Source organism: Pseudomonas sp. DWP3-1-3b3 (genome assembly GCF_049896305.1).
Taxonomy (GTDB): domain Bacteria; phylum Pseudomonadota; class Gammaproteobacteria; order Pseudomonadales; family Pseudomonadaceae; genus Aquipseudomonas; species Aquipseudomonas azotoformans_A.
Genome location: NZ_JAFCUA010000003.1, coordinates 338,720 through 568,512, shown reverse-complemented (window position 1 = coordinate 568,512; position 229,793 = coordinate 338,720). Strand labels below are relative to the sequence as shown.

195 protein-coding genes, 1 tRNA gene and 1 pseudogene (2 of these 197 running past the window's edge) are annotated in these 229,793 nt (G+C 60.3%); 92 read left to right on the top strand and 105 right to left on the bottom strand.

Annotation, left to right across the window (positions count from 1 at the left end):
- The 12 genes from ACP7BX_RS12565 to ACP7BX_RS12510 all read right to left on the bottom strand — a co-directional run.
- Positions 1 to 1,811, bottom strand: partial view of a fimbria/pilus outer membrane usher protein gene (locus ACP7BX_RS12565; RefSeq protein ID WP_426126779.1) — the 5' portion only. It extends 568 nt beyond the left edge of the window; 1,811 of the gene's 2,379 nt are visible here — the first part of the coding sequence; the start codon lies at positions 1,809 to 1,811; the stop codon falls past the left edge of the window.
- A 146-nt stretch (positions 1,812 to 1,957) separates the two neighbouring features.
- Positions 1,958 to 2,491 carry a fimbrial protein gene (locus tag ACP7BX_RS12560; protein ID WP_426126777.1) on the bottom strand — a complete coding sequence of 178 codons (534 nt, stop codon included), beginning with the start codon at positions 2,489 to 2,491 and terminating at the stop codon, positions 1,958 to 1,960.
- A gap of 301 nt (positions 2,492 to 2,792) precedes the next feature.
- Positions 2,793 to 5,294 (bottom strand): fimbria/pilus outer membrane usher protein, encoded by a 2,502-nt coding sequence (locus ACP7BX_RS12555; RefSeq protein WP_426126775.1) that lies wholly within the window; start codon positions 5,292 to 5,294, stop codon positions 2,793 to 2,795.
- 75 nt (positions 5,295 to 5,369) lie between these two features.
- Complete coding sequence (locus tag ACP7BX_RS12550; protein ID WP_426126773.1) at positions 5,370 to 6,128, bottom strand: fimbrial biogenesis chaperone; 759 nt, start codon at positions 6,126 to 6,128, stop codon at positions 5,370 to 5,372.
- 54 nt (positions 6,129 to 6,182) lie between these two features.
- Complete coding sequence (locus tag ACP7BX_RS12545; RefSeq protein WP_061449092.1) at positions 6,183 to 6,731, bottom strand: fimbrial protein; 549 nt, start codon at positions 6,729 to 6,731, stop codon at positions 6,183 to 6,185.
- Positions 6,732 to 6,984: 253 nt separating this feature from the next.
- Positions 6,985 to 8,049 (bottom strand): fimbrial protein, encoded by a 1,065-nt coding sequence (locus ACP7BX_RS12540; RefSeq protein WP_426126771.1) that lies wholly within the window; start codon positions 8,047 to 8,049, stop codon positions 6,985 to 6,987.
- Positions 8,050 to 8,206: 157 nt separating this feature from the next.
- The gene (locus ACP7BX_RS12535; protein WP_269131411.1) at positions 8,207 to 8,833 is read right to left on the bottom strand and encodes a response regulator transcription factor; all 627 of its coding nucleotides are present in this window, start codon (positions 8,831 to 8,833) and stop codon (positions 8,207 to 8,209) included.
- A 132-nt stretch (positions 8,834 to 8,965) separates the two neighbouring features.
- Positions 8,966 to 9,463: a GNAT family N-acetyltransferase gene (locus ACP7BX_RS12530; protein ID WP_426126768.1), complete on the bottom strand. Its 498-nt coding sequence runs from the start codon at positions 9,461 to 9,463 to the stop codon at positions 8,966 to 8,968.
- Positions 9,460 to 9,999 carry a hypothetical protein gene (locus ACP7BX_RS12525; protein WP_426126766.1) on the bottom strand — a complete coding sequence of 180 codons (540 nt, stop codon included), beginning with the start codon at positions 9,997 to 9,999 and terminating at the stop codon, positions 9,460 to 9,462. The genes ACP7BX_RS12530 and ACP7BX_RS12525 overlap by 4 nt, the downstream gene beginning before the upstream one ends.
- A 35-nt stretch (positions 10,000 to 10,034) precedes the next feature.
- Positions 10,035 to 10,979 (bottom strand): alpha/beta hydrolase fold domain-containing protein, encoded by a 945-nt coding sequence (locus ACP7BX_RS12520; protein WP_426126764.1) that lies wholly within the window; start codon positions 10,977 to 10,979, stop codon positions 10,035 to 10,037.
- Positions 10,979 to 11,419: a tryptophan-rich sensory protein TspO gene (gene tspO / locus ACP7BX_RS12515; RefSeq protein ID WP_033897135.1), complete on the bottom strand. Its 441-nt coding sequence runs from the start codon at positions 11,417 to 11,419 to the stop codon at positions 10,979 to 10,981. The genes ACP7BX_RS12520 and tspO overlap by 1 nt, the downstream gene beginning before the upstream one ends.
- 65 nt (positions 11,420 to 11,484) lie before the next feature.
- Entirely contained in the window at positions 11,485 to 12,045 is a 561-nt protein-coding gene (locus ACP7BX_RS12510) for a nucleotidyltransferase family protein (protein ID WP_269131415.1), read from the bottom strand.
- 177 nt (positions 12,046 to 12,222) lie between these two features.
- Between ACP7BX_RS12510 and ACP7BX_RS12505 the strand changes: the two genes are divergently transcribed.
- Positions 12,223 to 12,687 (top strand): putative adhesin, encoded by a 465-nt coding sequence (locus tag ACP7BX_RS12505; RefSeq protein WP_061449098.1) that lies wholly within the window; start codon positions 12,223 to 12,225, stop codon positions 12,685 to 12,687.
- 3 nt (positions 12,688 to 12,690) lie between these two features.
- Here ACP7BX_RS12505 and ACP7BX_RS12500 read toward each other — a convergent pair whose 3' ends face one another.
- Positions 12,691 to 12,924: a hypothetical protein gene (locus ACP7BX_RS12500; protein ID WP_061449099.1), complete on the bottom strand. Its 234-nt coding sequence runs from the start codon at positions 12,922 to 12,924 to the stop codon at positions 12,691 to 12,693.
- Between the two features lie 214 nt (positions 12,925 to 13,138).
- On the opposite strand from ACP7BX_RS12500, the gene ACP7BX_RS12495 reads away from it, so the two are divergent.
- Positions 13,139 to 14,371, top strand: coding sequence for a serine hydrolase domain-containing protein (locus ACP7BX_RS12495; RefSeq protein ID WP_426126761.1), 1,233 nt, complete (start codon positions 13,139 to 13,141; stop codon positions 14,369 to 14,371).
- Positions 14,372 to 14,415: 44 nt separating this feature from the next.
- On the opposite strand, the gene ACP7BX_RS12490 is transcribed toward ACP7BX_RS12495, so the two are convergent.
- A complete protein-coding gene (locus ACP7BX_RS12490; protein WP_426126759.1) occupies positions 14,416 to 15,300 on the bottom strand; it encodes a LysR family transcriptional regulator in 885 nt (294 codons plus the stop codon).
- A gap of 101 nt (positions 15,301 to 15,401) precedes the next feature.
- On the opposite strand from ACP7BX_RS12490, the gene ACP7BX_RS12485 reads away from it, so the two are divergent.
- Complete coding sequence (locus ACP7BX_RS12485) at positions 15,402 to 16,391, top strand: zinc-dependent alcohol dehydrogenase family protein (protein WP_426126757.1); 990 nt, start codon at positions 15,402 to 15,404, stop codon at positions 16,389 to 16,391.
- Between the two features lie 343 nt (positions 16,392 to 16,734).
- Positions 16,735 to 16,974 (top strand): DUF6124 family protein, encoded by a 240-nt coding sequence (locus ACP7BX_RS12480; protein WP_178953508.1) that lies wholly within the window; start codon positions 16,735 to 16,737, stop codon positions 16,972 to 16,974.
- Positions 16,975 to 17,120: 146 nt separating this feature from the next.
- Here ACP7BX_RS12480 and ACP7BX_RS12475 read toward each other — a convergent pair whose 3' ends face one another.
- Together ACP7BX_RS12475 and ACP7BX_RS12470 are read right to left on the bottom strand one after the other, a co-directional pair.
- On the bottom strand, positions 17,121 to 17,381 hold the full coding sequence (locus ACP7BX_RS12475; protein ID WP_178953510.1) for a bacteriocin immunity protein: 261 nt from the start codon (positions 17,379 to 17,381) through the stop codon (positions 17,121 to 17,123).
- Positions 17,382 to 17,558: 177 nt separating this feature from the next.
- Positions 17,559 to 17,816: a bacteriocin immunity protein gene (locus ACP7BX_RS12470; protein WP_426126755.1), complete on the bottom strand. Its 258-nt coding sequence runs from the start codon at positions 17,814 to 17,816 to the stop codon at positions 17,559 to 17,561.
- A 136-nt stretch (positions 17,817 to 17,952) separates the two neighbouring features.
- On the opposite strand from ACP7BX_RS12470, the pseudogene ACP7BX_RS12465 reads away from it, so the two are divergent.
- From ACP7BX_RS12465 to ACP7BX_RS12440, 6 genes and pseudogenes are all read left to right on the top strand, one after another.
- A pseudogene (locus ACP7BX_RS12465) lies at positions 17,953 to 18,621 on the top strand (zinc-dependent alcohol dehydrogenase family protein); the annotation flags it as partial.
- Positions 18,622 to 18,956: 335 nt separating this feature from the next.
- The gene (locus ACP7BX_RS12460) at positions 18,957 to 19,196 is read left to right on the top strand and encodes a DUF6124 family protein (RefSeq protein WP_426126753.1); all 240 of its coding nucleotides are present in this window, start codon (positions 18,957 to 18,959) and stop codon (positions 19,194 to 19,196) included.
- A gap of 304 nt (positions 19,197 to 19,500) precedes the next feature.
- Entirely contained in the window at positions 19,501 to 20,493 is a 993-nt protein-coding gene (locus ACP7BX_RS12455) for a hypothetical protein (protein ID WP_426126751.1), read from the top strand.
- Positions 20,490 to 21,581, top strand: a complete 1,092-nt coding sequence (locus ACP7BX_RS12450) for a hypothetical protein (protein ID WP_426126749.1) — start codon at positions 20,490 to 20,492, stop codon at positions 21,579 to 21,581. The genes ACP7BX_RS12455 and ACP7BX_RS12450 overlap by 4 nt, the downstream gene beginning before the upstream one ends.
- Complete coding sequence (locus ACP7BX_RS12445; RefSeq protein ID WP_426126747.1) at positions 21,578 to 22,264, top strand: hypothetical protein; 687 nt, start codon at positions 21,578 to 21,580, stop codon at positions 22,262 to 22,264. Before ACP7BX_RS12450 ends, ACP7BX_RS12445 begins: the two co-directional genes overlap by 4 nt.
- Positions 22,265 to 22,308: 44 nt before the next feature.
- Positions 22,309 to 23,616: a hypothetical protein gene (locus ACP7BX_RS12440; protein WP_426126745.1), complete on the top strand. Its 1,308-nt coding sequence runs from the start codon at positions 22,309 to 22,311 to the stop codon at positions 23,614 to 23,616.
- A gap of 84 nt (positions 23,617 to 23,700) precedes the next feature.
- Here the strand turns inward: ACP7BX_RS12440 and ACP7BX_RS12435 are convergent, their stop codons facing one another.
- The gene (locus ACP7BX_RS12435) at positions 23,701 to 25,542 is read right to left on the bottom strand and encodes an ATP-binding protein (RefSeq protein ID WP_426126743.1); all 1,842 of its coding nucleotides are present in this window, start codon (positions 25,540 to 25,542) and stop codon (positions 23,701 to 23,703) included.
- A 161-nt stretch (positions 25,543 to 25,703) separates the two neighbouring features.
- Here ACP7BX_RS12435 and ACP7BX_RS12430 point away from each other — a divergent pair, with 161 nt between their 5' ends.
- A complete protein-coding gene (locus ACP7BX_RS12430) occupies positions 25,704 to 26,297 on the top strand; it encodes a hypothetical protein (RefSeq protein WP_426126741.1) in 594 nt (197 codons plus the stop codon).
- A 10-nt stretch (positions 26,298 to 26,307) separates the two neighbouring features.
- Here ACP7BX_RS12430 and ACP7BX_RS12425 read toward each other — a convergent pair whose 3' ends face one another.
- Entirely contained in the window at positions 26,308 to 26,598 is a 291-nt protein-coding gene (locus ACP7BX_RS12425; RefSeq protein ID WP_177076350.1) for a hypothetical protein, read from the bottom strand.
- A gap of 116 nt (positions 26,599 to 26,714) precedes the next feature.
- On the opposite strand from ACP7BX_RS12425, the gene ACP7BX_RS12420 reads away from it, so the two are divergent.
- From ACP7BX_RS12420 to ACP7BX_RS12410, 3 genes are all read left to right on the top strand, one after another.
- Entirely contained in the window at positions 26,715 to 27,014 is a 300-nt protein-coding gene (locus ACP7BX_RS12420; protein ID WP_038843425.1) for a hypothetical protein, read from the top strand.
- Positions 27,015 to 27,039: 25 nt separating this feature from the next.
- Positions 27,040 to 27,402: a hypothetical protein gene (locus ACP7BX_RS12415; RefSeq protein ID WP_426126739.1), complete on the top strand. Its 363-nt coding sequence runs from the start codon at positions 27,040 to 27,042 to the stop codon at positions 27,400 to 27,402.
- Positions 27,403 to 27,471: 69 nt separating this feature from the next.
- A complete protein-coding gene (locus tag ACP7BX_RS12410; protein WP_426126737.1) occupies positions 27,472 to 28,719 on the top strand; it encodes a hypothetical protein in 1,248 nt (415 codons plus the stop codon).
- On the opposite strand, the gene ACP7BX_RS12405 is transcribed toward ACP7BX_RS12410, so the two are convergent.
- Complete coding sequence (locus tag ACP7BX_RS12405; RefSeq protein ID WP_426126735.1) at positions 28,720 to 29,307, bottom strand: TetR/AcrR family transcriptional regulator; 588 nt, start codon at positions 29,305 to 29,307, stop codon at positions 28,720 to 28,722.
- Between the two features lie 108 nt (positions 29,308 to 29,415).
- On the opposite strand from ACP7BX_RS12405, the gene ACP7BX_RS12400 reads away from it, so the two are divergent.
- Positions 29,416 to 30,654: an epoxide hydrolase family protein gene (locus ACP7BX_RS12400; protein ID WP_426126732.1), complete on the top strand. Its 1,239-nt coding sequence runs from the start codon at positions 29,416 to 29,418 to the stop codon at positions 30,652 to 30,654.
- A 67-nt stretch (positions 30,655 to 30,721) separates the two neighbouring features.
- On the top strand, positions 30,722 to 31,897 hold the full coding sequence (gene solA / locus ACP7BX_RS12395; protein ID WP_426126730.1) for an N-methyl-L-tryptophan oxidase: 1,176 nt from the start codon (positions 30,722 to 30,724) through the stop codon (positions 31,895 to 31,897).
- Positions 31,898 to 31,909: 12 nt separating this feature from the next.
- Here solA and ACP7BX_RS12390 read toward each other — a convergent pair whose 3' ends face one another.
- Positions 31,910 to 32,632 carry a BPL-N domain-containing protein gene (locus tag ACP7BX_RS12390; protein ID WP_426126728.1) on the bottom strand — a complete coding sequence of 241 codons (723 nt, stop codon included), beginning with the start codon at positions 32,630 to 32,632 and terminating at the stop codon, positions 31,910 to 31,912.
- A gap of 116 nt (positions 32,633 to 32,748) precedes the next feature.
- Positions 32,749 to 33,375 carry a glutathione S-transferase family protein gene (locus ACP7BX_RS12385; protein WP_426126726.1) on the bottom strand — a complete coding sequence of 209 codons (627 nt, stop codon included), beginning with the start codon at positions 33,373 to 33,375 and terminating at the stop codon, positions 32,749 to 32,751.
- Positions 33,376 to 33,505: 130 nt separating this feature from the next.
- On the opposite strand from ACP7BX_RS12385, the gene ACP7BX_RS12380 reads away from it, so the two are divergent.
- Positions 33,506 to 33,961, top strand: a complete 456-nt coding sequence (locus ACP7BX_RS12380; protein WP_426126724.1) for a VOC family protein — start codon at positions 33,506 to 33,508, stop codon at positions 33,959 to 33,961.
- Here the strand turns inward: ACP7BX_RS12380 and ACP7BX_RS12375 are convergent.
- Entirely contained in the window at positions 33,939 to 34,565 is a 627-nt protein-coding gene (locus ACP7BX_RS12375; RefSeq protein ID WP_314529800.1) for a TetR/AcrR family transcriptional regulator, read from the bottom strand. The two genes, ACP7BX_RS12380 and ACP7BX_RS12375, sit on opposite strands and share 23 nt — an antisense overlap.
- A 136-nt stretch (positions 34,566 to 34,701) precedes the next feature.
- On the opposite strand from ACP7BX_RS12375, the gene ACP7BX_RS12370 reads away from it, so the two are divergent.
- On the top strand, positions 34,702 to 35,142 hold the full coding sequence (locus ACP7BX_RS12370) for a hotdog fold domain-containing protein (RefSeq protein WP_426126722.1): 441 nt from the start codon (positions 34,702 to 34,704) through the stop codon (positions 35,140 to 35,142).
- 38 nt (positions 35,143 to 35,180) lie between these two features.
- Here ACP7BX_RS12370 and ACP7BX_RS12365 read toward each other — a convergent pair whose 3' ends face one another.
- The 5 genes from ACP7BX_RS12365 to ACP7BX_RS12345 all read right to left on the bottom strand — a co-directional run bounded on the left by ACP7BX_RS12365 (position 35,181) and on the right by ACP7BX_RS12345 (position 41,197).
- Positions 35,181 to 36,908, bottom strand: a complete 1,728-nt coding sequence (locus ACP7BX_RS12365) for an OPT family oligopeptide transporter (protein ID WP_426126720.1) — start codon at positions 36,906 to 36,908, stop codon at positions 35,181 to 35,183.
- Between the two features lie 75 nt (positions 36,909 to 36,983).
- The gene (locus ACP7BX_RS12360; RefSeq protein WP_426126718.1) at positions 36,984 to 39,041 is read right to left on the bottom strand and encodes a methyl-accepting chemotaxis protein; all 2,058 of its coding nucleotides are present in this window, start codon (positions 39,039 to 39,041) and stop codon (positions 36,984 to 36,986) included.
- A 220-nt stretch (positions 39,042 to 39,261) separates the two neighbouring features.
- Positions 39,262 to 39,552 carry a DUF3144 domain-containing protein gene (locus ACP7BX_RS12355; protein WP_269131438.1) on the bottom strand — a complete coding sequence of 97 codons (291 nt, stop codon included), beginning with the start codon at positions 39,550 to 39,552 and terminating at the stop codon, positions 39,262 to 39,264.
- Between the two features lie 80 nt (positions 39,553 to 39,632).
- Positions 39,633 to 40,118 carry a nuclear transport factor 2 family protein gene (locus ACP7BX_RS12350; protein ID WP_314529797.1) on the bottom strand — a complete coding sequence of 162 codons (486 nt, stop codon included), beginning with the start codon at positions 40,116 to 40,118 and terminating at the stop codon, positions 39,633 to 39,635.
- Positions 40,115 to 41,197: an aldo/keto reductase gene (locus tag ACP7BX_RS12345; RefSeq protein ID WP_426126715.1), complete on the bottom strand. Its 1,083-nt coding sequence runs from the start codon at positions 41,195 to 41,197 to the stop codon at positions 40,115 to 40,117. The genes ACP7BX_RS12350 and ACP7BX_RS12345 overlap by 4 nt, the downstream gene beginning before the upstream one ends.
- Before the next feature lie 141 nt (positions 41,198 to 41,338).
- On the opposite strand from ACP7BX_RS12345, the gene ACP7BX_RS12340 reads away from it, so the two are divergent.
- Positions 41,339 to 42,250, top strand: a complete 912-nt coding sequence (locus tag ACP7BX_RS12340) for an AraC family transcriptional regulator (RefSeq protein ID WP_314529795.1) — start codon at positions 41,339 to 41,341, stop codon at positions 42,248 to 42,250.
- Here ACP7BX_RS12340 and ACP7BX_RS12335 read toward each other — a convergent pair.
- Together ACP7BX_RS12335 and ACP7BX_RS12330 are read right to left on the bottom strand one after the other, a co-directional pair.
- On the bottom strand, positions 42,235 to 42,930 hold the full coding sequence (locus ACP7BX_RS12335; RefSeq protein ID WP_426126713.1) for a tRNA (adenine(22)-N(1))-methyltransferase: 696 nt from the start codon (positions 42,928 to 42,930) through the stop codon (positions 42,235 to 42,237). The genes ACP7BX_RS12340 and ACP7BX_RS12335 overlap by 16 nt on opposite strands.
- Positions 42,927 to 43,646: a FadR/GntR family transcriptional regulator gene (locus ACP7BX_RS12330; protein WP_426126711.1), complete on the bottom strand. Its 720-nt coding sequence runs from the start codon at positions 43,644 to 43,646 to the stop codon at positions 42,927 to 42,929. Before ACP7BX_RS12330 ends, ACP7BX_RS12335 begins: the two co-directional genes overlap by 4 nt.
- Positions 43,647 to 44,045: 399 nt before the next feature.
- Here ACP7BX_RS12330 and ACP7BX_RS12325 point away from each other — a divergent pair, with 399 nt between their 5' ends.
- Entirely contained in the window at positions 44,046 to 45,347 is a 1,302-nt protein-coding gene (locus ACP7BX_RS12325; RefSeq protein ID WP_426126709.1) for an MFS transporter, read from the top strand.
- A 19-nt stretch (positions 45,348 to 45,366) separates the two neighbouring features.
- Complete coding sequence (gudD, locus tag ACP7BX_RS12320; protein WP_426126707.1) at positions 45,367 to 46,692, top strand: glucarate dehydratase; 1,326 nt, start codon at positions 45,367 to 45,369, stop codon at positions 46,690 to 46,692.
- Between the two features lies 1 nt (position 46,693).
- On the opposite strand, the gene ACP7BX_RS12315 is transcribed toward gudD, so the two are convergent.
- The 3 genes from ACP7BX_RS12315 to ACP7BX_RS12305 form a co-directional block, all read right to left on the bottom strand.
- A complete protein-coding gene (locus ACP7BX_RS12315) occupies positions 46,694 to 47,059 on the bottom strand; it encodes an addiction module antidote protein (protein WP_033901039.1) in 366 nt (121 codons plus the stop codon).
- A 1-nt stretch (position 47,060) separates the two neighbouring features.
- The gene (locus ACP7BX_RS12310) at positions 47,061 to 47,363 is read right to left on the bottom strand and encodes a type II toxin-antitoxin system RelE/ParE family toxin (protein WP_033901037.1); all 303 of its coding nucleotides are present in this window, start codon (positions 47,361 to 47,363) and stop codon (positions 47,061 to 47,063) included.
- 139 nt (positions 47,364 to 47,502) lie between these two features.
- A complete protein-coding gene (locus ACP7BX_RS12305) occupies positions 47,503 to 48,426 on the bottom strand; it encodes an ABC transporter substrate-binding protein (protein WP_426126705.1) in 924 nt (307 codons plus the stop codon).
- 241 nt (positions 48,427 to 48,667) lie between these two features.
- Between ACP7BX_RS12305 and ACP7BX_RS12300 the strand changes: the two genes are divergently transcribed.
- Complete coding sequence (locus ACP7BX_RS12300) at positions 48,668 to 49,912, top strand: acyl-CoA dehydrogenase family protein (protein ID WP_426126703.1); 1,245 nt, start codon at positions 48,668 to 48,670, stop codon at positions 49,910 to 49,912.
- On the opposite strand, the gene ACP7BX_RS12295 is transcribed toward ACP7BX_RS12300, so the two are convergent.
- From ACP7BX_RS12295 to ACP7BX_RS12260, 8 genes are all read right to left on the bottom strand, one after another.
- A complete protein-coding gene (locus ACP7BX_RS12295) occupies positions 49,906 to 50,805 on the bottom strand; it encodes an MBL fold metallo-hydrolase (protein WP_426126701.1) in 900 nt (299 codons plus the stop codon). The genes ACP7BX_RS12300 and ACP7BX_RS12295 overlap by 7 nt on opposite strands.
- A gap of 102 nt (positions 50,806 to 50,907) precedes the next feature.
- Positions 50,908 to 52,065: an acetylornithine deacetylase gene (gene argE / locus ACP7BX_RS12290; protein ID WP_426126699.1), complete on the bottom strand. Its 1,158-nt coding sequence runs from the start codon at positions 52,063 to 52,065 to the stop codon at positions 50,908 to 50,910.
- A complete protein-coding gene (locus ACP7BX_RS12285; RefSeq protein WP_426126698.1) occupies positions 52,062 to 52,736 on the bottom strand; it encodes a DUF1028 domain-containing protein in 675 nt (224 codons plus the stop codon). Before ACP7BX_RS12285 ends, argE begins: the two co-directional genes overlap by 4 nt.
- Before the next feature lie 9 nt (positions 52,737 to 52,745).
- On the bottom strand, positions 52,746 to 53,477 hold the full coding sequence (locus ACP7BX_RS12280; RefSeq protein ID WP_426126696.1) for a class II aldolase and adducin N-terminal domain-containing protein: 732 nt from the start codon (positions 53,475 to 53,477) through the stop codon (positions 52,746 to 52,748).
- 54 nt (positions 53,478 to 53,531) lie between these two features.
- Positions 53,532 to 54,362, bottom strand: a complete 831-nt coding sequence (locus tag ACP7BX_RS12275; RefSeq protein ID WP_426126694.1) for an ABC transporter substrate-binding protein — start codon at positions 54,360 to 54,362, stop codon at positions 53,532 to 53,534.
- Positions 54,363 to 54,389: 27 nt separating this feature from the next.
- On the bottom strand, positions 54,390 to 55,262 hold the full coding sequence (locus ACP7BX_RS12270) for a phytanoyl-CoA dioxygenase family protein (RefSeq protein WP_426126692.1): 873 nt from the start codon (positions 55,260 to 55,262) through the stop codon (positions 54,390 to 54,392).
- A 26-nt stretch (positions 55,263 to 55,288) separates the two neighbouring features.
- Complete coding sequence (locus tag ACP7BX_RS12265) at positions 55,289 to 56,806, bottom strand: amino acid ABC transporter permease/ATP-binding protein (RefSeq protein WP_033901021.1); 1,518 nt, start codon at positions 56,804 to 56,806, stop codon at positions 55,289 to 55,291.
- A 325-nt stretch (positions 56,807 to 57,131) separates the two neighbouring features.
- Positions 57,132 to 58,106 carry a LysR family transcriptional regulator gene (locus ACP7BX_RS12260; RefSeq protein WP_426126690.1) on the bottom strand — a complete coding sequence of 325 codons (975 nt, stop codon included), beginning with the start codon at positions 58,104 to 58,106 and terminating at the stop codon, positions 57,132 to 57,134.
- Positions 58,107 to 58,289: 183 nt separating this feature from the next.
- Here ACP7BX_RS12260 and ACP7BX_RS12255 point away from each other — a divergent pair, with 183 nt between their 5' ends.
- The 4 genes from ACP7BX_RS12255 to ACP7BX_RS12240 all read left to right on the top strand — a co-directional run bounded on the left by ACP7BX_RS12255 (position 58,290) and on the right by ACP7BX_RS12240 (position 61,107).
- Entirely contained in the window at positions 58,290 to 58,712 is a 423-nt protein-coding gene (locus ACP7BX_RS12255) for a RidA family protein (protein ID WP_016969985.1), read from the top strand.
- A gap of 17 nt (positions 58,713 to 58,729) precedes the next feature.
- Positions 58,730 to 59,176, top strand: coding sequence for a type II 3-dehydroquinate dehydratase (locus ACP7BX_RS12250; protein WP_178950694.1), 447 nt, complete (start codon positions 58,730 to 58,732; stop codon positions 59,174 to 59,176).
- 20 nt (positions 59,177 to 59,196) lie between these two features.
- Positions 59,197 to 60,447 carry a flavin-containing monooxygenase gene (locus ACP7BX_RS12245; protein WP_426126687.1) on the top strand — a complete coding sequence of 417 codons (1,251 nt, stop codon included), beginning with the start codon at positions 59,197 to 59,199 and terminating at the stop codon, positions 60,445 to 60,447.
- Between the two features lie 144 nt (positions 60,448 to 60,591).
- Positions 60,592 to 61,107: a hypothetical protein gene (locus tag ACP7BX_RS12240; protein ID WP_426126685.1), complete on the top strand. Its 516-nt coding sequence runs from the start codon at positions 60,592 to 60,594 to the stop codon at positions 61,105 to 61,107.
- 44 nt (positions 61,108 to 61,151) lie between these two features.
- On the opposite strand, the gene msrA is transcribed toward ACP7BX_RS12240, so the two are convergent.
- Positions 61,152 to 61,658 (bottom strand): peptide-methionine (S)-S-oxide reductase MsrA, encoded by a 507-nt coding sequence (msrA, locus tag ACP7BX_RS12235; RefSeq protein ID WP_426126683.1) that lies wholly within the window; start codon positions 61,656 to 61,658, stop codon positions 61,152 to 61,154.
- Positions 61,659 to 61,790: 132 nt separating this feature from the next.
- Here msrA and ACP7BX_RS12230 point away from each other — a divergent pair, with 132 nt between their 5' ends.
- From ACP7BX_RS12230 to ACP7BX_RS12220, 3 genes are all read left to right on the top strand, one after another.
- On the top strand, positions 61,791 to 62,831 hold the full coding sequence (locus ACP7BX_RS12230; protein ID WP_426126681.1) for an alpha/beta hydrolase family protein: 1,041 nt from the start codon (positions 61,791 to 61,793) through the stop codon (positions 62,829 to 62,831).
- 38 nt (positions 62,832 to 62,869) lie between these two features.
- Complete coding sequence (locus tag ACP7BX_RS12225) at positions 62,870 to 63,388, top strand: DUF2569 domain-containing protein (RefSeq protein ID WP_426126679.1); 519 nt, start codon at positions 62,870 to 62,872, stop codon at positions 63,386 to 63,388.
- 93 nt (positions 63,389 to 63,481) lie between these two features.
- On the top strand, positions 63,482 to 63,643 hold the full coding sequence (locus tag ACP7BX_RS12220; RefSeq protein ID WP_080642368.1) for a DUF2986 domain-containing protein: 162 nt from the start codon (positions 63,482 to 63,484) through the stop codon (positions 63,641 to 63,643).
- A gap of 1 nt (position 63,644) precedes the next feature.
- Here the strand turns inward: ACP7BX_RS12220 and ACP7BX_RS12215 are convergent, their stop codons facing one another.
- From ACP7BX_RS12215 to ACP7BX_RS12205, 3 genes are all read right to left on the bottom strand, one after another.
- The gene (locus ACP7BX_RS12215; protein ID WP_426126677.1) at positions 63,645 to 64,856 is read right to left on the bottom strand and encodes a YeeE/YedE family protein; all 1,212 of its coding nucleotides are present in this window, start codon (positions 64,854 to 64,856) and stop codon (positions 63,645 to 63,647) included.
- Positions 64,857 to 65,262: 406 nt separating this feature from the next.
- On the bottom strand, positions 65,263 to 66,057 hold the full coding sequence (locus tag ACP7BX_RS12210; RefSeq protein WP_426126675.1) for a DNA/RNA non-specific endonuclease: 795 nt from the start codon (positions 66,055 to 66,057) through the stop codon (positions 65,263 to 65,265).
- Positions 66,058 to 66,151: 94 nt separating this feature from the next.
- Positions 66,152 to 67,369: an MFS transporter gene (locus ACP7BX_RS12205; protein WP_038844306.1), complete on the bottom strand. Its 1,218-nt coding sequence runs from the start codon at positions 67,367 to 67,369 to the stop codon at positions 66,152 to 66,154.
- Positions 67,370 to 67,490: 121 nt separating this feature from the next.
- On the opposite strand from ACP7BX_RS12205, the gene ACP7BX_RS12200 reads away from it, so the two are divergent.
- Positions 67,491 to 68,153: a TetR/AcrR family transcriptional regulator gene (locus tag ACP7BX_RS12200; protein WP_426126673.1), complete on the top strand. Its 663-nt coding sequence runs from the start codon at positions 67,491 to 67,493 to the stop codon at positions 68,151 to 68,153.
- Here the strand turns inward: ACP7BX_RS12200 and ACP7BX_RS12195 are convergent.
- The 3 genes from ACP7BX_RS12195 to ACP7BX_RS12185 form a co-directional block, all read right to left on the bottom strand.
- Entirely contained in the window at positions 68,098 to 69,021 is a 924-nt protein-coding gene (locus ACP7BX_RS12195) for a LysR family transcriptional regulator (RefSeq protein WP_426126671.1), read from the bottom strand. The two genes, ACP7BX_RS12200 and ACP7BX_RS12195, sit on opposite strands and share 56 nt — an antisense overlap.
- 66 nt (positions 69,022 to 69,087) lie before the next feature.
- Positions 69,088 to 70,413 carry an MFS transporter gene (locus ACP7BX_RS12190; RefSeq protein WP_426126669.1) on the bottom strand — a complete coding sequence of 442 codons (1,326 nt, stop codon included), beginning with the start codon at positions 70,411 to 70,413 and terminating at the stop codon, positions 69,088 to 69,090.
- A 187-nt stretch (positions 70,414 to 70,600) separates the two neighbouring features.
- Positions 70,601 to 71,254: a GntR family transcriptional regulator gene (locus ACP7BX_RS12185; RefSeq protein ID WP_426126667.1), complete on the bottom strand. Its 654-nt coding sequence runs from the start codon at positions 71,252 to 71,254 to the stop codon at positions 70,601 to 70,603.
- Positions 71,255 to 71,426: 172 nt separating this feature from the next.
- Between ACP7BX_RS12185 and ACP7BX_RS12180 the strand changes: the two genes are divergently transcribed.
- Both ACP7BX_RS12180 and ACP7BX_RS12175 read left to right on the top strand, forming a co-directional pair.
- Positions 71,427 to 72,296 carry an NAD(P)-binding domain-containing protein gene (locus ACP7BX_RS12180; protein WP_426126665.1) on the top strand — a complete coding sequence of 290 codons (870 nt, stop codon included), beginning with the start codon at positions 71,427 to 71,429 and terminating at the stop codon, positions 72,294 to 72,296.
- A 28-nt stretch (positions 72,297 to 72,324) separates the two neighbouring features.
- Positions 72,325 to 72,966, top strand: coding sequence for a 4-carboxy-4-hydroxy-2-oxoadipate aldolase/oxaloacetate decarboxylase (locus ACP7BX_RS12175; RefSeq protein WP_426126663.1), 642 nt, complete (start codon positions 72,325 to 72,327; stop codon positions 72,964 to 72,966).
- Between the two features lie 22 nt (positions 72,967 to 72,988).
- Here ACP7BX_RS12175 and ACP7BX_RS12170 read toward each other — a convergent pair whose 3' ends face one another.
- Complete coding sequence (locus tag ACP7BX_RS12170) at positions 72,989 to 74,434, bottom strand: amino acid racemase (protein WP_426126661.1); 1,446 nt, start codon at positions 74,432 to 74,434, stop codon at positions 72,989 to 72,991.
- On the bottom strand, positions 74,431 to 75,693 hold the full coding sequence (locus ACP7BX_RS12165) for a dicarboxylate/amino acid:cation symporter (protein WP_426126659.1): 1,263 nt from the start codon (positions 75,691 to 75,693) through the stop codon (positions 74,431 to 74,433). The genes ACP7BX_RS12170 and ACP7BX_RS12165 overlap by 4 nt, the downstream gene beginning before the upstream one ends.
- Positions 75,694 to 75,866: 173 nt before the next feature.
- On the opposite strand from ACP7BX_RS12165, the gene ACP7BX_RS12160 reads away from it, so the two are divergent.
- From ACP7BX_RS12160 to ACP7BX_RS12125, 8 genes are all read left to right on the top strand, one after another.
- Positions 75,867 to 76,802: a LysR substrate-binding domain-containing protein gene (locus ACP7BX_RS12160; RefSeq protein WP_426126657.1), complete on the top strand. Its 936-nt coding sequence runs from the start codon at positions 75,867 to 75,869 to the stop codon at positions 76,800 to 76,802.
- A gap of 66 nt (positions 76,803 to 76,868) precedes the next feature.
- Positions 76,869 to 77,684, top strand: a complete 816-nt coding sequence (locus ACP7BX_RS12155; protein ID WP_426126655.1) for an ABC transporter permease — start codon at positions 76,869 to 76,871, stop codon at positions 77,682 to 77,684.
- Positions 77,674 to 78,933 (top strand): ABC transporter ATP-binding protein, encoded by a 1,260-nt coding sequence (locus ACP7BX_RS12150; protein ID WP_426126653.1) that lies wholly within the window; start codon positions 77,674 to 77,676, stop codon positions 78,931 to 78,933. Before ACP7BX_RS12155 ends, ACP7BX_RS12150 begins: the two co-directional genes overlap by 11 nt.
- Positions 78,930 to 80,252, top strand: a complete 1,323-nt coding sequence (locus tag ACP7BX_RS12145) for a polysaccharide pyruvyl transferase family protein (RefSeq protein WP_314529762.1) — start codon at positions 78,930 to 78,932, stop codon at positions 80,250 to 80,252. The genes ACP7BX_RS12150 and ACP7BX_RS12145 overlap by 4 nt, the downstream gene beginning before the upstream one ends.
- Positions 80,245 to 80,949, top strand: coding sequence for a 2OG-Fe(II) oxygenase (locus ACP7BX_RS12140; protein WP_314529761.1), 705 nt, complete (start codon positions 80,245 to 80,247; stop codon positions 80,947 to 80,949). Before ACP7BX_RS12145 ends, ACP7BX_RS12140 begins: the two co-directional genes overlap by 8 nt.
- Positions 80,946 to 83,108 (top strand): glycosyltransferase, encoded by a 2,163-nt coding sequence (locus ACP7BX_RS12135; protein WP_314529760.1) that lies wholly within the window; start codon positions 80,946 to 80,948, stop codon positions 83,106 to 83,108. Before ACP7BX_RS12140 ends, ACP7BX_RS12135 begins: the two co-directional genes overlap by 4 nt.
- A 19-nt stretch (positions 83,109 to 83,127) precedes the next feature.
- Entirely contained in the window at positions 83,128 to 84,105 is a 978-nt protein-coding gene (locus ACP7BX_RS12130; protein WP_426126650.1) for a class I SAM-dependent methyltransferase, read from the top strand.
- 217 nt (positions 84,106 to 84,322) lie between these two features.
- Positions 84,323 to 86,176 carry a glycosyltransferase gene (locus ACP7BX_RS12125; RefSeq protein ID WP_426126648.1) on the top strand — a complete coding sequence of 618 codons (1,854 nt, stop codon included), beginning with the start codon at positions 84,323 to 84,325 and terminating at the stop codon, positions 86,174 to 86,176.
- Here ACP7BX_RS12125 and ACP7BX_RS12120 read toward each other — a convergent pair.
- From ACP7BX_RS12120 to wecB, 4 genes are read right to left on the bottom strand one after another with little or no spacing between them, the layout of a single operon-like run.
- Positions 86,173 to 87,042 (bottom strand): NAD-dependent epimerase/dehydratase family protein, encoded by an 870-nt coding sequence (locus tag ACP7BX_RS12120; protein WP_426126646.1) that lies wholly within the window; start codon positions 87,040 to 87,042, stop codon positions 86,173 to 86,175. The genes ACP7BX_RS12125 and ACP7BX_RS12120 overlap by 4 nt on opposite strands.
- Positions 87,035 to 87,946, bottom strand: a complete 912-nt coding sequence (locus ACP7BX_RS12115; protein WP_314529756.1) for a glycosyltransferase family 2 protein — start codon at positions 87,944 to 87,946, stop codon at positions 87,035 to 87,037. The genes ACP7BX_RS12120 and ACP7BX_RS12115 overlap by 8 nt, the downstream gene beginning before the upstream one ends.
- Positions 87,924 to 89,030: a glycosyl transferase gene (locus ACP7BX_RS12110; protein WP_426126644.1), complete on the bottom strand. Its 1,107-nt coding sequence runs from the start codon at positions 89,028 to 89,030 to the stop codon at positions 87,924 to 87,926. Before ACP7BX_RS12110 ends, ACP7BX_RS12115 begins: the two co-directional genes overlap by 23 nt.
- Positions 89,027 to 90,130: a non-hydrolyzing UDP-N-acetylglucosamine 2-epimerase gene (wecB, locus tag ACP7BX_RS12105; protein WP_426126642.1), complete on the bottom strand. Its 1,104-nt coding sequence runs from the start codon at positions 90,128 to 90,130 to the stop codon at positions 89,027 to 89,029. Before wecB ends, ACP7BX_RS12110 begins: the two co-directional genes overlap by 4 nt.
- A 320-nt stretch (positions 90,131 to 90,450) precedes the next feature.
- On the opposite strand from wecB, the gene ACP7BX_RS12100 reads away from it, so the two are divergent.
- The 6 genes from ACP7BX_RS12100 (at position 90,451) to ACP7BX_RS12075 (ending at position 94,957) form a co-directional block, all read left to right on the top strand.
- Entirely contained in the window at positions 90,451 to 90,753 is a 303-nt protein-coding gene (locus ACP7BX_RS12100) for an ArsR/SmtB family transcription factor (protein ID WP_033900970.1), read from the top strand.
- Between the two features lie 61 nt (positions 90,754 to 90,814).
- On the top strand, positions 90,815 to 91,795 hold the full coding sequence (locus ACP7BX_RS12095) for a zinc-dependent alcohol dehydrogenase family protein (RefSeq protein WP_033900968.1): 981 nt from the start codon (positions 90,815 to 90,817) through the stop codon (positions 91,793 to 91,795).
- The gene (locus ACP7BX_RS12090) at positions 91,792 to 92,088 is read left to right on the top strand and encodes an antibiotic biosynthesis monooxygenase family protein (RefSeq protein WP_426126640.1); all 297 of its coding nucleotides are present in this window, start codon (positions 91,792 to 91,794) and stop codon (positions 92,086 to 92,088) included. Before ACP7BX_RS12095 ends, ACP7BX_RS12090 begins: the two co-directional genes overlap by 4 nt.
- Before the next feature lie 216 nt (positions 92,089 to 92,304).
- Positions 92,305 to 93,288: a DUF1852 domain-containing protein gene (locus ACP7BX_RS12085; RefSeq protein WP_426126638.1), complete on the top strand. Its 984-nt coding sequence runs from the start codon at positions 92,305 to 92,307 to the stop codon at positions 93,286 to 93,288.
- A 27-nt stretch (positions 93,289 to 93,315) separates the two neighbouring features.
- Positions 93,316 to 94,344, top strand: a complete 1,029-nt coding sequence (locus ACP7BX_RS12080; RefSeq protein ID WP_191983014.1) for a methionine synthase — start codon at positions 93,316 to 93,318, stop codon at positions 94,342 to 94,344.
- A gap of 100 nt (positions 94,345 to 94,444) precedes the next feature.
- Entirely contained in the window at positions 94,445 to 94,957 is a 513-nt protein-coding gene (locus tag ACP7BX_RS12075) for a flavin reductase family protein (protein WP_426126636.1), read from the top strand.
- A 105-nt stretch (positions 94,958 to 95,062) separates the two neighbouring features.
- On the opposite strand, the gene ACP7BX_RS12070 is transcribed toward ACP7BX_RS12075, so the two are convergent.
- The 6 genes from ACP7BX_RS12070 to ACP7BX_RS12045 form a co-directional block, all read right to left on the bottom strand.
- The gene (locus ACP7BX_RS12070; protein ID WP_426126634.1) at positions 95,063 to 95,614 is read right to left on the bottom strand and encodes a hypothetical protein; all 552 of its coding nucleotides are present in this window, start codon (positions 95,612 to 95,614) and stop codon (positions 95,063 to 95,065) included.
- Positions 95,615 to 96,335: 721 nt separating this feature from the next.
- Positions 96,336 to 96,599, bottom strand: a complete 264-nt coding sequence (locus tag ACP7BX_RS12065; RefSeq protein WP_426126632.1) for a hypothetical protein — start codon at positions 96,597 to 96,599, stop codon at positions 96,336 to 96,338.
- Entirely contained in the window at positions 96,599 to 109,675 is a 13,077-nt protein-coding gene (locus ACP7BX_RS12060; RefSeq protein WP_426126630.1) for a filamentous hemagglutinin N-terminal domain-containing protein, read from the bottom strand. Before ACP7BX_RS12060 ends, ACP7BX_RS12065 begins: the two co-directional genes overlap by 1 nt.
- Before the next feature lie 33 nt (positions 109,676 to 109,708).
- Positions 109,709 to 111,430 (bottom strand): ShlB/FhaC/HecB family hemolysin secretion/activation protein, encoded by a 1,722-nt coding sequence (locus tag ACP7BX_RS12055; RefSeq protein WP_426126628.1) that lies wholly within the window; start codon positions 111,428 to 111,430, stop codon positions 109,709 to 109,711.
- 425 nt (positions 111,431 to 111,855) lie between these two features.
- Positions 111,856 to 111,931: transfer RNA gene (locus ACP7BX_RS12050), tRNA-Asn, on the bottom strand.
- Between the two features lie 60 nt (positions 111,932 to 111,991).
- Positions 111,992 to 112,888, bottom strand: a complete 897-nt coding sequence (locus tag ACP7BX_RS12045; RefSeq protein ID WP_426126626.1) for a LysR family transcriptional regulator — start codon at positions 112,886 to 112,888, stop codon at positions 111,992 to 111,994.
- A 101-nt stretch (positions 112,889 to 112,989) separates the two neighbouring features.
- Between ACP7BX_RS12045 and lldD the strand changes: the two genes are divergently transcribed.
- Positions 112,990 to 114,120, top strand: a complete 1,131-nt coding sequence (gene lldD, locus ACP7BX_RS12040) for an FMN-dependent L-lactate dehydrogenase LldD (protein ID WP_426126624.1) — start codon at positions 112,990 to 112,992, stop codon at positions 114,118 to 114,120.
- On the opposite strand, the gene ACP7BX_RS12035 is transcribed toward lldD, so the two are convergent.
- Genes ACP7BX_RS12035 through ACP7BX_RS12025 form a run of 3 tightly spaced genes read right to left on the bottom strand, consistent with a single transcriptional unit; the run spans position 114,117 to position 117,693 of the window.
- Positions 114,117 to 115,349, bottom strand: a complete 1,233-nt coding sequence (locus tag ACP7BX_RS12035) for a CaiB/BaiF CoA transferase family protein (protein WP_033900954.1) — start codon at positions 115,347 to 115,349, stop codon at positions 114,117 to 114,119. The two genes, lldD and ACP7BX_RS12035, sit on opposite strands and share 4 nt — an antisense overlap.
- Before the next feature lie 26 nt (positions 115,350 to 115,375).
- Complete coding sequence (locus ACP7BX_RS12030; RefSeq protein ID WP_426126622.1) at positions 115,376 to 116,905, bottom strand: 3-hydroxyacyl-CoA dehydrogenase; 1,530 nt, start codon at positions 116,903 to 116,905, stop codon at positions 115,376 to 115,378.
- Between the two features lie 2 nt (positions 116,906 to 116,907).
- On the bottom strand, positions 116,908 to 117,693 hold the full coding sequence (locus tag ACP7BX_RS12025; protein ID WP_033900950.1) for an enoyl-CoA hydratase: 786 nt from the start codon (positions 117,691 to 117,693) through the stop codon (positions 116,908 to 116,910).
- Positions 117,694 to 117,955: 262 nt separating this feature from the next.
- On the opposite strand from ACP7BX_RS12025, the gene ACP7BX_RS12020 reads away from it, so the two are divergent.
- The 4 genes from ACP7BX_RS12020 to ACP7BX_RS12005 all read left to right on the top strand — a co-directional run bounded on the left by ACP7BX_RS12020 (position 117,956) and on the right by ACP7BX_RS12005 (position 122,588).
- Positions 117,956 to 118,801 (top strand): IclR family transcriptional regulator, encoded by an 846-nt coding sequence (locus tag ACP7BX_RS12020; protein WP_156487837.1) that lies wholly within the window; start codon positions 117,956 to 117,958, stop codon positions 118,799 to 118,801.
- Positions 118,802 to 118,870: 69 nt separating this feature from the next.
- A complete protein-coding gene (locus ACP7BX_RS12015) occupies positions 118,871 to 120,025 on the top strand; it encodes an acyl-CoA dehydrogenase family protein (protein WP_426126620.1) in 1,155 nt (384 codons plus the stop codon).
- A 54-nt stretch (positions 120,026 to 120,079) separates the two neighbouring features.
- Positions 120,080 to 121,354, top strand: a complete 1,275-nt coding sequence (locus ACP7BX_RS12010; protein ID WP_426126618.1) for an MFS transporter — start codon at positions 120,080 to 120,082, stop codon at positions 121,352 to 121,354.
- A gap of 307 nt (positions 121,355 to 121,661) precedes the next feature.
- Positions 121,662 to 122,588 carry a GGDEF domain-containing protein gene (locus ACP7BX_RS12005; protein WP_016976404.1) on the top strand — a complete coding sequence of 309 codons (927 nt, stop codon included), beginning with the start codon at positions 121,662 to 121,664 and terminating at the stop codon, positions 122,586 to 122,588.
- A 21-nt stretch (positions 122,589 to 122,609) separates the two neighbouring features.
- Here the strand turns inward: ACP7BX_RS12005 and ACP7BX_RS12000 are convergent, their stop codons facing one another.
- The 7 genes from ACP7BX_RS12000 to ACP7BX_RS11970 all read right to left on the bottom strand — a co-directional run bounded on the left by ACP7BX_RS12000 (position 122,610) and on the right by ACP7BX_RS11970 (position 130,306).
- Entirely contained in the window at positions 122,610 to 123,377 is a 768-nt protein-coding gene (locus ACP7BX_RS12000) for a TenA family transcriptional regulator (RefSeq protein ID WP_370468616.1), read from the bottom strand.
- 79 nt (positions 123,378 to 123,456) lie between these two features.
- Positions 123,457 to 125,919: an EAL domain-containing protein gene (locus tag ACP7BX_RS11995; RefSeq protein ID WP_426126616.1), complete on the bottom strand. Its 2,463-nt coding sequence runs from the start codon at positions 125,917 to 125,919 to the stop codon at positions 123,457 to 123,459.
- 71 nt (positions 125,920 to 125,990) lie between these two features.
- Positions 125,991 to 127,793 carry an ABC transporter ATP-binding protein gene (locus ACP7BX_RS11990; RefSeq protein ID WP_061449146.1) on the bottom strand — a complete coding sequence of 601 codons (1,803 nt, stop codon included), beginning with the start codon at positions 127,791 to 127,793 and terminating at the stop codon, positions 125,991 to 125,993.
- Positions 127,786 to 128,388, bottom strand: a complete 603-nt coding sequence (locus ACP7BX_RS11985) for a DsbA family protein (RefSeq protein WP_174890965.1) — start codon at positions 128,386 to 128,388, stop codon at positions 127,786 to 127,788. The genes ACP7BX_RS11990 and ACP7BX_RS11985 overlap by 8 nt, the downstream gene beginning before the upstream one ends.
- A gap of 36 nt (positions 128,389 to 128,424) precedes the next feature.
- Complete coding sequence (locus ACP7BX_RS11980; protein WP_033900937.1) at positions 128,425 to 129,366, bottom strand: rhodanese-related sulfurtransferase; 942 nt, start codon at positions 129,364 to 129,366, stop codon at positions 128,425 to 128,427.
- 118 nt (positions 129,367 to 129,484) lie between these two features.
- Positions 129,485 to 129,781, bottom strand: coding sequence for a BolA family protein (locus ACP7BX_RS11975; RefSeq protein ID WP_038847405.1), 297 nt, complete (start codon positions 129,779 to 129,781; stop codon positions 129,485 to 129,487).
- A gap of 6 nt (positions 129,782 to 129,787) precedes the next feature.
- Entirely contained in the window at positions 129,788 to 130,306 is a 519-nt protein-coding gene (locus ACP7BX_RS11970; protein WP_010567461.1) for a DUF2059 domain-containing protein, read from the bottom strand.
- A 193-nt stretch (positions 130,307 to 130,499) separates the two neighbouring features.
- Here ACP7BX_RS11970 and ACP7BX_RS11965 point away from each other — a divergent pair, with 193 nt between their 5' ends.
- On the top strand, positions 130,500 to 131,882 hold the full coding sequence (locus ACP7BX_RS11965) for a class II fumarate hydratase (RefSeq protein ID WP_426126613.1): 1,383 nt from the start codon (positions 130,500 to 130,502) through the stop codon (positions 131,880 to 131,882).
- Here ACP7BX_RS11965 and ACP7BX_RS11960 read toward each other — a convergent pair.
- The 3 genes from ACP7BX_RS11960 to pap form a co-directional block, all read right to left on the bottom strand.
- On the bottom strand, positions 131,879 to 132,835 hold the full coding sequence (locus ACP7BX_RS11960) for a DMT family transporter (protein ID WP_061449147.1): 957 nt from the start codon (positions 132,833 to 132,835) through the stop codon (positions 131,879 to 131,881). The genes ACP7BX_RS11965 and ACP7BX_RS11960 overlap by 4 nt on opposite strands.
- A 70-nt stretch (positions 132,836 to 132,905) precedes the next feature.
- Positions 132,906 to 134,090: a thiolase family protein gene (locus ACP7BX_RS11955; RefSeq protein ID WP_061449148.1), complete on the bottom strand. Its 1,185-nt coding sequence runs from the start codon at positions 134,088 to 134,090 to the stop codon at positions 132,906 to 132,908.
- A gap of 91 nt (positions 134,091 to 134,181) precedes the next feature.
- Complete coding sequence (gene pap, locus ACP7BX_RS11950) at positions 134,182 to 135,699, bottom strand: polyphosphate:AMP phosphotransferase (RefSeq protein WP_033900906.1); 1,518 nt, start codon at positions 135,697 to 135,699, stop codon at positions 134,182 to 134,184.
- Positions 135,700 to 135,840: 141 nt separating this feature from the next.
- On the opposite strand from pap, the gene mnmC reads away from it, so the two are divergent.
- Positions 135,841 to 137,829 carry a bifunctional tRNA (5-methylaminomethyl-2-thiouridine)(34)-methyltransferase MnmD/FAD-dependent 5-carboxymethylaminomethyl-2-thiouridine(34) oxidoreductase MnmC gene (mnmC, locus tag ACP7BX_RS11945; RefSeq protein WP_426126609.1) on the top strand — a complete coding sequence of 663 codons (1,989 nt, stop codon included), beginning with the start codon at positions 135,841 to 135,843 and terminating at the stop codon, positions 137,827 to 137,829.
- On the opposite strand, the gene ACP7BX_RS11940 is transcribed toward mnmC, so the two are convergent.
- Positions 137,830 to 142,680, bottom strand: a complete 4,851-nt coding sequence (locus ACP7BX_RS11940; RefSeq protein WP_426126607.1) for an NEL-type E3 ubiquitin ligase domain-containing protein — start codon at positions 142,678 to 142,680, stop codon at positions 137,830 to 137,832.
- A gap of 309 nt (positions 142,681 to 142,989) precedes the next feature.
- Between ACP7BX_RS11940 and ACP7BX_RS11935 the strand changes: the two genes are divergently transcribed.
- From ACP7BX_RS11935 to ACP7BX_RS11920, 4 genes are read left to right on the top strand one after another with little or no spacing between them, the layout of a single operon-like run.
- Entirely contained in the window at positions 142,990 to 144,762 is a 1,773-nt protein-coding gene (locus ACP7BX_RS11935) for an N-acetylglutaminylglutamine amidotransferase (protein WP_177076440.1), read from the top strand.
- Positions 144,763 to 144,765: 3 nt separating this feature from the next.
- Positions 144,766 to 146,499, top strand: a complete 1,734-nt coding sequence (ngg, locus tag ACP7BX_RS11930; RefSeq protein ID WP_426126605.1) for an N-acetylglutaminylglutamine synthetase — start codon at positions 144,766 to 144,768, stop codon at positions 146,497 to 146,499.
- Positions 146,500 to 146,523: 24 nt separating this feature from the next.
- Positions 146,524 to 147,708 (top strand): osmoprotectant NAGGN system M42 family peptidase, encoded by a 1,185-nt coding sequence (locus tag ACP7BX_RS11925; RefSeq protein ID WP_010208883.1) that lies wholly within the window; start codon positions 146,524 to 146,526, stop codon positions 147,706 to 147,708.
- Positions 147,709 to 147,767: 59 nt separating this feature from the next.
- Positions 147,768 to 147,995, top strand: a complete 228-nt coding sequence (locus tag ACP7BX_RS11920; RefSeq protein ID WP_003192759.1) for a YheU family protein — start codon at positions 147,768 to 147,770, stop codon at positions 147,993 to 147,995.
- Positions 147,996 to 148,003: 8 nt separating this feature from the next.
- Here the strand turns inward: ACP7BX_RS11920 and csrA are convergent, their stop codons facing one another.
- Both csrA and ACP7BX_RS11910 read right to left on the bottom strand, forming a co-directional pair.
- Positions 148,004 to 148,207, bottom strand: coding sequence for a carbon storage regulator CsrA (gene csrA, locus ACP7BX_RS11915; RefSeq protein WP_314529736.1), 204 nt, complete (start codon positions 148,205 to 148,207; stop codon positions 148,004 to 148,006).
- Positions 148,208 to 148,335: 128 nt separating this feature from the next.
- Positions 148,336 to 149,151 (bottom strand): SDR family oxidoreductase, encoded by an 816-nt coding sequence (locus ACP7BX_RS11910; protein WP_016976386.1) that lies wholly within the window; start codon positions 149,149 to 149,151, stop codon positions 148,336 to 148,338.
- Between the two features lie 328 nt (positions 149,152 to 149,479).
- On the opposite strand from ACP7BX_RS11910, the gene ACP7BX_RS11905 reads away from it, so the two are divergent.
- Positions 149,480 to 149,632, top strand: coding sequence for a DUF3309 family protein (locus tag ACP7BX_RS11905; protein WP_015885095.1), 153 nt, complete (start codon positions 149,480 to 149,482; stop codon positions 149,630 to 149,632).
- A 52-nt stretch (positions 149,633 to 149,684) separates the two neighbouring features.
- Here ACP7BX_RS11905 and ACP7BX_RS11900 read toward each other — a convergent pair whose 3' ends face one another.
- From ACP7BX_RS11900 to ACP7BX_RS11880, 5 genes are all read right to left on the bottom strand, one after another.
- Complete coding sequence (locus ACP7BX_RS11900; RefSeq protein WP_426126602.1) at positions 149,685 to 151,772, bottom strand: LTA synthase family protein; 2,088 nt, start codon at positions 151,770 to 151,772, stop codon at positions 149,685 to 149,687.
- Positions 151,773 to 152,099: 327 nt separating this feature from the next.
- Positions 152,100 to 152,291, bottom strand: coding sequence for a PLDc N-terminal domain-containing protein (locus ACP7BX_RS11895; protein ID WP_003172956.1), 192 nt, complete (start codon positions 152,289 to 152,291; stop codon positions 152,100 to 152,102).
- A gap of 68 nt (positions 152,292 to 152,359) precedes the next feature.
- On the bottom strand, positions 152,360 to 152,890 hold the full coding sequence (locus ACP7BX_RS11890; RefSeq protein WP_426126600.1) for a hypothetical protein: 531 nt from the start codon (positions 152,888 to 152,890) through the stop codon (positions 152,360 to 152,362).
- A gap of 41 nt (positions 152,891 to 152,931) precedes the next feature.
- Entirely contained in the window at positions 152,932 to 153,447 is a 516-nt protein-coding gene (locus ACP7BX_RS11885; protein ID WP_426126598.1) for an ankyrin repeat domain-containing protein, read from the bottom strand.
- Positions 153,448 to 153,556: 109 nt separating this feature from the next.
- Positions 153,557 to 155,383, bottom strand: coding sequence for a long-chain-acyl-CoA synthetase (locus ACP7BX_RS11880; RefSeq protein WP_426126596.1), 1,827 nt, complete (start codon positions 155,381 to 155,383; stop codon positions 153,557 to 153,559).
- A 352-nt stretch (positions 155,384 to 155,735) separates the two neighbouring features.
- Here ACP7BX_RS11880 and ACP7BX_RS11875 point away from each other — a divergent pair, with 352 nt between their 5' ends.
- On the top strand, positions 155,736 to 156,014 hold the full coding sequence (locus ACP7BX_RS11875; RefSeq protein WP_010208870.1) for a DUF3509 domain-containing protein: 279 nt from the start codon (positions 155,736 to 155,738) through the stop codon (positions 156,012 to 156,014).
- Between the two features lie 59 nt (positions 156,015 to 156,073).
- Here the strand turns inward: ACP7BX_RS11875 and ACP7BX_RS11870 are convergent, their stop codons facing one another.
- From ACP7BX_RS11870 to aroC, 4 genes are all read right to left on the bottom strand, one after another.
- The gene (locus ACP7BX_RS11870; RefSeq protein WP_033900889.1) at positions 156,074 to 156,343 is read right to left on the bottom strand and encodes a response regulator transcription factor; all 270 of its coding nucleotides are present in this window, start codon (positions 156,341 to 156,343) and stop codon (positions 156,074 to 156,076) included.
- 212 nt (positions 156,344 to 156,555) lie between these two features.
- Complete coding sequence (locus ACP7BX_RS11865) at positions 156,556 to 157,086, bottom strand: 1,2-dihydroxy-3-keto-5-methylthiopentene dioxygenase (protein ID WP_426126593.1); 531 nt, start codon at positions 157,084 to 157,086, stop codon at positions 156,556 to 156,558.
- Positions 157,083 to 158,243, bottom strand: coding sequence for an MFS transporter (locus tag ACP7BX_RS11860; protein ID WP_426126591.1), 1,161 nt, complete (start codon positions 158,241 to 158,243; stop codon positions 157,083 to 157,085). The genes ACP7BX_RS11865 and ACP7BX_RS11860 overlap by 4 nt, the downstream gene beginning before the upstream one ends.
- Positions 158,244 to 158,253: 10 nt before the next feature.
- A complete protein-coding gene (gene aroC, locus ACP7BX_RS11855) occupies positions 158,254 to 159,345 on the bottom strand; it encodes a chorismate synthase (protein ID WP_426126589.1) in 1,092 nt (363 codons plus the stop codon).
- A gap of 143 nt (positions 159,346 to 159,488) precedes the next feature.
- Between aroC and ACP7BX_RS11850 the strand changes: the two genes are divergently transcribed.
- Together ACP7BX_RS11850 and ACP7BX_RS11845 are read left to right on the top strand one after the other, a co-directional pair.
- Entirely contained in the window at positions 159,489 to 160,451 is a 963-nt protein-coding gene (locus tag ACP7BX_RS11850) for an alpha/beta hydrolase (protein WP_016976376.1), read from the top strand.
- Positions 160,452 to 160,550: 99 nt separating this feature from the next.
- Positions 160,551 to 161,357: a hypothetical protein gene (locus ACP7BX_RS11845; RefSeq protein WP_016976375.1), complete on the top strand. Its 807-nt coding sequence runs from the start codon at positions 160,551 to 160,553 to the stop codon at positions 161,355 to 161,357.
- A 34-nt stretch (positions 161,358 to 161,391) separates the two neighbouring features.
- On the opposite strand, the gene prmB is transcribed toward ACP7BX_RS11845, so the two are convergent.
- Positions 161,392 to 162,300 (bottom strand): 50S ribosomal protein L3 N(5)-glutamine methyltransferase, encoded by a 909-nt coding sequence (gene prmB, locus ACP7BX_RS11840; protein WP_426126587.1) that lies wholly within the window; start codon positions 162,298 to 162,300, stop codon positions 161,392 to 161,394.
- 239 nt (positions 162,301 to 162,539) lie between these two features.
- On the opposite strand from prmB, the gene ACP7BX_RS11835 reads away from it, so the two are divergent.
- The 5 genes from ACP7BX_RS11835 to ACP7BX_RS11815 all read left to right on the top strand — a co-directional run bounded on the left by ACP7BX_RS11835 (position 162,540) and on the right by ACP7BX_RS11815 (position 165,322).
- The gene (locus ACP7BX_RS11835) at positions 162,540 to 163,130 is read left to right on the top strand and encodes a cysteine hydrolase family protein (protein WP_016976373.1); all 591 of its coding nucleotides are present in this window, start codon (positions 162,540 to 162,542) and stop codon (positions 163,128 to 163,130) included.
- Between the two features lie 141 nt (positions 163,131 to 163,271).
- Positions 163,272 to 163,592 (top strand): hypothetical protein, encoded by a 321-nt coding sequence (locus ACP7BX_RS11830; protein ID WP_033900878.1) that lies wholly within the window; start codon positions 163,272 to 163,274, stop codon positions 163,590 to 163,592.
- A 75-nt stretch (positions 163,593 to 163,667) separates the two neighbouring features.
- Positions 163,668 to 164,225: a Smr/MutS family protein gene (locus ACP7BX_RS11825; RefSeq protein ID WP_016976371.1), complete on the top strand. Its 558-nt coding sequence runs from the start codon at positions 163,668 to 163,670 to the stop codon at positions 164,223 to 164,225.
- A gap of 78 nt (positions 164,226 to 164,303) precedes the next feature.
- Positions 164,304 to 164,849 carry a GTP cyclohydrolase I FolE gene (gene folE, locus ACP7BX_RS11820; protein ID WP_003442011.1) on the top strand — a complete coding sequence of 182 codons (546 nt, stop codon included), beginning with the start codon at positions 164,304 to 164,306 and terminating at the stop codon, positions 164,847 to 164,849.
- Between the two features lie 101 nt (positions 164,850 to 164,950).
- Positions 164,951 to 165,322, top strand: a complete 372-nt coding sequence (locus ACP7BX_RS11815; RefSeq protein WP_016976368.1) for a glutathione S-transferase N-terminal domain-containing protein — start codon at positions 164,951 to 164,953, stop codon at positions 165,320 to 165,322.
- Positions 165,323 to 165,326: 4 nt separating this feature from the next.
- Here the strand turns inward: ACP7BX_RS11815 and ACP7BX_RS11810 are convergent, their stop codons facing one another.
- From ACP7BX_RS11810 to ACP7BX_RS11800, 3 genes are read right to left on the bottom strand one after another with little or no spacing between them, the layout of a single operon-like run.
- The gene (locus tag ACP7BX_RS11810; protein ID WP_426126584.1) at positions 165,327 to 165,641 is read right to left on the bottom strand and encodes an AtuA-related protein; all 315 of its coding nucleotides are present in this window, start codon (positions 165,639 to 165,641) and stop codon (positions 165,327 to 165,329) included.
- Entirely contained in the window at positions 165,638 to 166,963 is a 1,326-nt protein-coding gene (locus tag ACP7BX_RS11805; RefSeq protein WP_426126582.1) for an acyclic terpene utilization AtuA family protein, read from the bottom strand. Before ACP7BX_RS11805 ends, ACP7BX_RS11810 begins: the two co-directional genes overlap by 4 nt.
- A gap of 1 nt (position 166,964) precedes the next feature.
- Positions 166,965 to 168,257 carry a CitMHS family transporter gene (locus ACP7BX_RS11800; RefSeq protein WP_033900869.1) on the bottom strand — a complete coding sequence of 431 codons (1,293 nt, stop codon included), beginning with the start codon at positions 168,255 to 168,257 and terminating at the stop codon, positions 166,965 to 166,967.
- Positions 168,258 to 168,368: 111 nt separating this feature from the next.
- On the opposite strand from ACP7BX_RS11800, the gene ACP7BX_RS11795 reads away from it, so the two are divergent.
- The gene (locus ACP7BX_RS11795; protein ID WP_033900868.1) at positions 168,369 to 169,253 is read left to right on the top strand and encodes a LysR family transcriptional regulator; all 885 of its coding nucleotides are present in this window, start codon (positions 168,369 to 168,371) and stop codon (positions 169,251 to 169,253) included.
- Here the strand turns inward: ACP7BX_RS11795 and ACP7BX_RS11790 are convergent, their stop codons facing one another.
- On the bottom strand, positions 169,254 to 169,856 hold the full coding sequence (locus ACP7BX_RS11790) for a glutathione S-transferase family protein (RefSeq protein WP_016976364.1): 603 nt from the start codon (positions 169,854 to 169,856) through the stop codon (positions 169,254 to 169,256).
- A gap of 10 nt (positions 169,857 to 169,866) precedes the next feature.
- Entirely contained in the window at positions 169,867 to 171,033 is a 1,167-nt protein-coding gene (locus ACP7BX_RS11785) for a PLP-dependent aminotransferase family protein (RefSeq protein WP_426126579.1), read from the bottom strand.
- An 81-nt stretch (positions 171,034 to 171,114) separates the two neighbouring features.
- Here ACP7BX_RS11785 and ACP7BX_RS11780 point away from each other — a divergent pair, with 81 nt between their 5' ends.
- From ACP7BX_RS11780 to ACP7BX_RS11770, 3 genes are all read left to right on the top strand, one after another.
- The gene (locus ACP7BX_RS11780) at positions 171,115 to 171,546 is read left to right on the top strand and encodes a MarR family winged helix-turn-helix transcriptional regulator (RefSeq protein WP_426126577.1); all 432 of its coding nucleotides are present in this window, start codon (positions 171,115 to 171,117) and stop codon (positions 171,544 to 171,546) included.
- A gap of 177 nt (positions 171,547 to 171,723) precedes the next feature.
- Positions 171,724 to 173,070 (top strand): NCS2 family permease, encoded by a 1,347-nt coding sequence (locus ACP7BX_RS11775; protein ID WP_033900865.1) that lies wholly within the window; start codon positions 171,724 to 171,726, stop codon positions 173,068 to 173,070.
- Between the two features lie 11 nt (positions 173,071 to 173,081).
- Positions 173,082 to 173,720, top strand: a complete 639-nt coding sequence (locus ACP7BX_RS11770) for a LysE family translocator (RefSeq protein WP_426126575.1) — start codon at positions 173,082 to 173,084, stop codon at positions 173,718 to 173,720.
- Here ACP7BX_RS11770 and ACP7BX_RS11765 read toward each other — a convergent pair.
- Positions 173,704 to 178,869 carry a dermonecrotic toxin domain-containing protein gene (locus tag ACP7BX_RS11765; RefSeq protein WP_426126573.1) on the bottom strand — a complete coding sequence of 1,722 codons (5,166 nt, stop codon included), beginning with the start codon at positions 178,867 to 178,869 and terminating at the stop codon, positions 173,704 to 173,706. The genes ACP7BX_RS11770 and ACP7BX_RS11765 overlap by 17 nt on opposite strands.
- Positions 178,870 to 179,014: 145 nt before the next feature.
- Entirely contained in the window at positions 179,015 to 179,368 is a 354-nt protein-coding gene (gene uraH, locus ACP7BX_RS11760) for a hydroxyisourate hydrolase (protein WP_038847464.1), read from the bottom strand.
- A 345-nt stretch (positions 179,369 to 179,713) separates the two neighbouring features.
- On the opposite strand from uraH, the gene puuE reads away from it, so the two are divergent.
- The 8 genes from puuE (at position 179,714) to ACP7BX_RS11720 (ending at position 186,944) form a co-directional block, all read left to right on the top strand.
- Positions 179,714 to 180,640, top strand: coding sequence for an allantoinase PuuE (gene puuE, locus ACP7BX_RS11755; RefSeq protein WP_016976357.1), 927 nt, complete (start codon positions 179,714 to 179,716; stop codon positions 180,638 to 180,640).
- On the top strand, positions 180,637 to 181,152 hold the full coding sequence (gene uraD, locus ACP7BX_RS11750) for a 2-oxo-4-hydroxy-4-carboxy-5-ureidoimidazoline decarboxylase (protein ID WP_038847466.1): 516 nt from the start codon (positions 180,637 to 180,639) through the stop codon (positions 181,150 to 181,152). Before puuE ends, uraD begins: the two co-directional genes overlap by 4 nt.
- Positions 181,153 to 181,193: 41 nt before the next feature.
- Positions 181,194 to 182,189: an allantoicase gene (gene alc / locus ACP7BX_RS11745; protein ID WP_426126570.1), complete on the top strand. Its 996-nt coding sequence runs from the start codon at positions 181,194 to 181,196 to the stop codon at positions 182,187 to 182,189.
- 127 nt (positions 182,190 to 182,316) lie between these two features.
- Positions 182,317 to 182,820 (top strand): ureidoglycolate lyase, encoded by a 504-nt coding sequence (locus tag ACP7BX_RS11740; RefSeq protein WP_017137849.1) that lies wholly within the window; start codon positions 182,317 to 182,319, stop codon positions 182,818 to 182,820.
- Between the two features lie 51 nt (positions 182,821 to 182,871).
- Positions 182,872 to 184,173, top strand: coding sequence for a urate hydroxylase PuuD (locus ACP7BX_RS11735; protein ID WP_038847470.1), 1,302 nt, complete (start codon positions 182,872 to 182,874; stop codon positions 184,171 to 184,173).
- Positions 184,174 to 184,375: 202 nt separating this feature from the next.
- Positions 184,376 to 185,722, top strand: coding sequence for a nucleobase:cation symporter-2 family protein (locus tag ACP7BX_RS11730; RefSeq protein ID WP_314534401.1), 1,347 nt, complete (start codon positions 184,376 to 184,378; stop codon positions 185,720 to 185,722).
- Between the two features lie 44 nt (positions 185,723 to 185,766).
- Entirely contained in the window at positions 185,767 to 186,135 is a 369-nt protein-coding gene (locus tag ACP7BX_RS11725) for a hypothetical protein (RefSeq protein WP_314534403.1), read from the top strand.
- Between the two features lie 23 nt (positions 186,136 to 186,158).
- Positions 186,159 to 186,944, top strand: coding sequence for an outer membrane protein OmpK (locus ACP7BX_RS11720; RefSeq protein ID WP_028617274.1), 786 nt, complete (start codon positions 186,159 to 186,161; stop codon positions 186,942 to 186,944).
- 3 nt (positions 186,945 to 186,947) lie between these two features.
- On the opposite strand, the gene ACP7BX_RS11715 is transcribed toward ACP7BX_RS11720, so the two are convergent.
- Both ACP7BX_RS11715 and ACP7BX_RS11710 read right to left on the bottom strand, forming a co-directional pair.
- Positions 186,948 to 188,072, bottom strand: coding sequence for a patatin-like phospholipase family protein (locus tag ACP7BX_RS11715; protein ID WP_178954289.1), 1,125 nt, complete (start codon positions 188,070 to 188,072; stop codon positions 186,948 to 186,950).
- Positions 188,073 to 188,105: 33 nt separating this feature from the next.
- Entirely contained in the window at positions 188,106 to 189,038 is a 933-nt protein-coding gene (locus ACP7BX_RS11710) for a lipid A biosynthesis lauroyl acyltransferase (RefSeq protein ID WP_426126566.1), read from the bottom strand.
- A 119-nt stretch (positions 189,039 to 189,157) separates the two neighbouring features.
- Here ACP7BX_RS11710 and minC point away from each other — a divergent pair, with 119 nt between their 5' ends.
- The 8 genes from minC (at position 189,158) to ACP7BX_RS11670 (ending at position 197,049) form a co-directional block, all read left to right on the top strand.
- Complete coding sequence (gene minC, locus ACP7BX_RS11705) at positions 189,158 to 189,895, top strand: septum site-determining protein MinC (RefSeq protein ID WP_033900844.1); 738 nt, start codon at positions 189,158 to 189,160, stop codon at positions 189,893 to 189,895.
- A gap of 166 nt (positions 189,896 to 190,061) precedes the next feature.
- A complete protein-coding gene (gene minD / locus ACP7BX_RS11700; RefSeq protein ID WP_003175251.1) occupies positions 190,062 to 190,874 on the top strand; it encodes a septum site-determining protein MinD in 813 nt (270 codons plus the stop codon).
- A gap of 3 nt (positions 190,875 to 190,877) precedes the next feature.
- Positions 190,878 to 191,132, top strand: a complete 255-nt coding sequence (gene minE / locus ACP7BX_RS11695) for a cell division topological specificity factor MinE (protein WP_010208824.1) — start codon at positions 190,878 to 190,880, stop codon at positions 191,130 to 191,132.
- A 96-nt stretch (positions 191,133 to 191,228) separates the two neighbouring features.
- Positions 191,229 to 191,864 carry an RluA family pseudouridine synthase gene (locus tag ACP7BX_RS11690; RefSeq protein WP_005789965.1) on the top strand — a complete coding sequence of 212 codons (636 nt, stop codon included), beginning with the start codon at positions 191,229 to 191,231 and terminating at the stop codon, positions 191,862 to 191,864.
- A gap of 45 nt (positions 191,865 to 191,909) precedes the next feature.
- Entirely contained in the window at positions 191,910 to 193,199 is a 1,290-nt protein-coding gene (locus ACP7BX_RS11685) for a M18 family aminopeptidase (protein ID WP_025854984.1), read from the top strand.
- A 100-nt stretch (positions 193,200 to 193,299) separates the two neighbouring features.
- The gene (locus ACP7BX_RS11680; RefSeq protein WP_178954286.1) at positions 193,300 to 193,476 is read left to right on the top strand and encodes a hypothetical protein; all 177 of its coding nucleotides are present in this window, start codon (positions 193,300 to 193,302) and stop codon (positions 193,474 to 193,476) included.
- 52 nt (positions 193,477 to 193,528) lie between these two features.
- Positions 193,529 to 195,694, top strand: coding sequence for a mechanosensitive ion channel family protein (locus tag ACP7BX_RS11675; RefSeq protein ID WP_033900837.1), 2,166 nt, complete (start codon positions 193,529 to 193,531; stop codon positions 195,692 to 195,694).
- Between the two features lie 17 nt (positions 195,695 to 195,711).
- Positions 195,712 to 197,049, top strand: a complete 1,338-nt coding sequence (locus tag ACP7BX_RS11670) for an amidohydrolase (protein WP_177110481.1) — start codon at positions 195,712 to 195,714, stop codon at positions 197,047 to 197,049.
- 183 nt (positions 197,050 to 197,232) lie between these two features.
- On the opposite strand, the gene ACP7BX_RS11665 is transcribed toward ACP7BX_RS11670, so the two are convergent.
- The 5 genes from ACP7BX_RS11665 to ACP7BX_RS11645 all read right to left on the bottom strand — a co-directional run bounded on the left by ACP7BX_RS11665 (position 197,233) and on the right by ACP7BX_RS11645 (position 201,972).
- On the bottom strand, positions 197,233 to 197,457 hold the full coding sequence (locus ACP7BX_RS11665; RefSeq protein WP_426126562.1) for an MbtH family protein: 225 nt from the start codon (positions 197,455 to 197,457) through the stop codon (positions 197,233 to 197,235).
- 82 nt (positions 197,458 to 197,539) lie between these two features.
- Complete coding sequence (locus tag ACP7BX_RS11660) at positions 197,540 to 198,934, bottom strand: aspartate aminotransferase family protein (protein ID WP_426126560.1); 1,395 nt, start codon at positions 198,932 to 198,934, stop codon at positions 197,540 to 197,542.
- 141 nt (positions 198,935 to 199,075) lie between these two features.
- Entirely contained in the window at positions 199,076 to 199,849 is a 774-nt protein-coding gene (locus ACP7BX_RS11655; protein ID WP_426126558.1) for an N-acetylmuramoyl-L-alanine amidase, read from the bottom strand.
- 123 nt (positions 199,850 to 199,972) lie between these two features.
- Positions 199,973 to 201,295 (bottom strand): ATP-binding protein, encoded by a 1,323-nt coding sequence (locus tag ACP7BX_RS11650; protein WP_426126556.1) that lies wholly within the window; start codon positions 201,293 to 201,295, stop codon positions 199,973 to 199,975.
- On the bottom strand, positions 201,292 to 201,972 hold the full coding sequence (locus ACP7BX_RS11645; RefSeq protein ID WP_010208813.1) for a response regulator: 681 nt from the start codon (positions 201,970 to 201,972) through the stop codon (positions 201,292 to 201,294). The genes ACP7BX_RS11650 and ACP7BX_RS11645 overlap by 4 nt, the downstream gene beginning before the upstream one ends.
- 161 nt (positions 201,973 to 202,133) lie before the next feature.
- On the opposite strand from ACP7BX_RS11645, the gene dsbD reads away from it, so the two are divergent.
- From dsbD to dsbG, 3 genes are read left to right on the top strand one after another with little or no spacing between them, the layout of a single operon-like run.
- Positions 202,134 to 203,861 carry a protein-disulfide reductase DsbD gene (dsbD, locus tag ACP7BX_RS11640; protein WP_426126554.1) on the top strand — a complete coding sequence of 576 codons (1,728 nt, stop codon included), beginning with the start codon at positions 202,134 to 202,136 and terminating at the stop codon, positions 203,859 to 203,861.
- Entirely contained in the window at positions 203,862 to 204,707 is an 846-nt protein-coding gene (locus tag ACP7BX_RS11635) for a prolipoprotein diacylglyceryl transferase family protein (RefSeq protein ID WP_426126552.1), read from the top strand.
- Positions 204,683 to 205,444, top strand: coding sequence for a thiol:disulfide interchange protein DsbG (gene dsbG / locus ACP7BX_RS11630; RefSeq protein ID WP_426126550.1), 762 nt, complete (start codon positions 204,683 to 204,685; stop codon positions 205,442 to 205,444). Before ACP7BX_RS11635 ends, dsbG begins: the two co-directional genes overlap by 25 nt.
- 71 nt (positions 205,445 to 205,515) lie before the next feature.
- On the opposite strand, the gene ACP7BX_RS11625 is transcribed toward dsbG, so the two are convergent.
- From ACP7BX_RS11625 to ACP7BX_RS11610, 4 genes are all read right to left on the bottom strand, one after another.
- Complete coding sequence (locus tag ACP7BX_RS11625; RefSeq protein ID WP_426126548.1) at positions 205,516 to 208,248, bottom strand: hypothetical protein; 2,733 nt, start codon at positions 208,246 to 208,248, stop codon at positions 205,516 to 205,518.
- A 179-nt stretch (positions 208,249 to 208,427) separates the two neighbouring features.
- Positions 208,428 to 211,133 carry a hypothetical protein gene (locus tag ACP7BX_RS11620; RefSeq protein ID WP_426126546.1) on the bottom strand — a complete coding sequence of 902 codons (2,706 nt, stop codon included), beginning with the start codon at positions 211,131 to 211,133 and terminating at the stop codon, positions 208,428 to 208,430.
- A gap of 129 nt (positions 211,134 to 211,262) precedes the next feature.
- Positions 211,263 to 224,141 carry a non-ribosomal peptide synthetase gene (locus ACP7BX_RS11615; protein WP_426126544.1) on the bottom strand — a complete coding sequence of 4,293 codons (12,879 nt, stop codon included), beginning with the start codon at positions 224,139 to 224,141 and terminating at the stop codon, positions 211,263 to 211,265.
- A 59-nt stretch (positions 224,142 to 224,200) separates the two neighbouring features.
- Positions 224,201 to 224,953: a thioesterase II family protein gene (locus ACP7BX_RS11610; protein WP_426126542.1), complete on the bottom strand. Its 753-nt coding sequence runs from the start codon at positions 224,951 to 224,953 to the stop codon at positions 224,201 to 224,203.
- A gap of 302 nt (positions 224,954 to 225,255) precedes the next feature.
- Here ACP7BX_RS11610 and ACP7BX_RS11605 point away from each other — a divergent pair, with 302 nt between their 5' ends.
- Positions 225,256 to 225,807, top strand: coding sequence for an RNA polymerase factor sigma-70 (locus tag ACP7BX_RS11605; RefSeq protein ID WP_005789991.1), 552 nt, complete (start codon positions 225,256 to 225,258; stop codon positions 225,805 to 225,807).
- A 42-nt stretch (positions 225,808 to 225,849) separates the two neighbouring features.
- Here ACP7BX_RS11605 and ACP7BX_RS11600 read toward each other — a convergent pair whose 3' ends face one another.
- Complete coding sequence (locus tag ACP7BX_RS11600; RefSeq protein WP_426126540.1) at positions 225,850 to 226,638, bottom strand: substrate-binding periplasmic protein; 789 nt, start codon at positions 226,636 to 226,638, stop codon at positions 225,850 to 225,852.
- Between the two features lie 94 nt (positions 226,639 to 226,732).
- A complete protein-coding gene (locus tag ACP7BX_RS11595) occupies positions 226,733 to 227,356 on the bottom strand; it encodes a TetR/AcrR family transcriptional regulator (protein ID WP_269131543.1) in 624 nt (207 codons plus the stop codon).
- Between the two features lie 153 nt (positions 227,357 to 227,509).
- Between ACP7BX_RS11595 and ACP7BX_RS11590 the strand changes: the two genes are divergently transcribed.
- Positions 227,510 to 229,288, top strand: a complete 1,779-nt coding sequence (locus ACP7BX_RS11590; protein ID WP_426126538.1) for an acyclic terpene utilization AtuA family protein — start codon at positions 227,510 to 227,512, stop codon at positions 229,286 to 229,288.
- Between the two features lie 13 nt (positions 229,289 to 229,301).
- On the top strand, positions 229,302 to 229,793 hold the 5' portion of the coding sequence (locus ACP7BX_RS11585) for an SDR family oxidoreductase (RefSeq protein WP_038844363.1). It continues 381 nt past the right edge of the window; only the first 492 of its 873 coding nucleotides appear in the window; it begins with the start codon at positions 229,302 to 229,304; its stop codon lies off the right edge, out of view.

Sequence of the window (229,793 nt, the reverse complement as noted above, 5' to 3'; positions counted from 1 at the left end):
CTGCCATCGGTGGTGGCCGAGGCATTGGCGCGGTAGGTGGACGCACGCTTGCCGACATAGGCATTCACGTATTTGTTGTCGCCCATGCCGCCGTACACCTGGTAGTTCATGCCTTCGCCATCGTCGTGGCTGTAGCCGACACTGGTTGACGTTGCGCCGGGGCTGGCGCGCTGCACCGTCGCGGACATCATCGAATTGCCCCCCAGCGGCACGCTCACCCCCAGGTACAGCTGGGTGTCGCGGTTCTGCGCGTTGCGGGTCTGGAACGCCGACAGGTTGACGTTGATGTTCTTCACATTGCCCACGGCAAAACTGCGCGCCAGCGACAGGCCGAAACGGTCCGAGGGCGCGGCGTCCCAATAGGTGGAATGGTCAAACGACAGGCTGGTGGACAGCCACGCAAAACGCTTGGCCAGCATCACTGAATAGCGCTGCTTGCCGGCATTCAGCGAATAGGCATCCGGATCCCCGACAAACTGCGAGAAGGTGGTGAAGGTGCGGTCGGAAAAGCGGTAGCCGAGGAAGCGCAGATCCGCGCCAATCGCATCGAAGTGCTTGGAATAGTTGATGCGGTAGGAGTTGCCCACCACGGTCTCGGCGCTGTTGCGCAGCGTGGCCCTGGAAGTGGTGACGTCGGCGGAAATCGCGCCGAACACGCCGAGGTCCTTGCCCAGGCCCACGGCATGGGAGAGGTAGTCGCTGGCCGCCAGCACGCCGCCGTAGAGTGTCCAGTCCTGGGACAGGCCATAAGCCAGTTCGGACGCAACGAAACCCGGCTCGGTGCCGCCCTTGCCGGTCAAGCGCGGCTGGCCCGCCGACACTTTGTAGCGCAATTCGCCCTTACGGGACAGGAACGGCACCGCCGCCGTGGTCACGGTAAAGGTCTGCTCGGTGCCGTCTTCCTCATGCACGGTCACGTCCAGCGTGCCCTGCACACTGCTGTTGAGGTCCTGGATGCTGAACGCGCCCGGCGTCACCGTGGTGGAATACAACACGCGGCCCTGCTGGGCCACGGTCACCCTCGCGTTGGTGCGCGCCAGGCCGCTGATCAACGGCGCATAGCCGCGTAGATTGGGCGGCAGCATGCGGTCATCGCTGCTCAGGCTCACCCCGCGCAGGGCGAAGGTGTCGAACACGTCGGAGTTGAGGTAATCCTCGCCCACCGAGAGTTTCGAGCGAATCGACGGCAGCGCGCGGTAGGCGTACAGCCGGTTGAGCTGGAACGCCTGCTCATTGCCGCGCCCGCCCTGGCTGCCGCTGTCTTGCTGGGCCTGGTAGTCGGCCCGCAGGCGCCAGGCATCGATGTTCAAACCGGCGGTGCCGTAGCTCTGCAATACCGTGGAGTTGCCGCTGGTGGTGGACTGGCGCTGGTTGGCGATCACCCGGTAATCCAGCAGCGCACCGTCCAGCCCGTCGCTCCAGGCGGCGGGCGGAATGTAGTTGGGGTCGTCATATTCAAACGACGCCTGGGGCAGGCTGATCACCAGTCGGCCAAGGTTCTGCGCGTAGTTGATCGAGGCGTTGGTGATCGCGGTGAGGTCCACGCACTGGCCATCGGCAAGGCGCGGCAGGCTTTCGAACAATTCGGGCTTGAGACCGAAGGTCGCCACCAGCGCTTCGGGCAAGCAGGCATAACTGTCCTGCGCCGAACCGCCATTGTTGAATTCAATAGAGCGTGTTCCGAAATAACGTTGGTTGACCACGATATCCACCACATAACTGCCGGGCACCGTGTAGTGCGCTTGGGTGAACTGCCCGAGGCTGACGTGATCGTCAGAATCGATATTCAAGAACTCCGAATTAAATTCCACCGCGAAGGAATAACGCGCGCAGGAAAGTAATACGCAAGACACGAAAAGTTTGCGACAGCCCACGGAAATAACCCTTTTATCAACCAGGCAACAGGCAAGAAAAAAGGGGCTCGCGCCCCTTTTTCATCACAACCGATAAAGCACTATCAGTTGTAAGCCACGGTGAAGTTGGCAACGCTGTCCGCTTCACCGGTGGTCACGGTGGCGGCGGTGGCTTCGTACATGGCGGCGAAGGTCACGGTGTTGTTGCCGTTCTGCAATACCACCGGTGCAACTTGTTCCTTACCGTTGTCGAGCATCTCGCCGGCGCTGGCCTGCAGGCGGATACCGACGTTCTGGGCCAGGCCGGTGGTGGCGAACAGGCCCGGTACCGCCGGGTCTTGCACGCCGCTGAAGGTGAAGCGCGCGTTCTGCTGGGTGGAGGTATCGCACTCGGTCAGGATGATGTCGAATTTGGTCGGCGTGGAGCGATCACCGATGGCACGGAACTGGTTCGACGGTACCTGGCCCAGGGACACGGTCTGGTCCAGGGAATTGGCGTCGATGCCGCAGGCGCCCGAAACGATTTCACCGATGAAACGCACGGTGCCTGGGTTACCGCTCGCCGGCGTGGCCGCGTTGGCGAAGGAAGCAAGGCCCATGGCAACAGCAGCGGCAGTAACAGCGACAATCTTTTTCATGAGTTCAACTCTAGGGTTAATTATGGTTAGGCCCAGAAACCCGACTTCCCAAACAGACACTACCGACACTTATCTAAATCCCCATCCCGAAGAACAGCGCGCATCCGTTAAAACACGTTAAGTGTTTTGGCTGTTCGTTCAGTTAAAGCGTCGCTAACAACCTGGCTATTGAAGAAGTTCAAACATCTCTATGGCGGGAGGAATCATGAGCGTCGGCCTTACTTGGAAATGTAAGTTCCTTCCCCGCAAACTGTAGGAATTTTCTCGACGAATAGACCTTCAGATAAAACCTCTTCCCCCATCAAGGCGCTTTGCAGATTGCCTCCATCACCCGGTAGCCATCCACCGGCGCGGTCTTGCTGATATCCAACTCGACGGTGCAACGCTGCGCAGCTTTCTCGCCCCACTTCATGCTGTAGACCTTGCCCTCGTCGACGGCGATCAGCACCTGCCCGGCCTGCCCGACCACGCCTGCGCTCACGCCCTTGTCGTCGAGCACCGTGGTGCCGAACGGCGGCAGCGAACCGTCCTGCAAGCGCACACTGAGCACGACTTTTTCTGAGCGACGCGCGGCAAACGTCGCCTTGACCACTGCGCCACGGCGCGGCACCACGTTGGTCACGCCGTCGTCGATGTCGACGCTGGTGTCCAGTTCGCCAGTGTCCAGGGCCACGCGGTTCTTGCGATACGGCGTCACGTAGGGCACCAGCGCATAGCCCTTCTGGTTGGTGAGGGTGCCGGGAGCATTGAGCACGCCGACATTGGGCGTGTCCTTGATTTCCACCAGGGCCACGGTTTCGCTGAGCGCCTGACCAAACTCCACGCCATCGCCATGGGCCAGCACCGAACCCGATGCACTCACCGAGGCCTGCCGGTAGCCGCTGCCCACGCTGACACCTGCGCCCAGCTGGGCATAGGGTGCACGGTAACCCACCAGGGCCGAGCCATTGTTGCCGGCCAGGTCCGAGCGGTTGGCGTTGACGTTGTACGTCAGGTTGCCGTCGTTGCCGCTGAGGCCGGCACGCTGGTCCAGGCTGCCGTCATTGTTGCGGGTGACCGAGTAAGTAGCCGTGCTGCGCGTCTGGCCGATGGGCATCGACACGGTGAACACCACCTGGTTGTTCTCGCCGTAGTTGTCGGTGAGGGTCTTGCTGGCATACACGCCGTAGGTCACGCCTTTGTGCTGGGTGTTGAAGCCCAATTGCATCTGCTGGTCCTGGCGCGAAGACCCCCAATAATGCTGCTGGCTCATGTTGAGGTAGAACGAGCCACGGCTGCCCAGGGCCTGATTGACACTGGCCTCGACCTTGCTGCGCTTGGACAGGCCGAAATAGTCGTTGGGGTCCTGCAGGCGCACGGCCTCCTCGAAGTCACGGTAGCCCTCGGTGGAATAGCGATACCCGGCAAAACGCACCGAAGTGCCCGTCTCGAAGGCCTTGCCATAACGCACGCTCACGCTCTGGCCTTTTTGCTGGCCGCCCTGCACCTGGGGCACATCCGCCTGGGCCTGGGAGACATCCACCGACACCGCCCCCAGGCTGCCCAGGCTCTTGCCGACGCCCACCACCCCGGCGCGGTAGAAATCCGCGCCCAGCAGGCCGCCATACAGCGTCAGGTCAAAAGGCAGGCCGTAGGCCAACGATGCCTGGGCAAATGCGGGGCGCTGGCCACCGTCCACAGCGTTGTATTCACCCAGGGTCATGCTGTAGCGCCAGGTTTTTTCCCGCAGCATATTGCCCAAGGTGGCGTAAGGCTGGGTGAAGCGGCGCTCGCGGCCGTCGGCCTCGGTGATGATGATTTCCAGGTCGCCGCTGCCCGAGGCGGCGTTGAGGTCATCGATCTCGAACGCGCCGGGGGCCACGTAGGTGGTATAGAGGGAAAATCCGTTCTGGCGCACTTCAACCTTGGCCTGGCTTTCGGCAATGCCACGGATGATCGGCGCGTAACCCTGCATCGAGTCCGGCAACATGCCCATGTCCGACGCCACCTGCACGCCACGGAACGGGATGCTGTCGAACACATCCCCCGGCGTGAAACTCTCGCCCAGGGTCAGGGTGCCCTTGAGTGCGGTGAGGTCGCGTTGCGCGTAGGTGTTGCTGCGCTGCCAATCCTGCTGGCCCTCCTCATCCTGGCGGAATGAAGAGCTGCTGCGAAAACGCCAGTCGCCCAGATTGAAACCGCCATTGGCATACAGGTTGTACTGGCTGCCGCTGCCGCGCCTGTCAGACTGGGTCTGCGCTGCGGAAAACTGATAGTTGAGCATCGCCGCGTTAATGCCACGGTCCCAGTCTTGAGGCGCGACATAACCGGCCGCATCCCGGCGCAGGGCGATCTGCGGCACGCTGATATCGAGGGCCAGGTGGTTGGCGTCGAAACTCACCGACGCGCCCTCGACCATGGCCGCCAGGTCAATGCATGCCGGCAACGCGTCACCCGGCACCTGGAACGCCTCCAGCTTTACACCCAGCTCCTTGAGAAACGCCTCGGACAGACAAACCCGTACTTCACCGCTGGCTTCATCCTTGGCGAAGGTCATGTCGCGCCGATCGAAAAAGCTCTGGTTCAGGCGAATCACCACCGGGTAGGTGCCCGGGCCAATGCTGCCGCTGTTGGCGATGGCGTCCAGGTCCAGGTTCGGCCCGGCGCTGGTGCCGCCAAAGGACTGCATGAAACTGGCATCAAACTTCGCCGGCTCTTCGGCAAACGCCACGCCGCCCATCAACGCGGCCAGCACGGCGGCGGACAAGCGCAAAGGCGTGAAGGGCACGGTCAGGCAGTCAAGGTTCAAGGCATAGGTTCGCATGGCAGCACTCAATACGAGGCCATCACGCTGCGGCGGCAACGTGTGGTCAGGTTCGCAAGGGAATGGACGACAGCGTCAGGGGGCGCTGGTGATGGCGACTTTGCTCGGCTCGCTGTAGCCGCCGAAATCATTGATGGCGGAGAACATCACCTCGCCGGTGCGGGCGGTGAACCCCGGTAGTGCGTAGCGCTGGCGGCTCATGGGGGCGACCATTTTCGGCTCGTCCACCTCGACGGTCTGCCCGCCGCCCATGGCCTTCACGCCAATGAACGACACGTGGAAGGCCGACGGGTTGTTCACCTCCAGCAGGGTCCTGCCCTGTTCCTGCACCAGGCTCCAGCGCAGTTGCGGCAGTGCATCCAGCGTATTGCCCTTGAGGCCGGCCGGGCGGTAGAACAGTTTGATGCGGGTGCGCATGGCGATCTTCAGGGTGTTCTCGTCGGCCTTGGCGGCCACCGGAATTTCCTGGGCATTGAAATAGAACACCGACTCGCGGTCCTCGGGCAGCGCGCCCGGCACTTTCTGGATGCGCACCATCTGCTCTTTGTGCGGGTCCAGGCGAAACAGCGGCGGCGTGGCCACGAAGGGGGTCGGCGTGGTGTTGTCATCCGCCTCGGTGTTGACCCAGGTCTGCACCGCATAGGGCTGTGCGGTGGTGTTGCCAACGGTGATAGAGGCGTCGCGCTTGTTGCCGTCGAACACGATACGCGTACCGCCGAGCATCACACCGGCCTGGCTGATGCCGCTGAGCAGCAGCAATGCAAGTAGCGCCGTGCTTTTGAAAGGGGTGGTATTGAAAGACGTGGTTTTGAAAGGGGTCGCAAAACGTTTCATCTCGATCCTCCTCTTGGCGCCCCAACCCAAGTGGGCCGGGGCGTTGCACAGGGCTTACTGGTAGTCGACGGTGAACGCCGCCTTGGCGTTGGCCGGGCCCGCCGTGGCCGCGCCGGTGGCGATGTAGTTGGCGGTAAAGCGCAGCGGCTGGGTGAGGTCCAGGTACGGCGAGGACTCCAGGCCCACTTGCACGTCCTTGCCGGTGGCATCCTTGATCTGCACGGCGACGTTGGTGGCCACACCGGCTTCCGGCGACAGGCCGATCCACTGGCCGCTGGCACCGGCGTTGCCGCTCAGGGACAGGAACTTCACCACGGCTTTCTTGCCGGTCACGCTGCAGCCTGGGGCGGTGGTGTCGATGGTCAGGGTGAACGCGCCACCGCCTGCCACTTGGCCGGCCGACGCCAGGGACGTCACGGGCACGCTGCCCAGGCCCACATCACCGGCGCCGGCCGAACCGTTGAGGTCCTCGACTACCACCGGGCAGGTGTTGTCGGTGACGCTGCCGATGAAGTTGATTTCGCCGTCGGCCGCCAGTGCCGCCTGCGAAGTACCTGCCAGAACCAGGGCGAGGGTCAAACCTTTGAGAGCAAACTTTTTCATGATCACATCCACAGTTATGAAGGAATGTCTGGTGGCCGAATGAAGGCCTTCAGACTCGGCGACGTGGCGGCCCAGGTAAGGGCCAGCGCGTTTCGTCTGGGTTCATTATCGAAAGATGGGCAGTACGGCTATGTAGGAAACGTCGCCTCGCTTGTAGGAAAATTCCCACAAAAAAGTTCCGGACATTCACCCAAAAAAACCACGCCACAGGCTCGATGAACCAGTGGCGTGGTGGGTATTGCGCTGGGAAAGCTCAGCGATAGGTCACGGAAAAGCTCGCGTAGCCATTCGCTGAACCCGGCGTGGGCGTTGGCCCGTCGGCGGTCTGGATATACCGCGCCTTGAGCGGCACCGTGGTGGTGCCATTGACGATCTGCGTGAGCCGCACCGGTTGGCCCAGGTTCATCGGCGTGTTGTCGTTGCGCAGCACCTGGATGGCCACGCCTTGGGCCGTGGAATCGCTCGACAGGCTCAAGATGCCGTTGGCCGCGTCGAGGATGTTCGAGGTCTTGTTGCCATCGATCTGGATATTGGCGTAGTTGCCATTGAAATAGCCGTTGGTGTTGCTCGGATAGTTACTGCCGGCGATGCAGGAATTGAGCGTGATCGCAAACGGCTGGGCCGGCGTGGTGGAGTTTTTACCGTTGAACACGCGCTTTTCCCAGGTGCCCATGGGCACCGTGATCTGGTCACCCGGCGCCGTCGGCATCGAGCAACCGGCCACCGTCACCGTGGCGGTGAACGTCAGGTCGAAGATATGACCACGGTCCGAATCGCCCCTGGCCACCAGTTGATTGATGGTGTGGGTGCCGGGGGCAATGTCGCCGGTCTTGATCAATGCATAGCGCATCAGCGCGCCACTCATGCCACTGAGGGCGTAGGAAATATTCAGGTTGAGTTCGAACGGGACAAACCGGCTCGGGTTGTCCGCCTGCCCCTGCCACGGGGTCGCAAAGCCGGTCATGTAGATAGCCAGACCGACGCCCGGCACATTGGTCTGCAACAGCGAACTGGCCGGCACCCGTACCACGTCCACCGGGATATTCGTGGCCAGCGGGCCGATCAGCGTGGTGGCGTAGCGCGCGACCAGGCCACACACCAGGCGATCATTGAACGACACCGTGCGTATCGGCGCGTTGTTGTTGAGGGTGGTGCCGATGGGCACGTCACGTGGGGCGAACACCGTGCCGGCGGCGAGTGTGAGTTGCTTGGGCGTGCCGTTGTTCGATTCCCAGGTACAGGCCGCCATGGCTGGCGCCGCCGCCAGCGCGAGCGCCGATACCGCGAAACAGTACGCGAGGGTTGATCTGATGTTCATGTGTGAAGCCCTGATGAAAGCGACTGCCTGCCAGGGGTGTCGCCTGTTGATCGAGGCCCGGCCCACAAGCCGGATGAGCCACGATTATCGGCACTGGACATCACCTAACCCGTAGCTTCCTTCCCGCCAAGCTGTAGGAAATTTCCCACGCAAAACCTCACACCAAATCGTTACGCCGGGCAAATTCCGCCAGGTACACCACCGACTTGACGTTGAGTTTTTCGATCAGGCGGGTCTTGTAGGTGCTGACGGTCTTGTTGCTGATCCGCAGCGCCTCACCGATCTGCTTGTTGCTCAGGCCCAGGGACAACTGCTGCAAGATGCTCAGCTCACGCTCGGACAACCGCGCAATCAACTCGCCGTCCGTGCTTTGCACATCCACGCGCCGCACCGCGTGAGTGGCCAGGTCGGGGAAAAAGGTATAGCCGTCCATCAGCGTCTTCACCCCTTTCACCAGTTCCTCCAACGCATCGCACTTGGACACAAACCCCGCCGCACCGGCCTTGCGGCAGCGGGTGGCATAGCACTGCGCCGATTGCGCGGTCAGCACCAGCACCTTGCATGGAGGGTTAAGGCGGGTCAGTTGGGCAATCACATCCAGGCCCTCCTGGTCGGGCAGCATGATTTCCAGGATCACCAGATCAGGCGCCCGCTCGCTCGCCCATTGCACCGCCTGCGCGCCGTTGTCGGTTTCACCCACAGCGCCGAACCCTTGCCCGGCCAGCAACGCTTTGACCGATGCGCGGATAAACGGGTGCTCATCCACCACTAACGCGCGATACATACCGCCTCCTTTCCCCTGGGGTTGCCATCCCTTGCGGCTCAGAAGGCCGAAGGGGATGAATGATCAAGGGAAGGAACAACGGGATAGTTAGGTTTCATCCTTCTGATTCGTAGGATTTTTCCCAGCAACCCCCTAAACCGTCGGCGGGAAGCGGTATTCCATGTGGGTGGTCTGCCAGAGAGGGTCCGCTTCGATGTCGATGACGCTGAAGCCTTGGCGCACCCAGAAATCGATGGCACCCGGCAGGAAGGGATGCGTGTGCAGGTAGAGCGCATCGACCCCGTTCTGTCTGGCCAAGGCCTTCAACGCTTGATACAGCTCACCGGCCAATCCGCCACGCCGAAACGCCGGAAGCACGAACAGGCGTACCACCTCTACCGTCTTGATCGCATGAAAATCCAACTGAGGAAATCGCTGGTCGTAGGGCAGATAGCCAATAGCGGCAACGATTGCGCCACTATGGCGGGCGATCAGGAATTGGCCGTCGCCCTGCAGGTAGGTGGATTCAAAGTTCGCCAGGTCGGCAGGCACGCCGGCTGCGCTGAGCTTGGGAAACAGCTCGGCGCGGGCCTGTAAAGTAAAGGCCAGCACCTCGGGGATGTCGGCGCGGGTGACGGCCTGGATGATCACTGGCGCAGTTCACACACCGCGTTGCCCTTCATGCCCGACGCATGCACGCTCACATGACGCACGCGGAAGCCCGGCTTCTGGACGAGCTTCTTTTCTTCCCATACCCCAGCGTTTTCGACTTGATAGCCGATAGCCCCATCCGTCTGCCAGGACAGGCGCAGCGTATACACGCCGTTTTGATCGGGAGCGCGATGGAAAAACATGTCGATCACCGGCACTGCCTTGTTGAAGGTGCGCACCTGGAACAAGCGCAGGTCATTGTCAGTGGGCGTGTAACTGGAAAGAAACAACGTATCGTCTTCGGCCGCATCCTCGGCGGCCGCAAGGATGACCGAAGGCACCCACTTCTCGCCACGGTCCTGGGTGTCGGTGGTCACCTTGCACGTCAACTGGCCCTTGCCCGTAACGTCCTGGCGCCAGGCGGTCTCGAAGTAGCCGTAGGGCACGTCGAAACGCAGGGTTTTCTCGGTGACTTGCTCACAGCCGGCCAGCAGGCAAAGCGCCGATAGACCGATGAATCCTTGAAGAACCTTCACGTGCTGTCCTTGGCTTGAATGGGGGGAGCGCAAGGTTACCCGGACGAAGGGAGATTGAGTACTCCCCCACCGACGCGTTGACTGATCCACCGGCGGCTGTAGGCAAGCACACTTGCCCCCATCGCCACCGGAAAATGAATAAACCCATGGGCCGCCTCCGGCAGCAAATGCGCCTCCGCCCCCGGCCATCGCTCGGCTATCAGCAGCGTGTCATCCTTCAACGGATCCAGCTCACCCACGAACATCAACGCCGGCGGCAAGCCGTCGAAGTCGCCATACAAGGGTGACAACGGCGGCTGGCGTCGCGCGTCGTCGCTCAACCCCGGCGTGAGCAGGCGCAGTGCTTCGACCATGCCCGGCCCGTCCAGCAACAACGTGTCGGGCCCCGCCGCGCGCACGCTGGGTGTGCCGGTCAAGTCGTAGACGCCGTAATACAACACCGCCCCACTCACCCGCTGGAGCAGCGTTGGCCATTGCTTCAACGCCAGCAAGGTCGCCGCCGCCAGGTGCCCGCCGGCCGATTCGCCGACGACGATCACCGGCAGGCCGGCAAACTCCTCAGTGGTGAGCAGCCACCGCGCCGACGCCAGGCAGTCGTCCATCAGCCCTTCGACCGGCGTGTCGACCGCCAGCCGATAATCCACCGACACCACCGCCACGTCGCAGGCGTTGACCAGGCCCAGGTTGAGGTCGTCATCCATCTGCGCATTGCCGATCACCCAGCCGCCACCGTGGATATCCAGCACCACGCCCTTGGGCTTGCCGCTGGGGCGCAGGATGCGCACGGGGACTGAATCGACGTAGTGGGTTTGCGCCGGAGGCGCTCGCTTGATTTTTTGACTGGCCCGCAACAGCGCCTGGATCAAACGCGGCGTGACGCGATTACGGATCTTGAAGCGCGGCATCCAGGCGAGCTTTTGGTTGAAGCGCCGCATCTCGGCCCGTTCGGGCTCGCTGGCGGGCCAGGCTTTAACGGCCATCAGCGGTTATTCCGCAGGATCGAGAAGTTCAGCGCCGCCGCCACACACAGCCACGCCAGGTACGGGAACAGGATCAAGCCGGTGATCAGGTCCAACTGCACCGCCAGCACCACCATCGTCGCCACGGTCAGCCACAACACCGCCAGAATCACCATCCCGGCGAGGATGCGATGGGCGCCGAAAAACACCGGCGTCCACAAGGTGTTCAACGCAATCTGCGCCGCCCACAGCGCCAACACGGTTTGGCTGCCCGGAATCAGGCTGAGGCGGTAACCGGCCCAGGCCAGCAGCAGGTAGATAATCGTCCACGCCACCGGGAACAGCCAATTGGGCGGCGTGAAGCTGGGCTTGACCAGGGATTCATACCAGGCACCCGGTTTGAAGAGCATGCCGGTACTGGCAGCGGCGGCGCAGGCGAGCAGGAAGATGAAGAAGGTCATAGTCGGTCCTTGGCTGGGCATTTCAAGCTTGGACGTGCAGGACGCGGGTAAAAGTTCACCGCCATTCAGGGTTCCACTATTTCCAGCCAAGGCCAGCGCGCCTGATAACTGCGGGCTTTCTGCTTGAACAACTCAGGTTCCGGATGCAGTGGGTTGATGCGCAGCACGCCCTGCGCCACGTCCTCCAGCCCATACGGTGCATACAACTCGCCCGTCGCAACCTCCAAGCCGATGCACGTACCCGCCACCAGGTAACGATCAATCCCCTGTTTGGCCGTGTGCAACTGCGGATAAGGCCGCCCAAAGCGCTCGCCATACCACAGGTGCACCCGCGCCTGGTTCTTCACCTCGACATTGACGCCCAGGTCCTCGAACAACCGCTCGGCCGCCCGGATGACCACGTCTTCGGCCTCGTAGGACAGGTCCGTATCAAAGTAGAAAACGTCGTAGTCCTTGACGCCCTGGGCCGCGGGCAAATTCGACTGATGATTCCACACCGCCTGGAACAGGCAGCCCGCCGTGAGAAAGCACTGGTCTACCCCGAGGTCAGGCAGGCGCGCAGTGATTTCGGCGTTGATGGGGTTGGCCATGGCCAGGCTGAGCAAATCGTCGACGGTCAATGTCATGGGCGTTCCTTTCTATCGGGCCAGCGTCAGGCCCCTACTGTAGCGCACCCTCATGACAAGGTTTCTTCGCTATTTTTGCCAGCGGTTGGAATATTCCCCCCACCCCGAACGTTCTGAATTCAACTCGCGCCCTCCTGCGAAGGGGCGCTCGGTACATTGAACGAGCGGGGAATCATCATGGCGATTGTATTGTCGGGACATGGCTTGGCCTGCGGGGACGGGTTCCCGCCTTTTGCACTGCCGAGGGGTTTTACGCTGTATTTCTGGACCGCCGACGGCATTCCCATCCGCGATAACGTGGCGGGCCGGATCGAAGCCGACCCCGCGTCGATGAACCCGCGCCTGGCCCCTAACGTCGTGTCCCGAGGCGGGCTGGTGAAGGATTACTGGTTGCTGGACTCCACCAACCCGCCGCTGACGATCAACCCCACGCCGCCGCCTCACACGCAGTTGATCGCCGGCGCCGGTGACGTCTGGCGGTTGAGCGAGATCATGGCGTCCTATGAAGCCAAGGGCTGGGGCGACATCAATAACCCCACACCGGTGCATTGGTGCGCCTGCCGCAGCAACTTGCCGGCGCCCGCTTGGCAACAGTCGCTGAGGCCGTTTAATCCGGACCCGAAAAAACCTGCCTGGCGCTAACGCCTAGCCCTTCAATTCAGTTGCCCGATTGCTCGCCGCGTCGTCGTAGGCCACATACAGCGACTCGGCGATCTGGCTTTTGATGGCTTTGGTCGACTCCAGCCCCAGCACAAACCCTTCGGCCTTGCCGCCGGCACGGTTGAGTTCTTCGTGCGTGGAAGCGCCGGTGATGGCATCGAGAAGCTTGGTGGCGTGAGGACCGACGCCTTTAGGGAGGGAGATTTGGTCGATGGACATGGGCGATACCTTGCAAGAGGGAGATCGGTAGCGCGTGGAACCACTGCCGGGAGGGCATGGTAGACCTGTTTACGCAGATGTCCCAATCCCACGCATCAACCGGCCCGATCCCGCGCGCCAAAAAAAATCACTCACCGCATGCTGGCTCCGGCATGCCAGCGTCGCTGACGTGCAGCAGCCCTTAAGACCGACCCACAATAACAAAGAGGTTCTTATGCCCGTGCTCCCGCGCTTCAAGCGCCGCGCCCTACCCGTGTTGATGGGCGCCGCAACTTTCGCGCTGTCGCTGTCCGCCTGCGCGTCCCCGCCCTACCCCCATGCCCAGGAACAGATTGGCGACGTGCAGGCCATCTACGACGGCAAACTCAGCCCCGAACTGGCGGTGACCACCTTCCGCAATACCGACCGCTTGTTCCCAGTGCGCACCATCAAGGCCGGCGGCCATCCGTTCCCGCTGCCGCGCAGCAACCAGCCATTGGCTCCGGTGGCCTTCGACTTCAAAGGCAAGCACTACAGCCTCGACGACTACGTGACGACCAACCGCGTCACCGGGCTGCTGGTGCTCAAGGACGGCAAGATCGTCGACGAGCGCTACGCCCACGGCAACACCGCCGAGACCCGCTGGATGTCGATGTCGGTGGCCAAATCCGTCACCTCCACCCTGGTGGGCGCGGCCCTGCAGGACGGCTCGATCAAAAGCCTGGACGACAAAGTCACCCACTACCTGCCCGCCCTGGCCGGCAGCGCCTACGACCAAGTCACCGTGCGGCAGATATTGGCCATGCGCTCCGGGGTCAAGTGGAACGAAAAATACACCGACCCCACCTCCGACGAACGCCACCTGATCCAACTGCGCAGCGAGCAGGTGACCGGCTCCCTGCTCAAGTTCATGGCCACCCTCTCCACTGCCGCGCCGCCGGGCACCCGCACCAACTACAGCACCGGCGAAACCCAAGTGCTTGGCCAACTGGTCAGCGCCGCCGTGGGCAAGCCCCTCACCCAATACCTCAGCGAAAAAATCTGGGCGCCCTATGGCATGCAGACCGACGCCAAATGGTGGCTCGATGGCGCCAACGGCAACGAAGTCGGCGGCAGCGGCATCAGCGCCACTCTGGAAGACTACGGCCGCTTCGGCCAATTCGTACTCAGCGGCGGCAAGGCCGGTGGCAAGCAAGTGTTGCCGGAAGGTTGGTTGAGCTTCGCCAGCGCGGTCACCGGTTCAGATGGCGCCTACGGCGAGTTCGCCTCCATGTGGTGGCCCGGCTGGACCGACGCGTCCAAGGCCGACAAAGCCTTCACCGCCGCCGGCACCTTTGGCCAGTACGTCTACATCAACCCCACCAAAAACGTGGTGATCGTGGTGTGGCAGGCCCAGACCCAACCCACTGGCGGCAAGGTGATCGACGACATGGTCGCGTTCGACGCAATCGCCAAAGTGCTGCCGTAACTGAACAAGGGGCGGGCCATTCTGACGCTGGCCCGCCCCCTTGATCACCGCCCCAACACCCCTTTTACAAACTCCACAAAACTGCGCACCTTCGGCGTCACCTGCCGACCCGCCGTGTACAGCAAGTTCATCGGCAACACCGGCACGTTGTAGTCCGGCAACAACGCCACCAACGTGCCCTTGCGCAGCGCGTCGTTCACCAACTCCTGGGGCAACAACACCACGCCCAGCCCGGCCACTGCCGCCGAGAGCAGCGGGTCGCCCTGATTAATCGTCAATCGGCTTGTAATCGGCACCTCCACCCGCCCCTCCGGCCCGTCGAACTGCAAGTGCGAGCGCCCATCCGAATAGGCAAACGCCAGGCACTCATGCTCCTGCAAATCCCAAGGGCTGCTGAGGGCGGGCCGCCGCGCCAGATAGGCCGGCGCCGCGCACAACACCATCTGATACGGCTTGAGGGGCAAGGCGGTCAGGCCGCTGTCGGCCAGCTCGCCGATGCGAAACACCACGTCGTAGCCGTCTTCCACCAGGTCGATCAGCTCGTTGGACAAGGTCAGGTCCACCGACACCTGCGGGTACTTGACCATATATTCCAGCAAACGCGGCGCCAGGGTGCTCACGCCAAAGGTGACCGGCGCATTGATGCGCAAGCGCCCACTGGGCACGCCACGGGTGACGGCGGCCATTTCTTCGGCGGCGTCCATGTCCGCCAGAATCAGCTTGGCGCGTTGATAAAACGTGCGCCCAAAATCCGTCAGGCTCTGCTTGCGCGTGGTGCGGTTGAGCAGCGACACACCCAGGTGCTGCTCCAGCATCTTCACCTGCTTGCCGATCAACTGCGGCGACAGGTTCAACTCATCCGCCACCGCACTGAACGAGCCCAGTTCCACGGCTTTGACGAAAGTGGCCATCAAGGTAAGGCGATCCATTGGAAACCCGTTGTTTCTAGTGTTGCGCCATCCTAGGCCTTTATCCCACGCCTTCCCAAGCCTAAATTGAACGTCTTATCGATCAACATTGAGGCTCCCCCATGCCACGCATTGTCCGACTCCACGCCTACGGCGACGCCAGCGTCTTGAAACTCGAAGACATCGACGTGCCCGCCCCCGCCGCCGATGAAGTGCAAATCGACGTCAAAGCCTTCGGCCTCAACCGCGCCGAAGTGATGTTCCGCAACCACGCCTACCTGCAAGAAGCCGAATTCCCCAGCCGCCTGGGCTACGAAGCCGCCGGCGTAGTCACCGCCATCGGCGCCAACGTCAGCGACCTCCAAGTGGGCGACGCCGTCAGCGTCATCCCACCGCTGGACATCGCCCGTTGGGGCACCTACGGCGAAGTCGCCAACGTGCCCGCCCACCTCACCGTCAAACACCCACAAAACCTCAGCTTCGTCCAAGCCGCCGCCTCCTGGATGCAATACGTCACCGCCTGGGGCGCCCTGGTCGAACAAGCCAAACTCACCACCGGCGACTTTGTACTGGTGACCGCCGCCTCCAGCAGCGTCGGCCTCGCCGCCTTCCAGATCGCCCGCAGCGTCGGCGCCACCGCCATTGCCGTCACCCGCACCCGCGCCAAACAACAGGCTCTGCTTGATGCCGGCGCCCACCACGTCATCGTCAGTGATGAAGAAGACCTGGTGCAGCGCGTGATGCAACTCACCGACGGCAAAGGCGCCCGCGTGGTCTTCGACCCCATCGGCGGGCCGGGCTTTGAAGCCCTCACCCAAAGCATGGCCCAGGGCGGGATCTTGCTGGAGTACGGCGCGTTGAGTGCCGAGCCGACGCCGTTTCCGTTGTTTACCGTGTTGGGCAAATGTTTGACGCTCAAGGGGTATTTGTACGCCGAGATCGTCGGTGATCCGGCTGCGTTGGAACGGGCTAAAGCGTTCATCTTGGACGGGCTGGCGTCGGGCGCGTTGGCACCGGTGATTGCGAAGACGTTTGGGTTGGATGAGGTGCAGGAGGCGCATCGGTATTTGGAGGCGAACCAGCAAGTGGGCAAGGTGGTGGTGACGGTGTGAGGGCGGTGTCCTAGGACATTTCCCAAAGCTGGGCAGTGGGTTGCCCAATTGCCTACGCCTGCGTCAGAATCCGCCGGCTTGTGCGCTGGGGTGGTGGAATCTATGGTTGCGCGGTCGCTGAATTTTTCGGTGATCGGGTTTAGTAGCCTGATGGTTTATCCAGACAAAGTGCACAAGCTTCAATCAGTCAGACGACTCCGTCTGCACTTGATGGTGGCTGTGCGCAGGGCGCCTCCGGGCGCGCCGGCTTTCGTTTGGATTCCCCGGTCTACTAACCTGCGTACAGCTGCCTCCCTTTTGTTTAGTAGCTGAGGGGTGGTGGCCTAAAAACAGGAATGCAAACATGTTTGAAGGTTCACAAGGTTCGAATGAGCTCTTTTACGTCGCTCCAGACGCCAGTAACGAAATCCTCATTACCAACAGCTACGAAACCTTTTCCTCAGTCAGCACGCTCTTGCTTGATCTTTCAGAAGACCTGAGTGGAAAACACCGTGATATCGCCTTGGCAATTTACCAATTGAGTGAATTGGGTGTGCTGCTCACAGAGAAGCTGTTAGATCGTGAGGCGTCTAGCATCGGCTGACTGCTAGCCATCCAGAGTGCTAGCTCGTTTGGTTGCCAAGTAGCCATTCGAGAAAAGGGACGGATTAGTTAAATCAAAAAATAAATCCGTCCCTCTTTCCCACTCACCGAAGCTAACGGCAAGGGTATCGCTAGAAGCAATAGAGTTTAAGTAGCCTTGAATCCTGGCTTACCATTAGCGGCTCGCCACTCCTTCACTATTTTTAAAACACCTGCCGGGCTATCTTCTACACCTTCAGAAGGATAAAAAATCAAACCATTACCTTGTGGATGTTCCGTTAGCCTAACGAAGGCAGCGATTAACTTATCATGCTCTGCTTCGGAGGCCACATCTATCGCCCAGATTTTATTAAGAAAATCGAGAAATTCGGTTTCTGTATACTCTTCAAATTTGTTTTTGAGTTCCATTTACTCTCCTTTCTTAAATTTATGCACAGCGTCATGTTATTCTGGAGTAACTGCACGCAATTCATCTATATCGCAAAGCGAGAAAAGGGACGGATTAGTTAAATCGAAAAGATAAATCCGCCCCTCTTCCCCCCTCACCGAAGCTAACAGCAAGGGCATCATTAGAAGCAATCGAGCTTAAGCAGTTTTGAATCCAGGCTTACCGTTCGCTGCGCGCCACTCTTTAACTTTTTTCGTTATGACCTCAGGCGTACTTTCCGCATCCGACGGAGCATAATAAATCAAATCAGATCCGTCTGGATGCTCTGTTAACGCCTCAAACTCCAAAACAGCGTCAACTTGATCCTTTTCGGTGGCGTACTCAGAATCACAGATTTTTTTAACAAATAGCAAAAATTCAGATTCCGTGTACTCTTCTATTTTCTTAATACCCATATTACTTACCCTCTTGATGTATTGAGCCATGCTGCTTTGGAGTAACCACCCAAATATTATCAATATCGACAAGGGGAGACCGACAAGAGGGACAGATTTATTTTTTTCTAGAAATAAATCTGTCCCTCTTTTCGCTTGGGGCACCTACGGCGAAGTCGCCAACGTGCCCGCCCACCTCACCGTCAAACACCCGCACAACCTCAGCTTCCTCCAAGCCGCCGCCTCGTGGATGCAATACGTTACCGCCTGGGGCGCCCTGGTCGAACAAGCCAAACTCACCACAGGCGACTTCGTACTGGTGACCGCCGCCTCCAGCAGCGTCGGCTCCACCGCCATCGCCGTCACCCGCACCCGCGCCAAACAACAGGCCCTGCTCGATGCCGGTGCCCACCACGTCATCGTCAGCGATGAAGAAAACCTGGTGGAACGCGTGATGCAACTCACCGACGGCCAAGGCGCCCGCGTGGTGTTCGACCCCATCGGCGGGCCGGGCTTTGAAGCCCTCACCCAGAACATGGCCCAATGCGGGATCTTGCTGGAATACGGCGCGTTGAGTGCCGAGCCGACGCCGTTTCCGCTGTTTACCGTGTTGGGTAAATGTTTGACGCTCAAGGGGTATTTGTACGCCGAGATCGTCGCTGATCCGGCTGCGTTGGCGCGGGCCAAGGCGTTTATTTTGGACGGGCTGGCGTCGGGCGCATTGGCGCCGGTGATTGCGAAAACATTTGGGTTGGATGAGGTGCAGGAGGCACACCGGTATTTGGAGGCGAACCAGCAAGTGGGCAAGGTGGTGGTGACGGTGTGAGGGCGGTGTCCTAGGACATTTCCCAAAGCTGGGCAGTGGGTTGCCCAATTGCCTACGCCTGCGTCAGAATCCGCCGGCTTGTGCGCTGGGGTGGTGGAATCTAAGGTTGCGCGGTCGCTGAATTTTTCGGTGATCGGGTTTAGTAGCCCGGATCGGTTATCTAAATGTGCATGAGCGTCATCAATCAGACATCGCGTCTGTGCTTGATGGCAGCTGTGCGCAGGGCGCCTCCGGGCGCGCCGGCTTTAGATATCCACCGGTCTACTAACCTGCGTACAGTTGCCACCCACTCGTTTAGTAGCGGGGAGGTGGTGGCATAAGCCAGGGTATCTTTTATGTCTAACGCCGCACCCGATTCAACCGCTCTCTTCTGCGTTACTCCAGACGCGAGCAATGAAGCTCTCATTACCAATAGCTACGAGACGTTCGCATCGGTCAGTACCCTTTTGCTCGACCTTTCCGACGATCTGAGTGGCAAGCACCGCGACATTGCGCTGGCGATTCACCAATTGAGTGAATTGGGCTTGTTACTCTCCGCCAAACTGCTTGACCGTGAAGCTCTTTCCTCAGGTTGATTGCTAACAAACCCATTCCTGAGCCCAATTGATCACCGAGTGGATGTATACGATATATGACCACTCAGTGATCTGGGATACCGATTTTGAAAATGCCAAAAAAAATCGAAAAAAAGCTGAAAAATTCAATGCCCGCACGGGTCACCAATACAAATAAGCAAAGTCTGAGGAATCAGTCAACACTGGAACCAAGTGGCTCCCATACAAAAGTATGATGGCGAATCGCTTCCACCCACTCACGTTCCTGTTATGCTAAGACTGTAATCTTGCGCCCAAGGTCAAGATCGACTGCTTAGGAGGAGCTATGTCAGAAACCGTAAACGTAGGTGAGATCGCCGAAAAGCTTTCAGAAGAAATATTCAGTTCGTTTTTCTGGAATATGAAAGGCAAGTGGAACGAGAATTTTGCTTGCCACTGCCCAAGTCATCTCGGGACTAATGATAAGTCAAAGAGCGAACATCCAGGTGATGCAATATTTCACTACGAAGACCCCTATCTTGGAAGCACAATATATTTACATACCGATCTAAAAGCATACAAAAAAAACAGCATAGGAAAACAAAAACTACGCGACGCTTTTAAGTCTTTAGCCATAACTATTGAATGCGCGAGAGACTCGGAGTCTTGGCGTAAAGTGTTTTCGATTCCAGATAGCGAAAATTATGAGGTGCGCGGACTACTTTTTGTACACAATCACGATCACGGTTATGAAAAACCATTTTATGATCTGATTGGAAAAATTGGATTTGACTCTTTACCAATACCTCCCAATGTTTACCTGCATTATCTTGGGCCCCAGGACATAAATCGACTTTACACAATTTCAAATGACATAATCAGATTAATTCATCAGAAAAAAATTTCTTCAGACTACACATTCTACTATCCAGATTTAGTAATGAGAAGACGACAAGGCGACATATGGGGCCAGCCAGCAACTATAGAAGCTCTCACAAGCCCGTATTTAATGATACAACACAAAGGCACAGAAAAAGTTGAGGCTGGTTATATAATTTATTACAACCGCCCAGGAGCTTCTCACACAGAGTTCGAGTACTTCCTGGATTGTTTATCCCGATATCAAATGCTGGAATCAGGCAAGTCCGTTCAAATTCGCATAACATCTCAAAAGCCCGACCCAGACATAGTTGCAAACTTCCACGCTGCCAAAGAACGCTATGCAAAAGCTTGGGGGTTTGACCCGATTCGAGAAACAGTATTGAACGCTATAAGTATCGACCCTGTAACAGCTGTAACTGATGCATATAATCCCGGCTGGATGGGGTGGCGTAATTGAAAAAAAATACCTTTGGGCCTGCAATGTACTTTGCGTCAGATAAAAATATTTTCGACGCTCTGATCCAACATAGAGTTGACGCCCCAACCTTAGCTATACTTTTCGAACGAAGAAACCTCATTGTTTCCAAAAAAACATCTAGAGACGACTCAGCAGAGTATTTTTCCCGCCTCCCCCATGATTACTACGATCATAAAATCATATCTGAAAAACTAGGTATTCTTCCGCGCCGCGAGCGAACCACTTCTATGGACCTAGTTGGAAACATAGACCCAGAAGAAGTAAAGTTCGCACTCGACGAATTAAAAAAAGAAATAAAAGCCAATGGTGATGTGGCTCACATTTCAAGAGAGGGCGACAGTTTTACTTTAAAAATTCAATATTCACTCATCGACTATAAAAAAACAGAATTCGCACAACAACAAACTAAAAATGGCACTATTGAATTTATAAAAACCGTTGACGGATACCTCATCAACAACGCCCAAAATGATTTCATAAACTCTATACGTGACGACATTGTCACAAAGGTAGACAAGCTAATCCCTGACAACATCACAAAAATCACAGTAAATTTGTTTGATGTCGTTGACCCGAAACTTAGAACGCAATTTTTCATAGCCCTTAGTTCTACTCTTGAAGGATTTTCTCGTCGCGACGTATCAGATGTATATGTTTACAAACCGAAGCTAAACTCAGATGGCGATGACGAACTAGCATCCGATGATGACGAAACACACATAGAAAAAGTATTACTAAAAGGAAATGGGATTACACGATCTTCATTACTAGTTGACCTTGTAGACTCTGACGAATTTTATATATTTAAGATGTGCTGGGCTTCACAAAGAACACTGGGAAATGGTGACGTGATCAAAATCGAAGCACTTTTTGCCGACCCCAAAAATTGCACAAATTTCTCAATATTAGTCAAATCAGTCTTTCCATACTCAGATGGAAATCTCGGCAAGAAACGAGCCCCGTTAAAAACCGAAATAGATTCAATTTCTCGCTTAGTAGAAAAAACCGCCCGCGAGCAGATGTTAAAAATCAGAGCCATCGCTACTTTGGGGGCTAATAAACCATGATTTTCCGCTATAAATGGTACAAGGTTCGGCTGCCCTGCAGCGTGACAGACTTCTTCACTCGTCTTAGAGCTAACGGATATAAACCACAGAATGCCAGTGGCTTTTTGGCCAACGAAGCAGAGTCTTCTTTCCGTTATGTCTGGACCTCCATCATCAATGCTATCCGGTTGGATAGTGAAGGCAATAACGAGTATGAAAAAATAACAACCATCAACTCTCAATCAGTAACACTACTAGGCTCTCACCCTGTAATTCTTCGCTTCGACAATCCACCACGATCGTTACGTGACGTTTTAAACGCTTTAGAAAATTCAACTGGGTTTGGATTTACTTGCGAGCAAGTTATTATCACAGACACGCTAGTACAGACCGCACTAAGTAATGCCTCGTGCAAGACCCTTAATAGTTTAAAACTCTCAGGTTCGCTTCCAGAAGCAGAGTCGCTTGCCAGACTGGAGCTCGCCTCAAAGACCGGTATAAACGCAGAAAAGATAAAATTTTTAAATCTGGGTAATTTTTCAATTGATGCAGCTTCCTATGAGATCATATACAAGGGGCTCAAAGGGCAGATCGGTTTTTCACGCACTGCGGCCTGCAAAATCAGCGGACCACTAACACCATATATCCTAGAAAATTTAGAAAACGCGCTAATTCTAGAACAAATACAAAACACGCCAACATAGCAATCGCACACCACAACCGAAAAACTAATAAACAAGGAAGTAAAATGCAAGAATTCTCATTGGAAAGATCATCAGAAAAAATTCATTATGGAAAAACAAGAGATTACTTTAAAGAGGTTCTATCCTCCTATCACAATGAGAATTATAGATCAGCCGTAGTTATGTTATGGTCAGTTGCGGTTTGCGATATTGTTTACAAGCTGCAAAACTTAATAGATTTATATGAAGATGCATCCGCAAAAGAAATCTTAGACGATCTTGGACGGATGCAAAAAGCCGACCCTAGATCTCCAGCATGGGAGCTAAAACTCATTGATGATGTCAGCGAGAAAACTCACCTTCTTGACACCGCAGAATATGAAAACTTGAGACACCTACAAAGACAACGCCATTTATCGGCACACCCGGTGCTTAATGCAGAGAGAGAGCTTCACTCACCCAACAAAGAGACAGTCAGATCTCTACTTCGCAACACATTAGATGACGTTCTAACTAAGCCGCCATTTTACACGCAACACATTTTAAATGAACTATTAGAAGACATAGCAGAGTCAAAAGAATTATTAAACAACCGAAAAAAACTAAAAAAATATACTGAAAGCAGATATTTCGACAGAACCACCCAAGCAGTAGAACTTAATCTATTTCGCTCCATATGGAAAATCGTTTTCAAAATAGAAAACGAGAAATGCAATAAAAACAGATTGATAAACTTGCAGGTTTTAGAGGTAATCGCCAAAAAAAACCGGACTGAACTGGTGAAAACCGTGCAAGGCGACATCGACTTCTACAGCAACATTGCAAATACGGGAGAACCTATTCAGTATTTAACTTTTTTCCTCTCTCAACATAATGAGCTATTTTCAATACTGAGTGAGGCCGCCCGGTTAAAAATTGAACATTGCGTTGCAAACAATGAGGTCGGAAAAACTTTAGGGTGGTTTATAAAAGGAGATCTTATCCAACATGGCGATGATGTTGAAAACTGGATTAGGACAGAAAAGCCAATATTCGCACCAGAGCAATTTGATGTGCTTTTGCAAATTTCCGACTCTGAGGAATGGCAAAATAAATTTTGTAAGATCGCCTCAACATACTATGGATCCAGCACTAGTTATGACCAAGCAGATTCACGATTTCAAGTATCCATACCCAAATACATAAATCTATTTAATGAAAACTCCATAATCGATCTCGCACAAAAAATCGAGAACAATAGTCAGTGCCACGACAGAGGGCGAGCACGTCACGACTACTCAATTATAAAACAACGAATTGATGAGCTTTTTGGCTCAAACTTCAATTATTCCGAATACACTTGGTTCAGTCGAAAACTCGGATTGGCAGACTGACACTTTATACATATGGGCATACTCGTCCAACGAGCATGCCCACTTTAAATTCTATATTTTCAATAATCAAAAAAAAGAAAATTGCTAATTGTTAGCCAACAACTCCCTAACCCTCCCCCCCAACACCTCCACCGCAAACGGCTTCGTCAACACCCCCATCCCCGCCCCCAACTGCCCATACCCCATCACCGCATTCTCCGCATACCCGGTGATAAACAACGTCTTCAACCCCGGCCTCAGCTCCATCCCCGCCTCCGCCATCTGCCTTCCATTCATCCCACCCGGCAACCCCACATCCGTCACCAGCAGATCAATATGCACATCCGACCTCAACAGCTTCAGCCCTGCCGCGCTGTCGGCGGCTTCGATCACGGTGTAACCCAACTCCCCCAGTACATCGGCGAGCAGCATGCGCACAGTGGACTCGTCGTCCACCAGCAGCACGGTTTCGCCGTGTTGGGCGACTTCGATATCCACTTGCCCTGGGGTCAGTTCGTCACCCGGTGCGGCGCCGTGGTGGCGTGGGAGGTAGAGGGACACGCAGGTGCCTTCGCCTTCGGTGGAGTGCAGGTGCACTTGGCCGCCGGATTGTTGGGCGAAGCCGTAGATCATGGACAAGCCCAGGCCGGTGCCTTGGCCGATGGGTTTGGTGGTGAAGAAGGGTTCGAACACGTGGGCCATGACGTCGGGGGACATGCCGGTGCCGGTGTCGGTGACGCTCAGGCGCAGGTAGGGGCCTTCGGCCAGGTCGTAGGCGCGGGCGGCGGTGGCGTCGAGCCAGTGGTTGCTGGTTTGCAGTTGGATGCGGCCGCCTTGGGGCATGGCGTCGCGGGCGTTGATGCACAGGTTGAGCAGTGCGTTTTCCAGTTGGCTGACGTCGACGAAGGCGGCCCAGGCATCGGCGGCGCCGGTGGTTTCGATCTGGATGCCGGGGCCGGCGGTGCGTTGGATGAGTTCGGCCATGCCGTACATCAGGGTGTTGACGTTGGTGGCGCGCGGTTCCAGGGTTTGCCGGCGCGAGAAGGCCAGCAGGCGTTGGGTGAGGACGGCGGCGCGTTTGGCCGAGCCTTGGGCGGCAACCATGTATTTGTCGACGTCGCTGAGGCGGCCTTGGGTGATGCGGCGGTTCATCAGTTCCAGCGCGCCGGAGATGCCGGCGAGCAGGTTGTTGAAGTCGTGGGCCAGGCCGCCGGTGAGTTGGCCGACGGCTTCCATTTTTTGCGATTGGCGCAGTTTTTCTTCGGCCTGCATGAGCATGGCGGTGCGTTCGGCTACGCGCTGTTCCAGGGTTTCGTTGAGAGCGCGCAGTTCGGCTTGGGCGTCGCGCAGGGCTTCGTCGGCGATGGTGCGTTCCAGCAGGTCGGCGGCTTGGCGGGCGAGGATGTCGAGCAGGCGCAGGTCGCGTTCGGATGGCTGGTGCGGCGTGCTCCAGTGGGTGGAGATCATGCCGAGCAGGCGGCCATCGCGGGACAACAACGGGGTGGTCTGGGCCGAGCGGATGCCAGTGTTGCGGAAGGCTTGCAGGTCATCGGTGCCGGCGATGTCGGGCCATTCTTCGAAGTCGGGGATGATGGCGCGCTGGCCCAATTGCAGGGCCATGGTGCAACTGCTGTAGGCCATGGGGCTCACCCATTGCCAGAACCCGACCGCTTCCGGTGGCAGGCCGCGTGAACACAAGAGCTGCAACTGGCCGCCATGGCCGGACGGGTGGCCTTCGGGGCACAGCAGCTGCATGGTTCCGAACTGCGAGCCGGTGATGGACACGGCGGCGTCGACGATCTTGCCGTAGAGGGCTTCGAGGTCTTGCTCGCCGATCAGGTCGAGGCTGATGCGGTGCAGGAATTCGATGTCCGACAGGGCGGTTTCCGAGTCACGGGAAACGCCTAGGGGGAAAGCGGCCGGGAAGGCGGTGCGTAGGGTTTTCATGGGACTACCAAGGGAATGGCATTGAGCTATTAGCAGGTTATCAGCAAAGCTGTGGCCACGCGCTATAGGCAGACGTTCGGTGGTGAACGCTTCATTCATCGGCGGTGGAATGTGCGCGCTTTCTCATGGTCTGTACGACAACGTTGCAAAGGACTCATGCCATGTCGATACGCCTTATGCTCTGCTTGCTGATACTGCCGCTGTTCTCAGGCTGCCAATACTTCCCACAGACCCATTACTTCACCGCCCCTGAAAACGAGCCGAATCCCGCCTGGGTCCGCATCGTCAATTTCACGCAACATGCCGATCTCTACCAATACGAAAACGGTGTGCGTTCAGGCGGCGTTGTCCGCAGCGGGCCGCTCCCGTTCATCCATACGCAGGACCAGGGCATGCCCAAAGCCGGGCAGGAGTTGACGTCCGACTACTATGAAACGCGTGTGCGGCCCGGCATTGACACCCATGTGGGGATGTTCTGGGAGGGGCCGCGAACCCAGTCGTGCTTTGTGACTGTGGAGTTCGTCCCCCAGGCCGGGCACTACTATCAGTTCAGTCTGACCTCGGGGTCCAGCGGCACCTGCACGGCGTCAGCGTCGTTGATCGAGCGCGACAAGGACGGGACTGGATGGCATCTCACGCCGAACCCGCAGGTGAAGTACTCTCCCGTCGGCCCTACCGCCAAAACGCATTACACCAACAGCCGCTTCGAGGACTCCAACTACCAGCCGCCTCCTGATCTTTATCCTGGCATCTAGCGAAACGGCCCTAAACATCAGCAGCCAGCCCCAGCAACTCATTCACCAGTTCAAGGGCTTCCTGCTGATAGCCCTCACGCCAACGCGCAGAGAAGTCCTCGGGCCTGCCCTGCTCTTCCCACTCGGCCAATGCCAAGCCATTGATGATTTCCAGCTCGAACCATTGGCGCTGCCACGCGGCAGCGTCCACCACCAGCACGGTGTCCTGCCACAGAAACTCGGTGTGCGCGACAAATTGGCTCCACGAAAACAGCCCGTGTGGGGCCCTTTCTGCCTGCGCGGTCAGTTGCGCTTTGTTCATTTAATGCTCCTTTCTAACGACGCCCTCTTCTTCCCGGCCATGCTCTCACAGCGCAGAAAAATAGCCTGGCATTGTTGTAGACTTCCCGGCCTTTCCCCCTACTTGAGAACATGGACGTGAAAAAACGCCTGCTGCTCGGATGCATCACCTTAACCCTGGCCGGCTGCACCTTCACCGGCGCCAACGAAGTGGCACCGGGCGAGTACATGATTACCAGCCATGGCAGCATCTTCAATTCCCGCGAAGGCCTGCTGGAGAACATCAACCAGAAAGCCGCGAAAGTCTGCGACGGCAAGCCGTATCACCTGGAAGGCGACAGCGGCGCGAATATGGTGGTGAGCACCACCACGCATATCGGCCAGACGCCCACGACCGTGCTGGGCTTGAAGGCGGTGTGCGAAGGTCGCAAAGAATAGCGCTCGTCTTCTTTCGGAGGTTTCCATGGCTCAATCCAAACGCGACAACACCCGCATCGAGCGCCGCCTTGTCGCCGCGCTCACCGACGCCTGCGAAACCGCCAAAGCCGAAATCCCAGGGTTTGAATGGCTGACCCATACGGTCAATTACGCCGACTTCCCCGGCAGCCTGCGTATCACCTGGGTCTTCGACACCCGCGCCAGCCAGGCGCAGGCCGTGGCGACGGGGTTGGACGCGCGTATTCGCGAGTTGACCGCCACCGCACTGCAGGATGCCGAGATCCCACCCGTGCAATTGGCGCGTTGCGTTCACCTGGATTCTGAAGAAGCCTGCCACGCCCAGCACGGCGGCAATTGGCGTTTGCGCCTGATGCGCTCAGCCAACTAGAGACTGACACCCAACTGCTGGATAATGCCCCCGCCCTGTTCCTCGCCTGTCGATAAGGAAGTCCCTCCAATGAAGTTGCCGTTTTCCGCTGCCCTGCTCGCGTCTGCCCTGCTGGCGCCTTCCTTTGCCCAGGCCGATGACGCCGCCTTGGTCGACACACTCAAGGCCTTCACCCGTTGTGATGAGACGTTCTTCAGCCGCCTGAACACCCATCGCGACGCCTGGCAGGCCTATGCGCCGCTCAAGCAGGAGAAGGACTTCACCTGGATCGCGGTGCGCGACCGTACCGAACCCAAGGCCTCGGCCGTGCCGGTGAGTGCGCCGGCCATCGCGGGGTTGAAGCTGCTGTCCTATAACGATGAGGTCAGCGATCTTGGCCCGTTGGGCCTGTATTACTTCTGGGGCTTCACGGTGGACGGCCCGATTGATGAGGTCGCCCCGCGCCTCGCGGCGTTGCTCGACCAACCCGGTGCGCTGCAAAAAGGCGAGGGGCAATACACGCGCAGTGAGTTGAAGGTGGGCAACAGTTGGCAGGCGATCAAGCCGATGCCGGGCAAGGCGCCGGGGCTGCGCAATGTGGAGCGGGTGCTGATCGTGGAGCCGGAGGGCAAGTATTCCCGTGTGAGCTGTTCGGTGCAGGGTGGCGTGAATGCCGGGCTGCTGGCGCTATTGCGGCCGGACATCGCGCCGGTGGATTACCCGCGCACCGTGGCGGAAACCAACCTCGGCGATGTGCCGGTGCCGCCCAACGTGCTTAAGGGGCTCGACGCGCCGCTGTTGCAGCCCAAGTTCAAGACGTTGAGCTACAGCTACCTGTCGAAGAACGCCGCGGGCAAGGACGCGCCGATCACCATCCGCTTCAAGGCCGAAGACGGTTTGTTGGTGAAGAACGAAGCCTACGGCGCCGCCTTCAATGTGGACCGTTTGATGCTGGCGGACCTGATCCAGCTGAAATCGAAAATGAACGGCGTAGGCGAAGGCCAGGTGCTGCAGACCCGTGAGGCCGAGGTGAAATTGCCGACGAGCTGGGCGCCGGGCGAGACCCTGAGTGCGCACTTGAAGATGGCCAACGTGCCGGTCAAGCCCACCGACAAACCGCTCGAAACCACCTTGACCTGCAAGGTGGGCGAGCGCTTCCCGGCACGCCAGGTGTTTGCGTCGTTGACGGGCGATGCCATCCGGTTGGCCTGCGAGCAGGACGGTTATGCGTCGTCGCGCGCGTTTATCGAAGACCTGGGCGTGGCGCTGACGCTGGAGTCGACGTCGAGCCAGACCCACTATGTGAATGAAATCCAGACGCTGGACGTGGTGCGCTGACTAAAGCCCCTGCCCCTGCAAAAACGTGTCGACCTGGCGTTCGAAGCCAGGTCGCTCGAACTTCACCAGCGCCATGCGCCACAGGCCTTGCAGGTAGGTAAGGATCACCGTGGCGGTCACCTGCGGGTCGAGGGATGCTGGCAGCAGGCCCTGGGCCTGATCCTCACCCAGGCGCTCGGCCATGATGCCGCGCACCGCTTCCAACCCCTGCTCGGCGCGCTCGCGCAACTCCGGGTCTGACAACACCACGTCTGTCACCATCGCGGCCACCATGCACAGGGGCGATGGCATCTGTGCGCCTTCCAGGTCATCAAGGATCACGCTGAAAAATGCGCGAATACCCTCGGCCGCCGTGGGCGCCGATACCAGGGCTTCCAGGCGCCGCGCCACCACATCGTCTTCGTAACGCTGCACGCAGGCCAGGTACAGCTGCTTCTTGCTCTTGAGCGAGTTGTAGAAGGAGCTTTCGCCGATGTCCATGACCTTGAGCAAGTCGCGCAGGCCAGTGGCGACGTAGCCACGCTGCCAGAACAACACCTTGGCCTTCTCGACGGCCTGGTCGTAATCAAACGCAATTTTTCTCGCCATGGGTCACCTGCCAATTCTGTATCGGCCGATACAATATCATTGACGAGGGATTTCTGCTCAGGCTATTTTGTAGCGGTCGTTACAAACAATTGAACCCTGGAGACAGAAATGCCCGCGACATTCGATTTTTCCGCCCATCGCCCCTTGGTATTGCCGCCAGCCACAGAGGCCGTCACCCCGTTCGAGGTGCACGTGCCCCAGGCTGCCATCGAGGATTTGCAACTGCGCTTGCGCATGGCCCGTTGGCCTGATCAGGAGTTGGTGGAGGACTGGTCGCAAGGTGTGCCGTTGGATGCCGCGAAGTCGCTGGTGGACTACTGGCTCAACGGTTATGACTGGCGCACGTTTGAAGCGCGCTTGAACAGCTTCCCGCAGTTCCGCACGCGGATCGACGGCGTGGGTATTTACTTCATTCACGCACGCTCGCCGCACCCGAACGCTACGCCCATTTTGCTGACCCACGGTTGGCCCGGCTCGGTGCTGGAGTTCCTGAATGTGATCGAGCGCCTCACCGACCCGGTGGCGTTCGGCGGCAAGGCTGAAGATGCGTTCCATGTGGTGGTGCCGGCGATTCCCGGCTACGGTTTTTCCGACAAACCCACCGAGCAAGGCTGGAACCCGGCGCGCATCGCCCGCGCCTGGGCGGTGCTGATGACGCAGCGGTTGGGTTACAAGCACTGGGTGGCCCAGGGCGGCGACTGGGGCGCGGCCATCACCACCGCGTTGGCCGGCCAGGCACCCGAGGGGTTAAAGGCGGCGCACGTGAATTTGCCGATGGTGGTGCCGGCGCAATTACCCGCCAACCCGACCGAAGAAGAGCGTCAGGCCCTTGAGGACATCGAGCGTTACGTCAGCGACAAGGCCGGCTACGCCAACCAGATGAACACCCGCCCGCAAACTATCGGCTATGCCCTGAACGATTCGCCGGTGGCCCTGGCCACGTGGATGTATGAAAAATTCTGGGAGTGGACCGACAACAACGGCCGCCCCGAAGACGCCCTCACCCGCGACCAGATGCTCGATGACATCTCGTTGTACTGGTTCACCGGCACCGGCACGTCCAGCGCGCGCCTGTACTGGGAAGGCGTGGGCGCGACCATTCGTGGCGCGGACTTTTTCTCGTCGGCGCGGGGCGGCTTGGAGCGTATCCAGGTGCCGATGGGCGCGAGCATTTTCCCCGCCGAAACCTTCAAGCCGCCACGGGCGTGGGCAGAAGCGGCGTGGGCCAATCTGTTCTATTGGAATGCGGTGGACAAGGGCGGCCACTTTGCGGCGTTCGAACAGCCGCAGGTTTTTGCCGAGGAATTGTGGAAGGCGTTCCGGCCGTTTCGCGCAACCACAGGCTGATCGGCCCCTTGTGTTTTAGCCGTGGCTGCACTCAACTATGTGCCCTCCCCTCTAGCGAGTATCGACATTGGAACGTTATGAATCGCTGGTCATCGGCTTGGGCGCCATGGGTGCCGCCACGGTGTACCAACTGGCCAAGGCCGGTGTAAAGGTTGCCGGTATCGACCGTCATCACCCGCCCCACACGTTTGGCTCCAGCCATGGCGATACGCGGATCACGCGGTTGTCGGTGGGTGAAGGCGCGCAGTACGTGCCCATCGTGCGTAATTCCCATCGCATCTGGCGGGAGCTGGAGGCGCTGTCGGGGGAATCGTTGTTCGAACAGTCGGGGTTGCTGGTGCTCACCTCCCGTGAGGATTTCGACCCAAGCGATGAAACCGACTTCACCCTGCGTACCATTGGCCTGGCGCAAACCTACGGTATCGAGCATGAGGTGCTGGACGCGACGCAGATTCGCCAGCGCTTTCCGCAGTTTGCCCAAGTGGCCGACAGCGCCATCGGCTATTACGAACCCGGTGGCGGGTTCGTGCGGCCCGAGCGCTGCATCGAAGTGCAGTTGCGTCTGGCCGAGCAACAGGGCGCGACGTTGTACACAGGCGAAACCGTGACCCACATCAGCTCGGACGAGCACGGCGTCACGGTGACCACTGACCAACGCACCTTGCAGGCCGACAAGCTGGTGGTCAGCGCGGGCAACTGGGCGGGGGGGTTGCTGGGGGCGCCGTTTGATCGGTTGCTCAAAGTCTATCGCCAGCAGCTGTTCTGGTTCGAAACGGAGCCGGATGCGGCGCTGGTCGGCGCGTCTCCTACGTTCATTTTTACCCATGGGCCGGGCGAGGGTCACACTAACTACGGCTTCCCGGCGTTACCTGGGGAAGGCAGTTTGAAAGTGGCGACGGCGCAGTATCACACCGTGTCTACCCCGCAGACGCTCGACCGCACCGTTTCGCCCGCCCAGGAGCGGGAGATGTACGAGCAGCAGGTGCAGGGCCGTATCGCCGGGCTGACGGCCAAGGTGGTCAAGTCAGCGGTGTGCGCCTATACGGTGACGCCGGACCATCATTTCATCATCGACCGGCACCCGAGGCTGCAGCACACCTTGGTGGTGTCGCCGTGTTCGGGGCATGGCTTCAAGCATTCGGCGGCGTTGGGTGAGGCGTTTGCGCAGTGGTGCAGGGAGGGTGCGAGTGAGCTGGATCTGTCGTCGTTTTCGTTGAAGCGTTTTGAAGGGCAATCGTTCTAAGAACGAGGGGCTTCAAAAGCTGCGGACCAACGAACCAAACAGATCACCCTCGGGCATTTTGCTCAGCGGGATCTCGGCATTTTCAAACCACTCCCGACTGGCCTCAGGGTGCGGGCCGCTCAGCACCACCACGCCCTTTTCATAGGTATACCGCGCCGCCGCGACGTCTCCGTTGCGGTAGGTGGCGATGGTTTTATACGACCCTTTCGGAAAGTACGGGCCATCCTGGAAGAAAACGTGGTCAGGCTTGCCCGCCCACGTGACCTGCACCGCGGCGTCGGCGATGCCGGGCACTTCGAAACCGGGGCGGCCGGCTTCGCCGTCGAGGTCCTGGGGGATCAGGCCGAGGTTGTTGTCATCCGCCAGGTAGGCGCCCATGCACAAGCCCAGGTAGCGGCCGCCGTTGGCGACGTAGTTGCGGATGGCCTCGCTGCGCGCATCGCCCAGGCTGCGCAGCGCTGCGGGAATGTCCTGGCCGCCGCCGGGTTGTACGTAGAGATCGTAGCGCGCCAGGGTTTGTGACGTGATGTCGATCGACTCATCCGCGCCCACAAAATCGATGTGATAGTTGGGATTGAGTCGTTGCAGGGCTTTCGCCACGTTTTCGGAACAGTCGTCACAACCCGCCGGGCCCCGGTAGATGGCGACGTGGGTGATAGGCGTCGCGGCCTCGGCCGGTGACGGCAGCAGCAGCGCAAAAGCAAACACGGTGGCGGCGGTGGCTCGCAGGTTCATGGCGATGGGCTCCAGGGCGGACACCCCAAAGCCTATAGCGATTGCGCCGTTCAATCCGTTAACAGTTGTAAAAACTCGGCGCCTTGCTACCGCCTTAAGGCGTCACGCCAGTGGCTTCACTGGGCAAACGCATACGCCCCGCCCTGCTCCACCGCCTTGCGATACGCAGGTCGCGCCTGGAATTTCTCCACCCACGCCGCCAGGTTCGGGTAGGCCTGCAACTTGCCCTGGGCCCTGGCGATTTCACCGATAAAACTCATCTGGATGTCCGCGCCGCTCAGTTCATCGCCGAGCAGGTAGGCTTTGCCCGCGAACACGTCGTTCAGGTAACCGAGGTAGTTGGCGACTTCCGATTCGATCCGCGGGTGCAACGGCGCACCCGCCTCGCCCAGGCGGCCGACGTAGAGGTTGAGCATCAACGGCAACATGGCCGAGCCTTCGGCAAAGTGCAGCCATTGCACGTAGTGGTCGTAGGTGGCGCTGGCAGGGTCCGGTTGCAGACGGCCCTGGCCGTGGCGGCGGATCAGGTAGTCGATGATGGCGGCGGACTCGATCAGCACCAGGCCGCCGTCTTCGATCACCGGGGATTTGCCCAGCGGGTTGATCGCCTTGAGCTCCGGCGGCGCAAGGTTGGTTTTCGGGTCGCGTTGGTAGCGCTTGATCTCGTAGGGCAGGCCGAGTTCTTCGAGCAGCCACAGGATGCGTTGCGAGCGTGAGTTGTTGAGGTGGTGGACGATGATCATTGAAGGCTCCGCAGGGCGAGAGGAATGTCTTGGAAACAGACTACGCCAGCCTTCGGGAGTGCCGACAAATAATTTTCGGCGTGACGGACGCCGTGGTTACCATGTGGATCGGTTCGAGAGGAGGCACACCATGGATCTGAAATTCAGCCACGTCGACATACTGGTCGAAAACCTTGAAGAAGCCTGTGCCTATTACGCACACATTCTCAAGGCACGCATTTCCAAGACGTTCGTGTGGGAGCGCGGCGGCCTGCACGTGCGGTATGCCGTGGTGCTGACGGGGCAAGAACGCTTCATGCTGGTCCAGCCGATCGCCGGCAACCTACGCGAACTGTTGGACGCCCACGGCGAAGGCATGATTTACCGCCACTGCTACACCACGCCGGACATCGAGATCGCTTATGACGAGCTGATCGCCGCCGGTGTGCAGCCAGAGAATGAAAACGGCGTGCCCCTGGCCCGCGAGAATCTGCAATCGCCGTCCGGGGGGCGCATTATCTGGCTGCCCAAGCGCTTCGGGCATTTCTCTATGGAGATCCTCGAAGAGGCGACCCTGGAGGCGTTTATTGTGGAGGCGTTTGGCTGATCGAGGCCCACGCCGCCTGCGCCAGCAACGCGGCGTAGTGATTCGGGCTGTGCTTGACCCGGCCGGATAACCACGCACGGGCATAGCTTTCGGCCGCGCCGATGATCAGCGACAGCAGCAGTTCTGCCGGAATATGGCTGAACGCCTCTCGATGGTGTTCGTCGCTCATCCACTCGGTCAATTGCGCGTTGCGCTGTTTGTTACGGGTGAGCAGTTCGTCCTTGTGCGGGCCGTTGGCCACGGCGAAACGGCTCTGGAACATAAAGCGCGCCCATTCGGGTTGCGCATCCACCCACTCCACATAACTGCGCACCAGCGCTTCCACGCCAGCCTGGGCGGTTTGCGCCTGCTTGAGGTGTTGCTCCCGCAGTGCGGCCTGGTCTTCCAGCGCGGCAAAAAACAGCGCGGCGACGATGCCTTCCTTGTTGCCGAAGTGATGGTAGATCGCGCCCACGCTGGTCTCGCACCGCGCGCGGATGGTTTCGATATTCGTCGCTTCAATACCTACGTCGTTAAAGCTGGCCAGGGCCTCGCGCAGGATGCTGCGCTTGAGGTCGCTGCGCCGGCCCGGGAAGGTGCGCTCGATCAGATCAGGTGCGTGCATGAAGTGGCTCGCCAAATGTACGGAGTCTAAAGGTACGGCCGCCCGCAGAGAAGGCACGGCTTGACATGGCTGGATTTTACGGAATATTGTTCCGTTACAGAATATTATTCTGTAACCATTATCAGGAGGATTATCCATGAGCCAGTTTCTCAACCTGTTCAACAGCGCAGGCCCTGCAGCGTTTAGCCAAATGGCCTGCCAAGTGGCGCCCTACTTCAGCACCATCAACCCGCAAGTCGCCGAGCTGCGGCCTGGGCACGCGGTGGTCAACGTGCCGTTTCGCAAGGAAATCACCAACCATCTGGCCTCCGTGCATGCCATTGCGTTGTGCAACGCGGCGGAATTGGCGGGTGGGACGATGACGGACGTGTCGATCCCCCAAGGCGCCAAGTGGATCCCCAAGGGCATGACCGTGGAATACCTGGCGAAGGCCAAGACGAACATCCGCGCCGTGGCGGATGGCAGCGGCATTGATTGGTCCACCGCAGGGGACAAGATCGTGCCGGTGGATATTTTTGATGAGGGCGAAGTGAAGGTGTTCACGGCGAAAATCACCATGAATGTGAAGATCGCCTGAGGCCCTGGCGGCAGGCTCGGCAACTGCCGAGCCACGCTTCAGTGCACCATCGACCACAGTGAAGCACCTACGCCGGTGATGCTCTCCCCCGCAATCAAGCCGGCGGCGGCGGTAATTGCAAAGCGTTCGGTGAGGCTCGGCCAGCGGCAGCTCACCAACCAGGTCAGTATGGCGCCCAGGGCCATCATCAGCGAAACCGAGGCCGGCAGCACAAAGGCCAGGCCCAGGGCGGCGGCACTCGGGAGGAAGCGGGCACGATGGGCAGGCAAGGTGCTGTCCAGCACACCGAGCACTACGCCAACCAGGCCGCCGATGGCAATTGCCCAGCGGATGCTGGTGGACAGTGAATCCAAGCCATGGGTGAGGGTTTGCGCCACGGCTTTCCAGGTAGCGACCGCCGGGGCCGGCCACTCTTCGGTGAGCAGCATGGTTTGCGGATCCGGGATCAACGCCAGGTAGGCGAAGACGCCAACGATACTGCCGATGAAAATCCCCAGGATCTGCGCGATCACCTGCTTATGCGGCGTGGCACCAATGGCCTTGCCCACCTTGAAATCATTCATCAAGTCGGTGCACTGCCCGGCCGAGCCACCGGCCGTGTTGGCGCTCATCAGGTTGATCGGCACCTGCCCCGGCGCGACGATGCCAAAGCTCAGCTGGGACAGCTGCCCGATGGCGCCAATGGGTGGAATACCGGTGGCGCCCACCACCCGCGCAGCCACGGCGGCGAGGCAGATCGCCAAGGGAATGGTGAGCAAGGCCATGTCGAGATTGATGCCGAACAGCAACGCCTGCAAGCTCACCACCAGCACGATCGCCAACGCAAAACCGGCGGCCGGCCCCGGTTTGGGCACCGTCCAGCTTGATCCGCCGCTGGCGTGAGTGGACCGGTACAACGCCCACAAACGAATCGCCAGCGAGGCCAAGGTGGAACACACCATCAGGCTCACACCCGGCCACAGCAACCACTCCACCAACGCGGCGAACTGCGGGCCGCTGCTGCCCGCAGGCAAGGTCACCAACTGTTGTGCCAACAGCCAGGGGCCCAGGCCACCCCAGGCGAGCAAGGCGCCGAGCAGCAAGGTCAGGCCCACGCGAATGCCGATAATGCCGCCAAACCCCACGAGCAATAGCGAAGGGTCGGCAGTAAACGTCAGGCGCTCCAACGGGGCACTGGGCGACCAGCGCGGGAAGGCCCACATGAAGGTATCCACCCACTTGACCAGCCCGGAGAGCAACGCGGCGCTGAGCAGCACCTTCAAGCGCGTCGCGGCTTCGCGCCCATGGTTGTAGATGTGCAGCAAGGTCTCCAGGGTGGCCATGCCTTCGGGGAATTTCAGCGCCTTGTCATTGAGCAGCGAGGGCCGTAGATACCAGGCGATCCAGATGCCCAGGAAACTCACCGAGAACACCCAGGCGATCATCGGGATGGCATCCAACTGGTTGCCGGTCAGCAAGGTATAGGCCGGGATCGGCGCCACCAACCCACCCGAAATAATCGACGCGGCGGCTGACGCGACGGTCTGGTTGATGTTGCTTTCGTGCAAGGTCCACGGCAGGTGTTCGGCGGAACGCTTGGCCACGCCTTGAAAGATGGCGTAGCCGATCAGCAGCGCGATGATCGACATGTTGAACGACCAGCCGATCTTCAACCCGGCGTAGACATTGGACGGCGTGAGCAGGATGCCGAGGACGCTGCCGGTGATGACGGCGCGCAGGCTGAGTTCGCGGGTGACGGGGCCGTGCGGGAGGGTCGTTGCGGACATGCGGATTCCTTTCGGCAAGGGAACAGGGCTACCTGACAAGTGAGCCCCGTATCCGCCGAAGGTTCATCCGATTGCTCAGCCCAGGCGAAACCGCGCGGTGTTGTCGCTCAATGCCTGGCTGCCCTTGCTCAAGGTGTCGGCCGCGCGGTTCACTGCCCGTGCGCCGTCAAGCAAACGTCCTGCCGCCTGATCCACTTGCTGGATATTGCCGCTCACTTCATCCGCCGTCGCCGCTTGTTCCTCTACGGCAGTGGCGATCTGCGCCAAGGTGTCGGTGACGTGCTGCACCGCACCAGCAATCTCGCCCAGGCGCGCGCCCAACCCGGTGACGGATTCAGCATCCGTCAGCGCCTGTTCACACGCGGCGCCCATCAACGTGACCGCTTGGCTGACCGTGGCGCGCAGGCTGTCCACCGTGCCAGCTATCTGCGCCGTGGAAGCCTGGGTGCGTTGCGACAAGCTGCGCACTTCATCGGCCACCACGGCAAATCCACGCCCCTGCTCACCGGCGCGGGCGGCTTCGATGGCGGCGTTGAGCGCCAGCAGGTTGGTCTGCTCGGCAATACCACGGATGGTGTCGACCACCGATTGAATCTGCTGGCCCTGCTGGCTGACCTGCTCCAGCGCATCGGCGGTGTCGGTCAGGCGCAGGTTGAGTTGTTGGATGCTGGCCGTGGTGCGCTGGCTGTCGCGGCTGCTGTCTTCGGCGATGCGCCGGGTCTGCTGGGCGCTGCCGGAAGCTTGTTCGCAGCTCTTGGCGACGCCCAGGGACGTCGCGGCCAACTGGGTGGCCGCAGCGGCAATCTGGCTGATTTGTTGTTGCTGGTCTTCGACTTCGGTGAGGGTGCTGCCCGACTGGGAGTTGAGGGTCAGCACCGCCGAACCCAGTTGCTGCGTCTCGTGATTGACCCCCAATAGACTGGTGCGCAACTGCACCACCGCCACGTTCAACGCGGTGCTGATGGCCGCGAGTTCATCGCGCCCTTCCACCGCCACCTCGACGCACAGGTTGCCGTCCCGCAGCGACTCGGCCAGGGTGGTGATGCCACTGGCGCTGCGGCGGATCGAGGCTTGCAGGCAGATGAACAGGTACAACGCGGCCAGCGCCAACAGGCTGAAGGTCGCCGCCACCGGCACGAATTTCTGCAACGAGCGATCACGGTAGTGACCCAGGCGCGCATCCAGCGAATCGAGCGATTGGTTACGCAGCGCGCCCAGGCTGTCGAGCATGCCGTCGACACTGGTTTCGAAGGCCGCCGTGTCGAGCTTGATGGTGCCGCCAAACACGCCGTCGTCGAGCACTTTGAGTTCGTTGTCCAGGCGTTGCAGGCTGTTGTCGTACTGCGCCGTCCATGGCTCCAGACCGGCATATTGCTTGGCCTTGAGCGAGGCCGCCGCCTTGACCAATTGGTCCCGCGCATCGCCGATGCGACTGCGCAGGTCACGCATCTGCAAACGGCTCTGCAAGGTGAACTGCCCCGAGGCAATGGACGACTGGCCGACACTGGCCATGCGGCCAATGCGCTCGATCAGGTCGGGGGTGTGCTGGGTGGAAATCTGCATCAGCAGGTAGGTTTCCAGCCACGGGTCGAGGATCAACCCGGCGTCCAGGGTGATCTGCTCGCGCAGGGTTTGCATCGCGGTCAGGGCCGAGGTGAAACGGTCGTAACCGTCCGGCCACCAGCCCACGGTGCGCAGGGATTGGGAGTCCATGCCCTTGACTGTCGCCTGCAAGGCGTCGAAGCGCGCGAGGATATCGGCACTGGCGTGCTGGGCTTTGAGTGAATCGCCCAGGGCTTGCAGGCTTTGCAGGATCACCGGGAAGTTGGCGTCGACCTTGTCCATCGCCGCCTTCGCCGCTGGCGTGGGTGCGTGCAGGATGTCCGCCGCCTTCCAGCGTGCGGCCAGGTTGCGCTGGGCTGTCAGCTGGCCATCCAGCGCATCCAGGGCCAACAGTTGCCGGACGCCGGACTGCTCGCTGGAAATCACGGTTAATTTGTCGCGATAGTCCGAGCCGATCATCCACAGGCTACCCGCCAGGGGCAGCATGAACAGGAAGAACAGGATCTGGAACTTGCGCGCAAAACCAAAACGCCCCAGCAGGCGAATACCCGGTGACAAAAGGCTGTGCATGTCCGACCACTCCCCAAAAACGACCCACGCGGTGCACCGCAGGGTGAAGCCTTGAAATGACTAACGGCAAAATGCCATGTCATTGATTAGCTTGGCTCAAGCAAGATACGGGCCGCTGTCGACGTGCCCAAGATAGGCGGCGCGGGAAGTAATCGCGCACGTAGCGTGCGCGAAAATGGGGCAAAAGCACTCAAGGTCTGTGCAGACCTGTAACAGTGGCTTATCGGGTCGACATGTACCGGTCGAAATTATTGATGTGATCATCCAGATTATCCTCAAGCATCATCCGGTACTGGTCACAGAAGTACTTCAACATCGCCTCCCGCGCATCGGCCATTTCCGCGCCGGACTTGAAGTTGCGCGCGCTGGCCCAGGCATTGAAGCGTGTGGTGCCGAACATCATCGAGGCGCTGACCTGGCCGAGGTTTTCGTGAGCCTGAAGTTGCTCGTTCGACAATTCGATGTGCGCGTCGGCACGGTCGTAGAAGGTTGAGTCAGTAGCATCTGCCATTGCGCGTTACCTGGGTGATCAGTGGTGAATAATCGGGCCATTGGAGCATGCACGACTGACCGCTGTCAGCAATCACCCTGTCACTCAGGGATACGCCGCAACACATCGTCATAAGGGGCCAAATCCAGAAAGGCGGTCACCTCGAAGGCCTTGCCATCGCGCATATGAAAGATCCAGGCGTAACTGTTGCGGTAGGCCTGACCGTCACGCGCAACACCTGCGCCCTCCCACTGAATAATCACGTGATCACCGTCAGCCCAGACCTGCTGGCTCACAGGCCTGACCGGGCTGGATAGGCGCGACACGAACGGTTTTACTGCACCTTCGGCAAACGCGTCGACGCCTCGATAAACCTGCGCACTGGGGCCTGAACCCTTGATCGTCCAGATGACATCCGGCGTCAGCATATCGCTGAAAAATGTGGTGCCACCGCCGCTCCAGCGCTCGAAGGCTTCAGTCACACGCTGCTTATTGTGGCGCTCGACTTGCGTAGTTGCATGAGCCACACACGACCCAAAGCCAAGGAGGATGACCAAGACCACGCGTTGAAAGATTGATCGATTCATTTCAGGTACGCCTTCTGCTGCTGAAGCCGGGCAACGCCAAACATCAATTGCTGCACCATCGGCCGCGAAACGAAACGCTGCGGAAAGATCGGTTCGGGCGCGCTGACCTGGTCGAGTCTGGCGATATGTTCAGCGTCCAGCTCAATGCTCAGCGCCCCAAGATTATCCTGAGCCTGGGCCAAGGTTCTGGCGCCCATTACAGGTGCAACAACGGCCGGGTTGCACAGCGTCCAGGCGAGCGCGACCTGGGACGGCGTGGCGCCGGTTTCGGCAGCGATGGCGGTGACCGCACTGGCAATCTCCAATGAGCGCGCATTCATATGCCCTGATGAACTGATCACACCCTTGCGTGTGGCCGACACGTTCGCCTCACTGGCCTGGCTCAGATCGTCGCGGCTGTATTTGCCGGTCAGGATTCCGCCACCCAGAGGTGACCACGGCAACACGCCAAGGCCCATTTCGGCAGCCATCGGGATCAGCTCATGTTCGACGCTGCGTTCGACCAGACTGTATTCGATTTGCAGGGCCACCAACGGCGACCAGCCGCGCAGCTCGGCAAGAGTCTGTAGCTGGGCGATTTTCCACGCCGGGGTATTGCAGATGCCCAGGTACAGCACTTTGCCGCTGCGCACCAGGTCGTCCAACCCGCGCATGACCTCTTCGACGCCCGTGGTGAAATCCCAGGCATGCAGGTACAGCAACTCAATGCGGTCGGTGTCGAGCTGGCGCAAGCTGGTCTCCACCGAGCGCATCAGGTTCATGCGATGGTTACCACCCGAGTTGGGGTCGCCCGGATCGCGGGCCATCGTGTATTTGGTCGAGACGACCAGGCGATCACGCTTGCCCTTGAGAAATTGGCCAAGGATGCGCTCCGACGCGCCGTTGGTGTAGTTGACGGCGGTGTCGATCAGGTTGCCGCCTTGGTCGACGTAAGTATCAAAGATCTGGCGCGCTTCGCTTTCATCCGCGCCCCATCCCCAGTCGGCGCCGAATGTCATGGTGCCGAGGGCGAGCGGCGAAACGCGCATACCGGATCGTCCGAGCAGGCGGTAGTGGTCGAGTGCGTTGAGAGTGGGCATGATGAACTCCTGTCAGCGATGGCGTTAAGCCGGTGAAGACAAGTCTGCCCCCCACTGGCTCGCCGTCTGTAACAGGATCGTCCCGCGTTCTTGCACGATTGTCCGGGGCGCTACGTTCATTCGCCTTTCAACGGAGCCCTCATGGATGCCTTGCAACAGTTAATCGAGCTGATCAGCCGTCACGCACCCAGCGACGGCACTCACGCCACACCGATTAACGGCGTAAGCCTGGTACGCTCAGACATTCCCACGCTGCCTATGCCGGTTGTCTACGTGCCGACGCTGTGCTTGATTGTTCAGGGCCGCAAACAGGTGGTGGCCGGCGCAACCTCCTACGTGTATGACGCGGCCACTTACCTGGTGGCCTCGGTGGATATTCCCGTGATGGGTTCGGTCATCGAGGCCAGCAATGCCGCGCCCTACCTGTGCCTGGTACTCGACCTGGACATGGCGGCATTGACGGATCTGGCGCTGCGGCACCCGGCGCCGGAGCATCAACCCTCGCGGCCCCCCGCAGGCATCGAACTCAACGCCACCACGCCCGAACTGCTGGACGCGGCTGTGCGCCTGGCCAAACTGCTGGATGCGCCCAGAGACATTCAAGAACTCGCACCATTGACGATTCGCGAGGTGCTTTACCGATTGCTCACCGGCAGCGGTCATGGCGCGGTGCGGCAAATGGCCAAGGCCGACAGCCGCCTCAACCAGATCGCCAAAGCCATCGCGTGGCTACGCCAGCATTACGACGAACCCTGCCGGATCGATGCCATCGCAGATATCGCGGGCATGAGCCGGTCCACTTTCCACGCCCACTTCAAGGCGGTCACGTCCATGAGCCCGCTGGAATTTCGCAGTCAATTGCGCTTGCAGGAAGCCCGACGACTGATGGTGGCCGAGGCGGTGGACGCAGCCGGCGCTGGCTTTCGCGTGGGGTACGAAAGCCCCTCGCAGTTCAGCCGTGACTATGTGCGCATGTTTGGTCTGCCGCCTGCCAAGGATGCTGGTCGATTGCGCCGTGACGCGCCTACGGTTGTGGTTCAAGCCAACAACTGAGTAATCCACCCGAGCTGCCGAGCAATTTCCTGAACCTTCTCCTCCGGCACTGCCTGTCGTGCATGCTCCAGGCTGGCCAAGGTCTTTCGCTTTTGATGCAACATACGTTGCCATTTGGCGATGAACGCCGGGCTGCGCGCCTGCATTTGCAGCGGGCCGAAGTACAGCTGCTCAGCGGTGTAAGCCACCGGCCCGGTGCGCTCGGCGACGATGATTTCGTAATAGAAGCGGTTCTCCCGCAGCAGCTCTTCACTGAGGATCGAGTAATCGTTGTCCATCAGCCATTGGCGCAGCGGTTGCTCACCGCCGTTGGGTTGCAGGATCAACCGTTCCCTGCCACTCAAGTGCCGCTTGCCGCTTTCGAGAATGTCGCGAATCGTCTCGCCGCCCATGCCGCAGACGCTGATCGCAGTGATGCCGTCATGGGCTTCGATGGCCGCCAAGCCATCGGCCAGGCGCACGCTGATCTGGTGCTCCAGGCCGTTGTCGCACACGGTGCGTTGCGCCGCATGAAAGGGTGTGGTCGCGACCTCCCCCGCCACTGCCGCTGTGATCAGCCCGCGACGCATCAATGCCACCGGCAAATAACCGTGATCGGAGCCGATATCGGCCAGGCGCGCGCCCGCCGGTACGTTGGCGGCGACGCGCTCCAGGCGCAGGGATAAGGTGTGTTCGTTCAACGCCTCTGCTCCCCCGAAAAACGGTCCCGGCTGTTGGTCAGGTGCAGCACCATGGCGGCGCGGGCGGCGTCCGGGTCCTGGCGTTTGATCGCGTTGAAGATCGCCTCATGTTCCAGGTTCGCCAATTGACCCAGCTGGGCAAAGTCGGCGCCGCCACGTTCATCGCCTTTCACCTGGGTACGCGGGATCATCGCATTGCCCAGGTGCAGCATGATTTCGGTGAAGAAGGTATTACCGGTGGCCTCGGCGATCAGTTGGTGGAAGCGCTTGTCTTCTTCTACGCAGCTGTCGTTGTTGGCCAGAGAGGCCTGGTAGTCGTCGAGTGCCTGGCGCATGTGGGCCAGTTGTTGGTCGGTGCGGCGCACGGCGGCCAGTGCGACGGCTTGCACCTCAAGACCCAGGCGCAGTTCGAGCATGTTGCGCACGCTGGCGACCGTGTCCACATGCAGGCGCAAGCCCTGCTGCGCCTGTTGCGCCAGCACAAAGGTGCCGATGCCGTGACGGGTCTCGACCAATCCCGACGCCTGCAATTTGGAGATCGCTTCGCGCACGACGGTTCGGCTCACGCCGTGCTCAAGCACGATGGTGGATTCCGAGGGCAGTTTTTCGCCGGGTTTCAACTGGCCGAGCAGGATGCGCTGGGTCAGCGCATCGACCACGCCCTGGGCCAGGTTGGTGGAGCGTTTACGCAGGGGGATTCCACTTTCAATGGGCATTGCAACAGGTCCACGGGGTTGAGCTGGGGGGAGCTTACCACCCAGCCCGGCGTCAGGCCTGGGTTGATTGAAAAAACCCTTAACTTGTATGACAACCAAACTTAACCCCCTCTCTCACAGATACCGCTCTCACGGTACCTACTGGCAAGAGCCTCGCTCAAAAATCGGCATAAACCCCAGTACATACAGCTTAAATAACCGAAATATCTGTTCTACACACCGCGTTATAAGAAGAAAAACACTCACTCCTGGATTGCGATCTTGAGAAGCCTACTTGTATGATGTCTATCAACAAGACGCACAAGCCCGCATAAAAATAATCAGGGGGAGTTTTGAATTGTGACCCATTCAATCCAAGTATCTGCCGCACCCGAAAGTGATCCCGTCCTCGCGCGCGCCGTGAGCAAAGTGAAGCGCCATGTGCTCCCACTGTTCGTGATCATGTTCATCCTCAACTACATCGACCGGGTCAACATCGGCTTTGTGCGCACGCACATGGAGCATGACCTGGGCATCGGCGCAGCCGCCTATGGCTTCGGCGCCGGGTTGTTCTTCATCGGCTACGCCCTGTTCGAAGTACCCTCCAATATGTTGCTGCAAAAGGTCGGCGCGCGTATCTGGCTGACCCGCATCATGTTCACCTGGGGCATCGTCGCCACGCTGATGGCGTTCATCCAGAACGAAACCCACTTCTATATCCTGCGTTTCCTGCTGGGGGTGGCCGAGGCAGGCTTCTTTCCTGGGGTGATCTACTACTTCACGCGCTGGCTGCCCGGCGTGGAGCGCGGTAAAGCCATTGCGATCTTTTTGAGCGGCTCGGCGGTTGCGTCGCTGATTTCCGGCCCGCTGTCAGGCGTGCTGTTGCAGATCGAGGGCTTTGGCTTCCACGGCTGGCAGTGGATGTTCGCCATTGAAGGCTTGGCTTCGGTGGTGATTGGCTTCTTTGTATGGTTCTGGCTTGACTCAAAACCTCACGACGCAAAATGGATGAGCCGCGAAGAACAGGACGCGCTGGTCAATGCCATCGACCAGGAACAGCGCGACCGTGAGGCCCTCACCCGCGTCAAGCCGACCCTCGGCAAGCTGCTCAAGGACCGCCAGATCCTGCTGTTCTGCGCGCTGTATTTCTGCATCCAACTGACGATCTACGCCGCCACCTTCTGGCTGCCGAGCATCATCAAAAAGATGGGTGACCTCAGTGATGTGCAGGTCGGTTTCTTCAACTCGATCCCCTGGCTGATCTCGATCATCGCCATGTACGCCTTCGCCTCGTTGTCGGGCAAGTTCAAGTTCCAGCAGGCCTGGGTGGCGGCGGCGCTGTTGATTGCGGCAGCGGGCATGTTCATGTCCACCACGGGCGGGCCGGTCTTTGCCTTTGTGGCGATCTGCTTTGCGGCCATCGGGTTCAAGTCGGCATCGTCGCTGTTCTGGCCGATTCCCCAGGGCTACCTGGATGTACGTATCGCCGCCGCCGTGATCGCGTTGATCAACTCCATCGGCAACCTGGGCGGTTTCGTTGCGCCCACCACGTTCGGCTTCCTGGAACAGACCACCGGTTCGATCCAAGGCGGCCTCTATGGCCTGGCCGGCACGTCGGTGCTGGCCGCGATCCTGGTGTTCTTCGCCAAGACCGCGCCCTCTGCCGTGCTGGCTTCACCGAGCGCCGTGCCTACCCGCGCCGCCCTCAGCAAACCTCTTTAAGCTTATTCAGGAACTTGCCATGACTACGCCCGTCGTTACTCACTTCCAGGTCATCCCCGTCGCCGGCCACGACAGCATGTTGCTCAACCTCAGCGGCGCCCACGGCCCGTACTTCACACGCAATATCGTCATCCTCAAGGACAGCTCCGGCAATACCGGCGTGGGCGAAGTGCCCGGCGGCGAACGCATCCGCGAAACCCTGGAAGATGCCCGCAGCCTGGTGATCGGCCAACCCATCGGCCAGTACCAGCGCATCCTCAACCAGATGCGCAGCACCTTTGCCTCCCGCGATGCCGCCGGCCGTGGCTTGCAGACCTTTGACCTGCGCATCACCATCCATGCCGTCACCGCCATGGAAGCGGCGCTGCTCGACCTGCTGGGCCAATTCCTCGAAGTCCCGGTGGCCGCCTTGCTCGGTGAAGGCCAGCAACGCGATGCGGTAAAAATGCTCGGCTATCTGTTTTATGTCGGCGACCGCAGCGCCACCGACCTCGCTTACCGCAACGAAGCCGACAGCGACGATGAATGGTTCCGGCTGCGCCACGAAACCGCCCTGACGGCCGACGCCGTGGTGCGCCTGGCTGAAGCTGCCAAAGCCAAGTACGGTTTCAATGACTTCAAGCTCAAAGGCGGCGTATTGAGCGGCGACGAAGAAATTGAAGCCGTCACCGCCCTGGCCGAACGCTTCCCGGATGCGCGCATCACCCTCGACCCGAACGGCGCCTGGTCATTGAAGGAAGCCATCCGCCTGTGCCGCGACCAGCACCACGTGCTCGCCTACGCCGAAGACCCCTGCGGCGCCGAAAACGGCTACTCGGGCCGCGAAGTCATGGCTGAATTCCGCCGTGCCACCGGGTTGAAAACCGCCACCAACATGATCGCCACCGACTGGCGCGAAATGGGTCACGCGATCCAGCTGCAATCGGTGGACATCCCCCTGGCCGACCCACACTTCTGGACAATGCAAGGCTCGGTACGCGTGGCGCAGATGTGCCATGAATGGGGCCTGACCTGGGGCTCGCACTCCAACAACCACTTCGACATTTCCCTGGCGATGTTCACCCAGGTGGCGGCCGCAGCCCCGGGCGACATCACCGCCATCGACACCCACTGGATCTGGCAGGACGGCCAGCACCTGACCAAGGCGCCACTGAAAATCGAAGGGGGTTATGTGAAAGTGCCGAGCAAGCCAGGCCTGGGGGTGGAGATCGACATGGACGCGGTCGCTCAGGCCCATGAGGTGTACAAAGGCATGGGCCTCGGCGCGCGGGATGACAGCGTGGCGATGCAGTTTCTGATTCCAGGGTGGCGCTTCAACAACAAGCAGCCGTGCCTGGTGCGCTGATTCAGATTTTTGTAGGGGCGGGCTTGCTCGCTCCTACAATCGGCCGCACAGTCAACTCAACCCCTAACGCCAGCATCAGCTTCTGGATCGTTTCATAGCGTGTCTTCGAGCCCCCCTTCAAGGTTTTATACAGGCTCTCCCGGTTCACCCCAGCCGCTTCCGCCACCTTGTTCACACCTTGGGCCTTGGCAACCTCGGCAAGCGCCTTCATGAGTACCTGCGGGTCTTGAGACTTCATGCTTTGCGCCAGATACGCACTGATGGTTTGCGGACTGTCGAGGAAGCGCGACGCTTCATAGACGCTAGTGCCGGACGTATCCAGATCGAGGATCGGCATGTCCTCGGGTTTGAATTTCGATTCGCTCATTTCATCTACCTCTCAGGGCATCAAGAATCTCTTTAGCCCGCTTGATTCCTCTTTTCTGGTCGGTTTTATCGCTCCCCCACAACATCAGGTAGGCAGTGACTCCCGTACGCACGAAATACATCCTGTAGCCGGGCCCGACAAACACACGCATCTCACTCAGGCCGTCACCTACGGATTCACAATCCCCAAAATTGTTTTCCTCCGCCCGGTCCAAGCGAGCAAGAATCGCCGTTTTCCCCCAAATATCCCGCATACCGTCGAGCCATGTATCAAACTCCGGCGTCCTGCCGATTGAATTAGTCACAGTATCACTTGTAGCCTACTGGCTACTCCTTGTCGATGCCAGTGGAATTTTGTTTCCGGTGAGCGCCGGAATAAAAAATCCTAGTTCAGCACCTGCACAAACAGCCCGTGGATACTGTGAGCGCTTATTTCCCCCGCGTTTAAAGCACCCGATCAAACAACGGCGCCACGTCATACCGCTGTTTCAACATCTGCGCATCCACCAAAAAATCCGCCGTGGCCTGGGCCTCGCTGATGATCGTCGGCGAGATCGGCAGCACCTTGATCGCATCGCGCTTGAACCACACCTTGGCGATTTCCGGTGCCGACTGGTTAGCCTTGGACCAGGCTTCGGCATATTCATCAACGTGGGTGTTGCTCCACACCCGAGCGCGGGTCAGGCGGGCAATGAAGTCCTTGATGATCGCGCTTTTCTGCGCCAGCGCCGGCTCGTAGGCGACGATATAGGTGGGCGCGCTCATCAGGCCCTTGGCGTTGCGGATCAGGGTGCTGCCTTCTTTTTCCTGCAGCGACACATAGGGTTCCCAAGTGCCGAAGGCGTCGATGTCGCCCTGGGTCAGCGCCAGGCTGGCCTCGGCCGGCAGCAGGTATTTGAAGTGGACGCTGCTGCGCGGCACACCCGCTTCGTCCAGCGCTTTATAGGCCAGTTGCTGGCTCCACGAACCGTTCCAGATGGCAACGGTCTTGCCCTTGAGATCGGCCACCGACTGAATGCCCTTGCGCGCCACAATGCCCACGCCGTCGAGGCTGGTCTGGGTGCTGGCGACCACTTTGACCGGCGCGCCATTGGCGGCCAGGCTGATCACCGGGGTATCGCCGACGATGCCCACATCCAGCGCACCGCTGGCCACGGCCGAGGCCACCGGGGAGCCGGTGTTGAAGCGTTTGAAGTCGATTTTGTAGGGCAGGTCTTTCAGTTCGCCCGACAGCTCCAGCACGATACGGTTGGAGAAGAACTGGTCCCCCACAGTGAGGGTCAGCGGTTCGGCGGCGCTGGCCGGCGGGCCGTATAGAGCAAGAGACGCCAGGCCCAGCAAGGACAGCAGTGTTCGACGGTTGATCATGGAAAATCCCACAGGGTTGGAGGGTTGGTTCAACCATCTGTGGGCGTGCAGTCTGGTCGTTTGACGTAGAAGCTAACGCAATAAAAGCGCGGGGTTTAATACTGTTGGGCACTATCGATAGAACCGTCGTACAGGTCGCTAGCTGCTTTTCGTATTAAAAACTTCGCCGCGCCTGAGTTAGGGTGAGCTCACCAGACCACTGGACCCCAGCACCTGAACCATTTTCTGCAAGGTCCATTGCATGTCGATTCCCGCTTTGAACATCTGGGGCGCACCGCCCACTGCCCGCTACGAACAACTGGCCGCGCCGTTCCGCCCTCTTTTTGCGCAGATTCTCGCGCAGGCGGCGGTGGCGGATCAGACACGCGGCAGCCTCGCCACCGTGATCCAGCAACTGAACGCCTTGGGCTTGCCACGCTGGCGCCTGCCAGCCAGTTACGGCGGCCAGGATGCAACGTTGGTCGAGTTGCTGACGTTGCTCACGGAACTGTCCGCCGCCGACTCCAACATCACCCAAGCCCTGCGCGGGCACTTCGGTTTCTGCGAAGACGTACTCAGCGCCAAGGACCTCGACTGGCGCGCCAAGTGGCTGGACCGACTTGGCCAGGGTGCCCTGCTCTCCCCCGGCAGCACCGAAGTCGGCAACCAGACCCGTGGCGATTTCGAAACCCGCCTGCACCGTGACGAAGCCGGCGCCTTGCGCATCAGCGGCAGAAAGTTCTACACCACCGGCGCGCTCTACAGCGACCTGATCAACACCATCGCCACCGGCGAAGACGGCACGATCTACAGCGTGGTCGTGGACCTCAAGGCGCCCGGCGTGCAAATCGTCGATGACTGGAACGGCTTCGGCCAACGCCTCACCGCCAGCGGCACCTGCCTCTTCGACAACGCGCCCGTGGTGGACGACGAGGTACGTCTCACCCAACAACGCTTTGGCCACGGCCAGTCGTTCTTCCAGCTCTACCACCTCAGCACCCTCGCCGGCATCGCCCGCCGCGCCGCCCTCAGTGGCGCCGAAGAACTCAGCCAACGCGCGCGCACCTTCACCACTGGCAATGCCGACACTGCCGGCCAGGACGTGCAACTGCTGCAAGTGATCGGCGAAGTCGCCAGCCAGGCCTACGCCGCGCAAGCCATCGCCCAGCAAGCGGCGCAGCGGCTGGAATACACCGCGCGGTATGTGATCGCCCATGACCAGCCGCTGCACGATGACGACCCGCAGGTTGCGCTGGCTGAATTGGAAGTATGCCTAGCAGTGAATCCGGTGGTGGATGCGACACTCGCTGCTACCACCGCCCTGTTCGATGCGCTGGGCGCCAGTGCGACCGCCAGCAACAAGGCGCTGGACCGGTTGTGGCGAAACGCGCGAACCCTGGCCAACCACAACCCGCGCGTGTACAAATCGCGGATTGTGGGGAATTACCTGGTGAATGGGATTTTGCCGCCTGCGCAGTGGCGGGTGGGTGTAGCGAAGGATCAGTAATCCCAGAATGCAGCCACCCAGCGAAACGCATCCCCCTCCACCACCACCCGCCCCACGGACGGAAACGGCAGGTGGGTGGCCACGAACAACTCACCGCTCGCCGCCGCTTCGTTCATCAGCCGCACGCGCACGCGCACTGACTCTTCGGGGTCGTGTTCGAAGCCGTTGTGCCAATCGGGATGCTCGAACGCAACCGGAAACAGCGCGTCACCGGCAAAGGTCAACCGCTCGCCACCCGAGGTCACATACACCACGCTGTGCCCCGGCGTATGGCCGCCGGTGAGCTTGGCGACGACACCCGGCGCGACTTCATGCTCATCGTCGAAGGTATGCAGATTGTCCTTGTACAACCCCATGAATTGCTGGGCCGTAGCCCGTAGCACGTCCGGCACCGGCGCAGGCATGTCGGTATAGGTGAAGTCCGGCGACGCCCAGAAATCGACCTCGATGGCCGCCAAATGAATGCGCACGTCCGCACGCAACTTGCGCTTGACCTCGTCCACCAGCAGGCCGCCGATGTGGTCCATGTGCATATGGGTGATCACAATATCGGTCACCGAGGACAACGGAATACCGGCCGCTTCCAGGCGCTTGGGAAACTGCCCGGCCCGTGGGAAACCGGGAAATTGCCCGCCCAGGCCGGCGTCGACCAGAATCACCTGCTCGCCACTGCGCACCACCAGCACATTCAGCGCCCAGTCGAACGCGTCCGGGCCGAGGAACATCTGCTTGAACCACGCCGCGCGGGCGGCGGGGTCGGCGTTGGTGGACATGGTCTGGGTCGGCAGCGGCAGCACGCCGTCACTGATCACCAGCACATCAATTTCGCCGACGCGCACTGCGTAGCGCGACGGCACCAGTTCTTCGGTCGGGGCTTTCAGTAGGGTTGTCATGGTCGCTCTCCTGTTGTTTGAAGGCGAATGTCTCGCCTGCAAAACAGTGTGCGACGGGACTACAACGCTCGGAATCCTACCTGGGTATGGGCCGTGTATACCTTAGTTTGAAGGCTGGCTCACAAACTCCAGCACCCGCGCCAGCATCCGATCACAGGCCTGCAACTGTTCCACGCTGATGAACTCGTCCGGCTTGTGCCCCTGCTCCATGCTGCCCGGCCCACACACCACCGTGGGAATACCGGCCTGGTCGAACAGCCCACCTTCAGTGCCAAAGGCCACAGTGCCGAATTCCCGCGAGCCGCAGAACTGCGCCACCCACTCGGCGGCCTGGCTTTCCAGCGACGTGGCCAAACCCGGATAGCTGGACAACTCGCTGAGGCTGATCGCCGCTTGCCCGCTCACCGCCCGCATCGCCGGCAGCAGGGTTTGCTCGGCGTATACCTGCAATTGCCGGGCAACCTGCCAGGGATCCTGGGCCGGCAAGGAGCGCACTTCGAAGTCGAAACTGCAGTCCTGCGGGACGATGTTCAGGGCCTTGCCACCGTTGATCAGGCCGGTCTGCACCGTGGAAAACGCCGGATCAAAGCGTTGATCCAGATGCTGCGGCGCCTTCAGCGCTTCGCCGAGCCGCACCAGTTCGCTGATCAAGCGCGCGGCGTATTCAATGGCATTCACCCCCGCCGGCGCATAGGCCGAATGGCACGCTGCGCCGTGCACATGGCAACGCATTGCCAGCTTGCCCTTGTGGCCGAGCACCGGCTTGAGTTCGGTGGGTTCGCCGATCACGCACAACAAGGGCTTGACCGGCTGATCATGGAATCGCTCGATCAGCGAGCGCACACCCAGGCAGCCGACTTCTTCGTCATACGACAGCGCAATGTGCACCGGCATGCGCAGCGAGGCCTTCACCAGGGCCGGCACACACGCCAGCACACAGGCGATATAGCCCTTCATGTCCGCCGTGCCACGGCCGTACAACTTGCCGTCTTGCTCGGTGAGGTCAAACGGCGCCACGCTCCAGCGCTGCCCATCCACCGGCACTACGTCGGTATGCCCGGACAACACAATGCCGGGCACTTCTGCCGGGCCGATAGTCGCGAGCAGATTGGCCTTGCTCTTGTGTTCGTTGTAGAGCAGCTCGCAGGCCACGCCGTGGCCCTGCAAATACGTGCGCACAAAGTCGATCAAGGCCAGGTTGGATTCGCGGCTGGTGGTGTCGAAACGCACCAGTTGCGCCAGCAGGTCGCGGCTGTTCATCGGTCGTCTCCCGGTACGGCATAGCCGGGGGCGATCTGTGGGTTGATGGCGCGATCGATGTAGGCCTGCAACTGCCCGCGATAGGCCTGCCAGAGTTGATCGAGGGCACCGATGGGGTCTTCATCGGCCCAGTCCACGCGCAGATTGACGATGGGCCACAAGAGGTCATCCACCACCACCAGCGCCGCCGAATGCACCGGCCCCGCTTCACCGCCGCCTGCCAGACCGGCGTGCATCGCCGCCAGCAGGCGGTCGGCCAGAGGCCCGGAGGCCTGTTCGAAAGCCGCCACCATGGCGTCGATCACAGCAGGATCGGCGAGCATATTCCCCGCCGCCACACACTGCTCACCACTCACCGCATGGTGGATGCCCAGGGTCTGCGCGCCACTGAAATGCGCGGTGCGGCCCTGGTTATCAATCACCGTGACCTGGCGGTACTCACTGTGACCCTGCCCAGCCAAGGCGGCCAGCGCCTCACTTGGCGCCAAGCCTTGCTCCAACAAGTCCAGCACCTGCGGCCCCAGGCTCGGCAAGGTGATGTTCTGCGACGCCACCGCCCCCACGCCGGGCCGCAGCCACGGGCAACGCGCGCCCACGGCAATGCTCGATGAGCTGATGGCGATGCCCAACTGGCCTGTCTCGGCGCAGCGGGCGACAACGGAAAACGTCATGTGGAGTCCTCAGTCGAGCACCGAAGGGTCAGCGTCGATCATCAATTGCTTCATTTCTTCAAAGTGCCGGCGCGAGAAATCGGCAATGCCTTCCCAGCCCCGCGCGGTTTTTTCCGCCACTTCATCCGACAACACCCGCAACGGCTGCCCGGTGGACCAGGCGGTGACGAGGATCTGGCAGGAACGTTCCAGGGTCCAGATATCGTCAAAGGCTTCACCGATGGAACCCGCCGTGACCATCACGCCGTGGTTGCCCATCAGCAGCCGGCTCTTGCCATCCAGCAACCCGGCCAGGCGTGCGCCTTCGGCCTCGGTGTCGGCCATGCCGCCGTACAGTTCGTCCACCGCCACGCGGTTGAAATAGCGCGCGGTGTTCTGGTCGATCGGCGGGATATGCGGCTTGGCCAGGCACGCCACAGCCGTGGTGTAGACCGGGTGCAAGTGCAACACCGCGCGGGTTTGCGGCAGCAGCCGATGAATTTGCCCGTGGATTGACCAGGCGGTGGCGTCCACGTTCGGGTGATCGGCACAGGACGCATCGTCCGCGTTCAACAGCAGCAGGTCGCTGGCGCGAATGCGCGAGAAGTGCTTCCACTTCGGGTTGAGCAAAAACTGTTTGCCATCGGCCGACACGGCAGCGCTGAAGTGGTTGGCCACCGCTTCGTGCATGCCCAGGTGCGCGATGATGCGAAAGGTCGCCGCCAGGTCAATGCGCGTCTGTTCTTCGTGGGATAACGCCATGAATCGGTCTCCGCTGGGCGCGGCCGCACGCGAATGCGGCACACGCTGTTGGGTTTACTTCGGCATGAGCGCCGCGATGTCGGCATCGGTCGGCGCCTGGAAGTTGTACTTCTTGAGCAAGGCCGCGTACTCCGGCGTGGCGCGGTATTTTTCCAGGCCTTCAAGCAAGGCCTTTTTCACCGTGTCATTGCCCTTCTTAACACCGAAGCCGTTGAGCACCGGGTAGATCAGCGTGTCGGAGGAAATCACCACGCGGCTGCCGAGCTTGTCGATCACGCCACGGGCCACGGCGGCGTCGGTGATCTGCGCTTCAACCGCGTGGGCCAGCAGGGCCTGGGTGGTTTGCGGGTCGGTGCTGTATTCGCTGATCTGGATCGGCTTCAGGCCCTTGGCCACGCAGTACTCGGCCGACAGCTTGTTCATCTGTGCCAACCACGACGTCGCGCCCATGGAGCCGATCTTGTGGCCGCAGAACTCTTCCGGGGTCTTGGGCTGGAAGCTGCTGTCCTTGAGGGTGAGGATCGACTCGCCGCTCTTGAGGTAAGGGATCATGTCGATGACCTTGACCCGCTCCGCCGTGATGTACATCGACGAGTTGGTCACATCGAAACGCCCGGCTTGCAGGCCGGTGATCAGGTTGGGGAACCGCGTGTCGAGGGTCTCGACCTTGCGCCCCATGACCTTGCCCAGGCCGTCCATGAACTCGATGTCAAAGCCTGCGGGCTTGTTGTTATCCATGTACTCATACGGGAAGAACGTTACGTCGGAACCGGCGATGATCTTGCCGTCCTGCTGGAACGCCGAAGCCGCCAACGAAGTCATCGCAACCGCTGCGCCCAGCAGGCACACGGCAAGGGGACGAACACTTTTACGAAACGCTGTCATGGTGGTTACCTGCAAGGTTTAGGGGGGTTAGGCAGTGGCTGAATCTTGTCCCGCCTGTTGCACGAAGAACGAGGCGCCACGCGGCTTTTGCGGCAAGCGCACGTGGTTTTCGGTGGAACGCACCAAGCCGCTTTCTTCACCGGCCACCAGCAGGCCGGCATGAGCACTGGGCAGAGGGTTTTCGCCGAATGGCAGCGCGTCTTCAGCGGCATATACGCTGATGAAGAGGGTGCGCGGCAGTTCGGTCTCGTTAGGGCTGGAAGCATGCAGCAGACGGGTGTGCATGAAGCACACGGAGCCCGCAGGGCCGTAGCAGGCCACCGGTTGCTGGCAGTGTTCTTCGATGACCGCATCGTCCACCGAGCCGGTGAACCGCTGGTGCTGCCAGTGCGACCACAGCGGGCCCTTATGGCTGCCGGGGATCACGTTCAGCGGGCCGTTTTCCGGGGTCACTTCGCTGACCATCAGCAAGGCGGTGACGATGTCGTCGTTGCTGTGGGGCGTGAACAGGAAGTCCTGGTGCCACTTCACCTGAGTCGCGGTGTGGGGCAGTTTCGAGTTGATCTTGCTGTGGTGGAAGCGTGTGCCGTGGGCGCCGATCAACTGCGCGGAAATCGCCGCCATGCGCGAGTGCAACGCTACGCGCTCATAGGCCGCTGAAATCTCGGTGGGCGAACTCACCCGGCGCAGGGACGGGTGATCGGCGCGGTGGTCACCCTCCAGGTCAAACCGCTCGCGGCCATCGACGGTGGCGCCCCAGCCCTGCTCATGGCTGCGGCTTTCTTCGACCCACTGGTCGAAATCGTGCTGCAACGCCGCCACTTCCTCCGGCGACAGCACGCCTTCGACCACCAAGAATCCGTCACGCTGGAATTGTTCGATGTGCGCTTGCTCGATCATTGTATTTTTCCTGAACGTTGAGGGGGTCACGCCAGCGAGACGTCCTTGAGGAACGCCTCCACGCGTGGGTTGTGGCCGCTGCGCAAGGCGCCCGGCGTGTCGTCGCAGACCACGCGGCCCTTCTCCATGAACACGATGCGGTCGGACACCTTGAAGGCGAAGTTCATCTCGTGGGTGACGATCACCATGGTGATGCCCTCCTCGGCCAGGGCTTCGATGACTTGCAGCACTTCGTTGACTTTCTCTGGGTCGAGGGCCGAGGTGGGCTCGTCGAACAGCATGATCTGTGGGCGCATCATCAGGGCGCGGGCGATGGCCACGCGTTGCTGTTGGCCGCCGGACAGCTGGTGCGGGTACTTCCAGGCGTGATCGAGCATGCCGACCTTGTGCAGCAGCGCGTAGGCCTGTTGCTTGAGCTCGGAGGTCGCGCCCAGGCGATGGTATTTGGGCGCCATCAGCAGGTTGTCGAGCACGCTCAAATGCGGGAACAGGTTGAAGCTCTGGAACACCATGCCAATGTTCAGGCGATGCTCGGCGTGCTCGATGTACTGGGGTTTCTGCGCGCCGACTTTGTTCAAGTGAATGAACGGCTGGCCGTTGATCCTGATCTCGCCGTTGTCCAGTTGCTCAAGGCCATTGAGCAGGCGGATCAGCGTGGTTTTGCCAGAGCCGGACGGGCCGATCACCGACACCACTTCACCGGGCTGGATCTGCAGGTTGACCGAGCCCAGCACCTCGATATCGTTGTAGGCCTTGTGCAGCCGAGCGGCCTGCAACGCAGGTTCGCCATTGGTGGCCGGGCGCGCCAAGGCGGTGCGCTGTTGGGTGGCCAGGGCCAGCACCGCCGCATCGGGAACGCGGGAGACGTTGCGCTGGTTGACGTCGAGAAAGCGCTCCAGGCGTTTGAGCAGGAAGTCGAACACCGTGACGATAAACACGTAGAAGAACGCCACCGCCGCCATGGTCTCGATCACCAGGAAGTTCTGCGAATACAGGCGCTGGCCGACCATCAGGATCTCGGTCAGGGAAATCACCGACACCAACGAGGTGAGCTTGACGATGGAGATGTATTCGTTGGCCAGCGACGGCAACGCCACCCGCAACGCCTGGGGAATCACCACGCGCCATTGCGTGCCGAAGAACTTCAGGCCCAGTGCCCGCGCCGCTTCGCCCTGGCCCTTGGGAATCGAGAGCAGGCCACCGCGGTGGATCTCGGCCACGTAGGCGGTCTCGCAGATCACCAGCGCCAGCAGGCCGGACCAGAACGGGTCGGCCAGGACCGCCGAGGTGCCCGGCAACGCTTGCGGCAGGTTGTAGATAAAGATCAGCAGCACCAGCAGCGGCAGGCTGCGGAACAGCCAGATGTAACCGCGCGCCGGCACGCTGAGCAGGCCGTGCTTGGACTGCTTGGCCAGCGCCAGCAGAAAGCCCAGGCCGATGCTCAAGACCCAGGTCAGGGTACTGAGCTTGATCACCGTCCACGTCGCACGCCAGAACTCGGCATCGCCCAGCAAGCCAAACATGTAATTCCAGTCGAATGTCATCGTCGCTGTGCCCTGAGAAGTTGATCTACATCGATGGGTTCAGAGTCGTGGGGGGAGGCACTTAGGGTCAATTCGTAAAAGCCGGGGCACTGGGTAGGCAGAACCTATGCAGCCTAGAAGGCTGTGTGTGGCGAGCCCGCTTCCTGTGGTGAGCGGGCTTGCTGTGGTGAGCGGGCTTGCCCCGCGCTGGGGCGCGAAGCGGCCCCATCCAGGCTTCCCGTTTTTCCAGTTAGAACTCGCTGTCAGGTATTAGGGCCGCTCCGCGCCCCAGCGCGGGGCAAGCCCGCTCACCACACTGCAGCCGGCGCCTTTATTTGGTGCGACCTCAGCTCACCCCACTCAAGACCCGCACCGCATGCGGATCAAAAAAGCTCGGCGGCGCCATGCCGGGGATGTACTGGTCGGACACAAACATGCGGCAGCGCTCGGCAAACGCCGACACCACCCGCGACGGCTGGGTGTTGCAGGCCGTGGCGTAACCCAGGCGCATCGGCCGGTGTGAACCGGCCAGGCGCAGGCGGATCACCCGTTTGCCGTCCTGGGACAGGTTCGATTTGGGCCGCGCATTCGCGAAGGAATAGCCGATGCCGTTGCCCACCATGGCGCGCACCGTTTCGAGGTTGGTGGAGCGCATGATGATGTTCGGCGTGGTGCCGGCCTGCATAAACAGGCTAAGGAAATAGTCGCGGCTCCACGGCGTGTCGAGCAGCACCACCGGGTAAGCCTCAAGGTCTTGCATGCTGACGGCCGGCGAGTTCGCCAGCGGGTGATACTCGCCGACCATCACATACGGCGGCAGCTGGGCCAGGGGCTGGAAGTCGATGTCCGGGCTGGTCACCAGGTCGTAGGTGAGGGCGATATCCAGCTCGCCGCTGCGCAGTTTTTCCAGCAGTTCCTCATGGTTGCCTTCGGCTTGCGTCAGCCGCACACCGGGAAACGCACGGCCGAAACCAAACACCAGTTCCGGCGTGATCATCGGCGCCAGCGACGCCAGGCAGCCGACCCGCAACGGCCCGCGCACAGTGTTCAAGGACTCCGAGGCGATGGTGTAGAGGTTGGTCATCTGCTCCAGGATCAGCTTGGCTTCCTGCATCACCAGGCGCCCCACCGCCGTGAGGGAAATGCCCTGGGCGTGGTGGCGGATAAACAGCTGGATGCCCAGTTCGGCCTCCATATGGGTGATCGCCGCCGAGATCGACGGCGACGACACGTGGATGCGTTCAGCGGCCGCACTGATGCTGCCCGCCTCTCCCGACGCAACAAAATACTCCAGTTGACGCTGAGTAATACGACTGAGCATCACGCCTGCCCCCTCAACAATGACTGTACCGGGTGCGTTGCAGGGTTCGTGCCGGGTCACGCGCCAACCGATGACCTGCACGGGCTTCGGTTTTTCCTAAGCACTACCCCGCGCAAATGCTGGTTTCGTTGCAATCGAGCCGGTGTGAAGCTGGCTGCATCCCGTTTTCCACGAGTTGCCGTTATGCCGACCCACACTCGCATTCGCATGTTCAACACCCAACAGACCTACCCCAACCAGGCGCTGGACAATGACCTGTGCCAGGCCGTGCGCGCCGGCAACACCATCTATGTGCGCGGCCAGATCGGCACCGATTTCGACGGTAACCTGGTGGGCTTGGGCGACCCACGCGCCCAGGCCGAACAGGCAATGAAGAACGTCAAGCAATTGCTGGAAGAGGCAGGCTCTGACCTGTCGCACATCGTGAAGACCACCACCTACCTGATCGACCCACGCTACCGCGAGCCGGTGTACCAGGAAGTCGGCAAGTGGCTCAAAGGCGTATTCCCGATCTCGACCGGCCTGGTGATCTCGGGCTTGGGCCAGCCGGAGTGGTTGATGGAAATCGACGTGATTGCGGTTGTGCCGGATGACTGGCAGCCCTGAACAACCTGGAGTACGCCATGACCCACTCTGTGTTTTTCCTCAACGGGCCCAACGCCAACCTCTACGGTTTGGACAAAACCGGCACCTATGGCAGCGAGAGTTTTGCCAGCATCGAAGCCCGCTGCCAAGACCTCGCCGCGACATTGGGCCTGACCCTGGACTTTCGCCAGAGCAACCATGAAGGCGTGCTGGTGGACTGGATTCAAGAGGCACGCTTGAACGCCGACGCCATCGTGATCAACGCCGCCGGGCTCAGCTACAGCTCGGTGCCGATCCTGGATGCGCTGCTGGCCTTCGACGGCCCGATCATCGAAGCGCACATGAGCAATATCTGGAAGCGCGAAAGCTTTCGGCACCACTCCTATGTATCCAAGGCCGCCACCGGTGTGATCGCCGGGCTGGGGGCGCTGGGTTACCAACTGGCACTGACGGCCGTGGCCGAATTGCTGGACCAAACCGCCTAATGACTGTGCAGGAACCGTCTATGTCCGTCGAAAAAATCAACACCCTGGTCGTCGGCGCAGGCCAGGCCGGCGTCGCCATGAGCGAACACCTGTCGCTGATGGGCGTGCCGCACATCGTGCTGGAACGCCACCGCATCGCCGAACGCTGGCGCTCGGAGCGCTGGGATTCCCTGGTCGCCAACGGCCCGGCCTGGCATGACCGGTTTCCCGGTCTCACATTCGAGGGCATCTCGCCGGAAGCCTTTCCTCCCAAGGAACGCATGGCCGACTACTTCGAAGCCTACGTGGACAAGTTGCAGGCGCCTGTACGCACCGGCGTCGAGGTGCAACAGGTAGAGCGTCATGTGGGGCGACCCGGCTTCAAGGTGACGACATCGGCCGGCGTGATCGAAGCCGCCAATGTGGTAGCCGCCACCGGCCCGTTCCAGCGCCCTTCCATCCCGGACATCGTCCCGACCACCGCGCCGCTGCACCAACTGCACTCGTCCAGCTACAAGAACCCCGGTCAACTTCCTGAAGGCGCTGTACTGGTCGTCGGCGCAGGCGCCTCCGGCTCACAAATCGCCGAAGAACTGCAAAAGGCCGGCAAGACCGTGTACCTCTCGGTGGGCGAGCACTACCGCCCGCCCCGCGCCTATCGCGGCCGTGACTACTGTTGGTGGCTGGGTGCGCTGGGCCTGTGGGATGAAGTCAAAATCCAGCCGAAGAAAAAACACGTGGCCTTTGCAGTAAGTGGCTATGAAGGTGGCAAGACCGTCGACTTCCGCCGACTGGCACACCAAGGGATTCACTTGGTGGGCGTCACCCAGGATTGGAAAGACGGCGTCATGACCTTCCAACCGGGCTTGGCCGGAAACGTAGCTGAAGGGGATCGCGCCTACTTTGATGTGCTGCGCGATGCAGACGCCTATATCGAGGCCAACGGCTTGCCGTTTCCACCGGAGCCGCAGGCCTGGGAATTGTTGCCCGACCCCGAGTGCTTGATAAATCCGATGTTGAGCCTGGACCTGGCTGAAGCAGGCGTGACCACGATTCTCTGGGCCACTGGATTCACGTTCGATTTCAGCTGGTTGAAGGTCGATGCATTCGATGAGAAAGGCGAGCCGTTCCACAAGCGCGGGATCTCGGCGCAGAGCGGGATCTACTTCCTGGGCCTGCCAAATTTGGTGAACCGCGCATCGTCGTTTATCTATGGGGTTTGGCACGATGCGAAGTACGTGGCGGACCATATCGTGCTGCAGAATGAGTACAGGGCGTACGAAAAGCGCTGATCCCCCATCACTACGAAGCTGTTTCTTCGGTTCACGCCTTGTTTGTGTCAACATTGCGCACTGCGCCACTGCCCTCCCAAAGCTGCGCTATGCCCGGCTTCAATGGCCAATGGATTTACCTGGAAACACCTCAAGGACGTCTCGATGCGAATCACCCTTTCTCTGCTTACATTGGCCGTCATCGGCAGCCTGCTCAGCGGCTGTGCGTCGACCTCGACACCTCAGACAAGTTATTTGAGTTCTGCGCAAAGCGTGGTTTCCGATCGAGCGGATATGGACTTCAAGGATGGCGACGTCTATTTCAAAGTGCCTCACAACACGTCTTCAGCCACTCAGTTCAGCGAAAGCCTGAACACCTGCGTTCAATATCATGTCGCCAATTATCAAAAGAATGGCCAGGGTGTGCAGGTCTTTCGCTCCCTGGGCTACACCGAAGCGCAAATCATCAATCAGGGCAGCCGTCTGTGCATGGAAAGTAAGGGCTGGGTGCTCTACGCAGTGGTCAACAACCAAGTGCAACATGTTGACCATAACCAGCGAGTGTATGCCGCCATGTCCGATCGAGAACTTGAACTCGCCCGCGACCTGCTTGTTGGCCAACGTGCGTGGTACCTCAAATATGCACCGCAGGTCCTGGCCGTTGGGGATTTAGGGCAGTAAGTGAAGGGGACGGATTGATTCGTCCCCTTTATTGTTGCGCCGTCTTAGCCGCGCTTGGGCAGCTTCCAGTTCGGCCGGATAAAGTGGCAGGTGTATCCATTGGGAATCCGCTCCAGGTAATCCTGGTGCTCCGGCTCCGCCTCCCAAAATGGCCCCGCCGGTTCAATCTCGGTCACCACCCGGCCCGGCCATAACTTCGAAGCATCCACATCCGCTGCCGTGTCCTCGGCTACATCCCGTTGCTGCTCACTCAGGTAATAGATCGCCGAGCGATAACTCGGCCCAAGATCATTGCCCTGTCGATTCGGTGTGCTCGGGTCATGGATCTGGAAAAAGAACTCCAGAATCTGCCGATAACTGATTACCGTCGGGTCGAACACGATCTCGATGGCTTCCGCATGGTTGCCATGGTTGCGGTAGGTGGCATTCGGCACATCGCCGCCGGTGTAGCCGACGCGGGTGTGCAGCACGCCGGGGTAACGCCGCAACAGGTCTTGCATGCCCCAGAAGCAGCCGCCGGCGAGGACTGCGGTTTCGGTTGGGTTGGTCATGGTCGGTTCTTCCGCGCAATGGATACAGGCAAGTTATGGGGTTGGGTTGGCAAATACCAAGGGTAAAGGGGGGTACCCAGACGATCGGTTTCAGGTAATGATGCGCGACCAAAATCAAGGAAGATAACAACAATGAAAACCGCTTTGCGCGCCCTGCTTGTGTTTTGCCTGACCACGCCCGCCCTCGCGGCCGAAAGCCCCGTCGGCTTCAAAACCACCACCCTGCCCGACGCGCAGACCAGCCGCCCGCTGGAAATGGTGGTCTGGTATCCCGCTGCAAGCACCGCCAAACCGCAACTGATCGCCGACAACGGGGTGTTCATCGGCGCCCTCGCGGTGACAGATGCACCACCAGCTGCCGGTGAGTATCCTTTGGTCGTGCTCTCCCACGGCTACGGCGGTAATTGGGGCAAACAGGTGTGGTTGGCCAGTGCATTGGCGCACAAAGGGTACATCGTGGCGGCGGTCAATCACCCCGGCACCACCACCCAGGACCGTAGCCCGCAGGCCGCCGCTCAGTTATGGAAGCGCCCGGCCGACCTGAGTCGCGCCATTGACGCGGTCCTGGCCCAGCCCAAGCAATTTGGCGCGGTGGCAAAAAATCGCATTGCCGCCGTCGGCCACTCCCTCGGCGGCTGGACCGTGCTGGAGATTGCCGGCGCACGCTTCGATCCCGATCTGTTCACCCAAGCCTGCAACGCACACCCCAAGCTCGGCGGTTGCATGGGTTACCACGAGATGAACCCCGCCGGCACGCCCGAAGGGAAAGCCAAGCTGGCCGCTGACTTGAGCGATAAACGCGTCACCGCCATTGTGTCCCTGGACCTGGGCCTCGCACCTGGCTTCACCGACGCCAGTCTCGCCGCCCTTCCGGTGCCGGCTTTGGTAATTGCGGGTGGCGTGCCCACAGAGGACATGGACCCTAACCTGGAGTCCGCCGCGTTGGTCAAGCGCCTGCCCAAAGCCTCGACTCAGTACGTGGAGATCGGCGATGCCACTCACTTCACGTTCATGTCGATCTGCAAGCCGGGCGGCATGGAGCTGATTGAAGAAAGCTCGCCGGGCGATGGCATGATTTGCCGGGATGGTACGGGGGGGCGGCCAAGGGCGGAAATCCAACAACAGGTGATAGAACTGATCACTGCGTTTCTGCGCCAATCGTCCAGCCATTGATCAATGATTCGAAACGTTAGTCACCCACGGAGCGCGACATGCAAGAAAGCAAAGATTTAAAGGGGCTAAGCGGCTGGCTCATATTGGTCGGGATAGGTCTGTTCATCTCGATTATCCGCCTGAGCTTTAACCTCCTCACCATTTATTACCCGATTTTCACAAATGGCACATTTACCGCCGTCAGTACGCCGGGATTGCCCCTGTATAGCCCACTGTGGGGGCCGATCCTGATTTCAGAAACGCTGATCAACGGATTGTTTGTGACCACCTACGCTTATTTGGTCTATCTGTTCTTCACCAAGCATTACCTGTTCCCCAAGGTTTACATCGCCACGGTGATTGCATCGGTTGTGTTCGTGCCTCTTGATGCCTGGGCGTGCTCCTTCGTTCTGGTGGATAAACCCATCTTCGACAACAACACCGCAAAAGAAATGGCACGGGCATTGTTTGCCTTGTTTGTATGGGTGCCTTACATGCTGGTATCCAAACGGGTAAAAGCAACGTTTGTCATGCACAGACCCCAGAGGACAGACGCGCACTCGTTCGTCACCCCTTGAGCAAGCATGGCTAAACCCAGTCGATCAGGCTGAAGACGACCCGACGAGTGAAGCTGGTATCATCCCGAGCCTGAACAACCCGGATAGAACCCCATGAACCGCCAGAAAAAACTCCAGCAGCTCTTCAAGGAAAAAGCCAAGAAGGCCAACGCCAAATTGGCGCCGAAGAAAAAGGATAAATACATCAGCAAGGCGGACCGGGAAAAGCTGGCGGCTGAAGCGGCTCAGGCGCCAGACTCTTCCGTGCAGGATTGACTCAGCAACCGCTCAACGCCACCTGCGGCCGCTCACCCGCGAAGAAAAACGGCCGCAACCGCACGCCCACGCTGTTACCGATGAACGCGGCCACCAGCCATACCCAGCCATGCAGGCTGCCCGAGGCGATGCCACTGAAGTACGCGCCGATGTTGCAGCCGTACGCCAGGCGCGAGCCGTAGCCGAGCAGCAGGCCGCCGATCACCGCTGCCACCAGCGAACGCGCCGGAATCTTCAGGCTGGGGGCGAAACGCCCGGCCAGGCCGGCGGCCAACAGCGCGCCGAGGACGATGCCGATGTCCATCACGCTGGTGATGTCTTCCCACACCGGCGCAGCCAGCGCCTTGGCGTTGCCCGGCATCTGCCAGAACTCCCAACTGGCCACGTCCACACCCAAGCCACTGGCGACTTTGGCGCCCCACAATGCAAACGCCGAGGTAATGCCCCAAGGTCGCCCCGCCAGTGCCAGGGTGGCGTAGTTGAGCAAGGCCAGGCCGATGGCGCCCCACACCAATGGCCACGGGCCGCGCAGGAAGCGGCGCAGGCCTTGATGCTCGCTTTTCACACCCTCTTCCAATTGACCATGACGAGCCTTCTCCAGGCGCACGGTCACCACTGCAATGATCGCAAACACCGCCAGGCTCAGGCCCATCGCCGGCACCACGCCGAAGCTCTTGACGATGGACACCGCCGGGAAGGCCGGCAGCGCAAACCACCAATCCACGTGGTGCGTGGCGATCAGCGAGCCACAGATAAAGAAGAACAACGTCACCAGCATGCGCGCATTACCGCCGCCCACGGTGAACAGCGTGCCCGACGCACAGCCGCCGCCCAACTGCATGCCGATGCCAAAGATGAACGCCCCAAACACCACCGACACCCCGGCCGGCGCCACCAGCCCGACCACCGGCTGCCCGAACAAACTGCCCGCCCCCAATGCCGGGAAGAACAACAGCACTGCGATCGCCAGCATCACCATCTGCGCACGCAAGCCGGCGCCACGGCGATCATTGATGAACACGCGCCAGGCCGAGGTGAACCCGAAAGCGGCGTGGTAGAGGGTCAAGCCCAGTGCCGCGCCGACCACCAGCAACAACACCTGATGCGAGCCAACGCTGTTTTGCAGGAACAGGGCGCCCAGCACCAGGATGATAAAGGCCACCAACGGCGCGACGGGCGTGCGCGCGGGAGCGAGAGGAACAGAGGTGCTCATGGGATATCTCGGTAGATTTGAATGGGCGCGAGTATAAACCCAAGCGCTAACCACGATGCGAAGCGGGCCGCTCTTGATCTTGATCTTGCTTTTGATCTCAGGCGCCCCGTCAAACACGCTGGCCGGAATTCGACAGGGATTTGGGGGGTAAACCGGCAGGGATGCCGGTTTAGCCGCCCCGCGCCATGGATGGCGCGTGGCGGCGGCCCCCCAAATCCCTGTCGGATTACGGGCACACCGAGCCTAGGCGAGGTGCCGAGTGTTGGGGCAAGAGCGTTTTGCTTACTTTTGACTGGGCCGGCATTCCGGCTTTTCAAAAGTGAGCCGCCGTAAGGGCGGAACCAGTATCCGCCGTTACCCAAATAACGGATATGTACTCGGTCAACCCCAACATCCACGTCGGCTGTCAGGTACGCCCCACCGCCCCCAACACCGGAAGATCCCCCAACAACCTGAGCCCGGTGCTCTTCACAAACGTCTCATAATCCATCGGTTTTTGAATGCGCGTCTCGCCATTGGGCAGCACATACGCCCAGGCACGCTTGCTGGAGGCGTCGTACACCAGCTTGAACAGGCGCGTCGGCACCCAGACCTTGTTGGCGCCGATGGTGCCGTAGCCTGGGTCGAACAGCGGGCCGGTAAACACGTACACATCGCCACCGGCCCGCACGGCAAACTTGCGCACGTCAGCCTCGACCTTGCTCCAGATCTTGCGGTTGTTGGTGGGGTCCTGGGGCACCATGTTCGACAGCGCGAACGACTGCGCCATGGCGTTGGCATTCGGCGCGTCGGCGGCTGGGGATTGGTGACCACGATCGACCGCCGGATGCTGGGCGCGGTAGTCGCTCAACTCCGCTCGGCCACCTTTGGGAATGCGCGGGTCGGCGTAGAACTGGTTGGTGCGCTCCTCGCCCTTGGCGTCCTTCAGGAGCGCGGCATTCAGGCGCTCGACCACCACCAGTGGCGTTTTGCTGGTTTGCGAGTAGAGCACGGCGAAATGGTCGGAACACAGGGCCAGGGGTTTCATCGCGGCCGGCACGGTGGCGGTCTTGATCGGGGCGGCGGGGAACAGGTCGGCGCAGCTGTCGAAGCTGAGCTGTTTTTCCTGCTGGGAATAGAGGTCCGGCAAGCTTCGGGCGTTGGCCCCAGAGGAAAGCAAAACAAGGGCGGTCAGCCCAACGGCAATTTTGCGTAGGTACATGCATTAAATCTTCGAAAGGAAGTGAAGCGGCAGGCTCCGCCGAGCGGAGCCAAGTGGATGATATTGCGAGGATTATTGACTAACGAATGTCAGATTAGTGCCCGGCTGCTGTAGGTTTTCCCGCATCCCGCGCGCCCGGCGTGAAACCGTGGGCACTGGCCCCCCAGGCGATCACCAGCGATACGCCGATCAACACCAGCATCGCCCATGGAAACGACGCCACGCCCCAGGTGTCCAGCAACACCCCGCCGACCACACCGCTGCCGGCAATCGCGCTGTTCCACGCCACCACATTCAGCGACAGCGCCACGTCCGCGCCATCCCCCGCCGCATCGGCCAGGGCGGTTTGCAGCAGGGTCGCGGCGCCGCCGAAACTCAGGCCCCACACCGCTACGCCGAAATAGATCACCTCGGGCACATTGCCCAGAAAACCGAACACCAGGCTTATCGCCGCGAAGGTCACCAGGCTCACCAGCACGGTCTGGCGCAGCAGCGGCTCGACCAACTTGGCCGTGAGCCAGATCCCCGCCAACGCGGCCACCCCGAACACCAACAGCACCAGGTCAACCCGCTCTGCCAATCCGGCAGGCGCTACGAACGGCGCGATGTAGGTGTAGAGAATGTTGTGCGCCAGCATCCAGCTGATCACCACCGCCAGCACCGGCCGCACGCCCGGCGTGGTCAACACTTTGCCCAGGGACAGCCGTTGGTGCGCCGGTTGAGGCGCGTAGTCCGGGACTTTCACCAGCACCCACGCAATCAGCACCAGGCTTACCGCCGACATCAGGCCAAAGGTCGTGCGCCAACCCACCAGCCCACCCAGCCACGTGCCCAGCGGCACACCCAACGACAACGCAATCGGTGTACCGACCATCGCCAGCGCCAGTGCCTTGCCCTGTTGATGTGGCGCAACCATGCGCCGGGCGTAACCGGCCAGCAGGCTCCAGGCCAGCCCCGCCGCCACACCGGCAAAGAACCGCGCCACCAGGGTCACGCCGTAGTGAGACGACAACGCGGTGATCGAGTTGAACAGCAAAAAGCCGACGATGGTCAGCAGCAACACATTGCGCCGCCGCCAGCCGCGGGTAGCGATGGTCATGGGGATCACCGCCAGCACCGAGCCCAAGGCATAGGCGGTGACCATCTGCCCGGCCATCGACGGCGAAATCGCCAGGCCCTCGCTGATCAACGGCAACAAGCCCGCCGGCAGGGTTTCGGTGACGATGCAGATAAAGCCGGTCATGGCCAGGGCGAGCAAAGCGCCGATGGGCAAGCGGTCGGATGACGCCGATAACGTAAGTGAGGGTGTCACGGAAAACTCCTTGAGCGGGACTTAGATACTGATCGATACAAATGTTGCAGGCGCACGCATCACGTTGTCAACGACTTATGTATCGACTAGTATTTATCTCGCTATCCACCGGAGACCTGACATGGCACAGATGGGCCGCCCCCGCACTTTCGACCGCGAACACGCCGTGGACCAGGCCTTGCACCTGTTCTGGCAGCACGGCTACGACGCCACCTCCCTCGCCCAGCTTAAGGCCGGCTTGGGTGGCGGCATCTCCGCACCGAGTTTTTATGCAGCGTTCGGCTCCAAAGAGGCGCTGTTCGACGAGTGCGTGCAGCGTTACCTGGCGACCTACGCCCAAGTCACCGAATGCCTGTGGGACGAAAGCCTGTTACCGCGTCAGGCAGTTGAAACAGCGCTGCGCCAGTCGGCGCGCATGCAGTGCGAAGACGGCCACCCCAAGGGCTGCATGGTGGCGCTGGGGGTGATGAGCGCGCCAAGCCCGGAGAACGCAAGGGTGGCGGATGGGTTGACCCAGTCGCGGCGACGCACCCGTGCGGGGATTGTGGCGTGTGTGGAGCGGGCGATGCGCCTGGGCCAGTTGCCGCAGACGCTCGACCCGGCGGTGATGGCGACGGTGTTTGACAGCTTCCTGCAGGGCGTTTCGATCCTGGCGCGGGACAACGTGCCCCATGCCACTATCGACGCGGCAATCAGCCAACTCCTGCTGACCTGGGATATCGCCGCCTCTACGGCGCCGCCCATTCGTCCCGACACTGCATCAGGAAATCCACAAACGCCCTAACCCGATGCGGCACATAGCGCCCATGGGGATACAACAAGGTAAACGGCCGCGAACGCCCGCCAAACGGTTGCAATACCTCCACCAGGCTACCGCTTGCCAGTTCCTGTTCGACGATGAACTTGTAGGTCTGAAACAACCCCGCGCCATGCTTGGCCAGGGTCACGCCGCCGAGCACATCGTCGGAACAACTGTACCCCGCCTCCCCCGCATATTCCTGCGGCTTGCCATCCACCTGGAACAACCAGGAGATACGCCGGCCATTGCTCGGCAGTTCGTACTGGATGCATTCATGGGTGGGCAAATCTTCCAGCGTCTGTGGGCTGCCGGCGCGCTTCAGGTAAGACGGCGATGCCACTACTACCAGTTCGCCGTCTTCCAACAGGCGGGCAATCAGCGACGAGTCCGGCTGGGCGCGCACGCGGATGGCCAGGTCGTACCCTTCGGCGACAAAGTCGATATTGCGGTTGCTGATGTGGATATCCACCGTGACTTGCGGGTACAGCGCGCGAAACCTGGGCAGCAGCGGCAGCAAGCGGTGATGGGCGTAGGTGGTGGGAATGCTGATACGCAGCAAGCCCGACGGCACGGCCTGCGCGCCCATCACTTCCTGCTGCGCCTCCACCAGTTGGGTCAAGGCCTGGCGGCATTGCTCGAAGAAGGTCCGACCGCTGTCGGTAAGACGGATGCTGCGGGTGGTGCGCACAAACAGGCGTGAGCCCAGGCGTTCTTCCAGGCGCGAGATGCTGCGGCTCACGGCCGCCGGGGTGACACCCGCCACCTGCGCGGCGGCGGTGAAGCTGCTGGCTTCGGCGGCGAGGCAGAAGAGTTCGATACTGCCCAGCTGTAAATCTTCGAAATGGCGCTTCATAGGGGTGACACCGGGTATCCGCTCAGGGCTGCCACGCTAGCGTCAGCGACCCTGAGCACGCAAGCGCTACCGCAAAACCGGCGCCGGCTCGGCAATGGTCAACAGCACCAGGAAACTGGCAAAGGAGCCGATCGCCATAAACAGGAACACCTGGGACCAGCCATAACTGTCGAGCAGCAGCCCCACCAGAAACGGCGCTGCCGCACCGCCTAACTGCCCGCCCATGTTGACGATGGAACTGGCAATCGGAAAGGTCTTCTTGGTGGCCAGGCCCATCGGGTAAACCATGTAGGACGAGTAACCGATGCTGATCAAGGTGCCGGTGAGGAACAGCAGCGCGGCGTACAACGTTGGGTCATTCGGTGAGTTGATCAGCGCGTACATGGTGCCGACCGTAGCCAACGCCGAGAGCATCATGCCGGGCTTGCGCCGCTTGCCCAGCACGCGGTCGGACAGGATGCCACCGAGCAGGTTGCCGCAGATCGCCCCCACCCACGGCGCCGCCGAGACAAAGCCCATGTTCATGATCGAGAACTGTTTGACCGTCATCAGGTAGGTGGGGATCCACGACAACAGCACCATGGTGATGCCCACCTGAAAGCTGTAGCTCAGGGCGCAACCAACCACGTTCCAGGACCGAAACAGCCCGCGACTGGTGGCGATAGGCTCCACCGGCTTGACGCGGATAAAGGCGTCCAGGCGCTTGAAGTGCCGCTGCGCGCCTTCGGTTTTCTGGGTGATGACGTTGTTGGTTTCATCAGTGATATGCGCCAGCTCGCCGGCATTCACAAAGCGGCTTTGCGCCGGCTGGTTGGCCACCAGGAAGTACCAGGCAATGGACAACGCAATGCCCGGCACGGCGAAGATGTAGAAGATCTCGCGCCAGCCCCACATCGCCACGATCGCCACGCACAACGGTGGCACGATCACCGGGCCGAACTTCACCGCGGCCAGGAAGATACCAGTGGCGGTGCCCTTCTCTTTGGCCGGAAACCATTGGTTGATGGTCGACGCGATGCCAATCGGCAGCGGGCCTTCGGCAATCCCCAGGGCAAAACGGTAGATCTTCAAGGCCAGCACCGAATTGACCGTGCCCATCAAGGCGGTGAACACCGAGGTGGCAATCATCGAAAACGAGAAGATCTTGCGCACCCCGAAACGGCTGGAGGCAAAACCCGAGGGAATCTGCGCCAGGGCATAGGCCAGCAGGAACACACTGAGCAACGCGCCGGCTTCGGCGTTGGTCATCGGGTATTCCTCGCGGATAAACGGCAAGGCCACGCCCAGGTTGGCGCGGTCGGCCGAGGCCACGGTGTACACGAGAAAAAACAGCCCTGCGACGATCCAGCGGAAACGCGACGGTTTTTCAGCGGTGGGGACCTGAATACTCATACGGGATACCTGGTTTTATTATTGGAATGTGCCGTGTGTGTCGAATCCGGGGTGCAGGCTCCCGCTGAGGCAGGTTCAGCCACCTCAGGTCTGGTGTTTCTGCGGGTCCTTGTGAATGTCAGGCAGGAGTCATTGCCCGGTCTCGTGGCGCCGACTCTAACGCATATTGTTTTAGTTTTGTATTTTTTTATCGACGAACGGGAGACTCACTGCGCCGCGCCATGAAGCGCAGGTAGGCCATGCGGATATGGGTTTGCATGGCGCGCTGGGCCAACTCGCCATCGTTCTGCTCGATGGCATAGGTGATGTCCAGGTGCTGCTGCAGGCTGCGTTCCAGGTCGGCCGGGCGATAGAGGAAAAACGAACGGGTGATCACCGGCATGTCGATCAAGGTAGCGAGCATCGACTTGAGCCGCTGGGAGCGGGCGATCTCCAGCACCTGGGCATGAAACGCACGGTTGGCCTCCTGCACGCGCAGGGTCACGTCCGGCCCTTTGCTGGCAATGGCGTCCGCCATCAGTGCGTTGATACGGTGCAGTTCAGCCACGTCCTGCTGGGTTGCACGCTGGGCGGCGAGCAAGGCTGCGTGGGGTTCGAGCAGCTCGCGCAAGCTGAACATTTCTTCCAGGTCCCACTGGGTCCAGCCGGCGACAAACACTCCACGATTGGCCTCGATCACCGCCAGGCCGTCGTCCACCAGCTTCTTCAGCGACGCGCGCACCGGCGTGCGGCTCAGGCCGAACTCCTTGCCCAGCGGTTCTTCCTTGAGTTGCGTACCGGGCTCGTACTGGCCGGCGATGATGCGGTTTCTCAAGGTCTCGTAGATGAGATCGTTGGCCATGTTTGCCTTCTGTGTCGAGGTGGGTCAGGGCTCTGCCCCGGAGTGCCAGCAGCGGATTCTGAGGCTTGTCGCAGGCTAATGACAGAGGACCGTCCGGGCACTTTGTACAAAAATCGGTTGCAATCACTCAAATTGTATTTTAATTGTATTGCCACCTGAATCCGGAGGCGACATGAAAATAACAATCGTAGGGCTCGGCGAAGTCGGCCGTTGCTATGCCCAAGCCTTGGCGTCCCATACCACCGTGAAGTTGCTGTTCTGCGAGCAACGCATCGCACCGGCGGCACAACGGTTGGCGGACCAATGGGGTGTGCAGATCCACCCTGGCGTCGGCGACTGGCTGGCCGAATCGGACTGCGTGCTGTCCTGCGTGGTGGGCACCCAGTCCCTGGAAGTGACCCGCGAATGCCTGGCGTACCTCAAGCCCGGCGCGCTGTTCGCCGACCTCACCACCGCTGCCCCCGAACGCAAGCGCCTGGCTGGTGCAGAGGCCGCGCAGCAACGGGTCGACTACGTAGATGTGGCGATCATGGGTGCTATTGCCTACCTGCGCGAAAAGACCCCGCTGCTGTGTTCCGGCGCCAAGGCGGATGTCTTTGTCGAACTGTTGCTCAGCGCTGGGGCCACCGCGCGCGCCCTGCCCGCCAGCCAACCCGGCGATGCAATCACGCTGAAAATCCTGCGCAGCGTCTTCACCAAAGGCATGGAAGCACTCGCGGTGGACGTATTGCTGGCGGCCGAACGCCAACAACTGCGCCCTGCCCTCTATGAAGTGCTCAAGGATATTGACCAGGCACCTTTGCCCGCCTTCCTGGAAATGCTTGTGTCCACCCACGTGGTGCACGCCACGCGGCGCTTGCATGAAGTCGAAGAAGCCGAGCGCCAACTGGCCTCGCTCGGCATTGCCAGCAGCGTACTCGGCGGCGTGCGCCAGCGCTTCAGCCACAGCAGCGAAGGCCTGGCGCAGGAACCGATCACCGAAGAACAACCGAGCCTTGCCCAAGCATTGGATTGGCTCGGCCGTCACACCCCAGCCGCTTGAACAGCCCTTATAAAAACGGAACGCCACCATGCCTGTTACCCAAGACCAACTCGACACCCTCAAACAACTGGGCACCGCCACCATCCACGAAGCACAGGGCCAAAAAGGCGCCCTGGACAGCGGCCTGCGCCCGGTCGACCCGAGCCTGCGCCTGGCCGGCCCGGCCTTGACCGTAGACTGCCGCCCCGACGACAACCTGGCCATCCACTATGCCCTGACCAAAGCCAAACCCGGCGATGTGCTGGTGGTGGACGCCAAGGGCTTCATGGAGGCCGGCCCCTGGGGCGACCTGCTGACCCTGGCCTCGCAGAAACTCGGGATTGTCGGCCTGGTCATGAACGGCGCCGTGCGCGACGCCAATGCCATCATCGAAATGGGCTTCCCGACCTTTTCCCGCGGCCTGAGCATCAAGGGCACCAACAAATGCCAGCCGGGCAAAGTCAACGTGCCCATTGTGATAGGCGGCGTGAACATCAACCCGGGCGACATCATCGTCGGCGACCGCGATGGGCTGGTGGTTGTAGAGCAGGATCGCGTTGAAGAAGTGATCCGATTGAGCCGTAGTCGGGAAGATAAGGAGGATGGGATTCGGGCAGGGCTGGAGGCTGGGAAAAGTACGGTTGACCTGCTGGGGTTGGCGTCGACGCTGGAGAAATTTGGGATGCGCTGAGTTCTCATGAGCGATACAGCTCCTACTTAAAGAATGAAGTGGCTCGCTCTACGCACTTGCGCGCCAGGATGGTCGTCGGATCCACCAGTGCCACACGGTGCTGGTTGATCTGAAACGACTCACTGTGCGCCAACACCAACGGCAATTCCGTACACCCCAAAATCAACACCCTCGCCCCCTGCTCACACAAATGCTCTGCCGCCAGCAGCAATTGCTCGCGGCAGACGCCCTCGGTGAATCCGGCCTTGATACCCCGCTCGCCATAAATCGCTTCCATCACCAGCGCCTGGTAATCGAAACCGGGTGTGATGAGTTGCAACCCCGAACGCCGCGCCGCCTGGTGGTAGACCTGGCTTTGCAGGGTGCCGGAGGTCGCCAGCAGGCCAACCGCCTGGCCACTGCCATAGGTGCTCACGATCCACTCCACTGTTTCGCTGAGCATGTTGACGATGGGCACGCGCAAATGCGCCTGGATGCGTTCGACAAACGCATGGGCGGTGTTGCACGGGATCGCGATGGCTTGGGCGCCAGCACTTTCCAGGCGTTTGCAGGTGGCGTACAGCGCAAGGGTGGGGTCGGTTTCGTCGCGCAGCAGGTTGGCGGTTCGATCAGGGATTTGCGGATTCTGCTCCACCACCATCTTGATATGGTCCTGGTCCTTGCCAGCCGGTGTGTGGGCGACCACCTTGCCCATGAAGTCCACGGTGGCCGCAGGACCGACGCCACCGACGATGCCCAGTTTGAACGGCGGCTGGCGTGTCGGGCCGTCGGCCTGGGTGGCGAACTCGGCATAGATCTGGTTGATGTCGAGCACACTGATGCCGCGCCGCTGCAGGTCGCCGCACACCAGCGACAGCTCGGTCATGCCCGGCACGATCACCGTGGCGCCCTGCCCTTGCAATGACAGGCACGCCTGGTACACCGACTCCAGCGGCACACCGTCGAGGTGGCCGTCCTTGATGCCATTGACGCCATACATTGCCTCCATCAACGCGACCTGGGCGTGGTCCTCCGGATACACCAGGTTGAAGTGCTGGCCGAGGTGCTGTTCGAACAAACCAGCGTGGCGCACGAAGTCCGATGCAATCACGCCCAGGGTGGCACCCGGTGCGACACTGCGCAGGATGTGCCGGACGAGTGCCTGCATCATGTCCAGCACGGGAATACCCAGCTCCTGCTGGATTTCCTCACGAAAGGTCTGGCTGGCGAAGCACGGCAGGAGTACCGCATCCACGCCACTGTCTTCAAAGGTCTTGCACACCTGGAACACATAGAATTTGCGCGCGGTCATGCTCGCGTGGCGGTCCAAAGGCAACAACACATCCTTGAAGGGGTGCTGCTCGAACAGGAAGTGATAGCGGCCCTGGTCCTCCAGCACGGCCCTGGATTTGACCAGTTTGTAGAACAGATCGCCGCCCGCCAGCGAGCCGAGCCCGCCGACGATGCCCAATCGAGAAGTGGTGGTCATGTGCGCACCATCTGCGGCAGCTCGGCAGGTGCTTCCTCGGTCTCGGATTTCGCCACCACCGCCGTGGCGATGCTGTTGCCCACCACATTGGTGGCGGTGCGCGCCATGTCGAGAAACTGGTCGATGCCAATGATCAGCAGCAGCCCAGCTTCAGGCAGGTTGAACATCGGCAAGGTCGCCGCTACCACCACCACCGACGCACGCGCCACGCCGGCCATGCCTTTGCTGGTGATCATCAGCGTCAGGAGAATCAGCAGTTGCTGGGTGAAACTCAGGTCGATGTTGTAGGCCTGGGCGATAAACATGATCGCGAACGCCTGGTACATCATCGAGCCGTCAAGGTTGAAGGAGTAGCCCAGCGGCAACACGAAACTGGAGACGCGCTTGGGCGCGCCGAATTTCTCCAGGGCCTCCATGGTTTTCGGGTAGGCCGACTCGCTGCTGGCCGTGGAGAACGCCAACAGGATCGGCTCGCGGATCAGCTTGCCGAGGGTGAACACCGAACGCCCGAGAAACAGGTAACCGGCGGCGAACAGCAACACCCAGAGCAAGGCTATGCCCAGGTAGAACTCGGCGATCAGCTTGGCGTAATCCGCCAGCAGGCCCAGGCCGTTGGTGGTGATTGCCGAAGCAATGGCGGCAAACACGCCGATCGGTGCGAAGGCCATCACGTAGTCGGTGATCTTGAACATCACCTTGGCCAGCTCGTCCACGGTGTCGGTGATACGCGTGTAACCGGCGCGCTTGACGCCCGCCAGCGCGAAGCCAAAGAACAGCGAAAACACCACGATCTGCAGGATCTCGTTGTTGGCCATCGCCTCGGCAATGCTGCGCGGGAACACGTGACTGATAAAGGTCTTGAGACTGAAGTCCCCGGTATTGACCGGCACCGCCGCCGTGGCGTGTTGCACCACCTGCATGTTCAACCCGGCACCCGGCTGGAACAGGTTGACCAGCGCCATGCCGAGCATCAGCGAGACCAGCGACGCCGTGACAAACCACAGCATGGCCCGCATCCCGATACGCCCCACCGAACGCGAACTGCCCATGCTCGCGATGCCGCCCACCAAAGTGGCGAACACCAGCGGCGCAATGATCATCTTGATCATGCGCAAAAAGATGTCGGTCACCATCGAAAAGTACCCGGCCAGTTCCTTGGCGGCCTGCTCGCTGCCGGCATAGTGGTGACACGCCCAACCCACCAGCACGCCCAGGACGATGCCGACTGCAATGCGACGGGGGAGTTTGTTCTTCTTCACAGGTGCGGCCCTCGGATGGCTTTTGTTGTATGCCGAGGATTCTAGGGACAGCCCCCGACCACCATGATGAGTAATCCGGCTAACCCGATGCGCTTTTGGAATAGTTTGCAAAAAGCCAAGCCCCGCCTGGGCGCGGACGCTTACACTCAAGGTTCATCGCCTGGAGAACCGGCATGCAGATCAAATGGTTGGACGACCTCTTGGCCATCGCCGAGTGGAAGAACTTTTCCCGCGCCGCCGAAGTGCGCTGCGTGACGCAATCGGCCTTGTCGCGGCGCATTCGCTCACTGGAAGAATGGGTGGGTGTCGAGCTGGTCGACCGTGGCACCTACCCGGTGCAACTCACCGCCGCCGGCGTCGCCTTCTGCAGCGAAAGCCGCGACGCCCTGGCCGGCCTGATGCGCCTGCGCGCCAGCCTGCGTGAAGTGGAACGCATGCCGGGGCGCTCGATCCAGGTGACCGCCGGCCACAGCCTGTCGATGACCTTCCTGCCCAAGTGGCTGGCGCAGTTCCAGCGGCACACCGAGCAGTTCAATGCACGGGTGGTGGCGGCGAATATTCATGACGCGGTGATTGCGCTGGAAGAAGGCAGCTGCGATTTGATGATCGTCTATCACCACCCCCTGGCGCCGATCCTGCTGGACGCCGAACGCTTTGGTAGCCTGGCCTTGGGACATGATGCGTTTATCCCACTGTGCGCCCCGGACAAGCGTGGCCGACCGCTGTATCGCCTACCGGGGAATGCGGGAAAACCCGTTCCGCACCTGGCTTACACCGCCACGACGTTCCTGGGCCGGGTTGCGGAAATCGTGATCAAGAATGGCCCCGCACCTGCCCTGTTGGAACGCTGCTACGAAGCCGACATGGCCATGCTGCTGATGCGCATGGCTATCGAAGGTTATGGCGTAGCGTGGCTACCCCAGAGCGCGGTGGTGGATGAGTTGGAACGTGGGCTGCTGGTGCGTGCCGGGGGAGAGGAATGGAGTACACGGTTGGAGATTCGCTCGTATTGCGCGGTTGAAAACCAGAACCCGACGATGAGGAAACTTTGGAGGACGCTGGAGAGGTTGCGCGAGGGCACCGACAGCCCTGGACCGGATATTGATTGATACATGGCGAAACCGTGATTCGTGACTAGACTGCTTGCGCACTGCACTGGTGATGGGAATCCTTGGATGAGTGAAGCAAACACACGGGCCGGGATGTTTTCCAGCCCGTGGCGACATAGGGAGCTGTTGGTTTCCATGATCCAGCGGGAAGTGATTGGTCGTTATCGTGGCTCCATCCTGGGGTTGCTGTGGTCGTTTCTCAATCCGTTGTTCATGCTGCTGGTGTACACCTTCGTGTTCAGCATGATGTTCAAGCTGCGCTGGCCTCAGGGCAGCGGCTCGCGGACCGAGTTCGCACTGCTGGTGTTTGCCGGGCTCCTGGTGTTCAACGTGCTGTCTGAATGCATGGTCCGTGCGCCCGGCCTGATTCTCTCCAACGCCAACTACGTCAAGAAAGTCCAGTTCCCACTGGAGATCCTGCCGTGGGTGGCGTTGGGTTCGGTGTTGTTCCATACCCTGGCCAGCCTGTTGATCTGGCTGATCTTTCACTTGGTGTTTTTCGGCCTGCCGCCGCTGACGGGCTTGTTGCTGCCCTTGGTGTTGCTGCCGCTGATACTGTTCTCCCTGGGCATTTCCTGGCTGCTGGCGTCGCTCGGGGTGTACCTGCGTGATGTCGGCCAGGTGGTGGGCGTGCTCACCACCTCGCTGATGTTCGTTTCTGCCATTTTCTACCCGGCCAGTGCTTTCCCACCGGCCTACCAAGGCCTGCTGCACCTCAACCCGCTCATCCTGATCGTGGAGCAGACCCGCGATGTGCTGTTCTGGGACGTGGTACCGGACCCCATCACTTGGTTCTGCGGCCTGCTCGCATCGGGTGCAGTCGCGTGGCTGGGCTTCACCTGGTTTCAGAAAACCCGCAAAGGATTTGCCGATGTGCTCTGACATCGCAGTACAAACGGCTCTCCTGAGCAAGTGCTACCACCTCTACGACACGCCCAGGGATCGGCTATGGCAAATGCTGGCCCGCGGCAAAAAACAGTTCTACCGTGAATTCTGGGCGCTCAAGGATGTGTCGCTGGAACTGCGCCACGGGGAAACCGTGGGGATCATCGGCCGCAATGGCAGCGGCAAATCGACGCTGCTGCAACTGATCTGCGGCACGCTGAGCGCGACATCCGGCAGCATCCAAAGTCATGGCCGGGTGGCGGCGTTGCTGGAACTGGGTTCCGGCTTCAACCCTGAATTCACCGGGCGCGAAAACGTTTACATGAACGGCTCTGTGCTGGGCTTGAGCCGCGCCGAAATCGAGTTGCGTTTCGACGAAATCACAGCATTCGCCAATATCGGTGACTTCATCGACCAACCCACCAAGACCTACTCCAGCGGCATGCTGGTGCGGCTCGCGTTTGCCGTGGCGGTGTGTGTGGAGCCCGATATCCTGATCGTCGATGAGGCGCTGGCGGTGGGCGATGCGTCGTTTCAATTCAAGTGCCTCAACCGATTGGAGACCCTGACGCAACAAGGCACCACGTTATTGTTCGTGTCCCATGACATGGGCATGGTCAAGCGTTTCTGCAATCGGGTGGTGTACCTGCGTGAAGGCCAGGTACGGGCCAGTGGAACGCCCGAAGAAATGGCCGAACTCTATCTGCTGGAGATGCGTGACGAGCAGCGTCGCTGGGCCAGCGGAGGAGCGGTTCCGGTCACGTCCAAGACCTTTCTCGCCAAACAGGGAGGCATCGCCTTTGGCACGGACGAGGGGCATATCCTGGCCGCCTGCTTTACCAACACCGACAGCCTGTATTCGAGTTTCGTCTATGGCGAAACCATTGAGATGCGTATCGAAACCACCGTGCGCGAGAACGTCGAACTGCCCAGCCTCAGTGTGACGATCCAGGAGGCCCGACTGTTGGTGATTGGCGGGGCCAACCTGCCGCTCCAGATGGAGGCGCCGCAAGCGGGCTGGCGCAAGGCGAGCATCACCGTGCGCTTCCCCGCCAATCTCGCGGCGGCCAAGTACCACATCACCCTCAAGCTGATGAACGGCCACACCGAGGAGACGGCGCAATTGATCGAGAAACAGGTTGCATTGCTGGCATTCGACACCCTGCCAGGTAACAAGGACTTTCTCGGTTTCGTTGACCTGGGCATCGCGGCCGTCGAAGGCATCAGTTGCACGGAGCGCCCATGAGTCGAGCATGGCAAGTCGGGATCTTCGGCACCTTCGATGTCGCCAACTATGGCGACTTGCTGTTTCCCATCATCGCCGAGGCGGAGCTGAGCCGGCGCCTGGGCGCGGTGAAGCTGCATCGCTTTTCCTACCATGACAAAACGCCCCCGCACTGGCCTTACGAAGTCACCTCAGTGAGCCGGTTGCCCGAGATTGCCGAGCATCTGGATGGGGTGCTGATCGGCGGTGGCTTCATCGTCCGTTTCGACAAGGTGATCGCAACCGACTACTACCCACCGAATGCTGCCATTCACCATCCCACCGGCTACTGGCTCACGCCTGCGGTGATCGCCCTGCAACACGGCATTCCACTGATATGGAATGCACCGGGCATGCACTGCAATGAGGTCCCGCCGTGGGCTGTCCCCCTGGTGAAACTGACCCTCGAACACAGCCCTCACGTTAAGGTACGGGACACGCTGTCGCAAGCGACCCTGGCCCGGTTGAGCGATACCGCCAAGGTCGAGGTGCTTCCCGACACCGCCTTTGGCCTGCCAAGGTTGCTCGACTCTCAATCGCCATCAGCCCGCTTCCTGGCGTTATGCGCCGAGGCCGACCTGACCCGGCCCTATCTGGTCGTGCATGCGATTGCGGGATTGGACAGTTTCCTGACCCTGTGGCGCACCCATGCCGCACAATTCGAAGACCTGCAACTGCTGATCCTGCCCATAGGCCCAGTGCTCGGTGATCATGAGTCGGTACTGGGCGAGGACCTCGCGCGCGCCCTGCGCCTGCCCTACTGGCCCGACCCATTGCTACTGGCCGAGTTGCTGGCCCACGCCGAAGGCGTGATCGGGCACAGCTACCACCTGGCGATCACCTCACTGGTGTTTGGCGTGCCGATCTTCTGCTCCGCCGACCTGGGCACGGGCAAATACACGGCACTGCCCTCCCACGGGCGGATCTTTCAATTGCGCAGGGACGTGGCGATTGATCCCCTCTGGTTTCGCGCACAGCTGGGCAGGCAGCCGATATCCGCTGCTACCGCCCAAGCGATGCAACAGCTTGAAACGCATTGGGATCGGGTTGCGGAACTCATCCGCGAGGGCCGCAGGCCCACCCAGCAAGCACTCAACCAGTATTGGCAAGCCTTGCCCGGTGTGCTCGAAGGCCTGCACACCCACATCCAACACCAGGCCGCCGAGCTACAGGCCGAACGTGAACACCAACAACACGCGCTTGAGGCGTTGTATCACTCCAACTCGTTCAAGCTGACGGCGCCGTTGCGCCACCTTCGTCGCACTCTGGAGAAATGGCTGGGAGCCCTTCGACATGATTGACCTGAGCAAATTGAGAGCCCATCGCTTGCAGTCCGCCCCGTATTCATGGGCGGAAATCGACGGACTGTACGCCCCGGAAGATGCCCGAGCACTGGCCGACACCTACCCACACGATCACTTCAAGACGGTATCCGGCTACGGCGGAGCCAAGGATTACGAATACGAGGCACGACAGCTGATTGCCATGGGCAGCCACCAAGTGGTCAACCCGCACGCCTTGAGCCGGCAATGGCTGGCATTGACCCATAGCCTGTGTTCACTGCAGTACCGCGAGGCGATGTCTGCGTTGACCGGGCTGGACCTGACCCAGGTGCCCATGGAGGCCAATGTTTTCCATTACGGTCCTGGCGCCAACCTGGGGCCTCACCCGGACCTGGCCGACAAACTGGTCACGCACATCCTGTATTTCAATCAAAGCTGGAACCCCGCCGAGGGCGGCTGCCTGCAGATTCTGGGCTCCGCCGAGGCCTGCGACGTCCTGGCCCAGGTGGTGCCGGTGGTCGGCAACTCCGCCATCCTGGTGCGTTCGGACCACTCCTGGCACGCCGTGTCGCGCGTGGTGCCGGGTTGCCGCTCCTCCAGGCGCAGCGTGACCGTCACGTTCTACCGTCCGGGCGCCACCAGTTCGATGTGGCCGGCCGATGACAAAACACCCCTGCATCACTACGAGAAAACAGCGGGTGGAGTCGTATCGTGAACACGGACAAGGACAATCTGGCCACCCTCGATCGTGACAACGCACGTTTCGAACGAGATACGGCCCTCAGGGAACGAGACGCGGCGATTGCTCATATCGCCACCTTGAAAAACACCCGTTCATGGCGGCTCACGCGCCCCTTGCGAACGGTGCTTCACTGGTTCCGATACGGCTCGGTTCCGCCAGAGTCCGAGTCACTCGACTTCTTGTCGCAGGAAGTGCGGCCCTTCAAAACCGTATCGGCCGCCGATCCTGCGTCAGCGCTGCAAACGTCGCCGACAGAAGGCCGCTTCGATGTGTTCTGCTTCGCCAATATCGACTGGGCCGCACGCTACCAGCGCCCCCAGCAATTGATGAGCCAGTTCGCGCGCAATGGCTATCGCGTCTTCTACATCGTCCCGTCCCGGAGCCCCGCACCAGGACACGCCTACAGCAGCCTGGAAGTCGCAGCCGGCGTATTCGAAATCGCGTTGCAACCCCACGCGTTCATGGACTGCTACAACGACCGCATGACCGACCAGAACATACTGGCTTACTCACGTGCGATCGACGCGCTGACCCAGGACTTTCGCATCAAGACCGTGGTGTCCGTCGTTCACCTGGCCTTCTGGGCGCCGCTGGCCTACCAGCTTCGCAACGAGCATGGTTGGAAAATCCAATACGACTGCATGGATGACTGGGTAGGTTTTCCCGGTATCGGCGACGCCTTGCTGGAGCAGGAAGAAACCCTGGTCAAAACCGCCGATCTGGTGACGGTCACCGCCGCCCTGCTACAGGATAAATGGGCCCAGGTAAGCGACAACTGCCTGCTGTTGCGCAACGGGGTGGATTTTGAATTCTTCCAGCGCCATTGCGTGCCCAATGGGCTGCTGCCGGAGATCGAGCGGCCCTTGATCGGCTTTTACGGTGGCCTGGCCGAATGGGTGGACCTGCCGTTGATCGCCGCCATCGCCAGGCAACGTACCGACTGGAACTTCGTGTTTGTCGGTGACATTTTCGTCAAGGACCTGGCCGGCCTCGACCGCTTGCCCAACGTGCATCTGCTCGGCAGAAAACCCTACGCGCAGATGCCCTTGTACCTTTACCACTTCAATGTGTGCCTGATCCCCTTTCGCCTGTACAACGTCACCCATGCGGTTGACCCGGTGAAATTCTACGAATTCATCAGCGCAGGCAAACCCGTGGTGTCGGTGCCGCTGCAGGAAATGAAGCTCTACGAAGACTTCGTGTACTTCGCCAGTGAGCCACAGGCCTTCATCGAACAGATTGAACGGGCACTGGCCGAAACGGATCCCGGTGTCGCCAGCGCGCGCGTGGCACTGGCCAGCGCCAACGACTGGCGCAACCGCTTCGACGACAACCTTGCCGCCCTGACCGCCCTGCACCCCAAAGTGTCGATTGTGGTAGTCACCTACAACAACGTCCACCTGACCCAGGGCTGCATCCAGAGCCTGCTGCAAAATACCACTTACCCCCATTACGAACTGATCATTGTCGACAACGCCTCTTCGGACGATACGCGCAACTACCTGCGCTACCTGAGCCGCACCCAGGCCAATGTCTCCATTGTGCTCAATGAGCGCAACCTGGGCTTTGCGGCCGCCAATAACCAAGGGCTGAAACTGGCGACCGGCGACTACCTGGTGCTGCTCAACAACGACACCGTGGTGCCCAAAGGCTGGGTCGACCCGTTGCTGCGGCACCTGCAAGACCCGCAGATAGGGCTTGTCGGCCCGATGACCAACGCAGTGGGTAACGAAGCCAAGGTGGCGATCGACTACGTTGACCTCGACGAAATGGAGGCGTTTGCCGACCGCCACGTTGCACTGCATCGCGGCCGATCCTTTGATATCAGCATGCTCGCCATGTTCTGCGTGGCCATGCGCCGAGAGGTGTTCGAGCGCATCGGCTGGCTGGATGAAGCGTTCGGTATCGGCATGTTCGAGGACGACGACTATAGCCGGCGCATCCAGGCAGCCGGCCTGCGCACGGTGTGCGCAGAAGATGCGTTCATCCACCACTATGGGCAGGCGGCGTTCAAGAAGTTGATTGCCAACGGTGACTATCAGGCGCTGTGGGACAAGAACCAGGCGTACTTCGAAAGCAAATGGGGTGCATGGAAACCGCACGAGCCGCACCGGCAATCGGGCACGAAATAATCAAGGGAGGGAGGACACCGTGTTCAAGCAAATCATGAACAAGCTCAACGGCAAGTTGCAAAACATCACCCCCGACAAACAAGTCACGGCCGATCACTGGTCAGAAAACATGGCCGGCTCCGATGCTTTTTCGGCGGACGTCTATTGGCTGGCCGTGCCCGCGGTGCAGCAACGCCACCAACGCAAGGCGACCGCCGGCCAAGGCTATCCGGGCTGGGTTCAGTACTGCCTGGGGGAGTTCCTGGGCAAGCCACCACCTGGCGTACGGATGCTGAGTATCGGTTGCGGCACCGGCACCCTGGAGCGAGAGCTGTTCCGGCTCAATGCCTTCGAACACTGTGATGCACTGGACATTGCACCGGCCGCCATCGAGGTCGCCAAGGCCGAAGCCTCGGCGATCGGCGCATCGACGATCCATTATTCGTTGTGCGACGTCGAGCGTACCGACCTTCCCGCCCATCACTACGACGCGGTCTGGTTCAATGGCTCGCTGCACCATATCCGTGAGTTGGAGGTTGTCTGCCAGCGGGTGCGCAATTGCCTGAAGCCGGGTGGCTGGCTGTTTTTCAACGAGTATGTCGGCGCCAACCACTTTGCCTTCGATGCCCAGCAACGCAGTGCCATCAGCCACGCGTTCGGCTTGATTCCCGAGCACCTGCGCCGGTCGTTCGTCCAAGGCTCGTTCGGTCAGGTGCAGCAAGTCGTCCCGTTGCCCGACCCGGCCGAAGTGGTCAAAGTCGACCCTTCGGAAGCCGTGCGTTCGGCAGACATTCTTCGAGTGGTGGAAGAGCATTTTGATATCCGCGCATTGAACCTGTGCGGAGGAACGTTGCTGCAATTTCTGCTGCATGGCATCGCCGGCAACTTCAAGCAGGGCAACCCGCAGTCTCTGCGGGTGCTGCAGATGTTGTTCGACATTGAAGACGGCCTGATCGAGTCGGGCACGCTGAAAAGTGACTTCGTGATCGTTGCCGCCACACCGGGAAAACCCGCATGACGCTGGCCACCCGATGCTGATCGAACGACGGCCTTCTCGCTGGAAGCGCTGGCGCCAGGCCTATCACCGGCTACCACTGCCGATCGGCGTGAAAAAGTTGCTCGCGAGCATTTACCGAAGAATTTTACTCAGGGCCATAAGCGTATTAAGGGGCGCCCTGAGGCCCAGGCAAGTCTTCGCCAGCCCCACCTTGAGGCCGCAGCCACAACAAGCCGAGTTGGCCGATTACATTGTCTGGGGCGCTATCGATTGGGATTTCCGCCACCAGCGCCCACAACAACTGGCCCAGGCATTGAGCGCCACTGGACGTCGGGTCATCTATGTCTCAACCTCATTGAAAGACACTTCCCAGGCCGGCTTTGCTGTGGAACCGCTGGACCAGGACAACCGACTGTTCCAGGTTCACCTGTTTGCCCGTGGCGCTCCGTCGATCTACGCCGGCGCGCCGGATGCCCAACAACTTCACCAGTTGCGTCGCAGCATCGGCGAGGTGCTGCTCTGGGCCGGTTGCGGACGGGTGATCTCGCTGGTGCAACACCCCTTCTGGTGCGACATCGCCAGCGAGTTGCCTGACGGCCGATTGCTCTACGACTGCATGGACCACCATCAAGGGTTTGGCGACAACGCGCCCGGCATCCTGCAACTCGAACAACGACTGGTGCGCAATGCCGACCTCAGGCTGTTCACCTCTGACTGGCTGGCCCGGCAATGGCCAGACCCACACGACGCGCCCCGCGCGGTTGTGCGCAATGCCGCTGACTTCGCCAGGTTCACCAGCCCACCCTTGACCCCTTATCGAGACCGCTTCAACCGCTCGGTCATCGGCTACTACGGCGCGATTGCCCATTGGTTTGACACTGCACTGGTGGGCAGCATCGCGCGGGCTTTTCCAGCGCATGTGGTGCTGTTGATCGGGGCCGATACGGCCGGCGTCCGGGGGAAGTTACGCAACCAACCAAACGTCGAGTTTATAGGCGAAGTGCCCTACTCCGCCCTGCCCCACTACCTGCATGGTTTTGACGTTTGCATCATGCCGTTTCACGTGACGGAACTGACGCTCGCCACCAACCCGGTGAAAGTCTACGAGTACCTGAGCGCAGGTAAACCGGTGGTGACGGTGGACTTGCCAGAGATGCGGCAATTCGGCGCGCTGGTGCAGGTGGCCCAGGACAGCCAGGCGTTCATCGCCGCGATCGGTCGTGCCCTGGTTCCGTCGACGCCGGAGCAAATCAGCCAGCGACAGGCATTCGCCGCAACGCAGACCTGGACGCACCGTGTCGAGACGCTTACCGCCCTGGCCGAAAGCCGCGACCACACAGCGCGAATCAGCGTCATCGTGGTGACCTACAATAATCTGGCGTTGACGCGCGCCTGCCTGGACAGTCTAGAGAGCGAGCGCGACGGCCCTGCGCTGGAAATCATCGTGGTGGACAACGCGTCCGGTGACGGCACCCCGGAATTTCTCACGCAATGGGCGGCCAACCGTGGACAAACGGTCATTCTCAACAGCGACAACCGTGGCTTCGCAGCTGCGAATAACCAAGGGCTTGAGATCGCCAGCGGTGATTATCTGGTGCTGCTCAACAACGACACACAGGTGACTGCGGGCTGGGCGGGTACGCTGCAACGGCATTTGCAGCGTAATCCCGAGCTGGGGCTGATCGGTCCGAGCACCAACAACATCGGCAACCAGGCCAGGGTCGACGTCGATTACACCCACCTGGCCGACATGCCGCAGGCGGCCAGGCGCTATACCTGCCAGCACCTGGGCGAACTCATCAGGCTGCCGACCTTGGCATTTTTCTGTGTGATGATGCCGCGCACGACCTACCTGCGAATCGGCCCGCTCGACGAAGTCTATGGGCGCGGTTTCTTCGAAGATGATGACTACTGCCGGCGCGTGGAGCTGGCCGGTTTGATGAGTGCGTGTGCCCGTGATGTGTTTGTCCATCACCAACTCTCGGCGTCGTTCGGGCAAATCAAAAGCAGTGAGCGCCAGGCACTGTTCAACAGGAACAAAGCCATTTATGAAACCAAGTGGGGCGCATGGGTTCCCCATGAGCATGACTAAGGCAGGTCCTGTTTCGACAACGAAAACAACCTGGGGACAAAGCCCAGGTCCCGTGTGGCATGGGCATGATCGAACACCAGGTCTTGGTTCATCCGCTCGACCATGGCCACCGACCAGTGGCGGTAGCGCGGAAACCATTGCAACAACGCAACGGCGATCCGAAACAGCCAGAGTGGCACCCTGAACAACCGCGGGCGCCGTCCCAGTGTGGCAAAGATCCGTGTGACCATCTCTCGGTAGGACAATACTTCGCCTCCGGAAAGGTCATAGCAGTGATGGCAAACCTGAGGCGACTGCAACGCACGCACACAGGCGAGCGCCACATCCTCGGCATGCACGGGTTGGCGTAGCCCAACCCCGTGGCCAAACAGTGGAAAAAAACCGAAGCGGCGAATGAGCCCTGCGATCCGCGTGATGTTTTTGTCCTGGCCCAGGCCGTAGATCAGTGTCGGACGCAGAATGGCCCAGTGCACCCCATGCTCCTGCGCCCATACCTCAAAGCGGTCCTCGGCGTCCTGCAACTGGCTGGCGAGGCGTCTCTCCTGAGGGTCGCAAGAATGGCCCTTGGTAAAACGGCTGGTGGAAGACAAAGCTACCACTTTGCGCGCTCCGCAGGCTTGCAGCCACGCAAAATGCGCCGGCAGCGCGATGACCGGCGCCACGCAGATCCACAAAGCAATGGGCGGCATCGGCTCACTCAATACGTCTTCGGGAATGAGTCGCCACTTCACGGCCTCGGTGTCCGCATCACGTTGTCGTTGTCGGGAAAACGCAATGACCTTGAAGTGATCACGGACAAGCCCGGCAAGCACGCAGCGGCCCACCAGGCTGCTTGCCCCCAGTACTCCCACGGTGATGTCAGGCACGCGCACCGCCTATTCTGGCCAGTACCAACCGGCCCGCGAGGGCGGTGGAGACCAGGCAGAAACGCAGCCAAACCCCCACTACCACGCAGCGCCACAGCCCCTCGGAATAGCGCGCCTTAAAGAACTTTTTATAGAACCTCACCATGCCGTAATGCTTGTGCCACTCCACGAAGAACGGTCTATCGCGGCTGCAGCTTCCCTTTGCATGAACGACCTGTGCCTGTGGCACAAACACCACACGCCACTGTTCAAGCTTGAAGCGCATGCACCAATCCAGGTCTTCGCAGTGCAGAAAGTAGCCCTCATCCCAGGGCCCTACACGCTCCAGGGCTTCACGCTTGACCAGCATGCACGCCCCCGAGATGGCTTCCACGACAACCGGCTCGACAGGAAGCGGCTCGCGGTGCATAAGGAAATCAGCGCAGAGGGAAGGAAACAACCCGTTCAGGCGTGACAACCCAAAAGCCCGTATGAATGCACGCCTGGGCGTAGGGAAAACCCGTCGCCCACCCGGCTGTTCGGAACCATCGGGATTGCACAGGAAACCACCGACCATACCGGTGGCCGCATCGTTTTGCAGTGCGTCCATCATGCAACGCAGTGCACCGGCCATCAGGACACAATCAGGGTTCAGGAACAGCAGCGCATCCGCACCGGAAACCTTCGCACCCACGTTGCAGGCCGCCGCAAACCCCAGGTTTCGCTCATTCCTGATGATGCTCAGTCGCTTGTCCGCAAGGAAAGTATCCAGGTGTGCAAGGCTCCCATCATGGGAAGCATTGTCCACCACAATCACGTGCAGCGCGCCTTCCCTCAACGCCGACGCCACGCACTCGGCGATCAACTCACCGGCGTTGTAGTTGACGACAATGACATCGCAGTTATGCATGAAGCCCGGCGGCATCAAAGCGAGCGTCCCATGAGTGTTGCAGTGCAAATGCCCGAGCCTCATCCACATCCCGCTCACACTGCAACGCAGCCTCGGCCAAGGTGGCAAGATCGGTCAGCGACTGACTGATAAAAACGCCTGGCAGACCTGCACGGCCGTGCATTTCGCCAAAGTCCGTCGAGATCACCGGCAATGCCAGTGCGCGGTATTCGTAATACTTGATCGGATCGACCGCAGCGGTGAGTTCATTGGACTTGAACGGAATCAACCCCACATCGAACTCCGCCATGGCCTCCAACGCCGCCCCGTGATCACCCGCAGGCAGCACGACGATGTTGTCCGGCAACTGAAAGCCCGGGTTCCCGAAGACCGGTCCCATCAAACGGATTTCATCGTTCGGCCGGGCCCGACCCAGTGCGACAACCCACTCCCAGTCAAACCAGGCGGCCATGGTCCCTACGTAACCGAATACTTTCCGGGTGGTTGACCCCGTTGGCGGTTTCACTGCCAGTATGGCCGACAGGTCCAGGCCGTTATGCACCAGGTGCACGTCATCGCGATGATTGCGCCACTGCGCATCAAGCCCGGAACTGGAGGCCCAGAGGTGATCCACTCGCTGGGCGATCAAGCGCTCGCATCGAGCCAACGCGGAGCGGGAAATGCCCGAATAAAAAGCCGGAAAATCGTCCATCGCATCGTACAGGGACGAGCAATGACGAAGGCGCTGCAACAACAAGCGGGCCAGGACCGAGGGTTTACCGACCACCAGCAAGGTGGGTGAGCCGTTGGCGAACTCATCGATCGCACGCAAGGCGTGTCGCCAGACAAGACGATTCACCCAACTCGAACCCGGCAGGGGCTCAATGGGCAACCCGCCGGGTTTCAGCACTGTGAGCCAGGATGGCGTAGCCGCGGGTTGACGCGGCGCCGGGGGATTCCACAGACGCCCCAGATCACTCCACTTGGGTAGCCGAGTGGGGTAAGGATCGACCCACAGCACCGGCTCGCCCGTGCGATGATGAAGCCACTCGACAAACTTATGCGGCCGCTGGGCAAAGCTCTCCCAAGGCAATGGCGAGAGAATGATCAGGCGCGTCAACAAAAATGCTCGCGCAGGGCCTGGACGATACGCCCCGCAGCCTGCCCATCGCCGTAAGGCGAAACACCTTGCGCCATCAGGCGATAGGCCGAGCTATCGTCCAACAAGCGCTGGGCCTCCTCGACGATACGCGCGCAGTCCGTACCGACGAGCCTGGCCCCACCTTGCGCAACCGCCTCCGGACGCTCGGTTTCTTCGCGTAACACCAGCACCGGCTTGCCCAGTGCAGGCGCTTCTTCCTGCACGCCTCCGGAATCGGTAAGGATGAGATAGGCCGCCTTCATCGCCGCGACGAACACGGGATAGCCCAGCGGTGCGCACAAGGTAAAGTTCGGTAGCCCAGCCAGGCACATCTGCGCAACATCCTTAATGCTGGGGTTTGGATGAACCGGGAAAAGGAACTGAACCTGCGGATTGTTTTCGGCCAGGGTTCGCAAAGCACGGCAGATATTCTGGAACGGTTCGCCAAAATTCTCCCTGCGGTGTGAGGTCACCAACACCAGGCGCTTGCTCGGATCAATATCCAGACCCAGTTCCACGCCCATGGCGGCAGTGGTCAACAGGGCATCGATCACTGTATTGCCAGTGACAAAAATATTGGCGTTGATGACGCCCTCTTTCAGCAGGTTCTGCCGGACACCTTCGGTCGGCACGAAGTGCCAGCGCACCAACTTCCCCGTGATTACCCGATTGGCCTCTTCGGGAAACGGCTGCTGAATATCCCCGGTGCGCAGACCGGCTTCGACATGACCCACCGGTATACGGTGATAAAAACAGGCCAAGGCCGAAGCCAGCACTGAAGTGGTATCGCCTTGAACCAGGACGACGTCGGGCTTCTCCTTCAGCAGGACCTTGTCCAAGTCGAGCAGCAGGTGGGCCGTTAGGGTAGACAACGTCTGACTCGGCCGCATGATGTCCAAGTCAGTGTCCGGGGTGATGCCGAAAAAACCCAGGGTCTGATCCAGTAACTGGCGATGTTGCGCCGTCGCTAAAACATGCACCTGCGCCCAACGCTCTTTTTTCAAGGCCAAAATGACCGGGGCCATCTTGATGGCCTCGGGACGCGTCCCGATCACGCAAAGAATTTTTACCACAGACACCAAAACCTATTTCCCATATCCGTAGAGTGGCTGGGACGCTCACGCATTCAGGCCATGCGCAATGCCAGCCGTTTTGCCCACACCTTCCCTTGTGTTTCTGGATGCTGCGGAGTTACTGCTCGGTTTCGGAATTCAAGCCGTCACGAGCCTGGTTTGATCAATACGTTTAATACACATCTTGAAACTGACGAAACGAGCATAGGTCAGATTGCGCGCTTTGCACGGCAAATGCCGGACAGGTCGGCTGCAGCCGGCAAGCAAGTTCACATTGACCTGCTTGATTGCATTGACATATCGGTAAATCTCGATATCCTCACACCATGGACCTACTCGAAATATTCAAAGCGCTCTCAAACCGGACTCGACTCGAAATCCTGAAAGGTTTGAAGGACCCCGAAAAGAACTTCCCTGCCCAGGATGAAGGGGACGTTCATACGGTGGGCGTTTGCGTCAGCAGTATTCAGGAAGGCGTCGGGCTGTCGCAGTCGACCGTGTCCGATTACCTGGCAACGCTGCATCGAGCTGGCCTGATCGAAACCCGGCGCATCGGCCAATGGACCTACTACAAGCGAAACGAAGCAACCATCAGTGCGCTCGCCGAGATCATTGGCAAGGAGCTGTAATTTTTTGACCCAAGATATCGAGAATTCCCGATATCCCTTTTTGCCGAAACGAGGTAATGCAATGAAAGCGATGAGGCTTAAATCATTTGGCGGCCCGGATTCGTTCGAACTCTGCGAGGTGCCCACGCCGGTGCCGCACACGGGACAGGTCCTTGTGCGGGTACACGCCACCTCCATCAACCCGCTGGATTATCAGGTGCGACGCGGAGACTACTCCGACCTGGTGCCCCTCCCCGCCATTACTGGCCATGACGTCTCGGGCGTTGTCGAAGCCGTCGGGCCCGGCGTGACGAACTTCGTGCCAGGCGACGAAGTCTGGTACACCCCGCAGATATTCGACGGCCCCGGCAGTTATGCCGAATACCACGTGGCGGCCGAAAACATTGTCGGGAAGAAACCGCCCACACTGAGCCACCTGGAAGCGGCCAGCCTGAGCCTTGTTGGCGGAACGGCATGGGAAGCGCTGACCGTGCGCGCAGCGCTTCGAGTGGGAGAAAGCATCCTGATCCACGGCGGTGCAGGCGGTGTGGGCCACGTCGCGATCCAGCTGGCAAAAGCCATCGGTGCCAGGGTGTTCACCACTGTGCGTGAAGCCAACGCTGAGTTCGCACGAAGCCTGGGCGCCGACGTGATCATCGACTACGAAAAGGAAGACTACGTCGACGTGATCATGCGGGAAACAGAGGGGCGCGGCGTCGATGTGATATTCGATACGCTCGGCGGCAACACGCTGTCGCGCAGCCCTGACGCACTGGCGCAACTGGGCCGCGTGGTGTCGATCGTCGACATTGCCCAACCACAGAACCTGGTGCAGGCCTGGGGCAAGAATGCGAGTTATCACTTCGTGTTCACCCGGCAAAACCGCGGCAAACTCGACGAGTTGAGCACATTGGTAGCACGGGGTCAGTTGCGTCCACACGTCGGCGCCGTCTACGCACTGGCTGACATCGCACTCGCCCATGCCCGGTTGGAGAGCCCCAACAACGGCCTCCAAGGCAAAATCGCGATCGCCATCGAGCCCACCGCAGGAGCCAAGCCATGATCTACGAAATCGCCCTGCTCCCCGTTCACAAAGAACAGATTGAAACGTTCAGACAGGCGTTTGCCGAGGTCGCGCCCCTGCTCACCCGCGCAAAGGGCTACCTGGGCCACATGCTCGCCCAAGGGATCGAAACACCTGAGCGCTTCAACCTGATCGTGCGCTGGGCATCGCTCGAAGACCATACGCCAGGATTCGAAGCCAGTGACGATCACCAGGCATTCATGCAGGGCCTGGAGACATACTTTTCTGCAGAACCGCAGGTCTATCACATTGAGGGCACGGCCTTCGCCTGAATAAGCCAACAGTAAAAAGCCTGCCGCGCGGCAGGCTTTTCTTTATCCGCTGTCTTGTCATGAGCAGGGCTAACGATTCAGTGAAATCAATTCATTTTCACTCAAGCAATCCCTCAGCCTAAACTGTTTGTTAATTAAAGACACTGTAAAGACCTCTGAGTAAAACCAGGTGAGACGTTCTTTCAGGTTTATCTCAGACATCAGGGTGCCAGAGTAATGAGCAAAGCATTCACGTTCAGCATTAAGCGAATTCGTTTCGACGAACACTATCAACCGTCCGAAAATACGCGCATCACGACCAACTTTGCCAATTTGGCGAGAGGCAAGCGTCGTCAAGAAAACCTGCGCAATACCTTAAGGATGATTGACAACCGCTTTAATACCCTGGCGCATTGGGACAACCCCAAAGGCGATCGCTACACGGTCGAACTTGAAATTATTTCTGTTGAGATGAATATCGATACCGGCAGCACGGGCAACGGCATCCCCCTGATTGAAATATTGAAATCAAATATTATTGACCACAAGACCCATGAGCGTTTTGAGGGCATCGTAGGCAACAACTTCTCCTCCTACGTACGTGATTATGACTTCAGCGTGGTGCTGTTGGGGCACAACAAGGATCAAGCCGAATTCAGCACGCCAGATAACTTTGGCGATTTGCACGGAAAGCTGTTCAAGTGCTTCGTCAACTCCGATACCTACAAACAAAACTTCAATAAACCGCCGGTTATCTGCCTGAGTGTTTCGAACACCAAGACCTACCACCGGACTGAAAACCAGCACCCTGTCTTGGGCATTGAATACCAGCAGGATGAATACTCCTTAACGGATGAGTACTTCAATAAAATGGGGCTGAAGGTTCGCTACTTCATGCCGTCCAACAGCGTTGCGCCGCTGGCATTTTACTTTTCCGGTGATTTGCTCAGTGATTACACCAATCTTGAGCTGATCAGTACCATCAGTACCATGGATACTTTCCAAAAGATTTACCGGCCTGAGATTTACAACGCCAACTCGGCAGCCGGGCAATCTTACCAACCCAGTTTGAAGCACCAGGACTACTCATTAACCCTGATTGTTTATGACCGCGAAGAACGTAGCCAGTTGGCTATCGAGCAAGGAAAGTTTGTCGAAGAACACTTCATCAAACCGTACCAGGCTGTTCTTGAGCAGTGGTCCGCTCACTGCGCGCTTTGACTTATTTAGAATACAAGGTCACCCATCGTGAAAAAATTACTACCGACTTCAACGGCTGGCAGCCTGCCTAAACCTGCTTGGCTTGCACAACCTGAAACGCTATGGTCCCCCTGGAAACTGCAAGACGAGGAACTGGTTGAGGGCAAACAGGACGCTTTGCGTTTGTCGTTGCAGGAACAACAACAAGCCGGCATTGATATCGTCAGCGATGGCGAACAAACACGCCAACACTTCGTCACCACCTTTATTGAACACCTTGACGGCGTTGATTTTGAAAAGCGTGAAACCGTCCGGATTCGTGATCGCTATGATGCCAGCGTACCGACGGTTGTTGGCGCGGTTTCTCGCCAAAAACCCGTGTTTGTTGAAGACGCCAAGTTCTTGCGCCAGCAAACCAAGCAGCCGATAAAGTGGGCGCTGCCAGGCCCCATGACCATGATCGACACGCTGTATGACAACCACTATAAAAGTCGCGAAAAACTGGCGTGGGAATTCGCCAAGATTCTCAATCAAGAAGCCAGGGAACTGGAGGCCGCGGGTGTCGACATCATCCAGTTTGACGAGCCGGCCTTTAACGTCTTTTTTGACGAGGTGAATGATTGGGGCGTTGCCACCCTGGAAAGGGCCATTGAAGGCCTTAAATGTGAAACGGCGGTGCATATTTGCTATGGCTATGGCATCAAGGCCAATACCGACTGGAAAAAGACGCTGGGTTCAGAGTGGCGCCAATACGAAGAAGCCTTTCCAAAGCTGCAAAAGTCCAGCATCGATATCATCTCGCTGGAATGTCACAACTCCCATGTTCCGATGGATTTGATCGAACTCATTCGCGGTAAAAAAGTGATGGTAGGCGCCATTGACGTGGCCAACCACACCATTGAAACGCCCGAGGAAGTCGCCAATACCCTACGCAAAGCACTTCAATTTGTAGACGCCGACAAGCTCTACCCTTGCACCAACTGTGGTATGGCCCCGCTGCCTCGCCAGGTAGCGAGGGGCAAGCTGAATGCCCTGAGCGCAGGTGCGGAAATCGTTCGAAGAGAGCTCTCGAACTAGTGCTGGGCGAAGGCCGGAAGCGGAGCATGGCAGGGAAGAAAATGCCGCACCACTTCAGGCCTTCACGCATTCGAACAGCACTCACTATTCAGGATTGACTATGTCACGTCCCAATACCGCTATCGAGCCATTGAGCTTTCGCGAAGCGCTCGGACACTATGCATCCGGTATCACGGTGATCACATCCCATGTGGATGAGGAGCCCATTGGCTTCACCTGCCAGTCGTTCTATAGCGTGTCAATGAACCCGCCACTGGTGTCATTCAGCGTCATGTCCAACTCGGCCAGCTATCCCAAGATCCGCCAGGCAGGACGGTTCGCAGTCAATATCCTGTCGGCTGAGCAGGTCAGGATTTCCAACCAGTTCGCCCGTCGAGGCACGGATAAATGGCACGGCATCGAATGGCAGGAATCGCCGCTGGGTAATCCGGTCATTGCCGGGAGCCTGCACTGGCTGGATTGTGAAATCCACGCCGAGCACGTCGCGGGTGATCACCTGATCGTGATTGGTGAAGTGAAAGCGCTGGATTTAGCCAAAGAGGCTGTTGCGACGCGGCCATTGCTGTATTTCAAAGGGCAATATTGCAACATCGCCACGCATGGCGTGGCTTGAGCGGCGAACTAGGCTGCTCTCTTTTTTCAACGCAAAAAAAGCCTGCTTCTCTGCAGGCTTCCCGGCAGCCCCAGTAACCCCAGTAGCTTTTGCTGCACCGCAGCTTTAGCCCGGAACTTTTTCAATGCGGCTAAAGGCATCGATGTAAGCAGCCTTCAACGCAAGACTAACAGCATTTAGTGTTTCGGACTTAAGATAGGCTAGATTCTGACTAACCATCTCTTGGCCTGCCCTCTTTATTTTCACACGCGACTGCCCGGTATATTTAGCCGTCCCGATATACACCGAGAGCCTCGCTTCGCACGCATAATAATCAGGACTGTTCCAGGTTTTGACAAAAATCCGATCGATCTCGACTCTGGTTTTTATGCTCGCATCTGCGTCGGATCCGATAGACCGTTTGGTGAACTCAGACCAATCGGTGACTGGGATATTAGCGAAACCTTCGTACAGGCCCACCTTATAGTTGGCCGCATGCCACACCACCTTACTACGCTCGGAACAGGGAGCGCAGCGTTCATCGCCAGATAGGCTGGTTATCGTTGAGTGAATGGTGTTGTTTTTGATCGCAGACAGTTCTGCGTCTGTGGTGTAGGCCGCGAAGTGCAGTTGATTGGTTACGCAGCCGGACAAAAGAAAAAACAAAACCAACAACATACTAGATCTCACTACAACTCCTCCTTCTCTCGCAAGCACTTATACAATCACGACATTATTTAATCCTGAAACAGGGTTAAACCTATTTAAAACCTAGACAGTAACATAACACCAAAAAAAACTGGACAGATTTATTTTCGATCAAAAATTAACACACCCACATCAATAAAACTATAAAAAACTTATCTCACTTCCCGACATCAGCATTGGCTCCTTTCACAGATCATCTAAGATCGAATAAAGCTGTCCTCTTAGCGTTGGTCGCATGAATGCGTCACGCCAGGAAAGTTAGTCGGGTTGGGTTGGCTTGTCATAGCAAGACATTTCAATGACCTGTAGGAAAAGGAGCCGTGCGTTGTCAGCTACGATGAGAACTTTACTGACTGGTCAGATTTTATCGATGCTTCGGTCCCACGACAGATCCTTGGCAGTGCGAAGAGTTCGCTTATTAGCGAAGTCAGCTTCGTAGACACTCGGGCAGTCACAGCGTGATTGCTTCGTCACAGCTTTCGGGTTTCCTATTGCAAGGTTTTTTTGCAACTAGGTTTCAACCCGCCAACTGCACCTAGTTTTTTTCATAACGAAAGATAATATTCCTACCCTCGATCTCAAAATTACAAATCACCAAGTTTATTCACAACGTGAATACCGGGCTACTCTTTTACATCGGCGATCGTTGTCACAGATAACTTTACTCTCATGCGCCTTCATCAGAGAAATCTCAATCTGATGCCTCCCACTCATCTTCAAATTTTTTGTTCTTCAATTCAACATCAAGAAAAACCTGCCCTTTGGAAAATATTAGGTTCCACTGCTCACTACTGAGCATCAATTCTTGAGCATGTGGATAAAAAATATATTCAACAACCTCCTTATCACTTATACCTATCTCCATAAATGGCTCTTTACCCCCCTTGAAATACACACACAAGTAAGGAAATAAGGTATTGATATCACCAACCTTTTCAAACTCTAACTCAACCATCACCGAACCCCACGAAAACCGATAAATGCCCCATCAAGCCCCCAACTAGCGGCCCGCCCCCCTGGCAGTGTATAGGTAACCCACCCGTTCGGATATCGACCACTCACCCCAGTAGATTTTATGCCTCCACGCAACAGATCTCTAATTGCATTTTCTGCAATTTGGTTCACTGCTGTGTCCCCCTTATACACCTGCCGTAACTCTGCAATATTTTTGAATCCAAAATATTCCGGATGTTTCGTAACTGCCCTTCCGGCCTGAGTAATTGTTTGCCCTGCCTTAAATGGTTGAGTCGCCGACTGGATCAGTTCAACCGTTAACTTTTGCTCAGCGAAAGCCGCTACGGCAGCAGCGCGCTGAGCTGCGCCTACACCTGCAGCCACCCCCCCCAACACACCACCGGTAACACCTGACTCCTCGAAAAATGCTTTTCTCCAAGGATCATATGCCACCCGTTCATCGTCGTGATTAGCACTTTGAAAATGCTCAACTAACTCTCGCTCTTCCTTGGTAAGAGTGGAAAGACCAAATAACTGGTCCAGTGCTTTTGAGCCTGCCTCTACGGCGTCCAACTGCTTCTTACAGGTTGCCTCACCGGAGCTCTTACAACCATACAAGGCTACACCGGTTTTACTGTCATTGAGCAACTGATATTTGGCTTTTAAATCAGTGCGGCATGTCGCTGGGTCTGCCGCGCTTCGGCAACCGACCAGCTCATTAGAGAGCCTTTCAACTTCCAGATGCTCCAGATAGTTATTGGCAGTTGCCTGCTGAGACACCCACCCCGCGATCTGCTGCTCCTTCTCATTCCCACCTGCAACCGCGGCTACTGTCAGACCCAAAAGCTGGGAGGTCATGGCCAATAAATCGTCATGGCTAATACCTGGGAATAGTTTATCCCCGTATTGCTGAATCAGTGCCTCGTTCGCACCAGCAGCGAGCGCGGAGGTTGCAAAGTTTCCACCTGCTGCTTCACCAATCAGGCCACCAACAATCGCGTGTACCGCCACTTTCGTGGGCAAACCGGTACCAACCAATTGATCACCGACGCGATTATAGATTGCACCGGTTAGCGCATCGGTAGCCAAACCAATTGCAGCTTGACCCATATTATCAATGAATTTTCCACCGTTGGTGACCGTTTTAAGGGCAGCGGTTACCGCCAGTCTTGAAGCAATATTTACGTCAAACCCAGCCATACCACCGCTGACACCCGCAGCCAGGTATCCCTTCAAGCTTTCGGTGGACGTTACATCTTTTAGAACAAGTCCTAGATTTCCTTTGTTATTAATCGTACTGATGGCAGCTCCACTGGCTGCCGATGTAATGACCGTGGTGACCGCTGCGTTGGCCCAGCCGGCAGCGACGGCACTGGTCGCAGCAGTAGCGGCGGTTGAAGCCGTCGCCGCCGTCGCCGCAGAGGCAGCAGTTCCCGCCGCCATTGCAGAACCAGATCCTGCGGTTGCTCCTGCGAGCGAGCCGACACCTGCGCTAGCTGTTCCCGCTGTCAATACTGTGACAATGATGATGATAGCCAGCATTGCCCCTTGCCCAAGGCTGGCGTTACTGTACTTATAAGAGTCGTGCGTCTCCTTGATAAGCTTCCAATCAACATCACCACGCTTTTCGGCCTCTTTCAGCCACGCCATTTTAGGATCAGCTTGCACCATTGCATCAATGGCTTGACTTACCGTTTTTTGATTGACCTGCTTCACCCCGATATGCAGGCCATCCAGGGCATTGATGACAACTTGACCTTTAGCTGCTATCTGAGTTTGTTTGAACGTTTCATCGGTATTGCCCTTACCACTCATACTGTTCCAGGCGAGACTCGACTTACTTTTTGAATGACTCTCCTGATGCAGATCCTTCACACCTTCGAAAACGATCCCCTCATCACTGTGCAGTGTCAGATCGTGGCCACTCTCTAGCTTGGCTGCCTGATAGTGCTGAGTAGCGCCGCTCATCAACGTGAGATCCCCGATAGCGGTTACCTCGCTCCCAATATTGACGACTCTGGTAACTTCATCGTGCTTTGTCTGTTTGCTACCCCACCCGCCTTTCTTCTTCTTGTCATACAATGAATAATCGCTATCCTGCGCGGCCAGTAGTTCCAGTCTCTCACCAGCAATAAGATAAGCCTCATCGCCAGCATTAACTCGACTTGATATCAACGACATATCATAACCTGCACTGAGGCGAATATCAGATCCTGCTCTTATTATGGTGCTCACTTGGCTGACGTGGTCTTGCTGAGCCGTCTTCTTCTTGCTCTTCGCCAAAAAGTGCTCTTCATCAGCAGCTGAAGCAATATTCATATCTTCCTTGGCTACCAAGGCGATATCACGTTTAGCGTCAATTGAACTGGCAATCGCATTAAGATCTCGCTCTGCGGTCATCTTCACATCGCGGCCAGCAATTACAGAAGAACCGCTCTGAGTAACAGATGATGAGCGAGCCCCCAACCCGCTATTCCCAGAATCACGCGTCTCGGTTGAAACTATGTTGATATCACGCCCAGCGCTGATCGTTGTATCGCCACCGCTCTTAAGCAAGCTACCGCTGTTGATAACATCGCGCCCGGCCATAATGGATAGTGCGTTTGCGGCTTCAATACGTGCCGAATCACCGTAGTAATTACGATTTCCCGTGCCAAAGCCTGTGAAGCTACGCTCATTGACGACATCACCCTTCGTCGCAGTCAGTGTTACGTCGCGCCCAGCGATAACACCACCAGACTGGTTGACGATATCGTTGCCTGCCAACAGCTCAAGACGGTTGCCGGCCTCAATCCGGCCACTGTTGACCATGTCATTGCCCGCGGCCGCCGAAAGATTGTTACTGGCACGCAAGGTGCCTGCGTTGATGAGGTCCTTACCGGCGATCAAGCTGACGTCCTGACCAGCGATCAATGCTCCGTTCGACGTCAGGCGCTGATCAGCATTGGCCAAGTAAAGCACCGGCACCAACACCTTCTCTCCAGCGACTTCATGCTCTTCCAACCATACGATGTCGTGGGTCAACGCCGCGACCTGTTCGCCGGTCAACGACACACCCACTGATAGATCCAGGCTTTGCTTGCTGCGGATGGCGTTATCCATCAGGTGTCGAAACAGCGCGTCATCCGAGGTCTGACCGTCAAGGAAACGCTGACCGGTGCGGGCGACCACGGCTTGCTGGATCAGGCGCTGTTCATAAAGGCCATCACCGAGGCGCTTGGCACTCTCATCAGGGTTGTAGCCGAGGCCGGCGAGCAGGTAGTCCGAGCTCATGAACTGCTTGAGGTCGGTCAGTGCAGGATTGGTTTCGATCAGATATTTATGTGGTTGCGAGAGGGCGCTGCTGTAGGGCAAGCCTTGGACGCGATTGATGGGTTGCGTTGCCCCAGGTTGAGTGCTGCCTTGTGCCAGCGGGGTGAGTATTGGAATGTTGATAGCGGCGCCGGTATTGGACGCGATGGAGCCATCAAGCGCACCGGTCGTATCACGGGCAGCAGGTGTCAATACAGGCAAGCCTAGGTCCGGCCTTGAAACCTGCGTGTTGGCCGCATCACCGTGGCTGATTTCAATCCCTGTGGTACGGCCGGGCGGCAATGCACCGCTATCGGTATTGCCGGCGACGCTAATCGTACTGGCACTGCCACTGACGGCCCCGGCTTCGCGGACAGTCAGCGCGACTTGATGGACACCTGCTGCGGCTTGCGCTGCATTACTGACCTGGAGCGTACGGCCGGAGGCGCCGGACGATGGTTGCTGACGCTGCACCAAGCCTACGTTGGCGTCGCCCAGCGTCCAGCTCTGCGAGTCAGTGTCGCCACTGCTAACCTGCCCAGTGTTCGCAGCTTGTTCATTCAAGCGAAACAAGCCGTTTTTACCGGTAGGCAAGGTGAAACCTGGCAGAGCCACCGGGTTGACTTGCTGCAGGGCGAGACCAGGTGGCAGTTCGCGGTTGATCGTAACCATCACCGCCGTGTTGCCGGTGACCTGTGTTGCGCCCACACGCGATCCGTTGCCAGCTACAGCAACGTTCTGGCGCACAACACTGTTGGTCAGGTGCTGTGTTGCATTGATGCTGACCGCCCCACCCGCCTGAACGACGGCATTTGCCGCGCTCGAGGAACCAATGGTGGTGTTATTAAACGGCTGGGTGGTGAGCATTTCCCAAGGGCCATCTACCGCCCCTACGCCTGGGTCTACACCTTTGTCGGAGTTTTTGAGAATCAACGGTCCATAAACCGTTGAACCTCGATCCTCCCGACCATTACGCTGGCGGCCCACACGAACAATGGACTCAGTACCATCGGCTGTCCAAACATGAATATTTGGGGCGGGCGCATTGTAGTAAGGGTCATGACCACGGTTGTAGTTCATGACCGTCACCATGAAGCGCGAAAGATCGTAGGGATGCAAACCACCGTAGGAGTATGAGCGACGCAGGCTGTAGTCACCCACCGACGCACCTTCATTGGTAAAGTTTTGCAGGGCAAAATTGATGTTGCCACCCGCACTGAGAGTTGAGTTCTTATTACTCAGATCTCCGCCTGTGACGAAGAAATCGCGCCCGGCCGTCATCGTGGCCGATGCCGAATCTTCAATAATTTGCGATTTGAAGTTTTGCACCCAAACCAGATAACTATCAGCTGAACGATTCGGAACTATCGACGTACAACTGCTGCACTGAACACCAATGTAACTGGATACCTGACCACCCGTGGTCTTGAACACATCCTTACGGTTCTCGATACTCGCCGCCGCCAGGTTCAGATCCCCGCCACTCTCGATCGTCGCCGAAATATTGTTGATCGACGTGCTCTGCCCGTTGTTGTCATCCTTGGCAATGCTCACATTCCCCAGGCCGTAAACATCGGCAAATCGATTGGTGAACGTATCGGTGCGCAGCGCCATGTCGCCGCCGCTGAAAATCAGGCCGTTCTGGTTCAACAAAGCAGGTGTGGTCAGGCGCAGGTTTGCGTTGCTGCCCAGCGTTCCGCTGTTATTGATCGCGCCTGCGGATACATTCAGGTCCGTAGCCGAGGTGATCCGCCCTTCATTCGCCAGCGTCCCGCCCACAGCGATGCGGCTATTGCCTCCACCGGCGATGCCCGCGAGTTGCCCCACGGTCAATTGTGCAGCCGTGAGGTCCAGCGCCCCTACACTGCTGACTCGACCGCTGCCCTCATAACCACCCGTCAATTGCAGCGCCAGGCTACCATCGCTGGCGATCAGGCCATTGTTGATCCAGTGACCGCCCTTGCCTTCCAGACGTGAAGAGGCCAGCAACTGCCCAGTCTCAGTCTGGGTGAAGGTGCCGACATTCACATTGAGGCGTCCTGCCTCGATGACGCTGCTGTTGGTCCAAGTGTCAGCATTCAGGGTCAGGCCGCCACGGGTCACGATGCTGCCACCGGCACCCGTGACATTGGGCAGGGAGATATCAAAATCGCCCTCGCCGGTGTGCAGGAGTTGGCCGCCGGTGTTCTGAAAGGTAGTGGCTGCCAGGCCCAGGTTGGTGTTGGCGGTTTCGACTACGCCATTACGGTTGTCGAACAGGTTGCCGATCTGGAACTGGGTCTTGCCCGAGCGCGCCAAGGCACGTAGCTTGCCGCCCTGATTGACCAGGTCATTAGCCTGTAAAGTCAGTGTCTCCTCGCTTTCGATAATCCCCGAGTGGTTGCTCAATTGCCCACTAACGCCGAGGTCGATGCGCTTGGCGGAGATTTGCCCGAAGCTGTTATCCAACGAGGTGCCATGGGTTTGCAACGCCCCCTTGGCATACACCCCGCCATAAGCGTTGAGAAATTGATTGGCAGTGATAACAGCATCGCCGTCCTGGGCGGCGATGCGACCTTGCTGGTTATCGACGGTAAGCGCTATCAGGTTAACGCGCTGGCCTTGCACTACCCCGCCTTTACTTTGCCCAACGCCATTAAGCAGGCTGTCCTTCAAGGTGGCATCTACCAGCCCGGTCAGGCTGCTCACGCTGCCGCCTTGGTTGTCCAGCGTGTTGGCCTTGATGAAGGTGTCACCGGTTTGCGCCAGGAGCTTGCCGCCCTGGTTATCGATATCGCCGCTGACGTCGAAGCTTAAACCGCTCTGGCCCTGCACGACGCCGCTAACGTTTGAGAGCCCTGCGGACTTGATTTGCAGGTCGGCTTCCTGACTGTAGATCAGGCCCTTGGCGTCATTTTGCAGGATGCCAGTGGTGGTGATCGCCACACGACCTTTACCGGCGACAGTGCCGAGCTGGCTGTTGTCCAGGCCGCCAGCCAGTAAGGTCAGCAACCCTTGGCTGGCTATCTGGCCACCCTGGTTGTTGATCTGCATCGCGCGCTGTAGCAACAGCGGGCCCGCGCTGGCCAACTTTCCATTGGTGTTGTTCAGCGAACCCAGCAAGTTAAGGGTCAAGCGGTCGTTCCCGGCGACGGTACCGCCGGTGTTGTTGAGGTCTGTGGCGGTGATGGCCAGGGCTTTTTGCGCGCTGACTGTACCGCCCTGGTTGTCCAGAGTGACCGCCTGCAGCTCGAGTTCGGCGCCGCTGCCGATCAGGCCAGCGTTGCGGTTGCTCAACTGGCCGGTGACGGTCAGGCTTTGTCCCGCACCACTTGAGAGGATGCCGCCGCTGTTGTCGAGACTGGCGGCAGTGAGGTCCAGCCGTCCCTGACTGGCCACCGCGCCGGCAGAGGTATTGAGCAGAGCGCCGGTAAGACGCACGTCCACCGCGCCGTCGCGACTGGAAAGCGTGCCGTTGTTGCGGTTGTCGAGACTGTCACCACTGACACTCAATCCCTGCCAGCCGGACAACAATCCATTCTGGTTGAGCAGTGTGCCCGCGTTGACAGAGAGCAATTGGCTGCTGATCAACTTACCGCCGCTGTTATCCAGGCTATTGAGGTTAAGCGTCAGGTTTTGCTGGGTGGAGAGTTCGCCATTCTGGTTATTGATGGCGTGCACACGGTTCAGCGCCAGTGAGCCCTTGGCGGAAATCAGCGCGTTCCGGTTATCCAGTTCAGCGCCGTTCAAATCGAGGGTCACGCCCTGCGCGCCGACGATTTGACCGCCGCCCAGCGTCAAGCCGCTGAGTTTCAAGTCCATCGAGCCCTTGGCGGACACCTCACCGCCGCTGCCAGTGCTGAGGTTGCCTGTCGCAATATCGAGGGAGCCTTGGCTGCTGACCAAACCAATGACCGTGTTATCCAGCGCCATCGCGTTGAGGATTACGCGGCTACCGCCCAACAGATTGCCGCCTTGGTTATTCAACAGGCCGTCGCTGGTCAGTTGCAGCTCGCCTCGGCCGGTCAATGTACCGCCTTGGTTACCAATGGAACCTGCGTGTACCTTGAGATTGGTGGCGCCGACCAGGCCCTTGATGTTGGCCAGGGCCTGGACGATTCGCAGTGTCAGGTCTTGGTTGCTCAGCAGCTTGCCGTTGCTGTTATCCAGGCTTTGTGCTGCCAGGGTGAAGGCTTGGTCGCTGGAGATTTCACCGCCCTGGTTATCGACGGTGGTGAGGTTTTTCAGCAGTAGCGGACCACTGGCGTTTATCAACCCGCCACGGTTGTTCAGTTGACCGTTGCCAAGGTCCAGGCTCAACCCGGCCTGACTGAAGAGCTTGCCGGCCTGCTGGTCGAGGCCAGTCACCGTAGCGTTCAGTGCCTTGGCACTACCAATGCTGCCACCGTTGTTTACCTGGCCAGCGACCAGGGTCAAGGTATCGCCGCTGTTAAGGCGACCGGTCTGGTTGTTCAGGGTGCCGGTGGTAACCGAGACCGGACCTTTGCCACTGAGGGTGCCCTGTTGGTTGCCCAGGTTGGCGCTGCGCAACACCAAGTTAGCGTCAGTGACCAGTTCGCCGCTCTGGTTGTTCAGGTTATCGCTGACAACCACCTTCAGGCCTTGCGCGCTGGAGAGACTGCCCTTGGTGTTATCGAGGCTGCGCGCCTTGACGTCCAGCGTGCCTTCACTGCTCAGCAGGCCCTGGTTGTTGGTGAGGTCACCTGCCAGGTCCACCACCAAAGGTTGCTGGCTGAGCAACTTGCCACCGCTGTTGTCCAGCGTTGTTCCCGTCAGTGTCAGGCGCTGGCCATTCAATTGGCCGCGCGCACGGTTGAGTACGTTATCCACCGCCACGCTCAAGCCTGCGGCTGCGAACACCTGTCCGCCGTCGCTGTTGTCCAGACGTTGGCCAGTGATGCTCAGGTCGGCGTTGCTGGTCAGCTCACCGGTGCGGTTATCGACGTCGCCCACGTCCAGCTTCAGCGCTTTTGTCGCGCCTACCAGGCCATTGCGGTTATCGAGATTGCCTCCCGTAAGCGCCAGGGTGTCAGTGCTGATCAACTGACCTTTCTGGTTGTCGATGCGATTGGCGTTGACAGTGACCTTGGCCTTACCCGCTATCTCGCCCGCGCGGTTGTCCAGTTTTGCGGCGGTCAGCAGAACGGCACCGTCGCCAATCAGGCTGCCGCGCTGGTTGTCGATCAGGCCGTCAGCGCTGATCTCCAGACCACTACGGCTGCTGATCAAACCGTCGGTGTTGTCCACGCTAGCGCTATGCACATCGAGGCCGACCGCACTGATGCTGCCTTTCGCGTTGGCCAAGGCTTGTTCGATGCGCAGATTCAGGGCCTGGTTGCTGATCAACTTGCCGTCGCCGTTATCCACGCTGCGTGCCGCGAGGGTGAAGGCGCTCTGGCTGGAGATTTCACCATTGCGGTTGTTCACGTTGCCGAGGTTTTTCAACACCAGGAGCGGTGCGTTGATCACCCCGGCGTTGGTCAGCTCTCCGTGATTCATGTCCAGATTCATCTGGCTGCTGCTGAATAGTTCGCCGCCGCTTGCCTGGGTCAGGCTTGCAAGGTTTGCATTCAGCACGCCAGTACTGGCGATGCGGCCGCCGTTGTTGAGGTCAGTAGCTTGAATATCGAGGCTGTTGGCGCTGATCACACGACCGCCAAAGCTGTTGTTGAATTGCCCGGTAGTCAGGTTGGCAGCGCCCTGGCTTTTCACCAGACCTTGCTCACTGTTATTCAAGCCAGTGCTGGTCAGATTGAGCGCCTGCGCAGACTCCACCACACCGCCCACGTTGAGCAACTCACCGTCGCTGGCAAGGGTCAGATCGCCGGCACTGGAAAGGCTGCCGCCGCTGTTATCCACGCGATATGCGTGCAGTTGCAGGCCGCCTTCACTGCTGATCTTGCCGCGTGTGTTGTCCAGCCCAGCCGACAGCTGCACCGCCAGCGAGCGCTGACCGGCCAGCGTACCTTCGGTGTTGTCCAGGCTCAAAGCCTTGAGGTTTACATCCTGGGCAAACACCAAGCCTTTGGCCCGGTTGATCACCTCGGCCATCGTCAGTTCCAGGGCGGTGCCGACCAATACCTTGCCGCCGCTGTTGTCCAAGTGCTGGCCGCTGATCTGCGTCTTGAGTTGACCGGAAATTTCCCCGACGCGGTTATCCACACGGTCGACCGTGAGTTTCAGCGCTTTTGTCGCGCCTACCAGCCCGCCGTTGCGGTTATCCAAGCCATTGCCGCTGAGGCTCAGGTTGCCCTGGGCGACGAATTCGCCACCCTGCTGCTTCAGCACGCCGATCGAGGCCTCGAGATCAGCCTGGCTGGCGATACGGCCCTTGGTGTTGTCCGCTACGTCCAGTGTCAGACGTAACGGCCCAATGGCATTGACCAGGCCGCCGTTGTTATTCAGGGATTGCCCGGTGAGGGTCTGTGCCTGCTTGCTATTGAGCACGCCACCGCGGTTGTCGAAGCTGCCTGCCTGAAGGGTCATATCGCCCTTGGACAACATGCGGCCCTTGGCCTGATTGTCCACAAGCCCATCCACCTGCACCGTGACGCTGCCATCGCTGACCAGGCTGCCGGACTGACTGTTGTCGAGACTGGACGCAGTCACTTGCAGACGCTGACCAGCGCCGAGCGTACCGCCTTGGTTAACCAACGCGGCTCGGGTCGTCAGGGAAAGACTGACGTCACTCAAAACCTGCCCACTGCGGTTATTCAGAGTCATGGCGTCAATCACACTGGTGCCAGCACTCGACACTTCGCCGTCGGCGTTCAGCCATTCACCGGCCACGGCCAGGGTCAGGTCTTTTGAACTGTTGAGCACGCCTTGCGTATTGTCCAACCGCGCTGCCTGAGCACTGAGCCCGGCTGCAGCGATCACGCCTTTGATATTGACCAGAGCCCGGTCAATGGTGAGGGTCAGGGCTTGATCGCTAAGCAGTTTGCCTTCGCTGTTGTCCAGGCTTTGTGCAGCCAGGGAGAACGCGTGTTCGCTGGAGATTTCGCCTTTCTGGTTGGCGACCGTGGAAAGATTTTTGAGTACCAACACACCGGGGGTGTTGATCAGGCCAGCTGCGTTGTGGAGTGCGCCATGGTTCATGTCCAGGGTCAGGCTCGCCTCACTGCGCAGCGCGCCCTGCTGATTCAACAGTGGACCATTGAGTACTATGTTCAGATTGCGCTTGGCGTAGACGCTGCCCTTGAGCTGGTTGTTCAGACGGTCGAGGTTCAGTTGAATATCGCCGTTGGCGAGTACCTTGCCACCGGCACTGTTATCCAAATGACTGCCCTTGAGCACCATGTCGGTGACACTGGACACTTCACCGGCGCGGTTATCGAGGCTGTCGACCCCCAAAGTCATGGTTTTGCCGGAGTTGATCAACCCGCTGCGGTTATCGAGTTGGCCAAGGGAAAGCGCCAGCTCACTCTTGCCGGTGATGCGGCCTTTGTTCTGGTTATCGAGACTGGCGGCCGTCAACTGCAACAGGCCGGCGGAAGCAAACAGCCCGGCCTGGTTGACCAACTGACCGGAGATCAACGCCTTCAGGGCGCCGTCACTGGTGAACATGCCACCGGTGTTATCGAAGCTGGCAGCACTCAGGTCCGATGCCTGCCCGGCGACCATACGCCCGTTGCGGTTGCTGATCAGGCCTGTGTGCTTAAGGGTCAGGCGCTTGTCGCCTTGGATCAAACCGTTACCGTTATCCAGTGATGCACCGGTCAGTAAGGTGTTAGCGCCGAGAATCTCGCCTTGGTCATTGAGCAGGCTTGTCGTGACACGTGCAGTTAGGTCATTACGCGCACTGAGTTTACCGTCCGCGTTATTCAGGCTGTTGGCTTGCAGGTCCAGCCCGGTAGAAGCGACCAGACCCTTGGCGTTGTCCAGGGCCTGCGCGATACGCAACAGCAGTCCTTGCTCACTGAGCAGTTTGCCGTTGCGGTTATCGAGGCTGTCAGCCTTGAAAACCAGCGCCTGGGCGCTGGAGATTTCGCCACCTCGGTTATCCACGTGGCCTGCATTCAAATCCAAGCGGTTATCGCCGCGCAGGGTGCCATGCTGGTTATTCAGCACACCGTTCAATTGCAAGTTCAGGTTGGTGCTAGCGACGACGGTGCCCTGACGGTTGTCGAGACTCCCCAGACTGAGACGCGCGTCCCCCTTGGAGGCAAACAAATCAGTCTGATTAAGCAATTGGCTCGCGATCACAGTGGTCAATAGGCCGTCACTGATTACCTTGCCAGCAGTGTTGTCGAACATGGCGCTGGTGACGTCGAGGTTCTTACCGGCGCCGATAGCGCCGCGAAGGTTGCTGATGGCGCTGCCCTTGATCGACAGAGCGTTATCACCCTGAATCTGACCATCATCGTTAGCCAGAGAGCCCACGGCCAACGTGGCGTCAGTCGCCAGCAGTTGACCCTTTTGATTTAGCAGTTGGCCGGCGGTGACCTCAAGACTTCCTGCGCTAAGGATCCGGCCCTGATTCTGGTTGTCCAGAATCGACGCGTTCAATTGCGCATCGCGCTGAGCGCTCAGCGTGCCACTCTGGTTGGCAAGCTCGCCAGTGTTGATGGTCAAGTCACGGCTGGCGATCACCGTCTTGCCAGTGTTATCGAGGCTTTGCGCTTTTAAGCGCACATCGCCTTGGGCATTGCGGCTGTTATCCGCATTGACGCCGGCTTCGATAATTCCGTTGTTGGTCAACCGCCCAGCGACGTCCAGTGTGATGCTGTCTTTGGCCGCCAGGGTTTGCTGGTTGGTCAGTGCGCCTTGGGTACTCACCGACAAGTCGGTCCCGGCATACACTGCGCCTTTGGCCTCTAGGCTGGCCGCTTTGACCACCACTGCCGTACCGGCGGAGGTTTGGCCCATGACCACGTTACCCGCAGCGTCAATCTGGATATCACCACCGGCAACCATGTCCCCGGACAGCTTTACGCCGACGCCTGCTTCGGTCCCAACCAGCTTCACCGCCCCCACGTACATGCCGCCCAACGCCGACGAGTCAATCGCCAGGTCCGGCGCCTTGCTACCGTCCGCCGCACGCGCCGTCGCATTCAAGGTGCGCGCGTCCACATCGTTGCGCCCCGCCACGATGGTGAGTTTTTTTGCCTGGATCTGCGCGTTGATGGTGGTGGCGCGGGTGATGATTTCGAACTGGTCGACATTGCTGGCATTCAGGCCAGTGCCGTCAATGGACACGCTGCCCTTGTCCACTTGATAACGGCTGATCTGGCCGTTTTCGATGACCGCCTTGCCCGTGGTGAGTGTGGCTTGTGGGGTGTTGATAAAGCCGCAGCCGTTGCAGCTGATACCGTAGGGGTTGGCCACGATCACATGGGCCGACTGCCCTGCTACTTCGGTGTAGCCACGCAGTTGGCTGGGGCTACCGCCATTGACCTCATTGAGGATGACGCTGGCGGCGCTGCCATGGAAATTCGGGTTGCCGACAATGATCCCGCCGAGTTGGGTGGATTGCGTACGGTCGGTGGCATTGTTGAGGATGACGCCGTTGGCACCGACGTTGTAGTCATGGAATTGGTTGTGCGACAGCCCGTTGGCATTGGGCGCGGCAATATTGACAATCGGTACGCCGTTGCCCGCTTGCCCGAGCGTGGTACCCGGCCCACTCACTGCAATGCCGTCCGCCTGAGCCAGCAGCGGCTGCCAGAACATGGCGTTGGCCAGTACCAATGCCAACCCGCGCTTGGGCAGGCCCAGGAAGGTTGAACGACTTTTTACGGCCGCAGAAGGTTGGCGCGCGAGGAAGGCGAACTGGCGAACATCCATGTGGTGTCTCGATGCCCAAAGGGCGGTAAAAAATTAAAGGAAGAAATCCATGCGGAAATAGATCGGCGCTTCACGTTCCGTGATCGGGTCCGGTCGTTCCAAAGAGTGTGCAAAGGTCACCGTGGCCGCGACGTTCTTGCCGCGTGCGAACAGTTCCAGCGAATTACTGCTCATGCGCCCATGCTGCTCGGCGCTGTAGCGACCATGGCGGATCACGCCCTGGTCGTAGCCGAGGCTGGTGCCGTATTCGGTCAGCACGGGTTGCAGCCAGGCCCAGGTCACCGGGCGGCTCCAGCGCAGGTCGTTGCGCCAGTAGCCGCCGCTGTCGCCAGAGAGCATCTGATCCTTGTAGCCACGAATCGATGACTGCCCGCCCAAGCTCATGCGCTGGGGGCTGAACAGCACGTCCTCACTGCGCTGGCCGGTCATCAGGCTGCTGAAGCTCAACGACTCGCCCCACAGCTTGAACGGGTACAGGTAGCTCACAGTTGCGGTGTATTTGCGGTAGCGCGCATCCGCCTGGCCGGGCCGTGGGTTATGGTTGGCCTGGGCGTCGAAAGCGCCAATACCGTCCTGCATGCCCAAGTCGATGTTGAGGAATGACCCGCCGATGCGCCGACCGTGGTTGATGCCGAACTGCGCTTCGCTGAGACGGTTGCTGCTCAGGGCCAGCTTGCTGTCTTCGATGAAGTTATTAGTACGCAGGTAAGCCACGCCGGTACTCAGGGAGGTTTTGCTCAGGGCGTCGCGGTGGATGACGCGTTCCAGGCGCAGTTGGTGGTTCTGGGTGTCGCCGGACTGCTTGAAGTTGAAGCCGCTGGCCTGGGCCTGGGAACGGTATTCGGTTTCGCTGTAGCTGTAATTGAGGTTCCACCAGCCAAAGGGCAGGTTGTAGTTGAGCATCGAGTTGCGTGAGGTTTTCTGGTGGTCGCTGACGGCATCGTGTGCGCCACGTAGCGAGAGTTGGTCGGCCAGGCCCAATGGATTGTCCCAGTCCAGACTGACGCCCCATTGCTGTTCACCGGTGCTGCGCTGACCACCGTTATGGCGTGACAGTCCAACGCGCCAGGGTTTTTGCGGGGTGTTTTTTACCAATACGGCGCTACCCCCAACGGCCTTGCCGGGTGCCAATTCCATCTGCGCCTGGTTCGAAGGCAGTCGGTTCAACTGGTCGACCATCTGCTCGATCTCGCGCAGGTTGAGCAAGTCGCCGGGTTTGCCTGGGAAGCTCATGGTCAGTTGACGGTCAGTAATGCCGCTACCTTCCTCGCCTTCCATGCCCTCCAGCCGACCTTCGATCACCTGCACTTTCAGGTTGCCGCTGGAGAGGTCCTGCTGGGGCAAATAGGCACGGCTGGTGACCAGGCCCTTGGCCAGGTAAAGGTCGGTGATGACCTTGAGCAACTCGTTGAGCTGCGGCACGCCAAGGCATTGGCCGATGTAAGGCTTGAGCAAACTGGCGCGCTCACCGTCGGACAGGCTGTCGGCACCGGTGAGTTCGATGGTCTTGATGGCGAAGCAGCGGGTGTCAGCAGGCGCCGCCGGCTGAGCTGGCGCGGCAGTTTTACCGGGCAGATCCTTGAGTTCTTCAAGGCGGCGCTGCTGCTCTTCGAGCAAACGATCCTGGCGATCACGAATCAGGTCGGTGACGCCTGGGATGCTTTGCAACGGCGCGGCTTGTGCCACCCCGGCGAGGCCCAGACAAAAAAAAGCGGACAGCAGGCCGAGCCTGGTCCGACGTACAGAACGCCACATTGCTAGATCCCTCTACATGGCATAGAGCCACTATCCGACGGCAATGCTATGCTGGCGATTTGATGGCGTCAATTAATTGTACATTTTTGTTCAATCCCGATACGGGGCTCAGGCATGCATGCCACCCCACAATCACGGCAGCTGAAACGCAGGAAGAGTCCGCCTCAAAAAACGTTCGTTGAGAGGGGCAGACAAGAAGACTCTATGGGGATGGCAATGCTGGAAATATAGGACCATCCCTAAAAACACATCGCTAATCGACGGGGCAGTGGCGATCCGGCTTCAGGATCTCAACTCGAGCAAATGGACTGACCCGCACAGCAGGCATCTGCGGCCTGTGCCAGGCGTTTCATGCTGTGCGCTCTGATCAGTTGGAGAAATCCAAGGCAAAAAAAAGCCTGCATCGCTGCAGGCTTTTCTCTATCTGGCTCCACGACCTGGACTCGAACCAGGGACCCAATGATTAACAGTCATTTGCTCTACCAACTGAGCTATCGCGGAATGCGCCGTATGTTACTGATTAAAAAGGATAAGTCAAGCCTTCTCCGGCATTTGGCGTGATTAAACCGGATGATCGGTTGAATCGGCGTGTTCCCTGGCCAACTCCAGCCACGCCAGCGCGGCCGGTGGCAGGTGGGCGCTGGTGCGCCAGGCCAGAGCGATGTGCCAGTCGGTGTGGGGTTCGTCCAAGGGAATCAGGGCGATGCCCGCGTGTTGATGCTTGTACGCCAGCATGCGTGGCACAAAGGCTACGCCCAGTCCGGCGGCGACCAGGTCGATGATGAAGTCGATCTGCCCGCTGCGTGCGGTCACCTTGGGGCTGACGCCTTTGCGCTCGCAGGCTGCGAGGATCTTGGCGTTGAGGGCGAAGCCGGCTTCGAACAAGATGAAAGGAGAATCCGCCAGGTCGGTGAAGTCGATGCGTTTGCGTTGGGCCAACGGATGACTGATGGGCAACACGGCCATCAAAGGTTCATTGCGCACGGGCTGGTAATCGAAATCTTCGTCTACCGGCAGCAGCAGCGCCGCCAGGTCGACCTCCCCCGCCTCCAGGCACTCGCGCAACTTTTTGCTGCCGTACTCGGTGAGTTCGATGTCTATATCCGGGTAGCGGCTGCGGTAGGTCGCAAACATCGTCGCAAACAGCACACCGCAACCTACCGGCGGCAGGCCGATGCGCAGCACGCCACGCTTTAAACCACGCAGGTCGTTGATCTCGGCCACCAAATCGTTGCGCTCGGCGAGCAGCACCAAGGCGCGGCGGTAGGCGATTTCGCCGGCGGCAGTGAGTTCGTTGCGGTGGCCCAGGCGATTGAGCAGCGGCGTGCCCAGTTCATCTTCCAGGGTCTTGACCGCCTTGCTGACGGTGGATTGGGTCAGAGACACCACCTCGGCAGCCTGGGAAAAACCGCCCTGGCGCACCACTTCGACAAAGGCGCGCAACGTTCTCAGGTTCATCAGTATTCCTTTGGCGACTGGCTACCAGCGATAAAAGTTGTTTTTATCATGCCAGATAATTGCCTATCCTGAACCCACCTTGCCTTGTGGAGCCCCCAATAATGATCATCTCGTCCGCCTCCGACTACCGTGCAGCCGCCAAGCGCAAGCTGCCGCGCTTCCTGTTCGACTACATCGACGGCGGCGCCTACGCCGAACACACGCTGCGTGCAAACAGTTCGGACCTGGCCGAGATCAGCCTGCGCCAACGCATCCTGCGCAATGTGGACAATCTGAGCCTGAAGACCACGCTGTTCGGCCAGGCGCTGGACATGCCGGTGATCCTCAGCCCGGTGGGCCTGACCGGCATGTACGCACGACGTGGCGAAGTGCAGGCGGCCAAGGCAGCGGCGAACAAGGGCATTCCGTTCTGCCTGTCGACGGTGTCGGTGTGCCCGATTGAAGAGGTGGCATCGCAGAGCGCGCAGGCGATCTGGTTCCAGCTGTATGTGCTCAAGGACCGTGGTTTCATGCGCAATGCGCTGGAGCGTGCCCAGGCTGCCGGCGTGACCACACTGGTGTTTACCGTGGATATGCCCACGCCCGGCGCGCGTTATCGCGATGCCCACTCGGGCATGTCTGGACCGTTCGCAGCACAGCGGCGCATGCTGCAAGCCGTCACCAAGCCGCAATGGGCCTTCGATGTAGGATTGATGGGCCGGCCCCATGACCTGGGCAATATCTCCAAGTACCTGGGCAAACCCACACACCTGGAAGACTACATCGGCTGGCTGGCGAACAATTTCGACGCCTCCATCAGCTGGAAAGACCTGGAGTGGATCCGCGAATTCTGGAAAGGCCCGATGATCATCAAAGGCATTCTCGACCCGCAGGACGCCAAGGACGCAGTGAGTTTCGGCGCCGACGGCATCGTGGTCTCCAACCATGGCGGTCGCCAACTGGACGGCGTGCTGTCCACCGCCAAGGCCTTGCCGCCGATTGCCGATGCGGTGGGCGATGACCTCACGGTGCTGGTGGACTCCGGCATCCGTTCCGGCTTGGACGTGGTGCGCATGCTGGCCATGGGCGCCAAGGCCTGTCTGTTGGGGCGTGCCACCGCCTACGCGCTGGCCGCCGACGGCCAACACGGCGTGGAAAACCTGCTGGACATCTTCGCCAAGGAAATGCGCGTGGCCATGACGCTGACCGGCGTCACCTCCATCGCGCAGATCGACCGCTCTACCCTGGTCTAACCCTGCTGCTCGACGATCCCACGGGCCTTGAGTTGGGCCAGTTGCTCCGCCGACAAGCCCAACCGCTCACCGAGAATGTCGTCGGTGTGCTGCCCCAGCCTCGGCGCCGGCCGCACGTATTCCACGGGTGTGCCGGACATTTTTATCGGGCTGCCGACCATGGCGAAATCCGGGTTTTGCGGGTGTGGAATCTTCACCATCAGGTTACGTGCGATCACCTGGGGTTCTTCCAAAGATTGCGCAATCGAGTTGATCGCCCCCACCGGCACCTTCGACGCATGGATGCACGCCACCCACTCATCGGCGCTGCGCCCCAGGAAGTGCGCCGAGAGCAACGCAACGATCTCTTCGCGATGGGCAACGCGGTCGGCATTGCGACAAAAGCGCGGGTCCTGCGGCAAGTGCGGCAGGCCGATACTCTGGCACAGGGCGATGAACTGGCTGTCATTGCCGCAGGCGATGATGAAGTCACGGTCAGCGGCACGGAACACCTGGTAAGGCACGATGTTGGCGTGGGCATTGCCGTAACGCTGCGGCACCTTGCCTGATGCCAGGTAGTTCATGCTCTGGTTGGCCAACGTGGCGACCTGCACGTCCAACAACGCCATGTCGATGTATTGGCCAACGCCGGTGCGCTCACGGCTGAGCAATGCGGCCTGGATTGCCACGGTGGAATACAGGCCGGTCATCAGGTCGGAAAACGCCACGCCAACTTTTTGCGGGCCGCCGCCCGGCAAATCATCACGCTCGCCGGTGATGCTCATCAAGCCGCCGATGCCCTGGATGATAAAGTCGTAACCCGGCTCTTCGGCACGCGGCCCGGTCTGGCCGAAACCGGTGATGGAGCAATACACCAGGCGCGGATTGATCTCGGCCAGGGTCGCGTAATCCAAGCCATAACGGGCCAGGGAGCCGGCTTTATAGTTCTCGATCAGGACATCCGAGCTGGCCGCCAATGCGCGTACCAACTCCTGACCTTCGGGCGTGGCCATGTCGATGGCCACGGATAACTTGCCGCGATTGGTCGACTGATAATAAGAAGCCTCACCGGACGATTCGCCGGTGTCGGTCTTCATCCAGGGCGGCCCCCAGGCACGGGTGTCGTCGCCGCTTTTCGGGCGTTCGATCTTGACCACTTCCGCGCCAAGGTCGGCCAACACTTGCCCACACCAGGGGCCGGCCAACACACGGCTTAAATCCAGTACCCGCAAACCTGTCAATGCACCCATTGTTCTTATCCTGTGAGGTTGGGAAATCAGCCGGCTGTCGGCTCTTCATGGCGCAGGGAAACCCCCAGCATCGCACGCCGCCGCAGCCAGGGGCTGGGACGGTAACGCGGGTCGTGGGTGAGTTCGCTCATGCGCTGCAAAATCGTGAGAATGCGCCGAGGCCCAAGGGCATCGCCCCAGGCCAGCGGCCCCTTGGGGTAACCGAGCCCCAACTGCACGGCCTGGTCGATATCCTCGACGCTGGCGATGCGTTGCTGGGCAATGTCACAGGCCAGGTTGACCACCATCGCCAGGGTGCGCTGGGCGACGAAGCCGACGCTGTCGCCGATCACCGTGACGCCCACACCGTCCGACGCCAGCAAGGCGTGAGCCGCATCGCGCATGGTGGGCGATGTCAGCGGGTTTTGCATCAGCGTGCGATGGCGCGACAGGTCCGTCAGCAGGTCGATGCACAGGGTGCGCGAAGGGTCGGTATCGAAGCGCACGCAGGCGCTGGTGGCGTCGCGGCCATACGGGGCCAGCAGGCACAACGCCTCAGGCGAAGGTTGCGCGGCGTGTTCCAGGTGGGCGCCCAGGTTGATCACCAGGGCGCTCAAGCGTTCGTAGTCTTCACTGTTTTCCGTGGCGATCCATACCGACGGTTGTTGTTGCACCGTGGGCACTGGCTGGGGTTGCGGGCCGTTGATGAGCTGGCCGTTTTCATACTGATAGAACCCGTGGCCGGTCTTGCGGCCAAGGCGGCCGCCCACCAGCATCTGCCGGGTCAGGGGCGAGGGTTTGTAGCGCGGTTCCTGATAGAACTGGTTGTAGATCGACTCCATCACCGGGTGCGACACATCCAGGCCGGTGAGGTCCAGCAACTCCAACGGCCCCATCCGGAACCCTGCGCCGTCGCGCAGGATGCGGTCGATATCACCGCGCTCGGCAATGCCTTCATCCAGCATCTTCAAGGCTTCGGTGCCATAGGCACGGCCGGCGTGGTTGACGATGAAACCCGGCGTGTCCTTGGCACGCACACCGCGATGACCGATGCGTGCAACCAGGGCCAGCAACGCGTCGCCCACCTTTGGCGCGGTGGCCAAACCATCGATCACCTCCACCACGCGCATCAGCGGCACCGGGTTGAAGAAGTGCAGCCCGGCCACGCGCTCAGGGTGCCGGCAGCCGGTGGCGATGGCCGTGACAGACAGCGAGGAGGTGTTGGTGGCGAGGATACAGGTCGGGTTGACGATGCCTTCCAGCTGTTGCAGCAGGCCGCGCTTGGCGTCGAGGTTTTCCACGATGGCTTCGACGACCAGGTCGCAATCGCCCAGGTCATCAATCGCCTCGGCAACCCGCAGGTTGGCCAGCGCCGCCGCCATCGCGGTCTGGCTGATCTTGCCCTTGCTCACCAATTTGGCAAAGGTGCCGCTGAGATTATCCCGAGCCGATTGCGCAGCGCCTTCACGGGCATCGAACAGACGCACCACCACACCGGCCTGGGCCGCGATTTGTGCGATACCGGCGCCCATGACGCCCGTGCCCACCAGCCCCATCGTATTCAAGGTGTCGGTCATGCTTATTCCCCCCGATAATGCGGCGTGCGTTTCTCGAAGAACGCCGCGGCGCCCTCCTTCTGGTCCTTGGAATCGAACAGCAATTGGAATGCCTTGCGTTCCAGCACCAAGGCGCTTTCCAGCGGCAGGTCGGCGCCGGCCAGCATCACCTCCTTGATCTGCTCCACCGCCAACGGCGGCAATGCGGCAATCTGCGCGGCCAGCTCCAGGGCGCGGGGCAGTGTCTGGTCGTCGCTGACCATTTCGCTGAGCATGCCGATGGCCAGGGCTTCTTTCGCGCTGACCATGCAGCCAGTGAGCGCAATGCGCATCGCCTGGAATTTACCCACCGCGCGGATCAGACGTTGAGTGCCCCCCGCGCCAGGCATCAAGCCGAGCTTCACTTCCGGCTGGGCAAAGCGTGCCGACTCGCCCGCCACGATCAGGTCGCAATGCATCGCCAGCTCGCAGCCACCGCCCAGGGCAAAACCGTTGACGGCGGCAATCACCGGCTTGGGGCAACGGCTGATGGCTTCCCACAGGTATTCCGTGTGGCGACGGTACATATCGATCGCGCCCGCACTGGCGAACTCCTTGATGTCCGCGCCGGCCACGAAGAATTGCTCGCCACCGGTCAGCACGATGGCGCGTACATCCTGGCGTCGGGACAGCGCGCGGAAGTGCTCGGCGAGGGCTTCACGCACCTGGGCGTTGAGGGCGTTTTTCACTTCAGGGCGGTGGATACGCACCACGGCCACGCCATTGTCATGGACGTCGAGGGTCACCACGGGTGGGTTAGCGCTGGTCACATTCACTCCTGCTGCACGGTTCTTGTTAGTTGGATTGCCATATGTTTCGCTGTGCGAAATAACATTCCGTATTTGTCGATTAGCATAAGTACCGACCCCGCAGGTGTAAACGAAAAAACCCGAGCAACGCTCAAAACAGCGACTAACTCGCTGTTTCAAAGGGATTTATCCTTGGAGAAAATCACTGATCGAAAAGTTGATTAGTTTCGCTGTGCGGAATACTATTTTGTTTTGTTGATTTTATAAAAAAATGAGGATTACCATGCGCCGTCGAAACCCCGAGCCGGACAGCACCGAAGTTTCCGCTTTCGAGCACGTGTTGATCGACCCGATGAACAACGATGAGGAGGAAGACAAGGACCGCCAGTTCGTCACCGCGCTGGCCCGAGGCCTGGAACTGCTGCGCTGTTTTACGCCGAGCGAGAGCGTATTGGGCAACCAGGAACTGGCGCGCAAGACCGGGTTGCCGAAACCGACGATCACCCGCATGACCCACACCCTGACCCGCCTGGGTTACCTCAAGCACCTGCCGCAGTCGGGCCGGTACCAGTTGGATGTGGGCGTGATGGCCTTCGGTTACGCGATGTTGTCGAACCTGTCGATCCGCGCCGTGGCGCACCCGTTGATGGAGACCATGGCCAAGTACGCCCAGGCGGCCGTCGCGATGGCCACTCGGGATCGCCTCGACGCGGTGTACCTGGACGTGGTCCAGGGCGAAGCGAACATGACCATGCGCCGCCAGGTCGGCACACGGTTGCCGTTGCACTTGAGTTCAGCAGGCCGCGCCTGCCTGGCAGCGATGCCGGAAAACGAGCGGGAGTTCATTCTCGACCATATCCGCCAGCGTCACCTGGAGGACTGGCCGAACATCCGCAAGGGGCTGGAGCGCGCCTTCCGGGACTACACCGATTTCGGCTATTGCATGTCGATCGGTGAGTGGCACCGCGATGTCAACGCCATCGCCGTGCCCCTGCGACACGCACAACACGGCTTGCTGGCGTTCAACTGTGGCGGACCGAGTTTCCACCTCTCCCGGGAGAAACTCGAAGACGACATCGGCCCACGCCTCAAGCACATGGTGAACAATATCGAGGCCGCCACCCGCTAGCTGGACCGGTGCATGGCCTCGGCAGATTGACGATAACAGGCCCGCCGAACGGGCCGCTGAGGAATGCACATGATCCGAGACGCACAAACGCTTCATATCCTGGTGGACGCCATTGCGCAGTTCGTCGACGAAGCGCTGATCCCACGGGAAAACGAAGTCGCCGAGACCGATGAAATCCCGGCGGACATCGTCAGCCAGTTCCAGGACATGGGCCTGTTCGGCCTGACCATTCCCGAAGCCTACGGCGGCCTGGGCCTGACCATGGAAGAAGAGGTGACCATCGCCTTTGAACTGGGGCGCACCTCCCCGGCCTTCCGTTCCTACTTCGGCACCAACAATGGCATCGGCTCCATCGGTATCCTGCTGGATGGCACAGACGCCCAGAAAGAACACTACCTGCCGCTGTTGGCCAGCGGCGCGCTGCTCAGCTCGTTCTGCCTCACCGAGCCGGATTCGGGCTCCGACGCCGCCTCGCTGAAAACCACCGCCGTGCGCGATGGCGACCACTACGTGATCAACGGCACCAAGCGCTTTATCACCAACGCGCCCCACGCCGGGATTTTCACCGTAATGGCACGCACCGACCCGGCGATCCGTGGCTCGGCCGGAATCAGCGCGTTCATCATTGAACGTGACACGCCCGGCCTGTCCCTGGGCAAGCGCGACCACAAGATGGGCCAGCAAGGCGCCCACACCAGCGACGTGATCTTCGACAACGTGCGTGTGCCCGCCAGCCAATTGATCGGCGGTGTGGAAGGCGTGGGTTTCAAGACAGCCATGAAGGTCCTCGACAAAGGCCGCCTGCACATCGCCGCCGTCAGCGTGGGCGCCGCTGAACGCATGTTGAACGACGCGCTGAACTACGCAATCGACCGCAAGCAATTTGGCCAGCCGATTGCCGAGTTCCAGTTGATCCAGGCCATGCTCGCCGACAGCAAGGCCGAGATCTACGCCGCGCGCTGCATGGTGCTCGACGCCGCCCGCAAGCGCGACGAAGGTCAGGACATCGGCACCGAGGCGTCGTGTTCGAAGATGTTCGCCACCGAAATGTGCGGCCGCGTCGCTGACCGTTGCGTGCAGATCCACGGCGGCGCTGGCTATATCAGCGAGTACGCCATCGAACGTTTCTACCGGGATGTGCGCCTGTTCCGCCTGTATGAAGGCACCACGCAGATCCAGCAGCTGGTGATTGCCCGCAACATGATTCGCGCGGCGCAACGCTAGGCCTCACCGCACCACCATACCCAATGCCCTAACAACTACAAGCAAGGTATCGCTATGGAAGTCGCCGCATCGGCGGGCGCGTTGTCGCCTGCAAAAAGCAAACTGTGGATCGTCGTTTTCATCTTCTGCTTCCTCGGCCTGTTGATCGATGGCGCGGACCTGATGTTGCTGTCCTACAGCCTCAGCAGCCTCAAGGCCGAGTTCGGCCTGACCAGCGTCGAAGCCGGCAGCCTGGGCAGCTTCACCTTGGCCGGCATGGCCAGCGGTGGTATCTACGGCGGCTGGGCCTGTGACCGTTTCGGCCGGGTGAAAACCGTGGTGTGGAGCATCGTGCTGTTCTCCGTGGGCACGGCCATCCTGGGCATGACCCACAGCTATTGGCAGTTTGCAGCCACCCGGTTTTTCGCCTCCCTCGGCCTGGGCGCGCTGTATGTGGCGTGCAACACCTTGATGGCCGAATACGTGCCGACCCGCTACCGCACCACTGTGCTCGGCACCCTGCAAGCCGGTTGGTCGGTGGGCTACATCGTCGCCACCTTGCTGGCGGGATGGATTCTTCCGGAGCACGGCTGGCGCTGGTTGTTCTACGTGGCCATCATCCCGGTGATCCTCGCCGTGCTGATGCAGCGCTTGGTGCCTGAGCCTCAGGCCTGGTTGACCGCACGCGCCGAGCGGGCGAAAGACAAAGCCAACGGCAGCCAGCACGCCCTGAAGAAAAAGCCCGACGGCATGTTCAAGCTGATCTTCAGCGACCCCAAGGCCAGCCGCATGTTCCTGCTCTGGGCCCTGACCGCAGGCTTCCTGCAGTTCGGCTACTACGGCGTGAACAACTGGATGCCGTCGTACCTGGAAAGCGAATTGGGGATGAATTTCAAGTCGATGACCAGCTACATGGTCGGCACTTACGCGGCGATGATCTTCGGCAAGATCCTCGCGGGCCTGGCGGCGGACCGCCTTGGACGTCGCGCGGTGTTCGCTTTCGGCGCCCTGGGCACGGCGATCTTCCTGCCGGTGATCGTGCTGTTCCAGAGCCCCGAGAATATCCTGTGGATGCTGGTGGTGTTCGGCTTCCTGTATGGGATTCCCTACGGCGTGAATGCCACCTACATGACCGAAAGCTTCGAAGCGAAGTTTCGCGGTTCGGCGGTGGGCGGTGCGTACAACATCGGTCGTATCGGCGCAGCGGTGGCGCCGGCGGCGATCGGTTTCCTGGCGTCCCATGGCTCCATCGGCATGGGCTTTTTGGTGATGGGCGGTGCGTACTTTATCTGCGGTGTCATACCTGCGTTGTTTATTCGCGATAAACAGTTCGATCCGCAGAAACAGTAAGGCCACCGCTTAGTTGCCAAATAACTGGCGTCATCGTTCAGCGACTGTTTTTAGCGATAAAAACAGTCGCTTGATTTATAAGGGTTTTTATTGAGTTGAACCTATCTGGCATGAATCTCGCTCTAACCTCATTCAAGCAGGTTAAGCGATGACAAGACGTGCGGCAGTGCCCAGGGGTTATAACCCTGTGTAAAGCGGTCTAAACTGTTACTCATGTTTTACGGAACTGAAGGAACAGTAAGACGCTTGGCACTCGCCACTCTCATCGAGCCTGTAAGACAGCCAAGTGCTTAGAGGCCGATCGCTTATGAAAACACCTACCCAGACCAACGCAATTGACTTTGACAGTGCCAAATTGCAACGCCTGGGGTTTGGTCAGCCATCCCTCCTCCCACGCCGCCCGACTACCCTTGCTCAACTTCGCCAACAACTGGGACTGCAATTGCAGACCAGCCTGGAGCCGGAGCGCATCCTCGGTGTGTTCTTCCGTGAGATCCAACGCCTGGTGCCCCTGGATGCCTTGCAATACCGTCATCAAGCCAGCGACTTGCGCCTGGAATTTGGCCATCGCGGCCACCACTCAGTGAGCTACAGCCTGAGCCATGAAGGCGAGCACCTGGGCGAGCTGATCTTTCGTCGCAACCAACGCCTGGCAGAAGAAGAACTCGGCCAACTCGAATCCCTGCTGGCCACCCTGCTCTACCCGATGCGCAACGCCCTGCTCTACCGCGCCGCCACCCGCAGCGCCTTGCGCGACCCTCTGACCGAGACCGGTAACCGCATTGCCATGGACCAGACCCTGCAACGGGAAATCGACATGGCGCGCCGGCACCTCAACCCGCTGTCCTTGCTGATGCTGGACATCGATCACTTCAAGACCATCAACGACACTTACGGCCACGCCGCGGGCGATAAGGTGCTGCGCGCCGTCGCCGGGGCGATCAAGAGCCAGTTGCGTAACGTGGATATGGTGTTCCGGTTTGGCGGGGAAGAGTTTCTGATCCTGCTGTCCAACACGGGTCGCGATGCGGCGGCGATGGTCGGTGAACGACTGCGCCAAGCGGCACAGGCCCAGGACTATTGGGCGGATGACACGCGGATCGAATTGACAGTGAGCCTGGGTTGCTCGACCTTGCTGGCCGCCGAGTCCGCCGAAAGCCTGCTACGCCGGGCCGACAGCGCTTTGTACGTGGCCAAGCGTGAGGGTCGCAACCGCCTGGCAATGGCGGGGTAAAGCCCCGCCACTCCCGTTACATCACGCTTCGCTGGCGACCCGCGCCTGGCGCTCACGCACCACGGCTGGGGCTTTCTCTTTCTCCAGGCGCATGCAGCTTTCCAGGAACAGGTACATGTAGTCGTAGCTCTTGCACACGGCCTGGCGCAACTCGGTCTGCAGTTCCTTGGTCGGGTTCATGCCGGCCAGGGTGCAGATGATTTCCAGGGCTTCCCATGGGTGGGCATCATCGTACTGCGCATGCATCTTCAGCCACTTCATCGCACGCTTGCGCTCTTCCTCTGGGAAGGCCGCCGCATAGACACCGGTAGAACACACCACGGCAGACCATTCACCGGTAGCCCCTTCGATCGCATAGTTGGTCGCGGCAATGGCCACGATCAGCGAGTCGGCAGAGCTGGTGTGCCAGCACCAATGGCTCAGTGCATGCAGTTCCGGCGGTACGTTCTGGGCCTGCAATTCCTCGAGGCTCACGCCGTGGGCACGGGCCCAATGCACCCAATAGTCGGCGTGGTTGAGTTCCACACGAATATTGCGCATCAGCCAGCGGCGCGCCATGTCCTCCCCAGGATGGCGGGCAAATTTGGTCTTGGTGAGGTTCTGTGCCATGTACAAGGCAAACTGTTCCACCACGGGCCATCCACCGATCAGGTAGTGGCGCATGGTCTTGGCGCTGAGGGTGTTGTCGCGCATACGCTGGTACAGTTCATGTTCGACAACGCGGCGCTTGCTCTCGCTACAGTCCAGGATCAGTTTCTGAGCCCAGGCGGGGTAACTGGAGGCTTCCATAAGCGGGCCGGTTCTGATGAATGTGTCGATCACTGTTAAGGCTCCTTTTTAAGTGTGATTGTACAGACCAGCAAATGTTTCAGCGGAATGTGCCGGGCGCCTTGAATAACAGAGGCTGCGGCCGCACAGGTCGACACTGCAAGCTATCAAAGGTAAACAATTGCGGTCGTTCAATCAGGTAGCCCTGAGCGTAATCCACACCAATTTCGAGTAATGCCTGTTCGATTTGCGGTGTCTCGACAAATTCAGCAATTGTGCGCTTACCCATGACATGGCCGATGTGGTTGATCACTTCGACCATCGCGCGGTTAATCGGGTCGTCCAGCATATCCTTTACGAAACTTCCATCGATCTTCAGGAAGTCTACAGGTAAATGTTTAAGATAGGCGAATGAGGACATTCCGGCACAAAAGTCATCCAACGAGAAATGACAGCCTAAGGCTTTGAGTTCATTAATAAAGCGGATCGCACTGCCTAAGTTTGCGATAGCACTGGTTTCGGTTATTTCAAAACAGATCATGCCCGGCGGAATACCGTATGTATGAAACTTCTCACGTAAAAACCCGAGGAAGTCATCGTCACCAATAGTGATGCCTGACAAATTGATCGCACACATGGCCATGGGGCGCCCCGGCCGCTCCTGTATGCATCGATTGATGATCTTGAACACATTCTCGACCACCCAACGGTCCAGGGACGTCATCAAGCCATAACGCTCGGCGGCCGGGATAAAGCTGTCGGGCAAGATGATACGACCGGCTTCGTCATGCAGGCGCAACAGGATCTCGATATGCCCATCGCCCCCGTCGGTATGCCCGAGGGGCGAGATTTCCTGGGCGTACAGGCAGAAGCGATTCTCTTCCAAGGCCATGTGAAGGCGCTGCACCCAAGCCATTTCGCCAAATCGCAGGGACAATTCCGAGTCATCGGCGTGGTAAACCTGCACGCGGTTGCGGCCTTTTTCCTTGGCCATGTAGCAGGCCATGTCGGCGGCGCGCAGTGAGGTTTCCAGCGTCGTCGGGGTTTGCCCCAGATGCACCAGGCCAATGCTGACGGTGGTCATGAACGGCCGGCCCTTCCATACAAAATGCAGGCTTTGCACGGTATGGCGCAGGCTCTCGGCGATCTTTTCCGCCACCGCTGCCGGGCAGTTCTCCAACAGGATGCCGAACTCGTCCCCACCCAGCCGCGCCAGGGTATCGCCCTCGCGCAGGTCCGACTGCAGCAGCGCGCAGATATGCCGCAGCAATTCGTCGCCGGCCGCGTGGCCACAGGTGTCATTGACCAGTTTGAATTGGTCCAGGTCAAGAAACATCAACGCATGCCGCTCGCCCAAGTGTTGCGCACTCGGATGCAGCACCTGTTCCAGACGGAACTCGAATTCGCGGCGGTTGGCCAGGCCGGTCAGAGCGTCATGGGTGGCCTGCCAGGACAGGTTGGCGATGTATTGACGCTCCTGGGTCATGTCATGCAATACCAGCACCGCCCCCGTGACCTTGCCGGCGCTGCGGATCGGCGCGCCCACCAGGGTCACCGAGACCGTGCTGCCATCCAGGCGCTGGATGGTCTTGGAGTGTTCGCTGCCACCGCTGAGTTGGCCCTTGACGATGTGTTCGATCAGGGTGAAGCCATCCGGTTGGGCATTGTCATCCAGCAGGTTGAACAGCGCCGCCAGGGGCAACCCCTGAGCCTGGGCCGAATTCCAGTGGGTCAGCGCCTCGGCCGCAGGGTTCATGTAAGTGATGGCGCCGTCGACGTCAGTGGTGATCACCCCATCGCCAATCGATTCCAGGGTGATCTGCGCACGCTCCTTTTCTTCTTGCAGGGCATCGGCAAACGCGTGGCGCTGGGTCAACAGCTTATGGGTGCGTAGCAGTGCCAGTACGATGAGGCCGAGGGCCGTGGCCAGGTTGGTAATCAGCAGCAACCTCAGGATCATCCGCGAGCCTTCGCCCAAGGCATCACTGAAAGCCTTGGCCGCCGGGGTCACCCCTTCGTTGATGGCGATGATATGGGCTTTCCACTGACGCACATCGTTGGCGCTCACCTGGTCGCGGGTGATTGAGCTGTGCATCTCCCGCGCCAGGTCATCCAATTGCACCAGGTAGCTATCGCCTACGGTCCACAGCTCGATGGCTTTTTCCAGGTAGCTGAAATGGCGGAAATTGAGGTACAGCCAGATCAAACTGGAGACGTCATCCGGGTGGTTGCCCCCCTTGAGGATGCCCAGGCGGGCAGCGCTGAGGTCTGGCGTGGATTGGTCCAGCGCAACGCGCAGTTCGTGCCCGCCCTGGGGCACGGCGATAGCCTGCTGATATTTGAGGTAGGTGGCTTCGTCGCGGTTGTCGGCGTAAAGCGTCAGGTAATAGATGGCATCTTTCTGGCCCTTGGACCACAGGCTTTCGCCTGCCACATAGCCCCGCACTGCCGAGAGCACGTAGAGACTGACGCAGCCTAACAATGCCTGGAACAGGACGACGGCGATAAAGGGCCAGACAATGCCCAACAGCCGTGGCGTTCCGAGAGTCCGCTTTTGCTTCATGAAGCCCCTTGCACATGCACCGCTGGTTACGCACGCGAAACACCGCTTCCGATAGCTCAGCCTAGGCTAAATCAACGAACTTGTTGCAAGTGCCCGTAGAGTTTGGCGTACAAACCACCGTCAGCGATCAGTTGCTGATGGTCGCCGTCCTCGGCAATGTGACCGCCGTCAAACACCAATACTCGATCAGCCTGCTTAACCGCCGACAGACGGTGGGCGATAATCAGTGTAGTACGGCCGCTGAGGAACCGCGCCAGCGCCTGGTGCAGGTTGTATTCGGTGGCAGCATCGAGGGCGGAAGTCGCCTCGTCGAGGATCACCACTTTCGGTTCGGCCAATACCATCCGTGCAATCGCCAGGCGCTGACGCTGCCCACCAGAAAACCGCACCCCGGAACGCCCCACCACACTGTCCAGGCCCATGGGCAATGCCTTGACGGTAGCCTCCAGTTGGGCGATTTCCAGTGCCTGCCAGCAGGCCTGGTCACTGCGTTCACGGCCCATGGTCAGGTTGGCGCGCACCGTGTCGTTGAACAGTGCCGGGTGTTGCAGCACCACGGCGACGTTTTCGCGAATGGTCTCCAGGCCGATTTCCTGCTGAGTGGCGCCACCAAAGCGGATAGTTCCAGCCTGTGGCGTATAAAGTCCGAGCAACAGTTGCACCAGGGTACTTTTGCCGCCGCCGCTCGCGCCGACGATGGCCACCTTTTCGCCGGGCGCGATGGCCAGGTTCAACTGGTCGAGGACCAAGTCTTCGCCATAACCGAAATTGAGGCCGCGCACTTCGATGCCGACGGTCTCACGCCCCACGAAGGGATCTTCGCCACCGGCGTATTGCGGCTCATCGGCACGCGCCAGCAGCTCGTTGATCCGCGTCAGCGCGCCGCCCGCCGCGTAGTAGGCGTATTGCAGGTTCAGCAATTGCTCCACCGGGCCGATCATGAACCACAAGTAGCTGAACACCGCGAGCATCTGGCCGATGGACAGGTCGGAGAACAACACGGTGAGCATCGCCGCAGCGCGGAAGATGTCGATACCGAACTGGAACAGCAAACCACTGGCGCGGCTGGAGGCGTCGGTTTTCCACTGGGAGTGGATCGCGTAGTCGCGCACTTCCTGGGCACGCTGGCCCAGACGCCCGAGGAAGAAACCCTGGCGGTTGCCGGCGCGGACTTCCTGGATTGCGTCCAGGGTTTCAGTCAGGGCCTGGGTGAACCGTGAGGTGCTGTCGTTTTCCAGCTTCTTCAGGTGTTTGACGCGCTTGCCCAACTGCACCGTGGCGTAAATCACCAGCGGGTTGAACAACAGGATCAGCAGCGCCAGTTGCCAATGCATCCACACCAGGATCGCCGAGGTGCCCACCAGCGTGAGCATGGCCACCAGGAAGCGGCTGAGGGTTTCGCCGACGAATTTGTCCAGCGTGTCGAGGTCGGTGACCAGATGAGTCGTGACCGTGCCGCTGCCCAGGCTTTCATACTCGCCCAGGGAAATGCGCTTGAGTCGCTCGATCAGGCGCACGCGGATGCGGTACACAATGTCCTTGGCCAATCGCGCAAACAAGCGCGCCTGCACTACGTTGAACACCAACGCACCGCAGCGCAGGAACAGGGTCACCAGCAGCATCAGGCCGATATAGCCAGCCGCCTTCTGCCAGCCCAGCGGCAATGCGTGATTCATGACCTTGAGCGCAGCGTCGCCATGGCCGAGCAGGACTTCGTCCACCAGCAGCGGCAACAGCAACGGGATAGGCACACTGCACAGGGTCGCCAGCACGGCGACGCCATTGGCGATCCACAGGGATTTCTTGTGACGCAGGGCCAGGCGGCGAATTTCCGCCCAGGTCAGGCGATCGGTGCGCTGGGCGGGTTCATGCACAGGTGGCTCGCTCCAGCCATCGGCCCAGCAGAGGCGATAGCTCGGACAGGGGCTGGTAACCGTTGGTCAGCAAGGCCAATTGACCATTGCGCTCGGCCAGCAGCGTCGGGAAACCAGCGATGCCCAAGTCCTGCACCCAGGTGAAATCGGCCGCCGTAGCCGCATGCTGCTCAGCGCGGTCAAACTCGCCGGCAAACTCGATACGCGGGATACCCGCCTGTTCCGCCAGTTCCACCAGCACGCTGGCGAGGGTCACGTCGCGGCCTTCCACATAGAACGCACGCTGGATCAGCCCCAGCAGCTTCCAGGCGCAGTCCGGCGCCAGGCTGCGGGCGGTGACAATGGCCCGGCACGCCGGCTCCGTGTCATACACAAAACCGTCGGGCAACGCGCCTTCGCGCTTGAACGGCTGGCCGGTGGCGTCGGTGACTGCCTGCCAGTGTTCCAGGATATAGCGCCGAGTGGTCGGCTCCAGCGCCGCGCCGCTGCCGGTGCGCAAGCCGCCCACCACCAGGTGCAGTTCCACGCCGGCCGCCTGGGCCTGCTCCACCAACGCCTCGGCTACCGGGGCAAACCCCCAGCACCAGGAACACATCGGGTCCATTACATAAAGCAGGCGCGCGGACATGGGTCAGGCCTCGGAAGGAGTTTGCTTGTAGTTGAAACCAATCGGATGCGGCATGTTGCGGGCCTTGGCCAGCTCGATCTGCTTCTGGCGGTCGATCGCGCTGCGACGGGTCTTCTCGGGCAGCTTATCCCAGCAATGTGGGCAGCTGATGCCAGCTACGTAGTGCTCGGAGGCGCGGTCTTCGACGCTCACCGGTGTGCGGCAAGCATGACATTGATCGTAGTCGCCTTCGCTCAGGTCGTGGCGCACGGTCACGCGATTATCGAAAACAAAGCAGTCGCCCTGCCATTTGGTTTCTGCCTGCGGCACCTCTTCGAGGTACTTCAGGATGCCGCCCTTGAGGTGGTAGACCTCATCGAAGCCTTCGCTGAGCATGTAGCTCGACGCCTTCTCGCAGCGAATACCGCCGGTGCAGAACATCGCGACCTTCTTGTGCTTGGCCGGGTCGAAGTTGGCTTTGATGTAGTCGGGAAATTCGCGAAAACTGGTGGTTTTAGGGTCGATTGCGCCTTCAAAGGTGCCGATGGACACTTCGTAGTCGTTACGGGTGTCGATCAACAGCACTTCCGGGTCGCTGATCAGCGCGTTCCAGTCCTGCGGGTCGACATAGGTGCCGACTTTCTTGTTCGGGTCGACGCCTTCGACGCCCAGGGTCACGATCTCTTTCTTGAGCTTGACCTTGGTGCGGTAGAACGGCTGGTCGTCGCAGTAGGATTCTTTGTGGTCGATGTCGACCATGCGCGGGTCGTTCTTCAACCAGGCCATCAGGCCGTCAATCCCTTCGCGGCTGCCGGAAACGGTGCCGTTGATGCCTTCTTCGGCGATCAGCAAAGTGCCTTTGATGCCGTTGTCGACCATCGCCTGCAGCAGTGGCTCGCGCAGGGCGACGTAGTCTTCGAGGGTGACGAACTTATACAGTGCCGCCACGACAATCGGTTGAGTCATGGGTGTTCTCTCCAGGTGGCTACCCTCGTAAAGGGTGAACCGGATGCAAAAAAAACGCGCCGGCTAAGCGGCGCGTTGCGGATTCTAACAAATGCCCGGTGTCAGAGACACCCGTGCGTCAGTCATGCCCGCCGGCGCAGGTCGGCGAGGCCGGGGCTGCGTCGATTTTCGCCCATTCCTCAGGCGTGTAGGTATGCAGCGCCAGCGCATGAAATTCGCTCATCAGGTCACCCAGGGTGGCGTAGACCTTCTGGTGGCGCTTGACGCGGTTGAGCCCCTCGAACTGCGGGCTGACCAGCACGGCCTTGAAGTGGGTCTGCAACCCACGGCTGTGCATATGGCTTTCGTCCAGCACGCTCAAGTGGTCGGTGCCCAGGGCGGCAAGCGCCGTTTCGATACGCTGTTGCATGGTCATTCCTGCTTACTTCTTCTTGGCCGGAGCGGCGGCTTTAGGCGTCAGCTCGTTGGTCATGTCTTCGAGCAGCTTGTTGACCACTGGCACGGCGCTTTCCAGCTTGGCTTGGGTCATCTGGGCCGATTGCTGGGTCAGCTGCGGCATTTTTTCCAGGACTTTCTTGCCCAATGGCGACTGGTAGAAGGCAACCAGGTCCTTGAGTTCGGATTCGCTGAAGTTGCTGGTGTAGAGCTTGACCATGTCCGGTTTCAGCTTCGGCCAGCCGATAGCCTGGTCCAGGGCGGCGTTGGCCTTGGCCTGGTAGCTGTCCAGTACGGACTGCTTGGCGGCAGGCGCCTTGGTCTGTTCGAAGCGCTGGGCGAACATTTGCTGCACTTGCATGTACACCGGGGTACCCAGCTTGTCGGCATGGGCCAGGGTAAGGAAGGCTTCGGCACTGGCGTTGTGGCTGGCGGTATCGGCAAAGACTTGGCCGCTGGCGCAAACCAGAGCAACCGCGGTACAGATGGCACGAAGACGAGTCATCGAGTTTCCTTTTCTAGCAGGCGAGGTCGGACCCCAAGGGCGCCCATTCTGCGCCTAAAAAACCTTATGGCTCAACCCCAAGCCATGTAGGACAAGGATTCTCGAGGGATGAACCCGATGAAAAGTCTTTTAGGGAACCCCACCGGTCGATCAAGGCCTAAACTGCGCAAACAGACCTGAAGGAGTGTGCCCGATGAGCCGTATCGAAACCGACAGCCTGGGAGAAGTCCACGTCCCGGATGACGCTTACTGGGGCGCCCAGACCCAACGTTCGCTGGTGAACTTCGCCATTGGCGAACAGCGCATGCCGCTGGCGGTGTTGCACGCCCTGGCCCTGATCAAGAAGGCCGCTGCACGGGTCAACGACCGTAATGGCGACTTGCCCGCCGACATCGCCCGCCTGATCGAACAAGCCGCCGACGAAGTGCTCGACGGGCAACATGACGACCAATTCCCCCTGGTAGTCTGGCAGACCGGCAGCGGCACCCAGAGCAACATGAACGCCAACGAAGTGATCGCCGGCCGCGCCAACGAACTGGCGGGCAACAAACGTGGCGGCAAGAGCCCGGTGCACCCCAACGATCACGTCAACCGGTCCCAGAGTTCCAATGACTGCTTCCCCACCGCCATGAGCATCGCGGCGGTCCAGGCTGTGCATCAGCGCTTGCTGCCGGCGATTGCCACGCTTTCCGGCGGCCTGGCTGAACAAGCTGCCAAACATATGAAGCTGGTGAAGACCGGCCGCACCCACATGATGGATGCCACGCCGATCACCTTCGGCCAGGAACTCTCGGCGTTCATCGCCCAACTTGATTACGCTGAACGCGCCGTTCGCGCCGCCCTGCCCGCCGTGTGCGAGCTGGCCCAGGGCGGCACCGCGGTCGGCACCGGGCTGAATGCGCCCCACGGTTTTGGCGAGGCGATTGCCTCCGAGCTGGCGGCGTTGTCGGGCTTGCCGTTCGTCACCGCGCCGAACAAATTCGCCGCCCTTTCCGGCCACGAACCATTAGTGACCCTGCACGGCGCGCTGAAAACCCTGGCCGTGGCGCTGATGAAAATCGCCAACGACCTGCGCCTGCTCGGCTCCGGCCCGCGCACCGGGTTGGCCGAAGTGCGGCTGCCGGCCAACGAGCCCGGCAGTTCGATCATGCCGGGCAAGGTCAACCCGACGCAGTGCGAAGCACTGTCAATGCTGGCCTGCCAAGTGTTGGGCAACGACGTGACCATCGGCATCGCCGCCAGCCAAGGCCACTTGCAGTTGAATGTGTACAAGCCGGTGATCATCCACAACCTGCTGGAATCCATCCGCCTGCTGGCCGACGGCTGCAACAACTTCCAGGAACACTGCGTGGCCGGACTTGAGCCCGACCCTGTGCAAATGGCCGAGCACCTGGAGCGCGGGCTGATGCTGGTGACCGCGCTCAACCCGCACATCGGCTACGACAAGTCGGCGGAAATCGCCAAGAAGGCCTACGCCGAAGGGTTGACCCTACGCGAGGCCGCATTGGACCTGGGCTACCTCACCGATGAGCAATTCGACCAGTGGGTTCGCCCGCAAGACATGCTCGGTGCCTAGGACGCCATACGCAACCGCCGGGCCTTGAGCCCGGCGAGCAACGACGGCGCCAGCGCCACGGTCGCCGAGCCCAACACCACCACCAACGCCCCGGCATAGCCCAGGGCGTTGATTTCTTCAGCCTGCACATAGTCAGGCCACAGCCACGCCGCCAGGGCCACAGCCACGAAAGTCACCAGGGGTGTCAGCGCCAGGGTCGCACTGACCCGCGATGCTTCCCAGTGGGCCAACGCTTCGGCAAAGGCGCCATAGGCCACCAGGGTATTCATGCAGCACGCCAGCAACAGCCAGCCTTGCAGCGGGCTCAGGTCCAAGGCCTCAAGGGGATGCGCCCAAGGCGTGAGCAATAAGGCGCAGGTGAGGTAGATCACCATCATCACTTGCAGCGAATTCCACACCGTCAGCAGTTGCTTCTGGCCCAGGGCGTAGAACACCCAGATCGAAGTGGCCAACAAGATCGTCAGCACACCGGCGGTATAGGCGCCAAGGGACGTCAGCAACTCTTCCAGGCGCTGGTTGAAGAACAGGCCAAAACCCGCGATCAACACGAACAACCCCAACACCTGCCCGCGACTGAACCGCTCCTTGAACACAAACACACTGGCAATCATCAAGAAGATCGGCCCCATCTGCACCACCAGTTGCGCGGTGCCGGGGCTGAGCATCTTCAGGCCCACCAGGTACAACACGTAGTTGCCCACCAGGCCGCACACCGCCATACCCACCAGCCACCCGCCCTTGGGGCCCAATACCTTGCGGCTGGGCAAGCGTTTGGTCAGCGCCAAGTAGATAAACAGACAACTGCCGGCCACGATCAGGCGAAACCAGGTGACGGTGATCGGGTCCATCACCTGCAGCACCTGCTTGAGTTTGATCGGCAGAATGCCCCAGAGCAGCGCGGTCAGCAGGGTCAGGAGAAAACCATAGACCCAGCGGCCGGAAGAGATGTGCATGAGTGCCCCAGAAGCCAGAGGAAGTGGAGCCGCATTCTAGGGGCACCCGACGCACTTTGTGTAGCGAAGATCAGCGCACCGCTTCGAACAACCCGGTGGCGCCCATGCCACCGCCCACGCACATGGTGACGATGCCGTAACGCAGGTTGCGCCGCTGCAACTCGCGCACCAGGTGCCCCACCTGCCGCGAACCGGTCATGCCGAATGGGTGGCCGATGGAGATCGAGCCGCCGTTGACGTTGTACTTGGCGTTATCGATTTCCAGGCGATTACGCGCATACAGACACTGGGACGCGAAGGCTTCGTTGAGTTCCCACAGGTCGATGTCCGCCACTTGCAAGCCCTTGGCCTTGAGCAGCTTGGGCACCGAGAACACCGGGCCGATGCCCATCTCGTCCGGCTCGCACCCGGCTACCGTGAACCCACGGAAAAATGCCTTGGGCTTGAGCCCCAATTCCAGGGCTTTTTCCAGGCTCATCACCAGGGTCATCGAGGCGCCGTCGGACAGCTGCGACGAGTTACCCGCCGTCACCGAACCGTCCTCGGCAAACACTGGTTTCAGGCCTTGCAGGCTGGCCAGGGTGGTGTCCGGGCGGTTGCAGTCGTCACGGTCAACCACGCCTTCGAGCACCTGCACTTCTCCGGTGTTCTTGTCTTCAACCTTGTACTTGACCGCCATCGGCACGATTTCATCGTTGAACAAGCCGTCGGCCTGGGCCTGGGCCGTACGTTGCTGGCTTTGCAGGGCGTAGAGGTCCTGCTCTTCGCGGCTGACGCTGTAGCGACGCGCGACGATCTCGGCAGTCTGGCCCATGGGGAAGTAGATACCCGGCACCTGCTCTTTCAGCAGCGGGTTGATCAGGTTGTCGGTGTTGACGCTTTTCATCGTCAGGCTGATGGACTCGACGCCACCGGCAACGATGATGTCGCTGCAGCCCGACGCGATCTGGTTGGCCGCGATGGCAATCGCCTGCAAGCCCGACGAGCAGAAACGGTTAAGGGTCATCCCCGCCGTGCCGGTGCCCAGTTGCGACAACACTGCCACGTTGCGCCCGATGTTGTAGCCCTGGGCGCCTTCGTTGGAGCCGGCGCCGACGATGCAGTCCTCCACCGTCGCCGGGTCGATGCCATTGCGGGTCAGCAGCGCGTTGACGCAATGGGCCGCCATGTCATCCGGGCGGGTCTGGTTGAATTTGCCGCGAAAGGATTTGGCCAAGCCGGTTCGCACGCTGTCGACGATCACTACTTCACGCATGGGCTACCTCGATCTTGTGATTGTTGGGAGATGGATCGAGGATAGATCCAGCTTTCGTCAACCGCGACGATCATTCACCCTGTGGATAGCCCTACTTCTTCTTGCCTTTCTTGTCGTGCTTGTCGGACTTGTCGAACGCGTCCTCCAGCGCCCGGTTGATGGTGCGCAGCACCTTGACCCGGGCCCAGCGCTTGTCGTTGGCTTCCACCAAGGTCCAGGGTGCGATTTCGGTGCTGGTGCGGTCGACCATATCGCCCACGGCGGCGCGGTAGTCGTCCCACTTGTCGCGGTTGCGCCAGTCGTCTTCGGTGATCTTGAAGCGTTTGAATGGGATTTCTTCGCGAGCCTGGAAACGCTCCAGTTGGGTCTGCTTATCGATGGCCAACCAGAACTTGACGACGATCACACCCGCATCACGCAGTTGCTCTTCAAAGTCGTTGATCTCGCCATAGGCGCGCATCCAGTCCGCCGGGGTGCAGAAGCCCTCGATGCGCTCCACCAGCACGCGGCCGTACCAGGAGCGGTCGAACACAGTGAACATGCCCCGCGCCGGGATCTTCTGCCAGAAGCGCCACAGATAAGGCTGGGCACGTTCGTCTTCACTCGGCGCGGCAATCGGTACGATGTGGTACTGACGCGGATCCAGCGCCGCCGCCACCCGACGGATAGCCCCGCCCTTGCCCGCCGCGTCGTTACCCTCGAACACCGTGATCAGCGCGTGCTTGCGCATGCGTTTGTCGCGCATCAGCCCGGAGAAACGCGCCTGCTCGGTGATCAGTTGTTCTTCGTAATCGTCCTTGTCCAAACGTTGTGTCAGGTCGAGGCTGTCCAGCAGGCTCTTCTTGTCCACGGAGGCGATCAACGGCGCCGGGTTCATGCCGCTGGCCTTGCCCTTGGGCAGCTTCAGCGCATTTTGCAGGCCTTCGAGCAGCAGCTTGCCCACGGTAAGGCTGCGATAGTTGCTGTCCACCCCTTCGATCACATGCCACGGTGCATAGTCGCGGCTGGTGCGGCGCAGCACGCGCTCGCCGAAATGCACGAATTTGTCGTAGGTCTCGGACTGCTGCCAGTCCAGCGGACTGATGCGCCAGCTGTGCAGCGGGTCGTCAGCCAGGGCCTTGAGTCGCGCCTTCATCTGCTTCTTGGAGAGGTGGAACCAGAATTTGAAGATCAACGCGCCCTCATCGCAGAGCATCTTTTCCAGGCGCTCGGCACCGGCAATGGCCTGGTCGAGTCTTGCGTCCTTGATCTGCCCATGCACGCGGGCCTGCAGCATCTGGCTGTACCAATTACCGAAGAAAATCCCCATGCGGCCCTTGGCCGGCAGTTGCCGCCAGTAGCGCCAGGCCGGTGGCCGCGCCAGTTCTTCGTCGGTCTGCTGGTCGAAAGTGCGCACTTCGATCAGGCGCGGGTCCATCCATTCATTCAGCAGCTTGACGGTCTCGCCCTTGCCGGCGCCTTCGATGCCGTTGATCAGGATGATCACAGGGAAGCGCTTCTGCTGTTGCAGTTCGTACTGCACCTCCAGCAGGGCCTCACGCAGGGCCGGCACTTCGGCGTCGTAGGTGTCTTTGTCGATGGCGTGACCGATTTCGGCGGATTCGAACATGGGCAGCTCCGTTTCAAGATGGCTCAAGACTAGCGGATTGGGCAGCAACACGCGGGAGGAAATTCCATCGGCGCTTGCCGTGGGTCAATTCATTGCCCATTGATCAGCTAGAATGGCCGCCTTGTGTTTACCGAGCCGCCCATGAACCCCATCACCCACGCCCAGCTCGACTGGGATGACCAAGGTCGCCCGCATTCGCGGGTGTTTGACGACGTGTACTTCTCCGATAAGTCGGGCCTGGAAGAAACCCGTTATGTGTTCCTCGAACAAAACCGACTGCAGGAGCGTTTTGCCGCCTTGCCGGTGGACGGGCAGTTGGTGATTGGCGAGACCGGTTTCGGCACCGGATTGAATTTTCTGTGCGCCTGGCAATTGTTCGAACAGCACGCGGTGGAGGGTGCGCGTCTGCATTTTGTCAGTGTGGAAAAGTACCCGCTGAGCCACGCCGACCTGCAACGCGCCCTCGCCCTCTGGCCAGAGCTGCAACCCTTTGCCGAACAACTGCTGGCGCAGTACATCGCGATCCATCAAGGCTTCCAACGCCTGGTACTGGATAACGGTCGCGTGACCCTGACCCTGTTGATCGGCGACGCCCTGGAGCAACTGCCACAACTGGACGCGCAGGTCGACGCGTGGTTCCTCGACGGTTTCGCCCCCGCGAAAAACCCGGATATGTGGACCGCCGAACTGTTCGCCGAACTGGCACGCCTGGCCGCACCGGGTTCGACCATCAGCACCTTCACCAGCACGGGCTGGGTGCGCCGGTTGATCAACGCCGCCGGTTTCAAGATGAAACGCACGCCAGGCATTGGCCACAAGTGGGAGATCCTGCGCGGCGAATTTCTCGGATGGCCAGCCGAAACACCAGCACCGCCCGCCGCCAAACCCTGGTTTGCGCGGCCACCGGTTATCGAAGGCGAACGCCACGCCATGGTTATCGGCGGCGGCCTGGCCGGTTGCGCCACCGCCGCCAGCCTCGCCGCCCGTGGCTGGCGCGTCAGCCTGCTGGAGCGACACGCCGCACTGGCCCAGGAAGCCTCGGGCAACCCTCAGGGCGTGCTTTATCTAAAGCTGTCGGCCCACGGCACCGCGTTGTCGCAGTTGATCCTGAGCGGTTTCGGCCACACCCGGCGCCTGCTGGAACACTTGCATCGCGGTATCGACTGGGATGGCTGCGGCGTGTTGCAACTGGCCTTCGACGCCAAGGAAGCCGAGCGCCAGGCAAAACTGGCCGAAGCCTTTGCGCCTGAGTTGCTGCACGTGTTGGATAAAGATCAGGCCCAGCAACGTGCCGGCATCCAACTGGAACAGGGCGGGCTGTTTTTCCCCGAGGGCGGTTGGGTGCATCCGCCGGCATTGTGCCAATGGCAAACAGCGCACCCTTTGATCAGCGTGCTCCCCCATCACCACGCGGTTGAGCTGCGGTACGTCGATAACCAGTGGCAAGCCCTCGACGGCGATCGGCTGTTGGCCAGCGCCCGCGTGGTGGTGCTGGCCGGTGCCGCGGACATCAAGCATTTTCCGGCGAGCAGCGAGCTGCCGCTCAAGCGCATCCGCGGGCAAATCACCCGGTTGGCGCAAACCCCGGCGAGCGAAGCACTGGCGACCGTGGTCTGCGCCGAAGGCTATGTCGCCCCGGCGCGCTTGGGCGAACACACCCTCGGCGCCAGCTTTGACTTTAACAGCGACGACCTCACGCCCACCGCCGCTGAACACGCCGGCAATCTGGAGATGCTGCGGGACATCTCCGAAGACTTGCTGGTCCGCCTGGGCGCCGACCACCTCGACCCCGAGGGGCTGGAAGGCCGCGCCGCCTTCCGTTGCACCAGCCCCGACTACCTGCCCATTGTCGGGCCGCTGGCCGATCTCGCGCTGTTCAACCAAGCCTATGCCGTGCTGAGCAAGGACGCCCGGCAAGTGCCAGACGCGCCCTGCCCCTGGTTGCCCGGCCTGTACATCAACAGTGGCCACGGGTCGCGCGGACTGATCACCGCGCCGTTGTGCGGCGAATTGGTGGCTGCCTGGATTGATGCTGAACCGCTGCCGCTGCCGGCCAGCGTGGCCGCGGCGTGTCATCCGAACCGGTTTGCCATGCGAGGGTTGATCCGGGCCAAGGCGACCGCATCTTGATCAACCCGCCGGCGCTTCACACACATGCTGGTCCTCACTGCGCAATGCGCCCTTGGTCAGCCGCTCGATCTCGACGGCTTCGGCCTGCTCCCTTTCCAGCCTGATCTGATTCATCAGGCGCTGGAACTCGGCGCTCGACAGCTCTTCACGCTGCTCATAGACCTCATCGGCGCGCAGGCTGAAGGGGGCGTTCAACGTGTCAAAACGGCTGGCAAAAGCGAGTTTCAGGTAGCGTTCCCAAAACGGCAGCTTGACGATACAGGCCAGTAACTGTGGCGATAATTCAGCGCTCTTGAGTTCCAGCTCTGCCTGACTGAGCTTCACGTCGGTGACGCCTGCCAGGTCCGGGAACAACATGCCGCTTGGCTGGCCCGGCAAATAGACCTGAGGTGCCAGGCCTGCACGGTAAGCCAGCTCCACTTCCAAGGGGTCGTAGGTCGGATTTTCGCTACTGTGGCGAGCCGCAATTTTGCGCAACTGGTCGAGGCGAAAAAGCCCCTTGGCAACTTTCAACCGGGATCGGGCAGCCAATGGCTCACTGGCGTTCTCGCGGGAAACCTCATCGATCTCCACCAGCACTTCCAGATCACTGAAGTTCACCGCCGTCGAATCGTCGCAATTGAACGGTGCACCGGCCCGCTCAAACACCTCCTTGCGCAGCGCTGCATGGGCAGCCGTGGCATTCAGTACCCGCCATACCCGTCGCTCCAAATCATCACGCACTTTGGTGGCATCCGCGGTATTGACCAACTCGGCGAGCAAATTAAACAGCTCCCCACTGTCTGGCTCATTCTTCAGTCCGGTCCATACCCGGTTCTTCTCGACATAGTCAGCGACACGCTCATCCGCCAACCAGTTCTCCCGCGCCCTCTGTTCGGTCAAACGGGGTATGTCGTCCTCAAGAAACCCCATGCCAACGCCCACGCGGTCAAGATAAACCTTCAGGGCCGCTGCGCTTTCACCCGACAACGCGTTTAGGCGCAGGTTGTAGGCCTGCCCAGCCCGGCGAGGCAGCAGAAACAGCCAATCGGGCAATGTGGTGATCAAATTGCCGCGCAAGTCCACAAGATCCAGATACTGCAGGCCCCCGACACCGACAGGAAACTCCTTAAGCCCGCAATCGCGCAACCGCAACCGGCGCAAATCATGCTGATGCGTCACATCGGGCGCATTGAGCAAAGGGTTATGGGCCAGGTTCAGGGTTTTGAGCCGACGTATCTCACCGAGTTTCTTGCGTGTGTGTTCGGTGAGTTGCAGGCGATTGCGTGGCAGATACAAATATGTCAGGTCAGGCATCAACGACAGGGCTTCGGGCAAGCGCGTGATTTGGTTGTGCGACAGATCAAGGGTGTGCAGGTTGTTGAAGTGCTTGAGAAAATACGCCACCTCATCGTTCAAGCCCATGTTACGCAGAGACAACTGTTTGACCTTTTCGAAGCGTATCTGGGCGGGCAAAGTCGGCAGTTTTCCCACGGCCATCTCGTCCAACGCCAGGCTGGGGACACTGCGCTGCTCTGGGTCCCTGAGCATAGTCAGCCCGCGCCAGCTGCATTCGATGGCCTCCCGGACCTGGGAACGGCTGAGGCGATAATCCCAATAAGGGATGACCTCAGGCACATAGTCCGTACGGTCACTGACCCAGCGTTTCAGCGCCTGCTGAAGTGCCTTGAACTCCTGTTCAAGCGCCTTTACCGCCTTGGCACGGCTCAAGTGGTCGGCGCCCGCGTCCTGCAGAAAATGTAAGACTTGCGCGCCATCCATCGCCGGGTAGAGCTTTCTGACTTTGCGCACCAACGCCGTTGAAAAATCCGCAAGTACCGGTGCGACCGGATCAAGCACCTGCGCGGGTGCGCAAGCCGGCAGTTGCTCCTCTACGGCCGGACGCTGCGTTCGCAAGTAGCGCCGCATACGAGGACGTTCGTCCTGACTCTTAAAGCGTAACTGGCTGCGCAGGCGGTCCACTGCTTGATCGCCCTCCAGGCCCATCAGTTTCCTTCGGGCAGTCGACAGGCAATCCACCACCGCCCGAAGCAATCCATCAGGGCCGCTGACACGGGTATTCAAATCCTTGCCTTGCTCATCGAAGGCCTGAAAACCCTGTGCATCTCGAACGATGGTGCGCTGCACCGAAGCGCCGGAAGCCCCTACCTGCTCAAGGACATCCCCGGTCATGCCACCTTCACGTAGCTGTACACACATATCCTGCGGCCAATGCGCCAGCCTCCCGAGCAAGCCGAAGATCACGCGTTGCGTTCCGCTACCGGCCAGGGGAAGCCAGTACAAACCCATCAGGGCATCGTCTTCGTCCATCTGCTCAATCGCTTCGCGACAGCGCTCTTCTAATGTCAACGACACACGATTGTCCTTGCGCAAATAGCGGCGATCCAAGGTGCGCGCTTCGGACAGTTGCTCCCACGCAAATCGGCGCGGCAAGCGGGGAAAGCGCGCGCGCAGCGGCGCGAGGTCACCGGTGGCGACGCCGTTATAACCATCATACAACCGCTCATAAAGGACGCGATGCTGTGCATTCACAGCCTCCAGCAAACGACGCTTGAGCAGCGGCTGGGCGTCCTCTAGCGGTACGCTGGCGCCAAGCAACGTGCTGCGTTCCTCATCGCCCAAGGCTTGCAGCAAAGTCTCCATCACCTGGCCATCCTTGAGTTGCTGCTCGGTGATATGAATGCTCAGGTCTTCATAGTTGAGGGGAGCCAGGTCCGGGTAGCTCTCAAGGAGGTTGCCGTCAGCGTCCAATAGCTCGAAAAAGCGCCCTTGGGGCCAACTGGGTATCAGCGGCAAAGCGAGCATCTGGCTGCGGGCGGTGGCGGGTGTGAGAGCCTGCTCGGGCTCCAGCGCCTGGATCAAGTCAAGCACTTTGCGGTGCTGGCGAAACCGCGCCACCCCGTCCTGGAAGCGCTCCGGCAGGGCTTTGTGCGCCTGAGCCAGCTGGCGCAACGCAGGCAGGTCCATTTGATTAATGGCAGCGATACTTCGTAGGTCGTCCGACGGCACCTCGACCAGGCCAGGGTCAATGCGATGGAGGATGTTCAACGGCTCAGCCCATTCCCGCGCACGCTCATAGTCGTGTTGCCAGCCACCCTGGAAATTATGTTGCAATGGCGGCCGATACGCGGCCGGCCGTTGAGGGTGGATGATTCGCCATTGCCCGAGGTTGGCGTCAAAAGCAATGGCATACGACTCGCCCGCCAGTTGGATATAGAGGCCTTCGTTGGCCAGGTACACTCCCTGCGAGTTAGGCGCCACCGAATCGGTCATCTCCACCGTTTGACGATAGGCCGCCAGCCGTGGCCGCCATAGCCTTAGTTGGGAATCGCGTAGCTTGACGGCCTCGACTTTGTCGAAAAACTCTGCTGACGAGGCCAAGTTGCGCTTGAGCGACCCCACCACGCGTCCGCCTGCCGCGAACAGCACCATGGCGGCAAGATTTTCCGCCACATTGACCAGATGCTTGAGCGCCTCAGCGTTGTCGCCATGCCTCCAGTCCTCGACCCCGTCGAACACCTCCCCCAGCAGTTGACCGATGGCAACACCCATCATCAGTTGCCCGAGTACCGGCACCACGAAGGCTGCAACATTCAGGACATCCAGCCCGAAGTTGAGGTAATCCCACAGGCGCTGTTGCCGGGCGTCTTCATCCACTTGAGCCTTGGGCACGGCCAATACCCGCGCATCCAACTGGACTTTGCCGACGCAGGCGCGGAAGAAAAAATCGCTGAAATTGTCGTTTACCGGTATCGCTTGCAACGAACCCAGCGCACCACCGGCTTGAAAGTGGCTGAGAAAGTCCACGCGCTCGGATTCATCCAGATAGCGTACGAACGCCTGCCGGCAGGACGCCACTCGCAACTTGAGCGTGAGGTACTGCTTGAAGTCCGCCAGGGTCGGGTATTCGTACCAGGGACGCAGCGGTTCATCGGGCATGTAGACGATCAGGTTATCCTCGGCCAGCTCACCGGCCTGCGCCTCCGAAAACACCAGCACACTCCACAGGCAGGCCTTGTCCAGGTTAAGGCCCTGCCAGATCAGGCGTTTCTGGGTGAACTCCGAATCGGCATGCCGGGCGGCTGGCAAGTCGGCCTTGATCAACTTGAGCAGGCGAGCATGGGTGGCCAGGCTGATATCTTGCCGCGCCAGGGCGAGGTGCAGGTCCGTCAGCATATCGGCGCACTTGCCCCGTCCCACATCCAGTGCGGCAAGGTTGTAGCTCAGGGGCAGCGCCGATTCGCCTGGGGCAGGCAAGCTGAAAACGTCGCGTAAATGCGCCTGGTAGGCGTTGCCCAGATCCAGATCGCGGCAATAGCCCACGAATTGATGCGCGGTGAGACCGGACACAACGCTGTCGTCAGTCCCCCGGCGAATCAGGGACTTTTTAGGCAAGCCGTCGGGTTCGGCCTCGGCTTCAGAAAAATTCTGCATGGCCGCCTGCACCAGGCTGTGTTTTTCCAGAGTGGTCGAAAAAATCGGAATACCGCTCACGTTAGGCGCAATTTCGAACGCTTCGCGCCTGGGGCGCTCCAGATAGTCCTGGCGAACATTCAGCCCCGCATGCCCTTTGCCGACCAGATATTCCTGCAGTTTTGCCGTGCAGAACTCATGCAACGGCTGCAGCCGGCCAAGGCGCTGCTCAAGGCGTTGGCGCGGGGCCTCACTGTCGAGGTAGGCCTGCTCGACGGCCGCCAGGCTGCCCGGCGGCGCGTCGAGCATCCAGTGTGGCAACGTCTGGTGCAACACCTGTGCCTTATCCAGATCGCCGGTCATATCGAGTAAGGCGGCGTCCAGCTCATCGCGCGTTACGGGGGCAACCTCTTCATATAAACCCTGTGTTTCAGTCATTCCAACCCTCCCTGATGCAATCAATGATGGCTGGATACGATAAACCTACGGCCCGTGGAAAAAGGTTCAAAAACCGCAGCATTCAAGGGCTGAAACGCCGCAGATTTTGCGGCGAAACCGGCTTCTTTTACCACCACTGGCACGCAGCCCGCGCACGGCCGACAGAGGCCATGTCGAGATTGCGGCTATTTGCCTTATAACTTATCGGTCTAAAACTCCACGAATAGCCCCGTGTCAGTTTCTGGGTACGCGCCCTTCGGGGCGTATTGAGTGTTTCCCCTCCCCAACGGAAAAACCGGTAAGGAATTTATGTGCGGATTAGCTGGAGAATTACGTTTCGATGCCCAACCTGCCGACCTGGCAGCCATTGAGCGCATCACCCATCACCTGGCTCCCCGTGGCCCAGACGCCTGGGGATTCCATGCCCAAGGGCCGATTGCCCTCGGCCACCGGCGCCTGAAAATCATGGACCTGTCGGACGGCTCGGCCCAACCGATGGTCGATTCGCAGCTCGGCCTGAGCCTGGCCTTCAACGGCGCGATCTATAACTTCCCGGAATTGCGTGAAGAGCTGGAAGCCTTGGGCTACGCCTTCTATTCCGGCGGCGACACCGAAGTGTTGCTAAAGGGCTATCACGCCTGGGGCGAGGCATTGCTGCCCAAGCTCAATGGCATGTTCGCGTTTGCGATCTGGGAACGTGATGCCCAGCGTCTGTTCATCGCCCGTGACCGTCTTGGCGTGAAGCCGTTGTACCTGTCGCGGACCGGCCAGCGATTGCGGTTTGCCTCGGCGTTGCCAGCGTTGCTCAAGGGCGGCGATATCAACCCGATCCTCGATCCCGTGGCCCTCAACCATTATCTGAACTTCCACGCCGTGGTGCCTGCACCGCGTACCTTGCTGGCCGGTATCGAAAAGATGCCGCCAGCCAGCTGGATGCGCATCGACGCCAGCGGCAAGACCGAGCAGAAAGTGTGGTGGACCCTGCCTTACGGCCCACACGACGACGAAAAAAACCTGACCCTGGAAGATTGGACCGACCGCGTGCTCGACAGCACCCGCGAAGCCGTGGCCATCCGCCAACGTGCCGCCGTGGATGTTGGCGTGCTGCTCTCCGGCGGCGTCGATTCGAGCATGCTCGTGGGCCTGCTGCGCGAAGTCGGCGTACAAGACCTGTCGACGTTTTCCATCGGCTTTGAAGACGCCGGCGGCGAAGCGGGCAACGAGTTCCAATACTCCGACCTGATCGCCAAGCACTACGGCACCCGTCACCACCAGTTGCGCATCGCCGAAAGCGAGATCATCGAGCAACTGCCCGCCGCCTTCCGTGCCATGAGCGAGCCGATGGTCAGCCACGACTGCATCGCCTTCTACCTGCTGTCGCGGGAAGTGGCCAAGCATTGCAAGGTGGTGCAGAGCGGCCAGGGCGCAGATGAGCTGTTCGCCGGGTACCACTGGTACCCGCAGGTGGACGGCGCCAGCGATCCGTACGCGGCCTATCGCGATGCGTTTTTCGACCGCAGCTACGACGATTACGCGGCGACTGTCGCGCCAAAATGGCTGACCGCCAATGACGCCGCCGGTGACTTCGTGCGCGAACACTTCGCCATGCCCGGCGCCGATGCCGCGGTGGACAAGGCCCTGCGCCTGGACAGCACGGTGATGCTGGTGGACGACCCGGTCAAACGCGTCGACAACATGACCATGGCCTGGGGCCTGGAAGCGCGCACGCCGTTTCTCGATTACCGCCTGGTGGAACTCTCGGCGCGGGTGCCGGGTAAGTTCAAGCTGCCCGATGGCGGCAAACAGGTGTTGAAAGAAGCCGCGCGCCGCGTGATCCCAAGCGAGGTCATCGACCGCAAAAAAGGCTACTTCCCGGTGCCTGGCCTCAAGCATTTGCAGGGCGACACCTTGAACTGGGTACGTGAACTGTTGCTCGACCCGAGCCAGGATCGCGGCCTGTTCAACCCCGCGATGCTTGACCGTTTGCTCACCGACCCGCAAGGCCAATTGACTCCGCTGCGCGGCTCCAAGCTGTGGCAACTGGCGGCGCTGAACCTGTGGCTCAGCGAACAAGGAATCTGATTGATGAAACCCCATGCAGCGGCTTACAGCCAACGTTTGCTGAAGGGCCAGGCACCGTCGTACGAGCGCCTGCAAGCCCGGCTGGCGGAAGATGGCAGCCCATTGGCGGCCGAACCGATTGCCGTGCATTGCGGTTGGGGCCGGTTGTTGATCGGTCATACCTTTCCAGACCCTGCCAGCCTCGCCCAGGAATTGCTCAATGAGCAGGCGGGCGAGCGGGATATCGCGCTTTACGTCGCGGCGCCCCAGCAGATCCTGGGGATCGACCCGCAGCAATTGTTCCTCGACCCTTCCGACACCCTGCGCCTGTGGTTCACCGACTACCGCCCCGCCACTCGCGTGTTCCGCGGCTTTCGCATTCGCCGGGTGCAGACCGAGGCGGATTGGTTGGCGGTGAACCAGTTGTATCAGGGACGCGGCATGTTGCCGGTCGACGCCGAACGCCTCACGCCGCGCCATCAAGGTGGCCCGGTGTATTGGTTGGCGGAAGACGAAGACAGCGGCGCGGTGATCGGCAGCGTCATGGGTCTGAATCACCAAAAAGCCTTTCACGACCCGGAAAACGGTTGCAGCCTGTGGTGCCTGGCGGTCGACCCGCAATGCACGCGCCCCGGCGTGGGCGAAGTGCTGGTGCGCCATTTGGTGGAACACTTCATGAGCCGTGGCCTGAGCTATCTGGATTTGTCGGTATTGCACGATAACCGCCAGGCCAAGAACCTCTACGCCAAGCTCGGCTTTCGCGCGTTGACCACCTTTGCGATCAAGCGCAAGAACGGCATCAACCAGCCGCTGTTTCTCGGCCCGGGCCCGCAGGCGGGGTTCAATCCCTATGCGCGGATCATTGTCGAGGAAGCCCATCGGCGCGGCATCGACGTGCAAGTGGATGACGCCGATGCCGGCTTGTTCACCCTGAGCCACGGCGGGCGTCGTGTGCGTTGCCGTGAGTCGTTGAGCGACTTGACCAGCGCCATCAGCATGACTCTGTGCCAGGACAAAAGCCTGACTCACAAAGTGCTGAAAGCTGCCGGTTTGAAACTGCCGTCGCAGCAACTGGCGGGCAGCGCGGATGAGAACCTGGAGTTCCTCGACGAACACCCGCGCATCGTCGTAAAGCCGCTGGACGGTGAACAAGGCCAGGGCGTAGCGGTGGACCTGCAGACCATCGAAGAGGTGCAGCAGGCCATCGAAGCGGCGCGGCAGTTCGACAGCCGTGTGCTGTTGGAGAGCTTTCACGAAGGGTTGGACCTGCGCATCCTGGTGATCGGTTTCGAGGTGGTTGCCGCTGCGATTCGTCGCCCTGCCGAGGTGACCGGTGACGGCCACCATTCCATCGGCGCGCTGATCGAAGCCCAAAGCCGGCGCCGCCAGGCCGCCACTGACGGCGAAAGCAAAATCCCCCTGGATGCCGAAACCGAACGCACCTTGAAAGCCGCCGGTGTCGACTACAGCAGCATCCTGCCCCGAGGCCAGACCCTGGCCGTGCGCCGCACCGCCAACCTGCACACCGGCGGGTGCCTGGAAGACGTCACCGCCATCTTGCACCCGACGCTGGTGGACGCCGCCGTGCGCGCCGCCCGCGCCCTGGACATCCCCATGGTGGGCCTGGACCTGATGGTGCCCGCCGCCGATCAACCCGAGTACGTGTTTATCGAAGCCAACGAACGGGCCGGCCTGGCCAATCATGAACCGCAGCCTACCGCGGAGAAATTTGTGGATTTGCTGTTTCCCCATAGCTGAACGATCCGAACCCCAGGAGTCTTTATGAGCCGAACCATCCCCGAACCGGATCTGAATTACCTGCAAAAAGTCCTGCTGGAAATGCTCGCCATCCCCAGCCCCACCGGGTTTACCGACACCATCGTGCGCTACGTGGCCGAGCGCCTGGAAGAACTCGGCATCCCGTTTGAGATGACCCGTCGCGGCACCATTCGCGCGACCTTGAAAGGCCAGAAAAACAGCCCCGACCGCGCCGTGTCCGCGCACCTGGACACCATCGGCGCGGCCGTGCGAGCGATCAAGGACAACGGCCGCCTGAGCCTGGCGCCGGTGGGCTGCTGGTCGAGCCGCTTTGCCGAAGGCAGCCGCGTCAGCCTGTTTACCGACAATGGAGTGATCCGCGGCAGCGTGTTGCCGCTGATGGCCTCCGGGCATGCCTTCAACACCGCCGTGGATGAAATGCCGGTGAGCTGGGACCACGTGGAGTTGCGCCTCGACGCCTACTGCGCGACCCGCGCCGATTGCGATTCCTTGGGGATTGGCATCGGTGACTACGTGGCCTTCGACCCGCTGCCCGAGTTCACTGAGAGCGGGCATATCAGCGCGCGCCACCTGGATGACAAAGCCGGTGTCGCCGCCCTGCTCGCGGCGCTCAAGGCCATTGTCGACAGTGGCGAACCCTTGCTGATCGACTGCCACCCGCTGTTCACCATCACCGAAGAAACCGGCAGCGGTGCCGCCGCCGCCCTGCCTTGGGACGTCAGTGAATTTGTCGGCATCGATATCGCCCCGGTCGCCCCCGGTCAGCACTCCAGCGAGCACGCGGTGAGCGTGGCGATGCAGGATTCCGGCGGGCCGTATGACTATCACCTGTCGCGGCATCTGCTGCGCCTGGCGTCTGACAACGAGTTGCCGGTGCGTCGCGACCTGTTCCGCTATTACTTCAGTGATGCGCACTCGGCCGTCACCGCTGGCCACGATATCCGCACCGCCTTACTGGCGTTCGGTTGCGATGCGACCCACGGCTACGAGCGCACCCATATCGACAGCCTCGCGGCGTTGAGTCGTCTATTGGGCGCTTACATCCTCAGCCCGCCGGTGTTCGCCAGTGATGCGCAACCGGCCCAGGGGTCCCTGGATCGGTTCAGCCATCAGATCGAGCACGAGACGCAGATGGAGAGCGACACCCGCGTGCCGTCGGTGGACAGCCTGGTAGGCAACAAGTCCTGAGGCTGGCAACTATGATCCCGGCGCAGTAGCATCGCCGGGATCCATCACCCGAGGCCTGTATGCTGATTCCCTACGACGCACTTGAAGTCGACACCCTGACCCGCCTCATCGAAGATTTTGTTACCCGCGACGGCACCGACAATGGCGACGACACGCCCCTGGAAACCCGCGTGCTGCGGGTGCGCCAGGCCTTGACCAAGGGCCAGGCACTGATCGTGTTCGACCCGGAAAGCGAGCAGTGCCAGTTGATGCTCAAGCACGATGTGCCCAAGCATCTGTTCGACTGAGCGGGTTTTCAGGGGTTGGGCTCAGGCACCGGATGGGTTCCGGCGGCTTGGCGTTCGAGGATCTTCTGGTACACCTCTGCGCGGTGAACATGCACCCCGAGCGGCGCTTCAACGCCGAACTTCACCTGGTTACCGTTCAACTCAAGGATGTGCACGGCGATGTCATCGCCAATGGAGATGACTTCGCCTACAGCGCGGCTTAAGACCAGCATGGCGGTTGTCCTTTTAACAGTGAAAGGACCTCGACCATGCCCGCAGGGGTGGACCACAGCAATGGCTTGCGGCGAAAACAGGCACCACCTACAAACGTAGGTAAATTGCCTGACAGACTACTACCTGACTAGCCCTTGGCCGCCTGCGCTTTAGCGCGCATTTTGTCAGCCATGGTGGTCATCTCGTCATAGAGCAACTGCGGGTTCTTCTGCTTCAACGCCCACGCCATCCGCCCTTGTTCATGGGGCAAGATCATGAACTCGCCTTCTGCCACGCGCTGGTAGATGTAGTCGGCAATGTCCGCCGCAGAAATCGGCGAGCTCTCAAGCAACTTGCCTACCTGGGCCTTCATCGCCGGGGTCGGCCCACGGAACGAATCCAATAGGTTGGTCTGGAAGAATGACGGGCATACCACATGAACGCCGACTTCCTGCTGCTTGAGTTCCACCAGCAGGCTTTCCGACAGCGCCACCACACCGGCCTTGGCCACGTTGTAGTTGCTCATCGCCGGGCCCTGCATCAACGCCGCCATGGACGCGATGTTGATAATGCGGCCCTTGCTCTTTTCCAGCAGCGGCAGAAACGCTTTGCAGCCCTTGACCACGCCCATCAGGTTGATTGCGATCTGCCAGTCCCAGTCTTCCAGGGACAGTTCCGCGAAGAAGCCACCGGAGGCCACGCCGGCATTGTTGACGATCACATCGATGCCACCCAGTTTCACTTCGCAAGCCTGGGCGAACGCGGTGAGTTGGCTGTAGTCCCTCACGTCGCAACGCTGGATAAACCCGTCGCCACCCGCCTCGCGTACGAGCTTGAGCGTTTCCTGCAAGCCAGGTTCGCTGACGTCTGACAAGGCCAACTGCCATCCTTCACGGGCCCAGCGCAAAGCGATTTCGCGGCCCAGGCCCGACCCGGCGCCAGTGATCATCATGCGATTTTGCATAGGAAGTAGCCTTGTGGTTCACGGAAGAAGTGACCGGCAGTGTAGCGAAGGTCTTTCCTGCCCCCATCCACCATCAGATTGCTGAATGCCCCTGGCAAACCGTCAGCCGGGTCGGAGGTTCGCGTATAGCCTAAGTTCAATATTTTTCAACTAACAACGTATATTTGCGAACGCATTAAAAGAAATAAGCAAGTGTGCGAAATGCTTTAAAAAAATACTGAATTTTCCGCAGCGGGCAACAGTCGGAGTTGTTAAGGCGTTCGTGAATCAACTAGCGGGCCTATCGTTAATAACCGGTCTTTGCAGAAGGCCAATAAGGAAAAAAACCATGAGCCTCATTCTGATCATTATCCTGATCCTCCTGCTGGTCGGTGGTCTGCCAGTATTCCCTCACTCACGTAACTGGGGTTATGGCCCGTCGGGTATTCTGGGTGTTGTGCTGGTCGTCCTGCTGGTGCTGTTGTTGCTCGGCCGGATATAAAAGCCGGATAAAAAAAGAGGCCTTTAAAGGCCTCTTTTTTATTGCCGGTTAATTAGTCCGGCTTACCGTCAACCACGCCAGCGGTGTTATCCAACAGGCTCTTGGTGGCCGTCTGCAGGAACGACTCCAGTTTCTGCCTTAATGCACCTTCGTCCGGCGATTCTGCGATCACCTTACCGGTCGGGTTGGCGCCCAGCTCATATTCCCACAGTTTCGGCGGCATCTCTTTCGGCAGTACCAGGATGCGATCGCCGGTAACCAGCGCCACCGTCTGATCGCTGCCCGACGGTTTGATCACACCAAAGCCCATGTCGCCTTCCGGCAGGTTCAGCAGGTCGCGGCCCCAGCACTGATGAAGGGTCTCGCCACCGAGGCGGCCCATGATGGTCGGCACGATGTCGATCTGGGTGCCCACGGTGTGGTCACGCTCGCCGAACTTTTCCTGGATGCCTGGTGCAATCATCAGCATCGGCACGTTGAAGCGGCCCAGGTCCATTTCAGTAATTTGCTGCTCGTTACCAAAACCATGGTCGCCCACGATCACAAACAGAGTTTCCTTGAAGTACGGCTCCTTGCGGGCCTTTTCAAAGAACTGGCCCAGGGCCCAGTCGGAATAGCGCATCGCCGTCAAATGCTCGTCGAGGCTGCCACGGCCCGTGACCTTCTCCACCGGCAATGGCGTCGGCAAGGCATACGGCGTGTGGTTGGACAGGGTTTGCAGCAAGGCATAGAACGGCTTGCCGCCTTCGCGGGCTTTCAACTCTTCCAGGCCACGGTTGAACATATCCTGGTCGGATACACCCCACGTCGGGTCGGAGAACACTGGGTCGACGAAGTCGTTACGCCCGATGAAGTTGGTCATGCCCTGGTTGCTGAAGAAGCCCGACTGGTTGTCCCAGGCGAAGTCGCCGTTGTAGACATACACGTCGTCAAACTTGCGTGCGCTGAGCAACTGCGGCAGGCCCGACAGCTTGTGGCTGCCTTCCGGGGTCTGCATCAGGTATTCGAACGCCGGCAGGTTCGGGAAGCACGCCATGGTGGCGAACATGCCTTGGTGGGTGTGCGTGCCGTTGGAGAAGAAGCGGTCGAACAGCAGGCCTTCCTTGGACAGTTTGTCGAAGTACGGCGTGATATTACCCGGACGCCCCAGGGCGCCGACCGAGTGACCGGCGAAGCTTTCCATCAGGATCACGACGACATTCTTGATCGGCAGGGTTTTCTCGGCCGGCGGGGTGAACTCGCGGCGCACGGCGGCGGTGTCGGTATCCACCAGTTTTTCCGTCGGCAGTACCAGCATGTCACGCACGGTCTGGGTTGCCAGCGGCTGCTCCAGCGTGGCCTTCCAGGTGTTATCACGGTGTTCGGAGAAACGTGCCTTGGCCGCGCCGATCAACGACAGCGTGCCATTGAGGCCCAACTGGTTGGCGAAGTTCGAGTCGGTGGTGTACACGTCACCCCAACGCAACGGCGGGCCCTGGCGCAGGGTGCCGCGAATGGCGACCACGGCGACCAGCAGGCAGACCACAAACACCGCAATACGCGTGTACCACGGCGCCACTTGGCGGGTGCCGATGCTGCCACCGCTGAACGGGCCACGCGGGCGCGTTGCACGGTCGGCGCCTTTGAAGGCGATGCTCAGGATCAGCGTACCCACGGCCCAGGCCAGCAGGTAGCGCACCACCGGGAAACCGTACCAGAGCATGCTCATCACGGTTTTCGGGTCTTCCTTCACGTATTGGAAGACCAGGCCGTTGAGGCGCTGGTGGAATTCGCGGTAGAAGTCCATTTCCATCAGGCCCAGGAACAGGGCAATGCTGGACGCGACAGTCAGCCACAAACGGAAGAACCCACGCGCAGCCATGGCGCGGACGCTGAACAGAGCCAGCAGCAGCGGGACCAATGCGTACATCACAAAGCGGATGTCGAAGCGCGTGCCATTGCCGAACGCTTCCAGGAAGGTCGAGGCCGGCGTGTCGAGGATCATTTCACGGTTGTACACCAGCAGCGCCAGGCGCAGCAGGGAGAACATCACCATCATGACCAGTGCGCAGAGCAGCGTGTACGCCAGATGGGATTTGACGGTCGGTTGCAGCAAGCGATTTGAAGCGCGCTGCTGATTCAGGGCGTCCGGGTTTGCCATGTCGTTTTAGGACCCATTGGAAGTTTAAGTTGCGAAATATTGCAGCGGCATCCTGCCCACACCCAAGCGTGTAGGAACAGGGGGGTTAGCGCGTTGGCGCAAATGGTGCCCGATGAATGCCATCAACGCTATTGATTACTGAGGGAAAACACGTCTTTGTGGTGCTTTTCCAGGCCGTTGACAGACCTCTCCTACAAGGAAGCAAAGCGAAGGGAATTGTCCAAAACGCTGTGTGAAAATTCTGTGTAGTGAATATTTGGACACAAAAAATGTGGAAGAAGGCTTGCCCCTCTTCCACACCGACTGCATCGACTAAGCGTTGCGGCGTCATATCCGCACGTTACCGCGCGGCCCGGCGATTGCCCAAATGATCAAGCCCAGCACCGGCAACAACAGGATCAGTAAAATCCACAGCACCTTGGCGCCCGTGCTCGCGCCGCTTTTGAACACGTTGATGATCGCCCAGATATCCAGGGCCAGGATGATCAGCCCGATCAAGCCATTAAAAGTGGAACCCATGGTGTCGCTCCTAAAGTGGGGGCATGCACTTGTAGGATAGCCAGCCCTGGTGGGGGTTCCGTTTTATTTCAGACGTGAACGGCGATCTTCAGCGCTTCCAGGGACGGCTCGCCCTTGATGCCCACCTCGGCGCACAGTTCCAGCACGCGCGGCAAGTCGTTGCCATAGACCAGCACGGCCTGGATCTCGTCATCCAGCAGTTGGCTGAAGTTAAGCAGCACATAGCCACCATCTTCCGGGCTCAGGGCACTCATCTGGATCTGGATGCGGTTCAGCGCCGTGAGGTCCTCAGTCTTCGCCAGCTGCTTGGGCTTGAGGTTGAACGCCACGCCAGGACCGAACGAGGCGACGATTTGCGCGAACAGGTCGCCATAGGTGTCGGCCTGGAACAGCACGGTATCCGGCAGGCTGCCGACGACGACCCACTCGCCCAACGGAATCGGGAAGCTGTCGTCGTAGTTGATATCCGGGTTGGCCGCCAGAAACGCCGCAGGGTCCGCGTACGCCTGGGCCGCTTCATCGGCAATGCGCGCCGCGTCGTCCTCGCTCATGACACCCGCGCTGATTTTGCTGATGAGTTCGACGAGGGCGGTTTTCATGGGTGTGGTCCTGTGGCGAGCGGTTTTCGAGGGCGCGTAGCCTACACCAGTTTCTGCAATTTCGCCGCCGTATCCACCGCGCCCATGGTGTGTGCCGCCGCCAACGCGGTTGCGCCTTGGGCGTCAGTCGCCTTGGGATCGGCGCCCTGGCCGAGCAGGTAGTCGAGCATTTCCACGCGGTTGAACATCGCGGCCATCATCAGTGCCGTACGGCCATCGGAGGACGACGCATCCACTGGTGCACCGCCTTCGATCAGTGCCTTGACCACCTCCAGGTTGCCTTTGAACGCCGCGCCAGCCATTGGCAGCTGGTTCTTGTCGTTGGCAATCAGCGGGTCAGCCTTGAACTCCAGCAACACTTTTACTGCCTCGACATGACCGTGGTAGGCCGCAAGCATCAGCAAGGTGTCGCCATTGTGATTACGAAAGTTGGCTGGCAAGCCCTTGGCCAGCAGCGCGGCAAGCATGGCGGCGTCGCCTTTGCGGGCGACGTCGAACACCTGTTCGGCAAATTCTGCGGCTTCGTCATCGGTCATTTGTTTGGCTTGGTCTGACATGTGGGGCTCCTTGTCTGGTCCTTTATATGGCGCCCAGTGTCGCGAGGGAGTTCCCACCTGTCATGGCTTTTTTGTCAAAAGCCTCCATAGGCATATTCAATAGCGCGGCTTAATAACGAAAGTGTCCGCCCTGGATTTGCGCCAATAGCTGTCCAGTGACCGGAACATAGCAGTCCGAACCTGGCAACCAGGCATAGACCGGATCATTGCCTGCCCTCTGTGGATCGAATGCCTCCTCCTTGAGTTTCACCTTTTGGTATTTGAACGTGCCGGTGGTCTCCATCTTGACCTTGATGCGCAGGAACAGCGGCACCGCGTAATGCGGCAACTGGCCGTGGGCGAATTGCAGCAACTCGCGCATATCCAACGAGGCCAGCGATTCGCTCGGGGTGATGGCAACCATCCCGGCGCGGCCGTTGGTGTTTTCGATTTCCACACCGTAGGCCACCACTTCAGCGATCTGCGGATGTTGCAGCAGCACGTTCTCCACCTCGGTGGTGGAGACGTTTTCACCCTTCCAGCGATAGGTATCCCCCAGGCGGTCGACGAACTGCGCATGACCGAAGCCGATGCTGCGCACCAGATCGCCGGTATTGAAGTAGCGGTCGCCTTTCTCGAATACGTCGGTGAGGATCACCTTGCGGTTCTTTTCCGGGTCGGTGTAGCCATCATAGGGCGACTTTTCATCGATCCTGGCCAGCAGCAAACCTTGCCCGCCAGTCTTCACTTTATGCATGAAGCCATCGCTGCCACGAATCGGCTCGCCGGTGTCGTGGGCGTAGTCCACCAGCGCCCAGTGCTGCAGGCAAAAGCCGACGGTATTGTCGAAGTTCAACACATTGGTGAAGCCGATGTTGCCGTCGCTGGCTGCATACAACTCGCAGACATGCTCAACCCCATACCGCGCCTTGAACTGCGCCCACACGCCGGGACGCAGGCCATTGCCGACCATCTTGGTCACGCGGTGATCGCGGTCGTTGGGGTTGGCGGGTTGATCGAGCAGGTAACGACACAATTCGCCGACATAACCGAGGGTGGTCGCCTTGAAGCGGCGAGCGTCATCCCAGAATTGGCTGGCGCTGAACTTGCGCCGGATGGCGAACCCTGACGCCCCGACAATCGCCGAGCCCCAGCACACGCAAAGGCCGGTGGCGTGGTAAAGCGGCAAGGTGCAATAGAGGACGTCGTCCGGGCCCATGTCCAGGGCGATGCTGCCGAAGCTGACGGCGGTCTTGGTCCAGCGGCCATGTTTCATGATGCCGGCCTTGGGCAAGCCGGTGGTACCAGAGGTGTAGATATAGAAGCAAGGATCGTTGAAGAAGATCTGCGCGCTGCTGACTGGGTTATCCACCGGGGCGTCGGCGCTGGCGGCCATCAGGTCGACATAACCCTCAGGCGTCACAACGGCCTGCGGCTCCGGGATAAACCAGGACCGTGCAGTGGGAATGTCCACTTGATCGCGTACGGCATCATAGGCAGCCACCAATTCCGCGCCCACTACAATCGCCACCGGGCTCACCAGGTTCAGGCTGTGCACCAGCGCCGCTTGGGTCTGCGCCGTATTGAGCATGGCGCAGATGCCGCCCAGCTTGGCCACGGCCAGCACGTTCAGCAGCAACTCGGGACGGTTTTCGATAAACATCGCCACTACATCGCCCTTGCGGATGCCCTGGGCCTGCAAGTGGTGGGCGATACGGTTGGCGGATCGGTTGGCCTCGGTGTAGCTGACCACGCGGTCGGCGTACAACAACGCGGCGCCATCCGGATTGCGCTGGGTGGCTTGCTCGAAGTGCCAGCCCAGGCCGCAGGGCTGCTGAGGGTCGGTGACGTTGGCGGCACGCATGCCGCGCAATACCCGTGGCAGGGCGCGAACAATGGCGGGCACCTTACGCAGCATCATGCCCCAGGTAATCATGTCGTTTGGCGATTGGCTCATGGGAACATCCTTTTTCTTATTCTTCGTAAACCTTGCAGGAAAGTACGTCAGCCTCTCTTCGGCTGTACACGCAGGATTTGAAAAGTTTTGTATCCCGATGAACGACCGCCGAAAAAAGGAATTCAGCGACGCGAGGGCAGTCTGTAGGAGTAATGGCGGGCCCGATCAACTCCGTCGGGCCACGCAAAATGCAGGATGCATGATGGCCATTCATGCAAATTGCACGAAATCGAAAATCTGCATTTTTTATATCTTATTGATTTATAACGATATTTTATAAAACCAATAGCTGGCACAATCACTGCACCTATCACTCCATGCTTGCCAACTTGAGCCAACGGAGCTGATAGACATGAGCCTGATCCAAGATAAATTCGCTTCAGTATTCTCCAACTACGACGTCACCACCCAGCCACGTCCCGACGGTGGCATCCTGTTGACCCTGCGTAACAGCGAAGGCAAGCAGGTCAAGCGTTCGATCTCGTACCAGCAGTTGCATACGGCCGACCAATTGACTTGGGTGATCAGCGCCATCCGCCGCGACCTGGCCGAACAAGCCAGTGACCTGCCACAGATTTCGATGCTGCAAAGCCAGAACCGCTTTGCGCTGCCGACTTACCATTCGGCTTAAGCAGCAGATAAAGAAAGGGCCGCGACACCCTCGGGTGTCGCGGCCCTTTTTTCATGCATTCAGCAAAGCCCCTTGCGCGCCGCTTCATTCATTGCTTGGACGCGGTTACTGACTTCCAACTTGCCGTAGATATTGCGCAGGTGGAATTTCACCGTGGCTTCTGACGTGGCGCGGATCTGGCTGATCTCCCACACGGTCTTGCCTTCCGAGGCCCAACGCAGTATTTCCAGCTCCGTGCGCGTCAGGCTCTTGCCCGCCAGATTAATGCGCCGCCTGACAGCGTTGGGCACCGTATACGGCGCCAGAAACGATTCCCTTGGGCCTCTCATTAGTTTCTCTCCTTTATTATTGGCTGACGCCCTATCACCCTTCGGATTCCTCCTATTGACGGATGATATAAACGCTATTGCCGAAGAGAGTTACATAAGGCGTGGGATTAAGGCGCACCCCTGAGAATAAACAGCAAGCCCCTACATGAGCTTAAGTTTATTCCCACAACAACTTCCAACATGCGGGGGTTGAAGTTTCTGATAGCTCGCGATTAATCATCCAATCCGGGAAAACGCCGGGCGATATCGTCACCGGTGAACTCGGGCACCCACCCTTTCTCGGTGTTGTATAAACGCAACGCCACGAAGTGCGGGTTTTCACCCATGTCGAACCAATGCGCCATACCGGCCGGGATCACCAGCAGGTCGTTTTTCTCGCAACGTAGGGCGTATACGTAATCGCCAATGTGCAGTGCGAACAGGCCCTGGCCGGCAATGAAAAAACGCGCATCGTCTTCGCTGTAGCGGCGCTCATCGAGAAACTGCCCACGTAATTCGGCGTTCTGCGCGGGATCGCCGGCATCCCTCATCACCTCGGCTGCGCTATAGCCGAGCTGATCAATCTGCGCCTGGCAGGCGGCAATTAACTCGCTATCGCTGGCGCCCTTTTCAACCGGGCCGGGCTGCCAGCGCTCAAAACGCACGCCCTGCTCGGCCAGGGTGGCGGCGATGTCGTCAAAATGGGTCAGGACCTTGTTCGGCGTATCCGGTGTAGCGACGGAGTAGACAGCGACATAACTCATTGGAGGGTTCCTTGGTTCTGCTCTTGCAATCGAAAACCGATGATAACGGCGGCTGCCAGGGCGGCGACGCTGGCGATGCTGAAGGTCAGGGTCGGCCCCAACAGGTTCCAACTGTAGCCCGAATACAGGGCGCCCAATGCGCCACCGGTGCCGGCCAACGCGGCATACAGCGCCTGGCCCTGGCCTTGTTGCTTGTCGCCGAAACTGCGCTGCACAAAGGCAATCGCCGCCGCATGAAAACTGCCAAAGGTAGCGGCGTGCATCACCTGCGCCAGCAACAGTACCCAGAAAAACTCGGCAAATGAGCCCAGCAGCAGCCAGCGCAGCGCCGCCAGCAGGAAACTCGCCAGCAGCACCCGGCGTACCGAAAAGCGCGAAAGGATGCGGCTCATGGCCAGGAACATCAGCACCTCCGCCACCACGCCCAACGCCCACATCATCCCGATCACACCGCGGCTGTAGCCCAAATGTTCAAGGTGCAGGGTGAGAAAGGTGTAATACGGGCCATGGCTCATCTGCATCAGCGCCACGCAGGCATAAAACGCCAGGACGCCAGGGCTACGCAATTGTTTGAGGAAGCCCTCGCCCGCCAGGCGATTGCCGTGGCTGGCAGGTTGCGCATTCGGCACCCACAGGCTGGCTCCGATGATGCCGGCCATGATCACCACGACCACCATCGGGTAGATGTCCAGGCTCAGCCAGTCGAATAGGCGACCCATGATCACCACGGTAAGGATGAAACCGATGGAACCCCACAGGCGGATCTGGCTGTAGCGCGAGGTTTGTTTTTGCAGGTGCGCCAGGGTGATGACTTCAAACTGCGGCAGTACCGCATGCCAGAAGAACGCATGCAGGGCCATGACCAAGGCCAGCCAGGCGTAGGTGTGACTGATGAAGATCAGCGAAAAACTCGCCAGGGTGCACACCGCGCCAAAACGGACGATGGCCAGGCGCCGGCCGGTGTAGTCACCCAGCCAGCCCCACAGGTTGGGCGCCACGCAGCGCATCAGCATAGGGATGGCCACCAGCTCGCCGATGCGCGCGCTGGAGAAGCCCAAGTGGTCGAAGTACAGCGCCAGGAAGGGTGCGGTTGCACCCAGGAGGGCGAAGTAGAAGAGGTAGAAGCTGGAGAGGCGCCAGTACGGAAGGGCTGTCACAGCCGAACCGTCACAGCTGGCCCAGCACCGGCGTACTCACGCGAACATCGGCATTCTGCCCACGGTTGCGCAGCAAATGGTCCATCAACACGATGGCCATCATCGCTTCGGCAATCGGCGTGGCCCGGATGCCGACGCACGGATCGTGGCGGCCCTTGGTGATCACGTCCACCGGGTTGCCGTGCACATCAATCGAACGGCCCGGCGTGGTGATGCTCGACGTCGCCTTGAGCGCCAGGTGCGCCACAATCGGCTGGCCCGAGGAAATACCACCGAGGATGCCACCCGCGTTGTTGCTGAGAAAACCTTCCGGCGTCAGCTCGTCGCGGTGCTCGGTGCCGCGCTGGGACACGCAGGCAAAACCGGCGCCGATCTCCACGCCTTTCACTGCGTTGATGCTCATCAGCGCATGGGCCAGTTCCGCGTCGAGGCGGTCGAAGATCGGTTCACCCATGCCAGGTTTCACGCCCTCAGCGACCACGGTGATCTTGGCGCCGACGGAGTCCTGGTCACGGCGCAACTGGTCCATATAGGCTTCCAGTTCCGGGACCTTGTCCGGGTCGGGGCTGAAGAACGCGTTGTCTTCGACGCTGTCCCAGGTCTTGAACGGGATTTCAATCGGGCCCAACTGGCTCATGTAGCCACGGATCACAATGCCTTGGGTCGCCAGGTATTTCTTGGCGATCGCACCGGCCGCCACGCGCATCGCGGTTTCGCGCGCCGAGCTGCGGCCGCCGCCACGGTAGTCGCGCTCGCCGTATTTGTGGTGATAGGTGTAGTCGGCGTGGGCCGGGCGGAACAGGTCCTTGATCGCCGAGTAGTCCTTGGACTTCTGGTCAGTATTGCGGATCAGCAGGCCGATGGCGCAACCGGTGGTGCGGCCTTCGAACACGCCGGAGAGGATCTCGACTTCATCGGGCTCCTGGCGCTGGGTGGTGTGGCGGCTGGTGCCGGGCTTGCGGCGGTCGAGGTCACGCTGCAGGTCTTCCAGGGACAGCTCGAGGCCGGGCGGGCAGCCGTCGACAATGGCGACCAACGCCGGGCCATGGCTTTCGCCCGCGGTGGTGACAGTGAACAGCTTGCCGAAGGTATTGCCAGACATGCAGGGCGCTCCGTGAAATCAGTTGAATCAAGTCAACCGTAATAACTTAAGGCGGCCAGTATACGCAGGCTAACCGAGTAGTTCATCCTCGAAACCTTAGCGGTAGACCTTGGTCCAACCGGCACCTCTCCAATGATGGCGCGATGATGCTGCGAGTTCTGCTTTTGACCCTCACCCTGTTTTCCAGCCTGGGCTTCGCCGCCTCCCCCGTGGTGTTGCAACGGCCTATCAGCCTGGACACCGGCAGCGGCGAGCTGTTTGGCTCACTCTTGTTGCCCAAATCCGACAAACCCGTGCCGGTGGTGTTGATCATCGCCGGTTCCGGGCCCACCGACCGCAACGGCAACAGTGCCGACGGCGCGCGCAACGACAGCCTCAAGCGCCTGGCCTGGGTGCTGGCGCGGCATAACATCGCCAGCGTGCGCTACGACAAGCGCGGCGTGGCGGCCAGCCTGGCGGCCACCCCCGACGAACGCAACCTGACCCTGGACGCCTACGTCGCCGACGCCGTGGCCTGGGGCAAACTGCTCAAGGCCGACAAACGCATGGGCCCGCTGATTGTGCTGGGCCACAGCGAAGGTGCACTGGTGGCCGCCCTCGCCGCGCCGCAGCTGGACCCGGCAGGCGTGGTCTCGTTGTCCGGCAGCGCGCGCCCGGTGGATCAAGTGATCCGCCAACAGTTGGCCGATCACCTGCCCCCTGCCCTGCTGCTGCGCAGTAACCAAATCCTCGATCACCTCAAGGCCGGCCAAGTGGATGCGGATGTGCCTGGCCCGCTGGAAGGCATTTTCCGACCCAGTGTGCAGCCATATCTGATCAGCCTGTTCCGGGCCGATCCGTCGGCAGCCTTTGCCAAATTGAACATGCCGGCACTGATCATCCAGGGCACCAACGATATCCAGGTCGGCGTGGGCGATGCCCAGCAACTGAAAAAGGCCAAGCCCGACGCGCAGCTTGTGCTGATTGAGGGCATGAACCACGTGATGCGCATCGTGCCCAACGATGTGAAGCAGCAATTGGCCTCCTACAACGACCCGCAACTGCCCCTCGCCGCCGAGCTGGGCAACCGCCTGGTGCGCTTTATCGACGGACTTCAACCCCGTTAAGCGACAATTTGCCTCCAGTCCTGGGGAAAGCGGCCGATAAGCCCTGAGTCGACAGTAAAAAGACTGCCGACTCGCTGGGCTTGGACAGGATCGCGCCGCATGACAACCACTGAAGCAACACCGGAATCCACCGCCGACACCCCGGCAGACAAAACCGAGGCCGTCGACGCGGCGCCCCTGCCGTGGGCGGATGTCCAGGCTGAGCATTTCAAGATGCTGCGCCTGGCGCCCCTGGCCACCGACCGCGCCACGGGCGTGCGGCCTTTGCGCTTCGTGCAGTTCGGCTATGCCGAGCGCAACGACAAACACCACAGCCTGCTGCGCATGGTCATCCAGTTGCCCGGCCAACGCGTGCGCCGTGAACAGAATCACCTGGATATCTGGGTTGACCACGATAAACATCGTGTGCACTTCGGCCCTGGCAACAGCCTGGAAATCGAACCGGCCAACCGTGGCATCGGGCGCTTCCTGGTGGCCCAAGGCGCTGCCTGGGCGAAAAAGAAATGGTCGCACTACCGCGTCGACGGCGTTGACCTGGCCAACAAAGATGCACTGAACGAAGCCACCCGCCTGCGCCGCGATCACTTCCTGCGCATCCAGGGTTTTGATGTGGCTTACGCCGATGTGCAGCACCTCAAGGGTAACGTGCAGCCGGGCAAGGTCAGTGATGTACTCGACAGCTGGAACACCGAGAAGGTGCAGTTCGTCGAGATCCTGGAAGCGGCGCAGATGCTGCAACAGGCAGAACAGAACCTGGCAGAGCAGGAAGTGAAGCTGCGCAAGGAAGAGGAAAAGGTCACCAAGTTCAAGCGTGAGGACAGCGGGTTGCGCTTTACCATCACGTGCTTGGTGGCGTTTACGGTGTTTCAGGCGGGGTTGTTGATCTGGATTGCAACACACCGCTAGGCGCCCTGTTGATTGGGCGCCCTGCGGGTAACGATTAAATTCGGGCGGCAAACACCGCCTGATGTTGACGACACTGCTCAGCCGTCAACATGAACACCCCGTGGCCGCCGCGCTGGAAGTCCAGCCAGGCAAAGTCCACTTCCGGGTACAGTGCCTCGACGTGCACTTGGCTGTTGCCCACTTCAACAATCAGCAACCCCTTCTCGGTCAGGTGGTCCGCCGCTTCGGCCAGCATGCGCCGCACCAGGTTCAAACCGTCGTCGCCACAGGCCAGGCCCAGTTCCGGTTCGTGCTGGTATTCGTCAGGCATGTCGGCGAAGTCTTCGGCATCCACATACGGCGGGTTGGACACGATCAGGTCAAAACGCTGGCCCGGCAGACCGTCGAAACCGTCACCCTGCACGGTATAGACACGCTCATCGACGCCATGGCGCTCGATGTTCTGGTTGGCCACTTCCAAGGCCTCGAAGGACAAGTCCCCCAGCACCACTTCGGCGTCCTGGAACTCATAGGCGCACGCAATGCCGATGCAACCGGAACCGGTGCACAGGTCGAGGATGCGCGCCGGTGGCTGCGCCAACCAGGGTTCGAAGCGGTTTTCGATCAGCTCGCCGATCGGTGAGCGCGGGATCAGCACGCGCTCATCGACGATAAACGACATGCCACAGAACCAGGCTTCACCAATCAGATAGGGTGTCGGCACGCGTTCGTGAATACGGCGATGCAACAAGCGTTGCAGGTGGGCGACTTCCTCTTCTTCCAGGTTGCAGTCGAGGTAGCTGTCGGCAATTTCCCACGGCAAGTGCAAGGCACCGAGCACCAGTTGCCGGGCATCGTCCCAGGCATTATCGGTGCCATGGCCAAAAAACAGGTCTTCCCCATGGAAACGGCTGACAGCCCAACGGATATGGTCGCGCAAGGTGCGCAGGCGGGAAGTGGTCACGGGGGCAAGCTCCTGGAAAAAACGACTGGCGATTCTAACAGCCTTCACCTGTACCGACGATGTACGAAAACCCGTCGCCATCCGTCGGATTTCATCCAAATTGCCATCATTGTGCTAAACAGGCCCACCTCTTGACATGGCTGCACGTCAACAACGGCGTACCTTACGATGGTAGCGATTCACAGAACCGCTCAGCCAGTGGACAATGTCGCAAAAGCCCCCCTCACAGGAGCCCCAGAATGTCCGTTCCAAAGACGATGTTTCAACTCAGCGGTCGTGGTTACGCAGCAGCGAACCTCAGCCATGCGACCCTCGTGATCATCGACGCCCAGAAGGAATACCTCAACGGCCCCCTCGCCCTCTCGGGCATGGACGCGGCCGTCGGCAACATCAAGCAACTTGTGTCCGCCGCCCGCAACGCCGGGCGTCCGATTGTACATGTGCGTCACCTGGGCACCGTGGGTGGCCTGTTCGACCCACAGGGCGAGCGTGGCGAATTCATTCCAGGGCTTGAGCCTGAAGGCGACGAAACCATCATCGGCAAGCTGCTGCCCAGCGCCTTCCATGGCACCGGCCTGGAAAAACACTTGCAGGACCTCGGTTCCCTGGACCTGATCGTCTGCGGTTTCATGAGCCACTCCAGCGTCAGCACCACCGTGCGCGCCGCCAAGAACCTGGGCTTTCGCTGCACCTTGGTGGAAGACGCCTGCGCCACACGTGACCTGCCTTACAAAGGCGGCATCCTCAGCGCCGAGCACGTGCAGCAGACCGAAATGGCCATCATGGCCGACAATTTCGCCACCCTGGCGTTGACCAAAGATCTGATCTGATCAACCTTCTGATGAGCGGCGCGGCCTGTTTACGGCCCCGCTCATCCGCAAAGCCCTCTCATTTGGCGCATTTACCCCTCCCCCCGGAACAACCTGTGTATTGTCCGGTCGAAGGGCCGATACCCTGGAGGAAAGGTCGGAATGAAGATATCCGATGGTTTTGACGCTCGTCGCTTGCGCCCCAAGGGCCCGAGCAACTGGCGTCTGCGCCTGGTGGCCGGCATTGCCGCGTTGCTGGCGATAGTTGGTGTGCTGTTGGCCGGCGCTGGTGGCGCCGGTTTGTTGGGTCACTCGCCGGCCCTCGGCGAACTGAATGCCAGCCCTGGCGGCTCGGCGATTCTGTTGGTGATCGGGCTGCTGGTGCTGTGGTTGGGCGTATGGTTATGGCGGCGCAGCCGTCGGAAAATGCGTCAGCCGTTGTCGCTGAATATCGCTTCACACCTGATGAAAAAGCACGACTGATGGCGCTTGGATAGCGTTTCCTGCGCCCTGGCCGCCGCGATTTAGGTAAACTGCCCGCCCTTCGCGGAGGCCAACATGCAAGACGACGATTTTTCCCTGTTCAAAAACGAGCTGCGCGGCGTCAAGCCGATCAAGCACGACCGCGCCGACACCGGCAAACCCAAGGCCGACCGCGCGCAGATCGCCAAGCTGCGCCAGGCCGCGACCGTGCGCACTGACGCCACCACCGTGGACGGCCTGTCGGACCAGTTCGTGATCGATGTCGGCCCTGAAGACGAGCTGATGTGGGCCCGCGATGGCGTGCAGGAAAGCCAGATGCGCAAGCTCAAGGCCGGCCAGATCCCGTTCGAGGGCAGTCTCGACCTGCATGGCATGAACGTGGAAAAAGCCCGGGAAACCCTGTGGGCCTTCCTGGCCGAAGCCACCAAGTTCGAAATCCGCTGCGTGCGCGTCACCCACGGCAAGGCCGTGCGGTTGGACGGCAAGCGCCCGATGATCAAGAGCCACGTCAACACCTGGCTGCGCCAGCACGCCCAGGTCCTCGGCTTTACCTCATGCCAGGCCCGCCACGGCGGCGCGGGGGCGGTGTATGTGATGCTCAAGCGTACGATGATGGAAGGGCGCGACGAGTAACAACTGCCATCGTCAGGCTTGCAGCGATGTGCCCGCCACCGTAACCTTGCGCTTTGCGAAAATCCCACAGGTAGTTTCATGTCCCTGGAACAGAATTACACCGCGATCCTCGGCCAACTCGGCGAGGACGTTTCCCGCGAGGGCCTGCTCGACACGCCAAAGCGTGCCGCCAAGGCGATGCAGTACCTCTGCCGCGGCTATGAGCAGACTCTGGAAGAAGTCACCAACGGTGCCTTGTTCAGCTCCGACAACAGCGAAATGGTGCTGGTCAAGGACATCGAGTTGTACTCGCTGTGCGAACACCACCTGCTGCCGTTCATCGGCAAGGCCCACGTCGCTTATATCCCAAGCGGCAAGGTGCTGGGCCTGTCCAAGGTTGCGCGGATTGTCGACATGTACGCCCGCCGCCTGCAGATCCAGGAAAACCTCAGCCGCCAGATCGCCGATGCCGTGATGCAAGTGACCGGCGCCCTGGGCGTGGCCGTGGTGATCGAGGCCAAGCACATGTGCATGATGATGCGCGGTGTGGAAAAGCAGAATTCGTCGATGATCACCTCGGTGATGCTGGGTGAGTTCCGCGAAAACGCGGCCACCCGCAGCGAATTCCTCAGCCTGATCAAGTAACCGGCCGCGGACGAAAAAACCGGCGTTCATCGCCGGTTTTTTTTCGCCTGCAAAATTGAGGTAAGCTGCGGCCCCTTCTTCATGGGCAAGAGGTTTCAGCCATGTTCGTCAAAGCACTTCGAGTGGGCCTCGGCCACGTCATCATCGCGGGCGACTTTCTTACCCGCCCACGCAAAAAGCAGCGCTCCGCCGAGCAACAGGCACAGGTGAATGCAGCGGCCAAGGAGCTGACGCTGTACCAGTTCCACGCTTGCCCATTCTGCGTGAAGACCCGCCGCACCCTGCACCGCCTGAATGTGCCCGTCGCGCTGAAAGATGCGAAGAACAACGAACAGGACCGCCAGACCCTGCTGGAGCAAGGCGGCAAGATCAAGGTGCCGTGCCTGCGTATCGAAGAGAATGGCCAGACCACCTGGATGTACGACTCCAAGGTGATCATTGATTATCTGGACAAGCGTTTCGCTGGGGTTTGACCGCCTACCGCTGAATCGACAGTTCCAGTAGCGCCGAGCCCAGGCACTTGCCATGGGCATCCAGCGCCAGCGAGCGGGTGACGCCACCGCGCAGGATGCCCGGCAACACGAAGTTCAGCGCCTGCACATTCGGCAATTCATAGCGTCGCACAGGCGCTGCGTCGGGCTCACGCAACCCCGCGAAAAACTCGGCCACACGTTCGGCGGTCAATTGCTCGCACAGCAATGGGTAGTCTTCAGCACGATAGGCAATGATCGAAATGTTCGACGTGTCACCCTTATCCCCGGTGCGGGAATGGGCCAGCATCTGCAGCTTCATGCTTGAATCCTCGGGTTGACCACATCACGCGGCAGCAACAACGACGCCACCGCTACCACTTGCCGCACGCTTTTGCTCGCGCCGCCGCCGCCCGACGGGCCGTTGGTGTAGAGGGTTTCCACTTCATTGCCGACGCGCACCGCCTCACCGCGCGCCTCACAGCGAGCCGCCACGCGCAGGCGCACTTCCCAGGGTTCGACCGTGCTACGCGGGCCGTGAAGCGAGTCCATGCCGATCAGTTCGGCACGCACGTCCTGCATCTTTACGCCCATCAACTCAAGGCGCTTGAGGACCACATCCCGCGCCAACTGCGCCCGTGCGACAGCACCGGGGCCACCGTAGGACATCTGCCCCTCTCCAATCCAACCGTCCAGATAGCCGACGCTGACTTTCAGCTGTTCGGGGCGCGCACGACCGTCTGCACCTTGGGTGCGAACGCGATCAACGCCCTCCTCCACAAACCCCACGTGGGAAAAATCCGCCGTCACGTCAGGGGTGAGATAAGCCTCCGGGTCGTGCACTTCATAGATCAGCTGTTCAGTGCAGGTCGCACGGCTGACCCGCCCGCCGGACCCAACCACCTTGGTAATCACCGCCTCACCGTCCGCCGTGATCTCGGCCAAGGGGAAACCCAGACGCGCCAAGTCCTCCACATCCTTGAAACCCGGATCGGCGAAATAGCCGCCGCTGACTTGCCCGGCGCATTCAAGCAGATGCCCCACCAGCGTGCCACGCCCCAAACGCTGCCAATCGTCCGCCGCCCAGCCGAATTCAAACATCTGTGGCGCGAGGAACAGCGAAGGGTCGGCCACGCGCCCGGTGATCACCACGTCCGCATCCGCGTGCAACGCCTGCAGAATGCCGTCGACACCCAAGTAGGCATTCGCGGAAATCAGCCGTTCGCCCAAGGCACCGACCGTCTGGCCGTTATCCAGCAGAAAGTCAGGCTTCAACACCTCCAACACGTCATCGCCGACCACCGCGACGACCTTGAGCGCAAGGCCCAGTTCACGCGCAATTCGCCGCACTTCATTGGCCGCCGACACCGGATTGGCCGCCCCCATATTGGTGATCACCCGCAGGCGACGACGCCCGGCCGTTACGCCCACAAACGGCAGCACGCGACGCATGCGCTCACTCAGCAGCGGGTCGTAACCGCCCTCTGGATCGCTGATGCGTGCCTGTTGCGCCAAAGCAATCGTGCGTTCGGCCAGGCATTCGAACACCAGGTAATCCAGGTCGCCCTGCTCGGCCAGTTCCACGGCAGGTTCGATACGGTCGCCGGAATAGCCGGCGCCGGAACCGATGCGCAAGGTTTTCATCTCAAATAACTCCCAGGAGCAACGCGGTCAGGGTCATCAACACCGACGCGGCAAACAGAAACGGAATGGTGAAGCGCTGGTGATCGGCCAGTTCGATCTTGCACAGGCCCACCAGCAGGAAGGTCGCGGGGGTCAGCGGGCTGACCGGGAAGCCGGTGGTGTGCACACCCAGCAACGAGGCCTGGGCCACTTGCAGCGGGTCGACGCCCAGGGCCTTGCCGACTTCGGCGATCACCGGCATCACGCCGAAATAGTAGGAATCCGGGTCAAACAACATGCTCAATGGCATGGAGATAAAGCCCACCACCGCCGGGATCAACTTGCCGTGGCCGGCTGGAATCTGCGCCACCGCCACCTCGGCAATCGCCTTGAGCATGCCGGTGCCCTGCATGATGCCGGTGAACACCCCGGCGGCGAGCAGGATGCTGGCCATGGTCAGGGCGGTCTTGGCATGGGCGTCGATGCGGGCGCGCTGAGCGTCGACGTTCGGGTAGTTGATGCACAGCGCCACCACGGTGCCGAGCATGAACATCACCACGGGGTCGACCCAACCGGCAATCATCACCACCATCACCAGTACGGTCAGGATCAGGTTGACCCAGAACAGGCGCGGGCGACGCAGCTTGATGTCATCGTCACTCAGTACCCGCTGTGGCACGGCGTCCACTGTCGAACCGGCGCCGAGGCCCAGGCGTTTTTCTTCGCGACGGCCAAGCCACCAGGCGCAGGCAAAAACGAAGACCAGGCCGACGATCTGCACCGGGATCAGCGGTTGGAACAGGTCTGCCACCGGCACGTGCAGAGCCGCCGACGAGCGCAATACGGGCCCGGTCCACGGCAGAAAGTTGACCCCGGCTGCCATCGCGCAGACACAGGCCAGAATGCGTTTATCGATGCCCAGCCGTGTATACAGCGGCAGCATCGCCGGCACTGTCACCAGAAAGGTCACCGCGCCGGAGCCGTCCAAATGCACAAGCAGCGCCAGGGTCGCGGTACCTACGACAATGCGTGTAGGGCGCGTGCCGACCGTGCGCAGGATGCGATCGATGATGGGATCGAGCATGCCGGCATCGGTCATGATCCCGAAAAACAGGATCGCAAACACAAACATCCCCACCACGGGGGCGACGTTCTTGATACCGGTGATGATGAAGGCGCTGGTTTGCAGGCCGAACCCGCCGAGCAACGCGGCGATGATCGGCAAGGCGATCAGGGCCACCAACGGCGAGAGGCGTTTGCTCATGACGGCAGCGAGCAGGCACAGGATGGTGATGACACCCAGGGTAGCGAGCATGGGTTACTCCAGAGCGGCCTTGGTGGCCGGTTATTGTTTTCCCTGGAGTATTGGAAGCGGGTTAGTCTTTGTAAATTGGAATATTCACCCGCTAGTGTTCGGAAAAACAAAATGAAGAACAGTATCCAACACATTCAGGCGTTCCTGGCAGTGGCTCGCACGGGCAGCTTCACCAAGGCTGCCAATGAGCTGCATCTGTCACCTTCGGCGCTGACGGTGCAGGTGCAGCAACTGGAAGACTGGCTTGGCGTCGCCCTGCTCGACCGCAGCCCGCGCCACGTCAGCCTCACCGCCGCCGGCCAGGACGCGCGCGGCCCCATGGAAAAACTGCTGCTGGACCTGGACAACATCGTCACCGGCTCCCGCGACCTTGCCGCCCTGCGCCGGGGCGTGGTCACCATCGCCGCCCTGCCCTCGGTGTGCGCCGGCAGTTTGCCGCCGGTTCTACGCTTGTTTCGCGAGCGCTTTGCCGGAATCGAGGTACGTCTGCATGACCTGGTGGCCCACCGTATTCATGCCCAGGTGCGTTCCGGCGAGGTGGATTTCGGTATCGGCGTGCGCGCGCGGCTCAGCCATGGCCTGGAATTCGTGCCGGTGTTGAATGATCGCCTGTGTGCGTTTGTACCGGTGGATCATCCGCTCACCCGCCATCGCCAACTGACCCTGGAGCAATTGGCCGACCAGCCGATCATCCTTACCGGGCGCGACAGCAGCGTGCGCGAACAAGTGGATGCGCTGTTCGATGAGACACGCCTGACAATGAACGCCGGGATGGAGGCCAACTACATGTCGACGGTATTGGCCCTGGTGCGCCAGGGGCTGGGAATCAGTGTGCTGCCGGAGTCGGCGGCGGACAGTTTGGAGGGATTGAAGCGCATCAACATCGATCATCCCGGCGTGAACCGGGAGATCGGTTTGATCAGTCGCAGTGGGATGGGCTTGAGCCCGGCAGCGCAGCGGTGTTTCGAGTTATTGAGCAACGAATTGCGCGGCTGATCAATCCAGCATCGCCACATGCTTGGGATGGCTGGCAACACGCTTCAACCATGCCTGCACACCCGGATAAGCCTCTAACTCAAAACCACCCTCATTCGCCACATGGGTGTAGGCATACAAGGCCACATCGGCGATGGAGAACTGATCACCCACCAGGTACGGCGTGAGCTGCAATTGGCGCTCCATGACCTTGAGCGCTTTGTAGCCGCCCTTGTGCAGCTTCTTGTATTCCTCCAGGCGATCCTCGGGCAGCCCCAGGTAAAACTGGATAAACCGCGCCACCGCAATGTACGGCTCGTGGCTGTACTGCTCGAAGAACTGCCATTGCAGCACTTGGGTGCGCAGGCGCGGCTCGGACGGCAGGAATTCACTGCCATCGGCCAGGAAGTTGAGAATCGCGTTGGACTCCCACAGGCAGGTGCCGTCTTCCAGTTCCAGCACGGGGATCTTGCCGTTGGGGTTCTTCGCCAGGAATTCGGCGGTCTGGGTGTCACCCTTGAGGATGTCCACATCGATCCATTGATACGGGATGCCCAGCAGGCTGAGCATCAATTTGATCTTGTAGCAGTTGCCCGACTTGTAATCGCCATAAACCTTGTACATGGGGCTCCCCTTATGCCGCTTGCGCGTGCTGTGCTTGACGGACCACCGCGGCCAGGCGCTTGAGACCTTCGTCGAGGCGGGCCGGGTCGATATGGCTGAAATTGAGGCGCAACGAACCGTGATGCTGGTCCGGCTCGGAAAAGAACGGTTCACCGGGCATGAACGCGACGTTCTGTTCCAGCGCTTGCGCCAACAAGGTGCGGGTGTCGAGTGGCTGTTTCAAGGTCAGCCAGAAGAATAATCCACCTTGGGGCACTTGCCAGTCGGCCAGATCGGCGAAATGACACTGTAGCGCCGCCTGGAATGCATCGCGGCGCTGGCGGTAAAAACTGCGCAGTTCCACCAGATGCTGTTGGTATTTTTCGCTGCCGATCCACTGCATTGCCTGCCATTGGCCCACACGGTTGGTGTGCAGGTCAGCCGATTGCTTGAGCTTGAGCAGGTGCGGGAACAGGTCCGGGCTGGCGATCAGGTAGCCGACGCGCAGGCCGGGCAACAGGGTCTTGGACACGGTGCCGGTGTAGATCCAACTGGCCTTCTTCAGGCGCCCGGCGATGGGTTTGGCACTGCCGCCGTCGAAGGTCAGTTCGCGGTAGGGTTCGTCTTCGATCAGGGTCACGCCGAACTCATCGAGCAACGCGGCGACGGCTTCGCGCTTGGCTTCGCTGTAGCGCACGGCCGACGGGTTCTGGAAGGTCGGGATCAGGTAGATGAACGCCGGACGATGGCGTTCGAGGCTGGCGCGCAACGCGCTCAGGTTCGGGCCGTCGGCCTCCAGTTGTACGGTAAGACAATCGGCGCCGAACAGTTGGAAGATCTGCAACGCGGCCAGGTAAGTCGGGCCTTCCAGCAGAATCTGCGTGCCTTTGTCGATGTACAGCTTGGCCGCCAGGTCCAGGGTTTGCTGGGAGCCGCTGACCACCAGTACCTGGCTGGCCTGGCACGGCACGCCGAGTGCGCGGGCTTCGGCGGCGAGTAACTCACGCAACTGTGGCTCGCCTTCGCTCATGCCGTATTGGCCGATGTTGAGGGGCATGTCGTCCCAGTTCAGCGCGGGCAACATGGCTTCGGCCGGCAGGCCACCGGCAAACGACATCACTTCCGGGCGCTGGGCTGCCGCGAGGATTTCACGGATCAAGGAGCTTTTGAGGCGCGTAACACGTTCAGAGAAGGCCATAAGGTCACCGGTAGCGAAGCCTGTGGAAAATACGTCAAACTGGTTGACCGAAATTACGACAACTCACACGGATACGTCAATATGCTTGACCTTAAAAATCCCACCGCTCAGCAAGAAGCGATGGAAGCGTTCTTCTTCGGCTACCAGGCGTTTACCGCCAAGGCCGATGAAATGCTTGAGCGCCGCGGCCTGAGCCGGGTGCATCAGCGCATTGTGTTTTTTATCGCGCGCTACCCGACCTTGAGCGTGAAGGAACTGCTGGAATTGCTCGGCGTGAGTAAGCAAGCCCTGAACATTCCTCTGCGGCAATTGCAGGAAATGCACCTGGTGATCAGCGTTGCCTCCGAGACCGACAAGCGCAAACGCCTGCTCGAATTGACTGAGGAAGGCCTGCGTTTCGAACAGTCGTTGCGCCGTGAACAGGTAAAACTGTTGCAACGTGCGTTCAGCGAGGCCGGCGAAGAAGCGGTCGCCGGATGGCTGGCGGTCAATCAGGCATTGAGCGCGAACTAGCCCTTCGCAGCGCTATTCGAAAACATTATTTGCTTTATTTGTATACAAAAGCATAATTCGCCTCGTGCGAGTTCCTGACCTATTGGTCAACAAAACCCGCCAGTACCTCAAAGCGCTGTTGCCCACATCCGTGACCGGCGCTGGAAATAACAATAAAACTCTTGAGGAGTACTCGCTGTGGATAGCCGCAAATCCGAAGCCCCTACGCTGGACATCGCCCCGCCTAATAACAGTTGGCTAGAACGCCTGTTCAAGCTCAGCTTGCATGGCACCACAGTGAAGACCGAGCTGATCGCCGGCCTCACCACCTTTATCACCATGGCCTACATCATCTTCGTCAACCCCAACATCATGGCCGACGCCGGCATTGACCATGGCGCGGCATTTGTCGCCACCTGCATCGCTGCCGCGCTGGGTTGCCTGCTGATGGGCTTGTATGCCAACTGGCCAGTGGGCCTGGCGCCGGGCATGGGCTTGAACGCGTTTTTCACCTATACGGTGGTCGGCACCATGGGCTACACCTGGGAAACCGCGCTGGGTGCGGTGTTTATCTCTGGCGTGCTGTTCATGGGCCTGACCCTTTCCCGCGTGCGCGAATGGCTGCTCAACAGCATCCCCGTGAGCCTGCGCCATGCCATGGGCGCGGGCGTGGGTCTGTTCCTCGGGGTGATCGGCCTGAAAACCGCCGGGATCATCGTCGAGAGCCCAGCCACGTTGATCAAGCTCGGTTCGCTGCATGAACCCGCGCCACTGCTGGCGGCGGTGTGCTTCTTGCTGATCGCCATCCTCAGCTACCACCGCGTGTTCGGTGCGATCCTGATCAGCATCATCGCTGTCACCTTGGCTGGCTGGGGCCTGGACTTGGTGCATTACAACGGCATGGTGTCTACACCGCCAAGCCTGGCGCCCACCTGGATGGCCATGGATATCAAAGGTGTATTCAATGTCAGCATGATTAGCGTGGTATTCGCATTTCTTTTTGTACACATGTTTGACACCGCAGGTACACTGATGGGCGTCGCGCAACGGGCCGGGCTGGTCAATGCCGATGGCAAGATCGACAACCTGTCCCGCGCATTGAAGGCCGACAGCGCCTCCAGCGTGTTTGGTGCAATGGTCGGTGTGCCACCAGTGACCAGCTATGTGGAAAGCGCTGCCGGCGTGGCCGCTGGCGGGCGCACGGGGCTCACTGCCGTGACCGTGGGTGTGCTGTTTGTGGCGGCGATGTTTTTTGCCCCGCTGGCAGGGATGATTCCGGCGTATGCCACTGCGGGCGCGCTGATTTATGTCGCGATGCTGATGATGGCAAGCATGGCCCATATCAATTGGGACGAAGCCACCGACAGCATTCCGGCGATCGTCACGGCGATCATGATGCCGCTGACCTTCTCGGTTGCCGACGGTATCGCCCTGGGCTTTATCACTTACGTGGCGCTCAAGGCCGGCACCGGCAAGTACCGCGAGATTTCCGTCAGCCTGTGGGTGCTGTGCGCGATCTTTATCGCCAAATTCATATTTCTATAAAGGAGTAACGGATGAACCTGGAAACCTGGCTACTGTTTAGCGGCGCTGCATTGGTGGTGATCCTGATCCCGGGCCCCCTGTCATTGCTGATGATCAGCAACAGTCTCAACTACGGCCTGCGCCGCTCGTATCCAGCGTTTCTTGGTGGGGTGTTTGCCTCGATCTGCCTGTTGAGCGCCTCGGCCCTGGGCCTGGGCGCGCTGCTGCTGGCTTCGGAGCAATTGTTCAATGCCTTGAAGATCGTCGGCGCGGCGTACCTGTTCTACCTCGCGTGGCAGAGCTGGCAGCAATCACGGCAACCGGCCAAGGCGGCAGAGGTGCCCTACAGCGCACCAGTTCCGCGCTTTGGTGCACTGTTTGGCCGGGCGTTTGTACTGGGCGCCAGCAACCCCAAGGACATCCTGTTTTTTGCCGCTTTCCTGCCGCAATTCCTCCACAGCGACCGGGCATTCTTGCCGCAGTTGCTGATCATGATTGCTACGTGGACGGCCCTCGATCTGCTGTGCAAACTGTTCTACGGCCTGAGTGCCCACGGGGCTGCGCGTTACCTGCGTAGCGGCAAGGGCCAAAGCTGGTTCAACCGCGTGAGTGCAGCGCTGTTCAGTGGCGCGGGTGTGCTCTCGCTGATAAACCTCAGGGCGTCAATTTGATGAAATAGACGCTTGGCGGCACATCCCCCGCAACCGGCCATTGGATGCCCGCCAGGATCCGGCCCAAGCGTTGCTCCTGCAGCGCTATGTGGATCTCGGCGGATACAGTCGCCGTCATGTAACGCCAGTCTGCCGCGGCAATCCAGTCATCCGTCAATCGACTGCCTAAACGCAGGTGCCCCTTGTCAAACCAAGCATAGGAAAGGTAGTACACCTGGCCTGGCGAACCGGGGTGCGTCGCGATTCCCTCTTGTGAGACCGTAGCGCGACGTATGATCCGGAACTCCCGTACAGTAAACCCTTGTTCCTCCAGCACTCCTTTGACGGCTGCACGCTGGACGGTATCTCTTTGTCCAGCAACCGCCTTGCCACCGCGATGGAGCACTCGATCCAGCGGGAACGGTAGAGCGAAGTCAACGCGATACATGCCAGGCGATGCGCCTTGATAACTGATAAATGTACTGTTCTCCCCCCGCCTGGAAGGTCGCAACAGCCTCAGCAAATCATCCGTCTGCCCAGGCCTGGCGGGAGGTGGGGGCAACCATTCGTCCAGCGTTGCTCGCAGATTGAGCAAATGCGTCGCCGTCGCAGGACGCTGCGGCCCCGCCAACTCAACGATCCTTGCGACAACGAACTCCCGGGTTTTGGGGGTCATGGTTGGAAAGGCCTGACCCACGTAGTCCGGTAGCGGTCGATCAAACAGTGGCGCATGCAATCGCCATTCACCCAGGGGTGAACGTGTTGCTGGTATAGGCTGCTCACCTAGCGCCGTGCGGGTCCAACGATCTATATCCACATGGGCGAAAGAAACCAACGGCTCATTCTTCGTGATAAAGACGATGCGGTTCAAAGGCGCTTGAGGGCCTTGGGGCAACAACCTGTAATATGCACTCAATGGCCCGCCCAGGCTGGTGTTCGGGGGCGCGACGCGCAGGACATTGAAGTCAAACCCACGGCCATTGACAGGGACACGAAATACACCGGGCGCCGGTGAGCTCAATTGGGGCGTAATCGGAATATGCATACGCCAATCCGGCCACTGGGGAGTCGTCGCGACGGACTGGAGAATCCGGCTTTCCGTCGCTGTGCGGACAATCGGCGGCCACCAGTCAGACGACGGCTCCACCGGTGCATGCCAAGGAAGGAGGGGTTGCGAACTGGGCCCCGGTTGAGGTGCATCGGCGTCCAGCGACCATTCGCGGTTTTCCCGGATATAGAGCAGCAGTTCTCCCTCGGCCTCGCCACCCGGACTCTTTACTCGCAACGCCGACTCATCGCCACGTCGATACACGGGATAGCGGTGCTCGCCGTCAACCAAAAACAGCTCGCCGTTTTTTACATACACGCCCTTCTCTCCCAGCCCTTGCAGCGGTAAGGCGCCTTCGGTGGAAAGGGGCTTGCTGAGGCGCTCCAACACCTTGACCGGGCGCGGCGCCGGCGGCAGTGACAAGTGGCTGCCCCGTCGATGCAGCTGGTTCAACCCACTGCGCACGCCTGCGGTCTTGGACGTTTTGGGCCCCGGTACGAGTAAGGTCAGCAGGTCGATGAACACCATCAACGTCAGGAATGCCACATCCACCGCGTCCTCGGGGCGCTGGCTGTGGTGGTAGCGCTTGGAGGCCAGAAACAGTTCATACAGCCCGATCGCCGTGCCAAGCAGTGGCACAAAAGACAGAATGCCACGCAACGAGGCGTTCCATTGATCGCCAAGGCGCTGTTCACGGTAACGCGCCAGCGTTGCACTGGACGTGGCGCGGGCATGGGCGCGTTGTTGGATTTCGAGCATGTGGGTGTGGGCGAGCAGTGCCTGGATATCGCTATGGGCGGTCAGGACAAAATCCAGCCAAGCGGTGGGCGCAGCGTCGATTTGCTCGTTGATAATCGCCTCGATGGCCTGCACATTTGCAACAGGCATCGTGTGTTTTATTTTGAATTCGCGAATAAGTCGTTTAATCGTCTCGACCACCGCGAGTACGTTGTCGTGGCGTCCAACCATGGGCACGAACCTGATCAAGCGCTTTAACGATACGGACGAGGCTCCGCGTCCGAAATAGCTGGCCAGCGCCTCACGCTCCCAACCGGGCGCCACTCTGTGCGCTAGCTCCTTGATACCGCCAGGCATGGCATTCAATTGATGCAATGCCGTCCTCGCCCGCTCCCACGTGCTGAACTCGGCCAGCACCGGAAAAACCGTCGCAGACGGCCAATACACCAGACACAGCAGGTTGAGCTGGTCGATGATCACCAGCACACCGGCGACATGCCGATCATGTTGCATCGTGTAGCCGCGCAGGCGCACAAAGGACAGGCTGATCTGGTGGCCGTTTTTGTACAGGTCGGCAGGTAAACGGGCCGACAATGCCGTGTTGAACAAACTTTGGCCTGCCGCCGAGAGACCCTGCCGCGTGGCCGAATACAGCTGCATGCTAGCCAGGTGCTGCGTAGCCCGGTCAATCAACGGCCGGGAAAGCCCGGTGGGCGCCGGACTGAATGCACGCTGGATCAACGCGTCGTATTGACCGCCAATGTCCAGTGCCGACAATGTCTTGATCAAATAGCGCGGATTCAATCGCTCTTTCAACTCCGGCTGCAGGTAGCGCGCCCGGTTCAAGCGCCATTGCGTCCAGGGCGCCTGGGCGTCGAGGTTATGCAGGGCCAGTTCCAACAGGCTAAAGGTGGTGCGTTCGGAGCTGACGATCTTTTTGACGTGACGATCACCCACCACGCATTGACTGGAAAACCAGCCGCAATATTGAGAGCCGACATCATCGGGCATATTCAACAGCGGCTTATCCACATCCAGTTCCGGATAGAACCCATCCTGTGTCAGTTGCTGCACCAACAGCCCCCGGGCAAACCCATGCAACGACGGCAGGATTTGCCATAGACGGCTTTCCTGCGCCAGCGCGCTGGATACATAGCGGCGCTGCAAGCGCTGGTAGGGTTTACGCTGGTCCGCCGTGGCCGCGGCAAGCCACGCCGGTTGGCTTTTCCCCTGCTCGGCGGCGAACCGCATGAACGCCACATTGGCCAGGGCAAGCGTGCGGCTCTGATTAATCGGTACGCTCAAATGCTCGCGTAGCTCTTGCGCCAAGAGCGTTCGCCCCAAGGAAGCATCACTGACTTCACTGAATAACCGGCCAGGCTCATCCAGGCGTTTGTGCAGTCGGGCATGGTGCTCAACCTGCGTCTTGAAATCTTCATACAACACATCGTGGTCCACAGCGCTGTAGCCCACGTGCACCGACTTGGCCAGGCTAAAGCGTGCGGCAGAACGTACATCGCGGCCGATGCAACGCCACAACACCGAACTGTCACGGCTACCTAAGCTTGCGCGCAGCCCTTGGGACAAACGTTCCAGCTGCTCGAATACCGCCAGCCCGCCCAACTCGCCGCCCACCACCAAGACGACCGGCTGGCGCAGATTAGGCTCGGCCAGGGCACGGACAGTGGTGACCACAAATACGCTCATCAGGCGGTAGGCATTGTCTGGATGGTTGCCCACTGATACCTGCAACACCCGCGTGTCACTGTTGCCGCGCTGCGTCGCCAAGGGTGTGTTGATGACTTCCAGCAATCGGTCCAAGTGCACTTGCTTGATCAACCCAAGCCGGTGCTCAAGCTGCGCCGCCAGTCGCCAGGCCCGGCGCTGGGCGTTCAAGATCAGCGATGCGCGCTTAGAGCCACCGTCGGGACGCTCAAGCCAGAAGCTCGCGTCGAATAACCTAGCGTCTGCTGACTGAAGCCATTGGTTCACGGTCTCAACTTGGGTCTGGTGGTCTTTTTCAAGGGCCAGGAACGCTGGGTAGGCATCGCTGTGCTGGCGCAAATCTTTGTCCATCCACAGCGCCAGCAATGCGTTTTCATAGCGGCGCAGCTGCCGGTCGCCCCCCTTGCGCGGCAGGTCAGGGGACTGGCTCCCCAATACAATCTCGTGCTGGCGCCGCTGCCGGTCCCACTCCAGCAAGGCATCCAGACTCTTTCCGAACGGCAGGCCACGGCTCATGCGCTTGCGGCCCTTTTCGATAAACCCCAGCAACCGCGAGGCCCTGCGACTCGGCAGCGGGGTTCCCGACGCTGACGGCGCGGTGTAATCGAGCGACAACACCGCCCCCCATTCATTCTTCCATTGCTCGTCGAGCAAGGCTTGCGCACTGTGCGCCAGGGCGTCCTCCTGCACCATCACACCCGGCTGCAGCGGGATGTTCGCCTGACGCTTGAGCGGCAGGTAGTGCCAGGACTCACTCAGCAACGACCTCTGCACCCGTTCAGGCAAGTCCTGCTGTGCCTGACGCCAGGAACGAAACTCATGAAACGCACACAGCAACCCCGGCAGGTAAATAACCTGGGGCCCGTCCGCCGCCCCCGTTCGGTAAATGTGCAACGCTCCGGGAATCACCAGCGCACCGACGCTGGCATGGGGCCAGGCCAGCGTCCCCACTTGCACCGTGGCCCAGGCGCCGCCCGCACGCTGCCGCGCTTCGGCGCTGGGGGCGTCCACCAGCTGCTTGACCATCGCGTAGCCAGCTGGGGAGAGTTGAAACACCTGGTGGGCGAGAAAAGCCTGGTCGGCAAACGCGGTCTTGCGCAATTCAGCCCAGCGCTCCCGACGTGAGCGCCAGGAGCCAGGGGCAAGATGCTCCCAGTAACCTTTCATGGCGGCGTTGATCCTGGCTGGCAGATTGAGCTTGCTGACACGGGACAGCGCCTCCCAGGCATTGAAGGGCAATGCGCGCTCGGGATCACCGGCAAGGCTCAGTGCCGTGAAGTGATGGAGGTTGATCGGCACACCGGGGTCACGAAACAGCGCCAGGGTTCGATCCATCAGGTTGTCGACCTGGCGCGCGGGCTGCGGCGGTAGCGGCTCGCGAAACAGCAGGGTGTCCGGGTCCAGGGCAAACGCTTCGCGCAAGGCGTGGCGGATCACCGAGAGGATGCGCGGCGCCCGCCCAGCCAGTTCACCCAACTGTTTTGTGGTGTGTAGATTGCGCGCCTGGGTGGCATGCCATTGATTGATCGTGCGACTGGGCCGGGGCGCGCTATTCAAGCGCCACGCCAACCGCGTGCGAATCGCCGCCAGGCATTCGTCCTGGGTAATGTCAGGGTCGTCGAAATCAAAGGGCGCAGGATCGGATGTTTCGGTGCTCATGGCGGCGTCTTCACGGCTGAAAAAACCGAGCCTAGGTACTCACCGCTTTATCGGTGCGTTACATAAGTGCCAGACGAAAAAAAGCCCGCAGTGTGGGCGGGCGAAAAACCAACGAAGAGCTTTGGGGGTGTGAAGCGAGGTGACGCTAGCTACCGCGATAGGTGGAGTAGCTGTAGGGCGAAATCAGGAGCGGGACATGGTAGTGATCCTGTTCGGCGCTGATGCCAAAGCGCAATACCACCACATCCAGGAAGGCCGGCTCGGGCAGTTGCACGCCACGGGCGCGGTAGTAGTCACCGGCGCTGAATTGCAACTGGTACACACCACTGCGGTAATCATCGCCTTGCAACAAGGGCGCGTCGCAGCGGCCGTCGCTGTTGGTCAGCGTAGTGGCAACCAGCTCAAGCTGCGCGCCTTCGACGCGGTACAGCTCAACCTTGATCGCGCTGCCGGGGCAGCCATGTGCGGCATCCAAAACGTGTGTGGTCAAACGTCCCATGGCGTCTACGCGCCTCCCGTAGTCAGTAGAAGAGTGATCCGCACTTTTTCAGGGCAGCGAAAAAGCCGGCGATGGCTGATTAAGACACTTTTTAAAAAAATTGTACACAATAAAAATCACAAACCTTTGGATCCGCCTACCGCCATAGCTCAGCAGGGCAATTGACCCGTTATCCTTGCTTTTAAAAGACCTTTTGTCCATTAGCTGACCAACCAGGCAAGTTTCTTGCTACACCATTCATCTAGAGCCCTGCAGAAAAAATGCAGAAATGTAGGCTTACAAAGTGCGCGATAAGTTGTATACAATCACTCATCGCTAACACGACGAACAAGAAGGAAGACTGCAGTGAGCGCTGACTACCCACGCGACCTGATCGGTTACGGCAGTAACCCTCCTCACCCCCACTGGCCGGGCAAGGCGCGCATTGCGCTGTCTTTCGTACTCAACTACGAAGAAGGTGGCGAGCGCAATATCCTGCACGGCGACAAAGAGTCCGAAGCCTTCCTCTCGGAAATGGTCTCGGCCCAGCCGCTGCAAGGCGCACGCAACATGAGCATGGAGTCGCTGTACGAATACGGCAGCCGTGCCGGCGTGTGGCGCATCCTCAAGCTGTTTAAAGAATTCGATATCCCGCTGACCATCTTCGCCGTGGCCATGGCCGCCCAGCGTCACCCGGATGTGATCCGTGCAATGGTCGAGGCTGGCCATGAGATCTGCAGTCACGGCTACCGCTGGATCGACTATCAGTACATGGACGAGGCCCAGGAGCGTGAGCACATGCTCGAAGCCATCCGCATCCTCACCGAGCTGACCGGCGAGCGCCCACTGGGCTGGTACACCGGCCGCACCGGCCCGAATACGCGGCGCTTGGTGATGGAGGAAGGCGGTTTCCTCTACGACTGCGACACCTACGACGACGACCTGCCCTACTGGGAACCCAACAATCCCACCGGCAAGCCGCATTTGGTGATCCCCTACACCCTGGACACCAACGATATGCGCTTCACCCAGGTGCAGGGTTTCAACAAGGGCGATGACTTTTTCGAGTACCTCAAGGACGCGTTCGACGTGCTCTACGCCGAAGGCGCTGAGGCGCCGAAGATGCTCTCCATCGGCCTGCACTGCCGCCTGATCGGCCGCCCGGCACGCCTGGCGTCGTTGAAGCGTTTTATCGAATACGTCAAAGGTCACGAACAGGTGTGGTTCACTCGCCGAGTGGACATTGCCCGTCACTGGCATGACACCCACCCTTTCAAGGGAGCCGCCAAATGACTGCGTTCCAGACCCTGAAACCCTCGACCCTGAGCCGCGATGAATTCGTCGCAGCCTTCGCCGATATCTACGAACATTCGCCATGGGTGGCCGAAAAGGCCTTCGACCTGGGCCAGGATCCCTCGATTGATGAAATCGAAACCCTGCACCAGCGTATGAGCGACATCCTGTTGAGCGCCGATCATGCCAGCCAGCTGGCCCTGATCAACGCTCACCCGGACCTGGCCGGCAAAGCTGCCGTCCAGGGCCAACTCACCCAAGCCAGCACTGATGAACAGGCTGGCGCGGGGATTCACCAATGCACGGCCGAAGAGTTTTCTCGCTTCACCGAGCTGAACGATGCCTACAAGGCCAAGTTCAAGTTTCCCTTCATCATGGCGGTAAAAGGCAGCAACCGGCACCAGATCCTGGCCGCGTTCGAAACGCGCATCCACAACTCGGTGGACACCGAGTTCAAGTGTGCACTGGCCGAGATCAACAAGATCGCGTTGTTCCGATTACTGACCCTCTAAACGACCATCCCCAGCCACTCTCTCTAAGGCAGACAAGAAGAATGAAAGCTTACGCCGTACCTTTCGAAAAGTTCGTCAACCTGGCCGACGCCCGCCTGGGCACCAAGATTCTTTCGGTGACCGATGACTGGTTCGCCGACGCCAACCGCCTGTTCCAGCCGACCCCGGCCGTGTGGAAGGAGGGCGTTTTCGATGACAACGGCAAGTGGATGGACGGCTGGGAGTCGCGCCGCAAGCGCTTCGAAGGCTACGACAGCGCTGTGATCCGCCTGGGTGTGCCGGGCAGCATCAAAGGCGTGGACATCGACACTTCATTCTTCACCGGCAACTTCCCGCCGTCGGCTTCCCTGGAAGCTTGCTTCCTGGCTTCGGGCGAGCCGGATGACAACACCCAGTGGGTGGAAGTGCTGTCGGCCGTCGAGCTGCAAGGCAACAGCCACCACTACCACGAGATCAACAACGACCAGGCATTCAGCCACCTGCGTTTCAACATCTACCCGGATGGCGGCGTGGCCCGTCTGCGTGTGTACGGCGTGCCGTTCCGCGACTGGTCCTCGGTGGGCGACAACGAACAGGTCGATCTGGCGGCTGCACTCAACGGTGGTCGCGCCCTGGCCTGCTCCGATGAACACTTCGGCCGCATGAGCAACATCCTCAACCCTGGCCGTGGCATCAACATGGGCGACGGCTGGGAAACCGCGCGTCGTCGTACACCAGGCAATGACTGGGTGATCGTCGCGCTCGGCCATCCGGGCGAGATCGAGAAGATCATCGTCGACACCCTGCACTTCAAGGGCAACTACCCGGACACCTGCTCGATCCAGGGCGCTTTCGTGAAAGGCGGCACCGACAGCCAGATCGAAACCCAATCGCTGTTCTGGCGCGAACTGCTGCCGGCGCAGAAGCTGGAAATGCACGCTGAGCACACGTTTGCCGAGCAGATCAAGGCGCTGGGCCCGATTACCCACATCCGCTTGAATGTGTTCCCGGATGGTGGTGTGAGCCGCCTGCGGGTCCTGGGCAAGGTCGCCAAGTAAGCGGTGAACCCAATCGCGGGCAAGCCCGCTCCCACAGTTTGATTTGTGAATACATTCAAGTGTGGGAGCTGGCTTGCCTGCGATGGCGGCAGAACAAACAACACAAAATTCGGATAAGAAGACAGCCATGCGCACACTCGTGATCGAACCCCTGACCAAAGAAGCCTTCGCCCCTTTCGGAGACGTTATCGAAACCGATGGCAGCGATCACTTCATGATCAACAACGGGTCGACCATGCGCTTCCACAAACTGGCCACGGTGGAAACCGCTACGCCTGAGGACAACGCCATCATCAGCATCTTCCGCGCCGACGCGCAGGACATGCCGCTGACCGTGTGCATGCTGGAACGACACCCGCTGGGCAGCCAGGCTTTCATTCCGCTGCTCGGCAACCCCTTTCTGATCGTGGTCGCGCCACTTGGCGATGAACCTGTATCGGGCTTGGTCCGCGCCTTCGTCACCAACGGCAGGCAGGGCATTAATTACCATCGCGGCGTCTGGCACCACCCGGTGCTGACGATCGAAAAGCGGGATGACTTCCTGGTGGTTGATCGCAGTGGCACAGGCAATAACTGCGATGAGCATTTTTTCAAAGAGGATGAGCGGTTGATCCTCGCCCCCCACCAATAAGAGAAGGTCTGATCACCCGACAACAAGGGTGACAGGCGAGAGGTAAAGACTGTGGAAGCACATTTGATGGAATGGCTGAACCTGAGCGTGCGCTGGGTTCACATGATCACGGGCGTCGCGTGGATCGGCGCTTCTTTCTACTTTGTCTGGCTGGAAAACAACCTCAATCGCGTCAACCCCAAGAGCGGCCTGGCCGGTGACTTGTGGGCGATCCACGGTGGCGGTATCTACCACCTGGAAAAATACAAACTGGCCCCGCCGACCATGCCGGACAACCTGCATTGGTTCAAATGGGAAGCCTATTTCACCTGGATGTCGGGCATTGCGCTGCTGTGCGTGGTGTTCTACTGGAACCCGACCTTGTACCTGCTGGCTCCGGGCAGCAGCCTCAGTGGTCCGGAAGGCGTGTTGCTGGGCATTGGCTCACTGTTCGCTGGCTGGTTCATCTACTCCTTCCTCTGCGACTCGGCCCTGGGCAAGCGCCCTGCGCTGCTCGGTTTCATCCTGTTCGTGCTGTTGATTGCCGCCGCGTACGGCTTCAGCAAAGTGTTCAGTGGCCGTGGCGCCTACCTGCACGTGGGTGCGGTGATCGGCACTATCATGGTCGGTAACGTGTTCCGCATCATCATGCCGGCGCAACGTGCGTTGGTGGCGGCAATCGCGGAGAACCGCACGCCGGACCCGGCACTGCCGGCCAAGGGCTTGCTGCGTTCGCGCCATAACAACTACTTCACCTTGCCGGTGCTGTTCATCATGATCAGCAACCACTTCCCGAGCACCTACGGCAGCCAATACAACTGGCTGATCCTGGCCGGTATCGCGGTGGCGGCGGTGTTGGTACGGCATTATTTCAACACCCGTCACAACAGCCAGAAGTATGCGTGGACCTTGCCGGTGGGCGCGTTGGCGATGATTTGCCTGGCGTACGTCACCGGACCAAAACCGGTGTCGACCGCTCCGGAAGTGGCCAAGGCGCCTGCCGCCATCGAGTACCAGCCATTGCCGGAAACGGCGTTGGGCGGTGGCTTGAAACCTGCTGCGCCTGCCGCACCCGCGGCACCTGCGGCTGAACCGGCACCGGCCCAGGCCACTACGGATTTCGGCCAGGTGCACAGCGTGATCGAGCAGCGTTGCACCGTGTGCCATTCGGCCAAGCCCACCAGCCCGCTGTTCAGCACCGCGCCTGCCGGGGTGATGTTTGATACACCGGCCCAGATCCAGCAACAGGCCGCTCGTATTCAAGCGCAGGCCGTGGCGAGCCAGATCATGCCGTTGGGCAACATCACCCAGATGACCCAGCAGGAACGGGATCTGATTGGCACCTGGATCAATCAGGGAGCCCGTACTAACTAACGATGTCCTGTAGTGAGCGGGCTTGCCCCGCGCTGGGTGGCGAAGCCGCCCCGGTCCGGCCACCGCGTTCTGCCAGCCAGAACTAAGGCGCCGGGTTTTAGGGCGGCTTCGCCCCCCAGCGCGGGGCAAGCCCGCTCACTACAAAAGCTCCCCGCTACACAATTGTTGAAACAACAAAAATAAAAAAGATCCGAGGTGTTGCATGACCGAGTTAGCCGAACCGCAGATTCCTGCCGCGCCCGCCATGGTGCGGCTGCCCCTCTTGCAACTGATTCTGGTAGGCCTGCAACACGTCTTGCTGATGTACGGCGGCGCCGTCGCCGTGCCCCTGATCATTGGCCAGGCCGCCGGCTTGAGCCGTGAAGAAATCGCATTCCTGATTAACGCCGACCTGCTGGTGGCCGGTATCGCCACCATGGTGCAGTCGTTCGGCATCGGCCCAGTGGGCATTCGCATGCCGGTGATGATGGGCGCCAGTTTCGCCGCCGTCGGCAGCATGGTCGCGATGGCCGGCATGCCGGGCATCGGCTTGCAGGGAATCTTCGGCGCGACCATCGCCGCCGGGTTCTTCGGCATGCTCATCGCGCCCTTCATGTCCAAGGTCGTGCGCTTTTTCCCGCCACTGGTGACCGGTACGGTGATCACTGCGATTGGTCTGTCGCTGTTCCCCGTGGCCGTGAACTGGGCCGGCGGCGGCAGTGCCGCCGCCACGTTTGGCTCGCCGATCTACCTGGCAATTGCCGCGCTGGTACTCGCCACCATCCTGCTGATCAACCGCTTCATGCGCGGCTTCTGGGTGAATATCTCGGTGCTGATCGGCATGGGCCTGGGCTACGCTTTGTGCGGTGCGCTCGGCATGGTCGACCTCAGTGGCCTGGCCATGGCGCCGTGGGTGCAGGTGGTGACGCCGTTGCACTTCGGCATGCCCAAGTTCGAGTTGGCGCCGATCCTGTCGATGTGCCTGGTGGTGGTGATCATCTTTGTCGAGTCCACCGGGATGTTCCTCGCCTTGGGCAAGATCACCGGCCAGGATGTCACGCCAAAGATGTTGCGCCGTGGCCTGCTGTGTGATGCCGGCGCGTCGTTCTTCGCCGGTTTTTTCAACACCTTCACCCACTCCTCGTTTGCCCAGAACATCGGCCTGGTGCAGATGACCGGCGTGCGTTGCCGCTCGGTGACGATCATGGCCGGGGTCTTCCTGATTGTGCTGAGCCTGTTGCCCAAGGCCGCCTACCTGGTGGCGTCGATACCACCGGCGGTGCTGGGCGGCGCGGCTATCGCCATGTTTGGCATGGTGGCGGCGACTGGGATCAAGATCCTGCAGGAAGCCGACATCGCCGACCGTCGCAACCAATTGCTGGTGGCGGTGAGTATCGGCATGGGTCTGATCCCCGTGGTGCGCCCGGAGTTCTTCGCGCAGCTACCGCTGTGGATGAGCCCGATTACCCACAGTGGCATCGCCATGGCCACGCTCAGCGCGTTGTCGCTGAATATCCTGTTCAACATTCTCGGTGGCGCTGAACGCCCTGCCGTTGCCCCTACGCATTGATTCCTTCGTTCAAACAAAAACAATAACGAAACGGGAATAACCACATGCACACCCTTCACCTGGGGCCGGCCACAAGCCGTGCCCCATTCTTGCCCCACGCGCTCTCTAACAGCGCACTTGAGCCCAGGCATAAGAGCCAGTATTCTCCGCGCCCGCTCGAATCGACTCAAAAAAAAACAGCGAATGTAAAAGCTGACTGCAAGGCCAACTTATCCCGGCCTTATGTCTGCGGCCAAAGTGCGCAAAAGTCCTCTGAATTCGACTGCATCCGATGCAGCCGACGGGGATTTTTTGGCTTTTTAAACACCTTGGCGCAGCTCTTGCTAAAAGCACTAAAGCTGACCGAACAGACGATTTTTGCAGCGAACCAAAAGGCGCCACACCAGAGCGCCTGCGTAGAAGAAAAACCATAAAACTTTAACTCGGGAGCAACCGAATGAAACCTATGTTCAAAGGCCTGATGCTGGCGGGATCCCTGCTGGCCGGTGGCCAAGCCGTGGCCGGTGACCTGTTGCAGTGGCAGAACAACAGCCTGACTTATCTGTGGGGCAAGAGCTTTACCGTCAACCCGCAGATCCAACAAACCGTCACGTTCGAACATGCCGATGCCTGGAAGTACGGCGACAACTTTATCTTTGTCGACCGCATCTTTTACAACGGCAAGGAAGACGGCAACGTCGGCCCCAGTACTTATTACGGTGAAATAAGCCCGCGCCTGTCGTTCGGCAAGATCTTTGATAAAGACCTGTCGTTCGGCCCGATCAAAGACGTGCTGCTGGCATTCACTTATGAGTTTGGCGAAGGCGATAACGAGTCGTACTTGCTCGGCCCAGGCTTTGACCTGAACATCCCCGGCTTCGACTACTTCCAGCTGAACTTCTACCAGCGCCAGACCGAAGGCAATCGTCCGGGTGACGGCGTCTGGCAGATTACTCCGGTCTGGTCCTATACCATCCCGGTGGGCAACTCCGACGTGTTGATCGACGGCTTCATGGACTGGGTCACGGACAACGACAAGAACGCCCGTGGCACTTACCACGCCAACCTGCACTTCAACCCGCAGGTCAAATACGACCTGGGTAAAGCGCTGCATTGGGGCGACAAACAGCTGTATGTCGGCTTCGAATACGACTACTGGAAGAACAAGTACGGGATCGAAGATTCGGGCGCGTTCAAGACTAACCAGGACACCGCGAGCTTCCTGGTCAAGTATCACTTCTGACCGTCAGGCCAGGCCGAGGAATTTCGACAATTCCTCGCGCTTGGCCAACGCGTCGCGGCGCCCCAACTCGATCAATTCGCTGCAATACCCCGCCTCGAACAACAAGTAACTCAAGACCCCCGCCCCACTCGTCTTGGTCGCCCCCGGCCCACGCAAGAACAAGCGCAATGCCGCGGGCAATTCCTGACGGTGCCGCGCTGCGATTTCGTCGATCGGCTGGCTGGGCGCAATCACCAGCACTTCTACCGCCGCCACGCCAGGCGCGGCATGGCTGAACTGATTCAAGCGCTCCAGCAACTCGATATCGCTTTCCAGGCTGTCAATGAACGTGCTGTTGAGCATGTGCCCGCCAATCTGTGCCAACGTCGGCTCCTGGCCGGTAAAGGTACGTTGCGTCGCCGGTTCATTGCCGCGCGGGTTGCCGCTGACGCCGACCACCAGCACACGGCTGGCGCCCAGGTGCAACGCCGGACTGATCGGCGCCGACTGCCGCACGGCGCCGTCGCCGAAATATTCCTGGTCGAGTTTGACCGGGGCGAACAGCAAGGGAATCGCGGAGCTGGCCAGCAGGTGTTCAACCGTCAATTGAGTAGGCATGCCGATGCGACGATGGCGCAACCAGGCGTCGATGGTGCCGCCGCCCTGATAGAAGGTCACTGCCTGGCCGGACTCGTAACCGAAGGCCGTCACCGCCACCGCGTGCAGATGCTTGTTGCGGATGGCTTCGTCGATGCCGGCCAGGTGCAGCTTGTCTTTGAGCAGCGCCTTCAGCGGCGTGCTGTTGAGCAGCGCCACCGGCACCTGCGCGCCAAGACCGAGGAGGCTGTGAATAAAGAAGCGGCTCGCCTGGCGAATCACCCCCGGCCAATCACTGCGCAGCACCAAGTGGCTGCGAAAGCCCTGCCAGAAGGCCGTCAGGCGTTGGATCGCGGCCCTGAAGTCCGTGGCGCCACTGGCCAGGCTCACCGCATTGATCGCACCGGCCGACGTGCCGACAATCACCGGAAACGGATTGGGCGCCCCCGGCGGCAACAGCTCGGCAATCGCCGCCAACACCCCCACCTGATACGCCGCTCGCGCCCCGCCGCCGGAAAGAATCAAGCCTGTAACCGGTTCAGCTGGGCGCATTGCGTCACTCCATGTGGGGAAATATCTGTCTTATCAGCGGCGTTTTTCGTACAACTTTGGCTCACCCGGCGGCCGGCTCTTGAAGCGGCGATGGGTCCACAGGTATTGCTCCGGGCATTCACGCACCGAGGCTTCGACCCATTGGTTGATGCGCAGGCAGTCGGCTTCATCGCTTTCGCCAGGGAAGTCAGTGAGCGGCGGGTGGATCACCAGCCGGTAACCGCTGCCATCGGCCAGGCGTTGTTGAGTGAACGGCACCACCAACGCCTTGCCCAGCTTGGCGAACTTGCTGGTGGCCGGCACCGTGGCGGCCTGGATGCCGAACAGCGGCACGAAGAGACTTTGCTTGGCGCCGTAGTCCTGGTCCGGTGCGTACCAGATCGCGCGACCGGCGCGCAGCAGCTTGAGCATGCCGCGCACGTCTTCACGCTCCACGGCCAGGGAATCGAGGTTGTGGCGTTCGCGGCCACGGCGCTGGATGTAGTCGAACAACGGGTTGCCGTGCTCGCGGTACATGCCATCAATGGTGTGCTTCTGCCCCAACAGCGCGGCGCCGATTTCCAGGGTGGTAAAGTGCAGGGCCATGAGGATCACGCCCTTGCCATCCAGTTGGGCCTGCTTGAGGTGTTCCAGGCCTTCGACGTGGGCCAGGCGCGCCAGGCGCTGGCGCGACCACCACCAGCTCATGGCCATTTCAAAGAAGGCGATGCCGGTGGAGGCAAAGTTTTCCTTGAGCAGTTGTTTGCGCTCTTGGGCGGATTTTTCCGGGAAGCACAGTTCCAGGTTGCGCGCAGCAATGCGGCGACGTTCGCCGGCCACGCGGTACATGCCGGCGCCCAGCAGGCGACCAATGGTCAGCAGCGCGCGGTACGGCAGCTGGGTGACCAGCCACAACAGGCCGAGCCCCAGCCATAACAGCCAGAAACGCGGGTGAAAAAATACAGCTCGAAAACGCGGGCGATCCATTACAGATTCCGGTAAAGACAAGGGCCGCGCATTCTACAACGGTTCGACTCGGCTTGCGGCGGGTGAGTGTTCTCGTTATAAGTCTCGACACTTTTCGTGACAAGCCGCTTTTGCCGACCATGAGCCAAACCGAACCGCTAGACCAAGATCCCGTGTTCCAGCTGAAAGGCAGCATGCTCGCCATCACCGTGCTGGAACTCGCCCGTAACGACCTCGACGCCTTGGACCGCCAGCTCGCCGCCAAGGTCGCCCTGGCCCCCAACTTTTTCAACAATGCCCCGCTGGTGCTGGCCCTGGACAAACTGCCCGCCGGCCAGGGCAGCATCGACCTGCCCGGCCTGATGCGTGTATGCCGCTCCCACGGCCTGCGCACCCTGGCGATTCGCGCCAGCCGCATCGAAGACATTGCTGCGGCGATCGCTATTGAACTGCCAGTACTGCCACCGTCCGGTGCGCGCGAGCGTCCACTTGAACCATTGGTCGGTGAAGAGAAGAAAAAACCGGAAAAACCGCCGGAGCCTGCGATCAAGCCTACAAAGATCATCACCTCGCCCGTACGCGGCGGGCAGCAGATTTACGCCCAGGGCGGCGACCTGGTAGTGATCTCCTCGGTCAGCCCAGGGGCGGAACTTCTCGCCGATGGCAACATCCATGTATACGGCCCGATGCGCGGACGTGCCCTCGCCGGCATCAAGGGTGATACCAAGGCCCGTATTTTTTGCCAGCAGTTGACCGCTGAGCTAGTGTCCATCGCAGGCCAGTACAAGGTTTCAGAAGATTTGCGCCGTGATCCGCTGTGGGGGGCTTCGGTGCAGGTCAACCTGTCGGGCGATGTGTTGAACATCATCCGTCTTTAACGGATACTGCCGCATTTTCCAAGCATCTCTAGACTCTGATAGCACAGCGAAACCGGCATTACTTATGTAGGAATTATTTTTTCCTACAAGGCTGTCCGCCTGCAGCGAGTTCCAAGAGATGTTTTTCAGGGACCGAAACGTCCTTCTTCCTTAGGGGTGAAACACCTTGGCCAAGATTCTCGTGGTTACATCCGGCAAGGGTGGTGTGGGTAAGACCACCACCAGCGCCGCTATCGGTACCGGCCTCGCTCTGCGCGGCCACAAGACAGTTATTGTCGACTTCGACGTCGGCTTGCGTAACCTCGACCTGATCATGGGCTGCGAACGCCGCGTGGTATATGACTTCGTCAACGTGGTCAACGGTGAAGCCAACCTGCAACAGGCCCTGATCAAGGACAAGCGCCTTGAGAACCTGTACGTGCTGGCTGCCAGCCAGACCCGCGACAAAGACGCACTGACCAAAGAAGGCGTGGGCAAAGTCCTGGCCGAGCTGAAGGAAACCTTCGAATACGTGGTCTGCGATTCGCCGGCCGGTATCGAAACCGGTGCTCACCTGGCCATGTACTTCGCGGATGAAGCCATCGTCGTGACCAACCCGGAAGTCTCCTCCGTACGTGACTCGGACCGCATGCTGGGCCTGCTGGCCAGCAAATCCAAGCGCGCCGAAGAAGGCCAGGACCCGATCAAGGAGCACTTGCTGCTCACCCGCTACAACCCTGAGCGCGTCAGCAACGGCGAAATGCTCGGCGTTGAAGACGTGAAGGAAATCCTCGCAGTGACCCTGCTGGGCGTGATTCCAGAATCCCAGGCGGTCCTGAAGGCTTCCAACCAGGGTGTTCCGGTGATTCTTGACGACCAGAGCGACGCCGGCCAGGCGTACAGCGATGCCGTCGATCGCCTGCTGGGCAAGACCGTGGAACATCGCTTCCTCGATGTTAAGAAGAAGGGATTCTTCGAGCGTATCTTTGGAGGCAACTAAACAATGAAATTTCTCGACTTCTTTCGCGCCAACAAAAAGCCTACGACCGCGTCGGTAGCGAAAGAGCGTCTACAGATCATCGTGGCGCACGAACGCGGCCAACGCAGCACGCCGGACTACCTGCCAGCCTTGCAGAAGGAACTGGTCGAGGTGATCCGCAAGTACGTCAATATCGGCAACGATGACGTGCATGTCGCCCTGGAAAATGACGGCAGCTGCTCGATTCTGGAACTCAATATCACCCTGCCTGATCGTTGATCGAACAGGCGGCCGCCACGGCGGCTCGTTCACCCTGATCCCTTTTTGGGGGCCGGGTGGGCGAGCCGCCGTTGGCGTTTGTTACGAGGCTGTTTAATGCCGCTGTCCAACATCCATATCCTGCATCAAGACGACGCTGTCCTGGTGGTGAACAAGCCCACCCTGCTGCTCTCGGTGCCTGGCCGCGCCGACGACAACAAGGACTGCCTGATCACCCGCCTGCAGGAAAACGGCTACCCCGAAGCCCGCATCGTGCATCGCCTGGACTGGGAAACCTCAGGCATCATCCTGCTGGCCCGTGACGCCGATACCCACCGCGAACTGTCCCGCCAGTTTCACGACCGTGAAACCGAAAAGGCCTACACCGCCCTGGCCTGGGGCCAACCGGAACTGGACAGTGGCAGCATCGATTTGCCCCTGCGCTACGACCCGCCGACCAAGCCACGGCATGTGGTGGACCACGAATTCGGCAAGCACGCGCTGACCTTCTGGAAGGTGCTGGAGCGTTGTGGGGATTGGTGCCGCGTCGAGCTGACGCCGATTACCGGGCGTTCGCATCAGCTGCGCGTGCACATGCTTTCCATCGGCCACCCCTTGCTGGGTGATGGCCTGTACGCCCATGAGCAAGCCCTGGCTGCCTGGCCGCGCCTGTGCCTGCATGCAAGCATGCTGAGCTTCACCCATCCGCAAAGCGGCGAGCGTTTGCGTTTCGAGTGCCCTGCGCCGTTCTGAAGAATAAATACGGTAAACTCGCGGCATTGTTGTCTGGAGCTATTTATGCGCGAAGCGTTGAATCAAGGCCTGATCGACTTCCTCAAGGCCTCCCCTACTCCTTTTCATGCCACTGCCGCCCTGGCCCAGCGCCTGGAAGCGGCCGGTTACCAGCGTCTCGACGAGCGCGAGACCTGGACCACCGAGGCCAACGGTCGCTATTACGTGACCCGCAACGACTCCTCGATCATCGCCTTCAAGCTCGGCCGCCATTCGCCGCTGCAGGGCGGTATCCGCCTGGTCGGCGCCCACACCGACAGCCCGTGCCTGCGGGTCAAGCCCCAGCCTGAGCTGCAACGCCAGGGTTTCTGGCAACTGGGCGTGGAAGTCTACGGCGGCGCGCTGCTGGCACCGTGGTTCGACCGCGACCTGTCCCTGGCCGGCCGCGTGACCTTCCGCCGCGACGGCAAGGTCGAAAGCCAACTGATCGACTTCAAGCTGCCCATCGCTATCATCCCCAACCTGGCCATTCACCTGAACCGTGAAGCCAACCAGGGCTGGGCGATCAATGCCCAGACCGAGCTGCCGCCGATCCTCGCGCAATTTGCCGGTGACGAGCGCGTGGACTTCCGCGCCGTGCTCACCGAGCAGCTGGCACGGGAACATGGCTTGAACGCCGATGTGGTGCTCGACTACGAGCTGAGCTTCTACGACACCCAAAGCGCTGCGGTCATCGGCCTGAACGGCGACTTCATTGCCGGTGCACGCCTGGACAACCTGCTGTCGTGCTACGCCGGCCTGCAAGCCTTGCTCACCAGCGACAGCGAAGAAACCTGCGTGCTGGTGTGCAACGACCACGAAGAAGTAGGCTCCTGCTCGGCCTGCGGTGCCGATGGCCCGATGCTGGAACAGACCCTGCGTCGCCTGTTGCCGGAAGGGGATGAATTCGTACGCACCATCCAGAAATCCCTGCTCGTGTCTGCGGATAATGCCCACGGCGTGCACCCCAACTACGCTGAAAAGCATGACGCCAACCACGGTCCCAAGCTCAACGCCGGCCCGGTGATCAAGGTCAACAGCAACCAGCGCTACGCCACCAACAGTGAAACCGCCGGGTTCTTCCGCCACCTGTGCATGGCCCAGGAAGTCCCTGTGCAAAGCTTCGTGGTGCGCAGCGACATGGGCTGCGGCTCCACGATCGGCCCGATCACCGCCAGCCACCTCGGCGTGCGCACCGTGGACATCGGCTTGCCGACGTTTGCCATGCACTCCATTCGAGAGCTGTGCGGCAGCCATGACTTGGCGCATCTGGTGAAGGTGCTGGGCGCGTTCTACGCGAGTCACGACCTGCCCTGATGTGACATGGGGTTGATGTGTTTCTGATACACATCAACCCCACTTCCTGCAATCCGACCTAGACTTGTCAGTATTCCCACTCCGACAAGGCCGTCGCACCATGATCTCCATGTCCTCCTTCCACGCCATGCTGGTCCCGATCCTGATCGGCATGATCATGCTCGCCGTGGGCTTCAACTTCCGTGACAAACCTCTCGGCGTGTTTGGCATGTGGATCGGCATGCTGCTGATCCTGGGCACTGTGGTGTACAAGATCCTCGCAAAACTGGCTGAATGACGCTTGCGCTCGTACACTCGGTCAACCCGTCGTTTCCAAGGTTGACCGCCTCGTGCTTTCCCGCCTGTTTGCCCTGCCCTGTTATTGCTTGATCGCCCTGCTGACGCTGCTGCCGCTGACGCCTGCCCATGCCGTGGGCCTGCCCGGCCTGCTCGGCAACACCAACAAGACCCAGCCCCAGGCCGAAGTGCCGCTGGGGCAGTCGTTGGACGAGGTGATCAAGACCCTGGAAAACGACCAGCAACGCACCCAATTGCTGAGCGACCTGAAAAAGCTCCGCGAAGCCACGAAAAAAGCCCAGCCCGCCGCCGAAGAAGGTGTGCTGGGGTTGATCGGCGGCACCCTGGCCAACCTGGAAGCACAGTTTTCCGGGGCCGATAGCCCACTGGGGCGCTGGTCCAATGAAATCGACCAGGCCAAGGAAGAACTCAGTGCGCTGATACTGCCGGCCAACGAATGGCTGCCGATCATTTTCGGTTTTGCCCTGATCCTTGCCGTGTGGAGCCTGCTCGCCGCCGCGCTGATCTGGCTCAGCCACCGCGTGCGCGAACGCTTCGGCCTGCCCGAAGAATTGCCGCAACACCCACGCACCTGGGACATGGTGCGTTTTGCCCTGCGCAAACTCGGCCCGTGGCTGATCGCGCTGGTGATCACGGTGTACCTGAGTTATGCCCTGCCCTCGTCCCTGGGCAAATCCCTGGCGATGGTATTAGCCTACGCGCTGGTGGTGGGCACCTGTTTCTCGGCGATCTGCGTGATTGCGTTTTCGGTACTCGACGGCCCGCACCGCCATCGCGCGTTGTACATTCTGCGTCACCAGGCGTTCCGCCCGCTGTGGTGGATCGGCAGTTTTGCCGCCTTCGGTGAAGCCTTGAGCGACCCGCGGCTGGTGGCAGCACTGGGGCAACACTTGTCCCATACCGCCGCGACCATCGCCAATGTGATGGCGGCGCTGTCCACCGGGGTGTTCATCCTGCGCTTCCGCCGGCCCATCGCCCACCTGATCCGCAATCAGCCACTGTCGCGCCGCCTCACACGCCGCGCCCTCAGCGACACCATCGAAATCATCGGTTCCTTCTGGTACATCCCCGCGCTGCTGTTGGTGGGTATTTCGCTATTCGCTACCTTCGTCTCGGCGGGCGATACCAGCACGGCATTGCGTCAATCGCTGCTGTGTACGGTGCTGCTGGTGCTGTGCATGGTGATCAACGGCCTGGTCCGCCGTCACGCCCTCAAGCCACAACGTGGGCACAAACGCCATGCGCTGTACTCCGAGCGCCTGAAAAGCTTCGTCTACACCCTGGCCCACCTGGTGGTTTGGCTGGTGTTTATCGAGCTGGGCTTGCGGGTGTGGGGGCTGTCGCTGATCCGCTTTACCGAAGGCGATGGCCATGAAGTCAGCGTCAAGCTGTTCGGCCTGGCCGGGACCCTGCTGTTTGCCTGGTTGATCTGGATTCTCAGCGACACGGCGATCCATCACGCGCTCACCCGCTCGCGCAAAGGCCTGGCCAACGCCCGCGCGCAGACCATGATGCCGCTGATCCGCAACGTGCTGTTCGTGACCATCTTCATCATCGCCGCCATTGTCGCCCTGGCGAACATGGGCATGAACGTCACGCCGCTGTTGGCGGGTGCGGGTGTGATCGGTCTGGCCATCGGTTTCGGCGCGCAGTCGCTGGTGGCGGACTTGATCACCGGCCTGTTCATCATCATCGAAGACTCCCTGGCCATCGATGACTACGTGGACGTCGGCGGTCACCTCGGCACCGTCGAAGGCCTGACCATCCGTACCGTGCGCCTGCGCGACATCGACGGCATCGTGCACACCATTCCCTTCAGCGAGATCAAGAGCATCAAAAACTACTCGCGGGAGTTCGGCTACGCGATCTTCCGTGTGGCGATCCCCTACAACATGGAGATCGACGACGCCATCAAGCTGATGCGCGACGTCGGCCAGAAAATGCGCAATGACCCGCTTCAGCGCCGCAATATCTGGTCACCGCTGGAGATTCAAGGCGTGGAGAGTTTCGAGTCGGGCAGCGCGATTCTGCGCGCACGGTTCAAGACCGCGCCGATCAAGCAGTGGGAAGTGTCGCGGGCGTTCAACCTGTCCCTCAAGCGTCATCTGGACGAAGCCGGGCTGGACCTGGCTACGCCGCGCTTGAGTGTGCAGGTGGTGACCGCCGGCACTGTGCAGGAGAAAGATCAACAACAATAAACTCAGGAGAGGTCCTTATGCGTTTAACCGGTCTGACACACCCGTGGATTTTTGGCATGTTGTGCGGGGTCGCCAGCAGTGCCGTGATAGCCGCCAGCAGCGGCCAGGACAGCGCCCGGGAGGAAATCGCCGCGCAGGCGAAAGCCCTTGAGCCGGCACTGCTGGAAACCCGACGCGACATTCACGCCCACCCGGAATTGGGTAACACCGAAACCCGCACCGCCGAGTTGGTCGCAAAACAATTGCGCGACCTGGGCCTTGAGGTAAAAACCGGCGTCGCCCGTACGGGCGTCGTTGCCGTACTGAAAGGCGCCCTGCCCGGCCCCACCGTGGCCCTGCGCGCCGACATGGACGCGCTGCCAGTGAAGGAAGTCGCCGACCTGCCCTTCGCCTCCAAAGCCAAAGGCACCTACCTGGGCAAGGAAGTCGACGTGATGCACGCCTGCGGCCACGACGCCCACGTCGCTATCCTACTGAGTACGGCGAAAATCCTGACCGGCATGCGCGAACGCTTGCCGGGCACCGTGGTGTTCTACTTCCAACCGGCCGAGGAAGGCCCGAGCGATTTCATCCCCGACGGCAAAAACACCTGGGGCGCCAAAATGATGGTGCAGGAAGGCGTGATGAAGGCGCCCAAGCCGGACGCGGTGTTCGGCCTGCACGTGTGGGCCGGTGTGCCCGCCGGTCAGATTGCCTACCGTCCGGGACCGACCCTGGCCAGCTCGGACGATCTGCGCATCAAGATCCTCGGCAAGCAAACCCACGCCGGCCGTCCTTGGGACGGCATCGACCCGATCACCGTGGGCGCGCAGACCATCGTCGGCCTGCAGACCGTGGTCAGCCGCCGCACCGATATCTCGTCATTCCCGTCGGTGGTGAGCATTGGCACCATCAATGGCGGCACGCGCTACAACATCATTCCGGAGTCGGTTGACATGACCGGCACCATTCGTTCCTACGACTATGGCATCCGCCAGAAGCTGCACGCGGACGTGCGCCAAACCGTGGAGAAAATCGCTGAAAGCGGCGGCGCCAAGGCCGAAGTCACCATCATCGAGAAGTACGATCCGACCATCAACAACCCGGCGCTGACCGAGAAGATGCTGCCGAGCCTGCGCTGGGCGGCCCAGGATGACGTGGTGCAGGGCCCGCTGGTGGGCGGCGCCGAAGACTTCTCGTTTTACGCCAAGGAGGCACCGGGGCTGTTTGTGTTCCTGGGGGTGACGCCGAGGGATCAGGACATGAGCAAGGCGGCGCCGAACCACAATCCGGGGTTCTTCGTGGATGAGTCGGCGTTGGTGGTGGGGGTGAGGACGTTGGCGTCGTTGGCGACGGATTACCTATACACCAACTAATCGCCGAGATGGTTTTCTGTGGTGGGCAGGGTTGGCGTGATGAGCGGGCTTGCCCTGTGGTGAGCGGGCTTGCCCCGCGCTGGGCTGCGCAGCAGCCCCTAAAAAGCCGGGAGCGCTTCGCACTCCAGCGCGAGCAAGCTCGCTCACCACAGAAGCCCGCTCACCACAGTAAGCCCACCCGTCTCAGCCCGCGAGCGCAGCCCCATCCATCTTCTGGCGCAAGCTCAACGGACGCATATCGGTCCAGACTTCTTCGATGTAGGCCAGGCATTCTTTCTTCAGGCCGCTCTTGCCCACAATACGCCAGCCTTCCGGCACGGCCTTGTAGTCGGGCCAGATGGAATACTGTTCTTCGTGGTTGACCACTACCTGAAACAGGATGTCGTCGCGGTCAAATACTGAGGTCATTGCTGTTCTCCATCGCTGAAAGACTGGCTGCGCACCACGCGCAGCACTGATATCTGTAGAAACGTACCAAGCGTGCAAAAAATTAGAGGCTGGCGACCGCCGCCGCCAACGCGCGCCCGAAGATGTCCGCCACCTGGTCGACTTCAGCCGCAGTAATTACCAGCGGCGGCAGGAAACGCACCACGCTGCCGTGCCGGCCACCGAGTTCCAGGATCAAGCCGCGCTTGAGGCATTCACGCTGCACCAGTGGCGCCAGTTGGCGGTGCACGGGTGGGTGACCCTGGACATCTAGTGGGCCATTCGGGTCTACCAGTTCCACACCCAGCATCAGCCCACGACCGCGAATATCGCCCAGCTGTGGAAAGTCGCGTTGCAGGATGCGCAGGTGTTCGCCCAAGCGTTCGCCCATAGCGGCAGCGTGACCGGCCAAGTCATGCTCCTTGAGGTAGCGCATCACCGCCGAGCCTGCCGCCATCGCCATTTGGTTGCCACGGAAAGTGCCGGCATGGGCGCCCGGCAGCCAGGTGTCGAGCCAGTCGCGATACACCACCACCGCCAACGGCAGGCTGCCGCCGATGGCCTTGGACATCACCACCACATCCGGAATGATGCCGGCGTGTTCGAAGGCAAACATCTTGCCGGTGCGACCGAAACCGCTCTGAATTTCATCAACGATCAACGCCACGCCCGCCTGCTCGGTGATACGGCGCAGGCCGCGCAGCCAGTCGAGATCCGCCGGAATCACACCGCCCTCGCCCTGCACCACTTCGACGATCACCGCCGCCGGCAATAGCACGCCCGCTTCGGGATCGTTCAGCAGGTTTTCCAGGTAATGCAGGTTGACCCGCACCCCTTCGGCGCCGCCCAGGCCGAACGGGCAACGGTAGTCGTAGGGGTACGGCAAAAACTGCACGCCATTGCCGAGCAAGGCCCCCAAGGGTTTCTTCGGCCCCAGGCTGCCCATCAGGCTCAACGCGCCCTGGCTCATGCCGTGGTAACCGCCCTGGAAGGACAGCACGGTGCTACGGCCAGTGGCAGTGCGTACCAGCTTCAACGCGGCTTCCACCGCATCGGTGCCGGTAGGGCCACAGAACTGGATTTTCGCTTCCCGTGCCAACGCAGGCGGCAACAGACCGAACAGGTCCTGTACGAACTGATCCTTGACCGGCGTCGTCAGGTCCAGGGTGTGCAGGGGCAATTCATCGGCCAGCACTTGCTGGATGGCCTCGATCACCACCGGGTGGTTATGCCCCAGCGCCAACGTACCCGCACCGGCCAGGCAGTCAATGAAACGGCGGCCTTCCACGTCTTCCACGTAGAGGCCCTTGGCGCGTTTGAGTGCCAGGGGAATGCGCCTAGGGTAGCTGCGGGCGTTGGATTCCTGCTGGCGCTGACGGGCGAGCAGCGGGGTTTCGTCGAACTGGTAAAGCGTTTCATGCACCTGGACGTCTTCGATACGGCTGGTAGCGACTGACATTTCTCGATCCCTCAATACGCTGATGATGGTGACCAAACTGCCGATCCGCTGGCGTCTGGCCCAAGGGGCATGCGCACGGATTTCCTGTTCTGGAAACGCACCAGCGTCAGGAGGATTTACTCCTCCGGTCGCGAAAAACCGTCAACCGCACAGCCCCTGGTACTTTTCATTCAACGCATAAAGAATCGCGCAGGTTTCAGCATCCAGAAACCCACGATAATCCCGTGGACGAAAGTGCATCTGAAACGCTCGCGTGCGCTGTTCAAACCCTTGCCGATTCTTCGCCGGCGCATACCCGTAGCGCTGAAACGCCCGCTCCACCTCGACTTCCGACGGCAAACCGAGGCAAAAGCGGCGTTGATACATCGCCTGGGACGCTTCATCAAACCAGGCCCCCACTCCGGCGTCATACAAGCGCCGCCACGGCAGTTGCGGCCCTGGATCGCTCTTGCGGCTGAACGCCACGTCCGAATGCCCGAGAATGTCGGTAGGCCCAATCTGTGGATAACGTCCGAGAATGTCGCGCACCAGGGCAATCAACACGTCGACTTGTTCCTCACCGTAGGCGGGAAAGGTGAACACACCGCCGTCATCCCGTGCCAGGTTGACGATCTCGATACCGACCGAGCGGCTGTTGAGGTTGTCGCGCCCCGCCCAATGACTCACCCCGGCATGCCAGGCGCGCTTGACCTCTTCCACCAACCGAAACACCCGCAACTCTTCGTAGCCTGCGGCGCGGTAGCTGGGGTCGTCAGAGTCGGGCAGCAGGTAGTGCGCACTCACGCCATCCTGGGTCAGGGTGCGCAGGGAGGAGCCAAAAGGTGCCGCGGTGTAATGCAGGATCACCTGCCGCACGGGCTCGCCGTTGCGTTCGTTGAAACCTTTGGCAGGGAAGCTTGTATCGATGACCAACATAAGAACCGTCCTTTTCAATACAGGCCGAGTCGTTCAGCCCGTTCAAGCGCAAAAAATTACCGCCATCCTGAAGGCTTGATCCTCAGGAGGGCGGTAACTATGTGGCACTTGAAAGAAAAGTGATCAGCGCCGCAGCGGCATGCCCAGGTCGACGCGCAGACCATCCGGCTGGCTGTCGAACTTCAGCGAGCAGGAGCAGCGCTGCACGATTGCTTGCACAATCGCCAGGCCCAGGCCGCAGCCTTCGCTGCTGCCATTGCGCCAGAAGCGTTGGGTCAGGTACTGCAGGTCCTCCGGCGAAATCTGCTGGCCGTGGTCACGCACGCGGAACACCACGTTATCCGCCTCGATCAATACGCGCAGTTCCACCCGTGTGTCCGCAGGGGTATGGCGCAGGGCATTGTCCAGCAGATTGCGCAGGGCTGCGACCGCCAGGCCCACCGGCATTTCCACCGGGGTAGCGGACAGATTGTCCGGCAGGATCAGGTCGATACGCGCGTTATCGCCGGCATTGGCATCCTGGATGGCCAGCCGTGCCACGTCCTCGGCACTGGAGTGCATGCCATCATCAAATGACAGGTTGCCCTCCACCCGCGCCAGCAGCAGCAATTGCTCCAGGGTGCGATGCAGGCGGTCGGCGCCTTCCTCGGCGTGGGCCAGGGATTGGTCGCGGGCTGCGCCGTCGGTCATGCGCGCGACTTGCAGGTGGGTCTTGATCGCCGTCAGCGGGCTGCGCAGTTCGTGGGCGGCGTCGCCGGTGAGGCGACGTTCACGCTCGATGGTCTTGGCGATGCGTTGCAACAGTTGGTTCTGGGTGTCGAGCAGCGGCTTGAGCTCGCTGGGCAACGGGTGGATCTGCAAAGGTTCCAGGGAATCGGCACTGCGCCGCATCAGGGCGTCACGCATGCGGTTGAGCGGCAGCAGGCTCTGGCCGATGCCCAACCACAGCAGGCACAGGCAGCCAAGCATTGCCACGCCGACAGGCACCGAAGCGGCCAGCAGGATCGACAGGTTCAACGCCTCACGCTCCACCTGACGGTCGGCGGTGGTGATCAACAGGTCACCACGGGACAGGGTGAAACTGCGCCAATTCACGCCATCGATCACCTGGTCACGAAAGCCACTCTGGCGCGACTCCAGGCCTTCATCCGGCGTGGCATGACTGCGCGCCAGCACTTCGCCACGCAAGGAGCTGACCTGGCACGCCATGCCACCCGGCACGTTGAGTTGTGTTCCATGGAAATGCGCACCGCCGCTCACACTGGCCAGGCCCGGCATCTGCTCGGTCAGCCCCGCCACCATGCGCGCCGACGCCACCAGGCGTTGGTCGAGAGAGAACATCATCTGGTTACGCAGGTCGTTGAGCATCCAGGCGGCCGCCAGCGCCCAGATCAACACAAAAGCGGCGCCCAGCTTGAACGTCAGGCGCAGGCGCAGGCTTTTCACGATGCGTCCTCGCCCCCATCCGCAGGGCCCAGGCGATAGCCGAGGCCGCGCACGGTCTCGACGATGCCATTGCCCAATTTGCGCCGCAGGTGGTGGATATGCACGTTGAGGGCGTTGCTTTCCAATTCGTCATTGAAGCCGTAGACGCTGTCCTTGAGCTGTTCGCTGGACAGCACCCGGCCTTTGTTATGCAACAGGGCCTGCAACAGCGCCTGTTCGCGGCGCGACAGGTCCACCGGCTCGCCGCCCAGGAAGGTTTCGCGGCTGCTGGGGTCGTAGGCCAGGCGGCCATGTTCGATCAGGTTGACGCTGCGCCCCGCCACCCGACGCAGCAGGGTTTGCAGGCGGGCGGCGAGTTCGCGCAGGTCGAAGGGTTTGAGCAGGTAGTCATCGGCGCCGGCTTGCAGACCGTCGACACGGTTGGTTACCGAATCGCGTGCGGTGAGGATCAGCACCGGAATCTCCAGGCCCTGGCTGCGCTGTTGCTGCAACAGCTTGAGGCCGTCCTCGTCCGGCAGGCCGAGGTCGAGCACCATGATGTCGAACGTCGCCGCCCGGAGCATGGCGCGCGCGGCACCGGCCGAGGCCACACGCTCCACGGTAAAACCCTGGGCGGTCAGGCCGGCCACAATGCCGCTGGCGATCAGTTCGTCGTCTTCACAGACCAGTACGTGCATGGTGAACCCTTCATGAAAGATGGGGTGATTAAAAGTGCCGTGGATTAACTGCAGATTATGCCGCTAACCCCCCCACACTCAATCTAGAATAGCCTCGGTTAATCATCGGTTAATCAACGCCACACATTGTGTGCCTACTTGCATCGAACTAAGGCTTGACCATGCGGCATCTGTTTACCTTTCTGCTGGTGTTGTTCGCGGGGTTCGCCCAGGCCGCGCCGGGCAACCCGTTTGAGACCAAATCCGATTTCCTTCCGGTGGGCAAAGCCTTCACCTTTACCTCCGAACGTCTTGAAAGTGGCGAGACCCAGCTGTATTGGCAGATTGCCGACGGTTACTACCTGTACAAGCAACGCATGAAATTCGACGGCCTGGCCGAAAAGCCCGCGTTGCCGCAAGGCGAGGCCCATAGCGATGAATTCTTCGGCGACCAGGAGGTGTATCGCCAGGGCCTGGAGGTGAAGATCCCGGCCGGCGCCACCGGCCAGGTCAAGTTGGGCTGGCAGGGCTGCGCCGATGCGGGCCTGTGCTATCCGCCGCAGTCGATCACCGTGGACCTGGGCGGCAATCCGGCCGTCGCCGCGACCGCCGAAGCCCAGGATCAGAGCCTGGCCAGTGGCCTGCAACAACGTAGCCTAGGTTGGAGTCTGCTGCTGTTCTTCGGCCTCGGCCTGTTGCTGGCATTTGCCCCCTGTTCGCTGCCGATGCTGCCGATCCTCGCCGGTCTGGTAGTCGGCAGTGGCGCCAGCCCACGTCGCGGGTTTGCCTTGGCCAGCAGCTATGTGGTGTGCATGGCGCTGGTGTATGCCGCACTGGGCGTAGTGGCCGCGCTGCTCGGCAGCAACCTCGCCGCGCTGCTGCAAACGCCATGGATCCTCGGCAGTTTCGCCGCGCTGTTCGTCATTCTTGCCCTGCCGATGTTCGGTTTCTTCGAACTGCAACTGCCGGCGTTCCTGCGTGATCGCCTGGACAACGTCAGCCGCCAGCAAAGCGGCGGCAGTCTGGTAGGCGCCGGGATTCTCGGCGCCTTGTCCGGCCTGCTGGTGGGCCCGTGCATGACCGCCCCCCTGGCCGGCGCGCTGTTGTATATCGCCCAGAGCGGCAATGCCTTGCACGGCGGCCTGATCCTGTTCGCCATGGGCATTGGCATCGGCATTCCGCTGTTGCTGCTGGTGACCGTGGGCAACCGCTTCCTGCCCAAGCCGGGCACCTGGATGAACGTACTCAAAGGCGTCTTCGGCTTCCTGTTCCTCGGCACCGCCGTGCTGATGATTCGCCCAGTGGTCGATGAAAGCCTGTGGATCGGCCTGTGGGGCGTACTCGCGTTGGTGATGGCCTACTGCGGCTGGACCCTGGCCCGCGAATACGGCCTGGCGGCCAAAGTGTTTGGCGCCGGTTCCCTGGTACTCGGCCTGTGGGGCGCGGTGCTGGTAGTGGGCGCAGCCGGTGGCAGCGATGACCTGTGGCAACCGTTGAAGGTCTACAGCGGCTCGCGGACCGCCGCCGCACCGAGCGCCCACGACGCCTTCATGACCCTCAGCGACCCCGCCGTGCTGCAAAGCCAGCTCGACAGCGCCAAGGCCCAAGGCCAGTGGGTGCTGGTGGACTACTACGCCGACTGGTGCGTGTCGTGCAAGATCATGGAAAAACAGGTGTTCGGCAAACCCGAGGTGATGGCTGCCCTGAAAGACGTGCGCCTGCTGCGCCTGGACGTCACCGCCGACAACGCCGCCAGCCGCGAGCTGCTCGGCCGCTACAAAGTCCCTGGCCCGCCGAGCTTCGTGTGGATCGGCCCGGACGGTGAAGAACGCCGCGCCCAACGCATCACCGGCGAAGTGGATGCCGCCGCCTTCCTGCAACGCTGGACGCAAACCCGGGACGCCCTCTGAATGCTGACCCTGACCATCGGCACCTTCGCCATCGCCCTGAATCACATCCTGCTGATCAGCGCGCTGATTCTCGCCACCCTGGTGGGCTGGCGTGTGGCCAAGCGTGGCGGTGAAAACCCGGAATCGGTGCTGTTCAGCCTGTTCCTGCTGGGCATGCTGGTGGCCCGCGTCAGCTTTGTGCTGATGTACTGGAGTGACTACAGCCACGCGCCGCTGCAGATGGTCGATCTGCGCGACGGCGGTTTCCTCGCCTGGCCCGGTGTGATCGCGCTGATCCTGGGCGCGCTGCTCTACGGCTGGCGCCGCCCTGCCCTGCGCACGCCGCTGGGTGCCGGGGTGGTCACCGGCCTGGTGTTCTGGGGCCTGACCAGTCTGTCCCTGAGCCTCTACGACAAAGGCTCGCAGCTGCCGGACATCACCCTGCGCAATGCCAATGGCGACGTGGTGCAACTGACCGATTACAAAGGCGGCCCGCTGGTGATCAACCTGTGGGCCACCTGGTGCCCGCCGTGCCGTCGCGAGATGCCGGTGCTGGAACGTGCCCAGCACCAACGCCCCGACGTGACCTTCCTGTTCGTCAACCAGGCCGAAAGCATGCAGAGCGTCAGCACCTTCCTCGCCACCCAGGGCCTGACCCTCGACAACGTTTTATTCGATGCCAGCGGCCGCCTCGGCCAAGCCGTGGGCTCGATGGCCTTGCCAACGACGCTGTTCTATAGCGCCGAAGGACGCCTGATCAACAGCCACCTCGGCGAACTGTCCCAAGCCAGCCTGGCCCGCGCCATGGAACCTTTCGACACCGCCCCACAAAGGAAACCGACATGCCTCGCCTCCGCCACCTGCTGACCCTGCTGCCGCTGACGCTCGCGGCCACCCTGGCCCAGGCCGAAGACTGGCCGGCGCCCATCAAACAGATCGAGGCCAAGGGCGCCAAGATCCTCGGCAAATTCGACGCCCCCAGCGGCCTCACCGGCTACGCCGCGCAATACCAGAACCGTGGCATGGCCCTGTACCTGACCGCCGACGGCAAAAGCGTGATCGCCGGCAACCTGTACGACGCCCAAGGCAACGACCTGAGCAGCGCGCCGCTGGAAAAACTGGTGTACGCCCCCATGGCCAAGGAAGTCTGGGCCAAGATGGAAAAAAGCAGCTGGATCCAGGACGGCGACGTAAAAGCCCCGCGCATCGTCTACCTGTTCAGCGACCCCAACTGCCCTTACTGCAACATGTTCTGGGAACAGGCGCGTCCGTGGGTAAAGGCCGGCAAAGTGCAGCTGCGCCACATCATGGTTGGCATTATCCGCGAAGACAGCCCAGGCAAATCCGCCGCACTGTTCGCCGCCAAGGACCCGCAAAAGGCTCTGGAAGAACACGAAGCCGCCGGCAAAGGCAGCAAGTTGCAGGCGCTGGACAAGATCCCGGCGAATATCGAGGCCAAGCTTGATAGCAACATGAAGTTGATGGAGGAGCTGGAACTGTCAGCGACGCCGGCAATTTTCTATCTGGATGACAAGGGAGGGTTGCAGCAACAGCAGGGGGCGCCTTCGCCGGAGAAGTTGGGGAAAATCATGGGGCCGAAATAAGTCACTCAAGACGGACCTGATAAGGCCTCCAAAATCGGAGGCCTTATATTTATCTACCTCAATAGACCTTATCAAATCTCCTGCAGGGTTATTCCGGTCACATCAAAGTCATTACCCGGCGCGATCCCCATCTGGAGATTGTCGAGACTGACGCGCGCGCTTGTTGAGTTGGCAGTGAACACACCTTTAAGCAGTTGCCAACTTGTGCCAGGCAGCGTTCGTTGAGTAATTTCGACTCCCTGGGCAACCAGCACAAGAATCGGCTTATTAGGCACGCCACTGTTATCACGGACGTATGCCGAGAACTCGTATTTATGCCCCGCTTCCAACGTCGTGAAGTCCTTGAACAACTTGACACGCTGAGTGTTGACGTTATTTGTGTCGGTATAGCCCCAGTCAAACAAAAAGTATCCGGACGGTGAACCAGGAACAGCCCCTGTATTAAGAACCAAATCTCTCGGATCCGCAGCGCCTGCTCCTTTTTGCCAGCCGTTCCAGCCCCGGTCGGCTGGATCGAAACTGGTGTAATCAAAGAATGGCACCCGGATAATCAACACCCGCGACGGGCACACTATTGCATTGCTCTCAAGCCCACTGCCGTCCGTGACCGCACTGAATGTGAGGGTCATTGAAGACTGATCCTTCGCCTTCTCCAACTCGGACCGCAATACAGCTGCTGCCAGCTCTACTGCTGCCGCTTCTTCACCCGCTGTAATCGTTCGCGCCGCATAAATAACAAAACTGTAGGGAGCACCTGTCTTGTCAATTGCGGTCGCCCGGAGCCAGCACTTCTGTCCTGCTCGCAAGAACCACATCCAATCTATGAAGGAATCGGCATTCCCGGTGAATGTGCGCGTATCCAGAATGGCATTTTGCGTTCTGGGAGGCGTAGCCTGCCGCACGTTTGGCGTTTCCAGGCGCACAGGCAAACTGATGTTCAAGTTCAAAGGCGGTGAGGTCTGCACCTTGCAGGCGGTGGTGACGGTGAAAATGATTTCCACCACTTTACCCATGCTCTCGATCACGGCTTCCGGCGGCAGAGGGAAGATGACCGGCCCCGAACTAATGCCGGGCTTGGATGCCAAAGGCCAGCAAGTACCATCAGGCTTTTTCCAGCAGACGCTGAGGGTGTGCTTGCGGTTATTGCCGACGTAATTTACTTCAACGTGTACGCCATTGCGCCCGTTGTAAGCGGTCAATTGGTCAAGCACCGCTTCCGTCACGGTGGGTTCGATCAGCACCATGGGCTCCTGTTCGATTTTGAAGGTCTGAACAGGAAATTCGTGCGCGCTAGCCAGATCACACTTGTCACAAAAACTCACCGCGAAGTGCAGGTCGAATTCGCTGCAATCCGCCAGCTTTTGCAGCTCAGCCCTGAGGATGGGTGCATCGACTCCATTCGCCTTCCACGGATCTGTAACAGGCGAATCCATCAAAATATCAAAACGGTAGACACTGTCGTCTTCACGCTTACCCGTAATCCACATCCAGCAACATTTCGCACACTGGGCATAGTCCCAGACAGGCACAAAAGCTGTCGCGTCCTTGGGGAACGTAATGAGATCAAGAGTATCGCCCGTTGCCTCTTCGATCTCAGCGTGGAGAAATTGGGGCAGCGACACATTAATTACTTTTTCAGGTGATTGTTGTGATCCATTACTGTTGGGGAATTGCACGGTGTAGGTCAGTGTCATCGCCTTGTTAAAAAAGCACGCAATGACACAGGGCGATAGCTCAATGGTTGCCAGATCCCCATCGTTTGCAATTGGCACGCAGCCAATTGACTTACTCCCATAACCCGGCCCGCTCACATAAAAACAGATTTGGTCGCCTGCATAGGTGTCCAAGCCGGGAGTATCCACGTTCCCATGCAGTTTTGTGAGTTCTGGGTTAAGACACCACTCTTCATTGAAAAATACGGACTGCCGCAGATGCGCAGGCAAAAGATCAAGGCCTTGATCCCCAATAAAAGCAGCGGTGCGGCGATGTTGAATTTGAAGGGCATTTCTCGGAAGAAGCGTCTTCTCATCGGGGTTTGTCACATCGGCTGGCGGCTGCGGCGCCAAGCCACTCGTGATATAGGCGCATTGGAGGGTCATTGATTCATAAAGTGGGACTTGCCGCGCCAGCCAACCACGACGGACAGCGTGAGTGAGTTCGCCCGCAGCGATATCCCCAGCCGTTAATGCATATCCATAAGCCACTGTGTAGAAAACGGGGTTCCCACTAAATTGCTGCGTAACGAGAGTGCAGTAAAACTTATCGCCTTCTTGAGCAAGATAAGGAACCTTCGTTTTGACAATTCCATCCCCTTTGAAATCATGCATGTCAAAGGTAGGCGTGTTTTGGAAAATTTTTTCGTGGAGAAAATAAGGAGCGAACTCTTTACCCTCGCTCGCGGGGTAGAACTCCATCAACACTTCTTTATCCAAAGACGCGGCTGCTTGCCCGTTGACTGTCCCTGTATATGTCATTACGAGCGTGTTCCCCATAGCCGCGGTCATGTAATGCAGAGGGATTTCAGTCTTTCCCGCGCCTGGCTCCGCGCTTGGATACACAATGTCCTCAAACACCGGTCCAGGGGATTCCTTTGTGTAGAACGCGACGGTAATCGGCTTGTCTTCGTCCATCCGCGAATCAAATGTCAGGTATGAACCCTTCATTTTAGAGGTAGCAACCGTTCCGTTTACTTCACTCGAAACCGACGGGCTGTTCACTTCCAGTGCTTTGGGTTTTGCCGGCTTAGGTTTGGGCGCTTTGACAGTGTTTGTGGAAACGTTCGGCGTCGAGCTTTTTTTAGCCATGATAAGAACTCCGTGTTCAGGACTTATTACCCTCGGCCAGACCTGAGGCCGAGGGTCTCCCTCTAGTGAGCTCTTTTGACGACTTCTCGCCTACTGTCAGAATTAACAGTTCTGACGAAAAACCTCATCTACACCGATCAACGGTCGCTTCCCCTCCTGCCATGGCAGTCAGACGATCATCAATAGCTGAAAGTAAAGTTATCGATATACACCCAATCACTGAACCTCAGATGTATGAGCTTTATTAGCTCTCCCGCTCCCGCCTCCATTTCAACCCATTTTGAGTACTCACCACTTGTAACCCCACCGTCTAGCTTGACTTCGTCCAACATTCCTCCAGCGCCACTATGCGCGCTCACCACACCGGGATGATGCAAGCCTCCCACTGCAAACCTGACTTTCCTGCAAGCTGATGTCAGCTGTAACTGAACAAATTGATTGGGGCGGGTCACGTCACCGTTCAAACACATCACAATAGCGTTCCCAGTTATCCATGGTAAATCCCACCAATCATGAATGCCCGACAATCCGGGCCCTTCAAGATGAGTAATCCTCATTGTTTTAATACAAATACTTTCCCCAGCACTGATCAACTTATGTGGAATGTTATCGAAGTCTTCCTTTTCTGCAGGAGCCATTCGCAAAATCAACGATAACGGAGGGAAAACCATTTTATCACTCTCATGTTCGCTGCCATCCGCCGTGACGCTACACGTAATGATCACCCTACTCTCTGGTTTCAGCGCCTCCAATTCGGCGCGTGGTAGGACGGCACTCACTCCGCCCTGCACTTCTTCTTGCGTCACCAACTTGCCTTGGTAAAGGTAGTTCGTATAAACCTCTCCACACACTGTCGTGCCTTCAACCCGTATCCAGATCCGTTGCCCCGCCAAGGCAAACCACCAAGCACGTGAAAACCGTGAATCATATACGAGAACATCCACCTCTTCAGAAAACGTTCTTAGATCCAATATATCAGCGGTGGCTTGCTTTACATACGGAATGGGAAAACGAAAAGGCTTACTGACGGAAAGTTTCAGATCAGCCGAAGTTTGCTGCTTGCAGGCGCTGGTAACCGTATAACTTATCGTTAATGCCTTGCCACTGGCACGAATGACTTCCGCACGATCAATGTGGAAGTCAACATACCTCAGCTTGCTGTCACCCGGTTGAGGCAGCAGTGGTACATCAGTGCCGTCTGGCCGTTCGCAATTCAAATGGACTTCATGGTTGTCAATCATTTGCGGGTAAGCCACACGTGCGGTCACACCGTTTTTGCCGTTGAAAACCGTCAATTCGTTGTCCATAGCTTCGAGGACATCCAGCACTTTCAGTACCAGATTTTCCTGCTCTATTTTGAATCCATGGGGTGGGAATTCAATCGCAGTAGCCCGATTAAATTTGCCATCAAAGCCCACAGCGAAATGCAGTTGGAACTCGCTGCAATCTGCCAGTTTACTCAGCTTAGCCCGTGAGATGGGGGTACTCACGCCTTTCTCCACCCAATCTGCAGTAAGGGATTTATCTACCAATACGTCGAACTGATAGACACTGTCATCCTCAAGCTTGCCACTTACCCACATCCAGCAGCATTGACCCTCGGCTGCGTAGTCAAAGGGAGAAACGCTACCTGTGGCATCACCAACGAATGTACTGAAATCCACCGTTCCCGCCGTTGCCTGTTCAATGTAAGGTTTTGGAAACCCACTGGGTTCGAGCACAGTGGCCGTAAAGGCAGGCGATGGCCATGGGCCGAGACCGTTAAACGAAACGGTATAGCTTGCCGTCACCGGTTTGCCGAAGTTGGCACTGATCGCCGAAGGTGGCACGGGGAACACAAGGCTGGTTTCACCGGGCTGTACGGTGTGGCAAAAAAACGGTGGTGAACCGGCGCCGGGGGTGCCGGATAAATGTGGGCAAACAACAGCCCCGGGGGCCATGCCATCGTAGGCAATCACAAGATGGGCCCCGCTCACGGTGTTGGTTGGGTTGATCAACCAACCGGCGACGCCACAGTCGACCGCTTCGCGTATAGCGGGCGCTAGCAAGTCAGGCGTCGGATCGACGCGCAACAGCACCGTAGAGCGCTGATGGAAATCCTGAGCATTTCTAGGCAGCGGGTTCACATCAGACACCGGTGCATCAGGTTCACAACCGTCCCAGATAACCCCCAAATGGCAGGTACATGACGAGTAATCATCCAAGCGTGCTAGCCAGGCCCGCAACAACTCAAACTCGAACACATGCCCCTCATGCGCTTCCTCTTCAGTCACGACATGATCAAAGGCCACCCATTTGAATAACGGCGGCACGTTTTGCTCATTACCCGCAACAACAATAAACAATCGCGAGCCTGCCCGAATCATCGGCCAGGCCTTGACCCGGATAGTTTCGTCCCCCCTGAACTTGAACATGCTCAACCACCGCGTGCCCCACTCCAACTCGGCATGCGCGAACTCAGGCATTGACTCACGCAGATCGCCTTCGCGGACGTCCTGAATCTCAAGTTCAAGTACCAGTGACTCTTCGCGCTTACCACCCACAACAGCCTCGTACGAGATCAGCACCGTATGCCCGATACAGGTACTGATCCATTGCCAGGGAATGTCGGCTACATTGCCGCTCGCCACATGGATCGGAGGGAATGTTGCACAGCTCTGGCCCTTAATAGCGAAATGGACAATGACCTGGGTGCTTCCTGCGGGAAGCGTCAGTGTCGCAGTCGTACCTTCGGCGGCATCCAGAGGGTAGAGCAGACTATTGTTCGTAGCGTACTGGATGATCGCATAGGGTAATTCAGCTGTGATTGCCTTGGTTGATGGAGCGGGCGCAGCGCTCATAGCCTGAGCTGTGGAGTTTTTTTTAGGGATCGGTTTTTTAGCCACGATAAGACTCCTGTCCAACGTTAGATAACCGTCAAGGCTGGCTTTACCAGCCAAAAGCTTCGGTTATCTAACGCTCGGATCAGAAATCTTGCCTACTGTCAGATCTGACAGTTCTGACAAGTGGCGCGCTTAAAGTCCCTCCAACTCCGCCATCAAATCACTCAACCGATCCACCTTCTCGGCACTGATCTCATTGGCCGCCAGCCCATCGATATACTCAGCCAACTCCGCCACCGTGCTGCACTCGAACATCGCTCGTAGCGGCACATCCCGCTGCAAGGTTTTTTGCACCCGCGAGGCAATCTGCGTGGCCAGCAACGAGTGCCCGCCCAGTTCGAAGAAGTTGTCTTGCACCCCCACCCGCTCGACCTTCAGCACTTCGGCCCAGATCGCGGCCAAGGTGCTTTCCAGTTCGTTGCGCGGCGCCAGGTAGTCCTGGCTGTGCAGCTGGCCGATCTCCAGGGCCGGCAGCGCCTTGCGGTCGAGTTTGCCGTTGGCGTTGAGCGGCAGGCGGTCGAGCCAGAGCCAGTGCAGCGGCACCATGTATTCGGGCAGTTCGGCGCGCAGGCGTTGCTTGATGCGGTCGAGGCGTTCGCTTGAGTTCAGGGCTGCATCCGCCGCCACCAGGTAGCCGACCAGGTGCTTGCCGTTGACGCCTTCCTGCACGCCCACTGCCGCGTCGCGCACTTCCGGTTGTTCATGCAGGCGCGCTTCGATTTCACCCAGTTCGATGCGGTAGCCACGAATCTTCACCTGATGGTCGACACGCCCGACGTACTCCAGCACGCCGTCGCTGCGACGGCGTGCGAGGTCGCCGGTGCGGTACAGGCGTTCGCCTGGAGCGCCGAAGGGGTTGGGCACAAACACCGGCGCGGTGCGCAGCGGGTCGCTGACGTAACCGCGGCCGACGCCCGTACCGGCCACGCACAACTCACCCACCGCGCCTTGCGGCACCAGTTCCAGTGCGCCATCGAGCAGGTACAAGCGGTTGTTGTCGGTCGGCGTACCAATCGGCAGATAGGTGCCACGGGTCGACGCCAGGTCGACGCGATAGAACGCCACATCGTCCGAGCATTCCGCCGGACCATAGGCGTTCACCAGCCCGATCTGCGGATAAAGCAGCAACCACTGATGCGCCAGCTCCGGCGGCATGGCTTCACCGGTCGGCAACATCCAGCGCAAGCCATCCAGGCCGATGCGCTCCTGGGCCAACATGCCTTGGATCAGCGAGGGCACGCTTTCCAGCACGGTAATGCCTTGGGCCTGCACATGTTCCAACAAACCCTGCGGATCATGGGCGATGGCGTTCGGCACGATATCCACCCGTGCGCCAAACAACGGCGCAGCGAGGAACTGCCACACGGAAATATCGAAGCTCTGCGAAGCGGTCTGCGCAATCACATCGGCGTCGCTCAAGGCCAGGTACGGCACCTTGCTCAACTGGTTATTGAGCATGCCGCGCTGTTCCACCATCACGCCCTTGGGCAGGCCGGTGGAGCCCGAGGTGTAGATCACGTAGGCCAGGTTGTCCGGGCCACTGTAGATGCGGGGGTTTTCGCCACGTGCCGGTATCTCTTCCCACACCAGCAACTGGCAGTCGAAACCGTCCAGCAATTCGATGGCCTGCTCGCGGGATGCTTCGGTGCAGACCAGCAATGGCGTGCAACTCAGGTCGATGATGCTGCGCAGGCGTTGGCTGGGCAGGCCTGGGTCCAGCGGCAGGTAGCCGGCACCGGCCTTGAAGCTGCCGATGATCATGCCGAGCAGGTCGAGATTACGTTCGGCCAGCAATGCCACCGGTTGATCCAGGCCGACACCCGCTGCCATCAGCGCATGGCCAAGGCCGTTGCTGCGGCGGTTCAGTTCCTCGTAAGTCCATTGCTGGTCTAGGCAGCTGGCAGCGATGCGCTGCGGGTGCGCGGCGACCTGCTCTTCGAACAGTTCGATGTAGCTGCGCTCCAGCGGGTAAGCATGCTCACTCTGGTTGCAACCCTCCACCAGGAACCCGCGCTCCTGCTCGCCAATCAGCGGCAAGTCGGCCATGTCGCCATGGAAGCCTTGGACCAACGCCAGCAGCAGGCGCTTGAACTCACCGAGCATGCCTTGCACGGTAGTTTCATCGAAGTAGCGCTGGTCGTAGGACAGGTGCAGGCCCAGGTCATCGCCCGGATAGCACACGGCCGTCAGCGGGAAGTTGGTGTGGGTGCGGCCGGAATCCGAGGTGGCATTCAGGCTTTGTGCGTGGTCCAGCACCGAGACTTCCACCGGGGCATTTTCGAACACGAACAGGCTGTCGAACAGCGGCTGGCCCTTGGGCAGTTCGCTGTGTTCCTGGATCGTCACCAGCGGCAGGTATTCGTACTCGCGCAGTTGCATATTGCTGTCGAGCAGGGCGCTCAACCACTGGCGTACGCTGCAACGCTGGTCGTCCTCGGGCAGTTTCACCCGCAGCGCGATGCTGTTGATGAACAGGCCGACGGTGCGCTGCATCTCCGGCATTTCCACCGGGCGCCCGGCCACGGTGACGCCGAACAACACGTCGCGATCACCGCTCAGGCGGCGCAGCACCAGCGCCCATGCCGCCTGGGCAAAGGTGTTGACGGTCAGTTGATGCGCCTGGGCCAGTTCGCGCAGTTGCGCACCGTCGCGGGCATCGAGGCGGGTGTAGCAATCGCCCACCACCATGCCGCCGCTGTGGCCCGCGTGTTCACGCAGGAACGGCCGGTCGCTCGGGATCGGCGTGGTGCGCTCGAAACCTTGCAGGTTCTGCTGCCACCACTGGCGCGCTTCGTTGAGGTTCTGGCGTTGCAGCCAGGCGATGTAGTCGCGATAACGCGGCGGTGTGGCCAGTTGCGCCTCGCGGCCTTCACCCAGGGCCATGTAGAGTTCGAAGAAGTCATTCATCAGCAACGAACGGCACCAGGCATCGATAAGGATGTGGTGGTTGCTCATCATGAACCAGTAGCGCTCGGCACCGACGCGGATCAGGCGCAGGTGGAACGGTGCCTGGTTGAGCAGATCGAAGCCGGCTTCGCGCTCTTGCTTGAGCAGCGTTTGCAGGCGCGGTTCCTGTTCGCTTTCCGGCGCGTTGCTCCAGTCCAGGTATTCAATCGGCGTACTGCCCGGTTTGTGGATCACTTGCAGCATGTCTTCGCCGACATTCCAACAGAACGACGCACGCAGGGCTTCGTGACGGGCGATCACCGCCTGCCAGGCCTGGGCGAAACGCTCCGGGTCCAATGCGCTGTTGATGCGGTAGCGGTCCTGCATGTAATACAGGCCGGTGCCGGGCTCCAGCAGGGTGTGCAGCAGCAGGCCTTCCTGCATCGGGGTCAGCGGGTAGACATCTTCGATGGCGCTGGCAGCGATCGGCAGGCTGTCGAGTTGCGATTGGGTCAGGTGCGCCAGCGGGAAGTCGGACGGCGTGAGGCCACCGGCATCGTCCTGCAGGCAATGCGCGACCAGGCTTTGCAGCTCAGCGAGGTAGGCATCCGCCAGTTCATGGACGCTCTGTTGATCGTGACGCTCGCGGCTGTAGGTCCAGCGCAGCACCAGTTCACCACCATAGACTTGGCTGTCGACGCTCAATTCGTTGGGCAGCGGCGCGTCCGGGTCATGGGCCAGGCCGGCGGGCTCGTCCAGCGGATGGAACAAGGCGTCAGCGCCGAAGCTCTGGTCAAACTGGCCGAGGTAGTTGAAGGTGAGCTGCGCGCTCGGCAGTGCGACCATGGTCTGCTTGCACAGGTCATCGGCCAGGTAGCGCAGCACGCCATAGCCCAGGCCTTTATGTGGCACGGCGCGCAATTGCTCCTTGATCGCCTTGATCGAATCACCCTGGCCGGCTTGTGGGGTCAGGCGCAGCGGGTAAGCACTGGTGAACCAACCGACGCTGCGGGTCAGGTCGATTTCATCAAACAAGGTTTCACGACCGTGGCCTTCTAGTTGGATCAGCGTAGACGCGTGGCCGCTCCAGCGGCACACCACACGGGCCAAGGCGGTCAGCAACAGGTCGTTGACCTGGGTGCGGTAGGCGCTTGGCGCCTGTTGCAGCAACTGGCGGGTGTGTTCGGCATCCAGGCGTACGCTGACGGTGTCGGCGTCGCGGTTGCGCAGCGAGCCTTGTGGACGGGCCACTGGCAATACGGTTTCCGGCCCAGCCAATTGGTCCTGCCAGACGCTCAACTCTTCACGCAGGGATTCACTGCCGGCATAGGCCTGCAAACGCGCAGCCCAATCACGCAAGGCGCTGGTCTTGGACGGCAGACTGACGGACTGGCCTTCGCTGAGTTGGCGGTAGACGTTTTGCAGGTCCTCCAACAACACGCGCCAGGACACGCCATCCACCACCAGGTGATGGATCGCGATCAGCAAGCGTTGCTGCCCCTCGGGTCCGTCCACCAGCAAGGCGCGCAGCAGCGGGCCGTGTTGCAGGTCGAGGCTGCGCTGGGTGTCGGTGAACAGCGCGGTGCAGTGCGCCATGTCACGCACTTGCGCCTGCATCAGCACACCGCCTTGCGGCACGGCCAAATGCTCGGCGTGCCATTGCGCATCGCGCAGGCAGAAGCTCAGGCGCAGGGCGTCGTGGTGTTCCAGCACTGCCAGCAGCGCTTGCTCCAGGCGATGGGGGTCGAGCAGTTGCAGCGGCTTGAGGACCAGCGCCTGGTTCCAGTGCTGACGGCTTGGGATCTCGGTGTCGAAGAACCAATGCTGGATCGGCGTGAGGCCCGAAGGGCCGGTAAGCACGCCTTGCTCTGCGTTGATTTGCTCGGAGCGCGTGGCCACGGCGGCCAGCGTCTGCACGGTCTGGTGCTGGAACAGGTCACGCGGGCTGAAATGAATCCCGGCCTGCCGCGCACGGCTGACCACCTGGATCGACAGGATCGAATCGCCACCCAGCTCAAAGAAGTTATCGTCCAGGCCGACTTGCTGCACGTTCAGCACGGCGCACCAGATGGCGGCCAGGGTGCTTTCCAGTTCGTTACGGGGTGCCACGTACTGCTGGCGGTTCGCCTCGGGGTCCGGTTGCGGCAAGGCGCGGCGATCAAGTTTGCCGTTGGCGGTCAGCGGCATGCTGTCCAGCACGATCAGGTGCGCGGGCACCATGTAGTCCGGCAGTTGCGCCTTGAGATGGGCCTTCAGCGCGTCACGCAGCGCGCCGTGTTCCGCATCGCTGACCAGATACGCCACCAGCTGTTTGCCGCTCGGCGAATCCAGCGCCAACACCACTGCTTCGCGCACGGCAGCGTGTTCGAGCAGGCGGGTTTCGATCTCGCCCAGTTCGATACGGAAACCACGGATTTTCACCTGATGGTCGATCCGTCCCAGGTACTCCACCAGGCCATCGGCGCGTTGGCGCACCAGGTCACCGGTGCGGTACAGGCGCCCACCGTTGCTCGCGAATGGATCGGCGACAAAACGCTCGGCGGTCATGCCCGGACGCTGGTGATAACCCTGGGCCAGGCCGGCGCCGCCGACGTACAACTCGCCGGTCGCGCCTTGTGGCACCAGGGCCAGGTCGGCGTCGAGAATGTACGCCACGCGGTCACCGATGATGCTGCCGATCGGCACGCTGGCGGCGCCCTCCTCCAACTGCTCAGGCGCGAGACTGGCCAACGGCATCACCACGGTTTCAGTCGGGCCATAGGCGTTGAAAAATACCTGCGGCTGGAACGCGGCGCGGATGCGCTGCAAATGTTCGCCGGTCAGGGCTTCGCCGCCGGTGATGCACATGCGCACCGGCAAGGTTTGTTGTTGAGTCGCCAACCACTGCGCCAACTGGCTGCCGTAGCTCGGCGTGAAGCCCAGGATATTGATGCCATGGGTGCGGATCAGCCCGCAGATTTCCTCGGCATCCCACTGGCCCTGCGCCCGCAACACCACCTGCGCACCACTGAGCAGCGGCACCAGCAGGCGCTCGGTGGCGGCGTCAAAGTTGATCGAATAGAAGTGCAGCTCGCAGTCCTCCGCGCGCATGCCAAACCGCTCGATCACCGCCGCGCAATGCATGGCGATTTCCCCGTGGGACACCACCACGCCTTTCGGCTTGCCGGTGGAACCGGAGGTGTAGATCAAGTACGCCTGGTGTTGCGGCAGGCTGATAAACGGCAGCGCATCAGCCGGGTAGTTGGCCAACACCGGCAAATCATCTTCCAAGCACCAGCACGCGACGGTGGCCGGCAACTCGCCGAGGGCTTCGAACATCGCCGCATCGCTGAGCAGCAGGCCGATGCCGCTGTCTTCGATCATGTAGTGCAGGCGGTCCAGCGGGTATTCCGGGTCCAGTGGCACATAGGCGCCGCCGGCCTTGAGAATCGCCAGCAGGCCGATGACCATTTCCAGGGAGCGCGGCAACGCCAGGCCGACGCGCACCTGCGGGCCGACGCCACGTTCGCGCAGCATCCAGGCCAGACGGTTGGCGCGTTCGTCGAGTTCGCGGTAGCTGAGGGTGACGCCGGCGAAGGTCAGCGCCGGCGCATCGCCACGCACTGCGGCCTGTTGGCTGAACAGTTGCTGGATGCACTGATCGAGACGGTGCTCACCTTTTTCAATGCCCAGGCTGTCTTGCAACGCGCGTTGTTCTTCGGCGCTCAGCAACGGCAATTCGCTGAGACGCTGTTGCGGGTTGGCGATCAGCGCTTCCAGCAGGTTGCGCCAATGCTCGGCCATGCGTGCAATGCGCGGCTCATCGAACAGGTCGGTGCTGTAGGTCAGGCAGCAACCCAGCCGATGATCGAGGTCGGTGACTTCCAGGTTGAGGTCGAACTTGGTCGCGCGGGCATCGTTGGCCAGGTACTCCACGGTCATGCCGGCCAGTTGGCGGCTCTGTTGGAACTCCCAGCGCTGCACGTTGCACATCACCTGGAACAGCGGGTTATACGCCGCGCTGCGCGGGGGTTGCAGGGCTTCCACCAAATGGTCGAATGGCAGGTCTTGATGGGACTGGCCCTCGATCACGGTGTGGCGCACCTGCTCGAACAACTCTGCGACATTCATCTGCCCATTGAGCTGGCAACGCAGCACCTGGGTGTTGAGGAATGCACCGATCAGGCCTTCGCTTTCCGGGCGAATGCGGTTGGCCACCGGAGCGCCGATACGCAGGTCGGTCTGGCCGCTGTAGCGGTAGAGCAACACGGCCAGGGTGGCGGTCATGGTCATGAACAGGGTCAGGCCGCGCTCGGCATTGAAAGCACGCACGCGGGCTGCGAGGTCGTCGCTGAGGTCGAAGCGATATAACTCGCCCTGGTGGCTTTGCACCGGTGGGCGTGGACGGTCGCCAGGCAGTTCCAGCAGCGGGTGTTCATTGCCCAATTGTGCGGTCCAGTAATCCAGCTGGCGCTGACGCTCGCCGGATTCCAGCCACTGGCGCTGCCACACGCTGTAGTCGAGGTATTGCACCGGCAGCGGTGCCAGCGGCGAGTCGCGCTCGTCGATAAAGGCTTCGTACAAGGCGCTGAGTTCACGGGCAAAGATGTCCATGGCCCAGCCTTCGGTGACGATGTGGTGCAGGGTCAATACCAGGTAGTGTTGCTGCTCGCCGGCCTTGACCAGGCACGCACGCAGCAGCGGCCCGGTTTCCAGGTTGAACGGCGTGTGTGCCTCATGATCGGCCAGTTGTTGCAGGCGCGGTTGACGTTCGCTTTCGCCCAGCGCGGAGAAATCCTGCCAGTCCATGCGCAAGCCGGTCTGCGGCGAGACCTTCTGATAGGCCACACCGTCGACGCTCGGGAACGTCGTGCGCAGGGTTTCGTGGCGCATGATCAGCGCTTGCAACGCTGCTTCGAAACGCCCCACATCCAGCACGCCGCGCAAACGCGCCATACCGCCGACGTTGTAGGCCGGGCTGTCCGGTTCCATTTGCCACAGGAACCACATGCGCTGCTGGGAATAGGACAACGGCACCGGCTGGCTGCGGTCGACCTTGGTGATGGCAGTCTGTTGGTTGCGCTGGCCTGAAGCCTGGATCAGGCCGACCTGCTCGACAAACGCTCCCAACTCACTGGCTTCAAACAAGGTGCGCAACGGCAGCTCGACGTCACAGGCCTGGCGGGTGCGGGAGATGATCTGCGTGGCCAGCAACGAGTGGCCGCCGAGGGCGAAGAAGTCGTCGCGCAGGCCAATGTTTGGCAGCCCGAGGACTTCGCGCCAGATGCCGGCGATCTGCTGTTGCAGCGGGGTTTCGGGTTCGACATGTTCACGCACTTGCCACACCGGTTCGGGCAACGCGCGGCGGTCCAGCTTACCGCTGGGGCTCAGCGGCATGGCGTCCAGGCGCATCAACAGCGCGGGCACCATGTACTCCGGCAACTCGGCGGCCAACGCGGTTTTCACCTGCTGCTCGTCCAGGCTGCCCTGGGCGGTGAAGTAGCCGATCAACTGCCCGTCACGCACCTGCACCACCGCTTGGGCGATGCCGTCCAGGCCAAGCATGCGTGCTTCGATTTCCTCCGGCTCCACACGGAAGCCGCGCAGCTTGACCTGCTGATCGAGGCGACCGAGGTACTCGATCACGCCGTCGGCATTCCAACGCGCGCGGTCACCGGTGCGATACAGGCGCGCCCCCTGCTGGTCGGCAACAAAACGCTCCGCGGTCAACCCGGCACGTCCGAGATAACCGCGGGCCAGGCCGATGCCGCCGATGCACAGCTCACCCGGCACGCCCAACGGAACAGGGTTGAGCTGTTCATCCAGCACACGGCAGATCACATTGCCCAGCGGCCGGCCAATCGGCGAGCGCTCGCCGTCTTCGGCGCGGCAGTGCCAGTGAGTTACGTTGATCGCGGTTTCGGTCGGGCCATAACGGTTGTGCAATTGCACCGCTGGCAACTGTGCCAATACGCGATTACGCAGCTCGGCGGGCAAGGCTTCACCACCCGAGAACAGACGACGCAGGCTGGTGCATTCGGCCACCAACGGCTCGTCGATAAACAACTGCAACAGCGGCGGCACAAAGTGCAGCGTGGTCACGCCGTGTTCCTGCACCAGCTGCGCAATGCGATGCGGGTCGCGATGCTCACCGGGGCCAGCCAGTACCAGCTGGCATCCGGTGATCAGCGGCCAGAAGCATTCCCACACCGACACGTCAAAACTGATCGGCGCCTTCTGCATCAGCACATCGGTGCTGTTGAGTTGATAGGTAGCCTGCATCCACTGCAAGCGCTCGGCCAACGCGGCATGCGTATTGCCCACGCCTTTGGGCTGGCCGGTGGAACCGGAGGTGTAGATCACGTAGGCAAGGTTATCGCCGTGCAGGTGCAGGCCGGGCGGCTGGGTCGGCCAGCTGTCCAGATGCAGGCTGTCCATGGCGATCACGCACACGCCGTCGCTACTCGGCACTTGGTCCAGCAGCGCGGTCTGGGTCAGCAGCAGGTGTACGCCGCTGTCCTTGAGCATGTAGGCCAGGCGTTCGGCGGGGTAATCCGGGTCGAGCGGCACGTAGGCGCCACCGGCCTTGATGATCGCCAGCAAGCCGATCAGCAGTTGCGGCGACCGCTCGGCGGCGATGGCCACGCACACGTCCGGGCCGACACCTTTGTCCCGCAGGTAATGGGCCAAGCGGTTGGCCTGGGTGTGCAATTGGGCGAAGGTCAGGCTGCCGCCGTCCCAGACCAGCGCAGTGTTGTCCGAGGTCTGCTGGTTGAGCAGTTCCGGCAACCACTGTTGGGCCGGTGCGCAGGGGGCTTCGCTGTACAGCGCCTGTTCGTCGTGCTGCATCAGTCGCAGGTCGCCAATGGCTTGCTCGGGCTGTTCGCAGACGGCGTGCAACAGGTTGATGTAGTGCTCGGCCAGGCGCTGGAGGGTCGCGTTTTCGAACAGTTCATCGGCGTAGTCGAACGACAGGCTCAGGCGCCCGTTGCGGTCTTCTTCGGCGTGCAGTTGCAGGTCGAACTTCGCTTCGCGGCTGTGCCACGGCAACTCGTCGGCGAGCATGCCGGGCAGGCGGCGCAAGGCGCTGAGGTCGCGTTGCTGATGGTTGAACATGACCTGGAACAGACCCTGCTCGCGGGCCTGCGGGAAGGCTTCGAGCAGTTGTTCGAACGGCAGGTCCTGATGGGCCTGGGCACCCAGCGCCGCCTGACGTGTGGCGGCCAATAGCTCGTTGAACGGCAGGCGCCCATCCAGCTCGGCACGTAACACCAGCGTGTTGATGAAGAAGCCGACCAGGCCTTGGGTTTCCTGGCGCGGGCGGTTGGCGTTGGGCACGCCGATGCGGATGTCGCGCTGGCCGCTGTAGCGATGCAGCAGGCTCTGGAACGCTGCCAGCAACAGCATGAACGGCGTGGATTCGTTGGCCTGGGCGGTCTGGCGAATCGCTTCGCTGAGGCTCGCGCCAAGGCGCACGGTGTGGCGTGAGGCACTGTGGCGGTGGTGTGCCGAGCGCGGGTGGTCGGTCGCCAGGCTCAGGGTGGGATGCTCTTCACCCAGCTGCGCTTTCCAGTACGCCAGTTGACGCTGGCCTTCACCTTCGGCCAGCCATTGGCGCTGCCAACTGCCGTAGTCGGCGTATTGCAGGGCCAATGGCGGCAGCTCCAGGGTTTGGCCCTGGGCGGCGGCGGCGTACAGGCGCGAGAATTCATCGATCAAAATGTTCAGCGACCAGCCGTCGGCGATGATGTGGTGCAGCGTCACCAGCAGTTGGTGATCTTCATCGTCCAGGCGCACCAGGGTCACCCACAGCAGCGGGCCTTTTTCCAGGTCGAACTGGGTGCGTGCTTCGTCTTCGCGGATCTGTTGCGCACGGGCTTCGCGCTCGGCAACGGGCAGGGCGCTGAGGTCGATGACTTGCAGGTCGAAATCCACCTTGGCGTCGACACGCTGGAACGCCTGGCCGTCGCGCTCATAGAAACGTGTACGCAGGGCTTCGTGGCGCTGGATCAGTTGCTGGAAGCTGGCACGCACGGCGTCTTCATCCAGCTCTCCGCGCAAGCGCAGGGCGCCGGGGATGGTGTAGGCGCTGCTGTGCGGGTCCAGTTGCCAGGTGATCCACAGGCGGTTCTGTGCCAGGGATTGAGGCAACTCCTCTTGGCGCGACAAGCGGTGAATCGTGCCTTGGGCGACGCCGCCGTCTTGCTGCAACTGCGCGACGTTGGCGGCAAAGCCTTCCAGGGTCGGCGCTTCGAACAGCATGCGCAGGTTCAGCTCCAGGCCGAGGGTTTCGCGCAGGCGTGCGACCACCTGGGTCGCGGTGATGGAGTTGCCGCCGAGCAGGAAGAAATGATCATCGGCAGCAACGCTGGCGACGTGCAGTTGTTCACACCAGATCGCCGCGATCTGCTTGTGCAGCTCGGACTCCAGCGCACCCTCGCCCACCTTCGTTTGCAGGTCGGGGAACTGCGCATAGCTGTCCAGGCTGCCATCCTTGTGGCGCAGCGCACAGGCTGCGCGCTGCACTTTGCCGCTGGAAGTCTTTGGCAAAGCGCCGGGGTTGAGCAGCACCACTACGCTTGGCGCCTCTTGATACGCCTCGGCGACGGCTTGGCGGATCGCCTTGATCAGCGCTTCGGGCGGCAGGATTTTCTGCACGCTGCGGCTGATTTCGGCGGCAATGCCGATGCCTTCCAGGCCCTGTTCATTCACCGCAAAGGCCGCAACCCGGCCTTTGCGCACCACTTCCACTTCGCGCTCGATGGTCTGCTCGATGTCCTGGGGATACAGGTTGTGGCCGCGCACGATCAGCAAGTCCTTGAGGCGCCCGGTGATATACACCTCGCCGTCACGGATGAAACCCAGGTCGCCGGTGCGCAGCCAAGTACGGCCGGCGTGCTGCACGAAGGTCTTGGCGGTGGCTTCGGGGTTGCGCCAGTAGCCGTGGGCGATGCTCGGGCCGGTGGCCCAGAGTTCGCCGACGCTGTTGTCGCCCAGCTCGGTGAGGGTGTGGGGGTCCGCGATCAGCACCGCGTGTTCCGGCTGGCTGGTGCCACAGCTCATGATCGCGCTGCCCTGCCCCGGTTCGGCGCGGTTGGCGGCCAGGGCTTGCTCGTCGACGCGCAGCGCCGGGATGCCATGGCCACGGGTGCCACCGGCGACAAACAGGGTCGCCTCGGCCAGGCCGTAGGAGGCAAAGAAATTGTTCGGGGTGAAACCGCAAGGGGCGAACTTCTCGGCGAAGCGCTCCAGGGTGTCGAGGCGGATCGGTTCGGAACCGGAATAGGCCACGCGCCACCGGCTCAGATCCAGGCGCTCCAGGGCTGAGTCGCTGACCCTTTCGCTGCACAGGCGATAAGCGAAGTCCGGGCCACCGCTGATGGTGCCGCCGTACTCGCTGATCGCTTCCAGCCAGCGCAATGGCCGACCCAGGAAGTAGGCCGGCGACATCAGCACGCACGGCACGCCACTGAAGATCGGTTGCAGCAAGCCGCCGATCAGGCCCATGTCGTGGTACAGCGGCAACCAGCTGACGATCACATCATCCGGGTTCAGGTCGATGCCAAAACCGCGACGGATCAACACTTCGTTGGCCACCAGGTTGCCGTGGCTGACCTGCACGCCTTTAGGCAGCGCAGTGGAACCGGAGGTGTATTGCAGGAAGGCGATATCGTCCGGGTGCAGGTCGGGGGCGACCCAATGGCCGACACTTTCCAAGCTATCGACGCTCAATACCGGCGGCGCGTTTTCGATCTGCGACAAGCCATCGGCGAGGCTGGCGATGGTCAGCAGCAGGCGCGGCTCGGCATCGCTGATGATCGAGAGCAGGCGCTCCTGATGATGACGGCGCGTGGACTCCGGTGGATAGGCCGGCACCGCGATCACCCCCGCGTAGAGGCAACCAAAGAACGCCGCGACGTAATCCGGGCCGCTGGGAAACAACAGCACGGCGCGGTCGCCCAAGTCCGCATTGGCTTGCAAGGCGGCGGCGATGGTGCGGGCGCGCTGGTCCAGGTCGCGGTAACTGAGTACGACGCTGTGCTCGGCGGATTCGGCGAGGAAGCGCAGGGCGACCTGGTCCGGGGTCTGCGCGGCGCGACGTTGAAGGGACTGGACCAGGGTGCGGGGAAGTTCGAAGGCGTCCATCTTGGGGTTCCTGCCTGAAATCGGCTTACGGGAAATTCAACAATTCGGGGGGGGCTTGCTCAGCCGACGGCGAGTGGCCGTGCCACGCCATTGCGCCAGCGGGCCAGGTGTTCGTCGGCGTAACGCCGCATGCAGCGCAGCACGGCGCTTTCGTGTTGCATGAGGAAGAAGTGGTGGCCGTCGAACATGTCCAGAGAAAAGCCGCTGGCGGCGTCGAGCTGCCAGTCGAGCAACTGGTCGGCGCGCACGCTGTCCTGCTTGCCACCGAACACATGGATCGGCATGCCCAGCGGTGCGCGCTCGCCGTAGGTGAAGCTGCCGCACAGCAGGAAATCGGCGCGCAGGATCGGCAGCATCAACTGCATCAACTCAGGGTTGGCCAGGGCTTCCTCGGCGGTGCCTTGCAGTTCGCGCAGGCGGGCGATCAGTTGTTCGTCAGTTTTTTCGACGGCGTATTCGCTGACGTCGCGACGCGCCGGCCCGGCCGTGCCGGAAGCGAACAGGGCCAGCGGCGGCGGCACATTGCGCGCACGCAACGCATGCGCCAATTCAAAGGCCAGCAGGCCGCCGAGGCTGTGGCCGAACAAGGCGTAAGGGCCGTTCAAGTCGCGGCTGATTTCATCCGCGAGCTGGGCCGCCAACACCTTGATATCGCGCTGCAGCGGCTCGTCCATGCGCATGCCACGCCCCGGCAACTCCAGCGGGCACACCTGCAACCATTCAGGCAGGGCCCGGCGCCAGCGCGCGTAAACCATGGCGCTGGCGCCCGAATAGGGCAGGCAGAACAGGCGCAGTCGGATCGGCGTACTCATCGAGTGACGACTCCAAACTGAAACACGCTGTATGCACGATAGAAACCCATTTCGTCCTCCTGCGGGTGCTGATCCTTGGCCGTTTCGCTAACGGACCTGTCACCCAGAAGAACGGACGGCACCGGCAAATAATTAGTCGCAGGCTACGCGCGAGACGTGGTTCACACCTAACAAGAAAGCATAAGATTAGTTCGCCTTCTCATTTGACAATCATTATCATTAAGCATAATTTGTTGCCCGATGTGTAGGAGGCCTCAGCAAGGACGCCCTCCCCTAACCTCTTTTGCGACAAGGTGATTTCCATGACGGAACAAGTATCCACAGGCAGGTGCGACTCACCGCTTCTCCAGGCATTCGTCGATAATCGGCTGATTCTGGTGAAGATCGCGGCACGCATTACCGGCTGCCGCTCCCGCGCCGAAGACGTAGTGCAGGACGCCTACTTCCGGTTGCAGTCGGCGCCGACGATCACGTCATCGTTCAAGGCGCAATTGAGTTATCTGTTCCAGATCGTGCGCAACCTGGCCATCGATCACTACCGCAAGCAGGCCCTGGAGCTCAAATACTCAGGGACGGAAGAGGAAGGCTTGAATGTGGTTATTCACGGCGCTTCACCGGAAACCTCGCACATCAATTTCAACACCCTGGAAAACATCGCCGACGCCCTGACGGAGCTGCCGCAACGCACCCGCTACGCGTTCGAGATGTACCGCCTGCACGGCGTGCCGCAAAAGGACATCGCCAAGGAACTCGGCGTCTCGCCGACCCTGGTGAACTTCATGATCCGGGATGCGCTGGTGCACTGCCGCAAGGTGTCGGGCAGCCATAGCGATACGTTTGCGCGGCGGGTTTGACAGACCGCTGTAGGAAATGTGGGAGCAAGCCCGCTCCCACAGTCAGGGCACCGCCGTCACATCAATGCGATACGGCTCGAAAATCTTCAGCATCTCGCCATCATCACGCAAACGCTTGAGCAACGCGGCAAACGCCTCCCCCGTGATCGGCGCTTTCGGGCGCAGCAAGGCGTAGTGGTGATAGATCTGATCGATGCGTTCCGAGACCAGGAACTGCCCGGCCATGTCCGCGTTACGCACCATGAAATCACTCAAGTACGAACGCGTCACCAGGGCGATGTCGGCACGCCCGCGTGCGACCATCAGCAAGTTGCTGTCATGGGAATAGGTCAACGTGGCGTTGAAGTGCTCGGCCATGTACTTGGGGTCGGGGTTGAAGTTGGCGAAGGCGTAGTGATAACCGCTGAATACCGCCAGGCGCTTGCCGTTCAAGTCAGCGAAATAAGCCTGGTCGCGGCCGGGCGCACGCTCGGCGACGAAGATTTCGGCATCTTCCAGGCCCATGTCGACGCTGGTGTGGGGAATCTTCTGCCAGCCCCAGGCAGGGTTTTCGAAGATGGCCATATCGACTCGGCCCTGCTCGAAATCGCGGAAACGCCGAGGGATTGAGGTAGGCACTAAGACAAACTGGTAATCGGTTTGCGCGGCGTTCAACGCCTCGACCAGTTGCGGCAGCAACCCGGTATCGGCGCCCTGCTCCGGGCGCACGGTGTAGGGCGGAAAGTGCGCCGCGCCGATGCGCACCAACTGCGCCGCCGACGCCGGCATCCACCACGCGGTGCCCAGTGCCCAAAAGGTAAGTCCTGCAGCCAGCCGCCATGGCGAAAACATCAAGGCACACACCGTTCAAAAACGCTAATGGCGATAAGCTAGGCGTTTTTGTCTGGCGAGACAACTTTCTACCGGCAAATTAATAGCTTGCACCTCAATCGCCTTTCAGAACCATGAGCAGGGCTTCTTCGGCCAATTGCTCAAGCGTCAGGCTGCCCTCGGCGCGAAACCAGGTGGTGGTCCAGGACAGGGCACCGGTCAGGAAACGCCGCGTAATAAATACATCGCCGCGAATGTAGCCAGCGTCCTTGGCCTCGCCGAGCACTTGCAGCCACAGCGCCTCATACACGTCACGCAGGGCCAGCACCTGGGCCTGGCCGTCGGCCGACAGCGAACGCCATTCGTACACCAGCACCGCCATGGCCTCGCCGCTGCCGCCCATGATCGACTGCAATTCGCAGCGGATCAGCGCCAGCACGCGCTCGCGCACGTTAGTGGCTTCCTCAAGGGACGCGCGCATCATCGCGGTGTTGTAGTGGATGGTTTCTTCCATCACTGCGCGCAGGATCTCATCCTTGCTCTTGAAGTGATGAAAGATGCTGCCGGACTGGATGCCCACGGCGCTGGCCAGGTCGCGCACGGTGGTGCGCTCGAAGCCCTTGTTGCGAAACAAGTGGGCCGCGGTCTGCAGCAGCTTGCCCCGAGCGCTGTCGGGGTCGGTCAATTGGCCGCCGTCGACCATGGTGCGCATCACCCGCAGGGCTTTATGCTCATCCATGCCTCTCTCCTCTACTTCCACGGACGTCTTGGCCGGCAATTTAGGCCGTGGCGGCCACCCAAGCAAGCGCTTGGCTAAAACTTGTGACTGGAGTTTACAAACCAAGCGCTTGCTTGGTAGTCTCGCCCACAGCCATTCGAGGAAGGATTTCTCATGAGCAAGACGGTTCGTATCGGCTGCGCCAGCGCCTTCTGGGGCGACACCTGCACCGCCGCCGCCCAACTGGTGCACGGCGGCACGCTGGATTACCTGGTGTTCGACTACCTGGCGGAAGTCACGATGTCGATCCTCGCCGGCGCGCGCATGAAGGATCCCCAGGCGGGTTACGCCTCGGACTTCGTCGACGTGCTCACTCCGTTGCTGGCGGATATCCAGCGCCAGGGCATTCGCGTGATCAGCAACGCTGGCGGCATCCATCCCCAGGCCTGCGCCGTCGCCCTGCAAGCGGCCTGCGATAAAGCCGGTGTCGAACTCAAAATCGCCGTGCTGCTGGGCGATGACCTGCTCCCCCAACTCAAGCAACTGCACGGCATCACCGACATGTTCAACGGCACGCCGTTGCCGCCCGCGTGCGTGTCCGCCAATGCCTACCTCGGTGCGCCGGGCATCGCACAGGCGCTGGCATTGGGTGCGGATATCGTCATCACCGGCCGCGTGGTCGACAGCGCCGTGGTCAGCGCGGCGCTGGTGCATGAATTCGACTGGTCCTGGCAGGATTACGACCGCCTCGCCCAGGCCGCCTTGGCCGGGCATATCATCGAATGCGGCGCGCAGTGCACCGGCGGTAATTTCACCGATTGGCGCGACGTGCCGGACTACGCACACATCGGTTTTCCCATCGTTGAGGTCAGCGCCGACGGGCATTTCACCGTCAGTAAGGTCGATGGCACCGGTGGGTTGATCAGCGAACTCAGCGTCGCCGAACAGTTGCTGTATGAAATCGGTGACCCGCGTGCCTACCGGCTGCCGGATGTAATCTGCGATTTCAGCCAGGTCAAATTGCAGCAGCAGGGCAAAAACTGCGTGCGCCTGCACGGCGCCAAGGGTTTGCCACCCACCGATCAGTACAAAGTCAGCGCGACCTACCCGGACGGCTTCCGCTGCACCGCCAGTTGCCTGATCGCCGGAATCGATGCAGTGGCCAAGGCCGAGCGGGTCAGCCAGGCGATCATCGACAAGACCTCGGAGCTGTTCAGCCAACGCGGCTGGGCGCCGTACACCGAGGTGAACATCGAACTGCTCGGCAGCGAAGCGACCTACGGCGCCCACGCAAGGCGCCAGGACTGCCGCGAAGTGGTGGTGAAACTGGCGGTGCGTCACCCGAGTAAACAGGCGCTGGTGCTGTTCGCCCGAGAGATCGCCCAAGCCGCCACCGGCATGGCGCCGGGCCTGACCGGGATCGTCGGCGGACGACCGAGCGTGTACCCGGTGATCCGGCTGTTTTCATTCCTGATCGATAAACCCGCCTGCGAGCTGCTGATCGACTTCCAGGGCGAACGCCATGCCTGCACCCTGCCGGTTGCCGACGCCCCCGCCCTGCCCGAAGCACCGATTGACCCGCCCAAACCCCAAGGCCGTGCCGACGCCAGCGTGCCGCTGGTAAAACTGGCCGTGGCGCGCTCCGGCGACAAGGGCAACCACAGCAATATCGGCGTGATCGCCCGCGATCCCGAGTATTTGCCATGGATCGCCGAAGCGCTGACCCCGCAAGTGATCGTCGACTGGATGAGCCACGTGCTGGACCCCCTACACGGTCGCGTCGAGCGCTGGTATTTGCCCGGCAGCCACAGCCTCAACTTCCTGCTGGAAAATGCCCTGGGCGGCGGCGGTATCGCCAGCCTGCGCATCGACCCGCAAGGCAAGGCCTTTGCCCAGCAACTGCTGGAAATCCCCATCGCCGTGCCGCAGCACATCGCAGATTCACTCACCTGACAGGAGCGTTGCCGTGGCCTTCGACTCGATCTTCAAAGCCGACCTGTTCCAAGGGCACACCGTGATAGTCACCGGCGGCGGCAGCGGTATTGGCCGCTGCACAGCCCATGAACTGGCGGCCTTGGGTGCCAAGGTGATCCTGGTGGGACGCAAGCCGGAAAAACTGCAAACCGTTGCGATCGAGATTGCCGAAGATGGCGGCAGCGCTGCGTGGCAGGCCTGCGACATTCGCGATGAAGAGGCCGTCAAGGCGCTGGTCAAACACATCATTCATGAGCACGGCCCGATCCACGGCCTGGTCAACAATGCGGGTGGCCAATACCCGTCGCCGCTGGCCGCGATCAATCAAAAAGGCTTCGAAACCGTACTGCGCACCAACCTGGTCGGCGGTTTCTTGGTGGCCCGCGAAGTGTTCAACCAATCCATGAGCAAGCACGGCGGCGCCATCGTCAACATGCTTGCGGATATGTGGGGCGGCATGCCCGGCATGGGCCACTCGGGCGCG

What these genes read in the sequence shown, in the direction of transcription:
- ACP7BX_RS12560 (WP_426126777.1), bottom strand. Translation starts at nt 2,491, where the DNA reads ATGAAAAAGATTGTCGCTGTTACTGCCGCTGCTGTTGCCATGGGCCTT.
- ACP7BX_RS12555 (WP_426126775.1), bottom strand. Translation starts at nt 5,294, where the DNA reads ATGCGAACCTATGCCTTGAACCTTGACTGCCTGACCGTGCCCTTCACG.
- ACP7BX_RS12550 (WP_426126773.1), bottom strand. Translation starts at nt 6,128, where the DNA reads ATGAAACGTTTTGCGACCCCTTTCAAAACCACGTCTTTCAATACCACC.
- ACP7BX_RS12545 (WP_061449092.1), bottom strand. Translation starts at nt 6,731, where the DNA reads ATGAAAAAGTTTGCTCTCAAAGGTTTGACCCTCGCCCTGGTTCTGGCA.
- ACP7BX_RS12540 (WP_426126771.1), bottom strand. Translation starts at nt 8,049, where the DNA reads ATGAACATCAGATCAACCCTCGCGTACTGTTTCGCGGTATCGGCGCTC.
- ACP7BX_RS12535 (WP_269131411.1), bottom strand. Translation starts at nt 8,833, where the DNA reads ATGTATCGCGCGTTAGTGGTGGATGAGCACCCGTTTATCCGCGCATCG.
- ACP7BX_RS12520 (WP_426126764.1), bottom strand. Translation starts at nt 10,979, where the DNA reads ATGGCCGTTAAAGCCTGGCCCGCCAGCGAGCCCGAACGGGCCGAGATG.
- tspO (WP_033897135.1), bottom strand. Translation starts at nt 11,419, where the DNA reads ATGACCTTCTTCATCTTCCTGCTCGCCTGCGCCGCCGCTGCCAGTACC.
- ACP7BX_RS12510 (WP_269131415.1), bottom strand. Translation starts at nt 12,045, where the DNA reads ATGACATTGACCGTCGACGATTTGCTCAGCCTGGCCATGGCCAACCCC.
- ACP7BX_RS12505 (WP_061449098.1), top strand. Translation starts at nt 12,223, where the DNA reads ATGGCGATTGTATTGTCGGGACATGGCTTGGCCTGCGGGGACGGGTTC.
- ACP7BX_RS12500 (WP_061449099.1), bottom strand. Translation starts at nt 12,924, where the DNA reads ATGTCCATCGACCAAATCTCCCTCCCTAAAGGCGTCGGTCCTCACGCC.
- ACP7BX_RS12495 (WP_426126761.1), top strand. Translation starts at nt 13,139, where the DNA reads ATGCCCGTGCTCCCGCGCTTCAAGCGCCGCGCCCTACCCGTGTTGATG.
- ACP7BX_RS12490 (WP_426126759.1), bottom strand. Translation starts at nt 15,300, where the DNA reads ATGGATCGCCTTACCTTGATGGCCACTTTCGTCAAAGCCGTGGAACTG.
- ACP7BX_RS12485 (WP_426126757.1), top strand. Translation starts at nt 15,402, where the DNA reads ATGCCACGCATTGTCCGACTCCACGCCTACGGCGACGCCAGCGTCTTG.
- ACP7BX_RS12480 (WP_178953508.1), top strand. Translation starts at nt 16,735, where the DNA reads ATGTTTGAAGGTTCACAAGGTTCGAATGAGCTCTTTTACGTCGCTCCA.
- ACP7BX_RS12475 (WP_178953510.1), bottom strand. Translation starts at nt 17,381, where the DNA reads ATGGAACTCAAAAACAAATTTGAAGAGTATACAGAAACCGAATTTCTC.
- ACP7BX_RS12470 (WP_426126755.1), bottom strand. Translation starts at nt 17,816, where the DNA reads ATGGGTATTAAGAAAATAGAAGAGTACACGGAATCTGAATTTTTGCTA.
- ACP7BX_RS12460 (WP_426126753.1), top strand. Translation starts at nt 18,957, where the DNA reads ATGTCTAACGCCGCACCCGATTCAACCGCTCTCTTCTGCGTTACTCCA.
- ACP7BX_RS12455 (WP_426126751.1), top strand. Translation starts at nt 19,501, where the DNA reads ATGTCAGAAACCGTAAACGTAGGTGAGATCGCCGAAAAGCTTTCAGAA.
- ACP7BX_RS12445 (WP_426126747.1), top strand. Translation starts at nt 21,578, where the DNA reads ATGATTTTCCGCTATAAATGGTACAAGGTTCGGCTGCCCTGCAGCGTG.
- ACP7BX_RS12440 (WP_426126745.1), top strand. Translation starts at nt 22,309, where the DNA reads ATGCAAGAATTCTCATTGGAAAGATCATCAGAAAAAATTCATTATGGA.
- ACP7BX_RS12435 (WP_426126743.1), bottom strand. Translation starts at nt 25,542, where the DNA reads ATGAAAACCCTACGCACCGCCTTCCCGGCCGCTTTCCCCCTAGGCGTT.
- ACP7BX_RS12430 (WP_426126741.1), top strand. Translation starts at nt 25,704, where the DNA reads ATGTCGATACGCCTTATGCTCTGCTTGCTGATACTGCCGCTGTTCTCA.
- ACP7BX_RS12425 (WP_177076350.1), bottom strand. Translation starts at nt 26,598, where the DNA reads ATGAACAAAGCGCAACTGACCGCGCAGGCAGAAAGGGCCCCACACGGG.
- ACP7BX_RS12415 (WP_426126739.1), top strand. Translation starts at nt 27,040, where the DNA reads ATGGCTCAATCCAAACGCGACAACACCCGCATCGAGCGCCGCCTTGTC.
- ACP7BX_RS12410 (WP_426126737.1), top strand. Translation starts at nt 27,472, where the DNA reads ATGAAGTTGCCGTTTTCCGCTGCCCTGCTCGCGTCTGCCCTGCTGGCG.
- ACP7BX_RS12405 (WP_426126735.1), bottom strand. Translation starts at nt 29,307, where the DNA reads ATGGCGAGAAAAATTGCGTTTGATTACGACCAGGCCGTCGAGAAGGCC.
- ACP7BX_RS12400 (WP_426126732.1), top strand. Translation starts at nt 29,416, where the DNA reads ATGCCCGCGACATTCGATTTTTCCGCCCATCGCCCCTTGGTATTGCCG.
- ACP7BX_RS12390 (WP_426126728.1), bottom strand. Translation starts at nt 32,632, where the DNA reads ATGAACCTGCGAGCCACCGCCGCCACCGTGTTTGCTTTTGCGCTGCTG.
- ACP7BX_RS12385 (WP_426126726.1), bottom strand. Translation starts at nt 33,375, where the DNA reads ATGATCATCGTCCACCACCTCAACAACTCACGCTCGCAACGCATCCTG.
- ACP7BX_RS12380 (WP_426126724.1), top strand. Translation starts at nt 33,506, where the DNA reads ATGGATCTGAAATTCAGCCACGTCGACATACTGGTCGAAAACCTTGAA.
- ACP7BX_RS12375 (WP_314529800.1), bottom strand. Translation starts at nt 34,565, where the DNA reads ATGCACGCACCTGATCTGATCGAGCGCACCTTCCCGGGCCGGCGCAGC.
- ACP7BX_RS12370 (WP_426126722.1), top strand. Translation starts at nt 34,702, where the DNA reads ATGAGCCAGTTTCTCAACCTGTTCAACAGCGCAGGCCCTGCAGCGTTT.
- ACP7BX_RS12365 (WP_426126720.1), bottom strand. Translation starts at nt 36,908, where the DNA reads ATGTCCGCAACGACCCTCCCGCACGGCCCCGTCACCCGCGAACTCAGC.
- ACP7BX_RS12360 (WP_426126718.1), bottom strand. Translation starts at nt 39,041, where the DNA reads ATGCACAGCCTTTTGTCACCGGGTATTCGCCTGCTGGGGCGTTTTGGT.
- ACP7BX_RS12355 (WP_269131438.1), bottom strand. Translation starts at nt 39,552, where the DNA reads ATGGCAGATGCTACTGACTCAACCTTCTACGACCGTGCCGACGCGCAC.
- ACP7BX_RS12350 (WP_314529797.1), bottom strand. Translation starts at nt 40,118, where the DNA reads ATGAATCGATCAATCTTTCAACGCGTGGTCTTGGTCATCCTCCTTGGC.
- ACP7BX_RS12345 (WP_426126715.1), bottom strand. Translation starts at nt 41,197, where the DNA reads ATGCCCACTCTCAACGCACTCGACCACTACCGCCTGCTCGGACGATCC.
- ACP7BX_RS12340 (WP_314529795.1), top strand. Translation starts at nt 41,339, where the DNA reads ATGGATGCCTTGCAACAGTTAATCGAGCTGATCAGCCGTCACGCACCC.
- ACP7BX_RS12330 (WP_426126711.1), bottom strand. Translation starts at nt 43,646, where the DNA reads ATGCCCATTGAAAGTGGAATCCCCCTGCGTAAACGCTCCACCAACCTG.
- gudD (WP_426126707.1), top strand. Translation starts at nt 45,367, where the DNA reads ATGACTACGCCCGTCGTTACTCACTTCCAGGTCATCCCCGTCGCCGGC.
- ACP7BX_RS12315 (WP_033901039.1), bottom strand. Translation starts at nt 47,059, where the DNA reads ATGAGCGAATCGAAATTCAAACCCGAGGACATGCCGATCCTCGATCTG.
- ACP7BX_RS12305 (WP_426126705.1), bottom strand. Translation starts at nt 48,426, where the DNA reads ATGATCAACCGTCGAACACTGCTGTCCTTGCTGGGCCTGGCGTCTCTT.
- ACP7BX_RS12300 (WP_426126703.1), top strand. Translation starts at nt 48,668, where the DNA reads ATGTCGATTCCCGCTTTGAACATCTGGGGCGCACCGCCCACTGCCCGC.
- ACP7BX_RS12295 (WP_426126701.1), bottom strand. Translation starts at nt 50,805, where the DNA reads ATGACAACCCTACTGAAAGCCCCGACCGAAGAACTGGTGCCGTCGCGC.
- argE (WP_426126699.1), bottom strand. Translation starts at nt 52,065, where the DNA reads ATGAACAGCCGCGACCTGCTGGCGCAACTGGTGCGTTTCGACACCACC.
- ACP7BX_RS12285 (WP_426126698.1), bottom strand. Translation starts at nt 52,736, where the DNA reads ATGACGTTTTCCGTTGTCGCCCGCTGCGCCGAGACAGGCCAGTTGGGC.
- ACP7BX_RS12280 (WP_426126696.1), bottom strand. Translation starts at nt 53,477, where the DNA reads ATGGCGTTATCCCACGAAGAACAGACGCGCATTGACCTGGCGGCGACC.
- ACP7BX_RS12275 (WP_426126694.1), bottom strand. Translation starts at nt 54,362, where the DNA reads ATGACAGCGTTTCGTAAAAGTGTTCGTCCCCTTGCCGTGTGCCTGCTG.
- ACP7BX_RS12270 (WP_426126692.1), bottom strand. Translation starts at nt 55,262, where the DNA reads ATGATCGAGCAAGCGCACATCGAACAATTCCAGCGTGACGGATTCTTG.
- ACP7BX_RS12265 (WP_033901021.1), bottom strand. Translation starts at nt 56,806, where the DNA reads ATGACATTCGACTGGAATTACATGTTTGGCTTGCTGGGCGATGCCGAG.
- ACP7BX_RS12260 (WP_426126690.1), bottom strand. Translation starts at nt 58,106, where the DNA reads ATGCTCAGTCGTATTACTCAGCGTCAACTGGAGTATTTTGTTGCGTCG.
- ACP7BX_RS12255 (WP_016969985.1), top strand. Translation starts at nt 58,290, where the DNA reads ATGCCGACCCACACTCGCATTCGCATGTTCAACACCCAACAGACCTAC.
- ACP7BX_RS12250 (WP_178950694.1), top strand. Translation starts at nt 58,730, where the DNA reads ATGACCCACTCTGTGTTTTTCCTCAACGGGCCCAACGCCAACCTCTAC.
- ACP7BX_RS12245 (WP_426126687.1), top strand. Translation starts at nt 59,197, where the DNA reads ATGTCCGTCGAAAAAATCAACACCCTGGTCGTCGGCGCAGGCCAGGCC.
- ACP7BX_RS12240 (WP_426126685.1), top strand. Translation starts at nt 60,592, where the DNA reads ATGCGAATCACCCTTTCTCTGCTTACATTGGCCGTCATCGGCAGCCTG.
- msrA (WP_426126683.1), bottom strand. Translation starts at nt 61,658, where the DNA reads ATGACCAACCCAACCGAAACCGCAGTCCTCGCCGGCGGCTGCTTCTGG.
- ACP7BX_RS12230 (WP_426126681.1), top strand. Translation starts at nt 61,791, where the DNA reads ATGAAAACCGCTTTGCGCGCCCTGCTTGTGTTTTGCCTGACCACGCCC.
- ACP7BX_RS12225 (WP_426126679.1), top strand. Translation starts at nt 62,870, where the DNA reads ATGCAAGAAAGCAAAGATTTAAAGGGGCTAAGCGGCTGGCTCATATTG.
- ACP7BX_RS12220 (WP_080642368.1), top strand. Translation starts at nt 63,482, where the DNA reads ATGAACCGCCAGAAAAAACTCCAGCAGCTCTTCAAGGAAAAAGCCAAG.
- ACP7BX_RS12215 (WP_426126677.1), bottom strand. Translation starts at nt 64,856, where the DNA reads ATGAGCACCTCTGTTCCTCTCGCTCCCGCGCGCACGCCCGTCGCGCCG.
- ACP7BX_RS12210 (WP_426126675.1), bottom strand. Translation starts at nt 66,057, where the DNA reads ATGTACCTACGCAAAATTGCCGTTGGGCTGACCGCCCTTGTTTTGCTT.
- ACP7BX_RS12200 (WP_426126673.1), top strand. Translation starts at nt 67,491, where the DNA reads ATGGCACAGATGGGCCGCCCCCGCACTTTCGACCGCGAACACGCCGTG.
- ACP7BX_RS12195 (WP_426126671.1), bottom strand. Translation starts at nt 69,021, where the DNA reads ATGAAGCGCCATTTCGAAGATTTACAGCTGGGCAGTATCGAACTCTTC.
- ACP7BX_RS12190 (WP_426126669.1), bottom strand. Translation starts at nt 70,413, where the DNA reads ATGAGTATTCAGGTCCCCACCGCTGAAAAACCGTCGCGTTTCCGCTGG.
- ACP7BX_RS12185 (WP_426126667.1), bottom strand. Translation starts at nt 71,254, where the DNA reads ATGGCCAACGATCTCATCTACGAGACCTTGAGAAACCGCATCATCGCC.
- ACP7BX_RS12180 (WP_426126665.1), top strand. Translation starts at nt 71,427, where the DNA reads ATGAAAATAACAATCGTAGGGCTCGGCGAAGTCGGCCGTTGCTATGCC.
- ACP7BX_RS12175 (WP_426126663.1), top strand. Translation starts at nt 72,325, where the DNA reads ATGCCTGTTACCCAAGACCAACTCGACACCCTCAAACAACTGGGCACC.
- ACP7BX_RS12170 (WP_426126661.1), bottom strand. Translation starts at nt 74,434, where the DNA reads ATGACCACCACTTCTCGATTGGGCATCGTCGGCGGGCTCGGCTCGCTG.
- ACP7BX_RS12160 (WP_426126657.1), top strand. Translation starts at nt 75,867, where the DNA reads ATGCAGATCAAATGGTTGGACGACCTCTTGGCCATCGCCGAGTGGAAG.
- ACP7BX_RS12155 (WP_426126655.1), top strand. Translation starts at nt 76,869, where the DNA reads ATGAGTGAAGCAAACACACGGGCCGGGATGTTTTCCAGCCCGTGGCGA.
- ACP7BX_RS12150 (WP_426126653.1), top strand. Translation starts at nt 77,674, where the DNA reads ATGTGCTCTGACATCGCAGTACAAACGGCTCTCCTGAGCAAGTGCTAC.
- ACP7BX_RS12145 (WP_314529762.1), top strand. Translation starts at nt 78,930, where the DNA reads ATGAGTCGAGCATGGCAAGTCGGGATCTTCGGCACCTTCGATGTCGCC.
- ACP7BX_RS12140 (WP_314529761.1), top strand. Translation starts at nt 80,245, where the DNA reads ATGATTGACCTGAGCAAATTGAGAGCCCATCGCTTGCAGTCCGCCCCG.
- ACP7BX_RS12115 (WP_314529756.1), bottom strand. Translation starts at nt 87,946, where the DNA reads ATGCCGCCGGGCTTCATGCATAACTGCGATGTCATTGTCGTCAACTAC.
- ACP7BX_RS12100 (WP_033900970.1), top strand. Translation starts at nt 90,451, where the DNA reads ATGGACCTACTCGAAATATTCAAAGCGCTCTCAAACCGGACTCGACTC.
- ACP7BX_RS12095 (WP_033900968.1), top strand. Translation starts at nt 90,815, where the DNA reads ATGAAAGCGATGAGGCTTAAATCATTTGGCGGCCCGGATTCGTTCGAA.
- ACP7BX_RS12090 (WP_426126640.1), top strand. Translation starts at nt 91,792, where the DNA reads ATGATCTACGAAATCGCCCTGCTCCCCGTTCACAAAGAACAGATTGAA.
- ACP7BX_RS12085 (WP_426126638.1), top strand. Translation starts at nt 92,305, where the DNA reads ATGAGCAAAGCATTCACGTTCAGCATTAAGCGAATTCGTTTCGACGAA.
- ACP7BX_RS12075 (WP_426126636.1), top strand. Translation starts at nt 94,445, where the DNA reads ATGTCACGTCCCAATACCGCTATCGAGCCATTGAGCTTTCGCGAAGCG.
- ACP7BX_RS12070 (WP_426126634.1), bottom strand. Translation starts at nt 95,614, where the DNA reads ATGTTGTTGGTTTTGTTTTTTCTTTTGTCCGGCTGCGTAACCAATCAA.
- ACP7BX_RS12065 (WP_426126632.1), bottom strand. Translation starts at nt 96,599, where the DNA reads ATGGTTGAGTTAGAGTTTGAAAAGGTTGGTGATATCAATACCTTATTT.
- ACP7BX_RS12060 (WP_426126630.1), bottom strand. Translation starts at nt 109,675, where the DNA reads ATGGATGTTCGCCAGTTCGCCTTCCTCGCGCGCCAACCTTCTGCGGCC.
- ACP7BX_RS12055 (WP_426126628.1), bottom strand. Translation starts at nt 111,430, where the DNA reads ATGTGGCGTTCTGTACGTCGGACCAGGCTCGGCCTGCTGTCCGCTTTT.
- ACP7BX_RS12045 (WP_426126626.1), bottom strand. Translation starts at nt 112,888, where the DNA reads ATGAACCTGAGAACGTTGCGCGCCTTTGTCGAAGTGGTGCGCCAGGGC.
- lldD (WP_426126624.1), top strand. Translation starts at nt 112,990, where the DNA reads ATGATCATCTCGTCCGCCTCCGACTACCGTGCAGCCGCCAAGCGCAAG.
- ACP7BX_RS12035 (WP_033900954.1), bottom strand. Translation starts at nt 115,349, where the DNA reads ATGGGTGCATTGACAGGTTTGCGGGTACTGGATTTAAGCCGTGTGTTG.
- ACP7BX_RS12030 (WP_426126622.1), bottom strand. Translation starts at nt 116,905, where the DNA reads ATGACCGACACCTTGAATACGATGGGGCTGGTGGGCACGGGCGTCATG.
- ACP7BX_RS12020 (WP_156487837.1), top strand. Translation starts at nt 117,956, where the DNA reads ATGCGCCGTCGAAACCCCGAGCCGGACAGCACCGAAGTTTCCGCTTTC.
- ACP7BX_RS12015 (WP_426126620.1), top strand. Translation starts at nt 118,871, where the DNA reads ATGATCCGAGACGCACAAACGCTTCATATCCTGGTGGACGCCATTGCG.
- ACP7BX_RS12010 (WP_426126618.1), top strand. Translation starts at nt 120,080, where the DNA reads ATGGAAGTCGCCGCATCGGCGGGCGCGTTGTCGCCTGCAAAAAGCAAA.
- ACP7BX_RS12005 (WP_016976404.1), top strand. Translation starts at nt 121,662, where the DNA reads ATGAAAACACCTACCCAGACCAACGCAATTGACTTTGACAGTGCCAAA.
- ACP7BX_RS12000 (WP_370468616.1), bottom strand. Translation starts at nt 123,377, where the DNA reads ATGGAAGCCTCCAGTTACCCCGCCTGGGCTCAGAAACTGATCCTGGAC.
- ACP7BX_RS11995 (WP_426126616.1), bottom strand. Translation starts at nt 125,919, where the DNA reads ATGAAGCAAAAGCGGACTCTCGGAACGCCACGGCTGTTGGGCATTGTC.
- ACP7BX_RS11985 (WP_174890965.1), bottom strand. Translation starts at nt 128,388, where the DNA reads ATGTGTTCCTGGTGCTGGGGGTTTGCCCCGGTAGCCGAGGCGTTGGTG.
- ACP7BX_RS11980 (WP_033900937.1), bottom strand. Translation starts at nt 129,366, where the DNA reads ATGACTCAACCGATTGTCGTGGCGGCACTGTATAAGTTCGTCACCCTC.
- ACP7BX_RS11975 (WP_038847405.1), bottom strand. Translation starts at nt 129,781, where the DNA reads ATGACCATGCAACAGCGTATCGAAACGGCGCTTGCCGCCCTGGGCACC.
- ACP7BX_RS11970 (WP_010567461.1), bottom strand. Translation starts at nt 130,306, where the DNA reads ATGACTCGTCTTCGTGCCATCTGTACCGCGGTTGCTCTGGTTTGCGCC.
- ACP7BX_RS11965 (WP_426126613.1), top strand. Translation starts at nt 130,500, where the DNA reads ATGAGCCGTATCGAAACCGACAGCCTGGGAGAAGTCCACGTCCCGGAT.
- ACP7BX_RS11960 (WP_061449147.1), bottom strand. Translation starts at nt 132,835, where the DNA reads ATGCACATCTCTTCCGGCCGCTGGGTCTATGGTTTTCTCCTGACCCTG.
- ACP7BX_RS11955 (WP_061449148.1), bottom strand. Translation starts at nt 134,090, where the DNA reads ATGCGTGAAGTAGTGATCGTCGACAGCGTGCGAACCGGCTTGGCCAAA.
- pap (WP_033900906.1), bottom strand. Translation starts at nt 135,699, where the DNA reads ATGTTCGAATCCGCCGAAATCGGTCACGCCATCGACAAAGACACCTAC.
- mnmC (WP_426126609.1), top strand. Translation starts at nt 135,841, where the DNA reads ATGAACCCCATCACCCACGCCCAGCTCGACTGGGATGACCAAGGTCGC.
- ACP7BX_RS11940 (WP_426126607.1), bottom strand. Translation starts at nt 142,680, where the DNA reads ATGACTGAAACACAGGGTTTATATGAAGAGGTTGCCCCCGTAACGCGC.
- ACP7BX_RS11935 (WP_177076440.1), top strand. Translation starts at nt 142,990, where the DNA reads ATGTGCGGATTAGCTGGAGAATTACGTTTCGATGCCCAACCTGCCGAC.
- ngg (WP_426126605.1), top strand. Translation starts at nt 144,766, where the DNA reads ATGAAACCCCATGCAGCGGCTTACAGCCAACGTTTGCTGAAGGGCCAG.
- ACP7BX_RS11925 (WP_010208883.1), top strand. Translation starts at nt 146,524, where the DNA reads ATGAGCCGAACCATCCCCGAACCGGATCTGAATTACCTGCAAAAAGTC.
- ACP7BX_RS11920 (WP_003192759.1), top strand. Translation starts at nt 147,768, where the DNA reads ATGCTGATTCCCTACGACGCACTTGAAGTCGACACCCTGACCCGCCTC.
- csrA (WP_314529736.1), bottom strand. Translation starts at nt 148,207, where the DNA reads ATGCTGGTCTTAAGCCGCGCTGTAGGCGAAGTCATCTCCATTGGCGAT.
- ACP7BX_RS11910 (WP_016976386.1), bottom strand. Translation starts at nt 149,151, where the DNA reads ATGCAAAATCGCATGATGATCACTGGCGCCGGGTCGGGCCTGGGCCGC.
- ACP7BX_RS11905 (WP_015885095.1), top strand. Translation starts at nt 149,480, where the DNA reads ATGAGCCTCATTCTGATCATTATCCTGATCCTCCTGCTGGTCGGTGGT.
- ACP7BX_RS11900 (WP_426126602.1), bottom strand. Translation starts at nt 151,772, where the DNA reads ATGGCAAACCCGGACGCCCTGAATCAGCAGCGCGCTTCAAATCGCTTG.
- ACP7BX_RS11895 (WP_003172956.1), bottom strand. Translation starts at nt 152,291, where the DNA reads ATGGGTTCCACTTTTAATGGCTTGATCGGGCTGATCATCCTGGCCCTG.
- ACP7BX_RS11890 (WP_426126600.1), bottom strand. Translation starts at nt 152,890, where the DNA reads ATGAAAACCGCCCTCGTCGAACTCATCAGCAAAATCAGCGCGGGTGTC.
- ACP7BX_RS11885 (WP_426126598.1), bottom strand. Translation starts at nt 153,447, where the DNA reads ATGTCAGACCAAGCCAAACAAATGACCGATGACGAAGCCGCAGAATTT.
- ACP7BX_RS11880 (WP_426126596.1), bottom strand. Translation starts at nt 155,383, where the DNA reads ATGAGCCAATCGCCAAACGACATGATTACCTGGGGCATGATGCTGCGT.
- ACP7BX_RS11875 (WP_010208870.1), top strand. Translation starts at nt 155,736, where the DNA reads ATGAGCCTGATCCAAGATAAATTCGCTTCAGTATTCTCCAACTACGAC.
- ACP7BX_RS11870 (WP_033900889.1), bottom strand. Translation starts at nt 156,343, where the DNA reads ATGAGAGGCCCAAGGGAATCGTTTCTGGCGCCGTATACGGTGCCCAAC.
- ACP7BX_RS11865 (WP_426126593.1), bottom strand. Translation starts at nt 157,086, where the DNA reads ATGAGTTATGTCGCTGTCTACTCCGTCGCTACACCGGATACGCCGAAC.
- aroC (WP_426126589.1), bottom strand. Translation starts at nt 159,345, where the DNA reads ATGTCTGGCAATACCTTCGGCAAGCTGTTCACTGTCACCACCGCGGGC.
- ACP7BX_RS11850 (WP_016976376.1), top strand. Translation starts at nt 159,489, where the DNA reads ATGATGCTGCGAGTTCTGCTTTTGACCCTCACCCTGTTTTCCAGCCTG.
- ACP7BX_RS11845 (WP_016976375.1), top strand. Translation starts at nt 160,551, where the DNA reads ATGACAACCACTGAAGCAACACCGGAATCCACCGCCGACACCCCGGCA.
- ACP7BX_RS11835 (WP_016976373.1), top strand. Translation starts at nt 162,540, where the DNA reads ATGTCCGTTCCAAAGACGATGTTTCAACTCAGCGGTCGTGGTTACGCA.
- ACP7BX_RS11830 (WP_033900878.1), top strand. Translation starts at nt 163,272, where the DNA reads ATGAAGATATCCGATGGTTTTGACGCTCGTCGCTTGCGCCCCAAGGGC.
- ACP7BX_RS11825 (WP_016976371.1), top strand. Translation starts at nt 163,668, where the DNA reads ATGCAAGACGACGATTTTTCCCTGTTCAAAAACGAGCTGCGCGGCGTC.
- folE (WP_003442011.1), top strand. Translation starts at nt 164,304, where the DNA reads ATGTCCCTGGAACAGAATTACACCGCGATCCTCGGCCAACTCGGCGAG.
- ACP7BX_RS11815 (WP_016976368.1), top strand. Translation starts at nt 164,951, where the DNA reads ATGTTCGTCAAAGCACTTCGAGTGGGCCTCGGCCACGTCATCATCGCG.
- ACP7BX_RS11810 (WP_426126584.1), bottom strand. Translation starts at nt 165,641, where the DNA reads ATGAAGCTGCAGATGCTGGCCCATTCCCGCACCGGGGATAAGGGTGAC.
- ACP7BX_RS11805 (WP_426126582.1), bottom strand. Translation starts at nt 166,963, where the DNA reads ATGAAAACCTTGCGCATCGGTTCCGGCGCCGGCTATTCCGGCGACCGT.
- ACP7BX_RS11800 (WP_033900869.1), bottom strand. Translation starts at nt 168,257, where the DNA reads ATGCTCGCTACCCTGGGTGTCATCACCATCCTGTGCCTGCTCGCTGCC.
- ACP7BX_RS11795 (WP_033900868.1), top strand. Translation starts at nt 168,369, where the DNA reads ATGAAGAACAGTATCCAACACATTCAGGCGTTCCTGGCAGTGGCTCGC.
- ACP7BX_RS11790 (WP_016976364.1), bottom strand. Translation starts at nt 169,856, where the DNA reads ATGTACAAGGTTTATGGCGATTACAAGTCGGGCAACTGCTACAAGATC.
- ACP7BX_RS11785 (WP_426126579.1), bottom strand. Translation starts at nt 171,033, where the DNA reads ATGGCCTTCTCTGAACGTGTTACGCGCCTCAAAAGCTCCTTGATCCGT.
- ACP7BX_RS11780 (WP_426126577.1), top strand. Translation starts at nt 171,115, where the DNA reads ATGCTTGACCTTAAAAATCCCACCGCTCAGCAAGAAGCGATGGAAGCG.
- ACP7BX_RS11770 (WP_426126575.1), top strand. Translation starts at nt 173,082, where the DNA reads ATGAACCTGGAAACCTGGCTACTGTTTAGCGGCGCTGCATTGGTGGTG.
- ACP7BX_RS11765 (WP_426126573.1), bottom strand. Translation starts at nt 178,869, where the DNA reads ATGAGCACCGAAACATCCGATCCTGCGCCCTTTGATTTCGACGACCCT.
- uraH (WP_038847464.1), bottom strand. Translation starts at nt 179,368, where the DNA reads ATGGGACGTTTGACCACACACGTTTTGGATGCCGCACATGGCTGCCCC.
- uraD (WP_038847466.1), top strand. Translation starts at nt 180,637, where the DNA reads ATGACTGCGTTCCAGACCCTGAAACCCTCGACCCTGAGCCGCGATGAA.
- alc (WP_426126570.1), top strand. Translation starts at nt 181,194, where the DNA reads ATGAAAGCTTACGCCGTACCTTTCGAAAAGTTCGTCAACCTGGCCGAC.
- ACP7BX_RS11740 (WP_017137849.1), top strand. Translation starts at nt 182,317, where the DNA reads ATGCGCACACTCGTGATCGAACCCCTGACCAAAGAAGCCTTCGCCCCT.
- ACP7BX_RS11730 (WP_314534401.1), top strand. Translation starts at nt 184,376, where the DNA reads ATGACCGAGTTAGCCGAACCGCAGATTCCTGCCGCGCCCGCCATGGTG.
- ACP7BX_RS11725 (WP_314534403.1), top strand. Translation starts at nt 185,767, where the DNA reads ATGCACACCCTTCACCTGGGGCCGGCCACAAGCCGTGCCCCATTCTTG.
- ACP7BX_RS11720 (WP_028617274.1), top strand. Translation starts at nt 186,159, where the DNA reads ATGAAACCTATGTTCAAAGGCCTGATGCTGGCGGGATCCCTGCTGGCC.
- ACP7BX_RS11715 (WP_178954289.1), bottom strand. Translation starts at nt 188,072, where the DNA reads ATGCGCCCAGCTGAACCGGTTACAGGCTTGATTCTTTCCGGCGGCGGG.
- ACP7BX_RS11710 (WP_426126566.1), bottom strand. Translation starts at nt 189,038, where the DNA reads ATGGATCGCCCGCGTTTTCGAGCTGTATTTTTTCACCCGCGTTTCTGG.
- minC (WP_033900844.1), top strand. Translation starts at nt 189,158, where the DNA reads ATGAGCCAAACCGAACCGCTAGACCAAGATCCCGTGTTCCAGCTGAAA.
- minE (WP_010208824.1), top strand. Translation starts at nt 190,878, where the DNA reads ATGAAATTTCTCGACTTCTTTCGCGCCAACAAAAAGCCTACGACCGCG.
- ACP7BX_RS11690 (WP_005789965.1), top strand. Translation starts at nt 191,229, where the DNA reads ATGCCGCTGTCCAACATCCATATCCTGCATCAAGACGACGCTGTCCTG.
- ACP7BX_RS11685 (WP_025854984.1), top strand. Translation starts at nt 191,910, where the DNA reads ATGCGCGAAGCGTTGAATCAAGGCCTGATCGACTTCCTCAAGGCCTCC.
- ACP7BX_RS11680 (WP_178954286.1), top strand. Translation starts at nt 193,300, where the DNA reads ATGATCTCCATGTCCTCCTTCCACGCCATGCTGGTCCCGATCCTGATC.
- ACP7BX_RS11670 (WP_177110481.1), top strand. Translation starts at nt 195,712, where the DNA reads ATGCGTTTAACCGGTCTGACACACCCGTGGATTTTTGGCATGTTGTGC.
- ACP7BX_RS11665 (WP_426126562.1), bottom strand. Translation starts at nt 197,457, where the DNA reads ATGACCTCAGTATTTGACCGCGACGACATCCTGTTTCAGGTAGTGGTC.
- ACP7BX_RS11660 (WP_426126560.1), bottom strand. Translation starts at nt 198,934, where the DNA reads ATGTCAGTCGCTACCAGCCGTATCGAAGACGTCCAGGTGCATGAAACG.
- ACP7BX_RS11655 (WP_426126558.1), bottom strand. Translation starts at nt 199,849, where the DNA reads ATGTTGGTCATCGATACAAGCTTCCCTGCCAAAGGTTTCAACGAACGC.
- ACP7BX_RS11645 (WP_010208813.1), bottom strand. Translation starts at nt 201,972, where the DNA reads ATGCACGTACTGGTCTGTGAAGACGACGAACTGATCGCCAGCGGCATT.
- dsbD (WP_426126554.1), top strand. Translation starts at nt 202,134, where the DNA reads ATGCGGCATCTGTTTACCTTTCTGCTGGTGTTGTTCGCGGGGTTCGCC.
- ACP7BX_RS11635 (WP_426126552.1), top strand. Translation starts at nt 203,862, where the DNA reads ATGCTGACCCTGACCATCGGCACCTTCGCCATCGCCCTGAATCACATC.
- dsbG (WP_426126550.1), top strand. Translation starts at nt 204,683, where the DNA reads ATGCCTCGCCTCCGCCACCTGCTGACCCTGCTGCCGCTGACGCTCGCG.
- ACP7BX_RS11625 (WP_426126548.1), bottom strand. Translation starts at nt 208,248, where the DNA reads ATGGCTAAAAAAAGCTCGACGCCGAACGTTTCCACAAACACTGTCAAA.
- ACP7BX_RS11615 (WP_426126544.1), bottom strand. Translation starts at nt 224,141, where the DNA reads ATGGACGCCTTCGAACTTCCCCGCACCCTGGTCCAGTCCCTTCAACGT.
- ACP7BX_RS11610 (WP_426126542.1), bottom strand. Translation starts at nt 224,953, where the DNA reads ATGAGTACGCCGATCCGACTGCGCCTGTTCTGCCTGCCCTATTCGGGC.
- ACP7BX_RS11605 (WP_005789991.1), top strand. Translation starts at nt 225,256, where the DNA reads ATGACGGAACAAGTATCCACAGGCAGGTGCGACTCACCGCTTCTCCAG.
- ACP7BX_RS11600 (WP_426126540.1), bottom strand. Translation starts at nt 226,638, where the DNA reads ATGTTTTCGCCATGGCGGCTGGCTGCAGGACTTACCTTTTGGGCACTG.
- ACP7BX_RS11595 (WP_269131543.1), bottom strand. Translation starts at nt 227,356, where the DNA reads ATGGATGAGCATAAAGCCCTGCGGGTGATGCGCACCATGGTCGACGGC.
- ACP7BX_RS11590 (WP_426126538.1), top strand. Translation starts at nt 227,510, where the DNA reads ATGAGCAAGACGGTTCGTATCGGCTGCGCCAGCGCCTTCTGGGGCGAC.